Genomic DNA, 230,686 nt, shown 5'->3' with positions numbered 1-230,686 from the left:
CGGAAAACTACGGCGCGGTTTTTGACTGGGTGCAAGACGAGTTGGCGAAAATATAACGCTTTGCCGTCGGCGTACCGCCTTATTCGCTAAGGGTTCCGGTAAACAGTGCCAGCAAATGATTCAGCGCCGCATTTGGCCACTGCAGCCAGGCCAGCATGATCCAGGACGACAGTACCACCACGCTCAGGCGCATCGCGGCGGCGCCAGTCGCCGCCCCGCACAGCGGCCTTGCCTTTCGATATTAATTCCTCCCAACGCAACCAAGCCCCAGCTCTTCCTGCTTTGCAGTGACCACTTCTGGCCGCAAAAACCAATTCCCAACAAAACTTGCGCCTGCATGGCCGTCGCAAGCAGCGCACCACCAGCAGGGGCGGCTTGAAACAAAGCAAAAACGTGGGGCGCACAATGTGTCATCAAAATGATTACCGCTCTTCCGTGGTCGACCAATCCGCCAACACCAGCGAATTTGGCCGGGCATCCGACTTGATCGGTGCCAGAAAGTAGCCCACCACTAGCCAGGCCACCAAAACCATTAAGATGTATTTCATCGCCGTTTGCTTACCAAACATGATGCTACCGCCTCTCGAATTTCGTTGTGGGAACCCAAACTCCACAACGCGCATTTTCTGAACCGGGCAACCAATACCTCACTAATGGTATCGGGCTACCCCCATAATGATGGCGCGGAACGCAAAAATTCCCCGCCGCTGATCTGTGAAAAGATCATCACCCAGTCCAAAAAAAAATGTAATTCCGAGTCCAAAATAGCCGTTCGATTTTTGACCAAAGTCAAATAGCGGCTGCCGAATGCGCTCAGCGCAATGAATTTTTATCTTTTAAAATCAGGGCGATAGGTATTTATACCTATGCGAGTGACACCAGCGACACTGTTAGAAAATAACGTCAAATCGCATTGCTTTTGGAGGCTGGAGGCTGGAGGCTGGAGGCTGGAGGCTGGAGGCTGGAGGCTGGAGGCTGGAGGCTGGAGGCTGGAGGCTGGAGGCTGGAGGCTGGAGGCTGGAGGCTGGAGGCTGGAGGCTGGAGGCTGGAGGCTGGAGGCTGGAGGCTGGAGGCTGGAGGCTGGAGGCTGGAGGCTGGAGGCTGGAGGCTGGAAAAGCATGATTTGGCGCCTGCGCACGTCAAGCCTTTAGCGCACTTTAATTACGTCAACGCCGATCTCTATTCATCGTCGCCCCGGCCTCCGAGCCGGGGCCCAGCTGCTCCCATGGTCAAACCCCACTGGATTCCGGATCGCAAGAGGCGCGTCCGGAATGACGGCTGCTTGGAATCTTCCGGAGACGCCGCGTCAGACGTCCGACGTCAGACCCACCCCACCACTGCCTCAACCTTGTTCTCCCGCCCCGCTGTTTGCGTCTCCCGTCTCCCGTCTCCCGTCTCGCGTCTCGCGTCTCGCGTCTCGCGCTCTACTCAAACAAAAAAAGGGAGGAGGTCGTCGGAATACCTCCTCCCAAGCGCCTCCCTTTGGCGAGATGGCCGGGACGATCCCTCCACAATGATCGCCCAGGCCGTGCAGATTTAGTGGCTGATCATCCAGGGCCGCTGACTGGGGAACACTTTGCTGCCATCGGGCAAGTAAATTGCCTTTTGACGCAGGGCGCTGCGATCCGGGTTACCCGCTTCAGCGCCGCAGCCACACCCCTTATGGCCATGTTTGTGGCCATGTGTGATTGCGTGCTGCTGGCGGTCAGCGGCTTCGGCCCGACTATCCACCGTCGAGCGTCGGGGCGAGTGAATCGCCTGCTCATTGCGCGCCTTTGCCTTGCGCTTTTCCGGCGCCATGGCCAGGATCTCCGGCGGAATCATTACCACGCGGGCGCTGAGCTTGCCGCACTGGGGGCAAGCGCAGGGGAGGTGGGCCTTGTCCATTGAGGCAAGCTCATTGAACAGACCGTGGTCGGCACATTTGTAATCGTATACCGGCATTGTGGCCCCTCCTTATTTGTCCGGTGACAGCGGTACATCGATGCTGCCGTCGAGCTCAATGGTCGGACCATCAGAAGTCGGGTTCACATCGAAGGCGAAGATATCCGTCGGCAGCCACAGGGTCGCGCAGGCATTGGGAATATCAACCACGCCGCTGATATGGCCCTGCACCGGCGCCACTCCCAATATGGCGTAGGCCTGGGCCTTGGTGTAACCAAACTTGGTGAGGTACTCAATGGCATTCAAACAGGCCTGACGATAGGCGATGTGCACGTCGAGATAGTGCTGCTTGCCCTCTTCGTCGACCGAAATACCCTCAAAGATCAGGTAATCGTCGTACTTAGGAGTGATCGGGCTGGGCTTGAAGATGGGGTTCTTGATGCCGTACTTGGCCATCCCGCCCTTGATCAGATTCACACGCATGTGAATCCAGCCCGCCATCTCAATAGCACCACAGAAAGTGATCTCACCGTCGCCCTGGCTGAAGTGAAGGTCGCCCACACTCAGGCCCGCATCTTTTACATACACGGGGAAGTACACCTTGGAGCCCCGGGACAAATCTTTGATGTCGCAGTTACCGCCGTGCTCCCGGGGCGGCACCGTCCGGGCACCCTCTGCGGCAGCGGCTTTGGCTGCCTCGCCAGTCATCTTGCCCATGTGCGCGGTGTCGGCGTAAGGCAGGGTCGCCAGCGCGGGTGTGCGCTCGGGGTCGGTATCAAACAGGGCTTTTTCCCGGGTGTTCCACTCCTCCAGCATTTCCTTGGAGGGCAGGCAGCCGATCAGGCCGGGGTGAATCAGGCCAGCAAACTCCACACCGGGTACATGACGGGAGCTGGTGAACATGCCTTTGAAATCCCAGATCGATTTCTGCGCTTCCGGGAAGTGCTCGGTGAGAAAGCCACCGCCGTTTTGCTTGGAGAAGAACCCATTGAAACCCCACTGGCTTTCCTCGAAAGCGCCAATGTCGAGAATATCCACCACCAGCAGGTCGCCAGGCTCGGCACCTTCAACACCGACAGGGCCGGACAGAAAGTGCACCTTAGACAGGTCAACGTCGCGCACGTCATCGGCACTGTCGTTATTGGCAATCTGCCCGCCCGTCCAGTCCACACATTCAATAATGAAGTCATCGCCGGGTTTAACCATCTGGGCCATCGGAATGTCCGGGTGCCAACGGTTATGAATATTTTCGTTCTCGTATGCGGACTTGCTTAGATCGACCTTAATGATGGTTTCAGCCATTGCGATTCTCCTGATAGCCTCGGTTGCCTCGGCGAGATGAACGGCGACCGCTGTCATCACCCCGCGCACGAAAGATGTCGAAGCACTACTATCTGAAATCACTGGCAAGGCCACCATTCGGCAAAGCACCCCGGGGATTACGTCAATTGACGTAGTGTCGGCATTGCCTCAGTAACAGCCCCGTGGCGTGCCTTCGCTCATGGACTCTTCGCTGCGCTCAGAGAACGCCGAGGAGAGCGCTCGAGGCAAAATACCTCACTCCGCCCCCACCGCATCGCTCCCTGACCGACAGGGAAGGGGCCACCGGCAATGGCAGAGCAATCCCAGCATCGTGCCCTCGCTCATGGACTCTTCGCTACGCTCAGAGAACGTCAAGGTTGGCGGTCGGGGCAAAATACCTCACTCCGCCCCAACCGCATCGCTCCCTGACCGTCAGGGAAGGGTCCACAGGCAACGGCAGAGCAATCCCGGCATCGTGCATTCGTTCATGGCCTCCTCGCTGCGCTCGGAGAACGATGAGGAATGCACTCGGAACACACCACACCATTCCTCGCTCCCCCCAACACATCGCTCCCTGACCACCAGGGAAGGGTCCATTGGTAATGGGACAATGGGACAATGGGACAATGGGACAATGGGACAATGGGACAATGGCAGGATAAGCTCTCGTTCGAGGACTCATCCCCTTCGGCTCTGAGAGTGCGGTTATGGATATAAGTGGCCACACACCAATATGTGAGTGCGCTAGCCCTGATCCAGCCACTCCTGAAGTTTGGCCCGATGCACTGAGGCAATCGGCGAGGCCAGGGCTTTTTCGAGCGCGGCTTTGGATTTTTCCTTGGCGTGCCACTCCACAAATACCGACTTCACTGTGGCGTAATCCGCGACTGTTTTCGTTACTGAAAATGCATCACCTACCGTAACAGCCCCGGGCTTCAGCACGCGGGCATAGGCTCCAGGCCTCACCGCCTTGGCAAACATCTTCACAAAGCCGGTGTCTCCCATTTTCACCGCCAGTTTGAAACAGGGTACCCGGGGCGCGGTGATCTCCAGCTCAACATCATTGATGCTAACCCGATCGCCGATTCTCCAATCAATATCGCTCATGCCACTCAGCGTAAGATTTTCACCAAAGGCACCAAACTCGATAATCCTACCCAGCTCAGCCGACCACCAGTCGTAGTCCTCCTGATGGTAGAGGTAGACCGCTTGATCATGACCGCCATGCACGTTGGTATCGACGATCACGTCACCCACCACGCCGAATTCATTTATCGCCACCGGGCCGCTCAGCGGAGTCTTAAAAATGCCGGTAGCGTGCGATTCATCATTGAAGGTCACTGCACTGCGAGAGCCGCGATTAACTGATACGATTTTCAGCATCGTCGTTTGATTCCTTTTATCCTCTACGCCAAGCCATTCAGCCGCTGTGACACTTTACCGTTGCGCTATCTCATCGTTCCCTAACCCGCGGCAACATGGAAAGGATGGGGCCAGGAGCAATGGCAAAGTCATTCCAACACCGTGCCTTCGTTCATGGACTCTTCGCTGTGCTCAGAGAACGATGAGGAATGCATTGTGCAAAACACCTCACCCCGCGCCAATCCCCTGCACATCGCACCGTGACCGCCCGGGAAGGGTCCACAGACAATGGCAGAACAATCCCAGCATCATGCCTTCGTCCATGGACTCTTCGCTACGCTCAGAGGACGCCGAGGAATGCACTCAGGACAAAATACCTCACTCCGCCCCACCCCTCGCTCCCTGACCGCCAGGGAAGGGTCCACCGGTAGTGGCACAGGTCTTCACGCACCTGCCTGCCCTCGTTCATGGACTCTTCGCTGCGCTCAGAGATGGTGGGACTTTGAAACAGGGGCCGAGCCATTCAAGCGCTGCTCACGCTTGCGCGGCAACCGAAATTTGTCCGTCCTGACAGATAGCCACAAAACGGTTTCGATCCGGTGACATCAACATTGCCCGAGCCACCTGGGGTGCCAGTAGTCGCCGAATGCGTCTGGCAATATCTCGGGCACCATAGCGGCGATCCACGCGCTCCAGCAATAAGTCATGGCAGTGACTGTCAATCTCCAGCGTCACCCCGCGACGCCCCAACTGACGGTGGAACTTGTCCAATTCCACATCAAGCACCTCAATCAGCGCGGTGCCCGCCAGGCGTTGATAGGCAACGATGTAGTCGATGCGATTGATAAATTCCGGGTCAAAGCGCGACTCAAGGGCCCGGCGCGCCAGACGCGTCTCGTTGGCGGGCAGCAAGTACCGAACGCCTCGCCGCTTGGCAATATCGGCAGCGCCGATATTGCTGCTCATCAAGATGATGCTATTGCTGAAATCCAATACTTTCGCGCCGCTGGCCAACACGAGTCGACCGCTGTCCAACACATTCATCAACGCGCGGACCACCTGGTTGTCCGCCTTTTCAAGTTCGTCGAACAGCACCACGCCCGGCCGGGCGAAGCTGCCTTTGATTTTCTCCCCATCAAACAGGGACTGGCCTTCTTTACTGCCCACGTAACCGGGTGGCGCGCCGGTCAGCGCGGCAGCGTAATGCTCTTGAGCAAGGGTATTCATGTCGATTCGGCACAGGGCATCAGCATTGCCATGAATGCCCTCGGCGATCAGCCGCGCTGTCTCGGTTTTGCCAACCCCGGTTGGGCCCATCAGCAACAGCACGGCCAGGGGGCGCAAGCCGGGACCGATGTCCGCCTTGACCACCTGCAGCATATCGTCGATTGCCGAGAGTGCCGGCCCTTGCCCGCGAATTCTGCCACGCAGCAGCGCCATGACCGCATTGGGGTCGAAATAGAAACGGGACTGTCGGACCGGCGATTCCCGATACTGCCTGATATTACGCTGGGCCTCCTGCTCAGCCAGGCGGTCATTAATGTAGGGCATAGTCACCTGCCCCCCCCGACACGGTCACGCTCAGCCGGCTTCCTGTTCCTTGCCATCAAAGGGCAACTCCCCAACCGGACACTCAGCCACACCAATGCTGTTGCGAGTGAGCGCTTCAACCTGTTGTTGAGTTTTCTCGGCATCCATTACCCAGCTGCGATAAAACTCAAAGGGGCAGTCTGCCATGCCTTTGTCGCCATCGCCGGAGTTGTAAACGCCGGTGTAACCCCGGTGCAGCAATTTGAACAGGTGGTTCTGGGACTGATCATTGGCCCGGGCATCGCGAATCTGACTGACGGACAACTGGGCGTACTGCACCCCCATATCTTCCTCACCGCATTCGCCGAGTGTACGACCGTCAAAGCCGATAATGGCCGAGTGACCAAAGTAGGAGTACACCCCGTCAAAGCCGGTGGCATTGGCCACTGCCACATAGCTGTTGTTGGCCCAGGCCATGGATTTGGCCATCATGATCTGCTGCTCTTTGGCCGGATACATATAGCCCTGACAGCGCACAATCAATTCGGCCCCTTTCATGGCGCAGTCTCGCCAGATTTCCGGGTAGTTGCCGTCATCGCAAATAATCAGACTGATTTTCAGGCCCTTTGGCCCTTCGCTGACATAGGTGCGATCACCGGGATACCAGCCTTCAATGGGGCACCAGGGAATACACTTGCGATACTTCTGCACGATCTCACCCTGATCATTGATCAGCACCAGGGTGTTGTAAGGTGCCTTGTGGGGATGCTCCTCGTGACGCTCACCGGTAAGAGAAAAGATGCCCCAGGTTTTGGCCTCCCGACAAGCGGCCGAGAAAATATCGGTTTCTTCCCCGGGAATGGTGGCGGCGGTGGCCATCATTTCGTCGCCGTCGTACATGATCCCCATGGTGCTGTATTCGGGAAACACCACTAGGTCCATCCCCGGCAGGCCCACCTTCATGCCCTTGATCATCTCGGCGATGTTGCGGGCATTGTCCAATACCTCTGCCTTGGTGTGCAGGCGAGGCATTTTGTAGTTCACCACCGCGACGCCAACGGTATCGGCGCTGCTGGAAATATCACCGTGTCGCATTGTGACCTCCGTTTTTTATAGATGCGCGCAAGCCTTACACCGACAGGTACGCCTTGATCTTGTCGGTGTCCACGTTGTCGCGCAGATCCTCGTGAATGAAGTTGCCCTTATCGATAACAATCACCCGGTCGGCAATGGCCATGGTGAAGCTCAGCACCTGCTCGGACACAATGATGGTGATGTCCCGGAGCTTTTTGATTTCGTTAAGCACATTGGCAATATCTTTGATGATTGACGGCTGAATGCCCTCGGTAGGCTCATCCAGCAACAAGACCTTGGGGTTAGTAACCAGCGCCCGGGCGATGGCCAATTGTTGTTGCTGCCCCCCAGACAGGTTGCCGCCCTTGCGCTTGCGCATATCTTTCAGCACCGGAAACAGGGCGTAGATATCATCCGGTATCTTTTTCAGGCCCGACACTTCCATGCCGGTTTCGATATTTTCCTGCACGGTCAGGTTGGGGAAAATCATCCGTCCCTGGGGCACATAGGCAATGCCACTCTCTACCCGCTGGTAACTTTCTTTGGCGGTCACGTCCACGCCATCCACACTGATCGTTCCCCCAGAAACGGGCAGCACGCCGATCAGGGATTTGAACAGCGTGGTTTTCCCCATGCCGTTGCGCCCCATGATCGCCAGGGTTTCATTCTTGGGGACTTCAAAGTCGAGGCCGTGAATCACTTCACTCTGGCCATAACTCACTTTTAAACCCGTCACATTTAACATAGCTACCTTCCTATGATTGCTCGCACACTGGGGCCAGCTTCACTGGGCCCCGGATCAAGTCCGGGGCGACACTAGCGAGATTCGGACTGAATCCCGGATCTTTCGGGGTCTAAAACGAGGTCAAGCTTCTCGTCATCCCGGCCCCCGAGCCGGGATCCAGAACAGGCTTCGAGCACCTACCTAATCTCAATGCCCCCACACCTCAACGACGCTGCGCCCTTTGGCACCTCATTTCCCAATCCTTGCAGGCAGCCACCCATCCCTCGTTGAGTCCAGGGCTGGGTCACGCTTCAACACGGGCGGGCCGCATCCGGAATGGGCCGCCAGCGACCGCCAATCCTCAATGCCCCAAGTAAACTTCCACAACCTTGGGGTCTTTCTGTACTTCGGTCATGGGCCCGGCGGCCAGAATCTTGCCCTGGTGCAGCACCGTGACCTTATGGGCGATGCGGGCAACAAACTCCATATCGTGCTCAATCACCAATACCGAGCGACCGCTACTGATCTTGTTAAGCAGCTCGGCTGTCTGCTCCCGCTCCTTCACGCTCATTCCCGCTACCGGCTCGTCGAGCATGAGCAGTTCCGGGTCCTGAATCAGCAGCATGCCAATCTCCAGCCACTGCTTTTGGCCGTGGCTGAGCAGGGCCGCTTCGGTATCGAGAAAATCGCCCAGCAATATATCGTTGGCTACCGAGCGCACCTTGGCATCGACCTCCTCGTCTCGCTGGAACACCAGCGAGCCAAATACACCGCGACCGCGAGGGAAGGACACCTCCAAATTTTCATAAACCGAGAGGTTTTCGTAGATGGAGGGTGTCTGAAACTTGCGCCCCACTCCCGCCCGCACAATTTCGTGCTCAGAGAGTTTGGTCAGCTCCTTGTTCATAAATTTAATGCTGCCGGAGGTCGCCTTGGTTTTACCGCAGATCAAATCCAACACCGTGGTTTTACCGGCCCCATTGGGGCCGATCACCACGTGCAGCTCGTTGCGATCAAGGTAGAAGTTCAGGCTGTCCACCGCCTTGAAGCCATCAAAGGACACCGTCAGGTCTTCGACCGCCAAGGTAAAATCAGTGTTTGTTGTCATCGCTGTTTTCCTTTATGTCCAGTTCGGAGACTCAGTTGGAACCTTCAAGCTCAGGAGTGGAGTCATCCCGCTTGCCTTTACTGAACAGACCGGTGATGAAACTCAGGCGCTTCTTCAGGTGATGACCATAGTCCTCCCACAGCCCTGCCAGGCCATTGGGGAAGAACATCACCACCGCAATAAACAGCCCGCCCATCAGGAACAGCCACAGCTCGGGGAAGGACTCGGAGAATGCCGTTTTGCCAAAGTTGATCAGCAGGCAACCATACACTGCGCCGATCAGCGACATCCGCCCGCCAACCGCCGCAAAGATCACCATCTCGATGGACGGCACAATGCCGACGAAGGACGGCGACATGAAGCCCACAATCAGGGTGAACATGGCGCCACCAATGGCGGAGATCATCGCCGCAACGCAGAAGATGAAAATTTTGAAATTGGCCACGTCATAGCCAGAGAAGCGCACCCGGTCTTCTTTATCGCGCATGGCCAGCAGCAGACGACCAAACTTGCTGGTGAGAATAAAGCGCCCCAGCATGATCACACCCAGCAACAGTACACAGTTGATGTAATAAAACAGCAGCTTGGCGCCATCGCTGGTGATGTCCCAACCGTTCAGGGTACGCAGGTCAGTGATACCGTTGATACCGCCGGTATAGCCCTGCTGACCAACAATCAACACCGTTAGAATCAGCGAGATAACCTGCGTGATGATGGCAAAGTACACCCCGCCCACCCGGCGCTTGAACATGGCCGCGCCAATCAGGTAGGCGAAGACGGTTGGCACTACCAGGATGGCAATCAGCGTAAAGGTGAAACTCTGGAAGGGTTCCCAAAACCAGGGCAGCGCGGTGAGCTGGTTCCAGTCCATAAAGTCCGGAATACCCGGTGTGGATTGAATGGCCGTGTTCTCCGGTGAAGAGGCCTCCAGCTTCAAGAACATGGCCATGGCGTAACCGCCCAGACCGAAGAAAATGCCTTGCCCCAGACTGAGGGTACCGCCGTAGCCCCACAGCAAGACCAGACTCACCGCCGGAAAGGCATAGGTAAGGTACTTGGCCACCAGGTTAAGCCGGAAGGCATCCAGCATCAGGGGGAAGAGCACCAGAATCACCGCCGCCAGAATCGCAAAGGCCACGGTGCCGTTTTTTCCACCCAGCAATTTTTCGTAAACAAAATTCATAGAACGCTCCCTGGAAAGGTAATCGCGAAAACTGCCCGCCGCATCAGCGACGGACCTTGCTGGCAAACAAGCCTTCCGGCCGGAACATCAGGATGATGACCAGGGTCAGCAGGGTGAACACCTTCGCCATTGAACCGCTGATAAAGAACTCCAGAATGGACTGGGCCTGGGCGATGGAGAACGCTGACGCGATGGTGCCAAGCAGGCTGGCAGCGCCGCCGAAGACCACCACCATGAAGGTATCCACAATGTAGAGGGTGCCCGTGGTAGGTCCGGTAGAGGCAATGGTGGTAAACGCCGCGCCAGCCACACCAGCAATGCCGCAACCCAGCGCAAAGGTATAGCGGTCCACCTTTTTGGTGTTGATACCCACCGCACCGCTCATCAGCCGGTTTTGGGTGGTGGCGCGCACCTTCAAGCCCCAGGAAGACTTGAACATCAGGTAGAACACGGCGAGGGTAATAAACAGCGTCAGCCCCAATACAAACATGCCGTTAATGGGAATATCGATCATGTCAGTGGGCTGCACACTCCCCAGCAGCCAGTCGGGTAGCGTCGGGCTCACTTCCCGGGCGCCAAAAATCGAGCGATAGGCCTGCTGCATAATCAAGCTCAGCCCCCAGGTGGCCAGCAAGGTATCCAGTGGGCGTTTGTAGAGAAATCGAATCAATGCGAATTCCGCGATGTACCCCAGTATCGCCGCCACAAAAAACGCGGCAATGATGGCGAAGATAAAGTAATAGGGCATAAAGCCGGGGAAATGCTTTTCTGTAATCGTAGACAGCAGATAAGTGGTGTAGGCACCGGCGGCCATAAACTCGCCGTGGGCCATGTTAATCACCCCCATCTGACCAAAAATAATTGCCAAACCAAGAGCCATCAGCAAGAGGACGCTAAACAGACTAATGCCCGCGAATCCCTGCATGGCAAAAATTGCACCTAATTCGCCGTAACTGTAACCAAACATGATTGCGTCTCCCTGAGTAATTCGGCTAACAAGGGGATAAAGTCATTGCATTGCCCTGACCGGAGGAGTCGGGGCGGATTCTGCCGGGCTGGCACGCAGCGCATGCAAATCCGGCAGAGTGTTGATTCACCTTCAAGGCAGCCCGGTTCGGGCTGCGGTAAGTCATACATGCCCCGGCACTGCCGGGGCGAAACAGCACTTTACTGGTAGCCTTCGGGGAAGGGGTCGGGCTCGATCAGGTCAGAGGTGTAAACCACTTCCGCCTGGCCGTCTTTCTTCCACTTGCCGACCCGGGCCTTGGACCACAGGTGATGATTGGGGTGGAGTTTGACGTAGCCTTCCGGTGCGGTAGTCAGCTCAATGTCACCCTCTTCCGAGGCGGCAACGACCTTGTCCACATCGAAGGAGCCGGCTTTCTCCACCGCGGCTTTCCACAGCCAGGGGCCGAGGTAGGCAGCCTGGGTCACGTCACCGATCACGCTGTCGTCACCCCACATTTCCTTAAAGGCCTTAACGAAAGCTTTGTTGTTTTCGTTATCCTGGCTCTGGAAATATTTCATGATGGAGTAGAAGCCTTCGAGGTTTTCACCCCCAATGCCCAGCACTTCGTCCTCGGTTACCGAGATGGTCAGCAGGGTTTGCTTGTCGGCAGTGATACCGGCGGCTTTAAGCTGCTTGAACCAGGCCACGTTACTGCCACCCACCACCGCGGCGTAAATCACGTCAGGCTTTTTCAGGCGGATTTTGTTGATGACCGAGCCGAACTGGGTGTCGCCCAGGGGCTTGTACTCTTCACCCACGACTTTGCCGCCGAGCACTTTTTCAATGTGCTTGCGGGCAATCTTCATGGAGGTACGTGGCCAGATGTAGTCAGAGCCGATCAGGTAGAAGGTTTTGGCGCCCTTCTCTTTGGCTACCCAGTTGAGACCGTCAAGAATCTGTTGGGTCGCTTCCTGGCCGGTGTAAATCACGTTCTTGGACTGCTCCAGACCCTCATAGAAGGTCGGGTAATACAGCAGACCATTTTCTTTCTCGAACACCGGCAGCGCCGCTTTACGAGAAGCCGAGGTCCAGCAGCCAAATACCGCCGCCACCTTGTCGTTCACCAGCAGTTTGCGGCTCTTCTCAGCGAAGGTCGGCCAGTCGCTGGCGCCGTCTTCCTGAATGATTTTGATTTTGCGGCCCAGCACACCGCCCATATCATTGATCTGTTTAATGGCCAGTTTTTCGGCTTCCTGTGCGCCGGTTTCACTGATGGCCATCGTGCCCGTGAGGGAGTGCAAAATGCCCACGGTAACTTCGGTGTCAGTAACGGCCAGGCCGGTGGTGTTCACTTCCGCGAAGGACAGCTGAGAGGCCAGCAGCGCTCCGGCGGGCAGCAAGCTCAGCGCCTTCAGGAGCGTTCGACGCCCCAGTCGGCTGTGATCGTATTGATCGCGCATATTGTTGTCTCCTAGGGTTTACGGGTTCAGGACAGCATCAAGTCTCCCTAGGTGACGGCAAGAAGAACATTCGCCGGATACTCCCCCCATTTACGTTAGATGACGTATATGCCCCGTCTACCTGCGCCGCTATGTTTCATCTATATGACTTTGCTACGCCATTCGGCTCATTTGGCCCATTTTTTGGCCGATCAGCCCCCTGCGGTTGTCACGATTCAAATACTCTTGCGGAGTGGTTCAGCTTTTGCAGAGCGTAGTGGTCCATGTGGTGACAGGAGGTCGCCGTCGGCCCACTACCCATCGGCGACCGCGCTCATGCAGTAGTGATTTCAGGCACATGCGCCAAACCTCCCGGACCGATGTAGATGACCAGCCCAGAACCCGCCAGCGCCAGCCACACCGCCCCCGCCCAGCAGCGGGTGTTTCGGGTGCGGCGAAGCTACAACCGCTGGGTGGCCAACCAGACCCTGGAAGATTACGCGCTGCGCTTCACTGCCAAGCGCGCCCGACGCTGGTCCGCCTCCCGGGTATCCCATACCGCCCTGGGGGCGATTTCCTTTCTGGCGCTGGAGGCCATCGGCGGCGCGATTACCCTGAGCTACGGGTTTTCCAATGCGGTGGCCGCGATCATGGTGGTCGGTGCGCTGATTTTTCTGACTGGCCTGCCCATTTGCTACCATGCTGCAAAACAGGGCGTCGACATCGACCTGCTCACTCGTGGTGCAGGCTTTGGCTACATCGGCTCCACCATCACCTCCCTGATCTACGCCTCTTTCACATTTATTTTCTTTGCCCTGGAAGCGGCCATCATGGCCCTGGCCTTGGAGCTCACCCTCCATATCCCGCTGGAATACGGATATCTGATCAGCGCCGTGGTGGTCATCCCCCTGGTCACCCACGGCATCACCCTGATCAGCCGTTTTCAGGTCTGGACCCAGCCCGTGTGGATTCTGCTGCAGCTGTTGCCGCTGATCTGCATCGCCTTCCAGGCAGAAGAAGCGTTTGAGACCTGGACCCAGTACACACCCCAGGACAGCAGCCCCGGCTTCAACCTGTTGGCTTTCGGCGCTGCTTCGGCAGTGATCTTTTCGCTGGTCGCCCAGATCGGCGAACAAGTAGACTTTCTGCGCTTCATGCCCCATCAGGACAAACCCGACCGGCGCTGGTGGGCGGCCTTGATCATGGCCGGCCCCGGCTGGATTTTTAGCGGCATTCTCAAAATTCTGATTGGCTCCTTCCTGGCGGTATTGGCGCTGCAACACGGCATCCCGCTGATCGAGGCCTCCGACCCCAACCGGATGTACCTCACCGCCTTTGGCTACCTGCAGGGCAGCCCCCAACTGACCCTGCTGCTCGTGGGTGTTTTTGTGGTGCTGTCACAGCTGAAGATCAACGTGACCAACGCCTATGCCGGCTCGATTGCCTGGTCCAACTTCTTCTCCCGGCTCACCCACAATCACCCGGGGCGGGTGGTGTGGCTGGTGTTTAACGTGGCCATCGCCCTGCTGTTAATGGAGCTGGGCATTTACCGGGTGCTGGAAGAAATTCTCAGCGTGTATTCCATTGTGGCGTTGGCCTGGGTGGGCACCCTGGTGGCCGACCTGGTCATCAACCGGCCGTTGGGGTTGCGCCCTAAAACCATGGACTTTAAGCGCGCCCACCTCTACGACATCAACCCGGTCGGGGTGGGTTCCATGATCATCGCCTCCCTACTTGGGTTTATGGCCCACCTGGACCAATTCGGTCCAACCGCCCAAGCACTCTCTTCGTTTATCGCGCTGGGCAGCACCTTTATCAGCGCCCCCGTACTGGCCTGGATTACCGGCGGCAAATACTATCTGGCCCGGGAGCCGGTAATTTTCAGCGACAAGAAAGACGTGCGCTGCTGCATCTGTTACCACCACTTTGAAGTGGAAGACATGACCCGCTGCCCCGCCTACGCCGGGCCAATCTGCTCCCTGTGCTGTTCCCTGGACAGCCGCTGCCACGATATGTGTAAAGACAATTCCCGGCTGGCTGAGCAGCTCACCAGCGCCTTGAGCTTTCTGCTGCCCCAGAACTGGATACGCATTCTGAATACCCGCATGGGCCACTTCCTCGGCCTGTTTATGCTCAACAGCTTTATGATTGCCGGGGTGCTGGGTGTGGTCTATGTGCAGATCACCATCGACGAAGGCATGGACAGGGTTGCCGCTGCGAGCGCCTTGAGCAATGTGTTTTTTATTCTGCTGATTGTGTCCGGCGTACTCGCCTGGATGTTTGCTCTGGTCCACGACAGCCGCCGGGTGGCGCAGGAAGAAACCCAGCGCCAGACCGAACTGCTTACGGCTGAAATCGAAGCCCACATTCAAACAGACCTGCAGCTGCAGCAGGCCAAGGAAGCCGCCGAGGCCGCCAATAAAGCCAAAAGCCGCTACCTCACCGGCATTAGCCACGAGCTGCGCTCGCCACTCAATGCGATATTGGGCTACGCCCAGCTGCTGGAGAAAGACCCCGCCATCCCCGCCAACCGCCAGGACGCCCTGCGGGTAATTCGGCGCAGCAGTGAGCACCTGGCGGATTTGATTGAGGGCTTGCTGGATATCTCCCGTATTGAGGCTGGCCGCCTGGACCTGGCCAAAGGGGAAGTGAATCTCGGCACCCTGCTCGACCAGATCGTGAGCATGTTCCAGGTGCAGGCACAGGCCAAGGGCATTGAGTTCCACTTTGACCGCAAAACGCCCCTGCCGGAAACCGTGCGCACTGACGAAAAGCGCCTGCGCCAGATTCTGATCAATCTGCTGTCCAATGCCATTAAATACACCCACGAGGGCAGCGTGGAATTCACCGTGAGCTATCGCAATCAGGTGGCAGAATTTTCCATCGTCGATACCGGCGAGGGCATTGCCAAGGAAGATATGGCCCGCATCTTCCGGCCCTTTGAGCGGATTCGCAAAACCGGCGCCCGCCATGTCGCAGGCACCGGGTTGGGCCTCACTATTACCCGACTGCTCACCGATATTATGGGTGGTGATCTGAGCCTGGAAAGCGCCCCCGGCGAGGGCACCCATGCCAAAACCATATTAATGCTACCGAGCAGTAATAAACTCACCAGCGCGACCCCCGCCGAGCGCAAAATCTGGGGTTACGAGGGCCCTCGGCAAACGGTGTTTGTGGTCGATGACGAACCCAGCCACCGCGGCCTGCTCAGCGACATTCTCACGCCACTCGACTTCGAGGTTATCCAGGCCCCCGACGGTGAAACCTGCCTGGATATGCTGCGCTACTTCGACAACATGCCCTCCGTCTTTTTGCTGGATGTCTCGATGCCCGGCATGGACGGCTGGCACCTTGCCCAAAAACTGCGGGAACAGCTGCCCGGTGCCTGTATTGCCATGATTTCGGCCAATGCGATTGCCACCCCGCCCGATGATATTTCGCCGCCGCCCCACAGCGCCTACCTGGTGAAGCCCGTTCGGGTAGCCGAGCTGATGGATGTGCTTGCCCGGCGCGGCGGTATTTCCTGGATATACAAACCCATTGATGTGCCCCCCGCCGGGGCCATAGAACACCACGATAAGCATAACAATGAGCACCACACCACGCTGACCAGCGAGCACCGCGCAGAACTGCTTCGCCTGGCAAAAATAGGTTATGCAAAGGGGATTAAAAATTGTCTGGACAAATTGGAACGCGAATCCGCAGCGGCGCCGCCGTCACTGCAACAACTGCGGGAGCTCGTCAACAGCTTCCAGTACGGCGCCCTCATCAAACTCCTGGAGGAAGAGGTAGCGTGACCGTCGTCAAGCGCAAGCGCGACGTGGTGCTGGTGGTCGACGACTCGCCAGAAACCCTGGGCATGCTTAACGACACCCTGGACGAAGCCGGCGTCACCGTGCTGGTTGCCCTGGAAGGCAATCAGGCCCTGACCATAGCCGCCAATATCACCCCGGACATTATCCTGATGGACGCGTTGATGCCCGGCATGGACGGCTTTGAAACCTGTCGGCAATTAAAGGCCAACCGGGACCTCAGCCATATTCCCGTGATCTTTATGACCGGGCTGAGCGACACCGAAAGTATCGTCAAAGGCTTTGAAGCCGGCGGCGTGGACTACATCACCAAGCCGGTACGCGGCGAAGAGCTGGTCGCCAGAATGAAGGTCCACCTCAGTAATGCCCGCCTAACCCTCAGCGCCCGTCTCGCACTGGATTCCGCCGGTCAGTTTCTGATCTCCGCCTCCGCCGATGGCAGCTTGCTATGGACCACCCCCCAGGCCTTTCATCTGCTGGAGAGTTCCGGCCTGGATGGCCAGTGGCTGGAAACCGACCTGCCCAACCAGCTCCGGCAAATCTTTGCCCCCCACTACAACAAAGAAAAAGGCCTGCTGCTGAAATCCGGCGACAAACCGCTGGAAGTGCGCTACATCAGCCAGACCGAACCCGGCGAGTTTCTGCTGCAACTGATTGACCTTGAGCGGCCCAGCGAAATCGAACTGCTCCGGGAAAATCTGCCCCTCACCGAACGAGAAGCCGAAGTGTTGCTGTGGATTGCCCGGGGAAAAACCAACCGGGAAGTCGGCACCATCCTCGGCACCAGCCCCCGGACCATCAACAAGCACCTGGAACAGTTATTCCGCAAACTCCACGTAGAGAATCGCACCGCCGCCGCGGTGATTGCGCTGAAGTATTTGCAGGTATAACTACAGCAGAGGCTAGCCCCTCTCACGGCGATCTCTGGACCCTTCCCTCACGGTCAGGGAACGATATGGTGGGGTTGGCGCGTTGTGAGGTGCTCCGCCCCGACCGCATTCCTCGACGCTCTCTGAGCGCAGCGAAGAGCCCACGAACGAAGGAAGGGCAGCGCGACCTGTGCCATTACCATGGACCCTTCCCTCACGGTCAGGGAGCGATGTGGTGAGGTTGGCGCGTTGTGAGGTGCTCAGCCCCGACCACCTTCCTCGACGCTCTCTGAGCGCAGCGAAGAGTCCACAAACGAAAGCAGAGCAGCGAGACCCGTGCCATTACCATGGCCCCTTCCCTAGCGGTCAGGGAACGATATGGTGGGAGTCGGCGCATTGAGGGGCGCCCGCCCCTGACCGCATTCCTCGACGTTCTCTGAGCGCAGCGAAGAGCCCACGAACGAAGGCAGAGCAGCGAGACCCGTGCCATCACCATGGACCCTTCCCTCACGGTCAGGGAGCGATGTGGTGAGGTTGGCGCATTGTGAGGTGCTCCGCCCCAACCGCCTTCCTCGACGTTCTCTGAGCATAGCGAAGAGCCCACGAACGAAGGCAGGGCAGCGAGACCCGTGCCATTACCAAGGCCCCTTCCCTAGCGGTCAGGGAACGATATGGTGGGGGCACGGCGAGAGGTGCTCCGCGCCGCCCCCTCCCTAGACGCTCTCTGAGCGCAGCGAAGAGCCCACGAACGAAAGCAGGGCAGCGCGACCTGTGCCATTACCATGGACCCCTCCCTCACGGTCAGGGAACGATGTGGTGAGGTTGGCGCATTGTGAGGTGCTCAGCCCCGACCGCCTTCCTCGACGCTCTCTGAGCATAGCGAAGAGCCCATGAGCGAAGGCAGGGCGGCGAGGCCTGTGCCGATGCCGATGGACCCTTCCCTCACGGTCAGGGAACGATATGGTGGGCGCGCGTTGTGGGCTGCACCGCCCCAACCGCCTTCCTCATTTTAATCCACCAAGAAACTCTACCAGCAGGCGGTTAGTCTGCTCTGGATACTCTTGCTGAATCCAGTGCCCGCTTCCTTCCAAAATGTGGCTACCGCGAAAATCCGTCAAATGGTCAGCCGCCCGCGCGATTGCTTCCCGCCCCCAGTTGGTTGCCACATCAAATTCGCCGCCAATAAACAGCGACGGCTGGGTCAGGGGGCGACCCTCGTACTCAGCGAGGGCAAACCAGTTGCTGTCGATGTTGCTATAAAAACTCAGCGGCCCGATCAGGCCGGAGCGCTCAAACTCGGCAGTGTAAAAATCCAAGTCCTGCTCATTGAACCACGCGGGCAGGGTCTCCGTGGGCACAAGGTTATCTTTAAGGCGACTGCCGTGGAGAATACATAACCCGCCATTGCGAATGCCTTCGAGCGTAGTCTGCCCGGCCAGTACCGGCTTGAACGCCTCGGGCGTATCGCCGGAGAGCATGACCACTATGTCCCGCAGCCAGCTGCGCACATCTGCTTCAATTTCAGTGATCACCGCAGACCGGGCGGCGAAGTAATCCTGATAAAAATCGGCTTCGGGACCAGCGATATCGCGATGAATATCATTGGGGCGAATCTCGCCAAAAGGCGCACCCGGTAGGGAAACCAAGCCACGCCCCGCGAAGGGAACACTCATTCCCACCACCGCCCGAAAAGTCTCGGGATAAAGCCAGGCCGCCGTCCATGCCACCGGCGCACCCCAGTCATGGCCAACCACCACCGCCTGCTCTTCGCCAAGTGCTTTCACCACACCCACCGCATCATCAACCAGCTTGTGAATGCTGTATTCCTCGGTCTGATAAAACTTGGAGGAGCGACCGTAGCCGCGCTGATCAATGGCCACTGCCCGATATCCGGCCTCGGCCAAGGCGGTCAGCTGGTGCCGCCAGGAGTACCAGGACTCAGGAAAACCGTGAATTAATAACACCAGGGGGCCCTGCCCCTCGGTCACCGCATGAATCCTCGCCCCGTTAACGCTAAGCAGATGATGCTCTCTTTGCATGGTCTATATCCTGACTATTATTGAAAATATAAAAAATAACCCAACCGAACGGTATGTTATCGAATAGTACTATTTGCCTTGGGGAGCATCCAGTCTGATCCGCCCTCCGTTCTGGCCCGAGTTGAGCCTCATTGGCGCCATGCTTTTTACGGCTCGCGCGATTGCGTTAACCCACACTCAAGGCCAGCAATCGCGCACTAAAACGTGTATGGGATTAAATGATGACGACCCGCCAAATCAGGGTGATAAACCATCGGGGGATTAGATACCGTAATAGGCGAGAAAATGTTGATGCTAAATGGCCACCGCGATGGGAGACACACATGAAATACCTGTTTGAAGTGCACATTAAGCCGGGCTACACCGCCGAGGAATATGCCGATGCCTGGGTTCGCGCCAGCGAAATTATCCAGCAGGCCCCGGGCGCTCGAGGTACCCGCCTGCATCGCAAAATTGGTGACCCCAGCGTGTTGATAGCGATTGCAGAGTGGGACAGTAAAACCCAGCGTGATTTCATGGAGTCTCAACCGAATGAGACGGTCAAAGCTATCATTCAAAGCGCCGCGCATTGCTGCGAGATCCGGCCGCTGGGAGAGTTCGAAGAGCCGGAATGGGTGGTATTGCCGGAGTCGGCACGCTAGGCGCTGGTCAGCAACCGCCACTCACGCTCCCCGGCCACGAAGGGAGGGGCAACCGACATTGGCACAGGACTCGCTGCCCTGCCTTCGTTCGTGGGCTCTTCGCTGCGCTCAGAGAACGTCGAGGAAGGCGGTCGGGGCAGAGCACCTCACTCCGCACCCCGCTCCGCGCCAACCCCCACCACATCGCGCCCTGACCGCCAGGGAAGGGGCCACGGGCAATGGCAGAATAATCCCAACACCGTGCCTTCGTTCATGGGCTCTTCGCTACACTCAGAGAACGCAGTAAGAGGTGATCGAAGGGCAATGACAATCGTTCCCTGACCGCAAGGGAAGGGTCCATCGGCATTGGCACAGGCCTCGCCGCCCTGCCTTCGTTCGAGGGCTCTTCGCTATGCCCAGAGAACGCAGTAAGAGGTAACTCGAAGAGCAATGACAATCGTCGTTCCCTGACCGTGAGGGAAGGGTCCATCGGTATCGGCACAGGCCTCGCTGCCCTGCTTCCGTTCGTGGGCTCTTCGCTGCGCTCAGAGAACGTAGTAAGGAACCATTAAGGAGAATACTTCCCGCCTAGCTCACCCGCTCAAACAGCAAGTCCCACACACCGTGACCAAGGCGCTCACCACGCTTTTCAAATTTGGTGACAGGCCGATACTCCGGTCTGGGCGAAAACTGCAACTCTCCGGCCTGATTGCTGAAGCCATCGGCGGCGGTCATCACCTCCATCATATGCTCGGCGTAGTTTTCCCAGTCGGTGGCTAAATGAATCACGCCGCCGAGTTTTAATTTTCGGCGCAACAATTGGACGAAGTCCGCCTGAATCAGCCGCCGTTTGTGGTGCTTTTTTTTATGCCAGGGGTCGGGGAAGTACACCTGCACTCGGCTCAGGCGTTCATCGGGAATACAGGTCTCGAGCACTTCAACCGCGTCGTGGCAGTAAGCCCTCAGGTTGGTCAAGCCGGCTTCATCGATGAGGTGCATCAACCGGCCCACACCGGGGCGGTGAACTTCCACCCCGATAAAGTTGTGGTCAGGTGCTGCTTCTGCCATCGCGGCCAGGGAATCGCCCATGCCAAAGCCGATCTCCAGCACCGTGGGTGCCTCGCGACCAAATACCTCAGTCAGGTCCAGGCTGCCTGAAGCGACCTCCAGGCCTTTGCTCGGCCAGTGAAAGTCGTAGGCCCGCTTTTGCCCCTCGGTCATGCGGCCGGTACGGAGTACAAAACTGCGGATGCGGCGCAGCGTCTTTTCGCCGGTTAACTCGCTCATGACAGCCCCTTCCAGGCCGCCACCGCCAAACTCAACCAGCCCAGCAGAAACAGCACGCCGCCAATGGGTGTAATGGCCCCGAGAATGCGGATATTGGTGATGGCCAGGGCATACAAACTGCCACTGAAAATCAGAATACCGACGGCAAACAACCAGACACTGGCTTTGAGTGCGCCGTGTTGAGCCCCCTGGTGCAGCAAGATGCTGACACCCAGCAATGCCAGGGTATGCACAAAATGGTACTGCACCGCGGTGTGGTAGACCGCCAGCATATCGGCGCTCAGCCGGTCCTTTAATCCATGGGCGCCAAACGCGCCCAGAGCCACGGCCAGAAAACCGAAAATCGCGGTAACAAACAGACTCACTGAGGCCATATCGATCCCACACTGTGAAAAGAGGCGCTATTGTAGACAAATTCCGGCGGCCGACCAAAAGGGAGATCCGCTCCCGGAGGACAAATACTGCCCCTAACTTCGCTTCCCAGCGACAGAGAGGCTTTCGCGCTTCGTCTTTTTACATGCAGGTGATAAGCATGATTCCGACGCGGGCACCGATGCTCCGCGAGGCCTGCACAGCGGTCGTACCGAGATTCCCGCGGGCCACAGCCGCGGGAGAGTAGAAAAACAGTCGCCAGAAACGAAGAACCCCGCCGAAGCGGGGTTCTGTCATTGCCGGTGCAGCCTTAGGCTTCCATCGCGGCCCGGAGTTTTTTCATGGCCGCTTGCTCCAGCTGGCGAATGCGCTCGGCAGAGACACCATAGCGGTCGGCCAACTCATGCAGAGTGGCTTTGTTCTCACCCAGCCAGCGGGCCTGCAGAATATCGCGGCTGCGCTCATCCAATTCACTCAGCGCATAGCTCAATTGCTGATGGCTGCTCTCTTCCCAGTCATCGGCTTCGAGCACCAGCGCGGGATCGCTGCTGTTGTCCTCAAGGTAGTGCACGGGTGCCACGGGGCCGGTCTCGTCGTCGGCATCGGCGTCAAAACCGATGTCCACCGAGCTCAGGCGGCCTTCCATGCGGCGCACTTCTGCCACATCAACCCCAAGGTCCTCAGCCACAGCGTGTACTTCGTCGTTGTTCAGCCAAGCCAGCTCTTTTTTGGCGCTGCGCAGATTGAAGAACAGTTTACGTTGGGCTTTGGTGGTGGCGACTTTGACGATGCGCCAGTTACGCAGCACGTACTCGTGAATTTCTGCCTTGATCCAGTGCACGGCGAAGGACACCAGCCGCACACCCTTTTCGGGGTCAAAGCGTTTAACCGCCTTCATCAGACCAACATTGCCTTCCTGGATCAGGTCAGCCTGGGGCAGGCCATAGCCGGTATAACTCTTGGCAATGTGCACCACAAAACGCAGGTGGGACATGACCAGTTGGCGGGCCGCCTCCAGGTTGCCCTGGTAGAATAGCTCCTCGGCCAGCTCCTTCTCGCGTTCTGCGGTCAGAACCGGAATGCTGCAAACTGTTTGAATATATGCAGAGAGGTCACCACCAGGCACAAGCTGCTGCATCGGCTGCAGTTGGGTGCTGCTCATTGCACATCCTCCTAAAATCGAACGAAAACCCATCATGGGCGGGCAATTATTAGAGTCTGAATTCTACAAAAGTTCAAGCCTCGCCGGCCCAAACCCAGTGCTCATTTCAGGCCGAAAGCCTCATTTTCTCTGGCCTAGAAGATAACGCAAATACTCAGTCGCAACAACTGGCGCGGCGTCGAGCAATTAGCGGGGCTCAATGGCCCGCAGCTCGCGCCCCACCACCAACCAAGCGCCCCCCAGCCCCAGCAGGGCCCCAAAGAGCCACAGCAGCAGGCTGTCGACAAAGCCCAACCCCAGCAACGAAAATTCGCTGCCATACAGGGCGCTCAAACGGCTGACCGGGCCGGACAGCCAGATCAGCCCCGCCTGCACCAGCAGCCAGGCGACCACCCCGCCGCCCAAACCGTACCAGAGGCCGGTATAAAGGAAGGGTCGCCGCACAAAGGCGTTGGTGCCACCCACCAGCTTGACCACCAGAATCTCATCCCGGCGGCCCTCAATGGCCAGTTTGATGGTATTGCCAACAATTAAAAGCACCCCCAACCCCAACATTGCCGCCAGAGCCAGGGTCATTCGCGCCAGCAGTTCGGTGATGCTATTGAGCCGCTGAATCCACTCCATATCCAGTTTGATCAAATCCACCGCCGGCAGCGACTTGAACTGGGCCTCCAGCGCCACAACCGCCTCAGCCGAGCTGTGGCTATGCAGCGGAGTGACCACCAACAAACCCGGCAGCGGATTGCCGTCCAGCTCATCCAGCACCTTGCCAAAGCCGGAGGCCTGGCGGAACTCGTCCAGCGCGACCTCTGGTGAGATGTAGTCGACCTTGGCCACCCCTTCGACACTACTGAGCTGGCCTGCCAGCGCCTGGGCATCGCCATCGGCAAGCCCCTTTTTCAGGAACAGCGACAACCGCGCCGCCCCTTCCCAGCCACCACTCAGGGCATTGACGTTATTCAGGCCAACATGCAAACCCGTGGGCAAGGCCAGGGCAATGGCGATCACCAGCCAGGTCATCAAGGTAGTGGCCGGTCGGCGCAGCATTCGCTTGAAGCTGTCCATGCCGACTTGCCGGTGGTGGCTGCGATAGCTGGCCAGGCGGTCCCGAAAACTTTGTTTGCGCAGGCGGGCCCCGGGCGCGGCTTCCTTGCGAGCGGGCGCGGGGTCGGTCAGGGCTTTGAGACGACGCTTAGTCATCGCGCGCTACCCCGGCGGTAACCAATTGCCCCTGCCGCAGGGTGAGCAAGCGGTAGGGCATGCGGGCAATCAAGCCCAAATCGTGGGTGGCGATCAACACCGTGACCCCCACCTGATTGAACTGCTCAAACAAACGCATAATTTCGGCGGACAGCTGCGGATCGAGGTTACCGGTGGGCTCATCGGCCAGCAGCAGATCCGGCTTGTTCACCACGGCTCTGGCAATGCCCACCCGCTGCTGCTCGCCCCCGGACAAACTGATCGGGTTCTGCCGCTCCTTGTCGAGCAGCCCCACCTTATCCAGCGCCGCCCGCACCCGGCGCCCCACATCCCGGTGGGCATATCCGGCAATAATCAGCGGCAGCGCGACATTGTCGAACACGCTGCGGTCGAACAAAAGCTGGTGATTCTGAAACACCACCCCCACCTTGCGACGCAGCTCTGGAATTCTTCTGGCAGGCAGGCGGGTGAGGTTGAGCCCCCCCACAATCACCTGCCCGGCACTGGGGCGCTCCATCATCATGATCAATTTCAGCAATGAGCTTTTGCCCGCGCCGCTGTGGCCAGTGAGAAAGCGCATATCGCCACGCGGCATATGAAAGCTCAACTGCTTGAGCGCTTCAAAGCCTCCGGGGTAACGCTTGCTGACCTGATCAAATTGAATCATGGCGACTCGCTAGTTCTTTGATAAAAATTCGGCTGTTACCAAGCTAAAGGCACCCTTCGATCACCTCTGATGCGGGCCACAATGGATTCCGGATCGCAAACTGCGCGTCTGGAATGACGGGAGGGGCGAACGCCGCCGATCCAGCGTACAACCCCCACCCCGTCGCCCGCTATCAAGTCCGGGGCAGGCGCTGGATTCCGGACCGCAAACAACGCGTCCGGAATGGCGGGAGGGGCGTACACTGCCGCCAGGACTCAAAACCACACTCGTTAGCCCGCCCCAGAGGCCGTCGCCCCGGCCCCCGAGCCGGGGCCCAGAAATCCCCTGCCGCGACACCAGCCAGGGCCACTAATGCAGGCTGTCATACAAATCACGCCACGCCGGGTTCATGCTTTCAATGAGCTCGATCTTCCACGCCCTGCGCCACTTTTTCAGCCGCTTTTCCCGTGTAATCGCCTCATACACCGTATCGTGCAGCTCGTAGTAAACCAGCAAATGCGTTTTGTAACGCCGACTGAAACCTTCAACTAAATTGTGTTTGTGCTGCCACACCCTGGCGGCCAAGTTGCTCGTCACACCAACATACAACGTGCCATTTCGTTTGTTGGCCAAAATGTATACTGCCGGCTGGCGCATAACCGATCCTTGGTTAACCGCAAATAGTTACACCTCACCGAGAACCTGGATTCCGGATCGCAAACAGCGCGTCCGGAATGACGGTCGGTGCGAATGCCGCCGATCCAACGTACAACCCAACCCCCGTCGCCCGCTATCAAGTCCGGGGCAGGCGCTGGATTCCGGATCGCAAACAACGCGCCCGGAATGGCGGGAGGGGCGTACACTGCCGCCAGGACTCAAAACCACACTCGTTAGCCCGCCCCAGAGGCCGTCGCTCAGCCCAAAGTCCGTCGCCCCGGCCCCCGAGCCGGGGCCCAGATTACCGCCAAACCTGGCCGAATATCGCGATGCCAAGCTTCAGGCATTTCTCTCCGAAGTCTGCGGCGCCGCAGTGCGCCGCCAACCGAACAGCGCGCCAACAAATTCCTCGGCGCGGAAGGGGCGTAAATCGAGAATGCCCTCACCGACCCCGATAAAGCGAATGGGCAGGCCCAACTGTTTGCTAATGGCAAAGACGATGCCGCCCTTGGCGGTGCCATCGAGTTTGGTGAGTGTAAGACCGGTGACCCCAACGGCCTCCTGAAAATGCTTGGCCTGGGAAAGGGCGTTCTGGCCGGTGCCGGCATCGAGCACCAGCATCACCTCATGGGGCGCCTCGGGGTCGATCTTCTTCAACACCCGCACCACTTTCTTCAGTTCTTCCATCAGATTGTCTTTATTATGCAGGCGCCCGGCGGTATCGGCGATCAGAATGTCCACGCCCCGAGACGTTGCAGCCTGCAGTGCGTCAAAGAGCACGCTGGCACTGTCGGCACCGGTGTGCTGCGCGATCACCGGCACATCATTACGCTGACCCCACACTTGCAACTGCTCCACGGCGGCAGCCCGAAAAGTATCCCCTGCAGCGAGCATTACCGAGCGGCCGCCCGCCTGAAATTGCTTAGCCAGTTTGCCAATGGTGGTGGTTTTGCCCACCCCGTTAACGCCGACCATCAAGATGACATAGGGCTTATCGCTTTGCGGAATGACCAGCTCCTGCTCGGCAGGTTGAAGCAGGGTGCTGAGCTCTTTCTGCAGGGCGATATATAGGGCCTCGGGGTCGTTCAACTCGTTGCGGGACACCTGACGGGTGAGATTGCCGATGATTTCCTGGGTGGCGTCCACCCCCACATCGGCCATCAGCAAGTGCGTCTCGATTTCCTCAAGCAGCTCGTCGTCAATTTCTTTGCGGCCGAGAAACAGGTTGGCCATGCCCTCGCCGAGCTGGGCGCCGGTTTTGCTGAGCCCCTCACGAAAGCGGACCAATAACGAGGCCTGCTCTTCCGGCGATAGCTCCAGGTGCTGCCAGGGCGCGATCTCTTCGTCATCGATAAAGCCTTCTGCGGCGGCAAGCTCCTCGGGCGAACCGACAAAACTCTCTTTCAGTCGGGCAAACAAGCCCTTTTTCTTCTCGGGGCCTATGTTCTGGGAATCCTGATCAGTCATGCAGTGAAAAAAATCCTGGGCAAGGGGCAACGCAATATTGCCAGACAACCTTCCTGCCGGAACCTCGACATTGCCGCCCGCCGGGGAGCACAGACAGAGCAATAGCAAGACCAAGGTTTACAGCAAAAACAAAAGCCGTATGCTACCACTTCTCATTACGACAGGCACTGGAATCACCATGGCAGCCCGACCCGGCTCCAAGCCCTCGAACAAGCCCCGGCAAGGCCAGCTGCGCATCATTGGCGGCCAGTGGCGGGGGCGCAAACTCAGTATTATCGACGCCGAAGGGCTGCGACCCACGGGGGACCGAATCCGAGAAACCCTGTTTAACTGGTTAGCGGCCGAAGTGCCCGGTGCCCAGTGCCTCGACCTGTTCGCCGGCACCGGCGCACTGGGGCTTGAAGCCCTGTCGCGCGGCGCCGCCTACTGCGACCTGGTAGAGAGCCACCGCCCCGCCGCCACGCGAATAGCAGAACACCTGAAAACCCTAGCCTGCGACGACGCTGCCGTACACCATACCGCTGCAGCGACCTTTCTAAGCCAGCATCAACGAGTTTATGACCTGGTTTTTCTCGACCCGCCGTTTCACAAAGGTTTGTTGCAGCAGGTAATACCCGCGCTGGAGCCCCACCTGAAAGACGGCAGCCTTGTTTACCTGGAGGAGGCATCGGACGAGGCAGCACCACCGATCCCTCATCACTGGCAACCGCTGAAAGCAAAACATACCGGCCAGGTTCGCTACAGCCTTTTTGAAGTTAAGAAGCCCGCAGATTCGGTTGAGCCATAACCGGCCAAAAATGCTCCAGGCCCTGTCGGCAAGTGTGAAATAAAACATTGCAGCCGTCGGGCACCACCACCTCACCGCCTCCGTCGCGCCCTGACCCGAAGCAACGCGGAGGGGAAGGGTCCAATGGCACGAGACTAACAACACCCTGCCATCGTTCATGGACTCTTCGCTCCGCTCAGAGAACGTCGAGGAAGGCAGTCGGGGCGGAGCACCCCACAACGTGTCCCCACCATATCGCTCCCTGACCGCAAGGGAAGGGTCCACTAGCAATGGCACGAGACTAACAACACCCTGCCATCGCTCATGGACTCTTCGCTCCGCTCAGAGAACATCGAGGATGGGATTCAGAGACCCGGAAATATCAACCATCGCTCCCTGACCGTGAGGGAAGGCTACACGCCAGCAACCCCCTCCCCATCGCTCCCTGACCCGAAGCAGCGCGGAGGGGAAGGGTCCACCGCATTGGCACATGCTATACAGCCACTGCCGTTGTTCGTGGACTCTTCCGCTGCGCGTCAGAGAACGATGGGGAAGGGGCTCAGAAAGCGTCGGAGGTGGGGTTCTGCGACAACCTTGATTAGAAAGCCAATACTGCGTCATTCCCACACGGTCGCTCCCTGACCGCTAGGGAAGGGTCCACTTTTATGGCAATTCGCCTAACCGCTCCGCCAGACTCAACAAATACTGTTGATCAATGAACCCAACACCAAAACCCCGAAAACACAAAAGGCGACTGCATTGGCAGTCGCCTTCTAATTCAACGGTGCTCAGACCCGCGAAGAATCCCTCCCGCGAACCCGGTTGCCCGTTGCGCCCCTTAAACCTCCAGGGTTTGCCAATCGACTTTCAGCTCTTTCGCCCAAGCCTTGATAGTTTTATCAACCTGGGGCGCCTTGGACTCGGCAACCTCACCAGTTTTCGGGTTTTTAAACTTGCGCACAGGACGCGGGCTGGGCTTTTTACGGGTTTTCGCTTTTGCGACTGCCTTAACAGCCACTTTTTTTGCCTTTTTCGGACGGCCTTTTTTAGCAGGCGCAGCAGCACCTTCTGTCAAAATAGCCAGCAGGTCATCACTGCTCTGGCCATGTTTCTTCATCAACGCTTGAAGATCAGAAATAAATTTGAATTTTTGATCCAGGGCTTTATGTTCTGCTTCGAGTTGTTTCTGCAATTGTTCAATATTCATTTATCAACCTTGTTTTCAATTAAAGAGTCGTTTTTATATCCAGAGGCTGCGATAGACCCCAACCTGTATAAATAGTGCCCCTGCCTACAATGTGAAAACGTCGGCGTTTCCTTGGCAATACTGCTAAGCGGCGCGGATTTTAACCAATTAATGCGAAACTCACAAATAGCGTAGCCTAGCGATCCATGCGCTGCCATCGAAAAATCCACTTACACTCAATAAATCAGCAATTGTTACGAACTTGAACAAAATCTGGTGCAAATATTTTAATTATTTAATTCATTCGCGGTTTCAACTCTCGGAATTCACAGAACTGCGATTTATGATCACGCTCAACCAACGAAAAAAGAAAATAGAGTGATTCGCAATTAAAAAGTAATGCCGCTGAAAACCTCAGATGCTGTTTCACCAATGTTAAACGCTCTGCCGGATGCCAGCAGAAAGACAGCATGAGGGCACGGACTCTAGGGAATGGCAACCCCGCTGGATACCGGCTCGAAGGCCGGTATGACAAAAGATTCGCAAGGGCGCACATAGCCTGCCTCGAACCCGACCCGAGGGCTGGCAGGAGGAAAGCCCCCAACCTCCCGAAACCGTCATTCCGGGCGCGCTGTTCAGCGACCCAGAATCCAGCAATACCCGGAACCGTGCGAAGGATTCGACCGCAAAGGAACCGCAACCCCACCGGATACCGGCTCGAAGGCCGGTATGACAAAAGTTTCGCAAGGGCGCACATAGCCTGCCTCGAACCCGGCCCCGGGGCTGGCAGGAGGAAAGCCCCCAACCTCCCGAAACCGTCATTCGGGGCGCGCTGTTCAGCGACCCGGAATCCAACAATACTCAGAACCGCGCGAAGGAGCCGGCCGCAAAGGAACGGCAACCCCGCTGGATACCGGCTCGGAGGCCGGTATGACAAAAGCACCTCACAGCCCGCCTTTGGCCTGATCCGGGGCAGGTATGACGAGAGAAAATCTATGCCCGACCGTAGCGATCCTCAAACCGCACAATATCGTCCTCACCCAAATACGAGCCAGACTGCACCTCAATCAACTCCAGCGGAATCACCCCGGGGTTCTCCAGCGCGTGGACCTCACCAATGGGGATATAGGTCGACTGGTTCTCGGTCAACATAATCGTGTTCTCACCAATAGTGACCTTGGCGGTGCCCGACACCACAATCCAGTGTTCCGCCCGGTGGTGATGCATTTGCACAGATAACTTTGCCCCCGGCTTAACGGTAATCCGCTTCACCTGATAGCGGTCACCATTATCAATGGAGTCATACACGCCCCAGGGCCGATACACATGGCGGTGATGCAAAAACTCGCTGCGGCCCTGCGCCTTCAGGGTATTCACAATGCTTTTCACATCCTGCACTTTGTCCTTGGCCGCCACCAGTACCGCATCGGTGGTTTCCACTACCACCACATCCTCCAGCCCCACGGTGGCCACTAAACGGTGCTCTGCACGAACATAAGAATTGCGGGTACTCTGGGTGAGCACGTCTCCCATCAGCACATTGCCTTCCGCGTCGTTGTCACCCACCTCCCACAGAGAAGACCAGGCTCCCACATCACTCCAGCCCGCATCCATGGGCACTACCGCGGCTTTATCCGTCTTTTCCATCACCGCATAGTCGATGGAATCATCCGGGCAGGCGGCAAAGGCCTCTTTATCCAAACGCAGAAAATCAGCATCCCGGGTTTTGCCCGCGTAGGCCTTTTCGCACGCCGCATAAATATCGGGGCGGTGCTGTTTCAATTCATCCAAATAAACTTGAGCAGAAAACAGGAACATGCCGCTGTTCCAGTAATACTCGCCCTCATCCACATAGGTCTGTGCGGTCTGCAGATCGGGCTTTTCCACAAAACGCGAGACCACAAAGGCGCCACCATCCAACGAGACGCCCCGCTGAATATAGCCGTAGCCGGTATGGGGCGAGGTAGGCACAATCCCGAAAGTCACCAGTTTGCCGGCCTCCGCCTGCACCTTGGCCAAGGCCACCGCTGCCTGAAATGCCGCCACATCTTCAATCAAATGATCTGCCGCCATCACCAACAACAAGGGTGACTCACCGGCAGCACCATCCAGCGCCTCAAAGGCCGCTAGCGCAATCGCCGGCGCCGTATTACGCCCCTCGGGCTCCAGAATAATGGCATCGGTATTGGTGCCCATCGCGACGGCCTGCTGGGCAACAATAAAGCGGTGCTCTTCATTGCAGATCACCACCATGCCGTCGTTATCCAAACCCGCAAGGCGGTCGATGGTGGCCTGGAGCATGGTTTGCTCACCGCACAATGATAAGAACTGTTTGGGGAAAGATCGGCGGCTAGCAGGCCAGAGGCGGCTACCACTACCACCCGCAAGAACTATCGTTCGCATATCGGTACTTTACTCACCGAGCTAAAAGCCAGAACATAACACATTGTGACAATACTAGACTAAGCAAACGCTGCGCCCGCGACCGATACCGTAATAAGCAATACCATACCCTTCAACCAATTCAGGGTCATAAATATTACGACCATCAATAATTACCGGGCTAATCAGCATCTCTTTTATCAAATCGAAATCCGGCGCTTTAAACACGTTCCACTCGGTACACACCACCAAAGCATCAGCGTCATTCAATGCCGCCTCTTTGGTCCCCATCAACGCCAAACCTTTGCGGTTACCGTAAATACGCTGAGTCTCATTCATTGCCTCTGGATCAAACGCCTGTACCGAGGCCCCCGCCTTCCACAGAGCTTCCATTAGGACACGACTTGGCGCATCCCGCATATCGTCGGTATTTGGCTTGAAAGACAATCCCCAAAGCGCGATTTTTTTCCCGGCCAAATCCCCCTCAAAATACGCCGACAAGTTGGCAAATAACTTACTCTTCTGCCGAAAATTAACCGCCTCGACCGACTTCAATAACTCCGGCGCATAACCCACCTTCTCGGCAGTACGTACCAGCGCCTGCACATCTTTAGGGAAACAGGACCCGCCATAACCACAACCAGGATATATAAAGTGATAGCCAATGCGAGGGTCTGACCCTATCCCCTGGCGCACCTTTTCAATATCCGCCCCCAAACGCTCCGCCAGATTAGCAATTTCATTCATAAAACTGATTTTGGCGGCCAACATGCAATTGGCAGCATATTTAGTCAATTCAGCCGACCGCACATCCATCACAATCAACTTTTCATGATTGCGGTTAAACGGTGCGTACAGCTCCCGCATACGCTCTTCGACCTTGGGGTTATCCGTGCCGATAATAATCCGGTCAGGCCGCTGGCAATCCGCCACCGCAGCCCCCTCTTTCAAGAACTCCGGATTGGAAACCACATCAAAGGCAAGCTCAACCCCCCGCTCAGCCAACACCTCCGCAATACAGGCGCTGACTTTATCAGCAGTGCCCACCGGCACCGTAGATTTATTGACAATAATCCGCGACTCCGCCATATGTGTAGCAATAGTCTTCGCCACCGCCAACACATATTTCAAATCCGCCGAGCCGTCTTCATCCGGCGGAGTACCCACCGCAATAAATTGCACCCGGCCGTGCTTAACCCCTTGATCGGCGTCAGTAGTAAATTGCAAACGACCGGCTTCGAAATTCTTCTTAACAAGCGGGGCAAGGCCGGGTTCAAATATTGGAATCCCTCCCTGCATAAGATCTCTAACACGCTCGGCGTCCACATCCACGCAAACAACGGAATGCCCTACATCAGCAAGCACAGCCGCTTGAACTAGCCCAACATAACCAATACCAAATACTGTAACTTTCATAAAAGAAAACCAAATTGAATTATATAAAAAATTGTGCCCTAACCGTTTAGCTGTGACCTAAAAGTTTCATAGAGCTCCTCAGAAATCAAAATGCTTCCACAAAAACTTCCAGATTCCTGCGGGCAAATTTATGCCTCGAACTCTACTCGAGCACTTGAAGTCAATATTATCTGACTAAACATTGCGCCCGAAGAGACAAAATTTTTGAGGGAAGTTTTTAACATGAGCTTAAAGACCATGAAAAGTTTGATGAACACCTGTTAGCCCTTTATACCTAAAACCTGCATGATGTACTTAACTTTGGGAACAATATACAAATGACTAACCTTCCCAGCTGCCAACCAGAAGCAAAACTGCATACAAGCTATACTAAATGAAGTGGCAATTGCTGCCCCTAAATAGCCATACTTCAAGATAAAAATATAGTTCAACGCGATATCAATACCCAGCGCGCCGATACATATGGCATTCCTAAGCCAGCCAAACTCGCCGTACATGAGCACTTTTCCAGCAGGACCACAAGCAACATTGACAAACTGACCAATCAAAAGCACATAGAGAACATCGACATATCTAACGAATTCAGCACCCCAAATACCTACTATATTTTTCCCGAAAAAGAAAAAAACAATCATTACCGGACATGCAAGCGCTATAACATAAGAACAAGCCTTTGAGGATACTTCAATCGCTTTCAACCAATTCTTTTGCGCACCCAACTCAGCTATCCGTGGCGCGGTGAACGAATCAGTTATAGCCTGCAAAATCATCAATAAAGCAGCCAACCGATAAGCTATCGAATATCCACCAAGGTCCTCATTGCTAACCATAAATCCCAACATAATATTATCGACATTGACAAGCGCCAGTGTCGATATCGAACCAATTAGGAATGGCCTAGAGTAGACCAGCATATCTTTTAAACTTGGGATTTCAATGTTTGGATGTATGCGTCCCCCCGGAACATTCCGCAAGAAATAACGACAAATAACCAGTCGGAAATTTATTACGCCTACAACACCCAATAACCAAAGTATGGAATATAGCCAAAAATCGAAATCGCTTACCCCAAAAAAACCTAATCCCAAAATTATCAAACTGACCAGAGGAACAGGAACCCCCTCCAACATGACGGACTGCCAAGGCTTCTTTAAACCGCGCACAACACCGACAGAAGCAAGTGAGGCAAAATTTAAGGCCGACCCCAAGAAAAAAACCGAAAAAAGGATGTATTCATTGCCATCGAATGCCATTTCCTTTTTCAAGCCCAATAGCAAAAGTATTAAAGAAGAAATAAAAACTGTAGCGCCAAAACTGAACAGATAAACCATTCTTATGACAGGCGCCAACATTTCACCCTTCCCGAGCACCAAATTGCTAGCGACAAATTTTGTCATCGACTGGTTTAAGCCAGCAGAACCAAAATATCCCACCAAGGTACCGCATGACGTGCCCAAGGTGATGATTCCTGTGGCACTGATACCAAAAATCCTAGCAACTAATATGGACAACACCAGAGCAAAAATCAATCCGCTCGTCTTTGCGCACAATGCAAAAATAGCGTTTGCTATTTTCCGGTTTTTCATCTCAAAATTCGCACGTTAATTGCCGACATCCGAAAAAATATCTGCTACACATTCATTAATAAAATTATTACTCAAATCAATCAAACTACGCAAAGCATCAAAGGAACCTGAATAACACGTTACTATTTCATCAATACACGACACATCACCATCGTCCACAACTGCCCCCAAAAGATTTAACCTCTCCAGAAGATCAACAACCTTATTTTTCCCTCGGGCAAAACTAACAAAATTCTTTTCGTACTTGATTGAAAAAACAGTGCCGTGGAAAGTATCCGTAAAAACACACTGCGCACGCTGAATAATCGTCAGAAATTGAAAAGGACTGCATGCCACTACTAGATCGCACCAGTCATTATTAAAACCCGGAGATACCAACTTCAACCCGGCCCTATCAGCGTAGTTCCGAATTTCGACGGCCCGAGACTTACTCAGTCCGTAGCTATAAACAACCGCATAAGGTTCATCGAACGGCAGAAAAAATTCTTCACTAGGAAAATCAGCTAAAAATGCTGGATCTAACACTATCGGAATTCCAGCGCTACCTAAAATTTCAGAGGCTATAAGCTGAGTTGTTTTGTCCCTTACAGAAACACGATTAATACCCCGCACACCAGTTCTAAAGGCATTATTATTACAAGCAATCTCAACTGTGGTATTACCGGCGCTAGGCGCGTATGAGTATTTTTTCAAACCTTCCAAATTCAATCCATAGAACTCCGGACAGCTAACGAAGGTATTGTTTACCAAGCTCCAAATCTCATCGGCACCAAAAAACGCGGCAGAAAAATCTCCATCAACCTTTTTCAAAAATTTAAATTTCTTTTCAGCGAGCCAAAATTGATAAAGTTTTTTTAACCCAAAAATTAATCCCGAAAAATTCCTGTCATTTTTTTTGAACAACGACTTAAAACGCCTTACATTCTGTCTCAAATCGTATAGATCCAAAAAGTATGTATCTAACCGCCGAGACTGTAAAACACTTTGCAAAGCATATGCTTGCAGATATGCACCGTAATTCAATGACTTACTCAATGTTACGATTAAGACTTTTGGCTGCACTTTCGACTCACCCACCGCCAATCCTTCCTTTAGTAATTTTTTTGATGACGCGCCGCATCAAGCTTGGTTTATTAATATCCTTATACTTCGCATGCATCGGGCCCAACCAATTCAAAAATACCTCTATTGAACCCTCTTCCAACGCTTCCAGAAATTTATCATGACTCCCGGCAGATATTTCTGCACGCAACTTATATATTGCCCTTCGCTGTTTAGAAATTTTATGCGCCTGTATTCCAAAATCTCGTTTGTTAGGCACCCATCTACCGGCCTTCCTTTCCTCCTCAAGGCGCACGACCAACCCCTCGCGCCGATGCCGGAAGCCAGCCGCTTGTGAGGCAACAACGTCCCGCTCGTCGAGCTCGCTTAATGCCAGCCGCCCTTCCCTTAAACCCTTTTGAACCAAAAATGATACCTCTGAATTCCTAATAACAATAATCGAGTCTCCGTCAGAATCGCGTACGAATTCGGGCAACCATGCGTCGCCAACACTAATATCAGCGAGCTCGCCCACAACATCATCACAAAAATCACATGCTTTTGGCTTGAACAGCCCCATCCCATAGTCGAGCCCTTTAAGGCTGGAATTCGGGCGCCACTCATCGACTAAATTACCCTCATCATTCTGGTAGGCGATTGTGCTTGCCTGAACGCGCGCTGGAGAATCTTTAGTTTTGCGGCGGAAATCGATCGAGCGTACCTTGTCAAAAGGTATCGGATATTGCATCGCAATAAATTTCGCGTAATTGGCGGTCTTAAGACCGCCACAAATAATACCGACTACAAAAGCAATCCGCTCCTTAATAACGACATCCGCTCTCTGCATCAGCCTAATCGACTTTGTAAAACATGGAATTGCTGTAATCGCATATCGACCTGGATGACTCTTGACGATTTTATATACTTCGTCAAGACTTACAGGATAGTAACAAGCTTTTGAACCATCAAGAACACTGCTTGCGCTGTCGAAGATCATATATTTGAATAAAGGGCTATTAGTTCCCGTTGCAGCAACCTGAATGAAGTAATCTATCTTATTTTCCTTCAATAATTCAGCGCCTATCCACTTGCTCATGCCACCAGACGTACCCCTGCCTCGGAATTCGCCTTCCTTGACATGACCACCATATGCAAGTTCATAATTCCCAAGATAGGGACTTCTAAATGGTGTGTTTGGAAAAAGCTCATGACCGATTGCATCCTCCCGAAGAGACTCGTCTGCAAACGGACACACTGAGCCAAGCGCGTTTTCACTTGAGAAATTGCTTGCTGCATCATTTGTCGATCGATCAGTCGCTATAATGGCACCGATTTCATTGATGTTCATAGAATAATGGGAATTTTCAATGTGAACACAATTCCCGCAGCCGATACAAAAGTCGTTACTGAGAACCAAGTCAACAGGATTCATCTCGATCTCCACTGCTTCTTTTTCCTTTGATAGAGGCACGAAAGCCTTTCCGCATCAAGCCCAACGTGCGCTCTCTTTATTACCGGAAACTTTTTTTGCAACTCATAGACATCCATATCCCAGCAAAGGATCTCTTCTGCCAAGTGAGCTTCAATCAACTTTTTGTATTGCGACTCCCTAGCCACCTCCGGCCTTCTGACATTGACAATTGAAATGTCGAAGCGATTTTCAATATCCAGAAAACTCGCTAGTTTTTGGGAAACGGCGGATGGATTTTCTATGAAATCCTCATATTTAATATGTAGAAAATCGTCACTTAAATTTTTTTCACTTGAAAAATTCCATGCATCAATCCAGTCATTTAAATATTCTGACGAAGATCGAATCGGCCACCAATCATTTCCCGAAATCGCCATATCCCTACGATGGATACATGAATTAATTACATCGTACGGATTTCTAGTAACGTGAATAAATTTTGGCACCCCAAGCACAGAGGAGACAAAGTCCAAATCCCACGTGTAATATTTCGGGTACTTATCCCCAATAATAAACTTGCTCAAATCCTCTTGATCCCCAAGAAGAGAAGAGGTGTACATAGCTGTCAATGTAGGAGAAATAGATTTAGCACGCTTAATAGTCGAAACATCAACTTCGTCTTCATACGCGCCGACAGATTCCTCCTTTTTTGACAACCCTCTGGGGGTTCTTTTGTTTATATGTTCTTCTCTATAGAAGCAGGTATCAATTATTTTTGCAGTTCTATAAAGATCTTGCTCGTTAGACAACCTTATAAAAGGATGCGAATTGAGGAAAAAATTTAGCAGCGTAGTGCCACTTCTTGGACACCCACCCAAAATCAACCAAAGATTATTCATTTAACGAATAGCCCCGAAATTAGTCATATCATTAAAAAATCAACTCATTATACGCTTCTTAATCTCGTGGGCGGCATTAAAAAATTTTGAAAGATTAAGGATATAAACGAAAGGCGAGAAAGCCACCAACCGAATAAGCCAGAAAAAATAAGAAAACCCAAGCCCCAGCCCTAAGGGCTGAGTAACAACGGAATCGTAACCCATAGATTTCATTTCCTCGCCCCCGACTTTTTCAATTAATGATATTTCACCCCGCGAAAGCCCTTCGACAAACTTCCTAGAATTATTAACTTTGATAGTGCCAGAAAATTCCGACAAATCCTCTTCTGGAATGCTTAAAAAATCAGCTAATGAATTAAGCGTTTTAGCGGACTCAGAAAGCAATTCCTCGTACTTAACGAGGTGAACCCTATCGTCACCCACATACTTCATTAAATTTTTCACTGACGACCGCCAAAACTTCGCCATAAGAATAGGGTTATAATTAAAAAACAGTCGAAAAGCTTCAGCTTTCCCCCCCCTATCCCATACTTGGAATGGCTTACGCTTTTGACTGAATATGCAATCGCGCGGGTCGCGCAACATGAATATTAATCGAGCTTCCGGGAATACGGTCAATATCTCTTCGATATAATAAGAATTTCTCGGCGTTCCGTCGCATAGCCGAAGAGCTTGCAAATCATCCTGCAACGCTTTTATGAATATACTCAAAACTTGATATTTGAACTTTATATTTTGATTCTTGACCAAAACATCGCCAACCACTTCTTGGATTTCCTGAGCAGATGAATAAGGACAATCCATCCGTTTGATGTATTGCTTGCTGAGCTTCACTATAAGCTCTTCTGCCTGCCGAAGAGATCCAATGGTATCCTGAGGCGATACAGACAGACGGCCAAAATAGTGAAGCTCACCCAAATGAGAGATTTTCCCCTTCGTAGCCTTCTCCAGTAGATTACACATAAATTTAGTGCCACTGCGGGAATAACCAAATACAAAAATTGGTTTTACAGCATCATTTACCGCATTAGTTGGTTTCAAAACTTGATTCCTTCAATTGAAATACCACTTACTCTTCCTTTTTCGAGGCTGACTCAAGCCCGAAAAGAAAAAGAACTAAAGATGCTGCGCAAATTGAATTGCTTAAAAAGCTTTCAAAAAACAATGAAAAGCTCACAAAAACCAAAACCCCAAGCCAAATTGTCCTATCAAACTTCCATTTGGTTTTGGATACCAAACGAAACAAAAGTATTAAAAACATAGCAGCGAAGAAGAAGCCCATCTCACCTATCAAAGAGGCAACATTGCAGTCGTATAAAGCTGTATCAGCGCGGTAAAAAAATGTATCAGCAACTCTGGTCTCCTGATAGACGCCCACGTCATAAGCAAATTTCGTTCCATAAGTACCTAACCCGCTGCCAAACGGGAAATAATCAAGAGCAAGACGCCCACCCTCCGTCAATAGGAATAACCGAAAGTATCCTATATCATTTTTTAACCCCTCTTCACCGAAGAATATGATAGAGGCGCCGTAAAATGCGATATATGCGAAAACAGGCGACACCAAAAACCATATGACTATTCGTATATTTGATTTGTATGCGGAGAGAACTTTCAACGAAAGCCCGATGACAAACAATGCCATACCAAGCCGCCCCCCAGTAAAAACCAAACCCACCGCAGCGAAAATTAGCAAAACAAAATATAGTTTCTTCCGCATTCCGAGCATTTCAGCGGACGCAAATGACAATAAGGCAAATAGATGCGCCACTCTATTCGCATTTAATTGGAATCCACCAACTCTATTAATCGACGTGAATTCTTCGCGAATTTTTTCATTCAAACCGAGATGAAGAAATACTTGAGGATTTAGGATGTTCATCACAACCCCAATAAAGGTGATCGCCAAAACAATCTTAAAGAAAGCCAAAGCAACTTTTTGATGAACAAATTCATTAGCGAATAAAAAAAACACAAATAATTTTGACATCAAAAAAGCCTGACTCACCACCTCCACAGCGCTTCGATTTCTGCCAAGCATAAGACTAAAAAATACGACGGAAACAATAAGAACCAAGAAGAAAACAAATTCCTTGCCAGCCACTCCAGTTTTTAGCAGTTTAAATAGCAAAAGTAATAGAAATAGAACCGTCACCAACTCATCAATTACATCAAGCCGTCTCCACAATACGGCCTCAAGAATTGGCGAAAAGCAGACTAAAAACAAGCATGAACACCAGAGATAACTTAGCCGTTCATTATTGCCAAACTTCTTAGATGCGCCGAAATTTTCTCCAACCTCAACTGCTTGCATTCATAAATACCAAATCTGTGAAGACGGCAAGCCAATAATCTCATCCAGATCATAATTTGCTTCGCGAAAATAGCGGTTCAAGTACTCCCTAGTAGATAATTTCATACACCTCTTCCTTGTCCTGCTGAACCCAAGACCGCCAACGACCATTAATACTATTTTCAATTTGTAAAGCAAATATCTAAAACCTGCAGGCATCACACCACCAACTAATATATCTTTAGAGTATCGCCCCCTCTCCAAGCCCTTAAAAACTCTAGATGTGAGCAACCAGCCGAAAAGCCAATTGGGATACATTCCGCTGTTTTCCCTTGAGCCCAAAGAGTCATTTAGAATACTCTTCACTTTATTTGAACCAATGCACAAAAAATCAGCCAACCTGTCGAACTCAGCTTCCGGAGATTTAAAAATATTCTCATACAGCATGAAGCAGACCCTTTCTCCAAATGCCTCTTTAATTTTTTTTGCTTGATCCCTATAAATACTGCGATCAAGCAACTCTAAATTACCTCTTGATATTTCGCCCTCAAAAGAAGACGTCGCTCGTCCAGTTCGAACAAGGTGCCAATAGTGAGAAAATGCTCTTTCTGTAGGATTTCTTAGTACCACTAGAATTTTAAGCTTTGGAAAAGCTTCGGCAAGATTCCTAAAATTAATTTTAGAATGGAATAGCGTAGTTGAATCCCAACCTACTAAATGCTTAGCTGAATAAGCACTTCCAATTTTTTCAACCGCTGAAGTCCAGCTGAGATTAGAAGCATCAAGGAAAACCAAACCCTTACTATCCGCAGCTACGAAATCCGGATGAACAAAAGGATCATTGCAATCTAAAATATGGATTTCTTGCTCTGGAAACTTAACATTTTCCAATCTATCCAAAGTTCTGTGCAGCCATGTAGTACCTGATTTCATTGCACCCGCGACAATAAAGTCAGGCGAGACCTTCTTAACTGTATCCATTGTCATCCCTAAAGCCTTTTGAGCAGTGATCTTTGATGTCATCTTCAGCAGCCAAACAAAACTCTCGATATAACTGTGCATACCATTTTTTTGAGCCTCTATTTTTGTCCTCATCTACCACTTTAGAGCTCAAATTCAAATAGGGGATCAATGCCTTCAAACATTCTTCCATTTTCTCGCTACGACCAATAAAAACCCTAAACCGACCCGACTCGATTACTTTAAATGGCTCACCACCCAAGCATGCATCTTCGTATCTTATTCCTGCAAGCCTACACAGCTCCAACCTGACCCATCGCTCCGGGTAATCTCGAGGAAAAATTTCTTTAAACGCAACCCTTAGGAAATCAGGATCCTCACTCCGGCTCTTAACTCCACTTTTCGACATGTAGTACGTAAGCCAATAAGGGAGATCCTGGAAGAACATTGAAGGATCACGTGCCACAGGATCCCGAAAAAACGTCACTATGGTCACGTTCTTTCTATTCAGATATAGAATCAGACGCTTCGATGGGTACACAAAATATTTTCTAAGCAATATCTTTAGCCGCCCATACTTATAGAGATGGTAAGGAAAGGAAGGAGGCATTCCATAAAATGTATGCGTATGGTAGGAATTTAATACTAGCCCCTCCACAGTACTTGAACCAACTTTACCCATGGTATAGACCAGAACAAAATCGGAGGACCTGACCTTTCGTAAAAATTTAAACATATTTGCCAGCGGTATATTAGTAGATGATACAAACGAGTTTTGATACTACTCTATCGAAGAGTTTTAAGAAAATCGTAACTTCCTTTTCAAATACAGAGGGAAAATATAGCAATAGTAATAAAATTTACGATAGCGGGTCAGCTTATTCAGAAAGTCTGGCTTTCCACAAGCATGTCCATCCTCACTAAGAAGATGCGCCATCCTAGTAGCTTCAGCCCTGGCAAGCAATTTCACAGAATATTTCCACAAAGTTTGGTCCCTCTCAAAAATCCTTACCGCAGTTTCCAAACCAATTGAATAAATTTTAGAATAGTTCCTTCCCTCGCCAGAATACAAGTTACTCCCGTGCAATCTAAGTCTTGCATACATCTTATTGCTGTAATAACCAGAACTAATAGACAACGCTAGTATTCCCAGGTATTTATCAGAAATACCAATACCAGAAGACTCAGGCATTGGAAATATTTTATTCAAGCAATCTCTTCTAAAACAAAACGCCGACGTCGGAGGAAGAAAAATTTTCGGTTTCCCTCTGTGCCTTAATGATTTTTTTTCATTAACTATCCCCTCAATCTGTAAAGGCGTCCTTCCTTCAACAAGGCCTGATGATGAATTAAATTTTTCTACAGCATGAAAAACGAAGCCTATTTCAGGCTCTTGCTCAAAAAGTTTTACAACTTGGTAAACTTTTTCTTGCGAAAAGACATCATCCGCATCCAGAAAAAATATAAACTCACCAGTAGAAGCCTCAAACCCGGAATTGAATGCCTTCGATTGTCCGCCATTCTCCTGATAAACTGCACGAATACGTTCACCATATGATTGGATTACATTTCGTGAACGATCTGTTGAGCCATCATCGACTACTATTACTTCAATGTCGGGATATTTTTGCGCTAGCGCACTATCAATCGCCTCCCGTAAATATTTTTCGTAGTTATAGTTAGTAATTAATATCGAGACTCTCCCACTTTTAGGAACTAGATTTTTCATTTTAAAAAATCTTCGAGAATTTTTTTACATTTGAGCATATCGCCGCTTTCCAAAGGGCCACTCCCCACACATTTCTCGACATTACCTTTTCCAATTCTTTCTAGCTCATACTGCAGAGCACTTCGAAATTCGCTCTCCTCAGTAAAAAGCTTTACATTTGAAAACTTTCCCAAAAAGCTATTAACCGTATCGAATTGATGGTCATTCCTATGCTCACCTAACCTACTAGATCGCGCCAAAAATAGTCCACACTTCCCTTCTTCGAGACATGTCAAAATATTTCCCATACCGGCATGAGAAATCACCAATTGAGCTTTTGCAATATTGCTCGAAAACTCTTCAGGTGATAAGTACGGTATTAATTTAACCTTCAAATCAGTGGAAAAGTTTTCAACTTTATAGCCCACATCCGCAGACTGGCACACCACCTCGCACTCTTCCGGCCTCACCCCTAAAGAAATTTCCTCCAAGACATTTTCGATCAAGCGAGGAAAAGGCAACTGGGTCCCAACGGTAACAAATATCACAGCACCTTCCCCATATATGTCAGCTTCGCATCTTGGCTTGCCAGATGCTCCCACTGCGTGCCCCATAAATCGGCCCATCGCCTGGCATATTTCCCTGATTTGGAGAGACTGCTGTAGTTGGCAATACTATCAATCCATACAGTCCGCTTCCTCAGAAGTTTTGCGCATATCAACATGCACAATCCTGGTAGCGCTCCAGTAGATACAACATAACTAGGCCTGTACTTCATCAAAATATAAAAGCATCGCGGCATACAAATAATTACCTTCCAAATCTCATTTGCGTTCAAATCTGGAATGTATTCTGCGTTTTTTCCATCAATAGACAAAAATTTATTTGTAGACGTAATCACGAACTCGTACTTTTCTGAATCTAGCAAATTGCATACACGCATAAGTTGCTTATAGTGCCCCCCAAAAGAGGCAGCCATGAGAACTTTCACTTTTTCTTCACGCATGATGCCCACCTACTCACTGTAAAATTTCATTTAAGCTTAAGCCAACCTGTTCCGCATCATATTTTTTGTTCTCTTCGATTAGCTCCGAGTTAATTAACTCAAGTTCCTCTCTTTTTAACCTAAGAAGCTTTACCAACTTCTCCTTCATATCATTTTCACTTTCCGCAACTAGGAACCCTGAAGAGTCCGACTTTAAGATACTGCTAGCGGCTACATTTCTTAATGCTATCGGAACCGCGCCACAAAAAATCGCTTCAATTAGAACAAGCCCTAAAGATTCCCCTTCTCGGGTCGACGCAAATATAAATATATCCGCTTCTTGATAATATCTAACCAGCTCTGCTTGGCTCACAAAATCTACGAACCCAACAGAGCCAGAGGCTATGTGATTTTCCAGAATTTTTTGCGCTGACTGCTTTTCAGGCCCCTGCCCAACGAATGTTACAGAAACTCCAGTAGACATTTCTGGGAGCTTGAAAATTTCTGCTAAAATTCTTGCAAAAAGTAACGCGCCCTTTCCATCAATCATTCTTCCAACGAAAAGTATTTTCTTCGAACTTTCATCCGCTGATCGCTGTTTGCGAGCGCCTTTTTTGAACAAACTTGCATCAACACCTGCCGATGCGTTTACAAAAACTGCGCCGCCGTCAATACCATAAGCCTCTACTATTTTTCCCTTAAACTCGTCTGAAGGAACCACTATTTTGTAACTTAGCCTTATCGCTGACTTCGCGATAATTTTTTTTATTTTCCGCCTAAAGTTTCCTTCATTTTTTTCTGGAAATGCGTCGCTCCCATGAAAGTGCAAGATGATCTTGAGCTTTGGATTAAACAGCTTTGCCACCAAGGCCGGGGGGGCGCTATGGGTCACATAATGAATATATGCAATTCCGTCAAATCGCACCAGGCGAGAAAACGTTTTACAGTAGAAAAATATATATGACATCAGCTTTGATTTATTATTATTTAATGCGATAACTGCGGCATATCTACCTAGCTGAGTGATTTTCTTAAAACTGTTCTGGACGAAAGTGCCATAGTAAGGCCTCTCTTCAGAGGGATACATATTTGTAATATAAATTACTTCAGGTTTTGACATTTTCCTGCCGGCCATACGATACGCTTCAATTGCCCCACCCTACTACTGGATATGGACTTACTTAAAGTTTTATGTTAATCAATGAATTTGAACTCCATTTCAAGGAATAGGGCCCGTGACTCATTCTAAAAACACCACCTTACCAATAGCCCTTATTTGCTGTTTTAGCGCAAACATTCTTTGTAGCCAAGTTGTTGAAGAAAAAATAAAAACAAATAAAGAACGAATAGCGGACGTTAGCGCCAAGCAAAGGCGCATATCAGAAGAAACCCTTCGCCTAACCTCCCCACAAAGCCTGAGAGAAAATCTTATTTGGTCAACAGGATTCGAAGAAAAGCAGTTCCAATTTATATATGGAGGCAAATTAGACGAGAATTCTGGACCAGAATGGGCAAGAGCTAAACGCCAGGATAAAGACGATTCCATTATATTCTCTTCATCGTTCGCACGCTCAGGGCAATCCTCATTAAAATTAACCTGGAGACGGGAGCTCCTTGGTGAGAGCAACGACAGCAAAAAAGCTATGGTGATTTTTGGAAAGCCTTCATTCACCGAAGGCCTAGAGAGATGGTATGGGTTCAGCATTCTTCTTCCATCAAGTTTTTACACTGACAACGACCCTTACAACGCGCTGATTTTCCAAGTTCACGCGACGCCCGATCACCATTTAAATGAACAATGGCGCTCACCGCCTATTGGGCTATCATTGCGAAACGGAAAATTAAAATTTGGATATACATACGACACCGAGAAAATATCCCAAAAAAACTTCAACTTAAATCAAAACCGGAAAAGCTTTGAAATTGGCGACCTTTCTTCTTTACTTGACAAATGGACTGATTTTGTAGTTCACGCTAAATTCAGCGTTAACAACAAGGGCTTGATAGAACTTTGGGTAGATGGTCAGCTAATTGTTAGCGATAGCAATATAAATCTCGGATACAAGGACGACTATGGCCCTTATCCAGGCTGGGGCATTTACTCTTACAACAGCACCAACCCAGAAAGATCTATATATTTAGATGAAGTACGCATTGGCAACAATTCAAGCTCATATACTCAAGTTGCACCCGGGCGCAACGACAACACCCAGCAAAAGCCCCAATTTGACAGCTCGGCCAACCATTTACCTACAGCCAATGCCGACCCATTAACGCCAAAAAGATCTGAACAAAAACCATATCCTTAATAGACGTGATTTCCGAAAAAACCTTTTATCAGTGTCAGCCACACAATTTTAACATCAAAAAAGACCGACCAGCTTCGTATATAGGCCAAATCAAATTCAATCCGCTTTTCCATCTTCTCGAGGGTATCAGTCTCGCCGCGCCAGCCGTTAACCTGAGCCCAGCCGGTAATACCCGGCTTTACCAGGTGACGCTGCATATAACCGCTGATTTTGTCTCGATACAACTCGTTGTGCGCAACAGCATGGGGCCTGGGCCCCACAATGCTCATCTTGCCCTGTAGCACGTTAATAAACTGGGGCAGCTCATCTAACGAGGTACGGCGCAAAAAGCCACCCACTTTGGTAATGCGACAGTCGTCTTTGGTGGCCTGAACCACCACATCACCGTTATCACAGCAGGTCATAGAGCGGAACTTCCACACCATAATCTCTTCGCCATTGATGCCGTAGCGGCGCTGCTTGAAGATGACAGGACCCGGGGAGCTAAGTTTCACTGCAGCAGCGATAATCAGCATTGGGATCGCGATGCCGCACAGAATGATAGAACTCAGAATAACGTCTTCAGCGCGTTTGATCACGGCATCAAAGGAATCGAAGGGGGTGTCATAGACACTGACAACAGGCAGGCCACCGATTTCACGGCTGCGGGCATTGAGCATTTTGAAGGTAAACAGGTCTGGCACGATGTGAACGCAACAAGAACTATTGGCGAGCTCTTCGACCAACTCTTTAATGGTCTCCTCTTCGCGCATGGGCAGAGCGATGTAAATATCGTCGAACTCGCCTGCACGGGCCTGTTGCTTAAGGAGCTCTGTCGTACCAACAACCTGAACATCTTCTTCCAACAGGGGGTAATGACCAATTGGCACCCGGTCATCATAGAATCCGGCGACCGTCATCCCCATCCACGGGCTACCAATAATGCTGTTTGCGAGACTGATACCGGGCTCTTTCGCGCCAACGATGGCTACTCGGCGCGTGTTGACGCCGACGCGGCGAAATTCACGCAGGACCATGCGGGCGGAAATGCGGTAGAGGCTTATGGCGACGGGCACCGCGACGGCCCAAGCAACCATGACCGCACCACCATACTCCTCCGTCAAATCGAATAAAAAGGTAATAGTGAGAAGGGTACCCAACACAACCAACCAAGTGGTAACGACGGTCTTTACTTCAGTAAATAACGATTGGCCACGCCAGGAAAAGTACAAGCCGTTTTTATGAGCGAAAATGTGATAACAGATAGACGCAACGAAGGCTGCGATTTGGTAGCCCATGCCCCAAGTGTAGTCGGCAAGCGACACCAAGCCAGCGAGCAAACCCCAGATGACCAGTACATCGGCCAGTTGATGGGCAGCTGTCACCATTGAATGGTGTTGTTTTATAAAGCCGCCGACCTGCACACCCTGCCCTGCATTGATTGGCTCAGATTTCACAGCAATTCCCTCGCGCACTCATTTCGCATCACTTCCTGGTTTTTGGCACCAATACTTACTTGACTGAAGACACCGGCGCTTGCCGCCGATGTCCACGACGCACCACCCTGCGCCCCTCTGCACCAAAAAAGGCAACAATTTTGCGCCAATATCGGTCAGATTCCAACGGCTTTTCAGAAATTTAATGCTTCCGCATTAATGAATTGGTAAGAAATTGTTTCCTTACCGGGCCACTGACGCCACCCCCTGTCCGTGGGGGTCATTGTCCGCTCCCCTTCGATTTGGCCGATTGGGAGACGTTCATGAGAAAGCAAGTTGCGGGCCAAAGCCATCGCCTTTGGGGTCATGATTGTCGCAGCAACTTACTACATTTATGTTTCAGCCAGGTATCGAGGTGTTCTCGTTTGGTGGGATTGGAGGGCGGATGATTTTGGGGCGGCGTTTGGCGGGTGGTGGGCGGGGTTGGTGGTTGCCGCGTGGGGGCCTGGGGTGGTGCTTTTGTTCGTGGGCTCTTCGCTGTGCTCAGAGAACGCTAAGAGGGTGCGCGGGGTTGCTAGGCCCCGGCTCGGAGGCCGGGGCGACGGGTTCGGTGATCGGGTTCGGAGACGGGGCATTAGGATATTATCTTTGGGGTAATAGGGGTGGTTTTGCGGCGGCGCGGTAGCGGGGTTGGCTTTGGGGTGGGTGCTTTGTTTGGCACAAATTCTGCTTGCGTGCACAACAACGGGGCTGCGGTTACATGCGGCCCGGTAGCAACCTTCGGCTTTACCTCGTATTATTGCCGGGCTTCGTTGCTGCGCTAGCGGTCTGTCTGCTTTGCATGACGGGCGGCAACGAGAAAACTCCGATAATCGCTCATGGAAGATTTATGCCCAGCAAGTTGTTTCGCGCTCTCACTCTGGCCTCCATTGGCTTGGCTGGCCCGAGTCTGGCGGCGCCGTGGATCAAGCCCGACGATCTCAGTGCCCGCCTGCAGGTTGAGTATTTGGCCAGCCAGGGCCTTATCCGAAGCCCGATCACCCAGTGGCCGTTGATGTGGGGCAGCATTCTGCCGGATTTGCGATTGGCGCAAAATCGCAAGCTCAGCCCGCAACAGCAGCGGACGGTTGACTCACTCCTCGCCCAGTTCGAACAAGACAGCGCGCCCACCCAGGTCACCCTGAGTGCTGGTACTGCTGATCAGGAAGTGACTGCCTTTGGCGGCTTTGGCGACAGCAATAATGCGCCGCAATTTGCCAGCGTGAGCGCCGGTTTTGTGGGGCGGCGCTGGGCGGGTGAGCTGCAAGTCAGTTACGACGTGCCGGATTACACTTGGGAGCATCGCAAGCTGGACGGCAGCTACCTGGCTGGCGCCTTTGGCAACTGGGGGCTGACGATTGGTGCGATTGATCGTTGGTGGGGGCCGGGCTGGCAGTCCAGTCCTATCCTGTCCAACAATGCGCGCCCGGTGCCGGCACTGTCTATTGCTCGCAACAAAGCCCTTCCCTTTGAGAATTTTTTTCTATCGTGGCTCGGCCCCTGGCAGCTACAAGCCTTTATTGGCGAGCTGGAGTCCAACCGAGCGGTGCCCAACGCCAAACTGCTGGGCATGCGTTTCTCAGTCAAACCGGCCTACTGGTTAGAGCTGGGTGCCACCCGCACCGCCCAATGGGGCGGCGATGGCAGGCCGCAGGATTTCAGTAGCTTTGCCGATTTAGTGGTCGGTAAAGACAACCGGGGCGACAGCGGTATCACTCTTGAGAACGAGCCTGGCAACCAGTTGGCTGGATTGGATTTCAAAATAAGCGTCGCGGTGCCATGGGGGAGTCAAGGCGCATACGGCCAATTCATCGGACAGGACGAGAGTGGCTATGCGCCATCTCGCTATATCTACACTGCCGGACTGGACGGCAGCATTGTGGCGAGGCAACACACGCTGCAATGGTTCTTTGAACGCAGCGATACCCGAGCGAGTGCTTTAAGCAACAATCCTCGTCTCAATTACTCATATGAGCATGCTGTCTACGAAAGCGGTTATCGATACAAAGGGCGCACGATAGGAGCAAGCATTGATAGCGACAGCACCATCAACACCCTTGGCTTAACCCTGCTGCTGCCCAATCGCGATTTGGCTAAAATGACCTTGTCCAACCTGACCCTAAACCCCGACGGCGGCAAGCGAACTGGCTTTCGCGGAGAGGGCGCGGTGGCCGAAGTCAGCTACACCGCCAACGTGCTTAACGGCCAGATTGAGGTTGGCTACCGCTATGTTGATGACGATATTCGGGTGGCTGGCCTGGGGAACGACGGCGTAAATACACTGTTTATTGAGACCGTGTGGCGCTGGTAAGCCCGCCCAACTGATAAAGAATTTACATAGATTGCACTGCATGCAAATGGGGATTGCTCAATGAAACTGTTACACGCCTCTGTGCTCATTTTGAGCGCGATCTCGGCAGGCTGTACCGTGGTACCCGGCAGCGATATGAGCCGGATGAATTCGGTGTGGTTCGACGATACACCAGAGGACTACGCGCCAGCCAGCACCAATATTGAATATATTCCGATTAATGCGACGGTGCTGAGCCATATCAAATCCCAACCATTCTCTGCCCCGAAAAGCAGCAAGGACCTCGACGAGCATATTCAAAACTACGTCTACCGTATCGGCACGGGGGACGTGCTGACTGTTACCGTTTGGGAGCATCCGGAGCTGACCATTCCCTCGGGATCGTTCCGTAGCGCTTCGGAGGGCGGCAACGAGGTAAAAGCTGACGGCACCATTTTCTATCCCTATGTTGGCGATATTCAGGTTGTCGGCAAAACGACCGCCGAAGTCAAAACGTTAATAGAAGAAAAGCTTAGCGAGGTCATCAACAAGCCCCAGGTCGATGTGCGGGTGGCCGACTTTCGCAGTCAGCGCGTATATATCAGCGGCGCGGTGGAGAGGCCAGGCATTGTGCCCGTCACCAATGTCCCCATGACCGTGCTGGACGCAGTGGAAAGCGTCGGGGGCATGGCTGAGGACGCGGCGTGGACATCCGCCCAGCTAACCCGAGACGGCCAGGTAAGTACTATTTCGCTGCGCGCCCTGTACGAGCGCGGTGACTGGCAAGGAAACATGCTCCTCAAGCACGGCGATTTAATTCATATTCCTCGTAATGACGCCGAGAAAATATTCGTCCTCGGTGAGGTCAATATTCCGCAAAGCATGTTTATGTCTCGCAATGGCACTACCTTGGCGGAAGCACTGGCCAGTGCCAGAGGTATTAATGAAGGGCGCGCTGATGGCCGAGGCATTTATGTTTTGCGCAATGCTGGTGTTAGCCGGGATGAAGATGGCCTGCCGATTTACAATGCAACGGTATTTCACCTCAATGCCAACTCCGCCGTTGGCTTTATGCTGGCAGACTCGTTCCCCCTCCAGGCCCGCGACGTTGTCTATGTGGCTCCCTCGCCCATCACCAAATGGAACCGATTCCTAAGCCAGCTCTTGCCCACCATACTGGCAACGGAAAACGTCCAAGATATTGAAGCTCGTTAGGCTGCTCAACGGAATTGAGCGAAGCGGTAGAGCGATTTGATTCAGCAAAATTTTACAGGGGTTCTCACGTCGCTATGACAAGCCAAAATCCAACCACTAATACTAACTCTAGACCGCAAAAAGACGACGAGATCGACCTATTAGCCTTGTTTGGCACTCTGTGGGAAAAGAAGATTGAGATCGCGGCACTCACCGCAGCATTTATGCTGGTGGGCATCTTTTATGCTTTGGTCGCCACGCCAATCTACCGGGCAAACGCACTCATTCAAGTAGAGAATAAATCGGGCGGCGTGCCGGGGCTCAGTGAAGTCTCAGAGATGTTTGGTGGTGAATCTGCCGCCGTGACTGAAATCGAACTCATTAAAAGTCGAAACGTTATCGGCACCGCGGTTGAAACGCTCTCGCTTGATGTCGTCGCAGTGCCTAAATATTTCCCAATCATTGGCGAAGCCATCGCACGACGCTTCCGTTCAGCGGAAGGACAGGTTGCAGCGCCAGTTATGGGCATGACCTCTTATGCCTGGGGCGGGGAATCGATCATCGTCCCCCGGTTCCGAGTGCCGGACCGATACCATGGCCATGAGTTTACACTGGTTGCTGGCACCAGCAACCAGTACTCCTTGTTTGACGAAGACGAAAACCTCATTCTAGAAGGCGAAGTTGGAAAGACCGCCAGTAACGAACAATTTGAACTGTTCGTGGCAAACTTAAAGGCCAACGAAGGAACGAAGTTTTCCCTGATTAAGCGCTATCCTCTCAATACGATATTGGCTTACCAAAGTCTTTTAGGCGCGGCAGAAAAGGGCCGAGAGTCCGGCATTATCGAACTGACTTTAGAAGGCAGCGACCCTCGGCGGGCCGCGAAAATTGTCGACGTGGTCGCCGAAGCCTATTTGCGCCAGAACGTGGAGCGCCAATCGGCCGAGGCGGCCAAAAGCCTCGAGTTCTTGCGCGATCAATTGCCAAATATCAAGAAAGACCTCGAAGCTGCTGAGAAAAAATTTAACGATTATCAAGTGCAAGCCGGATCGGTCAACATCAATGCCGAGGCAACTGCGCTCCTCGAGCAAATTGTCAGCATAGAATCTGCCCTTGCCGAACTTCAACTGCAGCAAGCTGAATTGAATCGGAAGTACACCACCGACCACCCCGCCTATCAGGCATGGCGCGAGCAGCTCGCTGAGCAAAAGGCCCGCAAAGCTGAAATGAACGAGCGGATCAAAGCATTGCCTGAGACCCAACAAGAACTTCTTGGCCTAAAGCGCGATGTTGAAGTGGGTACCGAGATTTACACCCAAATGCTTAACAATATTCAAGAGCTGGATATTGTTCGGGCGGGCACCGTTGGCAACGTACGCATTGTAGATGAGGCCGCAGTAAACATTTCCGACCCAGTCAAACCTAAAAAGGCGCTGATCGTTGTCATAGCTACCATGCTGGGCGGATTTATTGCCGTGGCGCTGGTGTTGGTCCGAGCCGCCCTAAACCGCGGCATTGAAAACCCAGATGACCTGGAAGCTATCGGCCTGCCCGTTTACGCCTCAATCCCCATGTCAGATGAGCAGCGCAAGCTGGATCGCGCAGATGTGAAGCGCCGCCATTTGCGCAGAGCAAAGCACCTCCACCCCAACGCCCTGCTCGCCCAACGCAACCCGACCGATATTGCGATTGAGAGTTTGCGCAGCCTGCGCACCAGCCTGCATTTTGCGATGTTGGAAGCCTCGAACAATATCATGATGATTTCCGGGCCCAGCCCTAACGTGGGTAAGTCTTTTGTGTCAGGTAATTTGGCGGCGGTAGTGGCTCAGACCGGGCAAAAAGTCTTGCTGATTGATATGGACTTACGTAAAGGCTACATGCACAAAATGTTTGATATGGGACCTGAAAATGGCATGTCCGATATTTTGAGTAAGCGCTTGTCCGTCGAGGACGCCATCAAAACGACAAAGGTCGGCGAACTGTCCATTATTACTCGCGGCATTGTACCGCCGAACCCCTCGGAGCTGTTGATGAGCCAGGGGCTGACAGACTTGCTGAATACCGTTAAGGATCAGTTTGATCTAGTAATTGTGGATACCCCACCGATTATGGCGGTCACCGATGCAGCAATTGTTGGACGCCACTGTGGAGTAACCATGCTTGTTACGCGCTTTGGCTTGAACCCAGTTAAAGAACTGGAGGTAACCAAGCAGCGTTTTGAACAGAACGGTATCGCGGTTAAAGGCGTTGTTCTCAACGCCGTTGAACGTCGCGCATCGGGCTATGGCTACGGCTATGGTTACGGTGGATACGGTTACTATCAATACGAGTACAAGTCCGATAAAAGCTAGGCGCCACGCTTGCTTTTAATAAAGGGCCTCCAAATGGAGGCCCTTTTTTGTTATGCCGGGGCGCGTCGGTCACGCCATGACGTGTTGTCACCACACCAGCGTTCACTGACCGGCTCAGAAACATCGCTTTACCAGCCATCGTTCTATGGCCATCAGAGGGCGGCTTTATCGCAGTCCGTTTTGAATGCTATCGCTCCCTGACCGCAATAGAAGGGTCCACCGGCAATGGCACAAGCCTTCGCGTACCTGCCTTTGTTCGTGGGCTCTTCGCTGCGCTCAGAGAACGTCGGAGGTGGGGTTCAAAGATATCGAAATGCAGCCATATCGCTCTTTGACCGAATCAGTTACATCGATTTACTACCACACCGCTCTCCGACCGCCACGGAACGGCCCACCGACAGTGGCACAGGCCTGCACGTCCCTGCCTTTGTTCGTGGACTCTTCGCTGCGCTCAGAGAACGTCGGGGCGGGATTCAAAGATTTCGAAATGCAGCCATCATCGCCTACGGACCCAACCAGAAACATCGATTTACTACCACACCGCTCCCTGACCGCCAGGGAAGGGTCCACCGACCGTGGCACAAGCCTTCACGCACCTGCCTTCGTTCGTGGACTCTTCGCTGCGCTCAGAGAACGTCGGGGCGGGATTCAAAGATTTCGAAATGCAGCCATCATCGCCTACGGACCCAACCAGAAACATCGATTTGCTACCACACCGCCCCCTGACCGCCAGGGAGGGTCCACTGACAGTGACTCAAGCCTTCACGCACCTGCCTTCGTTCGTGGGCTCTTCGCTGCGCTCAGAGAACGTATCGGAAAGCGCCCGGAGAACGCCGAGGATGGGGCTCAGGGGCGCCAAAACACCATCGTTCCCTGACCGTCAGGGAAGGGTCCACTGACATGAGGCCAAACACCCGCTATCTTTCAGGGATGTCATGAAAAACGCCGACAAGGAGGTTGGCTTATGCAGGGCTATCCTGGAGTTTACATTCTCAGCAATCGCCGTAATGGTACGCTTTACACGGGCGCAACCAGCGATCTGGTACGGCGCATCCATGCCCATCGGGCGGGTTACGTCGATGGTTTTAGCAAGCGCTACGGACTTAAGCGGCTGGTTTATTTCGAGGCTTGTGAATCGACTCACCAGGCCTTTATGCGGGAGCGCCAGATTAAGGGCCTGCTGCGACGTAAGAAAATTGCGCTGATCGATTCCGTCAACCCGTCCTGGGAGGACCTTTTCACCCGATTGCTCGCCGATCAGGCCGCACGTGTTGGGGTCGGCGGGCAATCTTGTTAGACTTCTCCTCACCCTTCCTTAATTGACATCCCTATGAAACGCATCGTCTACCCCGGCACCTTTGACCCCATTACCCGCGGCCATATTGATCTGGTGGAGCGGGCCAGTCGCCTGTTTGACACGGTGGTGCTCGCCGTGGCCAATAGCGAGAAGAAAAAGCCCATGTTTGAATTGGATACCCGCATGGAGCTCTGCCGCGAGGCGCTGTCCCACCTTGAGAATATCGAGGTGTGCAGCTTTACCGGACTTACGGTAGAGCTGGCCCAGGAGCAGAATTGCAGCATTATTTTGCGCGGGGTTCGCACCGTTGCCGATTATGAATACGAGCTGCAGCTGGCCAACATGAACCGCGCCCTGGCGCCGGGGATTGAGACGGTGTTTCTCACTCCGGGGGAGTCGCTGTCGTATGTTTCCTCCTCATTGCTGCGGGAGATTGCCGGCATGGGCGGCGATGTATCGCGGTTTGTGCCCGATAACGTGATGAGGGCGCTCAATGCCCGCTTTGCCAAGCGAGGCTAGGCCTCTGCCATGGCACTGATGATTACCGACGAGTGCATCAATTGCGATGTTTGCGAGCCTGAGTGCCCCAATGAGGCGATTTACCAGGGCCCTGCGATTTACGAGATTGATCCCGACCGCTGCACGGAGTGCGTCGGTCACTTTGACGCGCCCCAATGCCAGCAGGTCTGCCCGGTGGACTGCATTCCCCTCAACCCGGAACATATTGAAACCGAAGTACAATTGCTGGCGAAGTACCGCAATCTGATTGCGGTAGGTTAGCGGGGCCGAGTCTTCGCACTGCGCGATTATCATGCAGAGGGCGCTTTTTCAGCGGGGTGCCACTACCTATGGGCCCTTCTCTAACGGTCAGAGAACGATATGATGGTACTTGCAGTTCTCTGTTCTCTCTCTTCTTACGTTCTCTGAGCGCAGCGAAGAGCCCACGAACAATGGCAGAGGAGTGAAGGCCCGTGCCATTACCTATGGACCCTTCCCTGACGGTCAGGGAACGATGGGTGGTAAAGCGATGTTTCTGCGCCGATCAGGGAACGATGCGACTGCATTTCGATGTCTTTGAACCCCACCTCCGACGCTCTCTGAGCGTAGCGAAGAGTCCACGAACAACGGCAGTACCTACAAACACGCGCCCATGCCGGCAACCCACGACTACCCACAGCTATTCACCCGTCTGAGGCACCGCGCTTTCCCTCCCCCGTTGAACTGTTTACCATCAATTTCGTCTACTTCACCCACTCGCTAAAACCAATAGGTTCAACATGCGACTGCTGCTATTCCCATTAATGATAACGCTCTCGCTTTCTGCCATGGCCAGCGATCCGCTGATCGTGCCAGAAGCTGCTAGCGGTCTTAGTGAAACCAAAGCCGTGCGCTATCAGCACGCGATGGCGGTTACAGCCAACCCCTACGCCAGCGAGGCCGCCAAAACCATCCTCCAACAGGGTGGCTCAGCGGTAGATGCCGCTATCACCGCCCAGCTGGTTCTGGGGCTGGTGGAGCCCCAGTCCTCGGGCATCGGCGGCGGTGCATTTATGCTTCACTGGGATTCGAAGACCAAGCAACTTAGCAGCTGGAATGGCCGCGAAACCGCACCGGTGAATACCGAGGAGCGACACTTTTTGACGAAATCCGGCAAGCCCATGTCGTTTTACGACGCGGTCATTGGCGGCTACGCCGTGGGCGTGCCCGGTGTGGTGGCGATGCTGGAAGCCGCCCATAAGGCTCATGGCAAACTCCCCTGGTCAGCGCTGTTCGCACCGGCTATTACGCTGGCGGAACAGGGGTTTATGTTGTCGCCACGACTGCACACCCTACTGAGCAACTCCCCTCGCATCGCGGTTAACCCGGCCATTCGCGATTGCTTTTTTGTTAATGGAAAGCCAAAACCCGTCGGCACAGTGCTGAAGAACCCCGCCTACGCCAGCACCTTAAAACAGCTTGCCGAGGGCGGCGCTGAAGCGTTCTACCACGGCGGATTAGCCAAGCAATTGGTTGCCGCGGTGACCAACGATCCAAACCGCCCTGGCAAGCTTCAGCTCAGTGATTTGGCCAATTACCGGGCTCAGCAGCAGCCCGCCATTTGCGCCGCCTTTTTGCAGTATCAAGTTTGTGGTGCCCCGCCACCGTCATCCGGGGGGACAACGGTGTTAGCCATTCTTGGCATGATTGAAAACGCAACCAAAGGCGGAAAAGACATCCTGCCACTACATTCCTTCATCGAAGCCTCCCGCATCGCCTTTGCCGATCGCAATCGCTACATCGCCGATCCAGATTTTGTCGAGGTTCCTACTCAGGGGCTGGTCGATCCGGGTTACCTCAAGCAGCGCGCGGATCTCATTTCTGACAAGCAACGCCTGCAAGACGTTACGGCAGGCAACCCGCCCGGTGCGCCGCCGCGTGAGGGCAGCGAGTCGCCGGAGCTGCCCTCCACCAGTCACTTCAGCATCGTCGACAGTGATGGCAACGTGGTCAGCATGACCACCAGCATCGAAACCGCCTTCGGCTCCCGAGTGATGGTGGGCGGCTTTTTACTGAACAATCAGCTCACCGACTTTTCCTTCGCGCCCAAAGATGAAACTGGTGAGCTCATCGCCAATCGCATCGAATCAGGCAAACGACCGCGGTCCTCCATGTCGCCCACCATTGTGCTCAAGGACGGCCAACCGATTCTGGCCATCGGCAGCCCGGGCGGCGCACGCATCATCGACTACGTAGCGCTAAGCCTTTACCGCATTCTGGCGATGGACATGCCCATTGATGAGGCCATTTCTGCTGGGCACGTTGTGGCCATGGGGCCCTATCTGGAGCTGGAGGCCGGCCGGTTCACCCCGGAACAAATAAAAGTACTTGAGGACCTTGGCCACGCTCCCCGGCAAGGCGAGCAAACCAGCGGACTACATGTGATTCGTCTATTGCCAGACGGACTGGAAGGCGCTGCCGACCCGCGCCGGGAGGGTGAGGTAGCGGGGTTTTGACGCCGCTTATTACTCTCTTACCGACTCAGAAACATCGATTTACCAACCCTCCGTCCCCTGACCGCTAGGGAAGGGTCCACGGGCATTGGCACAGGGTTCACGCCCCTGCCGTCGTTCGTGGCCTCTTCGCTGCGCTCAGAGAACGTAGTCCTACCAGAATGCGCGACCTCCGCTACATCGCTCCCTGACCGCCAGGGAAGGGTCCATGGGCAAAGGCACGGAGTTCAAGGCTACCACCCCTGCTAGCGGTTTCTGCCATGGTGCGAGAGATGATTTCGGTTCCGGCTAATCACGAATTCCAGAAAAACCGCCCGCAAAATTTGCACCTCAGCGACATACACCTATAATTTTTGTGTCTTTAGCGTGCCAAGGACTGGCTTATGAAGCTTGCCGCTGTGTATATGATGGCAGCCCGCGACGGCGGAGGTTGTTTGCACATTGATGTCACTTCCGATTTGCCCAAGCGACTCTGGGCACACCGAAATGCGCGCCCGGGCCACCCAATCGAAAGCCTGCCCGATCACAAACTGGTGTATTACGAAATCACGCGCAATCTGTACGCTGCGACAGTGCGGCTGCGGGAAATCATGGCTGGCCCAACGGGCACTCGAGGAGCACTGATCCGCACCGTTAATCCCGAGTGGCAGGATCTAACGGAGCAGGTTGACGCATTAGTTGAGCAGCTCACCGAGTCAGAAGAGCATCACAGCAAGCCCGCATCACAATGGGCGCACCGCCAACGCCACACTAATCAGCGCTGACATTCCGAACAATAAACTGTGGTGCGCTGGGCCAAGCGAATTTCCCTCAACGGTGTTTGGCAGCGCACACAAGGCAAGCCGGCGCGACCATAGACCAGCAGCTCCTGCTTGAAATAACCCGGTTTGCCGTCACCTCCCACAAAGTCTTTTAGCGTCGTGCCACCTTGCGCGATCGCTTTCGCGAGCACCTCTTTCACCGCATCAACCAACACTCGCACTCGAGCCTTGCTAATGGCGCCTGCGGCGCGGGTGGGCCGGATTCCGGCCATAAACAAGGCTTCATTCGCGTAGATATTCCCTACACCGACCACTACGCGCCCGTCCATTAACAATGTCTTGATCGGCTGCTTTCGACCTTGAGATTTGCGGTGAAGGTAGTCACCGCTAAACTCCTCTGAGAGCGGCTCCGGCCCCAAGTGGCGTAGCAACACGTGGTTGCTTGTGACAGCGCCCTCCACCCACAAAACGGCACCAAAGCGGCGCGGATCGGTGTAGCGCAACACCCGACCGTTATCCAACTGCCAATCAACATGATCGTGTTTTGCAACGGCGGTGCCGCCTTCAACCAGATAGAGACGCCCTGACATGCCAAGGTGAACGATCATCCAGCCGGCGGCAAATTCCACCAGCAGATACTTGGCTCGACGCTGGAGAGAGATCACCTGCTGGCCCTGCAACTTTATCGGCAAGTCTGCGGGGACAGGCCAGCGCAGCGCGCCATTGCGCACCGTCACCTGAGTGATTTTGCGGCCCAGCAAATGGGGGCTTACGCCGCGACACACCGTTTCTACTTCAGGTAATTCAGGCACTGCAATCTCTCATCTGTGTTTCACCATTAGCTGGGCTGCAAGCTGGTTACATAGACCCTGCTGCGAACTAACCCACGCCAACGCCCTTCAAGAAAACCTTTGCGGCATCCCGCACTAAATGCCCCGCTCGACCCAAATTGTCATTCCGAACGCACTATTCGCAGCCGGGAGTTCAGCTAGGCACCGCCGCCACTGGACCCCGGCTCGAGGGCCGGGGCGACATATCAAAACCCTAACATCCGGTCATTGCGGACGCGCATTGCCGCGATCCATAATCCAATCAGGCACCACTGCCACTGGGCCCCGGCTCGAGGGCCCGGGGCGACAAATCAAAAGCCAAACATCCCGTCATTGCGGACGCTCATTGCAGCGATCCGCAATCCAATCAGGCACCACTGCCACTGGGCCCCGGCTCGAGGGCCGGGGCGACACATCAAAACCCTAACATCCAGTCATTGCGGACACGCATTGCAGCGATCCGCAATCCAGTCAGGCACCACTGCCACTGGGCCCCGGCTCGAGGGCCGGGGCGACACATCAAAACCCGAACATCCGGTCATTGCGGACGCGCATTGCAGCGATCCGCAATCCAGTCAGGCGCCACTGTCACTGGGCCCCGGCTCGAGGCACTAATCCCCAACGAACTGCCGCTGCTTGTTCTCGACCACGCCCAGTGACGACCATGCTCTCTAAGGCGCCCATTGTGAATAGCCACCCGGGTTGGGCACAATACCGACTTTCTCTTCTGTAGGCAGCCCATGGATACCGCCAACCCGCTTTTTTATCTCGGCGTCGATACCGGCGGCACCTTTACCGATTTTGTCCTTATGGGCCCCGAGGGCCTGCAAACACACAAGTGCCCCTCTACCCCGGACAACCCCGAGCGCGCCATTCTCAATGGCATCGCCGCCCTTGGGCTAGAGCAGCACGTTGCCAACGGCACGCTGGTTGTGGTGCACGGCTCCACGGTGGCAACCAATGCCGCGCTGGAAGGCAAGGGCGTGAAAACGGCCTTTATCACCAATCGCGGCTTTGCCGATATGCTCACCCTTGGCCGGCAAACCCGCCGCGACCTTTACGACCTGCTTCCGTCCCGCTTCGAGCCGCCTGTCCCGGCGCCGCTATGCTTGGAAACCGGCGGTCGCCTTGATGCCAACGGCAACATCGTCGAGCCGTTGACCGGGGCTGACCTCGCGGCTCTCAAGGCCCACATTGCCGAGCTGCAACCCGACGCTGTGGCCATCAACCTGTTGTTTTCTTTTTTGGACCCCAGCGCAGAAAAGGCGATTGCGGCGGCCATGCCAGACACGGTGTTTGTGTCCTGCTCGTCGACGGTGTTGCCGGAATACAAAGAATACGAACGCGGCATGGCCACCTGGCTCAATGCCTGGCTGGGGCCAAAGGTCGCCCGCTATTTGCGTCAGCTCCAACAGGCATTGGCCGGCACGCCGCTATCGATCATGCAATCTTCCGGTGGCACCCTCGATGCCGAAAACGCCGGTCAGCGGGCAGTGAATCTGTTGTTGTCCGGCCCGGCCGGCGGGCTGGCAGCGGCCCGCCAATTGGGCAACGACCTGAATCGTCCGCGCTTGATGACCTTTGATATGGGCGGCACCTCCAGTGATGTGGCGCTGATCGACGGCGATATCAAACTGACCAGCGAGGGGCGTATCGGCCCTTATCCCGTGGCGATTCCGATGGTCGATATGCACACCATCGGCGCAGGGGGCGGGTCTATCGCCTATATTGACGACGGCGGCCTGCTACGGGTCGGCCCCGAATCTGCCGGTGCGGTGCCCGGGCCCGCCTGCTATGGCAAGGGAGGCACCCAGCCCACGGTCACCGATGCCAATCTGGTTCTGGGCCGCATTCCCGCCACGGCCCGCCTCGGTGGCGATATGCCCGTGCGGCTACCGCTTGCCAGGGAGGCAATCGGCCGCCTTGCAGAAGCGCTTTCGCTTGATCTGGAAAGCACCGCCCAGGGCATTATCGACATCGCCAATGAGCATATGGTGCGCGCACTGCGGGTGATTTCGGTCCAGCGGGGCCACGATCCCAAGCACTTCAGCCTGTGTTGCTTTGGCGGGGCCGGTGGCCTGCATATCTGTGCGCTGGCCGAAGCCCTGGGCAGCCAGGAGGTCATCATTCCCAACTTCGGCGGGGTATTCTCGGCTCTGGGGATGCTGCAAGCACCGCGAGAGCGGCAACTCTCCCGGACGCTGAACAGGTCGATGAATGAGGTCTTGCCTGCCGAGCTCAGCTATCACCTCGACGAGCTCACTGCCGAAGGAAAGCGTCAACTGCTTGGCGAGGGAATTACCCCGGATCACATTCAAACCGTTGCCACAGTGGATCTGTGTTATCAGGGCCAGAGCTATACCTTGAATCTCCCCTTTGTCGGCGCGCTGCCGGCCATCACCGAGGCATTTCATCAGGCCCACGAGACCCGCTACGGCCATGCCCTCGACCTTCCGGTGCAGCTGATCAATCTGCGTGTCGCTGCCCGGGCGCCCGCCCAGTTTACCGACATGCCGACCCTGCCTGCCCAGCCCAACGCGACACCAACCGATTACCTGCCTATCGCATTTTGCGACGCACCCGTACCGCGCTATCAACGGGAGCAGCTGGCCCCGGGTCAGGTAATACCGGGCCCGGCATTGATTAGCGAAAACGTTGCCAGCAGCTGGCTAGCACCGGGCTGGCAGGCCGAAGTGTCCCCACACGGTCATCTGCTGCTCGAGCGCCTATTGCCGTGACGCGTAGCGGAAGAGCCTACGAAAAGGCGGCAACCCGAAACCCCTTCGCTGCGGCCAGAAACCTTTAATTTATCGCTCCCTGACCACCAGGGAAGGGCCCACTGGCAATGGCACAGGATTCACGCCCCCGCCGTCGTTCGTGGACTCTTCGCTGCGCTCAGAGAACGTCGAGGAAAGCGCTTGAGACGAAATACCCTACCAGCCACGCCGCCCCCTGACCGCCAGGGAAGAGTCCCGGCAATGGCACAGAATTCACGCCCCCGCCGTCGTTCACGGCCTCTTCGCTGCGCTCAGAAAGCGTCGAGGAAAGCGCTCAGGGCAGAACACCCCAGCCCCCACCATCGTTCCCTGACCGAATTAGAAACATCGATTTACCACTATATCGCTCCCTGACCACCAGGGAAGGGTCCATAGTTGAAGGCACCAACCTTTAAGCCCCCGCCGCCGTTCGTGGCCCCTTCGCTTACGCTCAGGGAACGAGGGAATAGAGAGCCTGAGTGGACCCTCCACTGACGCTCAAGGGACATCAGAATGGGGCAGGCGCCAATGTCGACACGCGCCTGCGTTAGCTCCCGGCCTGGGCACCGAACAGACAACTGCATCAATTCAAATTACCACCGTATTCCATCATCTCTGACGCGCAGCGGAAGAGCCCACGAACGGCGGCAGAAAAGCTCGTACACGAGCCCCAACCAGAGGCCCTTGCCCTATCGCCCCCTAACTATCAGCGAAAAGGGGCGCCACCGCCATACCATCCACCCTGTCGCTCCCTGACCGCCAGGGAAGGGTCCCGGCAATGGCACACCCCGCCATCGTTCATGGCCTCTTCGCTGCGCTCAGAGAGCGTCGAGGAAAGCGCTTGAGACGAAATACCTTACTCCGCGCTCCCACCACGTCGCTCCCTGAGCGCAGCGAAGGGTCCATCGATGCTGGCACCAACCTTTAAGCCCCTGCCGTCGTTCGTGGACCCTTGGCTTGCGCCCAAGGAACAGAGGGATAGAGACTGTGCGACCCGTTCCCTAACGCTCAGGACACGACGGAGCCCGGCCGTTGCCAATTTCGGGCAGCACTTGGGCACAGGGATTGGCGGGCAAACAAAATCATCGGCGGCATCGCCTTCTTTTCAGCAAAGCCACCTATAGACATCGCCGCGCTCAAGGGTCTAAATGGACTCCGGCGAAAGCTGCCAGGGGCGGCTGCCCCGCTATTTTCAGGGACCGCATTCATGTCTGTCGAACCGACACTGCCAAGCCTGTTCGACCGGGAAATTGACCGGGAGGAAATGGCGCGTATTCGCGAGCGCTTTCTGACACTGAACCGGGAACGCTTGCTCCGCACTCGCAGCGTGCTCAAAGCGCGGCAACAGCTGATCCTGGATCTGCTGCCCCTGCTTTTTCACGTTAACCACCCGGTGTTACCCGGCTATGTCGGTGCGGACGCGCCCTGTGGGCTCGACAATTACCGGGTAGCCAACGACATTCTCGCACGGGTTAAAACCCATATTTCGGCCAGCTTCGATTACCGCCACCCACAACACAACAGCAACGCGATTCACAGTATTTTTCTGATGGGTTCCTGCGGCACGGTAGCCCACGCGCCCAATTCAGACCTGGACATCTGGCTGTGTCACCGGGCTCGGCTGACCACTGAAGCCATCACGCTGCTCCAGCGCAAGGCCGCAGCGATTACCCAATGGGCAGACTCGCTAGGCCTGGAGATCCACATCTTTTTGATGGAAAGCGAGCAATTCCGGCGAGGTCAGCGCAGCCAACTGAGCGCGGAGGCGGCGGGCACCAGTCAGCATATTTTGCTGTTGGACGAGTTTTACCGCAGTGTGGTGTTGCTGGCGGGCCGCTACCCGATCTGGTGGCTGGTCCCCCCGGAGGAAGAAGCCAACTACGCCGAGTACAGCGCAATATTGCGCAGCGATGGACTGGTCAGCAGTGAGGAATCGATCGATTTCGGTGGCGTCGCCGACATACCCGCCGGCGAATTTATCGGCGCCGGTGTGTGGCAACTCTACAAGGCCATCACTTCGCCTTACAAAGCGATTATCAAACTACTGCTCACCGAGGCCTACGCCGACGAATACCCCAATGTGCGCCCCCTCAGTTTGCAGCTAAAGACGGCCGTTTATACCGGTAATACCGATGCCGACTCCCTTGATCCGTATGTGCTGGTGTACCGCAAGCTCGCTGACTATCTGGACAACCGGGACGAGCCCGGGCGGCTCGAGCTGCTTAAGCGCGCCTTCTACTTCAAAATCGGCCAGCATGCCTCTAGCCAGGGTGACCACGGCCCGCAATGGCAGCGAACACTGCTGGCCTCTCTTATCAAAGACTGGCAGTGGAGCAACGAGCAGCTACTCAACCTGGATACCCAATACCATTGGAAACTACGGCGAGTCAGCGAAGAGCACAAACAGCTGGTGGCAGAGCTCACAAGCAGCTACCGCTTTCTGCAAAGCTTCGCCCGCCGTATCAATAGTCCTGCACTGATCAACTCCCGGGAAATGAATCTGCTCGGGCGCAAGCTCTACGCGGCCTTTGAACGCAAACGCCACAAAGTTGAGTGGTTCAATCGCGGCATTGCGGTGAACCTGGAAGAGCAGCAGTTATTTTTCACCGCCACCGGCTACGGCCATCAACGGCGCTGGCGAGTGAGCCAGCGCGAGCTGGACAACACCACCCGCGATGAGGTGCTCAATGAAAGTGACCACCTCATCGCCCTGCTGTGCTGGTGTCATTGCAATGGCTTGATTGGCAGTCAAACGCGCTTGCGTATTCAGGACAATCTCGGTGGCATGGACGAGCGCCAATTAATTTCCGTTAGCAATGACCTTCGAGAGCGCCTGCCCCGCACCGCCGCAGCGGGGGACCCCTCCCAGCATAACGCCTTCACCCAGGCCAAACGTCCGGTTCAAGTGATGGTGTATGTCAATCTCAGTCAGGATGGCCTGGCCAGCCTGGGGGGCAGCGGCGTGCCTAACAAAGATAACGCTTTTCCGGTCAACCAGATGGAGCTGGTGATTATCAACAGCTGGGGCGAGGTCTCTTCCAGGGCATTTTTCGGCCCCGAAACGCTCATTAACGGCCTCAAAGCCTTCCATCAGATTTTGCTGGCCGAGCGCGACGGCCCCACCCTGAAGCCCCACTTCTTTTGCGCCAATGACCGGCAGGGCGCATTGACCACCAACCTTCAACAGCTCGCCGACGAAATGGTTGCCAGCTTTCGGCGCACCGATTTAACCCAGCGCTTTGTCCTCAAACTGGCCGACGGCTACCACATTCTGCAGCAGGGCAACGCCGCGCTCGACTCGCAGCGAGTTGATTCGGCCGACGCACTGCTGCAAACCCTGGGTCGCGGCCAGGCAGTGTTCAGCCCCTTTATGCTGGAACGCCACTGCCTGCCTATCTCCATTCTCGCCGCCATCAGCCAACACAGCCAAAACCCCGATTGCCAGGTGTTTTTGCGGGCAGAGGACAATATCGTCGAGGCTTATGTCAGCGACGAGCGGGGCTCTTTGGTGCGCCTGAAGTATCCGAATTGTCCCGCTGAGCTAGTGGCCACCACGCTGCGCCATTTTCTGATGCGAACCCGTCTTGAACAGCAGGCCCATTACCACCTCCATTTTTTCACCCTCAATCGCCAACAGGATCGATGGCAGGCCATTCCGATCGAAGCGCAGGCCAGCATTACCAGTCAATCTGCTTATCTCGAGGCTCGCGCTTGCTCGGCCGCGACCGGCAAAGCGGCATTCGACCTGGCCTGCAATGGCCAGATTTTCCGCTATGCCAAACTCGGTAAGCAGCAACTCGGCGCGGTTGCCAGACGGATGGTTGCCAGCGGCGCCATTGACCTCAACGCCGGATTTCGACGCATTACGCTGGGTAAGGCCGGCCTGCAAACTTGCGTTTACCTGCGCTACAAAGCCCACTTGGAAGAACTGCTCTTTGAGGCCGCCGCCCAGCCCGCCGCCACCTTCCCGGCGTCATAGATCGCCCTAAACGGACAAACCTTTCGGCCCGGGGAAGTGGGCAGGTATAATGCCCGGCTTTACTGTCCGCCGGGGGCCGAAACTGTGAACGCCATTCGCAAACTGACTTTTGCTTCACTATTCGTGCTGCTGCAGGTCGTACTGCTACAGGCCTGTGGCCAGACCGGCCCGCTGGTCTATCCCGAGGCGGACACCGAACCGGCAGGAAACCAGACAACCGGGGAAGCACCGGCGGCCCCCGCCAGCCAGTAACACCGCGCTCCTTATTTACCAACAGAGTCACTCATGAACCCTTTTCAGTACCAAAACGGCCAGCTCCACGCCGAGAACGTGCCACTACACCACATCGCCAGCACCTACGGCAGCCCTTGCTATATCTACTCCAGAGCCTATCTGGAGCAACGCTTTGACGAGTACGCCCAGGCGCTGGGCAACCATCCGGGGCTGATCTGTTATGCGGTCAAAGCCAACTCCAATATTGCCGTATTGAATGTACTGGCGCGTCGGGGCGCCGGCTTTGATATCGTCTCCCAGGGGGAGTTAGAGCGGGTTCTTGCCGCCGGTGGCGACCCGGCCAAGGTGGTTTTCTCGGGTGTGGGCAAAACGGCGGCAGAAATGCGCCGGGCACTGGAAGTGGGCATTCACTGCTTCAATGTCGAATCGGAAGCTGAGCTGGAGCGGCTCAACGAGGTGGCTGCCGACATGGGCAAGCAGGCGCCGGTGTCGATCCGGGTGAACCCGGACGTGGATGCCAAAACCCACCCCTATATTTCCACCGGCCTGCGCGACAACAAATTTGGCATCGACTTTCAACTGGCACCCAAGGTCTACCGCCGCGCCGCCGCGCTGAGCCATATTGAAGTGAAAGGCGTGGACTGTCATATCGGCTCCCAGCTGACCGAGACCCGCCCCTTCCTCGATGCCCTCGACCGGGTTCTGCTGCTAATCGACGAGCTGGCCGCCCAGGGCATCTCGCTTGAACACCTGGATCTCGGCGGCGGGCTTGGGGTGCGCTACCGAGACGAACAGCCGCCCTCGACCGGCGACTATGTCAGCCAGGTACTGGCCAAACTGCAGGGGCGGGGACTCAAGCTCATGTTTGAACCCGGCCGCTCTATTGCCGCCAACGCCGGCGTACTGCTCACCCGGGTGGAATACCTCAAGCTCAATGAGCACAAAAATTTTGCGGTGATCGACGCTGCCATGAACGACATGCTGCGGCCGTCGCTCTACTCCGCCTGGATGGATTTGCTGCCGGTCAGCGAGCAAAGCAGCGCGCCCGCGCGCAGCTATGATGTGGTGGGCCCGGTATGCGAGACCGGCGACTTTCTCGCCAAAGACCGCACCCTCGCTTTGGCCGAGGGCGATCTGCTGGCGCTGGCGTCCAGCGGCGCCTATGGATTTACCATGAGTTCCAATTACAATAGCCGTGGGCGTGTAGCCGAAGTCATGGTCGATGGCGACCAGCACTACCTCGTTCGGGCACGCGAGACCATCGCCGACCTGATGCGTGGCGAATCCTTACTCCCCTGAGGCACAACACCGTCGGGAGCACGGGCCAGCATCCTTTCAGGCCGCGCCAATCTTTTTCGGCCGGCCTTCAGCGTCCTCGGCGAGGCGCAATACATGGACATTTCGATGCTGTTACGCTTCACAAAAATGCATGGCCTGGGCAACGACTTTGTGGTGATAGACCTCATCACCCAGCGCTTCAAAATCAAACCCCACCATATTCGTAAGATTGCCGACCGCCATTTTGGTATCGGCTGCGACCAGGTGCTGCTGGTCGAGATCCCGAGCCAACCCGACGTCGACTTCTGCTACCGCATCTACAACGCCGAAGGCAGCGAGGTAGAGCAATGCGGCAATGGCGCCCGCTGCTTCGCCCGCTATGTGCGCGACAAGCGCCTGACCGGCAAGAAATCCATCAAGGTGGAAACCCTCGCCGGGATCATTGAGCTGGAGGTCACCGACAATCGTCAGGTGCGGGTGGATATGGGCGAGCCCATTCTCGACCCCAAGCGCATCCCCTTCACCGCCCCCGAGCAGCAAAGCACCTACGACCTCGACGTCAATGGTGTGCACTGGCAGGTCGGCGCGGTATCGATGGGCAACCCCCATGTCATTCTGTCGGTACCCGACGTGGACTCCGCCCCGGTCGAGACTGTTGGCCCGGTTGTGGAAAGCCACAGCCGCTTCCCCCAACGCGTCAATGTGGGCTTTTGCCAGATCATCAGCCGCACCCAACTCCGCTTGCGGGTGTTCGAGCGCGGCGTGGGCGAAACCCTGGCCTGCGGCACCGGCGCCTGCGCCGCCGTCGTCAGTGGCATTGTGCAGGGCCAGCTGGATCATTGTGTTGAGGTCACCCTGCCGGGCGGCGCGCTGGCTATTGAGTGGCAGGGGCTAGGCCACCCCGTTATCATGACCGGACCCGCAACAACGGTCTTTGAAGGCCAAATTCAACTATAGGACCTACCGTGGACACACCCAGCCAGAAGAAATCCCCACTGCCCAGCGAAGACGATGTTGCCCGCTACCTGCGCAATCATCCCGGCTTTTTTCTGGCCAATGAAGATCTTCTGGCGGATCTCAAGCTGTCCCACCAGACCGGTAAGGCGGTCAGTCTGCTGGAGCGCCAGGTAGAAGTGCTGCGCGAGCGCAACATGGATATGCGCAACCGCCTGAGCAACCTGCTCGACAACGCCCAGCGCAACGAGCAAATTTTTGAATTGAGCAAGGCCCTGATTTTGTCGCTGCTGGAAGCCAAGCGGCCGGAAGAACTAAGCAATACGCTCTGCCGCGGCCTGGTCAATGACTTTGAGGCGGTGGATTATGCTTGCCTGATTTTGTTTGCCGACCCGAGCAAGCTGGGTAGCAGCCAGCTGCGTATCGAAAGTATCGAACATGCCCAGAAAAATATCGGTGGCCTGCTGCGCAGTAGAAAAGCCGTATGCGGCGTGCTGCGCCCCGAAGAACTGCGGTTTTTGTTTGGCAAGCATGCCGAACATATTGGCTCAGCGGCACTCATTCCGATTAAAGCCGGCGCGCTGGATGGCGTGATCGCGGTGGCGAGCAAGAACCCCGAGCATTTCCGTTCCAGTATGGGCACGCTATTTTTGGATTATATTGGCGAGGTGGTAAACCGCTGCCTGCCAAAATTGATGCGCAGCCATTTAAGCTGACGCGGACTTTCATTAGGCTCAGCCGCATGTAGAAAAAGCCGGGATGCGCTGTCACACCCCGGCCATTTTATGTGGGCAATACCTCCGCACTAAAGACTGCCCAATGCCGTGTTGTTTTTAAACAGGGGGCGCAACTGGGCAAGCCACCCTCCCTTGGAGTTTCTAAACTCTTTCACACAGGACTTCACCCTGGCCGGCGAATAATTTGCGCCCTTCGCCAGGCCGGCATACACGGTGGGATCGCTGCCAATAACACTGCAAAACTCGTCGTAAGGCGGCTGTGGCAACAGGCCTCGATTGCGCCAAAATGCGCCGACCTTGTCATCTCCGGCATTGGCAATCTGCTGCGTCATTGCCAGAAACTGGCCGAGTAGCTCGAAGGTGTCGACATTACTGATCTTGTCTGACTCGGTCAGCAACACCAGCATCAACGGCAACGCCTGCTCCTGGCCAGTGCCGACATAAAACACGTCGCCCTTATCAAGCAGTGCATAAGAAAACTCCAACAGCAGCGCCACCTGCGTGAAGCGCAATGCCGCGCGCTCTATTTCTTCATCGGTCATATCAAGATCCAACCGCTTTAGCTGCTTCTCCAGACTCGGCAAGAATCGGTAGGACACCACAATCTGATTGTCGACATTATCGTAGTAAAGATCCTCCTCGCGGCTGTCGACAAAATGAATGGTCAAGCCATCGGGAACCGCGATCTGCTCGCGGACGACCGTGCGTAGCTTTTCCGCCATTTGCGTTTCCAGAATTTGCCAAAAGGCCTCTTCAGATGAGCGCCGACTTGGCCGGTCATAGCGGATATCAATATTCTCGACCGTCCTCGGTTTCGGCACTTCGGCGCTCCCCGCCCAGGCCACCATTGGCACCAATAGCACAACAACGAAAGCTAGTTTGATATTCATAGACAACTCCCAATTTTCTTATTTAAACGCGGGCACTCGTCTCTGATTTACAGCTTGATCAGAAGGCGTTTTGCAAAGTTTCCGGTGTGGCTTCCTCCCTCACTATTACTCACTCTTACTGAAAAAGATTAGTTGCCGAACCTACATTTTGCAAAGAAATACCTATATTTTTTTGTGATATATCGGCAGCAAATTTGTCGTTCGTCGCCTATAGGGTCTGGCGCTTATTGCCGCTGTGCAGGTCCCACATTTGGGCGTATGATCAAATACGTTAACAGCCCTTTTGCGCCCCTCTCAGGAATGGCCATGAACCTCCGGTTTGCGCTACAACTTATCCTCAGCCTGGCACTGCTATGCAGTGGCTCGACTGCGGTGGGCAGCAAACACGAAGCCGGAAAAGTATTCGCCGCCGACAGCCAGCTCGGCACCGCAGTCACCGTATCCAAAGGCAAACTATTTGAGGGCGACGACCATGTCGCCGCGAACCAGCAAACCTGTACGACGGTGCTCTGGCGAAGCGCGCTGAGCGTAGCCCAATATCAACACCCGGCCGTTAGCCCCACACACTCACCGGCCATCCGCGCCCCACCCGCCCTGATTTGATTCCCACTCCCATTCAAACCCGGGAATAGTCCCGGCGTTTGTGTATGCAATCAAAACAGGCACGAACATTATGAAAAATATTACCTTGTACAACGCGGATCGCACCGATCACCTGATTTGGCCAAGTGACTTTCAGGAGGTGAGCGCGAGCTCGACGGCACTATCGGTGTTCACCGATTTTCGCCAACATGAACCCGCCATCATAGACGCGGACACCAAGGCCCTGGATGCCGAACAAATCATGCGTCGCTCACACCAGCGACTAAAACTGGTGCTAAACGGCCAGGGGGAGTTTGTCGGCATTCTCAGCCTTGAGGATCTTAGCGATCACGAGCTCATCAAGAAGGTTGCCAATGGCCATAACCGCAATGAGCTCACGGTTACCGACATGATGCAGCGCCGAGATCGGCTTAAGGTGCTGGATTACCACGATCTGGAGGTCATGACGGTGGCCGAGGTACTCGACCTATTAAAGCAATACGGCGATGAGCACTGCCTGGTGGTGGAACGCGAGCAGCATGAGATTCGCGGGATTATTTCGGCGCGGGAGATCGCTCGACTGCTGAATATTCCGCTATCGATTAGCCGTCCGCCAAAGTTTGCTGAGGTCTATCTCGCGGCAATTCGTCGCTAGCCATAGTCGATACCGGGAGCCCCACTGCAACCCGTTGCAGTGGGGCTTTTTTATGCCGAATTTATCCCGGCGCTAGCCAATCCAGTTCGCCTGACGGCGAAGATCCAAGGTATGCGGGTACTCCCCAGGCGATTCCTCGGGCGGCGGCGCCATGGGCCGTGGCGGCTCATTGAAGAACTCTCGCAGGGCATCCAGGTCTGGCCGCGGCGTATACGGCCCCGGCGTGTGCCCCATGGTTTCAAATCGATTGACCCGGCGGGATTCGGCCTCAAAGGCATTCACCGGGAAGGTTTCGTAGCTACGCCCACCAGGGTGGGAAACATGATAACTACAGCCACCCACCGAGCGTCCATTCCAGGTATCAATCAAATCAAACACCAGCGGCGTGTGCACACCAATGGTCGGGTGCAGGGCCGACGGCGGCGCCCAAGCACGATAGCGCACCCCGGCAACATACTCGCCATGACGACCGGTGTTGCGCAGTGGCACCCGCCGGCCGTTACAGGCAAGCACATAACGGCTATCGGTCAGCCCCGTGACTCTTACCTGCAAACGCTCAACCGAGGAATCCACGTAGCGAGCGGTACCAAAGCTACCCACCTCTTCGCCCAATACATGCCAGGGCTCAATGGCCCAGCGCAACTCCAGCTCGATTTCGTCCAGCTTGACCCGGCCATAATGGGGAAAGCGGAACTCCTCAAACGGCAGCAGCCACTCCAGTTTAAAATCGTAGCCGTGGGCCTGCAGGTCATCGACCACTTCCTTCATGTCCTGCCACAAATAATGGGGCAGCATAAATTTGTCATGGAGGGAGGTTCCCCAGCGCACCAGCGGTTTGCGATAGGGCTCTTTCCAAAACCGGGCCAGCAAGGTGCGGATCAGCAGCGCCTGAACCAACGCCATACGATTATGGGGAGGCATTTCAAATCCGCGGAATTCCAAAATGCCCAAGCGCCCACTGGCACTACCCGGTGCATAAAGCTTATCAATACAGAATTCGGCCCGGTGGGTGTTGCCAGTGACATCAATCAGCAAGTTGCGCATCAAGCGGTCCACCAACCAAGGCTGGTCTGACAAACCTTCCGGCATTTGCTGGAAGGCAATCTCCATTTCATAGAGCATTTCGTCCCGCCCCTCGTCAGCGCGGGGCGCCTGACTGGTCGGGCCGATAAAGGCGCTGGAAAAGATATAGGACAAGCTCGGGTGGTGCTGCCAGAAGGTGACCAAACTGCGCAGCAAGTCCGGCCGGCGCAAAATTGGGCTGTCCGCCGGCGAGGCCCCACCGAGAGTGATGTGGTTACCGCCACCCGTGCCAGTGTGGCGACCATCGAGCATAAATTTCTCTGCGCCCAGACGGCATTGGCGAGCAGCCTCATACAGCTCATTGGTGGTATTAACCAACTGGCGCCAGGAGTTAGAGGGGTGCACATTGACCTCAATAACGCCAGGGTCTGGGGTGACGAGGAGCTTTTCCAGGCGTGGATCTCTGGGGGGCTCATACCCTTCCAGAATGACCGGAATTTTTAGCTCGGCAGCAATATCTTCAATGGCCGCCACCAAGGTCACGTAGTTTTCCAGCATCGTCACTGGCGGCATGAAAATATGGACTTTGCCGTCCCGCGCCTCGACGCACATCGCGGTGCGAATCACGTAACGCCATTCTTTGCGACTGCCCTTAGTACTCGCTGCTTTGTCGGCAGCCGGCGCCTTTTTGGGCGGCTCGTAGGTTTGCATTTGCGGTGTTAGCGGCGTCGCCGACGCCAGCGGGAAGTGAAAATCCGCACGGGGCTGCAGGGGCTCGCGCTGCTCAAAAGGATCCCGATCTACCGGAACGTCATGTTCGGCTGCCGGCGGCAGGTCCGCCAAAGGGAGTCGCAAGCCCATTGGCGAATCACCCGGGATCAGGATGATACGCTCGCGCTTCATTGGCCAAAGGCTGCTTTGCCAACCGCCCGCGTAGCCATTCCACTCCAGCGGCAAAACATAGCCAGTCGGCTTATCCAAACCTTTTTCAAGCAATCGCGCCAACCGCCGGCGACCCAGGTCGTCATCCACTTTGGCGGCTAACAAATCGATATTCGGCGGCACCTTCTGCTCTTGCAAAAGGTAGTAGAGGGCGTCTTCAAAGGCGGGCTGCACATATTCTTCGGTGATACCAAGGGCTTTACTCAGTGCGCCGGCAAAGCGCTGGGCTGTCGCCACGTCGTGACCGTAGTCCTGATCGATACGCGCCAGCCATTTTGGGTCCCGCCACAGCGGCTCACCGTCTTTACGCCAGAACAGACCCAGCGCCCAACGCGGGACCTCCTCACCGGGATACCATTTCCCCTGCCCATAATGCAGCAAGCCCTGCGGCGCAAAGTGGTCACGCAGCCGCAGCAGCAAGGATTTGGCCAAGCGCAACTTGTCGGCACCCAGGGCGCCGGTATTCCACTGGGCCGACTCCATGTCATCGATCGACACAAAAGTCGGCTCGCCGCCCATGGTCAGACGAACATCATTGGCCACAAACTCCTTATCCACCGCATCGCCCAATGCCAACACATCTGCCCACTGGTCTTCGCTGTAGGGCTTGGTCACTCGCGGATCTTCGTGAACCCGGGAAACTTCGTTGACGTAACCGAACTCCACCTCACACTCGTCCGTGAACCCTTCAATGGGCGCAGCTGACACCGGGTCTGGCGTACAGGCAAGGGGAATATGACCTTCACTGGCGAACAAGCCCGAGGTGGGGTCCAGGCCGATCCAGCCGGCGCCCGGCACAAAGACCTCGCACCAGGCATGCAGATCGGTGAAATCTTTCTCCGGCCCGCTCGGGCCATCCAGCGATTTTTCATCCTGCGCGAGCTGGACCAGGTAACCGGAGGCGAAGCGGGCCGCCAGCCCCACATGGCGAAACAGTTGTGCTAACAGCCAGGCCGAGTCACGGCAGGACCCTTTCGCCAAACTGAGTGTCTCTTCTGGCTTTTGCACACCGGGCTCGAATCGAATGCAATATTCGATCTTTTTCTCGACGAGCTGATTGAGCTCAACCATAAAGTCGATCATGCGCCGCTTAGTGCGTGGGATTGATGCGAGTAGGGATGCAAACAAAGGGCCTTGGGCCTGCTTTTCGAGGTAGGGCGCCAATTCCTTTTTCAGCTGATCCGGATAAGTAAACGGAAAATGTTCGGCGTACTCTTCCAAAAAGAAGTCGAAGGGATTGATCACCGTCATGTCGGCGACCACCTCCACATCCACAGAAAAACGCTTGGTCTTTTCCGGAAAAACCAGTCGCGCGAGGTAGTTGCCGAAGGCATCTTGCTGCCAGTTGATGAAGTGCTCTTTCGGTTCGATTTTCAAACTGTAGCTGTGGATGGGGGTGCGGCTGTGGGGAGCTGGCCTTAGGCGAATAACATGGGGAGACAGCTTTACCAAGCGATCAAAATCGTAAGAGGTCTTGTGATGGATCGCTATTCGAATGGTCATATCGGCTCCTGTCCGAAACTGAATACACGACGATGTCAGGCCAATAGCCTTGCCCAACGTCCATATAGGGGCGTGTTACCAACCCCGGGCTTAGCGAAAATTGCGATGCATTATCTGCGCCAAAGGCGGGCTTAGAGGGCGCATCGGCAAGCGCCGGCGCCAGCCAATCATAGCTCACATTGGCAGTGTCTCTTGAGGATATTTCGATATGTATGACGGAGGCCTAACAAAAGTTAATTTTTTGCCGAGGCTTGCAGCAGGGCAGCTGCGGGGAAGGGTAATTGCCGCACACCAAAAACGAAAAAGGCACCGCTTTGGTGCCTTATCGTGGAGTTTGGCCAGTAACGATCAGATGTCGTCCTTCAAGGCTTCCTGACGAGCCAGTTCATTTTCCATGAACTTCAACCAGTTCTCCGCATACACCTTGGAGTCCTCGCTTTTCTTGGCTTCGTTGAAGGCACGGCGGGCACCGTCGTATTCCTTCAGGTTAAAGCGTGCCATGCCCAAAACCAGATAGGCATTGTCTGGACGCTTCAGGTCGCCTTTCTTGAACGCATTTTCAATCGCTTGCTCAGCCTTGGAAAACTCTTCGTTATCCAAGTAAACGCTGCCGAGACGGGACCACAGCTCGCCCTTGTCGGACTTGGCCGCTGCCTTTTCCATCACCGGAATGGCTTTCTTCACTTCCTGAGCTTGACGCCAGGAGTTAGCTAGCACTTCCAGAGTTTTGGATGAGGCTTCCACCTTGCCGTCCTTCAGGCCCTTATCGATGACCTTGGCGGCCTTGTAGGGCACTTCGGACTGGAGGAAGAGGTAGCCCATGTTGACGATTTCTTTGTCTCCGGTCAGGAGGCCGTCTTCATAGGCTGCTTCCATCGCAGCAGTGGCTTCGTTCTCGCGCTTCATCTCGTTGTACATTGATGACAACTGCAACCAGTAAGCTTTCTTCTGGTAGTACTTCATCGTCTCTTCGAGAATCGCGATTACGCGCTTGGTATCGCCTTTTTCATAGTACAAAAACCGCTGCAGCCCCCACCATTGCTCTTTAGGCACCTTGCCCCGATCCTGGTAGTCCTTGATCGCAACTTCGATGTACTTCAACGCCAGATCCAATTTTTGAATCTGATAGAAACCCTGGGCAAGCAACGCGTAGGCGTTCGCACCAGGATCTTCACCGAGCTGATCCTTGAATTTGAACCACTCGAGCAGGGTATCAACCCCTTTCTTGTAGTCTTCAGAAACAAAGTACAACTGGGCGATGGTGTACTTGGTGTTAAGCTCCATCGCGACCGGAATATCCGGCTGCTTTACCACGTTTTCGTAGGCTTTCAAGGCCAGGTCATACTTCTCCTGGGTGAAATAAACGAAGGCGTAGAGGTTGTACAAGTTAGCCAGCTCATAGCTATTCAAGGCGTTGCGACCACTGGTGTCACGCAGCTCATTGAGGTGCTTGAGGGCATCGTTGTAGCGCTTTTCTTCGGACGCCACCTGGGCTTCGTTCAATTTCTCGAAGATCTTGGCACGAATAGCAGGGGTTTTCCGAGTCGGCGGCTTGGGCTTCTTCTCTTCCGCAGCATGGGCGACGCCGAAAGCGGCGCCGTCCATGATGGGCTGAAGCGCAGTGCCGGCCACAGGGACCGACAGCAGCGCCGCTGCACCGAGAGCCACGGAACAACCCAGCTTGACCAGCACCGGACGCATAATGCGTTTACTCAAGTGATAATCAGTCATCATTTTTCCAACTCATAGGTGAAGCGGTTTTGAATACCGGGAACCTCAATGGGCTCACCGTCAACAACCCGCGGCTTATACTTGAATTTCTCTGCGGCCTTTACAGAAGCACGCTCAAAGTAGCCTGGGGGATCACAATCCACCGGAACGATGTCACGGGTGGTACCGGCCTTGGTTACAGTGTATTCCACTGTACAGTAACCGGTGACACCGCGGGACTGGGCACGACGTGGGTAGATCGGCGCAACCTTAACGATTGGCAGATACTCACCGTCAGAGGCCGACAAACCGCCCGTCTCGTTGGTCAGATTGAACTCCGCAGAAGGTGTCATGTTAACCGCTTCCAGATCGGGATTAGCATCATCCATCTCTGGTGGCGCCATATCCGGCGGCGGCTCATCAGGCACTTTCGGCTTTTCAGGCTTACTGTCTTTTCTTACGTCTATTTCGGTGTCCGGCATCTGAATGTCAGCCAGCTTGGTACGCGGCTTTTCATCCAACGTTTTGTCAGCTGATTCGATCAGATACGGCATGATGATAAACAGCGCGGCTGTTATCAAAAATGCCAGTGCGGCACCGATTAGGATTCGAATGCTCATAATCGATCAGCTGTCTTCCGTGGACAAAGAAACATCGTAAACACCAGCCGCGCGGCTGGAGTCCAGAACCGAAACGACCGTGTCGGTATTCGAGCCTTTATCAGCCTGAATAACCACGGCGCCTTTCGGGTTCTCCGCATGCATACGCTCTACAACTGAGCGAACTGCGCGCTTATCTACCCGACGCTTGTCGATCCATATTTCGTTTGTCGCGGTCACCGCGATCAGAATGTTGGCATTGTCCTTCTTGTTAGCTGTCGACGCTTCAGGTCGGTTGACCTCAACGCCCGCCTCTTTGATGAAAGACGCAGTAACAATGAAGAAAATCAGCATGATAAATACGACGTCGAGCATCGGCGTCAAATCTATCTCTCCCGAGGACTCCTCGGCTCCGGCTCTCTTTTTTCTGCTCATGTTATTTCTCTTAGTGATCGGTTGTCAGATGGTCTTCCAAAAGCTCGCTTTCGCGGCCCGCAATCCCCTTGATGTAGGTGCTGATAAACACACCTGACAGGGCTGCGACCATTCCCGCCATAGTCGGGATGGTTGCCTTCGAAACACCTCCAGCCATCGATTTAGCGTCGCCGCCGCCCGTGACCGCCATGATGTTAAACACCTCGATCATCCCGGTTACCGTACCGAGCAGACCCAGCAGTGGACACAGTGCCACCATGGTCTGAATCATCGGCAGGCTGGCATCGATTTTCAGCGATACCTCAGAGATGAGCTTTTGACGGATCTGGTGAGCGCTCCAGCTTTTTCTTTCAGAGCGCGCTTCCCAGGACTTAATTGCTGCGTCGACGTCTTTCGACAGCCCAAACTTGTAATACCAAACTCTTTCGATAGACAACGTCCACATCACGAAGGTCAGGGCGGCGATGGCCCACAGAACATCGCCACCTGCGTCCATGAACCGACGAATGATGTCTATCCATTCATTCAGTTGGTACATGGTTTATTACCCCGCCTTTCCTTCTGTGTGCTCAGCGATGATGCCGGTGCTCTGCTCATCCAGGATGTGCAGGATTTTCTTAGCACGGCCGCTTACGAAGGTGTGCAGCAGAACGGTCGGGATCGCCACGATCAGACCCAGTACGGTAGTTACCAGTGCACCGGAGATACCGCCTGCCATCGCTTTCGGATCACCTGCACCGAAGATGGTGATAGCCTGGAAGGTGATGATCATACCGGTAACGGTACCGAGCAGACCCAGCAGAGGCGCAACAGCAGCGATGATTTTGAGCAGGTTCAGTGAGCGCTCCAGACGGGGCGTCTCTCTCAAAATTGCTTCGCTGAGTTTGAGTTCCAGGGTCTCGGAATCCATAGAGGGATTCTCTTCATGCACTTTCAGTACGCGACCCAGGCTGTTGTTGGTCATTGCCTGACCGCTCTTCAGCTGCTTGGCTACCTTCATGTCTTCGATAGACAGCACCACCAGGCGCCAGATAGCAATCAACATGGCCAGCACACCAACAGCGGTGATCACGTAACCAACCACGCCACCCTGATGCCAACGCTCGCTCAGAGTGGGGCTGTCGATCAGCGCCGCCAGGTAAGAACCACCCGTAGGACCAGTAGGGTCAACACCGAAGGCAGTCATGCCAGAGCTGGCAGAGGCCAGGTCTTCCGCCCAGCCCATGTAAGGGCCAGAAGGCTGACGCGCCAATACTTGCAGAGCACCGGTCTCGGGCACGTACTGCAGGTATTCACCATCGGCGTTTACCAGGTTGAAAGTACCAACACGTACCACGGTTTGGTCTTCTTTCTGACCGTCGGCAGTGGTGACAGTGGTGTCGAATTTAACGACTTTGCCAGACTCGGTCATCTCGCGCTGCATCTCAAACCACATGCGCTCGATTTCTTCGATGCTGGGCAGCTCTTCAGCGCCTGACATTTTATCGATCAGCTGAGTAACGAACTCTTCCCGGTTGGGGAATTGCACGCTGATCAGCGAGTTTTGGAAGTTGCTACGCAGGTCACCAGCGGTTGAAGTCAAGTGACCGAACAGCTCAGTCAAGGTACCCAGACGCTCTTTCAGAGCGCGCTGCTTCTCAGTGATGGCGGCTTCGTTTTCTTCGAAGGTGCCTTCCAACTGAGCAGAGCGATTCTCTTCGTTTTTCAGCGTTTGCTTGGCTTTTGCCAGCATGGCCTGCTGCTCAGAGCGCGCAGCAATGAAGCGCTGCTCACGGGCTTTAGCTTCTCTTGCATCAGCAGCGTAGCCAGCCTCAACCTTTTTCAGCAGCTCGTCCAGCGACGAAGCTTCGTCGGCAGCCATTGCCGGCATCGCCATGGACGCGATAGTTCCGCTAACCGCGAATACAGCGGCTTTAAAGAAATTAGGTTTCATTATTTTACTGCCTCCGGAGCCGGAATCGGGAGTTTCATGATGTCGATAGAGGCCTGCTTGTTAGCAATGCGGAGGCCCTTCTGGATGGCGCCACGGTAGTCGCCCTCGTCCAGAGCAACCCAAGCACCCTTCTCTTTATCCCAGGCACCTGACGCTTTGCCATCGGTTGTTTGATAGAGCAGACCAATGCGACCAATACGCAGGAAGTTTACGTTGCGCTCGGAACCCTCAACCTCAGCCACGCCTTTGTAGCTGTCGATCTTGCGGCCGTACTCGTTTTCAATTTTGTAGGCTTCCAGAACCTGACGGAATTTCTCAGCGATAGTGATATCGGAGCGATCCATGTTGGCCCGCAGGAATTCGATCCGCTTTTCACGCTCTTCCTTGTGGAACGGCACGTCCAGAGAAACAAACTGCTCAAGACCGTCAATCATGCGAATCAGCAGCGGCGTGATCTGGCGCTGGATGACCGTCGCCTCAGAAATGGATTTATCCAGGCTGGCAAGACGGCGCAATTGACCGGCAATCTGCTTTTCCAGACGAGCGTTATAGACGCGCAAGCCGTCTACCTGCTTCATTACTGTTTTATAGTCTTGCAGCAGGTCACCTGTTTCTGCAGCCAGGCGATCAATACGAGCTTGGGATTTCTTGGCGGCGTCAACTCGCTTTTCGCCAACCTTCACTACAGCACTTACCGGAACCAAAGGCTTCGGCTTGGGCGCTGCAGCAGCTTCGGGATCAGCCTTTTCAGCTGAATAAACCGGCGATCCGGCCAGCAGCGCAAAAGTGGCAGCGGCCGTCAGCGCGATTGTCTTCAATCGATGCGTTTTCATGGGGATTGCTTTTCCTATTTGGGACGTTTAGTGAAAGCAGAGCTTATTATCTTCTTCGAGCCGTAAGATTCAGTCCGCAGACCGTGCATTTATTACAGCGGGCCTTATTTTAATCATGTGCTCTTGAAAGAATCAACGACAAAACTAAATGTTTCGTAATCTGCAAACTCAGTAAATTCGGGCTTCTTATCGAGTTACACTCAACGAGAATTTGCGTAACACTTTGGCATAAAAAGGTAACAAATAAGCGAGTTACCGAGAGGAGATTTTACTTTATAAGTACTCTCGGAATGTTACAAATAAAGGAAAAACACTAAACTCGCTGTAACACTTTGAAGCAGAATGCGGGGCGCTGCCCCTCCACTTTCGGGTAACAAATCTTATCTACCTCTTGCCAGGAAGTTGACTCCAACTCAGGAAACCAGGCGTCCCCTTCCACATCGACTTCAACCTCGGTCAGGTAAACTCTTTCTGCGCGATTCAGCAGCGCTGAGTAAATTTTCTGACCGCCGATAATGAAAATTTCGTCAATTCCAGCACGCGCCGCTTCTGCAGCGGCAAGCGCCATCGCCTGTTCAGGGCTAGCTGCGCGCAGGGCGCCTTCGGCATGCCAAGAGGATTGCGAAGTGACCACAATATTGGTCCGGCCCGGCAGGGGCTTGCCTATGGAGTCCCAGGTATTGCGGCCCATCACAATCGGCTTACCCATCGTTAACTGTTTGAAGTGCTTGAGATCTTCGGGCAGATGCCAAGGCAAGGTATTGTTAACGCCGATAACGCGATCCTGGTTCATCGCCACAATCATGGCTATTCGGGGCTCGAGGGTTGGCGCATTACTCATATCGCAATCGGGGCCTTAATGACGGGGTGCGGGTCGTAACCAAGCACCTCAAAATCCTCGTAGTCGTATTCGAATATCGATGCCGGACGCCGCCTGATCTCCAGCTGGGGCAGCGACCGGGGCTCGCGCCGCAACTGCTCTTCCACAATATCGTCGGTCAGGTGGTTCAAATACAGGTGGCAATCGCCAAAGGTGTGAACGAAGTCACCCACACCCAGATCGCACTGCTGGGCAATCATATGGGTCAACAATGCGTAGCTGGCGATATTGAAAGGCACACCGAGAAACAGATCGGCGCTGCGCTGGTAGAGCTGACAAGACAGCCGACCGTTAGCCACGTAAAACTGAAACAGCGTATGACAGGGCGGCAGCGCCGCCCTGCCCTGGCGAACATTATCCTGCGGGCTAATGGTTTCGTCCGGCAGATCCGCCGGGTTCCAGGCATTAACCAGCAGGCGCCGGGAATCCGGCTTGCGCTTGATCATCTCGATCACTTCACTGATCTGATCAACACTCGAGCCATCGGGGCACGCCCAGCTCCGCCACTGCTTGCCGTAAATCGGACCCAAATCGCCGTTCTCAAGAGCCCACTCATCCCAAATAGTGACACCGCGCTCCCGCAGCCAGTCGTTGTCGCAACTCCCCTGCAGAAACCACAGCAGCTCATAAATAATGCTACGCAGGTGGACCTTCTTCGTCGTGAGCAAGGGAAACCCCTCGCGCAAATCGAAGCGCAACTGCCGCCCAAACACCGATCGGGTACCAACCCCAGTGCGGTCGGCCTTATCCACACCGTTGTCCCGCACATCTTTTACCAATTCCAGGTACTGCTTCATTACTTATCCTCTATCGGCCCGGGCAGATGACGTCGAAGGCCCATTACCAGCGTGGCGATAGGCCAGCACCATCAATACCGCGCCAACCACAATCATCGGCAAACTCAACTCCTGCCCCCGGGTCACCCAGCCCAGCGCGTCATAGCCAATATGCTGATCAGGCTCCCGCACGAACTCCACCAGGAAGCGGAAACAGCCATAGCAAAGCAAAAACAGACCGGCTGGCGCCAGCCTGGGCCGGGGTTTGCGGGTGTACCAAAACACAATAGCAAACAGCACCACCCCTTCCAGCGCAAACTGGTACAGCTGTGAGGGGTGACGCGCAAGACCGGAGGGGTCGTGGGGGAACACCATCGCCCAGGGCACATCTGAGGGGCGCCCCCATAATTCCTGACCGATAAAATTACCGAGCCGCCCCAGGCCAAGGCCGATCGGCGCCAGCGGCACGATAAAATCCCACAAGGCATATACCGACACCGAGATACGCCGGGCGTACAGCGCCACCGCAACAATGACCCCAAGCAGGCCGCCATGAAAGGCCATACCGCCTTCCCATACCCGGAACAGCCACAGGGGGTCGGCGAGAAATTGGGGGAAATTGTAGAACAGGACATAGCCAAGACGACCACCAAGCACTACCCCGACAGCGCCGTAGAAGATCAGATCTTCTATCTGATCGGCCTTGATCGGACTCCAGGGCTGCCGGGTGCGCATTCTCGCAATGGCCCAGGCAGCAATAAAGCCGCCGAGGTACATCAGACCGTACCAGTGTACTGACAGGGGGCCAAGCTTGACCGCGACCGGATCAATATTGGGGTGCATCAACATGCAGATTAAGCTCCCAGTGAAAAGAAGATGCCGATCACACAAAGAAATCCGGCAAAACACCGCTTGAGCACCAGCGGCGGCAGGCGCTGCGCCAACCGCGCACCCATTCTTGCACAGGGAACGCTGGCGATGACGATGCCCAAAACCGCCGGCCAGTATACAAAGCCCGTGCTAAATTTGGGCAGCGATTGAACAGAAAATCCCACGGCGATATTGCTCAGCATCCCCGCAACCGCAATCGGCAAACCGCAAGCCGCTGCCGTCGCAACCGCCTGTTGCATTCTGACTTCGCAGAAACTCAAAAAGGGCACGGTGAGCGAGCCGCCGCCGATACCAAATAGCGCAGAAAAGAAGCCGATGATTGTGCCTGCAAGGGACAGCCCGGTTCGACCCGGCAAATTTCGCTTGCCGGCCGGCTGCAGCTGAAATGCCATCTGCGCCGCAATAATCAATGCAAACAGGCCAAAGGCCGTCTTCATGATACCTGCTGGCAGACTGGCAGCCGTTTGCACCCCAACCACTACCCCAACCACTATGCCGGGCGACAGGCGACGCCAGACCAACCAATCCACGTTACCCATCGCATGGTGGGCGTGAACGGAACTGATTGAGGTCACCACAATGGTGGTCAGAGAGGTCCCCAGCGCCAGCGGCATAATGATCTCGGGCGCAACACCCAGCGCGGCAAAACACAGCACCAGGGCCGGCACAATCACCAACCCACCACCGACGCCAAACATCCCCGCCGACAGACCTGCCGCCGCCCCAACCAGGGGAGACAAAAGAACACTGAGAAGCAAAAGCGACTCCAGGCAAAGCTGCTATTATGACCAGCCGACTCCGCAAACGACAGTGAAATCCCATGTGCTTGATCATGTTGTCCTGGCAACCACAGCAGGAGACACGCCTGATTGTCGCCGCTAACCGCGACGAGTTCTTTTCCCGCCCCACCGAAAGCGCTCACTATTGGCCGGATGCACCCCATATTTTTGCCGGTCGGGACAAAGAATTTGGCGGCAGCTGGATGGGCCTGAGCCGCGCAGGCCGCTTCGCGGCGGTCACCAACCTGCGCCAGCAGCCCCACAGCGGCGAGCAGAGCCGAGGCAACCTGGTCAGGGATTTTTTATTAAGCGAGCAGCCCGCCGAAACGTTTCTTGCCGAGCTGGAATCGGCCAAGTCCCGCTACCGGCCATTTAACTTTATCGCCAGTGACGGCCAGCACCTTTGTTACACAGACAATGTCAGCCCCGGCTGGGAAACTGCCGAGGCCGGCGAAATAGCCGTGGGCAACGTGCCCCGGCATGAGGAAAACAAAAAGCGCGCCAAAGGGCTCAGCGACTTTCGCACCTGCCTGGAGAATGACAGTGACGCCGCAGCATTGATCGCCATGCTCCAGGACAGCGAGATCAGCGAAGCTTGCCAAGACTCGCAACTGCGCGAACTGTCCCGGCGCTTTGTGTCACTCCCAGAATACGGCACCCGCACCAGCAGCGTCATTTTTCAAATGCGTAGCGGCGAGAGCCTGTTCTGGGAGCAAAACTACGACAACAACCAGCGCAGGCTGCCAGTTATCAAGCATCTCATTCAGAGTGGTGGTCAAGGGTGAGGCTGACAATGTCAGCGGGAATCTACCGGCTGTAGCAGTCGCTCCATGCCGGCCTCAGACATGGCCGCACGTAGCAGGGTTTTCACCTCTTCCGCAGAGTCCGCCATCATCACCGAATCCAGCAGGGGCGGCAGATCGGCAAAGCGGGCACTGCGAATCACCGCCTTCACTTTGAGCAGGCTGCTGTCATTCATGGACAGCATGTCATAGCCCATCGCCATCAACAGCAGCACCGCACCGGGATCACCGGCAAGCTCGCCGCAAATCCCCACCGGCTTCCCTTCAAGGTGAGCCGCTTCCACCACCGCTTTGAGGCTATTGAGCACCGCCGGGTGATAGGCGTGATACAGGTCCGCCACCCGGGTGTTGTTACGGTCAACGGCCAACAGATACTGGGTCAAGTCGTTGGAGCCAACTGACAAAAAGTCCACTCGACGGGCCAGCTGCCGTGACTGGTGCACTGCCGCTGGCACCTCAACCATGACCCCAATCGGCGGCAGCGCGATGGTCAGCCCCTCTTCAAGCAGCTCGTTGTAGGCACGATGTATCAGCTGCAGCGCCTCATCCACTTCCTGCACGTTGGAGATCATGGGCAGCATAATGCGCAGATTGTTCAGGCCCTCACTGGCCTTGAGCATGGCCCGCACCTGCACCAGGAAAATTTCCGGATGATCGAGGGTTACCCGGATACCACGCCAACCCAGGAAGGGGTTTTCCTCTTCGATAGGGAAATAAGGCAGCGATTTATCGCCGCCGATATCCAGGGTGCGCATGGTGACCGGCAGCGGCGCAAACGCCAGCAACTGTTCGCGATATATCGCCCGTTGCTCTTCTTCACTGGGAAAGCGCTCGCGCAGCAAAAAGGGAATCTCTGTCCGATACAGCCCTACCCCTTCGGCGCCGCGATCCAGCGAGCGAGCCACATCGGCAATCAAACCGGTGTTTACCCACAGCGGCACCCGGTGGCCGTCCAGGGTTTCACTGGGCAAATCCCGCAGGGTTTCCAGGCCCTGACTGAGGGCGTAATCCTCTTCGGACACCGCCCTGAAATGAGCGAGCACCTCTGCCGAGGGGTTGTAGTGCACGGCGCCATTGTAGCCATCCACAATCAGTGTGGCGTTCTCAATCCGAGTGTAGGGAAGGTCGCTGGCCCCCATCACGGTGGGAATCCCCATCGCCCGCGCCAGAATCGCCACGTGGGAGTTGCTCGACCCCTTCACCGACACCATGCCCACCAGCTTTTCTCTGGGCACCTCGCCCAGCATGGACGCGGTCAGTTCATCACCCACCAAAATGGTGTCGCAGGGATACTCGACCGGCTCAACATTGGCGGTTTGCAGATAACTCAGCACCCGGCGGCCGAGGTCCTTAATATCCGTCGCCCGCTCTTTGAAATAGGCGTCATCCATCATTTCAAAGGTGCGCACATGATCCGACATTACCTGGCTCAGTGCGCCCTGGGCCCACTCACCACCGCGAATCACGTTGTTAACTTCCGATATCCAGGCACTGTCGTCCAGCATGCGCAGATAAACATCAAACAGGGCGTGCTCTTCTGGCGAAAGCTGGGTGTACAGGCGCGCTGACTAAGCAGGCGAACATCTTCGCGAACGGAATCCAGGGCACTCTCAAAGGCCTGCAATTCATACTCGACATCGTCTGCCTCGCGACGCGGCACCGAATGTAAATCGGCAAGCGGCACCACCACAACGGCCTCACCAATACCGATGCCCGACGCGCCGGCTATCCCTTTAAAACTGGCGGAAGACCTGACCGCACTCTTGGCAGGGCCGATGGATCCCGTTGCCCGGGCATGGGCGATAACCCCGGCTAACTGGGCCGACATGGTCACCAGGAAGGCTTCTTCGTCCTCGTCAAAACGGCGGCTGTCTTTTTGCTGGACAACCAGCACCCCAAGGACCTGGCGCTGATGAATAATGGGCGCACCCAAAAAGGAGTGATATTGCTCTTCGCCGATGCCTGGCAGATAGAGGAAGTTGGGATGCTTTTCAGCGTGTTCCAGGTTCAACGGCTCTTCGCGCCGTGCCACCTGGCCGACCAGACCTTCGTCGGGGCCAAGGCTGATCTTGCCGATCAGCTTCGGATTCAGACCCTGGTTAGCCATAAAGATCAGGCGGCCGGATTCCGGGTCGCGTAGATACACCGTGCACACTTCCGTGCCCATCACCTCGGCGATCCGGCCAACAATCAGATTCAGGGCCGTCTGCAAATCGCCGGCAGAGTTAACTGCCTGAACAATGCTGCGCAGGGCCTCCAGCATCATCCTTGCGTACCTCCGGCATCTCGCACCAGACGCACGTGGCGAGGGGCCAGCTCTTTCATTGCCCGGCGATACACCTCGCGCTTAAAGGCGACAACTTGACCCAGCGGATACCAATAACTGACCCACTGCCAATGATCGAACTCGGGCTTGTCACCGTGGTGAAAACTCACCTTTTCGTCCGCCGCCCGCATCTGCAGCAAAAACCATTTCTGTTTCTGGCCAATACACAGCGGCTTATTCTCTTTTCTGACCAGGCGCTGGGGCAGTCGGTAGCGCAGCCAGCCACGGGTGCAGGCCAGCAGGTCGACATCGTTTTCGCCGAGCCCAACCTCCTCATACAACTCGCGGTACAAGGCGGCTTCGGGGGATTCACCCTGATTGATTCCCCCCTGGGGAAACTGCCAGGCATTCTGACCGACCCGACGCGCCCACAGCACCTGACCCTGCGCATTCGCAAGCACGATACCGACGTTGGGGCGAAAGCCATCTGAATCAATCACTTGCCATTCCTGCTAAAAGAATCAAAGATTTACTTTGTATTGTTCCACAAATTCCTTGGCCTGGGAATTCGCACTCGGCAGATGATAGACTGCGCCACGCAAGCCCGCTCGGCCTTCCTGAACGTTAGAACACATCATGGCATTAGCAATTTTTGATCTCGACAACACCCTGCTGGGAGGCGACAGCGACCACGCCTGGGGCGAATTCCTGGTTGAGCAGGGCTTAGTCAACCCGGACTACCACCGCCGCCAAAACGACGAGTTTTATCGCCAGTACTGCGAAGGCGGCCTCGATATTGACGCCTACCTGGGTTTTGCCCTGGCGCCACTGGCCGGCAAAACGGTGCAGGAGCTGATTCCGCTGCACGCTGCATTTATGGCCAGCCACATCCAGCCAATGATGCTGCCCAAGGCCGCGGCCCTCGTTGAGCAGCACCGGCAGGCCGGTGATACGCTGATGATCATCACAGCGACCAATGACTTTGTCACCGGGCCGATCGCCCGCGCCCTCGGCATTGCGGTGTTGCTGGGCAGTCAGGCCGAAGTGGTGGACGGCCGTTATACCGGTAAGCCCACTGGCCTCCCCTGCTTTCAGCACGGCAAAGTCACCCGCCTTGAGCAGTGGATGGCGGCCAACAACGCCACCCTCAACGGCAGCTATTTTTACAGTGATTCCCATAATGACCTGCCGCTGCTGAGCGAGGTCGACCATCCGGTTGCCGTCGACCCCGACGAGCGGCTCGCCGCTGTTGCCTCCGAAAAGGGCTGGCCCATCATTAGTTTGCGGGATTGAGATCATCCAGCAGGCATAAAAAAACCGGCAGTGCCGGTTTTTTTATGCCTGACTGCGAGCGCTGTCTCAGTCGCCGCATTGCTCGTCGTAGGCATCAGCATCGAGCAGGTTATCCAGCTCGGACAGATCACTGGGCTGAATCCGGAAAAACCAGCCATCGCTGTAGGGGTACTCGTTGACCGTCTCTGGCGACTCTTCCAGCTCGCTGTTCACGGCAATCACTTCACCGCTGACCGGCGCGTAAATATCGGACGCCGCTTTCACCGACTCCACCACCGCAACCTCTTCACCGGCGCCCACTTCAGCGCCCTCTTCGGGCAGCTCCACAAACACCACGTCACCCAGAGCACCCTGCGCGTGGTCGGTAATGCCCACGGTGACGGTACCGTCCGCTTCCAGCCTGGCCCACTCATGGCTGCTGGCGTACTTCAGTTCGCTGGGGGTATTGCTCATCGTCGGGTCCTCGACTGGAGATGGAAGAATTTCGCGCATTTTACCGCCGCGCCATGGAATTACAAACCGGCCAGGCAAAATCACTAACAAAGAGGGCCGTTAGCGGCTCCGACGAATACTGATCACCACCGGCGCCAAGCCAACCGCAATCAAACTGAGCGCGGGCAGCGCCGCCAGTTGCCACTGCCCCTCCGAGGTCAACTCAAAGATGCGCACCGACAGGGTATCCCAGCCGTAGGGCCGCAACAGCAGGGTGGCCGGCATCTCCTTCATCACATCGACAAACACCAACACCAGGGCGGTGAGCAGTCCCGGCCTGAGCATCGGCAGAAAAATGCGATTCAACAATTGCCGGGGGCGAGTGCCCAAGGTTTGGGCGGCTTCAGGCAAGCTCGGCCGAATGCGCTCCAGACTAGACTCGACCGGCCCACTCGCCACCGCCAAAAAACGAATACAGTAAGCCGCCACCAAACTCAGAATGCCACCCATTAACAGCGGCCGGGGATAAACACCCAGCGCATTCTGCAGTGGTATCAGCAGGCGATTATCCAGAAAGGTGAACGACAGCATGATCCCAACCGCCAGCACCGACCCCGGCAGCGCGTACCCAAGCTGGGCTGCGGCAAAAAAGGAGCGCTTACCGGGCAAACGGCGGTTAAAGGCCAACACCAAAGCCAACACCACGGTCAGCAGCGCGGCCATCCCCGCCAGCAACAGGGAGTGCTGCACCAGATCGACAAAGCGACTATTGATCTGGGCCGCCCCTTGCCGCCAGGTCCAATTCAACAACTGCACCAGCGGCAGAACAAAGGCCGCCGACAGCACCAGCGCACAAAAACCGCTGAGCAGCCAGGCCGACTTCGCCGACGGTGCCACCCGGTGGCGATGCTGCAAGCGCGCGCCCTGAACAAAGCGCCGCTGCCCCCGGGTGCGACGCTCGCCATAAAGCATCAGCGCCACAAACAACAACAGGATGGAAGCGAGCTGGGCCGCCGCCTGCAGGTTAAAAAAGCCGAACCAGGCTTTATAAATCGCCGTGGTAAAGGTGTCGTAATTGAATACCGCCACCGTGCCAAAATCCGCCAGGGTTTCCATCACGGCCAGACTGACACCGGCGATAATCGCCGGCCGGGCCATGGGCAGCGCCACCCGGAAAAACGCCTGGCGCGAACTGCAGCCCAGCACCCGGGCGGCCTCAATCGTGTCGCTGCTCTGGGATAAAAATGCGCTGCGAGCAAGCATGTAAACATAGGGATACTGAACCAGGCTGAACACCAGGATCACGGTGAAGTCGCTGCGCACATCAAAGCGCCCCCACTGGGGCCCCACCGCGTCACGCAACCAGCTTTGCAGGGGACCGCCAAAATCGAACACCCCCAATATGACAAAGGCCATCACATAGGCGGGCACGGCCATCGGCAGCATCAACAGCCATTCAAAGGCCCGGCGCCCCGGAAATTCGTACATCACCACAAACCAGGCCAAACTGACGCCGATCACACTGACCAACAGCGCCACACCCACCATCAGGGTCAGGGTGTTGCCCAGCAGGGTGCCAAGTTGCGTCGCAATCAGGTGCTGCCAGACTTCCGTTTCGGAACTGGACCAACTAAAGACCACCACCAGCACCGGCGCCAACACCGCCAGCACAGCCAAAATGCCGCCAGCGCGGAGGGCCCAGCGGCCGGTGGGCAGTGCAGAAAATCGGGACAGAGGCTCAGCGCGGGCGAGCTCGGCCACTAGCGATAGCCTGCCCGATCCATCAGCCGGATTGCATCTCCCTGCAGGCGGCCGGCCTCGCTGATCGGAATATCATCCCCTTTGAACTCGCCCCACTGCTGAATCAGCGGCGACGGTTTAGCCAGATCATTGACGGGGAATTCCTGATTCAGACTGGCAAAGTCGAACTGAGCCTCCGCACCAGACAACCACTCCAGCAATTGCTGCGCTTCCGCTTTGTGGCGACTCGCCCGGGTAATGCCTGCCCCAGAGATATTCAAATGTACCCCACGGCCATCGGCGCCCTCACCCTGCTGGTTTGCCCAGAACAAGCCGACGGGCAGATCGGGGTTCTCCTGCAGCATCCGCGCTAGGTAATAGGTGTTTACCAGGCCCACATCGCACTGTCCGGCGGCAATGGCCTCAACCACTTTGACGTCGTTGGCAAAGGGCGCCACCGACAAATTGTTAACCCACCCACGGACCACTTTTTCGGTCTCGGCCTCGCCGCGAGCCACCATCATGGTCGCGACCAGAGACTGGTTATAGACCTTCTTCGCGGTGCGCAAGCACAGCCGCCCGGACCATTTCTCATCGGCTAATGCGGCATAGGTAGAAAGCTCAGCGGGATCAACCCGGTCTGTGGAGTAGACAATGGTGCGCGCACGAATGGAAAAGCCAAACCAACGGCCCTCGGCGTCGCGCAGCGCAGGGGGGATATTTTTGTCCAGCACGGCCGACTGGATTGGCTCGAGTACATCGAGCTGGGCCGCCTGCCACAGATTCCCGGCATCGACGGTAATCAGGACGTCTGCCGGGGAGTTGTCGCCCTCGGCCTTCAGCCGGGCCAACAGCGGCCCATCGGCGTCGGTAACATAGCGCACGGGAATCCCCGTGGCGGCGGTAAAGTCATCGAAAATCGGTTTGATCAGCTGTTCAATCCGAGAGCTGTACACCACCAACTCAGGACGGTCAGCCGCACCGGCCTCCTCTCGGGCACCACAGGCACTCAGCCCCAACACGAGGGCAGCCAATCCCCCCAAGACCAACAGCCAGCGAAACGATTTTTTACCCAACAACATCAACACACCCCTTTACCCAAACAGAACGGCCCAACCACACAGCCCAAAACGAGGCGAAAGATGATAATTATTATCATTAGAGACTACAATGGCTGCCGCCGATGAAACTCGCTGTTGCGCAATGGGCAGAAATTAGTCCAGGCCCATCGCCTTGGTGATCAGCTGCCGCTTGATCGGTGTCTGCCAGTTAAGCCAACTCATGCCAGCATTGCGCGCCAGGCGCAGGGGCAATGCGTTGCTTTCAAACAGATGCTGAAAGCCCTCCATTGCCGCCATCATGGCCAGGTTATCGCCCTTTCGACGCCGCTGATAACGGTTGAGTGGCTGACTGTCGGCCACCGCGAGCCCCTTGGCGAGACCGCGCTTCAACTCCTCACTCAGCACTTTCACGTCGGCAAACCCCAGATTGATCCCTTGGCCCGCCATCGGGTGAATGCTGTGGGCAGCGTCACCTACCAGTACCACCCCGTCGCGAAAATACTGGGGCGCATGGCGCTGGCGTAGCGGAAAGCGAAACCGCTGCCCCACTGCTGCCACTTCACCCAGGCGAAACTCGAAGGCCTCACCCAGCGCAGCGCAGAATGCGTCATCATCCAGCGCCATCAGCGCGTCGCTGCGCTCTGGTTTGGCCGACCAGACAATAGAGCAAAACCGCTGACTGCCCTCAGTGTCAGCAAGAGGCAAGAAAGCCAACGGCCCCTCAGGCAGAAATCGCTGCCAGGCGGTAGCCCGGTGAGGCCGCTCGCACTCCACCGTGCAGGCAATGGCGTGATGGTGGTAATCCCACTCCCGGGTGTCAAACCCGGCCCACTGGCGGATTTGGGAGCGGGCGCCATCGGCGGCGACCACCAATTTGGCACCCAGCTCACGACCATCGGCCAGGGTCAGCAGGTGAAAGCCCGTGTCGGTATTCAGCTTGGCCACCGAGGCGGCGAAATAAACCGCCACGCGGCTGGCCTGCAGGGCCTCATGCAAGGCAGCCAGAACAGAACTGTTTTCTACGATATGACCCAGCTCTGCCCGCTGCACCTCAATGGCATCAAACTGGATGTTGCCCGTCCCCTCAGCATCCCAGACATCCATCCGGGTATAGGCACACACCCGCGCGCGGGCAATGGCGGGCCAGACACCGATCTCATCAAGCAGTCGACGGCTGGCCTCGGTCAGGGCGCTCACTCTGGCATCGTAATCCTGAACAGAATCGGCTGCTGTCGGCCAGGCTTGGGCCGGACCACCTTCCACCACGGCCACCTTTAGCGGGGTATCTGCCAGCGCCAGCGCCAGGGATGCCCCAGCCAGACCACCGCCGACGATGACCACATCAAATACCGTTGTCATCGGCCACTCCCAACACCCAGCATGCCGGCGGTTTGGGCCACAAACTGGGCCTTGGCCGGTGTCAGAATATCCAGCGCCGCCAGCCCCATATTCCGGGCCAGGCTCAGCATGGGGTGGCGATTGCCAAACACCGAGGTCAGCCGGTCAGAGAATTGGGTCGTCAGCCATTGATCCGTTGCCTGTCCCGCCTGATACCGCTCCAGGGTCGCCAGCGCACCTAGCGCTGCACCGCGCTGCTTTGCGCCAACCACAATCTCGGCCAGGCTGGCCACATCGCGCAGCGCGAGATTAAAACCTTGCCCCGCCACCGGGTGCAAAGAATGGGCGGCATTGCCCATCACGACCACATTGCGGCGAACCTGCTCCCGAGCTTGAGTGAGCTTAAGCGGAAACTGGGCCCGCTCGCCGACCTTCAACAGACGCCCCAGGCGAAAACCAAAATCGGCCTGCAGTCGCGCCAAAAAGTCGTCGTCAGACAACGCGGTAATGGCGCCGGCCTGCCCTTGGGCAAAGGTCCACACCAGTGCCGAACGGGACTGCCCCTGCTGATCCGCCGTCAGCGGCAACATCGCCAACGCGCCGTATTCGGTGAAGCGCTCGTAGGCGCAGCCGCCGTGGGGCTTTTCGGTGGCGATATTGGCGATGAAGGCGGTTTGGTGATAATCGTTGGTCGCTGCTTCTATTCCCAACTGCTGGCGCAATCCGGAGTTGGCGCCATCGGCGATAACCAGCAACTCGGCCTGAAGCATCTCAGGCTCGGGCACTGACGCATCTTGCCCGTCGGGCGAAATCGTTAGCGCAACCCCATTCTGGCGAAAGCCCACTCCGCTGACGCTGGCGGGGCTACGAACCTCCACCCCCGCGGCCTGACCCAAGGCGCCCAACAGCACGCTGCCCAGCCAGGGGTTCTCGACCACACCGCCAAGCACCGGCCAGCCCTGCTCCGCGGCCGTCATCGCGACACTGCCAAAATGGCCGCGATCAGACACATGAACTTGGTGGATGGGACAGACGTGAGGCGCAAGCTGGGACCACAGTCCCAGACGCTGAAAAATCAGTTGGCTGCCATAGGACAACGCCGTGGAGCGCGCATCAAAACTCGGCCGGTATTGTGGAATGCCATCGGCCGGGGCCGCAGGCATGGGAAAGCGCTCTACCACCAGCACCTTCAGGGCGCCGCCGCCGAGCTGGGACAGGCACAGCGCCAGGCTGGCACCCACCATGCCGCCGCCGGCAATCACCACGTCAAAGCGGGCTTCAGGCAACGCAGGCCTCCGCCATCAAGGCTTCAATGTCGGCGGTCTCCTTGGGCACATCGGCAGTCAGCACCTCGCACCCGTCTTTGGTCAGCACCACATCGTCTTCAATCCTAATACCAATGCCGCGCCACTTCGGATCAACGCGCTGGTCGTCGTGATTAATGTAGATACCCGGCTCAACCGTGGTCACCATGCCCTCTTCAAGCACCCGCCACTCGCCGCCGACTTTGTAGTCACCCACGTCGTGCACATCCATGCCCAGCCAATGGCCCGCCCGATGCATATAAAAGGGCCTATAGGCTTCGCTGGCGATCAGCTCATTCACATCGCCTTGCAATATTCCCAGGCTCACCAGCCCTTCGGTGATCACCCTGACGGTAGCGTCGTGGGGCTGATTCCAGTGGTTGCCGGGACGGGTCTCGGCAATGGCAGCCTTTTGCGCCGCCAGCACGATGTCATAAATTGCCTTCTGCTCCGGGGAAAACCGGCCGTTGGCAGGAAAAGTTCGGGTAATGTCAGCGGCGTAGCCGTTGAACTCGCAGCCCGCGTCGATCAGCACTAGATCGCCATCTTTGATCTGATCGCGGTTGTCGATGTAATGCAGCACACAGGCATTTTTGCCGGCGCCGACAATGCTGCTGTAGGCGGGAAACCGAGCACCAGCCATCGCAAACTCGTGGAGAATCTCCGCCTCCAGCTGATACTCGAACACACCGGGTTGGCAAAAACGCATCGCCCGGCAGTGAGCCGCGGCGGAAATCTCCCCCGCCCGGCGCATGATTTTCTGCTCCGCCGCGCTCTTAAACAGGCGCATATCGTGGAGGTAGTGGTCGAGGTCGAGGAATTCGCCGGGAGGAATGGCGCCGCTGCGCACTTTGGAGCGAATCACATTCACCCAGTGCATCACCTGCTGATCAAAGTCGGCATGCTTCCCCATGGCATAGTAGACCCGCTGACGCCCCTCAAGCAGGCCCGGCAGAATGTCGTCAATATCGCCAATGGGAAAGGCGTCGTCGGCGCCATAGGTGCTGCAGGCCCCTTCAGGCCCGGCCCGGTAGCCGGTCCACTGCTCCATGGCGGGGTCCCGGTCCTGGCAAAACATGACCACCTCGCCATTGTCTCGGCCGGGCAGCAGCGCCAACACCGCATTGGGCTCATCAAAACCGGTCAGGTAAAAAAAGTCGCTGTCCTGACGGAAGGAGTATTCCGAATCCCGGCTGCGCACCACCATCTTGGCGGAGGGCACAATCGCGATGCTCCCCGGCTCCATCAGAGCCATCAGTGCCTTGCGGCGGCGGGCAAATTCCTGGGCGCTAATTTTCATAACACTCTCTACCGGCAGAAGATTCTCGCAGCTTACCATAGGGCCCGAAGGCGCCGCAGCAGTGCGGCTCAGTGCAAGCGCGGGGCCGGGCCATCGGGTTTCGGCTCGCTCTGGTTACACTCCAGGTATACCGCCATAGCGGCCACCCGCACGTATTCGCAGACCGAGAAGAAATCCTGCTCCCCCTCCTCGCCCATCGCTTCGTCGGGGCTGATTTGGGCAATGGCCGCCAGATCACTGAGGGCCTCGCCCACATCCTCGGACACGTTGGCGGTATTCAGACTGCCCGCCTTGCCCGCCATAGCGAAACCGGTAAGAAAGCCCTGACACCATTGGCCGAGGCTGGCAATGCGCTGATCGAGGTCGAAGTCATCGTCAGGCAACAGCAGGTCCAGGGTAATGTCGCCAGACGCCATGGATTCCAGGGCAGACTTGTAGACACCAAACAGCTGATCGGCACTATCGGGGTTGGGCGCGTCGCAATCGAGCAACTCTGCACAATGTTTCAACCAGGCCGCCTTTTCCAGGCGACCACCGGCAGACAGAAAGCCCGCCGCATAACCGTGCAACTCAGCGGGCGGGTGCAGCGCACCCAGGCTCAGCAGTAGGTCTGCCAGATCATCGTGGTTGGGAGGCATAGTGTCATCCAAGGCTAAAAGCGCGAAATGGTAGCCTGACGGGGCCCTAAAATCGAATTATTTGCCGTTGCTGCAGTCTAGGAATGCGCGCCAGCGGCACAAGCGCGAGCCCATCGCCATTGACCAGCCAGCGCACGCCCAACTACTATTGTTTGCAACTATGGCCCCCAAGGGATTTGCCAGGAAATGGATGATCGACAACTGCAGCAGCTGGAACGAAAAATAGAAGAATTGGTTCAGCTCTGCGAAGTTCTGGATCGCGAAAATCGCAGCCTCAAAGCAGAAAGCAACAGCTGGAAGCTGGAGCGGGAACAATTGATCGAGAAGACCGACATTGCCCGGGCAAAAGTCGAATCCATGATCCAACGTCTTCGGGCCCTGGAGAAAGAGTCGTGAGTCAAAACACCGTTGTCGTAAAAATTCTCGATAAAGAGTACCAAGTCGCCTGCCCGCCAGAGGAGCAAGCGCCATTGTTGCAGGCCGCCCAATACCTCGACCGGCAAATGCGCCAAATTCGCACCTCTGGCAAAGTCATTGGCCTGGAGCGCATCGCCGTGATGGCCGCGCTGAACATCAGTCACGAGCTGCTCAGCGTGAAAAACCAGGGGGCCGCCAGCGAGCAAGAAAATGAAGCCCTGCAACGCATTACCGACCGCATAGAAAAGACCTTGCAGCACTGCCGCCAGCTGGAAATCAACTGATTCCAGCGCCAGTGGCACCCCCATCGCCCTATGATGGGGCCATGCGAATCGGTATACTGAAGCCCACCCTGGGATATGCGCTAGGCCGTCAGACCCCTGAGCCGATGCTTTATACCCCGGAGAACTCTAGCCGGTATCGGTGTGCATGTCCGCAAGTCGGAAAGCCTAAAGATGCCGCGGAGCGATCCACCTTGAACCGCTGGGTTCAAGGGCCACGCGGCCGGCGGTATCCTGGGGCCCTTTTCTCTCCCTTCGTCACCTTGAATAACACGTGCACCGCACCCCTCTCGCGCCCGGCACGACTGTCCGGAATCATTTTTATGTCGCCATGCTCGCGAACGCGGGCATCCAGAAAACCCAGCTACGTTAACAATATCTGCGTTAGCAATAACTGGATACCCGGGCCGATTCGGTTTCCGACCGAGATGTAAAGTATTAGCAAGCCGTGGCGCAATTTATTCTGGACAGTGGTATCGCGCCAAAGGAAAGCCGCCACGTATACTCACCGCCATGACCACTGACACCGCGATCGATTCCCGCAAGCGCGCCCTGCGCCAGCAGATGCGCGCGCGCCGCCGCGCCCTGTCACCGGCGGCGCAGGCCCAGGCCGCACAGATGCTCGACCATCGAATCCGCCAGCTGCCTGCCTACCGCCACGCCCGCAATGTTGCTGCCTATTTGGCCAGCGACGGCGAAGTTTCTCTCACGCCCTTCTTGAAGCAGGCCACCAGGCAAGGCAAACGCTGTTACCTGCCCAGAATTACCGGGAAACGCGCGATGCGCTTTCACCGCTATCGGCCGGGCCAAGCCCTCTTCACCAATACTTACGGGCTGGCAGAGCCAGGTTCACGACAGCCGTGGCGAGCTCTGAAACAGATGGATATGGTGTTAATGCCATTGGTGGCCTTTGATCGCCAGGGGGGGCGCCTTGGCATGGGGGGCGGTTTCTACGACCGCGCACTGGCGCAATGCCGGGGCGCATATCGCCCGCTGCTGGTGGGTGTTGCCCACGATTTTCAGGCAGTGGACAGGGTGCCCAGCCAGGCATGGGACATTCCCCTGGACTGGCTGATCACGCCCACCGGCTGCCATCGCTGCGCCGCTCGCAAACGGCGCAGATAGCCCGCCGCGAGCGGGCCGCGTCGATCAGCTGAGAAACAGACTGTAGGCCTCGTTGTCGCTCTCTTCGTGATAGGGGTAGGCCAGCTGCTCCAAAAACTGGCCAATCTCCTTGCGCTCACTGCGCTGGGCTTCCAGACCAACCAGCACCCGGCCATAGGCCGCGCCGTGGTTGCGGTAGTGGAACAGGGTGATATTCCAGCGGTTACCCAGCTTCGTAAGGAAATTCATCAGCGCGCCGGGGCGTTCGGGGAATTCAAAGCGGTACAGCAATTCGCTGGCAACCGCACTCGGCCGATGACCGCCAACCATATGCCGAATATGCAGCTTCGCCATTTCGTTGTCGGTCATATCCAACACGGGGTAATCTTGCTCCCGCAAACTAGCTACCAGCTCCTGCCGGTCGGCGCCCCCTTCGGCCACCGCGACTCCGACAAAGATCTGGGCATCGCGGTCATCGCTATAGCGATAATTGAATTCGGTGATATTGCGCTTGCCCAGCGCCGCGCAGAACTTCTTGAAGCTGCCGGCCTGCTCGGGAATGGTCACGCTGAGGATCGCTTCGCGCTGCTCACCAATTTCGGTGCGCTCGGAGATATATCGCAGCCGATCAAAATTGGTATTGGCGCCACTGTCGATAGCCAGCAGGGTTTTGCCCTCGCAGCCCTCGCGCTCGACATATTTCTTCAGGCCAGCCAGGGCCAGGGCGCCAGCTGGTTCAGCAATGGAGCGGGTATCGTCAAAAATATCCTTGATCGCTGCGCAGATTTCATCGGTACTGGCGGTGACCACCTCGTCGATGGTTTTGCGCAGCACCCGAAAGGTTTCTTTACCGATCTGCGCCACCGCCACGCCGTCGGCAAAGAGCCCCACTTCAGAGAGCTTGGCCCGGCGCTGCTTTTCCATTGCCAGCTTCAGGCAAGCGGCATCCTCGGGCTCCACCGCGATCACTTTCACCTCGGGGCGAACATATTTGATATAGGCCGCCACACCGGCTGCCAGTCCGCCGCCGCCCACAGGCACAAACACCGCATCAAGAGGACCTGTAACCTGACGGAGAATCTCCATCCCCACAGTGCCCTGCCCGGCAATGACATCGGGATCGTCATAGGGATGCACATAGACCATTCCCTTCTCGGCCACCAGTTTCTGGGCATAGGCTGAGGCTTCGTCGTAGGTATCGCCCTGCAACACCACTTTGCCGCCCCGGGCACGCACCGCATTCACTTTGATCTGGGGTGTCGTCTTGGGCATCACGATAGTGGCCTTCACACCCAGCCGCATGGCCGCCAGCGCCAGCCCCTGGGCGTGATTCCCGGCAGAGGCCGCTACCACGCCGCGATCCAGCTCCTCACGGCTCAACTTCATCATCTTGTTGTAGGCGCCACGGAGCTTAAATGAGAACACCGGCTGCAGGTCTTCGCGCTTGAGCAAGACCTGATTGCCCAAGCGCTTTGACAGCAGCGGCGCAGGATCGACGGGGGACTCAATGGCCACGTCGTATACACGGGCCTCGAGTATCTTTTTGATATAGCTTTGGGGCATGGCGACAATCGCGCTCCATCATTACCGCGGCGGTGGCCGCGCAAAATTCAAGAGCGCAAGTCTACCGGTTATTGGGCCCGTTCTCACTACCGAGCCACATACCGTTAAGCTGGGATGATGGGCGACCGCTTACTGCAGCTTCCAGGCAAATCGCACCTGGGCCTCGCCGTCGGTGGCCACGCCATCCTGGGTGGCCGGAGTAAAGCGGCATTTGCCAACGGCATCCAGGGCCCGGCTATCCAAACGGCGGGAGCCGCTGCTCTCCACCACCCGACCGTTACTGGCACTCCCCTCAGGGCTAATATCAAAGGCCATGGTGACATTGCCCTCTTCACCACGACGAATCGACACGGTGGGGTAAGCCGGTGTATCGCAGGTACTCCAGTCGATGTTCGCCGGCGTTAGCACCGGTTCGGCCACCGCCGCGGGCACTCTGCTGGGGGTTTTGACCGGTGCGGCCTGCGCCGCCACTTTGCGCGCCTGCTCCGCTCGCCGCGCCCGGGACTCGGCTTCCGCAGCAGCGCGCTCGGCCGCCTCAGCCGCTGCTCGAGCCAAAGCCAATGCCTGAGCCTGCTCCTTCAGCTCCTGACTCTGAGCCTGCTGCCGCTCACTTTGCTCCCGCCGATTAAAATCCCGCTCGATTCGTTGCTGCCAATCCATCAGCACTGCGTTTTCACGATCATCGTCGGTCTGCAGCGAAACGGGCCGCTCGACCACACCCTTACCTCCGGTCAACTCGGGAGCGCTACCCAGCCAGGTTGAGATGCCCGCCGTGGCGCAAACTCCAAGCAATGCCAGGGTCACCACCCACTCTGCCGACTGACCCGACAGGCTCCGTGCGCTGCTCTCCTGGCGGAAGTTTTCTTGGGGATTGCGCTCTTGCAAATCCTTCGCCCCAGGGTTGAATGACTCAGACATAGCACCCTCTATATATTCTTTTTCATTTTTCTAGGAATGGGTTTTAACCCACCAGGGAGTAATCAGGCCCGGCGGCCAAACAACTGACCAATCCGCTTGAAAATCCCCTTCTTCTCCGCCGCGTCCGGCAGCACATCGGCAGCCAGGCGACGGGTTTGATTGGGGTCCTTCTTGAGAATATCGAAACGCCGAAATGCCAGGTTCACGCTGCCGCGCAGCATCCCCTCACCAACCGGTTTGTTGAGAAAGCGGTAGATCTGCCCCTGATTGATCAGCTCAATGCTTTGACCCGCATCGGCCTGGGAGGCCAGCACAATGGCAACCAGGCTGGGATGGTGCTGGCGCAGGGCACTGAGTAAATCAATGACCGACTCACCCGCCACCGCAACCTCTGAAATAATCACCCCGACCTCATGGCGCTCGAGAATGGCCAGCGCCGCATCCAACGTATGGGCGGTGTACACCGGCCGATCGCGACCCAGCACTCGCTGCAAGGTGAGGCAGGTCTTTTCATCGTCGTCCAGCACCAACAAGCCAGGCCCCTGGCTGAGGGGCGCGGCGGTAAGCGGCAACACGGTTGCCGAGGTGGACGCAGCGGCGGCCTCGGCCGGAGCGTCACTGAAGTCGGCGCTGTCGGCCACCTCCCGGTTAGCCGGCAACTCGGCAGCCAGGTCCTCTACTTCGGCAGCGGCGACCGCCGCGGCGATGGTGGCGCGCAGCTCCGGGTTAGACCAGGGCTTGTTGATATAGCGAAAAATTTCGCCATCGTTGATGGCATCCAGAATGGCACTGAGATCCGAATACCCGGTGAGCAATACCCGAATGGCCCGGGGCCGCAACTTGCGCGCCTCCCGCAACACTTCAACCCCGGTCATGTTTGGCATGCGCTGATCACTGACCACCACGTCTACTGCTTCGGTTTGCAGTAGCTCCACTGCCTGAGCGCCGCTGTTGGCGGTAAACACATCATACTGGCTGCGGAACAGCGCCTTCATGGCCACCAGGATGCGGGGCTCATCATCAACAAACAGAATCCGTGCTTTGGCTGACTGAGCTAAGTCGGTCATGGTCGCGCTCCTAGGGCGTGTTAATGCTGATCGGGTTATTACCGCTGGTGGCCACTATTGCCACCAGCCTGACGTTGTTTTTATTCGATATCACCAGGGGGCCTCCCGAGGTTCCTTCGGGATTGGCCCGCCTCAAGCAAGCTGCGGATCAAGCAGCACTGACTCGTCATCGCTGGTCACAATATCTGTGTCTCGCGCTGCTGCTGCGGCGCCGCTGGCACCGTCGACTGGCAAGCGAATCGTAAACTCGGTGCCCTCACCCAGGCTTGAGCTCACTGAAATATTGCCGCCGTGGTCCTCGATAATGCGAAACACAATCGACAGCCCCAGGCCGGTGCCCTCACCCACGGCTTTAGTGGTAAAGAAGGGCTCAAAAATATGCGCCTGGGTTTGTTCATCCATACCACAGCCGCTGTCTTTAAAGGCAATGAACACCTGATCGCCTTCCTGCCAGCTGCGAATGGCCAGCTCACCCTGACCGGACATGGCCTGGGCCGCGTTATTAATCAGATTGAGAAAGACCTGGTTAAGCTGGGAGGGGGCGCAGGTAATCCGCGGCAATTCGGCAAAATCCCGGACAACGTCAATACCCGTTTTCAGCTGGTTTTGGCAGATTTTCAGCGCAGTTTCGACACCCTCATTCAAATCAAAGCGCTCTGTCTTTGAGCGATCGACCCGACTGAAATCCTTGAGGCTCAGTACCAGATCGGCGATCTGACTCAGACCGTATTCGGCGTCGCTGAGCAACATGGCAAACTCGCCCAGCGTTTCCTGATCCAGCTCGCCACCCGCCTCCAGCGACTCCCGGACCATTTCCACGTTACTGTTGGCATAACCCAGCGGGGTATTAATTTCGTGGGCCACCCCGGCAACCATCTGGCCAAGTGACGCCATTTTTTCGGACTGAATCAACTGGGCTTGCTGGGCTCGCACATTACTCAGCGCCTCGCGCAGTTCCACAGTGCGACTCTCAACAATCAACTCAAGGTTGTTGTTAGTGTCCTGCAGTTCGCCGTTGACCCGATCCAGGGCCGAGAAGCTCAGGCGCAAACGCCAGGCGATCAATGCAAAGGCCGCCAGCAGCGAAACCGCAAACACCGCCAGGGTTTGGCGGTGTTTATCGGCAGCGTATTGCAGGGTTTCAAAGTAACGGCTGTACTGGCTGCGCAGTGCCGCTAGCGCCTCGGCCGAGGCAATAGACTCGATACCCGCCATTAAAGCCTGAAGCTCATCTCGGGTGTAGCGCAGACTCATGGTGGTATCGAATAGCCGGGACAACAGGGACTGGGCCTCGGAATCCTCTATTCGACTTGCCGACAGGGCAATGGCAGAAAAGGCCTGTTCCAACTCAGCCAGATTGTTACTGTCGGAGCGAACACTGTGGATCGTTGCCTCTGACACCAGGCTGACGATTTCTTCCCGAAGCGCTGCAGTGCCAGCGATCCCCTCGGCACTCAGCGCCTGAGAGGCGATATCTCTCATGGCCCCGAACAGCAGCACCAAACGCTCCTGCTGCTCAAGGTAATCATCAACCAGCTCGCGCTTTTCTTTGGCCGCCCGCTCGAAGCGGGCCAACAAGTCGGTCAAGGTGGGATCGAGCCCAGCCATACCCGCCTGACCCGCGCTTAATGCCTCACCTGCAGCCGCGTAACGGCTGCGCGCATCGGCAAGGGCAACGGCCGGGGAGTCCAGATTCAGCCGCGCCTCAACCACCTCGTCATTCAAATCTGCTTCCGCGCTGGCCACATTCTCCAGCTGCTCGCTGCGCACCACATGCAGGCCGGTTTCCAAAGGGTTCGCCAGCGTCTGCCAGAGCAAATAAACGAGCACACCCAGGGTGGTAAAAATTGAGAAGGCCGAGAGCAGCCGTTTTAAAATGCCGCCAGCGGCAGAGACCTGTGGAGCTTGCAAAACGCCCGAGCGTCCGGACACCGGACTCCCAACAGTGGAGCTAGTCATTATTGTTGTCCTCTCTTCGTCCTTGAGCAGTTACTGGCCACCCCCGGGAAATCCCTTCAGGCCCTGCTCAACGATCTATTATTTTTTCACTTTCGAATTACGAGGTCGCAGGCAGCATAGAAGCTGTGTTGGAAAATGTCCATACCATAGCATTACGTTAATGCCGGAAATCAAGGAGAATCACTAACCTTATGTCATATATAGGATTTATTAATTAACAAAACCATCAACAAGAGTCACAGCGCCACCCCATTGCGCGCACCATGTCATGCTTCCTCGCATTTCAGGTCCGCCACTTTTATACTTTGCACCTCTTTTAAATCCACTCGAAACGAGGCGTGGCAATGAATCAGGATGCGATGAAAAAGGCAGTCGCCGAGGCAGCAGTCGAGGCAGTGAAGGCCAACGTACTCGACGGCGACATCATCGGTATTGGCACCGGTTCCACCGCCAATTTTTTCATTGATCTGTTGGCCGAGTTTAAAGATGACATTCGCGGCACCGTGGCCAGCTCCGAGGCCTCCGCAGATCGACTGCGCAGCCACGGCATTGAGGTGCTGGATCTCAACAGCACGGGCAGCATTGCGGTTTATGTGGATGGTGCCGACGAAAGCAACCATCGCCTCGAGCTGATCAAAGGCGGCGGCGCGGCACTGACCCGGGAAAAAATCGTCGCCGCTGCGGCACAGAAATTCATCTGCATCGCCGACGAAAGCAAGCTGGTCGACCAACTGGGCGCCTTCCCCCTTCCCATTGAGGTCATCCCAATGGCGCGCAGCTACGTGGCACGGGAAATCGTCAAACTGGGCGGCAACCCGGTGTATCGCGAAGGCGTGGTCACCGACAACGGCAACATTATTCTGGACGTGTACGATTTTATGATCGCCACACCGATGAAAACCGAAGAGCAGATCAACAACATTACCGGCGTGGTGTGCAACGGCTTGTTCGCACTGCGGCCCGCCGACTTACTGCTGCTCGGCACGCCCGACGGGGTAAAAAGCCTGACCGCCTGATCTGCAACTGCGGCAAATTACCATCGAGATGGCCCCCTAAGGCGTCTCGCCACTTGCAGCAAGATGCGCCACCCTGGTGTCAACGCTGAGCAAGCCAACAATCTCCGCCTTGAGCACATCTCCAGGGTAAAGCGGGCCCACCCCCGGCGGCGTACCCGTGATCACCACATCGCCCGGGCTCAGAGTAAAAGTCTGACTGATATTGCTCAGCAGTTCATCAAGGGGAAAGAGCATATCCCGGCAGTTGCCCTGCTGCTGGGGCTGACCATTGCGGCGCAAGCGCAATTGCAACCCCCGCCAATCAGTTACCGCGCCGGCCGGCAAAAAGCCCGACAAGGGGCACGCCCCATCAAAGGCCTTGGCTCGCTCCCAGGGGTGACCTTTGGATTTCAGTGAGCTTTGCAAATCCCGCAGGGTAAGATCCAATGCCAGGCCATAGCCAACCACAGCACTCATGACCTCGGCGGCGTCGGCCCCCTTCAACGGCCGACCGATCAACAAGGCCAACTCCAACTCGTGGTGGCAAGTGCCCAGGCCCCAGGGAATTTGCAGCGGCTCGCCTAACTCGGCCAGCGCCGAGGCGGGTTTCATAAACAATAAAGGTGAACTGGGGATGGGGTTATTCAGCTCCTTGGCGTGCTCTGCGTAATTGCGCCCCACGCAGACGACCTTCCCCGGGGTCAGGTTGCAGGGGGAGCCATCAGTAAAACGGTGCGTGTAAGCCAAAGGAGCCTCTCCATTTGTGCCGGTGCCCAGCTGAATTCAATCCGGCACGTCGCCGGTTAATGCGAACTTTTTCACAACGGCCAGCGGCAGGTGATCCCCCTCATCGCGACCGTAATGCGCGTACTTTACCACTCCATCCTCATCAACGAGCAGGTTAAGGGGCATGGTCGCAACGTGACCGCCAATTTTCAGGGGGATATTTCCCTTCACAACCACCGAATAGCACAACTGGTGAAAACGCATCAGCATGCCCTTCAACACCCCGAGATAGGAACGCTCCACCCCAAAGCGCCGATAGTAGCGGTTGTCTTTGTCGGCCAGGATGGGAAAGGGGGCCTGATGGCGCAGGGCGGAACGACTCAACTCCTGCTGGTCAGCATCAAAGATGGCCACCACGGTAAATTGGTCGCCAAACTCCTGGAAGTGACTAACCAATTGATGGACCCGCAAATTGCAAAAGGGGCAGCTGGCAAAGCGGAAAAAGCTCAGCAGATAGCGCTTGCCCTTCACGGCATCCAATGAAAACACGCCCCCGGTGTAGTCCGGCAGACTCAACTCGGTAATTTTCTCGCCAGCCTCAATTCTTGCCATCGCCAATCGCCTCCACTTATTTTTATACAATGCGCATTGCAAAAAATAACCCAGTCGGGATAATACCGCCATCGCTTTTTACAACCGGCATTGCAAAATGGGCCGCAAAAAAACATTTGCCGAGCAAGATGCCCTTGAGGCCGCCACCCGCTGCTTCTGGAGCGAGGGCTTTGCCGCCACGACATTTCAGCAATTGGAGGCCCACACCGGCCTCAGCGGGCGCAGCCTGATCAACTGCTTCGGTGATAAAGACACCTTGTTTGCTGCCGCCCTTGGCCACTACCGCCAAGCCGTGGCCGAGGAGCTGGCCAGCATTACCGAATCAGGCGCCGCGGCCATCCTGCGTTTTTTCCGCAAGATTGCTGACGCCCCCGCTGACAGCCTGCGCCACCGGGGCTGCCTGATCATCAACAGCCTCGGCGAGGGTCGGGGGGAAGAGGCAAAGGCAAAAGTGGAAATTGAAGCGTTCCGGCAACTACTGCGCCAGTTTTTTCGGGAGGCCCTGCGCCAGGAGAGCATCAAGGGCAAAAAGTCGAAGGCCGATTTCATTCTGACCCTGCTGTGGGGCAGCAGCAGCGAAATACGCCAGCAAGGCAGCACCCAGGCGATAGTACCGGTCATCAAAACCCTGGAAGAATGCCTGGCTAGCTGGCCGAGAACGGCAAAGGCTTAAAGCCTGGGCCCGATAAAGAAGCGGCTTCATTCGAGCCCATTTCGCCTAATCAAAAATTTTGCCGGGGTTCATTACCCCATTGGGGTCAAACACCTGCTTGACCTGTTTCATCAATGCCACTTCCACGGGGCTGCGCGAGTACTCCAGGTAGTTCTTCTTCAACAGACCAACACCGTGTTCCGCCGACACCGAGCCACCGTAGCGCTGCACAATCTCGAAGACACCGGTGCTAACCTTGGCGCATTTTTCAAAAAACTCGTCCTTGTCCATCTCGTCGGGCTTGAGAATATTCAGGTGCAGATTGCCGTCGCCGATGTGACCAAACCAGATAATTTCAAAGTTTGGGTAGGCCGCACTGACCAGCTCTTCCACCGCGACCAGAAAGTCCGGCACCTTGGAGATGACGGTGGAGATATCGTTCTTATAAGGCGTCCATTTTGAGATGGTTTCAGAAATATCCTCCCGCAGGCGCCAGAGGTTACCGAGCTGTTCCAGGCTCTGACTCATCACCCCGTCGAGCACCCACCCCTCCTCAACGCAATCTCCAAACAGCGCCATGGCCTGGGCTTCGGTGGCATCGTTGAGGCGTTCGAATTCGAGCAGCGCATAATAGGGGCAGGCATCCGGGAAGGGCCGCGCCAGACCCGAGTGCGCAATCACCTTTTGCAGGGCCTGCTCAGAGAAAAACTCAAAGGCGGTCAAATCCATCTCCGCCTGAAAGCGGTTAAACAGATTCATGATGCCGCTAAAATCGTTCACCCCCAGCACAAAGGCGGTCAGGTCTTTGGGCGGCCGGGTCAGCTGCATGGTCGCTTCAACGATCAAGCCGAGAGTGCCCTCAGCACCGACGAACAACTGACGCAGATCGTAACCGGCATTGTTCTTCAACAGGCCACGATTCAGATCGAGCACCTCGCCAGCGCCGGTTACCACTTTCAGGCCGGCTACCCAGTCCCGGGTCATCCCATAGCGAATTACCTTGATCCCCCCGGCGTTGGTGGCGATGTTGCCACCAATCTGCGACGAACCTGCCGAGGCAAAATCCACCGGGTAAAACAGCCCCTGTTCGGTGGCAAACTCTTGCAGCTGTTCGGTGACCACCCCCGCCTGACACACCACGGTGCGGTCAATGGGATTGAAGTTGCTGATGTGGTTCATGTAATCGAAGGACACCACCACTTCGCCATTCATCGCCACCGCGCCGCCACTCAAGCCGGTGCGCCCACCCGAAGGCACAATGGCAAATTGCAGGGCATTGGCCTGTTTGACGATGGCCTGGACTTCCTCGAGAGTGCGAGGGAAAACCACCGCCGTGGGCGCAGGCGAATAGGCCTTGGTCCAGTCGCGTCCGTGAGTGCTCAGCACCTCCTCATCAACGCGCACTTTATCGCTGCCGACAATGTCCTGAAGCGCCGCGATAATGGCGTCTGCGGGGGAATAGGAAGAACTGGCCGACATAGTGGGTAAGCCTCACGGGATAGCACTTGGGAAAGGGTTCTATGATATCATAGGCGGCTTTCACTGTACCTCACCGTGAGCGATCTCTCCCATGGCAAAAACCTCCCTCGACAAGGCAAAAATCAAGTTCCTGCTGCTTGAAGGGCTGCACCAGTCCGCCGTTGATGCCTTACATGCCGCCGGCTACACCAATATCGATTATTACCAGAAAGCGCTGCCCGACGACGAGCTTAAGGCGAAGATCGCCGATGCCCACTTTGTCGGCATTCGCTCGCGGACCCAACTCACCGCAGAGGTGTTTGCCGAGGCAAAAAAACTGATCGCCGTCGGCTGTTTTTGCATCGGCACCAATCAGGTTGACCTGAAAGCGGCGACTGAGCACGGCGTGGCCGTGTTCAATGCCCCCTTCTCCAATACCCGTTCCGTGGCCGAGCTGGTCATCGCCGAAGCCATTTTGCTGCTGCGCGGCTTGGCCGAGAAAAATGCCGCCGCCCACCGTGGCGTGTGGATGAAATCGGCCGTGGGCTCCTATGAAATTCGCGGCAAGCGCCTGGGCATTATCGGCTACGGCTCTATCGGCATGCAGCTGTCGGTGATGGCCGAGAGTCTGGGTATGGAAGTGTGCTTCACCGATGTGGTCAACAAACTGCCGCTGGGTAATGCGGTTCAGGTAAGCCTGGGAGAACTGCTGGCCACCTCGGATGTGGTCACCCTGCATGTGCCGGAAATTGCCTCCACCCAGAACATGATTGGCGCAGCCGAACTGGCGCAAATGAAAGCCGGCGCCATTCTGATCAACGCCGCCCGGGGCACCGTGGTGGATATTCCCGCCCTGGTCGATGCACTGCGCGACAACAAACTGGCCGGCGCCGCCATTGATGTATTCCCGGAAGAGCCGCGCAGCAACAACGACGAATTTATTTCGCCACTGCGCGAGTTCGACAACGTCTTCCTGACGCCTCACGTGGGCGGCTCCACCATCGAGGCCCAGCAAAACATCGGCCTGGAAGTGGCCGACAAGCTGGTGAAATACTCCGACAACGGCACCACCACCTCGTCGGTGAACTTCCCCGAGGTTGCCCTGCCAGCCCACCCCGGCAAACACCGTTTGCTGCACGTTCACCGCAATGTGCCGGGCATTTTGAGCGCCATTAACCAGATCTTCTCCGAGAACCAGATCAACATCTCCGGCCAGTATCTGCAGACCAACGACACCGTAGGTTATGTGGTAATGGACATTGATCAGGCCTCCAGTGATCTGGCCCTGCAAAAGCTGTCCCAGATTCCAGACACCATCCGCTGTCGGATTCTGTTCTAAGCCGCTATGGCCAACATTCTCAGCCCCGAGCTGGCCGCCCTGATGGATTCGTCCGCCGTAGTCGGCCTCAGCTACTTCGACGTTGACGGCGCGCCCCTCCAGCAACGCATGCTGGCGGGCACCGTGGTGCGGGTGACCGTGAAAGATGGCATCACCCTGCGCCAGGCCAACGACGACGAATTCACTCTGCCCAGCTCCGTTGCCCCCTGGTTTATCGCTCCCAAGGGCGACTACCGCACCAGCGATGGCAGCAGCATCAGCAACCCGGATTATCTGGTGACCTGGAACGTGCACCGCTGTCAGGACAAAGACAAACCCGAGGGTGAACACCAGTGGTGGGAGTGGGTGGCCAATACGACGCCGCCGTCGGTGGGGTAGCAGAACGCTGGACGCTAGACGCTAGACGCTAGACGCTAGACGCTAGACGCTAGACGCTAGACGCTAGACGCTAGACGCTAGACGCTAGACGCTAGACGCTAGACGCTAGACGCTAGACGCTAGACGCTAGACGCTAGACGCTAGACGCTAGACGCTAGACGCTAGACGCTAGACGCTAGACGCTAGACGCTAGACGCTAGACGAGCATGATTTGGCACCGGCGCATGTCAAGCATTTAGCGCACTTTTTTTATTTCAACGCCAATCTCTATTCAGCGTCGCCCCCAAGACGAACTCCTAACTCCGTCGCCCCGGCCCCCGAGCCGGGGCCCAGTTGCTCCCATGCCCAAACCCCCTGGATTCCGGATCGCAAACAGCGCGTCCGGAATGACGACAACCCAACGGCCTTGTCGCCCTCAAGACGAAATCCCACCTCTGTCGCCCCGCCCCCCGAGCCAGGGCCCAGTTGCTTCCATACTCAAACCCCGCTGGATTCCGGATCGCAAGAGGCGCGTCCGGAATGACGGATGCCTGCAATCCTCCAGAGGCGCCGCGTCGGACGTCCGACGTCAGACATCCGTCTCAGCAAACAAAAACCCATCACAGGCCGTCCACAGCTGGGCACGAAACCGCTCCCCTTCCTTCACCAGGTGGTGACGAGCACCGGGCACCATCACCAGCTCGCGAGCTGGGAATTTGCTGGCAATTACCGGCAGGTTGTAGCGCCAATCAACAGTTTCATCGGCGTCACCCTGCAGCACCAGCACTCGGCTATCGACCGGGTCGAGGCGGTGATACCAGGGCAGCCATTTCTTTAGAGCGCCAACCCAACTTAGGGGCAAACGCCGGGGCTGCAGCGGATCTCGCTCCCGCAGGAATTCCAGAAAGGCCTGATCGTCGGAGTTGTCGGCAAACTTCCGTGGCAGGCTGTGGATGAAATACTTGAGCACACTGTGGGCGGGCTTGCCCCACCACCAATCCATCGGCCGCACTAGGGGCGCCATCAGCACAGACCGGTCAAAATCGGCCGCGCCACCATCAAGCAGATGGGACATCACAATCGCGCAGCCCGTACTCTGGGCCAGGGCCACCCGCCGGGCAGGCAAATCAAAGGGGGCAATGGCGTCAAAAGTGTCGCGCAACACCTGTCGGTAGGTCAGAAAGTCATCAATGGCCGCTCGTTCCCCCGATGACAGACCGTGACCGGGCAAGTCGGCCGCCACCACCGAGCAGCCATGACGCAGGCAATACTCAATGGCGTTGTTGTACAAGCCCACATGATCGTAAAAGCCGTGGTAGATAAACGCTGTGCTGTGCGCGTCGGGCAAACTGAACACCTGAGTCGCAATGGCCTGGCCACCGCTGTCAAACTGCCCCAGATAATGGCGCAAACCCGGAAAGTCCTTTTCCAGGTCCAGGCCATAATAAGCCGCATAGGCCGGTCCCCAAGGCAGCAGAACAAGGCTGCTGTCCCGGGACAGGTGCGGCAACGCCGGTAACGAAAACTGGTCAATCCCTTCCGGCCACAGCATACCCGCGCGCCCTCCAAAAAATGTCCATGCTAACTGAATTCACCTTTCGCGAAACCGAAAACCGCCCCTCAACGTAGGCAACTAGCCTACATCACAAAAATAGGCGCATGAGTCAGAAAAGCTTCACCCACCGCTACACCCACACTCTTACCGACAGGTGAATTCATGAAGCAAGATATGGAAGTTAGCCAGCCAGCCCCACTCTCTCGCCCCTCCTTCAATCGCACCTTCTTCGCCGCCGCCCTGCTTACCACCGGACTCGCCCTCTCTGCATGCAGCGATGGTGATGATGGCGACCGCGGCCCGCAAGGCCCAGCCGGCGCCGACGGCAGTCCCGGCGCCCAAGGCCCCCAGGGTGATGCCGGCGATCGCGGCCCCTCAGGCACCGACGGCCAACCGGCCTTTCCCGCCGCAACAATTTACGTGGCCAGCAATGGTGGCGGTGATACCAATGTCCGGGTGCGGGACGAATCCCTCGCCCTGCTCAATAGCTACAGCACGGGCGGCAATGAAGGCGTTGTAGTCGACCACGCCAATCGCCTGGTCCAGGCGCAAGACGCCAGCGCGCCCGCCAGCCTGATCACCAGCTGCAACGCGCCGCTGCGCAGCACTGGCGACGCCAGCTTCACCCTGAGCGGCGGCAATACCGGTCTGGCATCGCCCAAGGGGATCACCCGCATTGATGAAGCCGGCCTGATCGTGGTCGCCAATGTGTCCGCCAACAACCTGCTGGTATTCGGGGCCAGCGCCGCCGGTGACCAGGCCCCACTGGCCACAATCGCCCTCGGTACCAATGCCTGGGATACCACCTACGACGCCAAAGCCGACCGCCTGTTTGTTGCCCAGGTTGATGGCTCAGTTGCCGTCTACGATGACTTCCTGGAAACCCTGCCCGGCGCCGCCACGCCTCGGGTCTTCACCTCCGCCACCGCCGGCGCTACCACCAACTTCCATGGCATTGATTACGACGCGGCCGGCGACCGCATAGTGGTCAGTGATGTGGGCTCCGCTGCCGATGCCACCGATGGCAGCCTGTACGTCTTTGAAAACGCCAGCAGCGCGACCGGCGCCGTCACCCCCAGCGTCACCATCAGCGGTGCCAGTACCCTGCTGGGTAACCCGGTGGACCTGCTCCTGGACGGCGGCGATGTCCGCATTGCCGAAAAGTCTAACGACGCCATTCTGATCTACCGCAATATCTTTGAAAGCGCCGGCGGCGACATCGCGCCCGACGTGGTATTTGCCACCACCAAGCCCGAATCTATCGCCGTCATACCCGCTGGGCCGGGCAAACCCGGTGCCACCGATCTGGCCGATACCAGCGTGCCCTACTCGCTGCTGTTTACCAGCAACCCCAGTGCCGGCACCGACGGCCTGACTTTCAGCATCAGCCGCAACGTGACCAGCCCGGCCTCCCTGTTTGATGCTCTTGGCGCCAGCGGATTAACCGACCTGGAAAACATCGTCCTCGACCAGAACGGCGATGCCTATATCGCCTTTGACGCCGCCAACCCCGGGATTGCAGTCATCGGCGCCATCGCTGACCGCAGCGGCGAGATCTTTGATCTGGGCCGGGACCGGATTATTCAGGGCGCCAGCACTGGCCTGATCACGCCAAAGGGGTTGGAGATTGCTGACGACCTGGGCTTGCTCCTGGTGTCGGACACCGGCACCAGCGGTATCGAAATTTTCAGCACCTGCGACAGTGGCGATGTGGCCCCCGTTGCCAGCCTACCCGGCACCGGCACCCCCTGGGATAGCGACTACGCCCCCAGCATCGATACCCTGTTCGTTGCCCAAACCAATGGCACCATCGATGTCTATGAAGGTTTCTCCCTCAACCTGGGCGCCGACGGTCCGAGCACCACCATCACCCCACAATCGGGTGGTGCAGGTCTGGCCACGGCAACTGGCGCACTGGCCTCCAACCTTCATGGCATCCGTTACGACCAGCGCTCCGACACGCTAATCGTCGCTGATGTGGGGGTAGGTGCAGGCGGCGCATTCAGCACCGACGGCGCCCTGTTCACCATTGAGAACGCCAGCTCAGCAGGCGGTAATGTGGAAGTAGGCAAGTTGGTATTCGGCCCCGCCACCGGCCTCGGCAACCCGGTCGATATCGCCTTTGACGGTGCCGACCTCTACGTTGCCGAGAAAGCCAACGGCGGCGGGGCGATTCAGGTGTGGCGCAACTTCCTCACCGACGCCAGCCTGACTGGCAACGTGGCGCCCAGCGCCTCGGTTGCCGCAGTGGCACCGGAGTCCATAGTGATCAGCCAGAAGTAATCACTTACCCACCCTGTAATATGCCGGCCCTCGGGCCGGCTTTTTTTGTGTGCCTTATTGGGTGAATGGCCGAACGCCGGAAAAGCCACCCACCGGAAGAGCTCATCGCCATATCCCTGCACATCCCCACACTCCCGCAACGGAAGAGCCCATAAACGAAAACGCCAACTCCAAACCCAGTGCCAACGCCGGTGGACCCTTCTCCTCCGCGCTGCTACGGATCAGGGAACGACCGGAGCGGTATGGCTCACCGAATACCGCCGCAGCGTGCATCGGCCCCAATGCCCACTCCCCACTCCCCAAAACCATCATCTCTGACGCGCAGCGGAAGAGCCCACAAACGAAAGCACCACCGACAAACCTGCTGCCAATCCCGGTGGACCCTTCTCCTCCGCGCGGCTAAGGATCAGGAAACGACGCCAGAAGCCGGGCATGCCGAATGCCGGCTCGGCCTGCAGCCGCCAGCCAAACACCCTCGGCTCCACCCAAACCGCCTTCTCTGACGCGTAGCGGAAGAGCCCACGAACGAAAGCACCACCAAACCCCGCGCCAATGCCCACAGCCCCCCTCCACCGTGCTGCTACGGATCAGGGAGCAACCTAAGAAGCCGGGCATTCAGATTGTCGACCTGGCGTCTGGCCACCAGCTACCGGTCAAAAACCGACTCCAATGGATACCTCGAAAGCAATTATTTAATGATAACGATTTGCATTTAGATTTTAACTACCTATAATCCGCTCCTAACAACATCCTTTGCGTTTACCCCTGCAATCTCTTTACAACCCAATGGCGAGACTCATCATGGCAACCCGTTTTCCATCGCCCCTCAGCGTGGCCATTACGCTGATTTCCCTTGGCCTGGGCAATACCACTCTGGCTCAGGATGCCAACCAGAAATCAACTCGCAGCGCAGATCAAACGGCGCTGGAATACGTGAACGTCTACGGCGAGCAGGGCGAAACCAATACCGCCACCAAGCTCGATCTGACCATCTTTGAAACCCCGCAAACCGTGACTGCGGTCTCCCGGGCCCAGATGGATGACTTTCTGCTGACCAAGGCCAACGACGTTCTCGATTACACTCCCGGCGTGACCGTGGAAGAGGTGGAAACCCATCGCACGTACTACACCGCCCGGGGATTCGACATCGTTAACTTCCAATACGATGGTGTAGGCACCCCCTTCGCCTTTGGTCTGGTTCAGGGTCAGTCAGACACCGCCATCTACGACAAAGTCGAAGTGGTCAAAGGCGCCGCCGGCCTGGTTACCGGCCTGGCTAACCCCTCCGCCACCATTAACTTTGTGCGCAAGCGCCCCAACGAGGCCCTGCAGGCCAGCGCCCGGGCGTCCGTCAATGAATGGAATGGTTACCGGCTGGACGGCGATGCCTCCGGCGCCCTTGCCGAAGGGGTTCGCGGCCGGGTAGTGGTTGCCACGGAAGATGGCGAGTCTTATCTGGATCGTCTGGAAGAGAGTACCAACCTGTTCTACGGCGTACTGGAATTTGACCTGAGCGAGGCCACCCTGCTCACGGTGGGCCACAGTTACGACAACAACGAAGCCGACGGCATTCTCTGGGGCGCCCTGCCACTGAACTACGCCGACGGCAAACAAACCAACTACGACGTGTCCACCAGCAGCGCCACCGACTGGGCCTTTCGCAACACCGAAGAAAACCAATCCTTCGTCGAGCTGCAGCACAGAATCACCGATCGCTGGACCGCCAAGGCGGTGTACTCCTACACCGATACCGACATCGAATCCGAGCTGTTCTACGTGGCCGGCTCACCCAACCGGGACGAAACCGGTCTGAGCGCCTACACCGGCCGCTACCTGAATGGGGTAAAGCGCGACATGCTGGATATCTCGATCTCCGGTTTTGTCGAAGCCGCCGGACGCGATCATGAAGTGGTGCTGGGCTACAACCGCGCCGACGTGGAGATCACCGGCGCTGGCTTCGTCAACTTCGCCACCGGCTACCCCACCCTGGGCGCCGATTGGGCCGAGGGCAACACCCCCCGCCCCGACTTTGTCGACGACAACGGCGGCAGCGATGTGGAGCAGGAGCACCGCGCCTTTTACGCCGCCACCCGCATCAGCGTCACCGACCAGCTCTCCGCCCTGCTGGGCACCCGCCGGGCCGACTATGAGCAAACCGGTCAGAACTACGGCGCCGACGCCCGTCAGCAAGCAGACAAATCGGTGCCCTTCTATGGCCTGACCTATCAGCTCACCGACAAGCTGATGGCCTACGGCAGCTACTCCGAAGTGTTTTCACCGCAGGTGTTTGTCGACCCTCAGCTGCGCCCCCTCGGCCCCATTGAAGGCGAGAGCACCGAGGTCGGTGTGAAAATGTCCTTCAATAATGAAAGCGCGATCCTGACCCTGGCCGCCTTTCAGTCGGAAATTGAAAACTACGGCGTGTATGTGGGTGACCACCCCAACGGCACCGCCACTTATGATCCGCGCCACCAAGAGAGCGAAGGCTACGAAGTCGAACTCTCTGGCCAGTTCAGCGAAGGCCTGAACCTGGCGGCCGGCTATACCTACGTCAATGTAGAAGATGCCACCGGCGGTGACGTACCCTACATTCCCGAGCACATGATCAAAGCGTCGGCGGCTTACCGCATTCCCGGTATGCCCAAGCTGAAAATCGGCGGCGTGGTGAAATGGCAAGAGCACACGACCACTCCCACCGATAGCGCCGAGCAGGATGGCTACGCCGTGCTGGACCTGCTGGTCAGCTACCAGCTGACCGACAAGATCACCGCTGCGATTAATATCGACAACGTCACCGACGAGAAATATCTCAACAGCCTCTACTGGGATCAGGGCTATTACGGCGCCCCCCGCAATGTCGAGCTGTCGGTGACCTGGCAACTCTAACGCAGGGATCGCTTTACCTCGGGTCGGCGCTGTCTTCAGGCAGCGCCGACATTTTGCGTTTAGTCACACCCCATACGACCTGGAATCAGCACCATGCGCAGCTTCTTCACCCTCGCCCATCGCTACCTTGGCTTAGGTATCGCCCTGTTTCTGATCGTCACCGGCTTAACCGGTGCGATCATCTCCTGGGATCACGAGCTGGATGAATGGCTGAACGGTCACCTGCTCGACGCCGCAACACCTGGCACACCCCAAAGCGCCACCGCGCTGGCCCACCAGGTTGAAACGCAATTTCCCCAGGTGCAGGTCACCTACTATGAAACCGCCACCGAACCCGGCCACAGCTACTATTACTGGGTGGAGCCACGGGTAAACCCCGACACCGGCGAGTTGTACAAGCCCGGCTTCAATCAGATTTACGTCGATCCGGTCTCCGGCGAAATTTTGGGCATGCGTGAATGGGGTGCGGTGTGGCCCGTCAGCCGGGAAAACTTTGTGTCCTTTCTGTACATGCTCCACTTCAGCCTGCACATTCCCGAGTTCAACGATATTCACTGGGGTGTATTGCTGCTGGGTGTTGTTGCTCTGATCTGGACGATAGATTGCTTTATCGGCTTTTATCTAACCCTGCCAAACAGGCGCAAACAGCGCAGCGAAAGCGACACCGCAGGCAAGGGCAAATCCTGGTGGCAACGCTGGGCGCCTGCCTGGAAGATTCGCCGCAATGCCGGCTCCTACAAACTGAATTTTGACCTGCACCGGGCCTTTGGTTTGTGGACCTGGGTCCTGCTGTTCACCATCGCGTTTACCGGCTTTTCGCTAAACCTGTACCGTGAAGTCTTCTTTCCTGTCATGAGCCTGGTGTCTGACGTGACCCCAACCCCCATCGACAGCCGCACGCCTTCCGGCCACCACAATCCGATCCAGGCCAACTTTGGTTTTGAGCGCGCCATTGAACTGGGCGAGCAGGAAGCAGCGCAGAAAGGCTGGACCGAGCCTGTGGGCAGCCTGTGGCACGCCATCGAATTTGGCATTTATCGGCTGGAGTTTTTTACTCCCGAAGAAGGCCACGGCGCCGGCGGTGTTGGCCACAAGGCCATTTACATCGATTCAAAAACCGGCGAAAACCTGGGCGACTGGCGCCCTTGGGAGGGCACCGCCGCCGACCTGTTTGTGCAGGCCCAGTTTCCCCTCCACTCCGGCCGCATACTCGGCCTGCCGGGGCGGATACTGATTTCAGTTATGGGTGTGGTGGTAGCCATGCTCAGCATCACCGGCATTATTATTTGGGTGCGCAAGCGGCGGGCGCGCATATTGCGGGCTGAACGTGCCCGGCAGGAAGAAGCGGGTATGGAGTACAGCGCATCACAGTGATGGGCCGCGCTCTCCTGGGTGGCCCATGGGCTGCTTGATAGTCGATGCGCAGTTTTGAGCTTAATTACCCCTCAACAAACCCCTTCCAGGTGGCCATATAGTCGACAAAGGCAGGGCCCAAACCCTGCTCTTTCAGATAGGCGGCCGTCACCGGCAAACTGGCCATACGAAAATCAGGGTCGCGCTTGATCTGGCGCGGAAAGTCGAAATGTAAAACCGCAGCCCGCCCCGGCATCACAAAATCGGCGCCTGCCGCAAGGCAGCGCCGCACGTCTTCCGCCGAATAGATTTTGCCAGCCACCCCCAGGCGCACTTCTCCCCGGGGCAGCTCGGCAAACCAGTCGATCAGCGGGCGCCCTTTAAAACGAGTGTCCTCGGGCTCTTTAAACGCATCCCACAAACTCATATCGATAAAGTCCAGCTTGCCGTCCTCACACAGCTGCCGAAACAACACCCGCATCTCCGCGATATCGATATCAAAGCGCTCCGGCGACAGGCGAATGCCCAATACAAAATCAGGCCCGCAACGTTCGCGGATACCACTGATAACCTCCAGCAGCAGACGGCAGCGGTTTTCCAGCGAGCCGCCGTATTCATCTTCACGACGGTTAATCACCGGGCTCAGAAACTGGGCAAGCACATAGCCGTGGGCACCGTGCAGCTCTATACCGTCAAAGCCGGCGCGCTGAACCCGCTCAGCGGCGGCAATAAAGTTATCCCGCAGTGTATGCACTTCGGCGAGGGTCATCGCCCGGGCTTTAAACTGGGCATGATCAGAGGGACAAAGCGGGCTACCGTCAATCGAAGCATGGGCGCGCATACCCGCATGATGCAGCTGTACCAACGCCAGACTACCCGCCTGTTTGATGCCCACCGCCAGGCGGCTTAAGCCCTCAATATGCAGATCATCAAAGCAACCCAGCTGACCGGGAAAGCCCATGCCCTCCGGCGACACATGCGACGCGCAGGTCATGGTGGTACCAAAACCACCCTGGGCCCGCATCGTGAGCCAATGGTATTCGTCATCCGACAGGGTGCCATCGGCATGGCTCTGCAGGTTAGTCAGCGGCGCCAGCATAAAGCGGTTGGCCATGGCGTGGCCAGATTTGAAGGACAGCGGTTCGAAGGGTGATGTCATTGTATGAGCCTTGGGAGCTTGTGCTTACTTGTCAAATCTAGTCGGTAGTGAGCACGCGCTCAATCGCCGCATGATCAGTGTAATCGCTATATTGCACCATAGCCCTCATAACATCCTGGTTTGCCATCAGCTCTCGCATAGCAACCTGACCCACTAGCCCAAAGGCATTTTCAACCGCCAGTGGATCATCCTGACTCGATTCCTTTAGCTCTTCCGGGCATTGCCCTACCAACAGGCTGGTGATTAACCCACCAATATACTGGTCACTTTCCATCACTTCCTGATCTGTAATTTTGGAATAGGGCTTCAAATCCGGATGCGACGCCATCGAAAGAAAAATCCATTTTGCTAACAGCTTTCTCTGCTTTCCATTCAGGCTATCAACCATGCAGGCGCCTAAAGAATTAGACTGAGCAATCGCCACACCCGGCAAAGTCAAAACAGAGGCGAACAGCGTAAAAATCAAAAACTTTTTCATCAAAATTTCCTTACTAGTAATTTTTCAATTTTGCTTGCCGGGGAAAAGGGTTAGACCCTACAGAAACAGAGTCACCCATTTATCGTTGAGATAGGCGTCTACTACTTTTTGGGGGAGGATACTCTAGGCCACGAAATTCCCCGACCTGCCTTTGATTGTTATGAATTTACTCTTACCTTTGCCCATTGTAGAGAATCAAGTAATGCCTTACCCAAAAGCCGCTGGATATCTTCCTCCTGTATAGAGGACTTGAACAAAAACCACGCCTTCAGGCTCATTGCTTTTGATAAGAACTCTCGCCAGCTCATGGTAGATTTCGCAGAGAACTCACCTAGAACCTTACCATCTCTTAGCCTGCGAAGACGAACTCTTGTTTTAACACTTGGGCGCCAGAGGAGAGGAATCAGGGGGTCACTGCAAAGCATGATGTCGGTGCCGACTTGGTACTTGGTAACAGCAATATCAAGCACAACCGCATTCTCATCGAGGGCTTCGGTCGGCTCCATCGGCAACGCTAAAAGGTCGACTATCCATTGCTCTAGATCATTTGGGGTATACTGGCTATAAGAATCTAATTCGATTAATGCCTTAAACTTGCTTCTTTCGTTTACAAAAATTGTTCCTATGTACAATTTTGATTTAGGGCTTCTTTTTTTAAGTTTTTTATATATCTCTTGCAGCATAGATATTTCTCAGTCCATATAACGCCCTCACTCAGGGACATTGAAGCAACGCGCATGCCGTCCCAGCAACGCACCCTTATCGCGTTGCTGCAGCAGTCGCTTGTTAATTGCGTTACCGTCGAATATAAGGTTCCAAAAGCTCTTCAAAGTACTTAACCGATGATCGGATTTGCAAAGAAAGTTCATCTTCAGCTTCACGGCTTGCCGATACATCTTGACGATATCTTATGATTACATCATCTCTGGGGTTATCAATCCCACGATACTCTTCAGTAATAAGTTCTTTGATAGAGCGCACAAGCCTGTTAAAACTCGCATTAATTTTACGACCCTGCTCTTTTACTTCACTTCCCCACAGTACTTCACCCTCAATCAGAGTGGTGTCGAGAGAATTCATCGCTTCAATCAGTGGCTCTAACCTATTCTTGTATACGTGCCACGTTGCGTCAGCCCTGTCTTTCGTTGATTTCTCGCTTGGATGCTTTGATGAATATTCTGATGGGAACTCGGATGCATCCAGCCAGCCTGAACGAACGATTTCAAAGTTATTTCTTACGCTGCAAATGGACGAAAGCAACTCTTTCGCAGCGTCGAATCGTACTTTCCCCTGATGTTCCTCTCGCCATTTATTCAAGCCATAAATGGCCACATACATAGTAGTCATCGCCGCAAGAGACAGCACTACATCTTTGAATATCGGTAACCATTTTAAAATCATGCAGATATCCATAAGAAACTAACCGCGCATTAATGAGGCAAACGGCCGCATAATAATTATTAGCGTGAAGTCATCATAATTTTCACTCCTCGTTTCGGCCTTTTCCAACCCACTAAAATGGTTAAACATTTTTAGCTCGCCAACTGCAGCGCCGGGAAAACCGCGGAACGTTCACGATAGCAGACCCGCACCGGCTTCGGAGCGGTCATTGGAGAGCGAAAGGATGAGGGGAGTTCACGTCCATGTCGTGTTCGCCTTTTCTCGCTTCCATTCATGTTTAGCTGCTACACAGATCGCCATTGCCGTGCGACTTCTGTTTTTCCGACAATCAGTATTCCACAGTCTTTCAGGGCAGAAAATACTTCGAGATTAGTTGCAGTGAGAGCCGAGAATCGCTGGCCAATCTTATCACCCAACACGGCCACATAACGCAGCCAAAAAAAACGGCCGCCCGAGGGCGACCGTTACAAATAAGCCGTAGCTGACTCGGTTTATTTCACTTTCGGGTCCAGCTTGCCAGATTCGTACTCACCAAACATGGCTTCCAGGCTCAGTGGTTTGATCTTACTGGCATTGCCGGCGGTGCCGAAGGCTTCATAACGCGCTACGCAAATGGCCTTCATTTCGGTGATGGTTTCCTTCAGGTATTTGCGCGGGTCAAACTCGCTGGGGTTCTTGGCCATAAAGCGGCGAATGGCACCGGTAGAGGCCAGGCGCAGGTCAGTGTCGATATTCACTTTGCGCACACCGTATTTGATACCCTCAACGATTTGCTCGACGGGCACACCATAGGTTTCGGGGATTTCGCCGCCAAATTCATTGATGATGGCCAGCCAGTCCTGGGGCACGCTGGAGCTGCCGTGCATAACCAGATGGGTATCAGGAATGCGGGCGTGGATTTCTTTAATGCGACCAATGGCCAGAATGTCATCTGACGGCGGGCGGGTAAATTTGTAGGCGCCGTGGCTGGTGCCGCAGGCAATGGCCAGGGCATCGACACCGGTTTTAGAGACGAAATCGGCCGCCTCTTCGGGGTCGGTGAGCATCTGGTCGTGGCTCAGGGTGCCCTCTGCGCCCACGCCATCTTCTTCGCCGGCCTGCCCGGTTTCCAATGAGCCCAGGCAACCCAGCTCACCTTCAACCGACACGCCACAGGCGTGGGCCATTTCTACCACGGTGCGAGTCACGTCCACGTTGTAGTCGTAGTCGGTGGGGGTTTTGCCATCGGTGCCCAGGGAGCCGTCCATCATCACCGAGCTGAAGCCCAGTTGAATGGAGCGCTGGCAAATGGCGGGGCTAGTGCCGTGATCCTGGTGCATCACCACCGGAATCTCGGGGAATTCTTCAATGGCCGCCAGAATCATGTGCCGCAGAAAGGGCGCTCCCGCGTATTTGCGGGCACCGGCTGAGGCCTGCATGATCACCGGGCTGTTGGTGGCCCGGGCCGCTTCCATGATTGCACGGGTCTGCTCGAGGTTGTTGACGTTAAAGGCCGGCACGCCGTAGCCATATTCGGCGGCGTGATCCAGCAATTGACGCATGCTGATAAGTGCCATAGTAAGTCCCTGTTTGTATATACCGTTGTGAGTTTGCAGAACGCTCGACGGGAGATGGAAACGCTACGACTGTCGCGGCGCCTCCCGTCCAGCGTCTCCCTATTTGTTCGCAGCCCGACTTTCCAGTACCGCAACCGCGGGCAACACCTTGCCCTCTACGTACTCAAGAAATGCACCGCCGCCGGTGGAAATGTAGGAAACCTTGTCGGCAATGCCGTATTTGTCGACGGCTGCAAGGGTGTCACCGCCTCCGGCAATGGAGAAGGCGGAGGAATCGGCAATGGCGGCGGCAATGGCGGCGGTGCCGCTGCCGAATTGATCAAATTCGAAGACACCCACCGGGCCGTTCCAAATGATGGTACCAGCCTCTTTGAGAATGTCAGCCAGGGCGGCGGCAGAGTCGGGGCCGATATCGAAAATCATATCGTCGTCGGCAACATCCGCCAGGGATTTGAGGCTGGCGGGCTCGTGCTCGTCGAACTTCTTGCCCACCACCACATCAGTTGGCAGGGGGATTTCACACTTGGCCATCAGTGACTCGGCCTGGGGAATCAAATCGTTTTCGCACAGCGACTTACCGACATTGTGGCCGGCAGCAGCGAGGAAAGTATTGGCAATACCACCACCGACAATCAGCTGGTCCACTTTCTCGGACAGGGTCTCCAGCACGGTCAGCTTGGTGGACACCTTGGAGCCAGCCACGATGGCGACCATGGGCCGGGCGGGTTCCTTCAGGGCTTTTTCCAGATTCTCCAGCTCGTCGGCCAGCAGCGGGCCGGCGCAGGCGACGGGGGCAAATTTGGCCACGCCGTGGGTAGAGGCCTGGGCCCGGTGGGCAGTGCCAAAGGCGTCCATCACAAACACGTCACAGAGGGCCGCGTAGGCTTTGGACAGGGTTTCGTCGTCTTTCTTTTCACCCTTGTTAAAGCGCACGTTTTCCAGCAGCACCAACTGGCCGTCTGCTACCTCAATGCCCTGTTGCCAATCGGCAACAAGGGCTACGTCCTGCCCCAGCGCCTCTGAAAGGTACTTGGCGACGGGCTTGAGGGAGTATTGCTCCTCGTATTCCCCCTCGGTGGGGCGGCCAAGGTGTGACATCACAATGACCTTGGCACCCTGCGCCAAGGCCTGCTGCAGCGTGGGCAGGGCCGCCCGCAGACGCGCATCAGAGGTAATGGTGTCGCCTTTTACCGGCACATTGAGGTCTTCACGAATCAGGACGCGCTTGCCAGCGAGGTCAAGGTCGCGCATTTTCAGAACGGTCATACTCGTTTCCCTATGAGATTTTTCTTTCTAAACAATCTGTTGCCGCGCTCCGGGCGGCCTGCCAGCCTACCGAAATCAGATTGCAAACAGACGACGGCCATTTGCAATCCCGGCCTGGGTACCAAATTTAGTGCAACCAGTGTGCCACTACATCGAGCATCCGGTTGGCATAACCCCACTCGTTATCAAACCACACCAGCACGCTGGCCATATCCCCCGCGACCCGGGTTTCGCCCGCGTCGACAATACATGAGCGGGGGTCGTGGTTGAAATCGCAGGAAGCCAGCAACTCGTCGCTGTAACCGAGAATTTCTGCAAGCCGCCCCTTGGCCGCCATCTGCAGCGCGGCATTCACATCGCGCTGGGTCACCGACGCCCGCAGGGTGACACTCATTTCCATGGCGGTCACGTTATGGGTGGGAATACGCACGGCACGGGCTTCAAAACACCCATCAAGGGCCGGCAGAATGCGCCCGATGCCCGCCGCCAGACCGGTATCAACGGGGATCATCGACATGCCCGCCGCCCGGGTTTTACGCAGGTCAGTATGGTGGTAACCGTCGAGCACCGGCTGGTCGTTCATTGCCGAGTGGAGGGTGGTGATGCAGCCGTGGCGCACCCCAAAGGCCTGGTGCAACACATCAATCACCGGCGCAATGCCATTGGTGGTGCAGGAGGCATTGGAAACCACCCGCACCTCGGCGTTCAGCTCGTGATGGTTAAGGCCATACACAATAGTGGGCAATCCCGCTTCGCCGGGATTAGACAGCAGGACGTGGCGCGCCCCCTGGATGATGTGTTTTTCCAGCTCCTGCTGACGAACAATTGTGCCGGAGCAGTCCAGCACCACATCAATATTGTGGCGGGTCCAGTCGATGTCCTGAAGCTGCTCGTGATGACTGATGGCAATGGTGTCGCCATTGATCCGCAGCTCCCCGGCGGATGCCTCCACCTTGCCAAAAAAACGGCCGTGGGTGCTGTCGTAGCGGGTCAGGTGGGCGATGGTTGCCAAATCGGCCGGTTCATTAATGGCCACAATCTGCATGTGATCCCGGTGGGGGGACTCATACAGGGCCCGCAAAACACAGCGGCCGATTCGGCCGTAGCCATTAATGGCCAGACGCAACATTAACTGAGCATTTCCTCGACGGCTTCAACCACGGCCTCAGAGTCGATGCCGAAGTGCTCAAACAACGCCGCCGCCGGAGCAGATTCGCCGAAGCTGTCCATGCCGATAATGCGACCGTCCAAACCCACATACTTGTACCAGAAGTCTTTGTGAGCAGCCTCAATGGCGACCCGGGCCAGAATGTTGCTGGGCAGCACCGACTCTTTGTAGTAGGCGTCCTGGGCATCGAAGGTGTCGGTGCTGGGCATGGACACCACGCGCACGCGGCGGCCGATTTGCAGCAACTTGCCTTTGGCTTCCATGGCCAGCTGCACTTCGGAACCGGTAGCAATAATGATGGCCTCGGGCTCGCCGTCGCAGTCGCTCAGCACGTAGCCACCCTTGGCCACAGCGGCAAGCTGGGCTGCATTGCGGCGCTGATGGGGCAGGCCCTGGCGGCTGAAGATCAGCGCGGTGGGACCATCGTTGCGCTCCAGCGCCGCCTTCCAGGCCACTGCCGACTCGGCCATATCACAGGGCCGCCACATGGACATATTGGGGGTGCCGCGCAGCGAGGCCAGTTGCTCGATGGGCTGGTGAGTGGGGCCATCTTCACCCAGACCAATGGAGTCGTGGGTGTAAACAAAGATGCTGCGCTGCTTCATGATCGCCGCCATGCGCACGGCATTGCGGGCGTATTCCATAAACACCAGGAAGGTGGCGCCGTAGTTGATGAAGCCGCCGTGCAAGGCAATGCCGTTCATCATGGCCGACATCCCAAACTCGCGCACACCGTAGTGCAGGTAGTTACCGCTGGCATCCTCGGCGGTGATGGCCTTGTAGCCTTTGAAGAAGGTCAGGTTGGAGCCGGCCAGGTCGGCAGAGCCGCCCAGCAGTTCGGGCAGCATTTGAGCGTAGGTGTCCAGACAGAGCTGGGAGGCCTTGCGAGTCGCCACATCTTTGGCCTCGTCCTGACAGCGGGCGATAAACTCCTGGGCCTGGGCGTCAAAGTCAGGGGGCAGCTGGCCCTGGGTGCGGCGCAAGAACTCGGCAGCCAGTTCAGGGTAATCCGCTTGATAGGCCGCAAAGGTTTCATCCCAGGCGGCTTCGGCCTGGGCACCGGTATCACGCGCATCCCAGCCCGCATAGATGTCTTCTGGCACCTCAAAGGGGCCGTGGGACCAGCCCAGGGCTTCCCGGGTCAGTACAATTTCGTCATTGCCCAGCGGTGCGCCATGGGATTCTTCTTTACCCTGCTTGTTGGGCGAGCCCTTGCCGATCACCGTTTTGCAGCAGATCAAAGTGGGCTTGCCGGTTTCAGCGCGGGCGGCCTCGATGGCCTTGGCCACCTCGGCACTGTTGTGGCCATCCACTGCGGGGATCACCTGCCAGCCGTAGGCGGCAAACCGGGCGGGGGTATCGTCGGTGAACCAGCCTTCCACTTCACCGTCGATGGAAATGCCGTTGTCGTCATAGAAGGCAATCAGTTTGCCCAGACCCAGGGTGCCTGCCAGTGAGCAAACCTCATGGGAGATGCCCTCCATCATGCAGCCGTCACCCAGGAAGACATAGGTGTGGTGGTCGACAATCTCGTGACCGTCACGATTGAATTGGGCGGCCAGTACTTTCTCGGCAACCGCCATGCCCACGGCATTGGCAATGCCCTGCCCCAGCGGGCCTGTGGTGGTTTCTACCCCCGGCGCGTAGCCGTATTCGGGGTGACCCGGGGTTTTGCTGTGCAGCTGGCGGAAGTTTTTCAGGTCATCAATGGACAGGTCATAACCGGTCAGGTGCAGCAGTGAGTAAATCAGCATCGAGCCGTGGCCGTTGGACAGCACAAAGCGGTCCCGATTGGCCCAGCTGGGGTTGGCAGGATTGTGTCGCATATAGTCCCGCCACAATACTTCGGCGATATCCGCCATGCCCATGGGAGCGCCGGGGTGACCCGAGTTGGCTTTTTGGACGGCATCCATGCTGAGGGCGCGAATGGCGTTAGCGAGGTCGCTGCGAGAGGGCATCGGGAGCTCCTGATTTACTGGTCAAAGATCGCGGGTGATAAAAGAGGCGGTATTTTCCCTTACCGGCTCCAAGACAGCAAATAGCAGAACCGTAAAAATGGCCATTTATCCTCGTCTGGCGGGAAATAGGCGGAAATCCCCACCGAATTGGGGGATTCCCTTGCGCCCCGCTCCCCCGCCGGGGAAAATTACCCCCTCCCAAGGATTGCTCAGGACCTGGTCTGGATGTTCAAAAATATTCTTTTGGTCTGCATCGGCAATATCTGCCGCAGCCCCACCGCCGAATACATGTTCAAACACAAATTGGCGGGCAAGCCCGGGCTGACCATCCACTCCGCCGGACTCGGCGCCCTGGTCGATAAACCCATTGACGAAACCGCCGGCAAAATTCTGCTTGAACACGGCATTGATGCCAGCGAGCACCGCGCCCGGCAATTGCGCTCCAGCATTTTGATGGAGGCCGACCTGATTCTGGCAATGGAGCAGGAGCACCTGAAGGGCATCAGCGAGATCGCGCCTCAGGTGAGCGGCAAGGCCTTTTTGCTGGGCAAGTGGTCGCAAAATGAAAAGGTGCCCGACCCCTATCGCAAAAGCCGGGAAGCCTTTGACCACGTGTACAAGCAGATCGATAAATTCACCGACGACTGGCTGAAGTACCTGTAAGCTCGCCCTTCCCCCGAGCCGAGGACGGGCCAAGGCCCAGCCAACATCACCTCCTCCGCACTTTGGATTCCGGGTCGCTAAAAGCGCGCCCGGAATGACATGCTTGGTCACAAGACTGAAAACCCTCCGCCCCAATGTCGTCACCCCGGCCCCGAGCCGGGGTCCAGCGTTACCAGACTCAAAGCGGCTCACCCTTTCCAGCATGCACATCAGGCGGTTAGCCGGGGCCCATCGCGGCAACAAACAACAACTCAACCCCAACAAGCCTATATCAAAATATTTTGATATAGGCATCTACCCTGTTAAACTGCCCCGCATGTTAAGCAGCCCCCTGCCCACTACCGTCGCGGATGAAGGCGACAACGACGCTCTGCTGCGCTTTTGCAAAGCAGCTGCGGACGGCCTGCGCCTGCAGATTCTGCGGGTGCTGAGCCAGGACACCTACACGGTGCAGGAGCTGTGTTCGATTTTTGCCATCCGCCAGTCAGGGATGAGCCATCACCTGAAAATTCTGGCCACCGCGGGCTTGGTCACCAAACGGCGGGAAGGTAATAGCTTGTTTTACCGGCGCAGCGTGGCGCCGCCCGGGGCCCTGGCAGAATTGCACAGCGCGCTGATGAGCAATGTTGATGACATCGCCCTGGATAGCGACACAGAGACAAGATTGGCGACCGTGTTCAAAGAGCGGGCGGCGTCATCCAGCGCCTTCTTTGCCGACAATGCCGACCAGTTTCGCCAGCATCAGGAGCAGATGGTCGACTTTGATGTGTACGGCACCAGCACCGCCGAGTTGCTTGCCAGCCAGCAGCCCAGGGGGGGCGAATTAGCGATTGAAATTGGGCCCGGCGAGGGCGCATTTCTGGCTCCATTGGCTGCCCGCTACCGCCGGGTGATCGCCCTGGACAATGCCGAATCGATGCTGGGCCGGGCACGCACATTTATTGAAGCGCAGGGGCTAGCCAATGTGGAAGCCCTGCTCGGGGATAGCAGCTCTCCGCAACTGCCCGAGGGTCAGGCCGACTGCGTGGTCGCCAATATGGTGCTCCACCACGTGCCGTCACCCGGCGATATTTTTGCCGATGTGTGGCGTCTGCTGCGCGGCGGCGGCATTTTTTGCGTTACCGAGCTGTGTCACCACGACCAGAGCTGGGCCCGGGAAGCCTGCGGCGATATCTGGTTGGGCTTTGAACCCGATGACCTGAGCCAGTGGGCCCAGTCGGCAGGATTTGAGGAAGGCCCCGCCGCTTACCTCGCCCAGCTCAATGGCTTTCGGGTGCAGGTTCGACAATTTGTAAAACCCGGCAGTAATACTTAAAACCGAACCCTAGTGATTAGCCCCGGTGTTTGGCCGGCGAATTAAATGAGGAATGCGACAACCATGTCTGACTACAGCCTGTTTACCTCCGAGTCTGTCTCTGAGGGCCATCCCGACAAGATGGCGGATCAAATCTCTGACGCCGTACTCGATGCCATTATCGCCCGGGACAAATACGCCCGGGTCGCGGTGGAGACCATGGTTAAAACCGGTATGGCCATTGTCGCTGGCGAGGTCACTACCTCTTGCTACGTGGACCTGGAAGATATTATTCGCGACGTGATCACCGGCATTGGCTACAACAGCTCCGACGTGGGTTTTGACGGCGCCAGCTGCGCGGTGCTGAATGCCATCGGCAAACAGTCCGTGGATATCAACCAGGGTGTTGACCGGGCCAAGCCCGAGGATCAGGGCGCCGGCGACCAGGGCCTGATGTTCGGTTATGCCACCAACGAAACCGATTCGCTGATGCCCGCACCGCTGTTCTACTCTCACCGTCTGGTTGAGCGTCAAGCCTACCTGCGCAAAAACGGCGCGCTGGCGTGGCTGCGTCCCGACGCCAAAAGCCAGGTGACCCTGCGCTATGAAAACGGCAAACCCGTGGCCGTCGACGCCGTGGTGCTGTCGACCCAGCACAGCCCGGATATCTCCCAGGGGGTCCTCCATGAGGCCGTGCGGGAAGAAATTATCAAGCACGTGCTGCCTGCCGAGCTGCTCCACGTCGGCACCAAATTTCACATCAACCCCACTGGCAAATTTGTGATTGGTGGCCCCGTGGGCGACTGCGGCCTGACCGGCCGTAAAATCATCGTCGACACCTACGGCGGCATGGCCCGTCACGGCGGTGGCGCCTTCTCCGGCAAGGACCCCTCAAAGGTCGACCGCAGCGCGGCATATGCTGGCCGTTACGTGGCCAAAAACATCGTCGCCGCCGGTCTGGCCGACCGCTGTGAAATTCAGGTGAGCTACGCCATCGGCGTCGCCGAGCCCACGTCGATCTCGATCAACACCTTTGGCACCGGCAAAGTCAGCGACGACAAACTGATCGCCGCCGTGCGCGAGGTTTTCGACCTGCGCCCCTACGGCATTACCAAAATGCTCGACCTCGCCCACCCGGTTTACCAACCCACGGCGGCCTACGGCCACTTTGGCCGCGAGCCCTATGAGCACACCTACACCTTTAAAGAAGGCGGCGAGCAGCGCAGTGAGACCGCCACTGCGTTTAGCTGGGAGAAGACGGACAAGGCGGAGGCGCTGAAGGCGGCGTTGTGAGGCGGGCGGCCGGCGCTCCGGAGACGCTGGACGGGAGACGGTAGACGCAAAGGCGGGACACCAGCCTTTGAACCCGATACTAAATAGGAGACTGCCATGGAACGGCGGCATATCAGGATGGATGTTTGGCGGGATGCCATGGCATTAGTTCAGCAGGTTTATGAGCTAAGCAGCCGTTTTCCGGACGATGAGCGATTCGGGCTAACTAGCCAGATGCGGCGCTCGGCAATCAGTGTGCCGAGCAATATCGCCGAGGGCGCAGTCCGAGACCCAGACAAAGAATTTTTGAGATTTTTATTTATTGCCAGAGGATCACTGGCGGAGCTGGAAACACAAATGATCATCGCCACACAACTCGGCTACGTAGAGCAAGAGCAAAATTGGCATCCAGAACTCGAGCGTGTGTTTGCAAAACTTGCCGCTCTAATTAATCGACTCAGGGCTAGGGGCTGAGCGCTTTTGCGTCTCCCGTCTCCCGTCCAGCGTCACGCAAACGAGGCACCTATTATGACTACCGCAATCGCAGCAACCACCACCTTCACCGACTTCAAAGTCGCCGACATGTCCCAGGCCGAGTACGGTCGCCGGGAAATTGAAATCGCTGAAACTGAAATGCCGGCGCTGATGGCCCTGCGCGAAAAATACAAAGCCGATCAGCCGCTCAAGGGCGCGAAGATCATGGGCTGTATTCACATGACCATTCAAACCGCCGTGCTGATCGAGACGCTGGTGGAATTGGGCGCCGAAGTACGCTGGTCATCCTGCAACATCTTCTCTACTCAGGACCACGCTGCGGCAGCCATTGCGGCGGCGGGCATTCCGGTCTTTGCCTGGAAGGGCGAAACCGAAGAAGAGTTCTGGTGGTGCATTGAGCAGACCATCGTCAAAGACGGTCAGCCCTGGGACGCCAACATGATCCTGGATGACGGCGGCGATCTGACGCTGGTGCTGCACGAGAAGTATCCGGCGATGCTGGACAAGATTCACGGCATCTCTGAAGAGACCACCACCGGGGTTCACCGCCTGCTGGAAATGCTGGAAGCCGGCACCCTGAAAGTGCCCGCCATCAACGTCAACGACGCCGTCACCAAGTCCAAGAACGACAACAAGTACGGCTGTCGCCACAGCCTGAACGATGCCATCAAGCGCGGCACTGACCACCTGTTATCCGGCAAGAAAGCCCTGGTCATTGGCTACGGCGACGTGGGCAAAGGCTCCGCCGCCAGCCTCCGCCAGGAAGGCATGATTGTGAAAGTGACCGAGGTCGATCCCATCTGTGCCATGCAGGCCTGTATGGACGGCTTTGAAGTGGTGTCACCCTACAAAGATGGCTTGAACGACGGCAGCGAAGCCTGCGTTGATCGCGCCCTGCTGCAGAACACAGACCTGCTGGTCACCACCACCGGCAACGTAAATGTTTGCGACGCCAATATGCTCAAAGCCCTGAAAAACGGCTGCGTGGTGTGCAACATCGGTCACTTCGACAGCGAGATCGACACCGCTTATATGCGCAAAAACTGGCAGTGGCAGGAAGTGAAACCCCAGGTGCACAAAGTGGCTCGCAGCGAAGCCAGCGGCGATTACCTGATCCTGCTCTCAGAAGGCCGCTTAGTGAACCTCGGCAATGCCACCGGTCACCCCAGCCGCATTATGGACGGCTCCTTCGCCAACCAGGTGCTGGCTCAGATCTACCTGTGGGAGCAGAAGTTCGCCGAGCTGCCCGCCGCCGACAAAGCGGCCGCGCTGTATGTGAAAGTGCTGCCCAAAAAGCTCGACGAAGAAGTGGCCGCCGAAATGGTGCGCGGCTTTGGCGGCGTCATCACTCGCATGACCGAGCAACAGGCTAAGTACATTGGCGTGCCGGTAGAAGGGCCGTTTAAGCCGGAGAGTTATAAGTACTAACGGGAGACGCGGAACGGGAGACGGGCGCCCGGCGCTCCGGAGACGCAAAAGAAATGCGGCTTCGCCGCCGCAACTCTGCCCACTCTCCTCCGGGAGAGAGTTTCAGTAAAGGGCCATCTTTTGCGTCTCCCGTCTCCCGTCCAGCGTTCAGCTGCTAGACACAACTAGCAGCTCAAGACGAACACCAACAGGACCCAACCATGTCCCCACGCTTCAGTTTTGAATTCTTCCCGCCGAAAACACCGGCAGGCAAGGAAAAATTACAAACGGTTCGCGCCGAGCTGGCCGAACTTGACCCGAGTTTTTTCTCGGTAACCTACGGTGCCGGTGGCTCCACCCGGGATAACACCAAGAACATTGTGCTGGAAACCAAGGCCGCGGGCCTGTCGGTGGCGCCCCACCTCTCCTTTGGTGGCGACGATGAAGAGACCGTGCTGTCACTCATCAATGACTACAAAAACGCGGGCGTTGATCGCATGGTTGCCCTGCGCGGCGACGTACCCTCGGGCATGGGCGCCACCCGGCTGATTTACGCCCGTGAGCTGGTGGAGTTTGTCCGCAAACACACTGGCGATCACTTTGAGATTGAAGTGGCGGCCTACCCGGAGATTCACCCGGATGCGCCAAGCTATGCCAAGGACATCGACTACCTGAAACAAAAACTGGATGCCGGTGCCAACAGCGCCATCACCCAGTATTTCTTCAATGCCGATGCCTATTTTTACTTCCTAGAAGACTGCGAAAAGGCCGGTATCGATAAGCCCATTTATCCCGGCATTATGCCCATCACTAACTTTACCAATCTGGCACGGTTTTCACGAAACTGCGGCGCCGACATTCCCCGCTGGCTGACTCAAAAGCTCAGCGGCTATGGCGATGATCAGGAGAGCGTGACCAAGTTCGGTGAGGAGTTTGTGACGGAGTTGTGCCAGATTCTGATGGAAGGCGGCGCCCCCGGGATTCACTTTTACACCATGAACCAAGTGGAACCGGTCAAACGCATGCTGCAGGAATTACAGCGCTAGTTTGACAGCTGTGGCGACCTGATGGGCCGCCACCTCATCGGGGCTCAACGCTGGGGCCCCTTGGGCGATCGCAACCACGCAAAGACAAGGGCATCGCCCACTTATTTCCCTTCCCTTGAATCCCACCCCCTGGTAACGACCAAGGCAGGCCCAAGCTCAGAGGGCTGAGCGAGTTGCAGAATCTTATTGACTTAACAGATGAACCAGATAGCGCTGCCGCATTTCCGCCGGGGCAGTGACCATGAAATCGACAAAGTCCTGCACCCCGTTTTCGGCTTCCCTTTCGCTGGCAAAGGACCCTACTAGCACCCCTTCCCGGGTTTTGAAATACCAGCGAGTACCCTTGTCCCGAGCGGTAATGGCGACTATCCGGCGACTGCGCGGCGGGGCAACCGGGAGATCATCACCGCTGCGCAAAGCTTGCTTGCTGTTACTGGCCTGTGCGATTCCGTGCATGGCTGCCCCTTCTCCTCTTGCGAGATCTAAAAACCCTACACCGCTGCCGCAATTTTGCGTATAGGGGTTTTTACCTAGCCAAAACCAATCAACATTTCTGATGCTTTAGCGCGACTAATTGCGCTTTTTTATCAAATAAATCTTTCTATACTGAGCACTATTACTCGCAGCGGAGCCCGCAGACAATGCCATTGAAAAACACGGAGAGTCGCTATGGCTGGGTCAGCATTACCCTGCACTGGGGCATGGCCGCGACCATCGTCGCCATGTTCGCCTTGGGCCTCTGGATGCGCGGTCTGTCGTACTACGACGAGTGGTATCGCCTTGGCCCCTACATTCATAAAAGCGTGGGGATGATCCTCCTCGCTCTGCTGCTGTTTCGGATCGTCTGGAAACTGATCAACCCCAAGCCCGCCCACGACCCCGACCTGCATCCCTGGGAGAAGATCAGCGCCAGCGCGGCGCACCTATCACTGTACGTGCTGATGCTGGCGATCATGGTGGCGGGCTATCTCATCTCCACCGCGGATGGTCGGGCCATCAGCGTGTTCGACTGGTTCGAGATACCAGCGCTGATCCAGGGGCTGCCCAACCAGGAGGATATTGCCGGTGAAATCCACGAGATCTTGGCCTGGGCACTTATTGCGGTGGCAGCGGTTCATGCCGCTGCGGCACTTAAACACCACTTTTTCGATGGCGGCACCACCCTGGTCAAAATGCTGGGCCGGAGCCGTCGGCAATCCAACCACCCTCAAAAACCCTGACAGGAGCTTCACATGAAACGCCTATCCGCTCTCGGCTTTGCATTGATCCTCGGCTTGAGCTCACAGCTCCATGCCACCGAATACACTATCGACACCAAGGGCGCCCACGCCTTTATCCAGTTTCGGATAAAACACTTGGGCTACAGCTGGCTGTACGGCCGCTTTAACGACTTCGAAGGCAGCTTTGTGTACGACGAAGACAAGCCCGAAGCGTCGTCAGTCAATGTCACCATCGACGTCACGAGTCTCGACAGCAACCATGCCGAACGGGACAAGCATCTGCGCGGCAAAGACTTCCTGCACACCGACAAATTTCCCACCGCGACCTTTAAAAGCACCCGCTTTACCCCCACTTCGGATGGTAAGGCAAAGCTCGAAGGCAATTTGACCCTGCACGGGGTGACCAAGCCGGTCGTCATTGATGTGACTGAAGTGGGCGGCGGCAAGGATCCCTGGGGTGGTTACCGCCAGGGTTTCACCGGCACCACCGAGATTGCCTTGAAGGATTTTGGTATCGACTACGACCTGGGTCCGGCTTCACAAACCGTTGAGCTGATCCTGGATGTGGAAGGCATCGCAAAATCGATGATGTAAATTTTCAGGGGCTAGGAACTTTTGTACCCACCCAGGCACTAAGAAAGTGATTCATCCTAATACCCTCGATCTTGGGGCCTCTTGCAGGCCCCTTTTTTATTGCCAGAACATTTGCATCGCGGCAATGCACTCCTACCAAAACGGCCTAAAGAAAGGGCTTCAGCGAGGCCTCGCCATCAAAATGGGCGTCAGCCTGGGCAATAAGGGCATACACCCCCATTAACTTGCGCATGACGTACAAAAACTCCTTGGGCGGCAGGGCAAAGTACTTGCTGATGGAGGCATCCAATGCCCGCTTGGCAACCCGCTTGGGTAACTGGCTGCGGCGCCAGTCGTAGAGCCCGTCGGCGCTGATCGCTTGGGGCGGCAAGGTCTCATCGGGCTGGCGCAGGGGCTCGGCGATATCGATACCGATATCGACAAAATTTCGTAGCACCTCCTCGGGAAAGTGGGCCTTCATAAACCCGAGACTGATGGAGTAGTCACGAAAGGCCTGCCGATCACGGCGATAGGCCGCCACCATCATCGCGCAAAACTCGGCGGCAAAGTCCTCGGGCAGCAAACGCATGGCGCCAAAATCCAGCAAAACCAGTTGATCGGCAGCGCCAGCCTCATCGATGCGCACCCGAAAGTTGCCAAAATTGGGGTCGGTCTGCATGCGCCGCCACACAAACAGCTCGGTGAGAAATTCGTCGAGTATGGCCTGTCCCAGGCGATTGCGGCGGGCCTGGCTGAGCTCGGCCACCTCGGCGGAGCCAACGCTGACACCCGGTTCATAACTCATCGTCAGCACCCGCCGGGTTGAGAATTCAGAAAAACTGCGCGGCACGACAAAGCGAGAATCGTCCTTGAGCGCCTCGCGCACAAAATCCATGTCTCGGCGTTCCTGTTCGTAGTCGACCTCCTTGTGCAGCAGCTCGCGAATGTCGCTGAACCAGTCCTCGGCACTGCGGGTGGACTGTAGCAGGCGAGACAGCTTCAGCAGCCGCATGACCGCGCCAAAATCGGCATCGATAGTATCTTCCACCCCCGGATACTGCACTTTGATGCACAGCGCGTCGCCGGTGCTGCGCAGGGTAGCCCGGTGCACCTGACCCAGCGACGCGGCTGCCAGGGCCTGGGGCTCCACGTCCATCTCGGCCAGGCGCGCTTCGCCCAGCTCCTGTTTGAGTACCTTTTCAATGGCCCGCCAGGACATGGGCTGGGTGCTGTCCTCCAGGCTGTGCAAGGCATCCACCACCTCGGGCGGTAACAGGTAGTCGCCGTAGGTCGCAATCATCTGGCCGATTTTGACAACACTGCCTTTGAGCTGGCCCAGCTCCGCCACAAAGAAATCGATGTTCTCCCGGCGACGCTGGCTGGCGGCATCTTCATCACTCGATAGCCGAGACATGACGGAGTCGCGCAGCGCTCGGCTGCCGTAGCGGAACCCCGCTTTGGAGAGCTCCCAACGGCGGGAGATGGCGCCGGTTTTCAAACGGTGGAGATCACTGTCATGGGTCATATACGGAACGGCATCCTGTACTGATAAACGACGCGGCGACGGTAACCGCCTATAAGGCAAATGCTACTATACCCCAGCAAGCTGAGCCCACATTGAGCCGACATTGAGCCGACATTGAGAGAGACAGCGTGAAACCTTTGAGCACTTTGGCACAGTTGGGGCCAGGCATTGTCATCGCCGCCACCGGCCTCGGCGCCGGGGACATGGTGACGGCCGCAGCGGCCGGCACCCAGTTTGGCAGCGCCCTGTTGTGGGCGGTGGCGCTGGGAGCACTGATCAAGTTTGGCTTGAACGAAGGCCTGGCCCGCTGGCAACTGTGCACCGGCACCAGCCTGCTCAGCGGCTGGAACCGGCACCTGCCCCGCTGGGTCGCGGGTTATTTCTTTCTCTACCTGCTTGTTTGGGCCTTTCTCGTCGCGGCGGCGTTAATGGCTGCTTGCGGCCTGGCCGCTCACACCGTGTTTCCGGCATTGAGCATCAACGCCTGGGCCGCCATTCAGACCCTTGCCGCCGCAGGCCTGATTGCCCTCGGCCGTTACCCCCTGCTGGAAACCGCAATGAAAGTGCTTATCGGGCTGATGTTTGTCACCGTTCTGACGGCGGTGGCAGCGACCGATTTTGAGCAGATCGAGATTCTTCCAGCGCTGCTTCCAACCCACTTCCCCGAGGACAGTCTGACCATGGTGTTGGCGGTGCTGGGCGGGGTGGGTGGCAGCCTTACCCTGCTATGTTACGGCCACTGGATGAACGAAAAGGGCTGGCGCTCACCCGACAACCTTACCCAGGCCCGGGTCGACCTGATCGCCGCCTATTCACTCACCGCGTTGTTTGCCATGGGCATCATGCTGCTGGCCGCCGCTGCCGCTCCGACCGATGCCAGCGGTTTGGGCATCTTGTTGGCGATGGCCGATAGCCTCGGTGCCAATCTGGGCAGTGTGTTTCGCGGGCTGTTTCTGGCGGGGTTTTGGGCGGCGGTGTTCAGTTCGATGCTCGGGGTATGGCAGGGGGTGCCCTATCTCTTTGCCGATACCCTGCGGCAATTTCGCCAGCGGGGCGAAGCGCGCGGAGAGGTCGACACCCGCGGGCGCGCCTATCGCGGCTTTTTACTCTACATGGCAGTGCCGCCGCTACTGCTGCTGCAGTTTGGTAAGCCGGTATGGCTGGTGCTGGTGTATTCGGTGGCGGGCGCATTTTTTATGCCTTTTCTGGCGCTCACCCTGCTGTATCTCAACAACCGCTACTTGAGCGGCGGCGGGCGCAATAGCATCGCCAGCAACGTGCTCTTGCTGGCGGGACTATTGCTGTTTGTGGTGGTGGCCCTGGCGGAGTGGTGGTAACGGGCAGATTAGCTCCACTCGTCACCATAATCGTGGAGCAATTCCTCGCCGGCGGGGATATCGCGTAGCGCCACCACCGAGAAATCATCGTAGTAACTCACGTTAGCGCGCTTGCTGTGATTAATGTACTTCAAGGTGCAGGTCACATCGAACAAACGGCCATCATCGAGGGTGAGGGTGTGAATGCCCGCCTCCTTTGCCTTGCGGGTTTTGCAATAGCCTAGCACCTCGCCGCTGTCGATATTTCTCGCGGCGAACAGCCCTTTGCCATGCACTGGGCTCTTCGCCACCTTATACGTCTTTGCCATTCACATCCCTCTCTGACGGCCACCGGCCTCACTTGGCCAACATGTTCATTAACGCTGCCCAGCTTTCTTTATCTGCGCCCTCATCATAAGCCAGCGGCATGCCATATTTTTCACCCACTGCCGTCGCGCCAGGGTTGGTGAAACTGTGCTTGGCTTGGGGGAAGTTCAGCACCGTTAGCTTCACTCCGGCAGCCGCCATTTCTCCGGTCACTGCCGCCACCTGCTCAGCAGGAACCATCGGGTCAGCACCGCCCGTGGCAACCAACACCTCCGCTTTCACTTCGCCAGCTTTGGCCGGATTCTCCGTCGCCAGCGAGCCGTGAAAGCTGGCCACACCCGCCAGATCCACACCCCGGCGGGCCTGGTTCAATACCACCGCACCGCCAAAGCAGTAACCGATGGCATAGAGCTGGTCCACCTGCACCCCTTTCTGGTCTTTGAGAATTGCCATTGCCGCATCAAAACGGGCGTTCATTTTTTCGGGCTCAGCCAGGGCGGCATTCATAAATGCGGTGGCATCTTTCGGGTGATCGGCAACCTTGCCCGTGCCATACATGTCCACGGCGATGGCGCTGTAACCCGCCTCAGCCAGCATTTTTGCACGCTGACGCGCGTAATCATTCAAGCCCCACCACTCGTGGACCACAACCACCGCCGGCCCCTTGGCTGCTTTTTTGTCACTCAAATAGAGCACACCGCTACCGAGGCCATCGGGCAACATCACCTTTTTTTCTTTTACACCGGCCTGGGCGCCCACCGCGACCAGCATCGCGAGCAACCCTGAGAACAAAACTCGGGTATCGAACAGTTTCATAACGTCATCCTTTTTGAATCATCTCATCGGGTCTGCGCTTGTCGCGGGGAGCTACATACTCTCCCGTTCAAGATCCCGCAGACGATTAGAATAATAGCGACAATTTTTGCGCAGCCAACGCTCCAGTTCACGGCGGCGCGCTTTCATCGCCGCGCCGCTGCTGTAGCCTGACACTTTTTTGCCCTTGCCAAGACCCTGTTCCAGGCGCAGCGCCTCACGCTTGCGCTGCTTGCAATCATCCCAGTCGGCGGCGCACAAAGACAGGGGCATCAGCACCCCGATTAACGCAATCCTTCGCGTCAGCTTCATGACAAGTTCCCTCTCGTCGTTGAACATGGTTGCTAAACCCTAGGTCAGATCAGAGGCCTTTGCAAAGCGGCTGTCCCAACACCGGAGCCGATGGCATAATGATACTTTTCCCGCCAATTGGACCACCCCGCATGCCGTACCCCAGCCTCCCTGAAGCACTCTCCCAACAAGATATCGACACTGACTTACAAACCGTTGTCCTGCAACTCGCCGACACCAGCATTGCCATCAGCCAGGCTCTGGCCAAAGGTGCGTTGGCAGGGGTATTGGGCGCTGCGGGTGCCGAAAATGTTCAGGGCGAGGACCAAAAGAAGCTGGATGTCATCGCCAACGACCTGATCAAAGCGGCGCTGGCTAAATTACCGGCCGTGCGCGGACTGGCCTCCGAAGAAGAAGAATCGGTGGTGGCCTGCAACACCGACGGTCGCTACCTGGTCACCTTTGACCCGCTGGATGGCTCTTCCAACATCGATATCAACAGCATGGTCGGCACGATCTTTTCAGTGCTGGAGTCCAGTGGCAGCGGCGAAGTAACCGAGGCCGAGTTTCTACAACCCGGCCGCGCCCAAAAGGCCGCGGGCTATGTGCTCTACGGCCCCTCGGTAATGCTGGTGCTGAGCACCGGCAAGGGTGTCACCATGTTCACCCTCGACCCAGACAGCGGCAGCTACCTGCTCACCGCTGGCAATGTCGCCATTCCCAGCGATACCAACGAATTCTCGGTCAACATGTCCAACCAGCGTCACTGGGCCAGCGGTATGCAACGCTACATTGGCGAACTGATGGCGGGCAAAGACGGCCCACGGGGCAAAAACTACAATATGCGCTGGGTGGCGGCGATGGTCGCCGATGTTCACCGGATTCTGTGTCGCGGTGGACTATTCACCTACCCTTGGGATGACCGCAAACCCGAGCAGGCTGGCAAGCTGCGACTCATGTATGAAGCCAACCCCATGGGCTTTTTGGTGGAGCAGGCCGGCGGCGAAGTGTGGACTCCCGAAGGCAAGATTCTGGACATTCAGCCCGACCATATTCACCAACGGGTACCCGTCATTCTCGGCGCCGCCGAGGAAGTAACCACCTGCGTGTCTTACCATCAAGAGTAGGCCATCAAGAGCAAGCCACCACGAATAAACCACCCGCAATAAGCCCCCGCAGAGACATCGGCCGCCATGCTCAGTTATCGCCACGGTTACCACGCCGGTAACCACGCCGATGTGCTCAAGCATCTGACCCAGGTACTTATCCTGGATCATATGCTGGAGAAAGACACGGCCATCAGCTATCTCGACAGCCATGCTGGCGCAGGGCTTTACGACCTCGGCAGCACCTTCGCAATAAAAAACCGGGAATTTGACGGCGGCATCGGCCGACTCGCGTCGCTAGACCCTGTCCCTGCTGAGATCCAGCGTTATCTGGCAGTGGTCGCCCAATGCCGCCAAGGTCAGCCCAACCTCTACCCCGGCTCCCCGGCAATCGCCCTCGCCATGCTTCGGCCCCAGGACCGCGCCCACCTGTTTGAGCTACATCCAAAAGACGCTGACGCCCTGCAACGGCGCTTTTATCGCCGGGCGAAAATCAACCAGAGTGACGGCTTTGCCGGCATTAAGGGGTTGTTGCCACCACCCAGTCGCCGCGCATTGGTATTGATGGACCCGCCCTTTGAAATCAAAAGCGACTACCAAAAGGCCTGCCAAAGTCTGCGCGACAGTCGCAAGCGCTTTGCCGGTGGCGTGTACGCGCTGTGGTATCCCCTGCTCGACCGCCCCGAATCTATCGGCATGGCCGCCGCCCTCGCCGACATTGCACCCGACAACTGGCTGCACTGCAGTTTGAGCGTTGCGCCGCTGGGCAGCGGCGGCATGGTGGGCAGCGCCATGTATGTTATTAACCCGCCCTGGAAGCTCGCTGAGCAGCTGAAAAGCGCGCTACCTGTCTTGGCCGACGCTTTGGCCGTGGATGGTCAGGGCCGCTGGTCACTGGACTATCACGGCCGCTAACGTCTCCGGCCCCATTCAGGGCAACGGCTCCAGCACCACTGGCAGGTTATCCACCGGTTTGGGCAGGGGCACTGTCTGCATTTTGGTGCTGAAATTATCCGCTAAGCGGAAACGGTAGCGGCGCAAGAATTGATGCAGAAACAGTTTGCTCTGCAGCATGGCAAAGTGCATGCCGATGCACTTGTGGGCCCCGCCGCCAAAGCCGACAAAGCTGGCCGGGTGACGCTTGTGCTCCTCCCGTGGCGGGCGCCAGCGATCAATATCGAAGTGCTCCGGCTGATCCCAATACTCAGCCATTTTATGAACATGCTGGGGCGCCAGGAAAAGCAGGGTATCAGCCGGAATAGCAAAGCCACCCAGCTCGCACTCGCCAATGGTTCTGCGCTGCATGATCATCACCGACGGATGCAAACGCAGGGCTTCTTTTACCGCGCATTCCACCAGCGGCATGCTGGCCAGGTCGCTGTCATCGAGAAGCGTCTTGTCGAAGGCCATCACCTCATCGCGCAGTCGTTGCTGGACCGCCTGATTCTGACCTAGATAGTACAGCACATGACTCAGCGCACTGGTGGTGGTGTCGTGGGCGGCAAACAGCAGAAAGCTCATCTGCACGCAGATATCATCATCAGAAAAATACTCACCGGATTCATCCCGCTCCCGGCAAAGGTGGCTGAAGATATCGGTGCCGGTCCCGGCTCGGCGCTGGCCAATCAACTTCTGAAAAAAGGCTTTCAGAAATCGTTCCTGTTTTTTAGCCTTGGCATGGCGGGTGCCCGGCAGTTCCTTGGTGATGATCCCCATCATGCCATTGGCCACATCGGTAAAGGCGCGATTGATTTTGCGCGCTTCCTCACCCTCAGGCGACATCCCGACAAAGATGGTGGCAGCCACATCCAGCAAGGTTTTTTTGATTGCCGGAAAACACCTCATTTCAGGTGTTTTTCGCCAGCCCTCCAGCGCCTCAGAGAGCATTGGCCCCATCACCGAAATATACTGGCGCATTGCCTCTGCCTTGAATGCGGTTTGCATCATGCGGCGCTGGAACCGGTGTTCGTCGTTGTCCCTCAGTAGCAGCGAGCCCAGATAATAGCGGCCCAGGGAACGGCGATACCCCATCTCAGCCGAGTAGTTTCGGCCGGGGTCCATCAGCACTTCCTGGGTCAAATCCGGCCCGAGCAATAATACCCCTTTAAAGCCCGCCAGCCCGAACCGGGAAACCGGGCCAAACTGTTGATACTGGCGATCGATGGTAGCGTGAAGATCCCTCACCAAACTGATGGTGTGGCCCACAATAGGTGGCCCAAACGAACCGGGAATATGGTCTAGCGCCGTGTTGTCCTTGCGCAAACGGTAGCCTTGATCCTGAACCGGGGGCATGAGGGTCTCCAGAAAGGCAATACTTACTGATGTCTACAGTAAGTAATGCAACAAAACGCTACCCGCCAAGCGCTATAGCGTTTAATTTTAGTTTTGAGAACTTGCTCGTTTTTCCAAAGTCGTAGCAGAACAGACAATGGCCAAAGCCTCAAGTAGGTGAATATTCGGAAGCAGCAACATGTCGGTAATCGAAAGTGACCGCTGTGCAGGTCATCAATCTGGCAAGGAAGCACTATGACGTTTGCGGCATACAAGGAAAATCGCAGTCAACGCACCCGAGAAGCGCTGATCAGCTCGGCGGAAACCCTGTTCGCCCGGTATGGTGTCGAGGGTGTCTCCCTCAATACCATCACTCGTGAGGCAGGGCAAAGCAATCGCAATGCGGTGCAGTATCATTTTGGCAACAAGGCGGGCCTGCTTCAGGCGATTTTTGACAAGCACAACCCCGGACTCCACGACGCACGAGCCCAGCTGGTCGCCGATCTGCAATCCCAGGGCATTCCCCGCAGCCAGGTGATTGCCCGCGCCCTGGTGGAACCCCTGCTGGAAAAGCTGGCCGACCCCAATGGCGGCGAGGCCTTTGTGCATATCAGCGCCGAGCTGATTACCGATAACACCCTGGGCTACCTGGACCAGGACAGTGAGGCTATTCGCCTCAAACGGGAATCAACCTTGTCCAAAATCGTACATGCCCAACTGCAGCCCCTGCCCACCGCGCTGGCCACCCAGCGGGTGCTCTTTATGAACGGACTGGTCTTTCACAGCCTGTCGGACTACACCAAACTGATTCGCAAAAGCCGTAACCTGAGCTCGGCCAATCTGCCCCAATCCCTGGCCTTTATGTCTGGCAACTTGATCGATTGCATCGAAGCCATGTTGCAGGCGCCGGCTTCCGCCAATACGCTGGCGACCCTGTCAGAACTGGAACAAAAGGCCTGAGGGAGCAATAAAACCCGAGCCAAAGCAGGGGATTTCTGCCCAAGGCTGCCGTAAACTGAAGACATGAGACTGACTTTTCTTGGCACCAGCGCGGGAAGCCCAACGCCCTATCGCAACGTTACCGGGCTGGCATTGGCCGACGACGATAGCCGCGACTGGTATCTCTTTGACTGTGGCGAAGGCACCCAGCATCAACTGCTGCACAGCCGCTACAGCGCCGCGCGCCTGCGGGCCATTTTTATCACCCACGTTCACGGCGATCACTGCTACGGCCTACCCGGCCTGATTGCCAGCGCCAACATGAATGGCCGCAAGGCACCGCTGACCGTGTGCGCCCCCGATGGCATAGAGCAGTTTGTGCGGGCCGCCTTTACCCACACGGATATCCGCGAGCTGCGTTTCCCACTGGAATTTGTCCGCAGTGATGCCGCCGATTTTCACTGGCGGGACGGCAGTATCGACGTGCGCGCACTTCCCCTGTCCCACCGGGTGCCCTGCTTCGCCTATCAGGTCAGCGAGATCCCGCCCTTTCATCTTGACGAACAGGCCCTCGACACCCTCGGCGTGCCCCGGGGCCCGGACTGGAACTGGCTGCAACAGGGCGAGAATATTCCACTGGCCGACGGCACCGAGGTACTAGCCGATCAGGTTCGGCAACCCGCCTGGCCGGCGCGGCGGATCATTATTGGCGGCGACAACGACCAGCCGGAGTTGCTGGCATCGGCGTTGGAAACATCCGACCTGCTGGTTCACGAGGCGACTTTTACCGAGGATGTGCTGGCCAAAGTCGGCCCCCAGTATATGCACAGCACCGCTGCCATGGTCGCCCGCACTGCGCAGCAGGCAGGCTTGGCCAACCTGATACTGACCCACTTCAGCCAGCGTTATCGCCTCGGCGACACCCTGAACGAGAACCAGCGCAGCATCGACGACCTTCGCAACGAAGCCGCCGCGATTTTCAGCGGGCAAATTCATATGGCCAAGGATTTTGACTGCTTGCAGTTAACCCGGGATCGCCGCCTGGAATTTTTAGGCGACGCAAAACTTCGCTGAGGAGCTAACTGAGCACCCGAGAGAAGCCCTCCAGGGCAGAGCGCGCATTGGCTAGATTCTCCTCCCCCGGAATCACCACCACCGCCGTTCCCGGCCGATCCATCGCCGCCAGACTGGCACTCACTACATCGTCACTATCAGACCATAGACGATCCGGCACCGAGCTTTTATGAAAGTGCGACACCGCCGGCCTGGTGTGGAATTCGGTGTGGGTATAGCCAGGACACAGACACTGAACACCAATGCCCTCATGCCCCACCTCCTGCGCCAGGCCCATTGAAAACGCCACCATAAAGGACTTGCTGGCACCGTAAACCACGGCATATTTCATCGGGAAAAAACTGCCCAGGGAGGCCACATTAACGATATGCCCCCTGCCCAGCTGGCGCATGTAGGGTAGCACCGCCCGGGTCAGCGACAACATGGTTTTGCAGTGTAGATCGACCATGCCGAGCTGGCTGTCGATATCCGACTCGGCAAACATGCCGTGGGTCGCAAATCCGGCGTTATTGATCAGAATCGACACCGGCCCACGCTGGCGAACCGCCTCGACCACCTCCGCCACCACCAAGGGCTGGGTCAGGTCACCGGCAATACAGCTCACCCCCACCCCCATGGCGCGGATCTCCTGAGCAACACCATCGAGTTTGTCAGCATCCCGGGAGACCAGAATCATCGACTGGCATCGCGGCGCCAACTGCATGGCAAAGGCCTTGCCAATACCCGCGGAGGCGCCAGTTATCAATGCAATTTCACTCATCTCACCCATCCGTATTATTGTTATCTGTGGCAGCCCTGGCGGGCATTCGCTTGCTGCAGACTATCAAGCTGTAAGCCGTCGCCAGTGCACCAAGCATCGTACTATTGATCGCACAGCTGCTCAATTTGAGCCACCCGCACCCCATCACAGGAAAAAAATCCCAGATCGGGTTAAGGTCTTTACAGGGTGGCAGAAGCGACGTACCACTGTTTGAAATTAGCGAAGAGGGAAGCGAATGTTCGAGGAGTTTAAAAAATTTGCCGTGCGCGGCAATGTTATCGACATGGCTGTGGGCATCATTATCGGCGGCGCCTTTGGCACCATTGTCAAAAGCCTAGTGGGCGATGTCATCATGCCGCCCATTGGATTGGCCCTTGGGGGAGTCGACTTTGCCAACCTGATGCTGGTCATCAGCGAGGGCGCGACTCCCGGCCCCTACCTGACGGTGGCCGATGCTAAAGCCGCCGGGGCGGTTACCATCAATTATGGCCTGTTTGTTAACGCGGTCATCAGCTTTGTCATTGTCGCGTTTGCGGTGTTCATGCTGGTCAAAGGCATCAACAAATTGCGGGAAAAAGAAGAGGCGGCACCCGCGCCCGAGGCACCTGCAGAACCCACCACCAAGGAATGCCCGCACTGCATTTCGACCATCTCTATTGCCGCCAGCCGCTGCCCCCAGTGCACCTCCGCGCTGTGAGCTGTGGCAGTAGCGGCTAACCGCCGCGTTTGACCCACTCCTGCAGAGCCAGCCACTGGGGCTCTGCCAGGGCGGCTTTAAGCGCCTTGCGATTTTTCTTTAACACTTCACTGCGCGCCTGCTGGACAAGAGCGCTTTGCGCTTCCTCGGGCACACCGGCCAGCACATATAGCGTTCGCACTGGGCTGGTGGTCTTGTCTGCCACTTTAATGCCTTTGAAGCGGGCCACCCGTTTCCAGTCCTCAGCATTGGGCAGTACGAGCGACGGGGTTACCCCCTCTGGGAGCTGGGCGCTAATATCCTCTGCCGCCGCAGTCAGCAGTTTCTTCACCACCCCGGTCATCGCATCCTTACCCGCCAGGCGGCTCTGCAGTGAAATGGAGGGCATCCGGCTTTTCTCACCAACCGCCAGGTAAGCAAAGCCCTCATAACTCGGCTCGCCACACAACCACTGGGGCGGCGTGCCACGCTCACTGTTGGGATACTCGCAGTCGGCCGCCACCGGCAACGCCAGTGCAAACACCAGGGCCAGCAACGCGCGCCCAATCCATTTGTTATTCAAATTGTTGTTCAACATGGTCTTCATTATCTCTTTAAAACGACGATCCGGGCTGCTCAAGAAAGGCTAGCTCTTCCGCCGTTGAGGCCCGCCCCAAAATCGCATTGCGGTGGGGATAACGCCCAAATCGCTCAATAATCGCAAAATGAGCCCGGGCAAAGTCCAGATTGTTCTGCTGTCCCAAGCCCTCGAACAATGACAGCGACGCCCGCTGGATGGCCAGGGATTCACTGTGCATGTAGGGCATATACATAAAAGCCCGCTGGTCGCGCTCAAGCTGCTGGTCTGCGCCCAGCCGAATCGCCTCCTGAGCCAGTACCAGGGCTTGACCATCGGCGGCAAAGGCCGCCGCCTGATCGCGAAAGACGTTGCGGGAAAACTGGTCCAGCACAATGATTTCCGCCAGGCGCCCCTGCGGCTTGTGCCGCCAAAAATAACACTCTCCTGCCACGGCCGCCCGGTGCACCTCGCCAAAGCGGCGAGCAATCCGGCGATCCACCTCGGCATCTTTGCGCCACCAATCTGCCGGCTGCAGCTCGCCAAACCAAAAATCCAGTACCGCTGAATACTCCATAGTCGTGCCTCAACCCGGGCTGGCAGCATACAATACTCAATCCACACGCTCCACCGGCGCCCGCCCACGGGCAATCTGTCGGCCGCAGTAATGCAATTACCCAGAGCAAACCATAGAATAGCGCCTCCGCCAGCAACCGGCGGCAATGACCCGGGAGATCACCATGGCCAAAGCCAAAACCGTTAATTTCGAAAGCGCCCTGGCCGAGCTGGAACAACTAGTGAAAGGCATGGAATCGGGCGAGCTAAGCCTAGAGGATTCCTTGCAAGCCTTTGAGAAGGGCATGCAGCTAAGCCGGGACTGCCAACAGGCACTGGCCAACGCCGAACAGAAGGTGAAAGTCCTCACCGAAAAGAATGGCGAAATTCTCAGCCAGAATCTGGACGACAAGTCATGAGCGATAGCGTTGACGGCTACCTGCAGGATTGTAAAACCCATATTGAGCAGCGCCTTCCCGACCTGTTTTTGAGCGGCGAGAGCGAATTTGCCACCGGCGGGGATGCCTCCGCACTGGCGCGCCTGAATGAAGCCTGCTTGTACAGCCTGACAAATGGCGGAAAACGCGTCCGAGCCACCCTGGTCTACGCCACCGCCGCCGCCCTGCGCCAGCCACAGCGGGAGGGCCTTGATTATTTAGCCGGCGCAGTGGAAATGCTGCACGCCTATTCGCTGGTTCACGATGACCTGCCCGCCATGGACGATGATGACCTGCGCCGGGGCAAGCCCACTTGCCATATTGCCTTCGATGAGGCCACCGCCATTCTGGTTGGCGATGCCCTTCAATGCCGTGCCTTTGAATTGCTCACCGAACTGCAGGGCGACCCGGCGCGGCAGGTTGCCGTCATCAGCGCCCTCGCCGCCGCGGCAGGCCCCCGGGGCATGGTGGGCGGCCAGGCCATCGATCTCGCCGCAGTTAACACCCAGGTGGATCTGGCCACCCTGAAGCAGATGCATCAGCTAAAAACCGGCGCGCTTATTCGCGGCGCAATCCTCATGGCTGCCCACTGGTGTGGCGCCAGCCTGGCCCAGCGCCGCACTCTGGATAATTATGGCCTGGCGATCGGCCTGGCCTTTCAGGTGCAGGACGATATTCTGGATATTGAAAGTCACACCGACGTACTGGGCAAAACCCAAGGGGCCGATCTGGCCAGAAACAAGCCCACCTACCCCGCGCTCCTCAGTCTCGAAGGCGCCAAAGCCATGGCTGACAATCTCCACCAATATGCGATTGGCGCTCTGGCCGAATTTGGCCGGGAGGCCGACCCACTGCGTAAACTGGCCGACTATATTGTTGCCCGTACCCACTGAACCTGCTCACCCACTGAGGCGGCCAAATAGCGCCGCCGTCGGCAAAAACCACCAACCGTGTGTATAGTGGACGAATTCGTTTACAATTCCGCCCTTTGACGCGATCAGGTTATACGTATCAATGTTCCGGGACATTCCCCTCGAGCGGCCAGTCACTCCGCTGCTCGACACAATTGATAGCCCCACCCAGCTGCGTGAGTTGGACGAGGCCCAATTACCACAGCTCGCCCGAGAACTGCGGGAATTCTTGTTGTATACCGTGGGCCAGACCGGCGGCCACTTTGGCGCGGGTCTCGGTGTTGTCGAGCTGACCATTGCCCTGCACTACGTGTACGATACCCCTGAGGACCGCCTGGTCTGGGATGTGGGTCATCAATGCTACCCCCACAAGATTTTGACCGGCCGCCGGGAACGCATGAACAGCATGCGCAAGCCCAATGGTCTGGCCGGCTTCCCCAAGCGGGAAGAAAGCCCCTACGACACCTTTGGCGTGGGCCACTCCAGCACCAGCATCAGTGCCGCCCTGGGCATGGCCATTGCCGCCCGCCAGCAGGGCATCGATCGGCACAACGTGGCGATTATCGGCGACGGCGCCATGACCGCCGGCATGGCCTTTGAGGCCATCACCCACGCCACCCACACCGGCGCCAACATGCTGGTGGTGCTGAACGACAATCAGATGTCGATCTCCAAGAACACCGGCGGCCTGAATACCTACTTCTCTAAAATCTGGGCCTCCAAAACCTACAACCAGATTCGCAGCGGTGGCAAAAGCGTGCTCAGCAAATTGCCCCGCCCGGCCACCAGCATCGCCGCCCGGCTGGAAGAATATATGAAGGGCATGGTGTCGCCAGCGACCCTGTTTGAAGAGCTGGGCTTTAACTACATCGGCCCCATCGACGGCCACGACCTGGACATGCTGGTGCCTACCCTGCGCAACCTGCGCGAACTGCCCGGCCCCCAGATGCTTCATATCATGACCCAAAAGGGCAAGGGCTTTGAGCCCGCGGAGCAAGACCCGGTGGGTTTTCACGCCATCTCCAAAATTGAGCCCAAGGTCGAAGCCAAAGCCCCGCCGAAGCCCGCCTCACCGAAATATCAGGACGTGTTCGGACAGTGGCTTTGCGACCAGGCCACGGCCAGCCCCGAGCTGGTCGCGATCACCCCAGCCATGTGCGAAGGCTCCGGCATGGTCGCCTTTTCCGAGCAATTCCCCGAGCGCTTCTACGACGTTGCCATCGCCGAGCAGCACGCGGTCACTCTCGCCGCCGGGATGGCCTGCGACGGCCTCAAGCCGGTGGTGGCGATCTACTCGACCTTCCTGCAGCGGGGTTACGATCAACTGATCCACGATGTCGCCCTGCAAAATCTGGATGTCACCTTTGGCATAGACCGGGCTGGTCTGGTCGGCGAAGACGGCCCCACCCACGCCGGTGCCTTTGATCTCAGCTACCTGCGCTGCATCCCCAATATGGTGGTAATGGCGCCTTCCGATGAAAATGAAACGCGGCAACTGCTGCACACCGGGTACCTCTACCCGGGTCCGGCGGCGGTGCGCTACCCCCGCGGCACCGGTCCCGGAGTGACCATCGAGGCCGAATTGACCCCGGTGGAAATTGGCAAGGGTGTGGTGCGCCGGGAAGGGCGGGATGTAGCCATCCTGTGCTTTGGCACGCTGCTGGGCGCGGCCCTGGAAGCCGCCGAAAGCCTGGATGCCACGGTGGTCGACATGCGCTTTGTGAAGCCCCTAGACGGCCCGCTCATTGACGATATGGCCCGGCGCCACAGCTTGTTGGTCACCGTGGAAGAAAACGCCATCGCCGGCGGCGCGGGCAGTGCTGTGGCCGAATACCTGAATCGCCAGGACATCTGCCTTCCCCTGCTGCAGCTGGGCCTGCCCGATGACTTTATCGATCACGGCAAGCACAAACAGATGTTGAGCGCCGTGGGCCTCGATGCCGAAGGCATTGCCGCCAGCATTCGCCGCCGGCAAACCAAACTCGGCCAGGCGCCGCTACTGTCCTCACTGCCCGGCTAGCCTTCCGGCAGAGCGGACTTTTGCCCGCTCTGCCAAAATATTACCTCTTCGTCATCGATTCGTTACCGGACTGTCACCGGCTTGTTACCGTAACGTCACCGGCTTGTTACGCCAGCGTCACTGGCGCCGCCTACGCTACCTTGAGCAATCACCAAGGAAACAGGGAGGCCCACGGTGCCGTTTCGCATTCTGGTGTTACACGACGGAAAGGCAGGGCATGCCAGCCAGGCGCTGGGCTTGGCACGGCTCATTGCCAGGCAGCACGACCAGCCCACCGAGATCGCCGAGCTGGCCATGTCGCCCCGGCTCAAATTACTCAACCGGCTGCTGCGCCTCTGGGCGCAATTGCCATGCCGCAACCTGCTGCGCCTGCTGCCGCTGTTTTATCGCCAACGCTTTGCCAGCGCCAATGCCCGCCATCGCCGGCCCGACCTGATCGTGTCCTTTGGCGGTAACGTGTTGGCCCTTAACGTGAGCCTGAGCCGCCTCTGGCAAACCCCAAATGCCGTGATCGGCAACACCTATGCCATTCCCTCACGCTTAATCAGTGCCAATGTCACCCTGCAGGGCAACCCGGCAACCGCCAACAGCGTGGCCAGCCTGATTCCCCTCGGCAAAGCCTGCCCGCAGCACTGCCAGCAAGCCAGCCACATCCTTGTCCCTGGCGATTTGCCACGATGGACCTTGCTGATCGGCGGCGATGGCAGCGGCTACCAGTACGCCGAAGAGGACTGGCAGCACTTGGCCAGCGCCGCGAAAGCACTGGCGCAGCGACACCAGATTCGCTGGCTGGTAACCACTTCACGACGCACACCCAAGGCGGCATTTCAGGTGCTGCAAGACACCCTGGATGCCTCGGTGTGCGACCTGTTGATCGACGGCAGCAAACCTTCAAACACCCCCATTGAGGCGCTGCTGGGCGGCGGTGAGCGGATTTTCTGCAGCGAAGACAGTATGAGCATGTTGGCCGAGGCGATTGCCATGAACCGCCCCGTGGTGAGCCTGCAGCCGGCCCACAGCGAACCACGCTCAGGCCATGCCCGGGCCTTGGAATACCTGCAGGAGTCTGGCCTGGTTGAGCGCCAACAGCTGGCCAACTGGACCCCTGGTGAGTTGGCGCCGTGGCAACCACAACAGGATTACCTGGCCCACAGTCTGCGGGTGTATCGCCAGCTTGCCCGCCTAGGCGCGGTTACCGGCACATCAACAACGCGCGTACCGGCGGGTTTAACCCCCAGCCTGGGACGTTGAGCAAAGCGGGGGGGCGTGCCCCACCGCCCGGCAGGCTGATCAAACCCGAAGCCTGAAAACGACAGAGCCCGCCAAGGGCGGGCTCATCAAAACGACTGCGCTGGAAAAAGGCTTAGTTAGAACAAGTGGCCGAGCTTGCCAGACTTGGTCGCCAAGTATTTGGCATTGTGGGGGTTCTGGCCGGTCTTGAGGGGCAACCGCTCAACGACCTCAATACCCTGATCGGTCAAGGCGTTGACCTTACGGGGGTTATTGGTCATCAACCGCACCTTGCGAATCGACAAGTGGTTGCACATGACTTTGAGCAGGCTGTAGTCGCGCATATCGGCGCCAAAACCCAGCTGCTCGTTAGCCTCGACGGTATCGGCGCCGGCATCCTGCAACTTGTAGGCGCGGATCTTATTAAGCAGACCGATTCCCCGGCCCTCCTGGCGCAGGTAAAACAGCGCGCCGCGACCTTCCTCGGCAATTTTTTCCAGGGCGCCACGCAGCTGGGAGCCACAGTCACAGCGCATGCTGAATAGCGCATCGCCGGTCAGGCATTCCGAGTGCACCCGGGCCAGCACCGGCTGACCATCGCCGATGTCACCCAGGGTCAGCACCACATGCTCTTTGCCACCCTCGACATCTTCGAACCCATGGATATCGAACACGCCCCAGGGCGTGGGAAGCTGGGAGGATTCTACAAACCGGACCGCCACGGGCATCTCCAAAATAAATCGGTCGCGCATTTTATCAGCACATGGGCGATCAGGCGACCATTGGCGGCCCTTAGGGGTAGCGCGGGGTCAGCGTCAGAATATTTTCTTCCTCGCGCATGTTCATATGTTCGAGAAAGCTCATCCCCAACAGCAACTCCCGGGGATAATCTCCCTCCACCACCACCGCTGGCACCAGGTGCCGCGTCATCCCCGCCAGGTCCACCCGGTCGAGCATCACCAGATAACCGCGGGCCTGTCCCGACGCGGTATTCACCCGGGTCTCCCGCCCCTGCTGATAGACAATACCCAAGGCGGATGCCTGCCGCCCACTGAGCGACACCAGGGTCGCACCGGTATCAATAATGGCATCGACCCGCTGTCCGTTAATCGACACCGCCGCGCGATACTCCCGGCGCAGGTTGCGCTGCAAACTCAGGGACTGTCGCGCCGGGGTTTGGTACAGGCCGCCCACCCGGCGGTTGAGCTGCAATTGCATGCGCCGCCCATCCACCTCCACGGTGGCTGAACGACTATCCGCGGCAATCAGCGTCAGGCCACTGGCATCGCGCTGACCCACCTTCATCAGTCGTGATTGACCATTGATTTCCAACAAAGCCGCGTCTTTAAACAAGCCCTGAACCATCACGCTGTCGGGCCCGGCCAGCAGAGGCGACGCCCACAGACCGAGCAGCAACCCCCACCAGGAAACCACGCCAAGGCGCCGGGGCCGGCTCTGGCCCCGGCTCATACGAGCGGGGATTCGTGTAAGGCCATCAGTTCTGCCACCGCGGCCTCCGGGTCGTCGGCCTGAGTGATGGCGCTGATCATCGCGGCGCTGCCCACGCCGGTGGCCAGCACCGAGGGGGTGCGGCGCAAATCGATGCCGCCGATGGCCGTGAGGGTGTAGTGAGGCGACAGGATATTTACCCACCGCTGTAACTGGGCCACACCCTGAGGCGCAAAGGGCATTTGCTTACTGGTGGTCGGGAAAATCGGTCCAATGGCAATGTAACTGGGCCGAATGCCGTGGGCGCGGGCCACCTCGAAATAGCTGTGGGTGCTTACTCCCAAACGCAGCCCCGCCCGGGAAATGCCGGCGAGGTCGGCGCGATCCAGATCTTCCTGGCCAAGGTGAACACCGTAGGCCCCGGCGGCAATGGCTTCACGCCAGTAGTCGTTGATAAACACCCGGGCCCGGTAATGCCGACCCAGCGCCACCGCAGCAGCAATCTCAGCGGTCAGCGCTTCCCCCTCTTTGTCTTTCACTCGCAGCTGCACGGTTTGCACACTGCACTTGAGCAGCCGCTCAACCCAGGCGGCCGAGTCCACCACCGGATACAAGCCCAGCTCGCCGTCGCAATCAGGAAAGAACAGCGCTTCCCCTTTCTGGGGCAGATGTCGCCGCACGGAGGGGAAATCCGCCAACTGCTGGGGCCAGCCGGTATGGGCCACCGGCCCGGGGCCACCCCCCAGCTGCACCGACATGCGCAAACCCTGGCTGATGTAGGCCTTGGCGATCACCAGCGCGTCGAACAGCTCAAACCCCCGGGCCATCAGCGCAGCGATGGCTGACGACAGGGTGCAGCCGGTGCCGTGGGTATTAAGGGTGTCGATATTGGGGCCGCTCAACCAGAACCCTTCCAAACCGTCGGTCCAGTAGTCGTGACGCTGGTTGTTGCGGGCACTCAGATGGCCACCGGTAATCAGCACCGAGCGCGCGCCGAGGGCAACAATGTCGGCCGCCGCCCGCTCCACTTCATCCAGGCCGTCAATTTTGCGGTTGAGCAGTACCTCTGCCTCATCGAGATTGGGGGTAAGCAAATCCGCTCTGGGCAGCAGTTTTTCAATCACCAGTTCGGCAGTGCCGGACCCCATGAGCTTGCCGCCGCTGGTAGACACCATGACCGGGTCGCAAACCACGAAACCCTGATAATCCTCCAGGTACTTGGCGACCATCTGCACCACATCGGTGTCGGCCAGCATACCCAGCTTGATGGCATCGGCCTGCAGGTCACTGTCGAGGGCATTGATCTGCGCGGCAAGCGCCCGCCGGGGCGTCACCGCAACATGGCCGACGGTAAAACTGTTCTGCGCGGTAATCGCGGTGATGACCGTGCAGCCGTGAACACCAAAGTCGTGAAAGGTGGCCAAGTCGGCCTGAATCCCTGCGCCCCCGCCCGAATCGGAACCCGCGATGCTCCAGGCTATGGGTTTACTGTGAGTTGCCATACATCCTCTACGTCAATCCTATACCGGCAGTATAGCCCCCGTGCCGGGGCTCCACATAGTTGGCGCTCGATCACAGCCTCAACCAAGAGTGCTGGACGGGAACTGCCCCAAGACCTAAATTGAAGTCTGCAGCTTGGCCATTACGGGAGTCGCGGTGTCCAATAACAGGCTCGAACATGCCGCCCACCTGCTGATCATCGACGACGATGATCCGGTAAGAGAGTCTTTGGCTGCCTGGTTTGAGCAAAGCGGGTTCCGGGTAACTGAGGCCTGCAGCGGCGCCGAGGCCCTGACCCTGATTGCCCAGAAGCAACCCGATCTGGCCCTGTGTGACCTGAACATGCCGGGCATGCACGGCCTGCAACTGCTGGCCAAGGTCACCCGCGACCACCCATCCCTGCCGTTTATCATCATCTCCGGCAAAGGCGATATGGGCGATGTGATACAGGCTTTGAAACTGGGCGCCTGGGATTACGTCACCAAGCCCGTCACCGACCTGGAGGTGCTCGAGCACTCTGTGGGGCTGGCGCTGGAGCGGGCCCAACTGCGCCGCGACAAGCTGCACCATCAGCGGGAGTTAGAAGCCGCCAATCAGCGACTGTCAGAGGCATTGCGCCAAAGAGAGGATGACGAAGCCGCCGGACAAGCCCTGCAATTTGAGCTGCTCCCGGAGAAAGGTCGTCGCTTCGGCGCCATGCAGCTGGACTATTTCATCAAACCCGCCAGCGCTCTCAGTGGCGACTTCATTGATTACTTCGCCATCGACCACTGCCACACCGGGTTTTATCTGGCCGACGTGTCCGGGCATGGCATTTCCTCCGCCCTGATCACCGCCATGTTGAAGAATGCCTTCCAGCGTTATTTGCAGGATTGCTGGCAGGGCAGCGACAAGCGCCTGCACAACCCCAGCGCGACCTTGAGCAGCCTCAATACACAATTTGTCAGCAGCGGCGTGAGCAAACACCTGACCCTGTTCTACGGCCGCCTCAATATTGATACCGGGGAGCTGAGCTATGCCAGCGCCGGCCACTATCCCCAGGCCATTGTCGGTACTGGGGATCACTGCCAGTTTGAAGGCTACGCCAGCCCGCCACTCGGCCTGTTTGCCGATGCTGAGTATCCCAACAACGACATTCACCTCGGCAATAGCGGTTTTGTTCTGTTGTCCTCCGACGGCATTTTTGATGCCCTCCCACAACAGCATCTGAGCGACAAGGAAGCGGCCATGCTGGACCTGGCCCGACTCGCGCCACAGGGGATCAGCGCCATTTGCGATAGACTGGGATTAATAGAGGACGGCCCTGCACTCCCCGATGACCTCACCCTTTTACTGATAAAAAGGCTCAGCAATGATTCGATTTGCCAAAATCAATAACACTCTGATTCTGCGCCTACTGGGCGAGATGCGCTTCACCGAATGCACGGCGCTAAGCGAGTTGCTGGATGACATCTTTTCTGACCCGGACGTGAGCAACGTACTGATTGATCTGACCGGCGCCTCGGCTATCGACAGCACGGGTCTGGGTATGCTGGCGAAGATCAGCAATCACATCAACAGCCATTACCATCACAAAACACCCATATTCTCAACGAACCCCGATATTAATCGCACCCTCGAAAGCATGGGCTTCGACAGGGTTTTTATCCTGCTTCGCCACGACCCCAGCTTGCCGATACCCGATCAGGAGTTACCAAGCTGCGTAGCAGACGACACCACCACCGCCCAGGTCATTCTCGACGCCCACAAAAATCTTGCTGAGCTGAATGAAAAAAATTGGCGTGAATTCAGCCCAATTATTTCCGCCATTGAAGCCGATTTATTTTCGAGCAAGTGACTTCCTCTGACGATTATCACCACACAAATTAAGCCGCACCGAGAAAACACATATTTTTACTATATTTAGGCAATATACCTTGCTCACTACATAACTTATTTTTTCGCATTATCGCGACATAATGAAAAAGTTACTTCACAATCTTTCAGTACTGCTTTTCTGATATTTCTCATCAAATCTGCAATATGCAGCACCCAAGGGTAGACAGCCTACAAGCATCAGCGGTACGGTAAAGTCGTGGCGTCGTCAGTCTAGGTTTAATGCGGTTAACACTGATTGTTAGAGCGATAGCCATAAAGCAACATGCTTCACCCTTCTTCACTCTCACTTCCAGCGCATGGACGTCAGGAGATAACGATGCACACCCAAGAACGCCGGGACCGCTTGCCCCCAGTGCCAGAAAACCCTGCCATGCTGCTTAACACTCTACAGATGGCCACCCTGGAGCAAATTCAAAGCTTTGGCTACCGACTAAAGTTTATTCGCCGCCCCCTGTTTCAAACACCCACGATTGTGGTGGAAAGCGCCGATCAGCAGAAGTTTGCCGTGCTCGAAGAGGACGGCTCAGTCAACCTGTCCCACAACTTGACCATTCGTGCCTGAACCAACCTCCCCCAGCACATCAATCCCGCCCGGCCGGTTTGATGCGCCCTTTGGTTGTTACTTTCATGCACCAGAAGACGCGCATTAAAGAATCAGCTCGTTTGATATGAGGCGTTTGCAAAGGCGAGTGCACGTGCGCTTGCGAAAGTCCCGGCAGAGACGCAGCGGGCCATCAGCGCGCTGACTGCTTTAATGAGACTGAGTGTCGACGACGTGAAGGCAGATTTCCTTCGGCAAGGCTCAAGATACCCGCCGGAGGCCGAGAGGTTTTCCGGGTACGGCCGGGATGTTAACTCCCGGCAACCGGCATAATGTTGACCAGAATGGTTTTTGCCTTGTTATTGCGGCCATCGCGACTGAACACCGAGTGGCGGGCGTCGACTTTCAGCAGTCGGCCATCGGTGGTGCGCATTTCATACTGAATCTTCAAGCTGGTGCCCAAGGCGGCGTTCATCTGGGTAATGATCATTTCCAGGAAGGTATCCTTGGCTTCCTTGGTGAACAACTCAAAGAACTTAACCTCATCATACTGATCAAGCTCTTCTTCTTTTATCCCCAGCGTGTCGCGGAATATCTCGTTGGCGTTCACTATTTTCATGGTGTCCACCTCCAGCACATAACACCCGCTGAAGCTGTTATTCAGCAGAATATCAATCCGGCTCTTGAGCAGCTTGCTCTCGTCTTGGTAGGACACTTTCTCGGAGATATCCATCACGATCCCAATGATCTTGGTCGTCTGGCCGAGATCATTGAGATAAGTGAAGGCGGCAACTGAGATATCGAGCTCCCGCTCTTTACTATCCAGCGCTTTGATCAACATGGGCTTCTTGGTCTTGCCAAGAATGAGATCAGAGATAAAGTTTTCCATCCGCTTGCGGTCATCATCAATAGCGATATTGATAAACCGCTCGTAGGACGCGTCTTCCTTATCAGCCTCAATGCCGAAGATGCGACAGAAACCCTTGCTCCACTTGAAACGCCGGGTCTCCAGATCCCAGCTCCAGGAGCCGTACTTGCCAATTCGGCTGGACTCTTCAAGCAGGCTGTTACTTTCCTCCAGAGCCTCCTTCATTGTCTCCAGGGTGGACTGGCTTTCCAGCTTCTGATTGTAGGCGGCGCGAATTTCCCCGTAGGCCGTTTGCAACTCTTCATTTGTCGCCTGCAGCTCTTCGTTAGTTGTTTCCAGCTCCTCGTTGGAACTCTGCAGCTCTTCATTGGAGCTTTGCAGCTCCTCATTCATCGCCTGCATTTCTTCGTTGGAGGTTTCCAGCTCCTCAATCAGCGTCTGCATCTGATATTCGGTCTGCGCCAGTATCCGCTTCTGCTCCATCAGCGCCTGATTGGAACCATCGCTGCCTTCCAGAATTCTCACAGGCAAACTGTCTTCGGTTTCCAGCTGGAAATACAGCACCACGACCCGGCCGATAGGTAAGGGGCAGTGGGCATTCTTTGCAAAGATACGTACGTAGGTTGGCTTGTCTGTATCCTTGAGAGCAACGTAGGCCGTAGAGGCCCACTCATCCTCTGCGCTCAAGCGATGCAGCACCTCGCGAATCTGGATCGCCAGCTCCGACTCGACACTTTTAAGAATGTTGTTGGTGGGCACCCCGACCGGCCGAATCAACACCGGGTTTTCGCCGTGGATATACACAATATCGTTGGATTCGTTGATGATCACCGGGTACAGAATCTTGGTGTTTTCTAAACCTTCCACAATGAGCTTGCGGAACATGTCCACCCCGGCCACCAGGCTCTCGATACGAGTCATGCTGCGGGGGCTGTCGAACACCGGTTTGGCGAGCTTGTTGCCAACAATGCGCTCGTCATTTTTGGTCTTGTAGATGGTGTCCAACGGCAGTTTCTTGTCGGCATACAGGCTTTTGTAAATCTTGTGCCGTTTGGACACGATTTTGAAATTGTTCAGACTCGACGACAGCGACTCGGAGCTGCCCAAAAACAGCATGCCGTTAAAGTTCAGCGAGTAGTGGAATACCTGGAAGGTACGCAGCTGCAACTCGGGCTTGAAGTAGATCATCAGGTTGCGGCAGCTGATCAGGTCGGTGCGGATAAACGGCGGGTCACGGTTGAGATCGTGATTGGCAAACAGCACCGACGATTTAATGAAGCGCACCACCTCGTACTGACTGCCCTTGCTGACAAAGTATTTGCGGCGGTACTCCTCGGGCACATTCTTCACCACGGAAGAAGAGTAGACCCCCTCCCGGGCGAAGGCGATGGCCTTGGGATCGATGTCGGTGGCAAAGATCTGCACCGCCCACTCGTCCCGATCTTCGCCGAGAATATCGTCGATGATCATGGCAATGGAGTAAGGCTCCTCACCGGTAGAACAGCCCGGCGTCCAAATACGCAGCACCTGGTGTTCGCAATCTTTGATGTATTTCTGCAGCTCTGAACGCAGCTCGAGAAAGGCATCCTTGTCCCGGAAGAAGGAGGTCACCCCGATAAGCAGGTCGCTCATCAGCAAGGAAATTTCCTTGGTGTTTTCCGAGAGGTAGCGACAATACTCTTGGGCATCCTTCAGCCGCAGGGAGGTCATCCGCCGGTCGATCCGACGAATCAGCGTTTTTTCCTTGTAGAGACTAAAGTCCACGCCACTCAATGACTTCAGCTGCTTGAGAATTTCAACATAGGCTTCGCTGGGCACCAGCTCGACGCCAGCGGCCACCTTGAAATTACGGGGGGTGACAATGGCAATGATCTGGGCGGCAATTTCCTCCACCTTCATCACCAAATCGATATTTGCGGTGATAATGGCCGAGTTAGGCATGCCGTTATACTGGGCGGTACGAGGGTCCTGGACCATACCAAAGCCGTTTTCCGCCTTGATCGCCCGCAGGCCAATCGTGCCGTCGGTACCGGTACCGGACAACACCACACCAATGCTGCGCTCACCTTTCACAGTGGCAATGGATTCAAACAGTTGGTCCACCGATGGCACCGGTGAAACTCGCGGGTCCACCTTCCGCGACAGCGTTACACGATCCCCTTTGATCACCTCAATATTGAACCCGGGCGGGCAAATCACCATTTCATTAACGCGGAGCTGGGCGCCATCTTCGGCCTGCACGATGGGGATCTGGGCATGCTTGGACAGGATTTCAACGAACTTACTCTTATGCACCGGCGATAAGTGCTGGGCAACCACAAAGGCCACCCCTATATCGGGGGGAATGGTTGCCACCAGGTCTTGCAGCGCCTCCAGACCACCGGCACTGGCGCCAACCCCAACAACGATCAAGCCACCGTCATAGCTGTCGTCATTCGGATCATCCTCCATCGGACCATCGTGCTCGATCAGCTCGCCCTCGGCGGCATCATCCACCACAATATCCTTTGTTTGCTCGACCGGTTGCTCTTGCTTGTCGCTCATTCCCAAACCCCGAAACAACTGGTTTACCAGCCATCTCTTGCTGTATTCATCGGAGGCCCGCGCCGGGGCCCATCCCTCTCGAAGATCCCGCGCCACGGGGGCTGCCGGACCCTTCCTTATACTAAAATCGCCGGAATAGCGCTAACGCGGTCAACCGGATTTTGACTTTTAACAATATTCACAGGAAAAGACCCAAATCAGCCGATCTTTGCCAGCAAATGCTTGCATTCATCAAAACGTAAAGCAGCGGCGTTAGCATGACGTTTTTAAGTCGTTAAGCCGTCCATGCTCCCGCTCCCCCTCGTTACCCAGCGCCGCTGGCACTACTTCCTGATTCTCGCCGCAATGGCCGCGCTGCCCTTGCTCGCGACCTGGGCCCTGTCAAAAAACAGTTTTAAAGCCATCAACTTACAGGACTACGTCAGCTATCGCTGTGAGGTGGCCAATACCGACAGTGACGCGGCCTTTCGCGTCCTGACCCTGACCCCCACCTACGCCATCGCGCTGGCAGAAGCCCTGTGCCAGTCCGCCCTGTTGAGCGAGCAATACGCCAGCGTCGAGATCAGCTGGCATCCCCGGGGCTACCTGAAGGCCCAGGATATTCTCGAGGGCAACTACCAATTAATCTGGAACCGCCGCCACGTAGTAGAAGGCCTGCTGCCCGAGGTGTATCAGTACTACCAACCCATTCTGGATAGCCCCCGCTACACCCTGTACTGGCTGAGCCGCAAAACACCGGTTGCCATGAACGACACCTATTTTGCCGGAAAAAGGGTCGGCCTGTCCTTGGACCAGCACAGCCAGACCTACTTTCTGCAACCGATGAATGCCCTGCGCTCGGCCAATATCGATCTGGATAACACCCAAATTCAGTATTTTTCCAGTATCGCTGCCCTCTATGACGCTTTCGAACAGGGTCAGGTCGATATCATCTCCAGTGCCAGAAACCCGGTATTGGTCCCCGATCAAGGGGGCGTGGTGTTCACCCCGCTGGCTAAAGACGTGCCCTCGGGCAGCTGGTTCTTGCGCGCAGACCTGCTCGGCGACCCGGCGGTCTGCGATATTATCCGGGCCCTGAACGTTTTTCAGCCGGTTTTCGATCAGGCGCCCATCCCGTTGGTTGAGGGGGGCTGCCCATGAAACGCTGGCAAAGAACCCTGTTGGCGGCGCTGCCCTGCGGCCTCATGCTGTCAGCCGCTTGTTATGTGATGTCACTGAACCGGCTCACCGCCGACCTCCACCAACAACTGCAGGCGCCGCTCACTGAACGCATTATTCGCTCCGGGGTAAATTCCCACGACCTCCAAAAGGTAAACCAGTACCTGCAAACCCGAATCAACGAGGACCTGGCCCGGCTGACACCCAAATCCCCCCTTAGCCCCATCGGCCAATGCCAAGCGGCACTGATCCAGCTGCGGGGCACCCCCTTTCCGCTGTCATTTTCCCCCCAGCGCCACCTCCAGCTAAATTGGTCGCTACCGGAACGGGATGAATCCCTTACCCTGGGCCTGCGCTGCCATCCGCAGTGGTGGCAACTCAGTCTGCCTGCCCTGATATTGCTGGGCGTCGCGCTGCTCGCCAGCGTCGTGCAACCGCCGCTGTCGCCACTGCAGCAGCGCTGTCTGTCGCGAATGAAATCGCAGGGTACTGGCCACACCCAGGCTCTGGCGGCGGTCAAACTGGTGCCAGGCCTCAACCCCTGCCAGCGCAAGGCCCTGGCGGTATTACTCAACCATGACACGGTTCAACTTCAGCAGGCGCTGACGATTCTGGCCTCCGGCGGTCTGGCCGACGACCAGAGCCTGGCCTGGCTGCCTGTGGCACTGGCACAACACCCAGACAACCTGGGCGCCGCGCTGACCTTATGCAACGCACCGGCGCAACTCAGTTTTCAGCCAGACACCAATACGGTGGTGGTCCACGGTGTCGCCATTCGGCTACCTGCAACACCCTTTATGTACTACCTCTGGTATGCCCGTTTGCGCAAACAGGCCGATGCCGACGGCGGCTGGTTTGTGAATCCACCTGCCAATCGCCCTGACCGCCGCCACGATCAGGATTTGATCGAACTGATGCTGGATCATGGCGGCCACCACAAAGCCATCAATGATCTCAGCGAGAAAGGCCTGCGCGCCAAGACCCTCGACCAGAACCGCAGCAAGGTAAAGGACGAGCTGGTTCAGGCGCTGGGCGAGGGCCTGGCACAGCCCTTCTTATTCGAGGCCGAGCGGGACCTCCAGACCGGCCGATCCAAATATCGACTGGCCCTTTCACCCGCACAAATTATGCTGCCGGCCAACACCCGTGCAGACCGCCAAAAATAGACATCCCCGAGGGGGAAATAGATGTCTCTGTCATCCCCCAGACATTTCCCCTCACCAAAATGACCCCCGCTGAAGACACCCAGCAGCCCCAACATTGATCCGGTTCAAGCGCCCCAGCACAGCCAAGCGGCTGGCAGATGACAGAGAGGCGCAGTAGCCACCCAACCCAAATTAGGAGCATCACCATGAACTTCCCCAAAGGAAGGCGCAAATCGCTTAGCCTGGCGATTGCGACGCTGTCCCTACCCGTGGCCGCGCTGGCGCAAACAACGCCACCCGAGGGCGACGAAGCCGGCGCCAAGATGGAATTTGTCACCGTCACTGCCGCGCCGATTCGCGACAGCCAACAGGCGGCCTTCGACGCCAAGAAACTGGCCGACAACTACGTCGATATTATCTCCGCCGATACCATCGGCCGCTTCCCCGACCAGAATCTGGCCGACTCCCTGGGCCGCCTGCCGGGGCTGGCTATCGAGCGGGACCAGGGCCAGGCTCGGTATATCAACTTCCGCGGCGCGCCCTTCCGCTACACCAGCATCGCCTTTGACGGCATCGATGTGCCCGGCGCAGAAAATGGCCGCACCCCGCGCTTCGACAGCTTCCCCTCGGTCATTACCAGCCGCATTGAGGCCAACAAAGCGGTCTTGCCGAGCATGCCAGGCGAGGCGGTGGCCGGCTTTATCAATATCCAGACTTTCAGCCCCTTTGCCGAAGAGGGCTGGACCTTCTCCGGCGACATCGGCATGGGTGAGCAGCAGCTGGGCGATGGCGACATCGAGAAGTACGGATTGCGCACCTCCTGGTCCAATGACAACGTTGGCTTTGTCTTGTTTGGCTCGGAAAACAGCCGGGAGCAGGTGACCGACAACCGGGAATACGACCTGGAGCGGGACGCCAACGGTGAACTGGTGGTCAACGAGTTGGACTTCCGCAGCTACAAGGTCAAGCGGGAAGACAGCGCCTGGGGCGGCACCCTGGAATACAGCGGTGACGGCTTTTTACAGCGCCTGTTCCTGAGCACCTTGTACAGCGAGTTCGTCGACAACGAAGAACGCAACCAGTTTGTCTTTGCCATGGACACTCCCCAGGCCGGGGTCAGCAATACCAATCAGGCCGTGTCGGTTTCCCGCTTGCTGGAATACGGCCAGTACAAAAACTCCACCCTGAGCAACACCCTCGGCGCCGACTTTGAAATTGGCAAGTGGCGGCTGGAAACCCGGGTCAACGGCAGCGAGACCGAAAACACCACCGATTTGCCGATTATTCGCAGCGTCGCCGGCAGCGCCAACGCCGACTATGACCTGCGCGATATTGAAGACCCGCGCCTCACCCTCGATCAGGATTTGTCCGGCATCGATTACCCCGCCACCATCGGCATCAACTACGGCAATGCCCTGGAAATTGACGGCTTTAAATTCAAGGTCGACGCCGAGCGCGGTATCGAGTGGTTCAACCAGTACGCCACACTGCGCCTGGGCGCCCAGCGCGACAGCCGGGACGCCGACGGCTTTGTCCTCACTCCCATTGTCGGCCCCTTCCCCGACAGTATCGATATCGACTCCTTCAACACCGGCCAACCCTGGGACAGCAACACCACCAACACCATCGGCGGCACCGTATACGACAACAAGGGCCTGCGCCGGGCCTGGGAAGAAGCCGGGCTGGCGCCGATCAACCCGGCAGATGACGCGCTAGTATCCATCAACGAGGAGATTCTCGCCGTCTATGCCATGGTCACCACTGATTTTGACTGGGGTAACCTGGTCACCGGCGTACGCTTCGAGCAGACCGACTACAGCAGCAAGGGCACCATCAACGGCGAGCGGATCAGCGTCAGCGATGACTTCAACCACACCCTGCCCTCTGTCCACCTGAATATTAATTTGCAGGAAGACCTGAAGCTGCGGGTTTCCGGCACCACTGGGGTGAACCGCCCCAACTATGAAGAGTGGCGCGCCGCTGCGGCAGTGGATGTCAACAACGAGCAGATCCGTGGCGGCAACCCCACCCTGGAAGCGGAAGAAGCCATGGGCATCGACACCGCCCTGGAGTGGTACTTCGCCCCCGCCAGTATCTTCTCGGTGGGCGCCTTCTACCGGGAAATCGACAACGTCATTTACTCGTCGGAGTCGACCATTGATGCCGGCATTTACCTCCCTGCCTTCGCTGGTCAACAGTGGACTTACTCGGGCGCAGTCAACGGCGACAACGGCGAAATGAGCGGCGTTGAAGTCAACTTTGTCGGCCACGCCGTTGATCTCACCCCGGCGTTACAGGGTTTTGGTATCAGCGCCAATGCCACCTTCCTGGACAGCGAATTTGAGCTGCTCGACGGCAGCAAGGCCAGCCTGCCCGGCACCTCGGATTTGATCTACAACCTGTCGCTGTTCTATGAAGATTTTGGCCTGTCGGCCCGGATCAACTACCAGTACCGGGACGAGTGGGTATCGCCCATTGAGGACCCCAGCGAAGTATGGGGCGAGCAGGAACGGGTCGATTTGTCCATCAGCTACGAGCTGCCGCTGGAACTAGAAGGCGCGGTGATCTCCATCTACCTGAACGTGAACAACCTCACCGATGAAACCGACGTACGCTACGCCGGCAACGGCACCATCAACCAGTCGGAAAGCTATGGCCGCCGCTACCTGATCGGAATGCGGGTGAGCTTCTAAGGCCTTATCCCCCGGCAGGATGCATTCTCTGCCGGGGGGACCAACCAACACAGGAGTAACAACATAATGAAATCTTTTGCACAGCTGCGCGACGCAACCAAACTCACTGCAGCAAGCCTCGCCGCGGCCATCGGCCTGAGCATGGCGCCACTGGCTATGGCCGCGCCGGCTACCGCCGAGCACACCGCAAGTGCCAAACTGACCCTGACCACCCCTGCTGGCCAGGAGCGTTTACTGCCACTGGAAGGCGGCAGCAACTTTCGCGACCTGGGCGGCTATCAAACCCAGGACGGCAAAACCGTGCGCCGTGGCGTGCTGTTCCGCTCGGGGGTAATGACCGGTCTGACGGCAAAAGACGAGCATTACCTTGAGCAGTTCGATTTTCAAGCTGTTGTCGACCTGCGCTCCGACGAGGAGTTGGCCCTTTACCCCAACCACTGGGTAACCCACGACGACAGCATCGCCTACCGTCAGCACAGTTACAAAATGGCCGACTTTCTCAAGGCCCGGCAAGCAGCGGGCGCAGCGGAAAAGTTCAAGCTGGGTGACCTGTACTACACCCTGCCCGATAGCCTGGCCCCGCAAATGGCGCTGTATTTCAACGAGCTGCTCAAGGGCGACGGCGCGGTGGTAGTAAATTGCTCCGCTGGCCAGGATCGCACCGGCTTTGCCTCTGCCCTGTTGCTCACCACCCTGGGCGTACCCAAAGAGGTGGTCGAGCAGGATTATCTGCTGTCCACGCAATACCGGCGCCCTGAGATTGAGCGCGGCGACGTCGACCTGAAAGAAGCGGCAAAAACCAACAGCTTTGCCAAAATGATGCTGCGCTACAGTGACGGCGACAAACCTCGCCAGCCCCAGCCGCTGATCACCGAAGATGGCACGCCTTACATTCGCCTGGCCCTGACTGAAATTCAGCAGGACTACGGCTCAGTGGACGGCTATCTGAAGGCGAAAGTCGGCTTGAGCGACAACGATCTCAGCCGCCTGCGCGAGCTTTACCTGAAGTAATTTGGTGGTGACCGTAAGCCCCTGCTACTGCTGGTGCCAGAATGGCATCCCCAGTGTGGGGGTTGACGGCGACGCGGTCTGGCGCTCGGGCATTGCCCCCGCCAGTCGCGCCTGACGACCAGACTCAGTTGCGCCTTTAAAAGCCTTAGCCATCATGATTGGATCATTGGCCTGGGCCACGGCGGTGTTTAATAGAATACCGTCGTAACCCAGCTCCAGGGCCTGCACGGCATGGGAAGGTTTGCCAATGCCTGCATCGACAATCAGCGGCAATTCGGGAATGCGCTCGCGGATGGTTTGCAGATTGTAGGGGTTCATCAGCCCCCGGCCGGTGCCAATCGGCGAGCCCCAGGGCATCAATACCTGACAGCCCACATCCCGAAGACGCTGACAGATCACCAGATCATCGGTGCAGTAGGGGAAGACCTTGAACCCGGCCTTGATCAGCTTCTCGGCCGCCTCCACGGTGCCCATGGGGTCTGGCTGGAGGTTGTAATCATCGCCGACCACTTCCAGTTTTAGCCAGTCGGTCTCAAACAGTTCGCGGCTCATCTCCGCCAGCGTCACTGCCTCTTTCACTGAGTGGCAGCCCGCCGTGTTGGGTAGCAGGGTTTTATCCAGCGCTTTCAGTTGCTGCCAAAAGCTGGCGCCGCCACCCTGCTCCGGCGACTGCCGACGCAGCGACACGGTAATAATCTCCGCGCCGGAAGCCTTGATCGCCTCCTGCATCACCTGCGGGGAGGGATAGAGGGCGCTGCCAACCAACAGACGACTGCTAAAGATTTGGCCGTAGAGTGTCCACGTATCTGCCATCGTTTCTCCTTCAGCCCCCTTGTACCGGAGCCAGCACATCCACTTCATCCCCGGCGGTCAATTGAAACTCGCCATAGCGAGAACGGGGCACAAAATCACCGTTCACGGCGACCGCGACTTTTTCCTGGGTGAAGCCCCACTGCGCCAGCAATTTTTCCAGCGGCAGCGCGGGATCACACTCTTGCACCTCGTTGTTCACACTGACAGAAATCATTCTTCGTTTAACCCAAGATAATCATTTGGGGCTAACCCCGTGTTGCGTAAACGTCATTCCCGCGCAGACGCACTGCTGTCCGGAATAATTTTTATGTCGTCATGCTCGCGAACGCGGGCATCCATAGACTCAGCTACGTCAGCAATGTACTGGATACCCGCGTTCGCGGGTATGGCGAAATTTCGGGAACCCCGTCATTCGATGAACCCGTCAGCATAAGAGGCAGCTACCCACATCAACTGGCCATTGCGGCCAGCGCCGCCTCCACCACATACGGGCTAAGCAAATACCCGTGGCGATACAATCCATTCACTCGCAGCAACCCCGGTTGGCAATCCACCACCGGCATATTGTCGGGCATCGCCGGGCGGCAATGGGCGTAGCTGTGCTCCACGGTCGCCTCGGCAAAACCACTGTGCACGCTATACAGGGCCGATAACAACTCCAAATTGGATCTCACCGTTACCGGCGCCATCGACTCACTCTCTATCTCGGTCGCGCCAATCACGTAGCGGTGATTTAGCCGGGGTGAAATATAGAGCTTGTAGCGCGGGTGCATGAGGCGCACTGGACGGCTCAAATTGACCTCTGGCGCATGCACCCAAAGCACTTCGCCACGCACACCGCGCAAGCCGGGGATATCCGCTTTGGCACCCAGGCCGCGGGTATCAATGACCCAGTCAAAGTTGTCATGCTGATCACCCCAGGTGACCGCCCCCGCAGTGACCTTCGTTACCGCCGTGTGCTCAACCCATTTCCCGCCCCGGGTTTCAATGGCGAGATTCAATGCGGTCAGCAGCGCGGTATTATCGAGATAACCTTCACGGGACAGGTAGATACCGCCGTGGTAGCGCTGGGCCAATTCAGGCTCCAGCGCCGCCAATCCTGCCTGATCCAATGGCTGCACCGCGTCCATATGCTCCGGCACCTTGGCCGCCAGGCTCTGCATAAAATGTTGCATGCTGGATTTATCCAGCTCATGGGCCACCACAATACTGCCGTCGCAGCCCAGCGGAATCGACACGCCGCTTTGCTCGGCAAGCCGCGCCAGCTCACCCGGCCACCAGTCCAGCGCCATCAGGCCCCAGTCAAACACCCGCCGCTCGGCACTCACCACCTCGGTAAACGGCGCCAGCATCGACGCCGCCACCCGGGCAGCACTCAGCTCCCCCGCGCGGCTGCCCTTTTCGAACAAGGTGACAGTGTGGCCCTGTTCGAGGAGGCGCCAGGCGAGCAAGCGGCCGAGCAAGCCGGCGCCGATGATGGCGAAGTCGTCGGAGGTCGGACGTCGGAGGTCGGACGCGGGTGCCATTAGTGGGCACCTGCCAGTGGGGAAAGCAAAACGCTAGACGGGAGAGAGCCTGCCCCGCGAGCGGAGCGAGTGCTTTGGGTACGGAAGACGCAAAAGCGGGCGCAGCTTCGCTGCGCTTTATTAGAGCTCGGCGGAATAGAAGCGAGTGCGACGAAGTCGCACAAAGCGGCAATAGCGGCAATAGCGGCAATAGCGGCAATAGCGGCAAAGCCGCAATTCTTAGCGTCTTCCGTCTCCCGTCTAGCGTTCAGCTCTCGCAGCCCACGACTCACCATCTACCCCTCCCAGCGTCCGACGCCCGACTACGCCGTCATCAGACCCGCTTATAAATCTCACTCCCCTGCTCTTTAAACTCCGCGGACTTCTTCTGCATCTCGGCTTCCAGTTCGGCGTCGGCTTCCAACTTGTCGGCGTAGTCACGCACATCCTGGGTGATTTTCATGGAGCAGAATTTTGGGCCACACATGGAACAGAAGTGGGCAACCTTGGCCGACTCCTTGGGCAGGGTTTCATCGTGGAAAGCCCGGGCGGTATCTGGGTCCAGGCCCAGGTTGAACTGATCCTCCCAGCGGAATTCAAAGCGCGCTTTACTCAGAGCGTTATCCCTCAGCTGGGCACCGGGATGGCCCTTGGCCAGGTCGGCTGCATGGGCGGCAATTTTGTAAGTGATGATGCCGGTTTTAACATCGTCTTTGTTGGGCAGGCCCAGGTGCTCTTTCGGGGTGACGTAGCAGAGCATGGCGCAACCATACCAGCCGATTTGCGCGGCGCCGATGCCCGAGGTGATATGGTCATAGCCGGGGGCGATATCGGTGGTCAGGGGGCCAAGGGTGTAGAAAGGGGCTTCGTCGCAGTGCTTGAGCTGCTCTTCCATATTCTCTTTGATCATTTGCATGGGCACATGACCGGGGCCTTCAATCATCACCTGCACATCGTGTTTCCAAGCCTTCTTGGTCAGTTCACCCAGGGTGCGCAGCTCACCAAATTGCGCCTCATCGTTGGCGTCAGCGACTGAGCCGGGACGCAGACCATCTCCCAGGGAGAAGGACACATCGTAGGCCTTCATGATTTCGCAGATGTCGTCGAAGTGGGTGTAAAGGAAGTTTTCCTTGTGGTGGGCCAGACACCATTTGGCCATGATGGAGCCACCCCGGGAGACAATGCCGGTGACCCGCTTGGCGGTGAGGGGCACATAACGCAGCAGCACCCCGGCGTGGATGGTGAAGTAATCCACCCCCTGCTCGGCCTGCTCGATGAGCGTGTCCCGGAAGATTTCCCAGGTCAGGTCCTCGGCAATGCCGTCCACTTTTTCCAGGGCCTGGTAGATCGGCACGGTGCCCACCGGCACGGGTGAATTGCGGATAATCCATTCCCGGGTCTCGTGGATATTTTTGCCGGTGGACAGATCCATCATGGTATCGGCGCCCCAACGGATACCCCAGGTCAGTTTGGCCACCTCTTCTTCAATGGAAGAACCCAGCGCCGAGTTGCCGATATTGCCATTGATCTTTACCAGGAAGTTGCGGCCGATAATCATCGGCTCCAGCTCCGGGTGATTGATATTGGCGGGGATAATCGCCCGGCCCCGAGCCACCTCATCGCGGACGAACTCCGGCGTGATCTCGCTGGGGATACTCGCACCAAAGGACATGCCCGGATGCTGCACCGCCAACTCCCCGGCTTCTCTGGCTTGAGCCAGCGCCATGTTCTCGCGAATGGCGATGTATTCCATTTCCGGGGTGATGATGCCGCGCTTGGCGTAGTGCATCTGGCTGACATTCTGGCCCGCCAGGGCGCGGCGCGGTTTGCGCTTCAGGTCAAAGCGCAGCTGTTCCAGGCTGAGATCAGCGGCCCGCTTGCGGGTGTACTCGGAAGTGTCGCCAGCCAGCAATTCGGTATCGGCCCGATCGAGAATCCATTGCTCCCGGATCGGCGCCAAGCCCTTGCGGATATCAATGCTGGCCTTGGGATCGGTGTAGGCACCGGAGGTATCGTATACCCGCACCGGGGCGTTGGGTTCCAGACGGCTGGTGCCGTCACGACCCTGAATGGGCGTCGGGGTCAGTTTGATCTCCCGCATCGGCACCTGAATATCGGCGCGACTGCCCTGAACGTAAATTTTTGAGGAGCCCGGCAAGGGCTCCACCGCCGCCGCATCGACCTGAGCGGTCTCTCTCAGCAATGGGTATTCAGATTTGCTCATGGTTATTCCCCCTGGCAGCGCCAACCCGCCCGAGTCGGCAGCGGTATGTAATTTGGGGATAACAGCAGCAAGGAAGTACGGCGGGGCGACGGCGCAAGCGGGCCGTCTCATCCTTGTTTCCTACGCTGGCATTATCCAGATCAGGTACAACGGGACTCGCTATGCGATCTCAGCCAGTGGGCGGTTTGACGTTGCCAACCCGCGCCGGGCGCCCCGACAAGAAGGAGCAGTGTAGGCCTCCTGCTGGAGACTGGCAAGGGTGGCGAAGGTTGCGCGGGAGACACCGAACCCGACGATCCACACGGGGAACCAGTTGCACGATATTACCGGGCACGGGATTCCGGATCGCAAAAAACGCGTCCGGAATGACGGGGTTTTGGATTTAGCGTCTAGCGTCTAGCGTCTAGCGTCTAGCGTCTAGCGTCTCAGGATTCAACACTCGGACCTCCCGCTGCGGGAAAGGAATCTCAATGCCATTCTGCTGCAGCGTTTCCAGAATAATGAGCAGCAAGTCACCACCGACCCGGTTGCGGCCGTCATCAATGCCTTCCATCCAGAACTCGACAAACATATTGATGCCATTGTCGCCAAAGCTATCAATCTCGCAGTCGGGGCGCTCTTCAATGGGCACATGGTCGCCACTGATCACCTGGGGATGCTCAGCCACCGCCTCCTTTACCAACTCCACCATCTCCCGCACATTGGTCTTGTAGGCCACCGAGAAGTCGACTCGATAGCGCTGCTTGATATCCTTGTGGGTCCAGTTGGTAAAGCTCGAGGTGATGAATTTTTCGTTGGGCACCACAATGTCCTTGCCATCGTAGGTCTCCAGCGTGGTGGAGCGCATGTTGAGCTGGGTCACAATGCCGGTGCGACCATCTTCCAACTCAACGTAATCACCCACCGTCACCGAGCGGTCCAGCAAAATGATAATGCCGGAAATAAAGTTGGAGGCGATGGCCTGCAAGCCAAAACCCAAACCAACACCCAAGGCACCACCGAATACGGCCAAGGCGGTGAGGTTAATCCCCATGACTTGCAGCAGCAGCAAAATCACCACCAGGGTGAGGCCAATCTCAAACAGCTTGGCCAGCACCTCGCGGGTACGAATATCGAGAGATTCCTGACGGCGGATCAGCGTCTGGCCGGTAGCGCTGGATACCCGGCCCAACCAGAACAACAGCGAGCCAAAAATCAGCAGCCGCAAAATGCCGTAAGCAGAGATGCGAATGTTGCCCACCTGCACGGCAATGGCATCGAGCACCTGGACGATATCGTCCAGCGCGCCGATCAGGTGTAAAAACAGCAGCGGTGCCCCAATCCAGCGAAACCACCCCGCCACAATCTTGTTTCTAATGGCGATATTGATGAAGGAGAAATACACCAGGAACAGCGCGATACCCAGCGCGCCACGCATGATCCAGCCTTCTTCGGTGAACCATTCGCTAAACTCCACCGCCAGGCGCAGCAACATAATGGCAAACACCGGAAACAGCAGCTTGCCACAGCGAAATATCAAACTGCGCACCGGGTGATTGGCCTCAGACAGACTCCGAAACACCGGAATCACCTGCCGGACCCGGCCGGCCAATAGCCAGGCCAGCACATAAATCAGGGTGATGACCCCCAACTCGCTGTAAATTTTACCCTCGGACAACAGCCCTAGAAATTTCACAAAGTACTGGTCGGCGGTGGCCAGAAAGGTCGGATTTTCCATGCAGACAGGTCCCGGAATCACACTAGTTTTGGTAGCTGCCCGCTGGGGACAGTCATTGTTGTTGGAGCCGATAGTGGATAGCGAATGCAGCGCCGCTGTCAATCAAAACCGGCCATACCGATCCAGGTCAGGCCAACAAAAAACGCCGGCACTCCACTGCCGGCTTACAGCACCAGGGTCCCGGGTTGGGCCGTGGGATGACTGAGGGGCAATTGCGCCGGGGCCGTGCCGGGCTGAGCCTGGGACGGCCTCACCGCATCGAGGGTCGGCGCCAGCGCGGCGGTCGGCGGCGAGGCCTCCACCGGCTGGGGAGCCGGGGCCGGCGCTGCATCCCGCGAATCCAACAGCATTGGGGTCAGAGCCGGCTGCAGTATCTTCAAGAGTTGCGCCGCCAGGCCGCTGGTGAATTCGAAGCCGCCGGATTCCTGTCCACCCACATGGGCAAGAATGACGCCGAAAAAGCGATCGCCGATATAGAACGTGAACAGCGCATTGCGGTTCACCGCCGACTCACCCACCAGCCGGCCACCGGCGGCGTAAGATTTCACCCGATGATCTCCCGTTCCGGTTTTTCCGCCGACCGCGATGGGTTTGCCGTCGGCATCCACATACACGCCCTTCAGGCGGCGGGCCGTGCCCACCTCAACAATATTAGCCAGGGCGCTGCGCACTGTCTGGCAAATCTCGGTCGACAGCACGGGCTGGCCGTTTCGGGAAACGTAGGAAAAATCGGTCTGATAAGGCGTATCTTCTGCAAAATGCAGGCTATCAATTTGGCGGAAAGGTTTGCGCACACCATTGTTGACGATGATGCCCATCAACTCGGCCAGGGCAATGGGGCGGTCGGCGGAAGCCCCCAGCGCGGTGGCAAAGGAGGGAATCAGGCTTTCAAAGGGGTACCCCAGCCGCTGCCACTGCTGGTGGATACTGCGAAAGGCATCCTGCTCCAACAGAATGCGAATGCGGCTGTCCTGGGCCCGAACCTTGCGCGACTTATTTAGCCAGGCATAGGCTTCCTGCCGGGCAGCTTCGCTATCCCGGTAAATTTCGCTCAAGGTAGCGCCGGGCTTGTCCAGCAAATACTTCACCACAAACAGCTCCAGCGGGTTCAGTCGCGCCAGGTAGGCTCGGTCATTGCTGTCGAACCGGCCGGGGTCAAACTGACGATAGAGCTTGGCAACATCGGCCTCCTCCATCAGTGCTGGCGGCAGACGAGCCTGCAGAAAAGCCGTCAGCTCCTCGGGGCTTGCCTCTGGCTGAACCGAGCGAAAAGCCATACTGAGCCGGCCCGGAAAGGGTTTGGTGCGACTGGCCAGCCGCGTCAGCAATTGCGCTTTATCCAGATTGGTATAAACCCGGTAGAACTGGTTGAGGAAGGTTTTCCCCTCCATATCGGCAAAGCGCTTGAGGTAATCCTTGCGGCGCGGGTCTTCACGGTCGAGCAGCAGTTGTTTGTAGCCGGGAATTTCCAAGGTGTAGTAACGGGCGATATCCCGCATCATGCGGATAAATACCAGATTGACTGAACGGGTCATTGCCTCACCCACGCTCATCACCCTGAAGTTGTCTGCCCGGTCAAAGTTGCTGAAGCGGTGCAAGCCACTCGCGGTAAAGAAGGCTTCCGCCGGACTGGCCGAGTAGCGCCGCTGCATCGCGGCCTCCAACAAACCCTTGAGATCAGCATCGGGGCGCTGAATCAGGTAATCCAGGGTCCACTGGCGCAGCGGGTCCTCTGCCAGCTTACGCGCCTGACTTAACTCGTCTTTTGCCAAGGCACGGTGGTTAAGATAGACCTTTTCGATAATTTCCAGATAACTGATCAGCGTTCGCAGTTTGGCGGTGGACCCCAGATCCAGTTTGGAACCCGTGTTCATATCAAAGGGCATGTTCAGGTTGTCGGTCTGTACCCGCAGCACATTGCCCGACGGTGTGCTCTCATACAGCAACACACTGTAGTCGAGAGCGTCGAGCTGATTTTCCCGAAGCAGTTTCTCTCCCAGCAAGCCAGACTGCTTGGCGTAGTTGAGGTCGGTCACTTGCTGCAGCAGCGCTTCCACCTTGGCCTGGGCCTCGCCATCGATTGTGGTATCGGCGGTCAGATCCAGACGGTCAAGCAAGTAAAGGCTATCCACGCCGAGCAGTTTCAACAACTCGGTACGCACATTGTTGACCGCCTTTCGGGAGACAAATACCGGTGGCGGCGGAATGGCAGAGCCCTGGGCAAAGCTCAGCGGCTGGGCCAGGGCGGCATTGCGCAGCGCCTCATCAATTACCCCGTTTTTTGCCAGCACACGCAGGTAGCGAGCGGTCAATTCTTCCAGTGCCGGGCGCCCCGCCAGCAGGTAATAAGAAGGGCGACGCTGGGACAGCAGCAGACTCAAGGCCGACTTGAATACTCGGGCCTGCTCATTGATATCAACAATCCCGTAGGGCGCGGACAGCACCCGGTTGGCGTAGGCGAAGTCGATGCCATACCAATATTTAAGCCCGTCTCCCACACCGTGAATCTCACCACGGCCCGGTCGACCTGACAGCGGCGTGGCATTGAGGTAATCCCGCACAATAATGCGCCGGGCCTCCCGGGTGTCGGTGCCCATGGCGTAGTAGCGCACACTGCCCGACACAATCTGGCGCAACTTTTCGTAACTGTCGGTGGTCAGGCCCCGGGGTGAGTAACGGAATTTTTCCATCTGCGTGGCCAGGGTGCTGCCACCCGGCCCCGATTCGCCGGGCTCGGCGATAAAAGGCAGCCGATACAAGGCCGCCTCGGCCAGCCGGTCCCATTCCACCACCGGATTCTTGCGCGGGTGGTGATCGCCCAGCAGTTCCCGGTTTTCAATAAATAACAGCGAGTTGAGCAGCAGTGGCGGAATGTCATCAAAGGCGCGATAGATGCTTTCCGGCTCCTTGGCCGAAAACAGGGTGTCACCATCCCGATCACTGATCACCAGACCCGACTGGGCTTTTACCGGGTAAGGCGGATTACCCCCCCACTCCATATAATCGATGAGTGCCGGAGAAAAGCGCGATTGCTGGGCAATTTGAAAGCTGCGCCCTGTCAGTCGGTCGCTGAAAGCTGGCAACCGGGTGTAGCCATTTTGAATATTGTACGGACCATGCCCGGGAAAGCGGATGGCATCCGAAGGCCCTTCTTTGACCTCAAACTGCAGCTTGGCCGCCAGCTCAGAAAAGTAACGCGCCTGAAAATACGACGTATGGAACTCAAAGGCCCCCACCGCCACGACCAGCAGCGTCACTGCCAACAACAGGCCGCCCGAGACATTGCGAATCACACGCCAATTAGCCACGATCTACACACCCAATCCCATTGGAAACCACACATTCAACTCAACTACACCACTTTACGCTGCCAGAGGGCTGGCCAGAGCAGGTGCTTTGCCAATCTGGCTAGCCTTTCACAGAATTACAGCAAGGCGCGCACGGCCTGTAAAATCAGCGCCAAGCCCATCGCCATGGTCACCACTTCAAACACCCGTTTGATCACCGGGTTTGCATAGCGAATGGCCAGGAAAGCCCCCACATAGCCACCCACCAGCGACCCCAACAGCAATGCGGGCAACCACGCCCACTTCACCGGGGTTTGCAAAGCCAGCGCCAGGGCGCCGGTACCGTTCCAGAACAACCCTACCAAAATCATGGTGTAGGCGGTGGCTCGTTTGAAGTCCAGACCAAACCAGGTGATCAACCACACCGTGACAAACAGCCCGGTCCCCGAGGTCAGCGACCCGTTGAGCACACCCAGCAAAAACAGCCCCAGCGCACCCACGCTGTATCCTGTCATATCCCGATGCCAGGGCTGATACTGCTGGCCAAGCTGCTTTTTAAACAGAGAATAAACACCCAGCCCCAGGGTTAGCACACCCAGCGCAAACTCGGCCGGTGCCGGTGGCACAGAGAGAATAATATTGGCACCCACCAGTACACCGGGCAAACCCGCTGCCAGCATCAGCGCGGCAAAACCCCATCGCAAATGACCTTCGCGCACATGCTTCAAGGTGGCGCCCAGGCCCAGGGCAACGGTGGCAATTTTATGGGTGGCCAGGGCCATGCTCAGTGGCAGCCCCAGAAAGATGAGCGCGGGTAATTGCAGCAAGCCTGCGCCGCCCCCGGCCATGGCAGACAGCACATTGGCAACCAGGGAAATTAGAAAAAGCGACAGGTGTTCCAGCAGGGGCATGACGGCGTCCTAAAGCCCGACGGCAAGCTAGGGCCGCCGGGAGCGGGCGACATTATACGGACTCCAACGCGGGTGGCAGCAAAAATCTTGTGCACTTTTGCCGGGACCCCGCGCGGCTTATTTAACACCCAGTTTTTCGTGGTACTGCTTGCGCACGTCCCGGAGCTCTTCCAGCAGTGCCCGGGCCGCATTGATATCGCCTGAGTCTACCGCCAGCGTCAGCTGGGCCGTCAGCTGACCGACCTTTTCCAGGCCTTCATCAAACGCAGCCTGGTGTTCTGGCTTTACCGCTTGCTGGCGGGCAATTTCCAGCTCGGCCTTAAATACGTCAAGCTCAGCCTTCATATCGACCAAGGCCGGGGCTTCTTTCATGGACTTGTAAGACTCGCCCATGCCTTCCATTGCACCGTGAAGCTCACTCTCACCGCAGGCCGCCACTGCAAAAGCAACAACCAATACCGCGCCCAGAGAACGGGTTTTCATAATCCTTCCTCAAAAGTTAACTGACGATTTGTTTTGAATACGCCCGTCTGAAAATGTTCCATGCATTGTCAGACGGGTAGCCGTTGCCAGGGTTACCTGTAAGTACGCCACCTGCTAAAGCGTCACTGTGATGGCGCGAGCCGCCGATTTGGCTTTTTCTTTGGCGGTGTCAATGTCGACTCCCCGCGCCAGCGCAACCCCCATCCGCCGTTTACCTGCCACCTCCGGTTTGCCAAACAGGCGCAACTGAGTATCAGCATCAGCCAGTGCCGAATGAAGATTACCATAGCTTGCCTGACTCGAATCACCCTCCACCAGCAACACCGCCGAGGCCGACGGGCCGTGCTGGACAATGTTCGGAATGGGCAAGCCAAGAATCGCCCGGGCATGCAGGGCAAACTCGGATAAATCCTGGGAGATCAGGGTCACCAAGCCGGTATCGTGTGGCCGGGGAGATACCTCGCTGAAGTAAACGTCGTCGCCTTTAATAAACAGCTCTACGCCAAAAAGGCCCCAGCCCCCCAGCGCCGCCGTCACCTTTTCTGCCATGTCTTTGGAGCGCTGCAGGGCCAAATCGGACATTGGCTGGGGCTGCCAGGATTCCTGGTAGTCCCCATCTTCCTGGCGGTGGCCAATGGGGGCGCAAAAGCTGGTTGCCGTGTCGTCACCGCAAGGGCCGCGATGACGAATCGTCAGCAGCGTGATTTCATAGTCGAAATCCACGAAGCCTTCCACGATCACCCGACCGGCACCGGCGCGACCGCCCTGCTGGGCGTAGTCCCACACCTTCTGGCTATCGGCACTATTTCTGAGCAGACTTTGCCCCTTGCCCGAGCTGCTCATTATCGGCTTCACCACACAGGGCAAACCGATGCTCGCCACCGCCTGTTCAAAATCGGCATAGGAATCGGCAAAAATATAGGGCGAGGTGGCTAGCCCCAACTCTTCAGCCGCCAGCCGGCGGATGCCTTCCCGATTCATGGTCAATCGCGCGGCCCGGGCGGTGGGCACCACGTTGTAACCCTCTGACTCCAGTTCCACCAAGGTATCGGTGGCGATGGCCTCAATCTCAGGCACGATAAAATGAGGTTGCTCCTGCTCAATCACCCGACGCAATTCCGCGCCGTCGAGCATGGAAAAACTATGGCTTCGATCCGCCACTTGCATGGCTGGCGCATTGGCGTAGCGATCACAGGCAATCACTTCGCAGCCCAGTCGCTGCAGCTCAATAACCACCTCTTTACCCAGCTCGCCAGCACCGCACAGCAGCACCCGGCAAGCGGTATCTGAAAACGGAGTACCAATTGACACCATAGTCTGTATCTCTCTAAAACGGGCGGAGGGTCGGACATCATACCCAAGGCCATGTCCTGGCAACAGGGAATACCCAGGGCAACACTAGACGGAGGCAAATCAGCAACCGATAGCCTGGAAGAACGACGGCCGAAGAGTACGGGGACGGTAAGATCGCGCGCTAGACGCCTTCCGGGGCGTGCGCCTCAAATTGCGGCACCCCTTCCGGCATCACTTCCCAGCTGGCCTTGGAGCCGACAAAGATATGCTTGCCAATTTGAATCTGGGGATCTTCATTCAAACACCCCAGCGTGATGCCGTGGACCTTGCCCTGATATATACCGCACAGAGTCGAACCACAGCGCTTGCAAAACTGCAGGCCGTAATCCTGCTGACTGGCATAAGTGGTTAAGTGCTCACTGCCGCGAAGCCAACGAAAATCATCGGCATTGACCAAAGCATAGGCAGAAGCCTGCGCGCTAAAAACCTTGCGGCAGCGAGAGCAATGACAAGAGCGAGCATCAAACACCGGGCCCGTTATTTCATAGGCAATATCGCCGCAAAAGCATTCCCCGCTCAAGCGCATTGTTCACCCCCTCTCCGATGCGATGTTCACCCGCAATAACGAATGATTTTCTCGCAACTATTATCCCAGCAATGACTATCCCGGCGCTGGCGACCGGCTCTCATTTCACCGCGGTAATCTAATAGCCGGCAGCTTCGCCCTGAATTGATCCGCCGGTCTGCTGCGCGCCGGCTAACTATAACGCCATGCTGGGTTGCAGCGGCCGGTATTTCCACAACTCCACGATGCCCGGCTCTGCCGCCAGCACATCGGCTGCCCGGTTGAACAGGCTGCTGGCCGAGGCCATGTGGGAGTCTTCGCGCAGCACCCTGACCTCCATGCTGGGCTTGCCCTTCACTTTCCAGCTCATGTATTCGGTTTCATCGTCGCGAAAATCCCGGTATTCAAAGCAGCTCTGCACAGCAATGCCCTGGCGGGTGGCGATCTTCGCCCGCATGCGAGTACCCACCACGGTGCCGGCTTTAAGGGTTGTCTCCAGCCAGCGGCTGTGGTGGTCCTCCTCCCAGACAATGGGTTCGAGCTCTTCTTCCACGCTCAGTAACTCAAGGCCGAGGGCATCCACCACACACAGTGGCGGCGTTCTGGCCACCCCGGCCAGCCCCTTCTGCCCGGCAATGCCGTTGCGATGGTATTCCTCCACCGACAGCCCCGCGCCGCAGTAGCGCAGCAGGTGAACCCCCTGGCGACCAATATCAGTGAACGACAAGTGAGTCATGGACTCGATATGGGTGTTGGGGCCAACAGACAGAATCCCGGCCCAGATGCGGGTCATATCCCAAATACCGCCGCCGGTGAAGGTCACCTGATTGGCCAACGCCAAGGCCTGAATTTGTTCTGCAACCTCAGGGTTAAGTCGGTAGGGGTTACAGGATTCAGAGCCGTGACAGAGAATATTGGCGCCAGCATTCATCAATCGCTGGTAGGAGATGAGGTTTTCATTCAAGCGGTCCGATACCGCAACAAAGGCTAAATCGGCATTGAGGCGTGAGTAATCTGCCGTGTCACAATCTTCAATGATGACACCAATGGCTTCTCGACCGAGCAGTTCACCAAGATCGCGGCCCACTTTGTCGCCTGCCCGATTGTAGGCAGCGGCGATCTCCCAGCCTTTATCCAGGGCAAAGCCCGCTAATTGCTGGCCGACAAAACCCAGGCCGTAGAAGGCAACGCGAGGCGAAATCTCGTTATTATTCATAAGATTGGCATCCGAAAATCAAGTGAAAAATTGCAGGAGAAGACAGTGCGGAGCGGTAACAAATATTGACTCCAAGCTCAACATTGGCTCCAATACTATTTCTGGATTTTGTCACAGGTCAAGACTTGGCGAGCAAAAACAAACAACAATAACAGCCCTGAGCGAGTGAAATGTCTGCAATAAAAAACGAACAAATTGAGCCGCGATCATTTCAAGAGTTGATTCGTCCCCAGGACGAAATGCGGCGTCATCCTAAGCAGGAGCGGTCGCGTCGGATGGTACTTGCCATTGTGCAGGCCGCGCGATTTATTCTGTTGCAGCACGGGCGTGAGGGATTGACCACCACCGCGCTGGAAACCGTATCTGGGGTACCAAAATCCTCTATTTACCAATACTTTCCCAATCTGGACGCGATTGTATTCGAGGTTTTTCGCGAGGTGATCCGCGAGTGTCAGCTATCGGAGTATCGCGCCTTTCCGAGCCAACACCCCCCCACGGTCATGTCGTTTATTTACTGGCTGCTCGACTGGTCCATTGATATTCACCGCAAGCTTCTGGAGATTGACCGCTCCCTGCTGCTGGAACACCGGGGCTTTTGGGACACCTGGAAGGAGCTGGACCAGAATCTCGCACCTAACAGTTCTACCGAGCATTTCATTTACGAAAACCTGAAGCGCTGCAGTGACTTTGTTCCCGGCGACGACGATGTCATGCGGGTTCATGCGCTGGGCCGCACGGCGCAGATGCTGGTTTACTCCATGATGGCGGACAACCCCGAGTTTATTGAAAATGAAGAATTCCGGCACATGCTGGCCCGGATGTGTGTTGCCGCCTTCAGCACCCGGCCAACCACGAGCCCCATGCGAACAAACTAACCCACAACAGAACCCGAACAGCTCTGAGAGCGTTCGGAAAAAACCTTAATAATCAGCACATTAATAACCCTATTCAAATTCTGAAATCCGACCCGCCTTCGCTTGTTCCAGCCCATCTCTCTTCGTAATCTGAAAAAAGACGCACTCGCCAACGGCGGGGTCCGAATCCCGGACTTGCCAGCGGTGAAATTGCTCCGCACCCACAATAACGAAGAGATGATCTGATGCAAGATTCAACTACCGAAGCCGCTGCGGCGGAAATGCCGCCCGCCATTCCCCTTGAAGTAGACGCCCTGATGCAGGCCGCAGCCGAGGCCACCGGCTTGTCTGACTTTGGTGACCTGTCCTTCAAAAAGGGATTGGAAATCATGGTGCAAGACCTGAACACCACCGCCAATCTCCACGAAGGCGGCAAGATCGGTCAGGCCTATGGCATCGTACGCATGCTGAGCAACCGCCTGCGCTACCTTGACGACGTCAAAAAGCATCCCGAGATTCGCGACGAAAAAATCATTGCGCCCATCGTCATTGCCGGCCTGCCGCGCACCGGCACCTCCAAGCTGCAACGGGTGATGTCCGGTGACCCCGGTGTGCAGCGCCTGGAAATGTGGAAGCTGATGAACCCCGCCCCCTTCCCGGGCGAGGAGCCGGGCAACCCGGTAGAGCGGATCGCCTTTGCCAAAGGCGTGGAAGAGGTGTTTCGCACCCAGTTCCCCGGCTGGATGGCCCGCCACCCGATGGAAGCCGAACAGCCCGATGAAGAACTGTTCATCATGGAAATGTCGCTGGAATGCACCGTGTCCGCCATGGTGGCGCGCATGCCAAATTTCCGCGAATACACTATGCAGATAGACCCGCGGCCAACCTACAAAATTCTGTTCGAAATGATGCAGTACCTGCAGTGGCAGGACGGTGGCGCCCGCGGCCGTCCCTGGATCATGAAGTCGCCGGTGCACGTCGGTTATCTGGACATTCTGTTTGAGTTCTTCCCCGATGCGACCGTGGTCCACTCCCATCGCAGCCCGCAAAAAACCGTACCGTCATTTGCCTCGACGATCTACGAACTACGCAAGACCTCCACCGAATCGATTGATCCTGTGGAAGTGGGCCAGGAATGGTTCGACTACTGGGCGCGCCTGACCGACCGTTATTTACAAGTGCGGGACACACTGCCCCACGAGCAGATCGTTAACACCCACTTTGATGAAGTGTGTAACGACCCGATCAGCGTGATCTCCAAGGTGTATGAAAAGGCCGGCCGCGAGCTGACCCCAGAGGCCATTGCCGGCTGCAAGGAATACGACGAGAGCCGTCCGGCCAATCACTGGGGCGCCTATGGCTACACCCAGGAAGAATTCGGTCTCAGTCCCGAAGCCATCGATAAGCGCTTCGCTGAATATCTGAAACTGTTCGGCTAAACCGCCCTTACTGCCAGTCACCCCTTGGCAAGGGCTGATGCCAGATCTTATCAGCCCTTGCCTTTTTCGCGCCTCACTCAACAGCTAGGGGCGCGTCGGCCGGCATCAGACTGATAGGACAATCACCATGTCTTTAACATCGAATAGCGCGACTTCTGAGTCAGTATCGCCGGCCTTGTGGTCAGCGGTGACTGACGCGATCCAATCCCTGGAAAAATTGGTCTGGGACAATCCCCGCATTAGCGACGACCTCACTCGCGCTGAGGGCATTCGTTACCTCAGCCGTCTGGTGGCCGGGGCGATTCCGATGACCATGGAATGCTGGAACAGCGACTACCCCAGCATGCTCAAATTTCTCTCAACCCGGATTCAATACGGCTTGCCCGCGGCAGATGCGCTGTATCACTGGGCAGCAGTCCACGGCGATCACGTTTACCGCATTCGCGGTCAGCGGGGCTCCAGTCTGCTGATGGACTGCGAAACCCGCCACGGCCACTTTGCCAACATTGACGGCTGGCAGATCTGCGACCGCCGCAATGAATTCGAACTGGGCGACGACGGCAGTATCGAAATCGTTCTGAGCCACCACGAACAGCCCGGCAACTGGGTCAAAATCCCCGAAGGCCCGGGTGACATTGTCTTCCGCCAGTACTTTTACGATTGGGACAACGAAACCCAGGCACAGCTGCATATCTCCCGGGACGGTGCCCGTTTTCCCGCACCACCGATCAGCCCAAGCATTATTGCCGAGCGCACCGAGATGTTGCTCAACTGGCTGAACAAGCTACCCGCCTTCTTTGCCAGTCAGGTTGATGCCTATTACCAGCAACCCAGCAATGAAATGGCCTTCGACCAACTCTCAATTGGCTGGGCCGCACTGCAGTACGGCAAGGGTAACTACGAAGTCGGCGAGGATGAAGCGCTGTTAGTAGAACTGGTTCCACCAAAAGCGGATTACTGGAGCCTACAGCTCTACAGTCACTACTGGGATGCCCGAGACTGGCAGCTGCGCCAGACTTCCATTAACGGCCACCAGGCGCAACTCGATGAAGACGGGATTTTTCGGGGGGTAATTGCCCACCGCGACCCCGGTGTGCGCAACTGGCTCGATGCCGCCGGCCACACCATGGGCTTGCTATCTGCCCGTTACATTCGCGCCCAGGACACGCCGGTTCCCAAAATTACCCGCATTAAATTTTCAGACATCGATGCCCACTTCCCTAACCCCGCGCAACATATCGACGCGGATGAACGCAGCGCGATATTGCAGCGGCGTTACGAGTCTGCCGTCCGGCGCGGCTGTTTGTAAGCATCGTTCACTAACCCTGTTCACAACCCTTGGTAATAACAATCACAACGAGGCATTTTATGAGCTACTTAGACGAACTCTTCAACAACACAGGTAAAGTCGCCCTGGTCACCGGTTCTGGTACCGGCATGGGTGTGGCGATGGCCAAAGCACTGGCCAAGTCTGGCGCCAAAGTGATTTGCGCGGCCCGCCGCAAGGAAAAGATCCAGGCGGTGGCCGATGAGATCAATGCCGATGGCGGTGAGGCCATCGCCGTGTCTCTGGATATTGGCAGCACCGAGAGTGTTACCCAGGCCTTTGATGAGGCCGAAGCCAAATTCGGTAACGTGGATATTCTGGTCAACAACGCCGGTCAGATTCTGTTTGTGCCATTCCCCAATGTCTCCGACGAAGAATGGGACAATCTGGTCAATGTGAACCTGACCGGCACCATGCGCATGTCCCGGGAGTTCTCCAAACGGCTGATGGCCAAAGATCTGCCTGGCGCCATTGTTAACGTCACCTCGATTACCGGGATCCAGACCCTGCGCAATGTGCCCTGCTACGGCGCGGTGAAGGCCGGCCTTAACCAACTGACCAAGCAGATTGCCGCCGACCTGTTCGAAACCAAAATCCGCTGCAACGCCATTGCGCCAGGCTACTTTATGACCGAGATGGTGGATTGGTATTTTGAGACCGAGCAAGGCCAAGCCGAAGTAGCACGCCTGCCGTCCAAACGGATTGGTGATGTGAAAGAGCTCGAGGGCACCCTGTTGCTGTTAACCAGTGGCGCATCCAGCTTTATTAACGGTGCGGTCATTCCAGTGGATTACGGCCACTCTATCTTGCTTGCCTGATTAGAGGGCCTGCGCAGCGGCACCAAGCCGCTGCGTTTCTTCCACACCAACAGGATCATTCATACCGGTAATTCGTTCACACCCATAGATACAGCAGCTGCAACACCACAAAGGCGTAAAAGCCTGCCAGCACATCATCGATCATAATGCCCAGGCCGCCATGCACCTTGGCGTCGAGCACCCGGATCGGCCAAGGCTTCCAGATATCAAACAGGCGAAATAAAGCGAAGCCCAAGCCTACCCAAAACCAATTCGCCGGCGCCAGAAACAGGGCGATCCACAAACCGACAAACTCATCCCAGACAATGCCGCCGTGATCGTGCACGCCGAGGGCCTTGGCCGTTTCGCCGCAGATATAAACACCTAATGCGAAGGCCGCAATCACCACGACGATATACATCGGCGTGGATAACATCTGCAGCAAAAACCACAACGGCAACGCGGCGAGAGTGCCGAAGGTGCCCGGCGCCTTAGGTGACAGGCCGCTGCCAAAACCCAGCGACAAAAGATGGGTGCCATCCTTAAGCAGCGCTGGAGGAATGGGTGTACTCATTATTCTTCCCTAACCAAAGACAAACTAAAAATGCTGGTAGCCACCGGGCAATGACCGCAACTGGCCATTGTCGTTCAAGCAGCGCAATCCGCTATCGGCCTCAATATGCCCCACCAGATGAATGGGCAAACCTATCGTTTGAGAGATGGCCAACACCTGTTCATGATGCGGGGGCGGCGCGGTAAAACACAGTTCGTAATCATCACCGCCACCCAGCGCATATTCCAGGGCCTGCTCCCCCGCCTCGCCCCGCAGGGCCGGCGACACCGGCAACCGCTCACTGTGTAGCGTCGCGCCAACCTGACTGGCAGCAAGAATATGCCCCAGATCAGCCGCCAGCCCATCGGAAATATCCACCGCCGCCGAGGCCACGCCGCGCAGGGCAAGGCCGAGGGCCAGACGTGGCTGGGGTGCCAGGTAGCGCTGCATCAGCTGGGCTTGGTGACCGTTCAATTGGGGCTGATCCAACCAATTCAGTGCCGCCCGGGCCTCACCCAAATACCCCGACACATAAATGTTGTCGCCAACCTCGGCACCACTGCGCAGCAAAGCCGCGCCAGCCGGGGCGAACCCCATCACCTGAAAGGACAGGGTTAACGGCCCCTTCGTGGTATCGCCGCCAATCAGTGCCATGCCAAAATCCGCCCCGGCCTGATGCAGCGCCTCAGCAAACGGGGCGAGCCAGGCTTCGCTGACTTCGGGCAGGGTGAGGGCAAGGGTGTAGGCCGCTGGCTGGGCGCCGCAGGCGGCAAGGTCGCTGACACAAACCGCCAGGGCCCGGCGGGCCAGATCGGCAGGATGAAAAGCCTTGGGAAAGTGAACCCCTTCGACCAGGGTGTCCACCGAGATCAGCAATTGCTCCCCCGGCGGCGGGGTGAGAATGGCGCAGTCATCGCCAATACCGAGCGAGACGGTCGACGGCGCGGATGCTGGACGGGAGGCATTCACACCGCGGCGGAAGAAGCGTTCGATCAGCTCAAACTCCGACAGCGGCATGAATCAGCAAGCTCCTCAGGCGCGCTTTTCAGCGGCCACTTCCACCGCCCGGCATTCAACCGCCACTTTGTCCAACACACCATTGATGTAACGGTAACCGTCGGTCGCGCCAAAACGCTTGGCCAGATTCACGGTCTCGTTGATGGCCACTTTGTATGGAACATCAATGCGACGCAGCAACTCGTAGGTGCCCATGCGCAGCAAGCTCAGCTCGATGGGATCAAGGTCGTCGAGGCTGCGATCCAGGTGCTTTGCGAAACGCTCCTGCAATTCGCCCACCTGGGCGGGAATGTTGTGCACCAGGTCATGAAAAAACTCGATATCGACATTAGCCATGTCGTAATCGGTCAGAAACTGGGCCTCGATTTCATTCAGGCCCTGCCCCGCAATGTGCCACTGATACATGGCCTGCAGGGCGTAGTGCCGCGCCTTGCGGCGGCGGGCCGTCAGCAGGTGCTGGGGCGTTGTGGGTACACGTTTAGCCACAATAAATTCTCTTCAATGTCGTTGGCAGCGCCGCCCTTCCAGGGCAGCCCCGCGCTTAAAGCTGCTTGAGCAGGCTGACCATTTCCAGCGCGGACATGGCGGCTTCTTCGCCCTTGTTGCCCGCCTTGGTACCGGCGCGCTCGATCGCCTGTTCAATGCTGTCTACGGTCAATACGCCAAAGGCCACCGGCACACCATGCTGCATGGACACCTGAGCCAGACCCTTGGTGCACTCGCCTGCCACATACTCGAAGTGGGGAGTGCCGCCGCGAATGACCGCGCCGAGGGCAATAATGGCATCGTATTGTTTCTGCTCTGCGACTTTCTGGCAGACCAGCGGAATTTCAAAGGCGCCGGGAGCGCGCACAATGGTCACATTGTCTTCAGCCACACCGTGACGACGCAGGGCATCCAGTGCGCCCTCAAGCAGACTTTCCACCACAAAGCTGTTCCAGCGACCGACGACAATCGCAAATTTGCCGCTGGCGGCGGTGAAGTTACCTTCGATTGTTTTCATCATTGTTCCTTAATCGTATTACGACTGCCCGACACATTCGGACTGACTTATTAACCTGGCATTGCATTGGCCTGTTGGCCAATGGCGGCACACCCTTGTGCCGCATTAACCCGACTTAAAAAACTGCCGGGTTAATGGTCAGGCGCCCACTTCTTCGGGGCTGACAAATTCGACCATCTCCAGATCAAAGCCGGAGATGGCATTGTATTTCACTGGCGCGCCCATCAGGCGCAACTTGCCAGCACCGACATCCCGCAGAATCTGGGAGCCCAGACCGATATTAAAATAGGTGGTCTGGTACTGAATGCTGTCCCCTTGCAGGGGCTGCTTCAGACCCCGGGCAATATCCAGATCGTAAAGGATATCTTCGGCTTTTTCCCGGTTTGCCAGCAGCACCACCACCCCACCGTGCTTGGCAATGGCACTCAAACAGCGATTGATATTCCAGCCGGTGGTTTTTCCCGGCGGCTGGGTTTGCAGCAGATCGCGCACGGTCGAGCCCAGATGCACCCGGGCCAGGCAGGGCTCGTCGGCGTTGATTTCGCCCTTCTGCACGGCGAAGTGAATCTCGCCCGCCACCGAATCCTTGTAGGCGTGCAGCTGGAAATCACCGTAGTCAGTGGAAATGGTGCCGGAGCTGATCCGCTCCACCGTGCGCTCGTTAAGCACCTGATAGTGAATCAAATCGGCGATAGTGCCCATTTTCAGGTCGTGCTGCGAGGCGAATTTTTCAAGGTCTTCCCGGCGCGCCATGGTGCCGTCTTCGTTCATGATCTCGCAGATCACCCCAGTGGACTCAAAGCCCGCCAACCGGGCCAGATCGCAGGCCGCCTCGGTGTGACCGGCGCGGTTGAGCACACCGCCGGGCTCCGCCATCAGCGGGAAAATATGACCGGGCTGGACAATATCCTCTGCCACCGCATTTTTCGCCGCGGCGGTACGCACGGTGTGGGCACGGTCAGCGGCGGAAATCCCGGTGCTGACCCCTTTTGCCGCTTCAATCGACACAGTGAACTTGGTGCCAAAGCCCGAGGCATTGCGGTCGACCATCAGGGGCAAATTCAGCTGCTTGCAGCGCTCACGCGTCATCGGCATGCAGATCAGCCCGCGGCCGTGGGTGGCCATGAAGTTGATATCCTGGGGACGTACGCACTCGGCGGCCATCACCAGGTCGCCTTCGTTTTCCCGATCCTCATCGTCCATCAGAATGACCATTTTGCCCAGACGGATATCCTGGATCAGGTCTTCAATTTTGCTAAACGCCATAAAAAAGCCTTCATTTGCGGGCCGCTCAGCGACCCCGTCGTAAAAAACCGTTCTCCGCCAGCGTGGCCATACTCACCCCGGCGCTTGCGCTGTGTCCATCGGCCTGCAACAGGCGCTCGAGGTAGCGCGCAATAATATCCACCTCGAGGTTTACCCGGCTGCCGGTGCAGTAACTGGCAATCGTCGTTTGCGCCGCGGTGTGAGGCACAATATTGAGGTCAAACAGGCGACCTTCAAGGCTGTTCACTGTCAAGCTCACGCCATCCACCGTGATGGAGCCCTTTGCTGCAATATAGCGGGCCAATTCTGCCGGTGCCTCAATGCGCAGCCGAATCGAGCGGGCATCTTTGCGCAGGCTGACAATCGTCCCCACGCCATCAACGTGACCACTAACAATGTGACCATCAAAACGGCTGCCCACGGCCATCGCCCGCTCCAGGTTGACCGGATCACCGACTTTGGCCTGGGCAAAACTGCTGTGGCTCAGTGTTTCTCTGGACACGTCAGCCCAAAAGCCGTCGGCCTGCAGTTCTACCACCGTCAGGCACACACCATTGCTGGCGATGCTGTCGCCCAGCTTCACGGTTTGCAAGGGCAGGTCACCGCTGGCGATACGCAGACGCAGATCGCCATCTGTAGGCTGCAATGCCGCAATCTGCCCGACCGCTTCAATAATTCCGGTGAACACTCAGTTCTCCTTTTTGGCCAGGCGGCACTGCCAGCGCCAGTCGCGTCCAACAGCGCGAATATCGACAATCTCCAGCTCCCGCCGCTGGGCCATGGTTTCCATCGGCCAGTTCATCAACGGCCGACCGGCGCTGCCCATCAGCGAGGGCGCCATGTAAATAAACCACTCGTCCACCAAACCCGCCTGCAAAAAGGCGCCGGACACGGTCGCACCCGCCTCCACCATGACCTCATTACAGCCCCGGCGAGCCAGCTCAGCCATCACCGCAGAAAGGAGCAATCCGCCCTCTTCACCCTGGGCCACTTCGTTCACTTCTACCCCGCACTTGCGCAAGGCTTCGGCGGCAGGGCTGTCCATTTTGCTGGCCCCCGTCAGAATCAGCAGCGGACCGCCGCCCTGGAGCAACTTGGCCTTCAGCGGCGTGCGCAGTTGACTGTCAAGAATCACCCGTATCGGTTGCCGCCATACCGGGTCAGCGCCCTCTACCGAGAAATCCTCGGGCCGCACCGTAAAGGCCGGGTCATCGGCCAGCACCGTTTCGACACCGCTCACAATGGCGCAGCTCAATGCCCGCAGGCGCTGCACATCGGCCCGGGCCTCCGGGCCGGTAATCCAGTAACTCTCACCGGATGCCATCGCCGTGCGCCCATCCAGGCTCATGGCCGACTTCATCCGCACCCAGGGCTGCCCCCCTTGAATCCGGCGAATATAGCCCGGGTTCAGCGCCGCAGCCTGGCTCTCCAACACACCCACATCCACCTGAATACCGGCGCTGCGTAACTTTTCAATGCCCTTGCCCGCCACCAGTGGATTGGGGTCGGTCATGGCCACCACCACCCGCGCCAGTCCGGCTGCTACCAGGGCATCGGCGCAGGGCCCAGTGCGGCCACGATGGGAACAGGGTTCCAGGGTCACGTAGGCCGTCGCCCCTTTGGCCTCTCCCGGCGCCAATGCGGCCAGAGCATTCACCTCCGCGTGGCCCTCACCGGCACGGGCATGCCAGCCCTCGGCAATCAGGCTGGTTTTGCGGGTAATCACGCAACCCACCCGGGGATTGGGGCTGGTACCAAACCGCCCCTGTTTGGCGAGCTGAATCGCCCGCGCCATCATTTGGGTGTCAAATTCGCCGGTCTTCATACCTGATCAAGTTTGGCACTGCGCGGTTCGGCAGAAAGACGATCGATTTCTGCACGGAATTCATCCAGATCCTGAAAGCTGCGATAGACCGAGGCAAAGCGAACGTAGGCCACGTGGTCCAGCGCCTTTAAGGCCTCCATGACCAGCTCACCCACATCCCGGCTGGCAATCTCCCGCTCACCGGTCGCCTGCAGTGCCCGCTTGATGCCAGAAATTTCGGCCTCAATGTCTTCCACGCTGACTGGGCGCTTCTCCAGGGCTTTGAGCAGCCCCGAACGCATTTTCTCTTCGTTGAAAGGCTCCCGGGAACCATCGGTTTTGATGATTTTGGGCATCAACAGCTCAGCGCTTTCGTAGGTAGTAAAGCGCTCAGCGCACGACAGGCACTCCCGGCGCCGACGCACCTGACCACCCTCGGCGACCAGGCGGGAGTCGATTACCTTGGTGTCATCGAAATTGCAGAAGGGGCAGCGCATGGTGGGGAGCCTCGTGGACGGTTTTTACCAGCTTAGCAGTTATGACACTTCGGCAATGCGCCGCTGGCCAGAAGTCTGAGGTCAGACGTCAGACGAAGTCACTCGCGTCAGACGTCCGACTTCAGGCGTCAGACTCAGGCATACACCGGAAAGCGCTTACAAATCTCCAGCACTTTGCCCTTCACTTCTTCGATCTTGGCAGAGGCATCACCGGCTTCCAGGGCTTCCAGCACGTCGCACATCCAGCCAGCCAGCTCAACGCACTCCGCTTCTTTGAAGCCACGAGTGGTTACCGCCGGGGTACCCACGCGCAGACCGCTGGTGATAAACGGCGAACGCGGATCATTGGGCACCGCATTCTTGTTTACGGTGATATTCGCCGCACCCAGGGCCGCATCGGCGTCCTTACCGGTGTAGGACTTACCAATCAGGTCCACCAGCATCAGGTGGTTCTGGGTTCCGCCGGAGACGATGTTAATGCCGCGCTCGATAAAGGTCTTGGCCATGGCCTGGGCGTTAGCCACCACCTGCTTCTGGTAAGTGACAAACTCGGGGCTCTGGGCCTCTTTGAAGCTGACCGCTTTGGCCGCAATCACGTGCATCAGCGGGCCGCCCTGACCACCGGGGAATACCGCGGAGTTCAGCTTCTTCTCGATCTCTTCATTGGCACGGGCCAGAATCAGACCACCGCGGGGGCCGCGCAAGGTCTTGTGCGTGGTGGTGGTCACCACGTCGGCAACCGGCACCGGGTTGGGGTACACACCCGCGGCAACCAGTCCGGCCACGTGGGCCATATCCACCATCAGGTAGGCACCGACTTTGTCAGCGATTTCACGGAATTTTGCCCAGTCAACAATGCCGGAGTAAGCAGAGAAGCCGGCCACGATCATCTTGGGCTTGTGCTCCAGGGCCAGCGCCTCAACCTGGGCGTAGTCGATCTCACCGGTCTCATTGTTCAAACCGTACTGCACCGCGTTGTAGGTTTTGCCGGAGAAGTTGGGCTTGGCGCCGTGGGTCAGGTGACCGCCCGCGTCCAGGCTCATGCCCAGTACGGTTTCGCCGGGCAGCACCAGCGCTTGATACACAGCGGCATTCGCCTGAGAGCCGGAGTGGGGCTGAACGTTGGCGTAGTCGGCGCCGAACAGGGCCTTGGCCCGGGCAATGGCCAGATCTTCGGCCTTGTCCACATACTCACAGCCACCGTAGTAGCGCTTGCCGGGGTAACCTTCTGCGTACTTGTTGGTCAGTACGGTACCCTGGGCCTGCATGACCGCCGGGCTGGTATAGTTCTCGGAAGCAATCAACTCGATATGTTCTTCCTGACGAACCTCTTCCTCTTGAATGGCAGACCAGATCTCTGCATCAAATCCAGCAATGGTCATTTCTTTGTCAAACATTACTACCCCCGCAAGGCATACAGGCTGAGAAAAGCCGCGCATTGTACAATAAATGGGCGCCTGCGGCACCGTTTTCAGCCAGCAAATGCCGCAACTGGCAATGGCCCCGACAGCAGCTGCCAGATCGGCCAAAATCTGTCCTTTCGCGCCCGGCGAGATTGCGAAAAGCACCCCAATTAGGTACCTTTTCGCCCACTTTCCGGCGCACTTCCTTCCACCCCAACACGCCGGCCACAACGCAAATTACCTTCAGCGGAGTCAAGATGGCGCAGTTCGTCTACACCATGAATCGCGTGGGCAAGGTTGTCCCACCCAAGCGGGAAATTCTGCACGATATTTCCCTGTCCTTTTTCCCCGGCGCCAAGATCGGCGTGCTCGGCCTGAACGGCGCCGGTAAGTCCACCCTGCTGCGCATCATGGCCGGGGTGGATACTGAATTTAACGGCGAGGCCCGGCCCCAGCCCGGCATCCAGATTGGCTACCTGTCCCAGGAGCCCCAGCTCAACCCCGACAAAGACGTGCGCGGCAATGTGGAAGAGGGCCTGAGCGAGGCCATCAATGCCCTGGCCGAGCTGGATAAGGTCTATGCCGCCTACGCCGAACCGGACGCCGACTTCGATGCCCTGGCCAAGCGCCAGGCGGAGCTGGAGGATATTATCCAGGCCACCGACGCCCACAATATTGACCACAAGCTGGAAGTGGCCGCCGACGCCCTGCGCCTGCCGCCCTGGGATGCCGACGTGACCAAACTGTCCGGGGGTGAGCGCCGCCGAGTGGCTCTATGCCGCCTGCTGATGTCGGCGCCCGACATGCTGCTGCTGGACGAGCCCACCAACCACCTGGATGCGGAATCCGTGGCCTGGCTGGAGCGCTTCCTGTGCGATTTCCCCGGCACCGTGGTGGCCATTACCCACGACCGCTACTTCCTGGATAACGCGGCGGGCTGGATTCTGGAGCTGGACCGGGGTCGCGGCATTCCCTACGAGGGCAACTACTCCGACTGGCTGGAGGCCAAGGAGAAGCGCCTGGAGCAGGAAGCCAAGTCGGAAGCCTCTCGCCAGAAGACCATCGCCTCGGAACTGGAGTGGGTGCGCAGCAACGCCAAGGGTCGCCAGAGCAAGAGCAAGGCCCGTCTGGCCCGCTTTGAAGAGCTGCAAAGTCAGGAATTCCAGAGCCGCAGCGAGACCAACGAAATCTACATTCCACCGGGTCCCCGTCTGGGCGACAAGGTGATTGAGGTCAACAACATCAGCAAGAGCTACGGCGACCGCCTGCTGATTAACGACCTGAGCTTTGCCATCCCTAAGGGCGCCATCGTCGGCATCGTCGGTGGTAACGGCGCCGGTAAATCGACCCTGTTCCGAATGATTACCGGCAAGGAGCAGCCGGATAGCGGCAGCATCGACATTGGCGAAACCGTGAAGCTGGTGTCAGTCGAGCAGATGCGCGATGCCCTGGACGACAAACAAACCGTGTGGGAAGCGGTTTCTGGCGGCGCCGATATTCTGCAGATCGGCGGCTACGAAGTGCCCTCCCGGGCCTACATCGGCCGCTTCAACTTCAAGGGCAGCGACCAGCAGAAGCGGGTCGGCGAACTGTCTGGGGGTGAGCGGGGTCGTCTGCAACTGGCCTGCACCCTGAAAGAAGGCGGCAATGTGCTGCTGCTGGACGAACCCTCCAACGACCTGGACGTGGAAACCCTGCGCGCCCTGGAAGAGGCCCTGCTGGATTTCCCCGGCTGCGCTCTGGTGATCTCCCACGATCGCTGGTTCCTGGACCGCATCGCCACCCACATTCTCGCCTATGAGGGCGACAGTGAGGTGGTGTTCTTTGAGGGCAACTACACCGAGTACCACGCTGACTTTATTCAGCGCAAAGGCAAAAACGCTGGCCCTCAGCGGATGAAGTACAAAAAGCTGAAGTAATCGCCGGCGGCCAATTAAAGACGGGGCATTGGCCCCGTCTTTAATCAGATGCCTCATCTGTAACGCCAACATTCCTGACTCACTCAGGTATACATCCCCTTTATAGAACTTCCAGAGGCGCATCAATTCGCCTCGTACCAGCTCCGCCTAGACTTTCTCCGAAGCCACAGTCCTTAAATAATCGGTCACTTTTAGTTGCACCGATGCCTCAGTGTTCTATGGTTAACCCTCCCCGGTAGCTGCACCCATGGATGTTTTAATGAAAAGAACGAGCCCCGCCATCCCCCCCCGCGCCCTGACGATTTTGTTCCTTCTCATCACCTGTCTCGCCCAAAGCGGCTGCGTGACCAATGCCCGTGACTACGCATGGAGCAACTACAAGGAAAAGAAAGCGTGGATCTGGGATTGGCGAGACGACTGGAAGCAGACTTCACCCTCGGACTTCCAGAGTGAGCTAGCCATTATGCTGGATGACAGCGGCAAAGGCCGTTACTCAAATCAGCGGAATATGCCCTACAGCTATGAATTAGAATCCAGCAATGCGCCACTCGTCGTCGCCTGGATGGAGTTTAAGAAGGGAACACATACCGTTCCCGTCTATCGTTATGTCGTGCTGCCACTGAAGGGCATCAGCGCCGAAACCCTTTTGGAAAAAAATACTTATTTGACGGGCTACAACGGAAGCCTGCCTGCCCGCTTGCCCGCTAAAGCTCAAGCCGGCGCCGTGGTTACCGATTGGCAGTTTTGCTTCGAGTGCGCTGGCGTCGGACGCTCCTATGAAAACCTTAAGCCCAGCCAAATTGCCGCGCTCAGCAAATCCCTGGCTGCGAGATCAAAGCAACTGTTTGGTATCTCTTTTCTGGATAAGCCTAAAAAGTCAGTGACTTTTTACAGCGGCGAGGAGGCCTTTGCACAACAAGCCAAGCTTACGGAAGCGATCAACGCACAGGCCGAAGCCATGACCGATGCCCGCGCTGTTGACCAACAATACCGCCACCTCATTGAACAGCAGTACCAACCCCTGACCTTTGACAGTTGGGCCAAGCGGCAAGGCTGCCCGACCACCCGGGCTGGCTACAACCGCAACCAGTCGGCTGACTACAATGCCCGCCGCACATTGCAGATCAATACGCCGTACTTGCAGTGCCGCACCAAGGCCCTGGAGTCCTATCCGGCCGAGGCCTACGCCGCTCAGTACCCGGAGCTCGCCGCCCGGGAGAAGGCCCTCTGGGAGAAATCAAGCAAGCAAAATCGAACGATTATCACTAAGCCGGAAGATATGCTGGCCAATGCTGTACGTAGCCTTGAAAAGGCCGCCGGGCAAATCGACGAGGCCTATGAGACCTTGGATGACCTGGCCGCGCAGCAGGTCCGGGCGCAGCAGGCCGAGGCCTTCAGCCGTGCCAACTGGGCGGCAACCATGGCCAGTATCAATGCCCGCAATGCAGCGATTGCTCAGCAGCAACAGCAGGTGAATCAGATGGTGAGCGACGCAAGAGCAAGACCCCGGCCCGCCAACAACACCGCAGAGAGACACCGGCCCGAGCATCGCCCGGCGGCCAACCGCGAATCCCCTAGCGAATCCAAACAAAGCATACCCAGAACGAGCGAGCCCGACGTGACCGCGCAGCGGGCCCCTGCCACCTCAGCCGCACCCAAGCCCGCTGCCCCGGCACCGGCTGCAACACCACAGCCCGAAAAAACAGGGCTTGCCACCGCCGCCCAGGAGAAACAGACCCCGCCAGAGCCAAACACCTTTGTGGGCGCAGCCCGGGACTACCGGATGACCGGCGACTCAGGCAGTTTCTATCCCCGGGCCACGGCCATTGATCTGGCCCAGACCCAGCTGCGCAATCAGGCAACGGCCTTCTGTAAAGACAGCTTCAAAGTCCACATCACCTGGTCCGCCCAGGCTGACTGTCAGCGCAGCGCCCATTCTGATGAGGTGCAGTGTACCCAGGACGCCCTGATCAACTGCTACCAGAATCGCTGCGAGCAGGCGTTCTGCGGCACCCGAACCCCTTAAGCTCAATGGATCGGCGGGCGCGAGATGGAGGTGCAGCGCGGTCGCGCGGGCAAAATTAACACTCTGGCAAAGGCGCTGATTAACCTGGACCCCGCCGATGCCCGGCGGCCATCGCTGGACGACTTAGCCTAGGCAATGTCTTCGTCGCCAGAAGAGATTGCCACCGCTATCGAAGAGCTGATTCTCGCCGAATGCCAGGACGATGCCTTTTTTGCCGCAGCCTGGCCGATGATCATGGCCAGCGGCCACGATGATGCCGAACAGGGGCGCAATTGGTTTAAAGCAAGCGGTATGTGGTAACGCCAAGACAACCCGCGCCAATCCTAGACCGCCACATGCGGTAATATGAAAGGCCGTTGAGCACGCAAATCCTGCCCAACATCATCACGCCTGACTCCCCAAACCCTCACCCGCAGCAATTGAACGAACAACCCAACATCCTGTATTGATTTGCAAGTCAGCACGCTTTATGGTGCACCGCCCTCGCATTTCGTTGTAGCCTGGAGTTTGCTTCCCGTGATATCCAACCTGTTTTCCCGCCACGCCAAGGCGGGAGGTGCCTTCGCATTTTTTTGCTTTTCCTGCCTTCTTTCTTCTCACGCCACTGCTGGCTGGGGCCCCCTGGCTCCCGGCAATGGCCCCGACGGTTTGTCATTAGCCGGCGCCGACGTCGCCTTGCTCAATGACGCCACGGTATTCAGCGTCAATCCCGCCACCCTCACGGACATTAAGGGCGAAACCTTCACCGCCTACGGTGCGGTGTATAAATTCGGCAATCAAAAACACAAAGATTCCCTTGGCAACCGCCATTACCCGAGCAAGGATTTGTTACCCGTGTTTGGCGGCGCCTATGCCAAAGCCCTGGATGACGACAGCCGGGTCGTTGTCAGCTTTGGCGGCGTTGCCCAAGGCGGGGTCGGCTATATTTACAAAGGGCTGACCACAGAGGCCGGAAACCAAGACCGCTTATCCACCGAGTTTGGTGTCTTTCGTGTGGGCCCTGCCATCGGCTGGAAGGCCACCGAGCGGCTGAGCCTTGGCGCGGTGCTCAATGTAAACTACGCTGAAATCGAGCAGCACATCCTGCCGAACACCGCCATTGCCGCCAACGGCGATGACCCCGGCTTTAGCGGCTTCGCCCTCACCGGGCTTTCCGGGTTAAGTTACTCCTTCAAAGTGGCCGCGAATTATCAGCTAACCCCCAAGCTCAGGTTATCTGCCGTGTTTGCCAATGAAACGCCTCTGACCTTGAAAGGCGGCGATGCCGAACTGAACTTCTCCGCCCAAGGTCTGGGCAAAGTGAAATATGATCGAGCAGAACTCGCTGGCCTCAGCTTTGCCCGGGAGTTTAACCTTGGCCTGAAATATGAAATCAGCCAAAAGCTCGAGCTGGGTGTTCGACTTGGCTGGCTCGACTGGTCAGAAAGCTTTAAGCGGACACAAATGCGCCTCGGTCGCGCATCAAATCCAGATGCGCCACAGCAACTGAACGCCAGCGCACCGCTGGACTGGCAGGACCAGTTTCCCCTTGCCGTGGCGCTGCGGTATCAATACTCTCCTCGACTCACCTACACCGTGGCGATGTCTTTTGTAAACGACCCCATTCCGAAGAAAACCCTAGAGCCGACCACGGCCCTGATCGCCACAGCCCATATTGGCGGCGGGTTTGCTTACCGCCTCGACGAACAGTGGGAGATCCTTGGCAGCGTTATTCACATCCTCCCCAACAGCAAAAGCTATTCAATCAACGGTCTCCCTCTGGGTAAACACTCTACCGAGCGGATGAATTTTTTCGGTGCAGAATTCGGCATTCGTCGCCGATTCTAAACCTCCATCGCGCTGGGTTCGCTGAAAAACGCAACCCAGCACTCTCATCAAGGCCAGTTGGCCTCAATCGACATTAAGCCCCAAGCCACCGGCATACTCACTCTTGCAAGAGCATTTGGGCAGCCACCCAATCCAATGGTGAGCAATACTCACAAAATAAATAAAAATAGCAACTTGCTGTTTTATATGGATTTTGTCTTAATCTCAAAGATCAAAACCTAGCCACCCGGTCATATAGCACACCAAAAATAACACACCATTCTTGACATGCTGAGCATAACTCACCTAATCTGACCCAACAAAAGGAAAAGCAGCACGACTGCCAAACCACTTTTTCCTCCAAACAAACGGTCAGCCCGCCAAGCGCGCCAGACCATGATGTTGAGCAAGACCGATGAATGACAGCGACAGCAGTACCCTGGACAGGTTGCGGGAAATCGCCAACAACCCCGCCCACTATATCGACGACTGGAAATCCCGAAAAAAGACCGCCGTTATCGGCATCTTTCCGATGAACTTTCCCGTTGAAATTATTGCCGCGACCGGCGCACTGCCGGTCATTATTCAGGATGACCCCACCCCCATTACCGCGGGCAACAACCTGCTCGCCGAATTTTACTGCGGCTATACCCGCAGCATCGCTGATCAGGTCGCCACAGGGCGCTTCGAAAAGTACGATGCATTCATGAATGCCGACCACTGCATCCAATTGCTGGGAGCCACCGATGTCGTTAGAGAAATGCTTTCCGACAAGCCTTTCTTTTTCGAGCACCTGATTGCCGCAATGGACGATAGCTGGACCCACGATCAGGTGCGGGAAAAAATCGATGCGTTTATTGCCGAAGCGGAACGGGTAACCGGCCAGCCCATCAGCGATGACAAACTGCGTGAGTGCATTGCCGCCAATAACCGCAACCGCCAATTGCTGCGCAAAATTTTTCAGGCGCGGCAGCAGGGTGACGACCGTTTCTCCGCTGAAGAACTGCAAGTGCTGATCAAATCCAGCATGATCATGGACAAAGAGGAACATTCCACGCTACTCGAGCAACTCCTCGCAACGTCCGCCCCCCGCCCCCGGACCTCGGGTATCCGCCTGCATCTATCAGGGCACTTCTGCCACGCACCGCGCCCCGAACTGTTCGACGTGCTAGCAGACTGCGGCGCCGTTATCGTAGACGATGACCTCTACACTGGCGCCCGCTACGTTTCCACCGACGTTGCCCAGGACATCTCCCCCCGGGACGCACTGGCGAACTGGTACTTTGCCCGCAATGCCAATGCCCCCTGCCCAACACGGGTACAAAAGTCAGTCAGCTGGTCAGAGTATCTGTTGCACTCACTGGAAGAGAGCGACGCCGAGGGTGTCATCGTCTTAATGGCCAAATTCTGCGAAGCCCATATGTTCCACTACCCCGAGCTGCGCAAGGCACTTAACGCAAAGGGCATCCCCCACTTGCTGATCGAAACCGAGCACGAAGGGCTGCCGGTGGAATCTGTACGCACCCGCGTCGAGGCAATGATTGAGCGAATTCGGCGCAAACAACCCCAGCAATCTCTGCAGGAGCACACCCCATGACATCGGCCGCGACCAAACCCAGCAGCGTTAACCGCCTGAAAAGCAATGATGCAGGGCGACACATGATCTCCGATTATTGGGAGAGAATTTTCACCGCCAACGAGCGCAATGCCAGCGTGGTCTGGTACAACGGCGCTGCCCTGAACCCCATCTTCCAGGCCGCTGGCCTTGAATGGGCCCACGGCGAGGCCTTCGCCGCGCGACTCTCGGCGCAAAAACTGGAAAAATCCGCCCAACTGGCAGCACAGGAATACGGCTACGTCGGCGAGCTCTGCTCCTATGCCCGCACCCACCTTGGCACCGCATTACTCGCCAAACAGGCCCGGGAAAAATTCGAAAACGGCATCGTCGACGAGGCCGACCGCGATGAGCTGGCCAGCCGCCTGCCCATGCCCAATTTCATCGTCAACAGTTACGCCGGCTGCAGCACCGGCCAGCAGTGGGACGAACTGACCATGCGCGTGCTCGGCAAGGAAGTTCCTATCTTCAATGTGTCACTGCCCTTCCTGTGGAGCAACCGGGCCGACGCTGGCTACCTGCAGGGACAGGAATGGGAGGAGGCTTCCGATTACGTCGCCGACCAGCTGCACAAATTGATTGAGTTCATCGAGTTTCACACCAAGCGCCCCTTCGACTGGGAAGCCCTGCGGGAGGGGATGCACTATATCAAGCAGGCCGCTGAAATCCGCCGGGATGCGATGGCCATGTGCCGCAGCAAGCCTACCCCGGCGACCTTTTGGGACTGGATCGCCAGCGTTGCCCATATCAATTTCCTGCCTGCCGGCCCCGAGCTGGTTACCTACTTCAGCAATATCCGCGAGGAAATCGTCGGCCGACTTGCCCGGGGCGAAACCGCGATCAAGGATGAGAAATATCGGTTGTATTTCGACGGCATCATGAACTGGAACAAACTGGGCACCCTCGCCCGGGTCTTTGCGGAACACAAGGTCGCCATCGTCGCGGGCCGCTACACCCACAACGCTTTTTGGCAGGAACCCCATCTGATCGACACCGACGACCCCATCCGCGGCATGGCACAACACTATCTGCTGTGCCCGACCAATCACGGTTTCAAAACCATCAAGCACTTTACCGAGCACGACTGTGACTACTATGGTTTGGATGGCATCGTATTTCATTCCACCCGCACCTGCCGCGCCTTCACCGGCCCCCAACAGATGCTGGCCAGAGCGATGCAAAAGGACCACGGATTACCGTCTATCTTTTTTGAGGGCGATGTTGCCGACGAATCCTTCTACAAGGGAGAACTGCTGGAGAGCCGCCTGGAGGCGATGCTGGAAACCATCGATGTGCGCCGCTCCAGAGACCTGATCGCCTCCGCCTAATTGGCAATGACGGGAAATAAGCCTATGGCCACCTCAAATTTTATGGGCGTCGATTTGGGTTCCACTACTGCCAAAGCCGTGGTCATCACCAGTGACGGCGTGGTTACGGGTGGGCAGATTGTCCAGATGGGGGCTGTCAGTCGCAAAGGGGTAGAGAAAGCCATCCAGGGGGCCCTGACGATGGCCGGACTCACTGAGCAGGACCTTAGCTACACCATTGGCACCGGCTACGGTCGGCGCCTGGTGCCGGGGGTCGGCCGCACCTTTACCGAAATTACCTGTCACGCCCGGGGCGTCGCCGCGCTCTTCCCAGAAGCCCGCTTGGTGATCGATGTCGGCGGCCAGGACAGCAAGGTCATCGCCCTCGACGATCAAGGCCTGGTCGATCGCTTTGCCCTGAATGATCGCTGTGCCAGTGGCACCGGGCGCTTCTACGAGGTGCTGGCCCGGGCACTGGAGTGTGAAATCGGCGAGGTGGGGCCACTGGCCATGCAAGGCACAAAGGACCTCGACGTGAGCACCATGTGCGCCACCTTTGCCGAAACTGAGATTATTTCTTTGCTGGCCGGAGGTGCCGAGCCTGCCGATGTGGCCGCCTCGGTTCACCGCGCCATTGCCCATCGCGCGCTGGGCCTGGTGGCCCAGGTCGGCAAGCGCAGCCCTATCGTTATGACTGGCGGGGTGGCAAAAAACTCGGCGGCCGTGCATTTTCTCGAGCAGGAATTACACCAGACCCTGCAAATTCCGGAAGACCCACAGATTATGGGTGCCTTTGGCGCAGCGCTGCTGGCCATGGAACTAAGCACTGGCCGCACCCTCATGCAATTAAATACCGAAAGATTGACTCAACTTGAGCTGGAAGTCGAAGCAGCGATGCAACCGAATAACCGCCCCCTTCCCAACTGCATGAAGTGCTATAGTTAACACGATATTTAATCCGTCAACTGTTTTACTGCTCCATCAATCTTCTGCAAACCACTCTGGATACGGGCCAACGCCCTGTGAAAAGTCTCAACATTAACCGGCGCTTCTACTGCTAGGCCGCGAAAGACAAAACCCGTAATTGTCTCGACCGAGGCCTCCAGCGAGAAATCCCCGTCCCCCTGTACGAAGGACCACACTTCGTGCTCGATGGTGCCAAAGATAATATTACGCACTGTCCGGGCCGAAATATCGGCGCGAAATACCCCTTGCGCCATGGCATCGGCAATCACATTGGTGGTGTAGGCGGTAAAACGACGGTTCAGCGAGTAGATACGAGAGCTTCTAAAATCGGGCTGGCTGCGGATTGCCATCCAAATGTACTTGGACAGTTCGGGTTCCGAATGAACCACCCACAGGCTGTACCAGATGACCTCTCTAAGGCGATCATAAATATTGTCATGCTTCTTGAAATTGGGTGCACCAAGCAGCAACTCTTCCACCCAAAATTCGGCAACCCGCTCAAGAAGATCCTGCTTGCTAGCAAAGTAGCGGTAAATCGTAGCTTCAGACACCCCACACTCCTGCGCCACCTCAACCGGCGAAAAATTCTCATAACCCACCTTGCCAAAGTGGCGCTTGGCCACCGTCAGGATATTGGCTACGCGCTGATCCTTGGACATGCGCGGTGTCGCGCCCACTTTGCCTTTTTCTGCCTTCATTCCGTCTTTATTACTCCATCAATCCAATGCCAGACCCCATGACCTTGCCGACCGCTGTGTTAGCATCTTGTCCTGCACAAGAAAGCAGACTCAACCGCAAGCAAGACAGGGCGCTACGACCTTATTTCCAGCCTTACGGCTGACCAACTATCGCCAGCATATTTTCCTCGGACAAGGTCGACAGAATACTCATGGAATCAGTCTGGACCTTGGCCACAATCACCACCGTATCGCCGGCCGGATATCAAAGCGGGTGAACCGTCGGCTTCTTACTGTGACCGGTGAATGTGCTTGTTCTCTGCTTTACACTGCCAATTAAATAGCAATCTGAAATACAATAGACTAATTACGGAGTATACAGCAGCTTACGCCCTGCTCTCTCGACTGACTTTTTCGAAGAACGCAGAAATAAATTGATTCACCAACTTCGGCTGCTCATGATGGTTAAAATGCCCGGCACAAAGTATTTGCCGATTAATCACTGCCGGCAGCAGCGCTTCCATTTGATGTATTGGGTTTGTCGGCGGATCGGCCGCGATATGCAGGATAGGCGCACGACAGGATTTCGCTGTAGCCAAACCGTCATACTGCAATATTGCCCGCATTGCCGCCGCTGCTATGGCTGCAGGCGTAGTCGACATCATTGCCACAACCTCGTTGCGCAGCTGTGGGTCCGCATCCTCTCGAAACAACGCTTGTGCAACAAAGGCGGATCGCATTTCAACCTCGCCTTTCTCTAGGGAAATGGCAAGGCCTTCCAACGCCGCGTAAAACTCCGGCGTCATCACCATTGGCACCGGGTCCAACACCACAACCGCCTCCACCAAACCAGGAAACATAGAGGCTAAAGTTAATACAATAGCCCCTCCCATACTATGGCCAACCAATCTAGCCTTATGAAGCCCTTTGGCCGCAAGAAATTCATAAATTATTTCTGAATACGACATTAAATCATCGAGACCTGAACATGCAGGGCTTTCGCCATGCCCAGGCAAATCCAACGCTATTACTCGATGGCCTTTAGAAAAAAAGGCATATTGGCTAAAAAATGAACTCCTATTACATGACCAACCATGAACAAAAATGACCGCATCATTACCGAAAAGATTATCATCACATGCGATACTCGTGGGCATAAAATCGGATTTATTCATAAAAATTTCAGCCTAAATTATATCCCGCACCTTCTCAACTTAAAAAAATTAGCAATTGATCACAACAAAGCAGGCCGATAGGGAAAAAAGCGAACCTCAAACGAGATCCGCTTTATGATTACAACACTGCGGAACAACAGTGGAATTAACGCTCTATGGAATTAAGGTCATTATCAACAAAGGATTTACCGGCAGCATCGGCGGAATCCCGATTAAATCAGGCGCGAGCGGGATTGCCCCAATACCTGGATGAAAGGGAATACCAGAACCAGTGATTTCAGAAATCAATTCAAGGCTTTCCAAAGGCGCCAAGACCTCGCTCAACTCGAGAATTTTATCCCCTGCCGAGGGAGACGGCATTGCCAACTTGCCAGCCACTTCATTGGCGATGTCAATATTCAAAATATCTCCCAGCCCTGGCAATGCCTGCGCCATCACCTCCCCGCCTGAAAAGGCACTCATTACGCAAGAAAGAAAAACTAACCGTACGTTTATATAACGCATACAAAATCCCTCATAAACCATAAATTTATTTAAAAAATATACTTAACCTCTACACCAAACGTTCTAGGTTTCAAATACTGATTAAAATCAAATCCTCCGTACGCTTGAGCATTGATGGAGTACGCGATGATTTCTTTATTTTCTAAATTTTTACACCATGCCGCAAAGGAAATCCCTTTATCAGGAATTTCATATGTAATACGAGCATTCGACATCCAATAACTTTCCTGCTTTATGCCCCTAAAATCTGCGCCAACTGTATCCTCATCGTAGTAATCATTAAACGCCGTAAAGAACTGCTCACTAGCGTACATCGTATCTAAATGAAATATTAAATCACTGCTTTCAAATGGAACCACATAATCAATAGAGAAATTAAAATTCACTTCCGGTGCTGCCAACAGCTTATTTCCAGAAAGGTCCTCTGATCGCGAGGTAGAACCTAAAGCATCCAGCGCCACATCAAGCTCCAATTTTTTATATTCTGTCTCCAAAATTCCTAACCCGGTATTAATGGTTATTCGATCCGTAGGCTTTAACAAAAGCTCCGATTCCACACCAATAACAGAAGATTTATCTGCGCTTGCTAGCAGCTGGCTAATGCCAACTACGTTAACAAACTGCTGATCTTGATAATCGTAATAGAAAATTGCACTGTTCAATTGAGCTTGCCGCCCCCACAGCTGAGCCTTAAACCCAATCTCATACGCATCAACAATTTCCGGCTCAAGCACTTCTTCTGTTTCGCTTTCGAACAGCGCGCCGGTATTAAATGCGCCACTGCGATATCCTCGACTGTACGAAAAATATAATAAGCTCGCTTCGTCGACCTTATAATCAAAACCAAGCTTCCCCGATAGCTCCTTGTTCTCAAACTCCCTCTCTTCAATATCAACGGTTCTCGTCGAACCAAATGCAGCCAGTGCAACTGGCGAGGGCAATCCAGTACGACCATCTATCCAATCTACCTCAAAATCTCTTAGCATGTTGGTGTCGACGCTATATCGAAGACCCACGGTGAAGGCGAGTTCGGATGTAATATCAAACGAGGCCTGCCCATAAGTGGCCAAACTATCCCGCCGAAGCTCTAAATTTTGATTTATCTGAGTACCATTAAATGCGTCCGGCCTATCCCGTCCAAATTGGTAGAAATTATCTGCCTCAACCGATTCCCTTGAGAGATATAAACCAAAAATAAAATTATACCAATCGAAACCACCGCCAAACCTAAGATCTTCAGAAATTTGTTCAAAGCTAGTCCCCCAGTCTACGGTAATAATATCTAAAGGAGAGCCATCTGTATCTGTCTTATTCAAATAATCACCATCACCCAAACCGGTAATTGATGTGAGGAAATACTCATCCCAAGAGTAGCTAACACTTAGCGAGGCGAGATCAAATTTGTTAGTTTGCGCCTCAACATAGTCAGACCGCACATCAAACGCACTACCTTCGTGTTTATACCCACCAATATTTGTTCCCCCTGGGGTAATTGTGGGAGCATTTGAGTCTTGATCAGCTATCGTGTAACGAAAAATTACATCTAATCCAGATGTTGGCCGATAATAAGCAACACCTCTTGCCGATAAATAATCAACGGAATCTAAATCGTCTTTCCCTGGCTCCTTGTTTTCAAAGTGGCCGTCTGCTTTGCTGGAATTTATTGCGCCACGAACATCCAGAATATCAGGAATGAGAGCCGTCTCGTACGCACCTTTTAAATCAATTCTATTAAAGTTGCCGACTCCAACACCGACGTACCCCCCCCGCTCTCCTGAAGGGAGCGCGGTAGAGACGCTCACAGCCCCACCAGTAGTATTTTTTCCAAACAATGTGCCTTGAGGCCCTCTTAATATCTCAATGCGATCAACGTCAAATAATTGTAAACCATGCGTAGTCGGCACCCCCAAATACACTTCATCCACATAAACACCAACCGGAGAAGCCGTAGTCGCCTTATAATCCGAATTTACAATCCCACGGATTGCAAAAATTGGTTGCGCATCACCATATGGCTTTTGTACTTGTACATTTGGAATTTGACTTGCTATCTCACTGCCATTTGACAACCCTAACCTCTCTAGGCTTTCACCTTTGATAGCAGTCACAGCGATAGGAACATCTTGAGCGTTCTGATCACGCTTCTGAGCAGTTACTATAACCTCCTCTATTACAGCAGCATTAGAAAACGCCGAAATGGCGCCAGCAAACAAAATAAAGTAAAATTTATAATTTTTCATTTTCGCGATCTCCACCTCATTAATTTTTTAAAATTTAATTACTCTCATTTAAATCAACTTTTGCCCCCCTTATTTTCGAAATAATAATTTTCATAATCTGTTCCCCCCCATCACCGATTTCCATGCCTATAACATCCCTCAAGCGCTGCTGATGAGGAAATTCGATACTCCAACCGTAGTGACCATGGGTAATTAAACAGCGATGAATAACCTCTACCGCAGCTTCAGGTGCAATCCATTTGCACATCGCCGCTTCGGCGCTGTGGGGCAAGCCTGCGTCCCTCAACTGCAATGCATAAAGACAGAGCTGCCTAGCCGCCTCAAGACGACCCTCAGCTTCAGCCAGAGGAAAGCTTACGCCCTGGTTCTCGATGATAGGACGCCCAAAGGCGGCCCGCTCCCGAGTGTACTGCCAGGTCTCACGCAAGGAGGCCTGGGCAGCGCCGACGCATTGCAAGCCCAGCAACGCTCTGGTGAAATCAAAACCGTGCATGATTGTTTTGAAGGCATCGCCCTCGTCACCGATGCGGTACTCGCTTGGAACGAAAACATCATCAAAAAACAGTGATCCTCGTCCAATCACCCGGCCACCCATGTCTTTAAAACGGGTGCGGCTCAGTCCCTCGCTGTCGCCTTTGACAAGAAAGGCACTCACACCTGAGGCCCCCTGGCCTCTAGTGCCAGTACGACCAAAAACAACAAAAGCATCGGCGCAGTGGGCCAAAGTGATTGAGGTTTTCTCGCCGTTTAACAGATAGCCCCCATCAATAGCGCGGGCGCTAAACTGAATGTTTGCGGCGTCTGACCCTCCCTGTGGCTCGGTCAACGCCAACCCGACCATATGCTCACCTCTAACGATGCCAGGCACCCACTCCCGAGCCAAGCCGGGCGCCGCGTGATGACTCAATATCTGCGACGTTAAACTGCCGATCAAAGCAATATACGTAATGTTAAAGTCGCCCTCGGCCAACGCTTCCAGCACCAAACCCACGGTGGCGCTATCCAAGCCAATGCCACCGTGCTCTTCCTTGTTTCCCGGCGCAATTAGGCCGAGCTCACCAAGTGCCCTCAAAGTTTCTTGCGGGATTCTGCTATCGTGATCATCCAAAGACTGATAACGGGGTAACAGGACATCTTTACTGAATGCCCTAGCCACACCCACAATCATTCGCTGATCTTCACTGAGTATCATTGCTCTCTCCTCGAATGCGCGATGCGAGTAATTGCCTTGCGGTGCTGACGGAACAGCTCAGGGGCAACGGCAAAGCCATTATCAGACCCAGCCTGCGGCGGCACCAACAATGGCGAGAATTTTGTCCTCGGGCAGCATTGCCATTCCGCCCATCGGATCCTGCTGCACCGCAACAACAATCTGCGCGGCTTCCTCTTTTGGTATCGAGTGGCGCGTAAAGGTGGGCGCGAACCCTACTTGCTGCTGTAACAGCCGAATGCGATCCACTGTCAAGGTTAGATAATCGCCAACGTCGGCTGAGAAAATATTCAGAGCCTGAGCCATACGCTGTTGCTTGTCGCGATAGAACGGCGCCATATGTTCCAGCACGAAAGGCAGCAGCACCCCATTCGCCTCTCCATGAGGAATACGATACTTGCCGCCCAAGGCATGAGAAATATTATGAACATAAGCGACATTCAGACTGTTGGAGACGGCATCACATGCCATGGTGCTTGCCTGAAGCAGTGCCGACCGAGCGTTCAAATCACCTGGATTTTCAATAACGCGGGGCAAATTTTCTTCAATCAACTGCCCTGCTCGTAGCGCGTGGGCATCGGTGAAATGGTTAGCTGTAGGTGAAGCAATCGCCTCCAGCGAGTGGGTAAGCGCATCCATTGCAGTGGCAATGGTGATGGCCGCAGGCAACTTCTCGGTAAGTTTTGCATCCAGAACCGCCATATCAGCATCGAGATATGGCGACATCAGAACCCCTTTAAAGCCCGCATCAGCATTGTAGATAACTGCCGCGGGGGTCACTTCTGCTCCGGTTCCTGCAGTCGTGGGAACAGCAATATGAGGAATATCCGATGGTTTTACGTCCGGCCAAAGCTCCATTTTTATACCACTTTTTATCGCGTCGGCAACATCCTGAAGTTTGTTTTGGAGACAATATTTAACTCCTTTTGCAGCATCTAAGACACTCCCTCCACCCAGCGCAAGAATACTATCAGCGCCAACTTCTCTAGCGAATTGCACCGCCGCGTTTATTGACTTTACTTCTGCATCGGCGCTGATATCGGTATACACGCCAGCCACCGCCGGCTTGCTACCGCGACCGTTGGCGTTGAAAATTTCGACGACAGCATCGACTATTCCAACGTCACGCAAACCTGCATCACTGATAATCAGAACCCGCTTCGCGCCCATTCCGGAAAACAGCGACGGCAGTCGAATCGACGCACCTACCGCGCAATGAACCGTGGCACGCATTAAATATTGAAAATATCCCGTAGATGACATTGCGATTCTCCTATTTCAGCACGACCGAATGCAGGGCCTTTTTCCGAGGGTCACGTTCAAATGAGGTCGTTACCACTTTGGTTTCAAGGTAAGCCTCTAATCCACTAAAGCCCATTTCCCTACCAATACCACTGCGCTTATAACCGCCAAAAGGAAGATCGGATCGAATCATGTGCCAATCATTTATCCACACCGATCCAGCATCAAGGCGGCGCGCCAACGATTGCGCGCCGGCAATATCGCCAGTCCAAATACCTGCTGACAGTCCATAGCAAGTATCATTGGCAATATTCACTGCCTCATCGATAGTTGAATAGGGAATAACGGTGATGACCGGGCCAAAAATTTCTTCTTTCGCAACAGTCATGTCATTACTTGCGTTGGCTATCACCGTGGGCTGCATATAAAAGCCAGATTCACAGCCTTCAACAACCTCCGCATGCCCACCACACAGGATTGAGGCACCCTCATCGCGGGCAGACGCCACATACGCCAGAATTTTGTCCAGATGCGCTTTGGATGACACAGCTCCAATGCCCGTGTCCGGATTGTAGGGATTACCACTTTTGAAGCCCGACATAAATTCAGCCAAGCGCGCCGTAAATGATTGATACATATCCTTGTGTACCAACAAACGGGTGCCCGACTCGCAAGCCTGCCCGGTATTTAGCAACACACCAAAAGCCGCCCCCTGAATCGTAAGATCCAGATCGGCATCCGGCATAACAATGCCCGCGCCTTTACCGCCCAACTCAAGTGCTACACGTTTTGTTGTGGTGGAACCATTCCGTTGGATACGCTCACCAATTCGAGTGGAGCCCGTAAACGAAATCTTATCGATTCCGGGGTGGAGGGACATTGCCTCGCCCACCACAGAGCCCTCCCCGGTGACCACATTGACAACCCCAGGGGGAAGAATGTCAGCCACAATTTCTGCCAAACGCAGAGCAGAAGTCGGCGTTAGCTCGGAGGGCTTCACCACCACCGTACACCCCGCGGCCAGGGCTGGCGCAAGCTTCATCGCCAACAACAACAGAGGCGCATTCCAGGCCGTGATCAGACCGCAGACACCGACCGGCTCTTTGAAAATTTCAGCGTGCCAAAGCTCTGGCAACGGCCTGCCTGCACCGTGCTGAACAAAGGGGTAGCTCATTACAGCATTGGCATAAAACATAAAGATGTCGATAGCCGCGGGCACATCAAAGGAGCTCAATCGAGTGATAGTTCCCCCACAGCAATCCACATCCAATTTAGCAAGTTCGACGGCATTGGCGCCGATGGCATGCGCTATTGCGGTAAGAATGTTTGATCGATCTTCAATTGTGATTTCCCGCCACGCGGCACTTTCAAAGGCCGCCCGCGCTGCAGCGACAGCATCGTTTACGTCGCCCTCATCCGATTTAGGTATTTCCGTGACTACCTGACCATTTACCGGACTGATCACACTCATGTATGAAGCACTGAGTGGCTCACGCCACTCTCCTGCAATAAGATTTTGCCACTTGTTATTCATTTTCTCTCCACAGTATTTGCGCCCTGCTAACTACTTATTACCTGCACTGACAAACTACGCAGAGGAGATAAGAGTCGGCTTATTAGAGCGAATTCAACTCAATCTCTCCTCAAGTTGTCGATATCCCGGTCTAGCAAGCCTTGTAAAAATTCATGCCGCGATGGCCCTTAGCAGAGCCCCGCATTTTTATTTTTTGCTGCACATTTATCAATTTCTTCCAGCATCAACTTGCCAGAGTTAACCCATTCCCTCAGCAGAAACTTCTGCACCTTGCCGGAGGGGGTCAGAGGAAAGCTCTCAACTACGGCCCATTTGATTGGCGATTTATGAGCCGATAATTGCTTACGGCTATAGGCAAATAGCTCGTCGAAATCAGGACGATGGCAGCCCTCTTCGAGGATAATGACCGCAGCAATAATTTCACCCCAATAGTCGTCAGGCAGACCTATAACGCTCGCCTGGGCCACCGCCGGGTGATTAAACAACACCTCCTCAATTTCTCGAGGATAGATATTCATGCCGCCGCGGATAATCATATCTTTTAGACGGCCAGCAATTTTCATATATCCACGCTCATCCATCACACCTGAATCTCCCGTGCGCAGCCAACCCTCTTCGGTAATGGTTTCACGAGTAGCTTCTTCGTCGCGAAAATAACCGTGCATATTCTGATAGCCACGCACGCAGATCTCGCCAGGCTCCCCGATGGGCTGAATTTCGCCGGTATCGACATTGCGGATACAGACTTCGGCCTGGGGCAAGGGGCTGCCTAAGGTGGAGCTTTGGTCTTCGGCGCTATCGCTGATCCGGGTTTGACTGACCACACCGTTAACCTCTGTTTGGCCAAACAGAATAATCAGGTTGCAGTCAAAGGCCTCTTTGGTGCGGTACACCAGTTCTTTGGGTACATCCGCCGCGCCGGTAAGAATGGTGGTTACCGATGACAGATTCCGTTTGCCGAATGAAGGACTACTCATCATCGCCAGTATCATGGTGGGTACCAACAAAGACGCGTTGCCCTTCTCGGTTTCAAACAAATCCAGAATCAGCTCGGGCTCAAAGCCAGGCACAATCACGTAGGTGCCTTTTCGGGTAAGCGTACCCAACGAGGTCACGACGGTGCCAGCAATGTGGAACATCGGCATGGCGTTTACCCAGACTCCGCCCTCAGGGAAGCCCGCCCGGGCAGCAACAAACCTAGAGGTATTCACCGCCCCCAGGTGATGCAGCAAGGCGCCTTTAGGGATGCCGGTGGTGCCCGAGGTAAACTGAATTTGCAGGGTCGCCTCCGGAGCCACCTCAGGTAGCTCGCCCCGATTGGGACGAGATTGACAATAGCCCGCCAGGTCCTCAATCGGCGCACTGCTAAATCCAAGGCGCTTGCCCAGTCCTTCAAGGATGGCCTGCAGATTTCGGCCGCGATACTCGGGCGCGTAAAACACTCCCTTCGCACCGCAGCGACTCAGAATGACGTCAAGCTCCTGCTCGCCATAGGCGGGATTAATAGACACCAGCACAATCCCCGCCAGACTCATCCCATGCTGCAACAGAATCCACTCGGCGCAGTTGGGCGCCACAATCGCCACCCGGTCACCCGGCGCAAACTCGGAGAGCATCGCTCCGGCAAGCGCCTCGGCAGTTTGTAACAATTCCGCATACGTCCAGCGGCGGCGTTGATGGATGTCGGCAACGCCTTCCACCAGGGCCACCCGGCCGGGACACGTTCGCGCCGCCTCCCTCAGCAAATCACCTGCGGTTTTACGCCACAAGGGCTCCGAGGTATCGGCGGGCCAATAAGATTGCGTTAGGCGCATTTCATTCGTCACGATTTCACCTGTCAAAGCTATTTATTACGGTTATTTTGCAATTACTGCTAACTAATGCTGCGCACTGTCAAAACTGATAGCGTACTTCCACACCGATCACCCGCCCTTCATTGAAGGAGCTATAGGTTGGCACGGGGCGCGGGCCATCAGGGCCGTCGCCACCAAAACTGGGAATATCTGGCAGCAGCGCGTCGTTGGTGATATTCACCTCATCCAACAAGTTGCGGGCAAAGATCGCGTAGCGGAAGTTGGAGTCATTGGGCAGGATGGAAATGTTCAAATCCAACATATCCAAGGGGTTGTAGTAGCCCAGGTTATTCTCCAGGTGGTAGGCCTTGTCACGATGACTGAACGACAAACGCGTTGACACCATACCCCAATCATTCACCGGCGTATCCACAATAATATGGGCGCCGTAGGTCAGCTCAGCAGCGCGAGGCAGGTGCAAGGCTTTATCTTTGCTATTGATCTCACCATCGCCGTCGATATCGAACTTGAGCGACTTGTACTGGTCATCCAGGTAGCCGACGAAGCCGCCAATTACGATGTAGTCGGTGACCGATATCTGGCCATCAAGCTCAATCCCCTGAATTTCGACCTCGCCAACATTTTTGATCAACTGAGCAATCCCTACGCCCTCGACCGGCACTTGGACTTCCCGCTGAATATCCTTGATGGTGTTGTGGAAGATCGCACCGTTGAGCTGAGCTCTGCCATCGAGAAACTGAGATTTGAAACCTAGCTCGAAAGAATCCTGCTCTTCCGCATCAAAGGGACCGGGAGGCGCACCGGGTACAGTGGAGCGGAAGTTGTATCCGCCGCTGCGGAAACCCCGTGAAAAGGCGCCGTAAAAATTAATATCATCGTTCAGATAGTACTGAAAACCAATCCGCGGAGACAGGTCATACCAGGATTCGTCATCTTCAAAATCAGACACGAAGCCACGGCTGTCATAGCTGCCACCGCCGCTGCGAATACTGCCAATGCTCGCGTCCTTTTTCTCGGTGGTGTAGCGAAGTCCGGCGCTCAGGGTCAACTCGTCACTAAAACGCCAATCCAGTGAGTTGAAGATGCCCATCACATCAGTGTCACCCTTACCACCACCGCCACGAATAACGCTGCCGCCACCCAGGATGCGCTCTTCCACATACAGCAGAGACTGAGTGAAGTAATACAAGCCACTCGTCACGTCCACATCACCAAAGGTGCCGGTGAAACGCAGTTCATTACTGAACTGCTCTTGATCGGTGATCTGGTAGAAGTGAAATGAGGTCATTGGCGTACTGTCAATATCGCCCAGCCCATCGTTCTCTACCTGCCGCCAAGCGGCAATGTTGGTGATCGTGCCGAAGCCCAGGTTCCAGTTCATCTCGGTGGTCAGGCCTTGCACTTCAAGCTCGCTGAAGCCGGGCTCGTTAATGGCAAAGTCGAAGCTGTCCCGGTCAAACAATGCGCGGTTTTGTCCGATCGACCCGTCACTGGCCGCCCGGGTATTTTCATAGCGGACGAGCAGCTCTACGTCGTCATTGATATCCCACAGTAACGCTGGACGAACGGTGGTCTGGTGAGCGGCACCAAAGTCGGAACCGTCAAAATCATTGGTGTGCCAGCCATCATCATCCGTGTAGTACACAGCAAGCTTGCCCTTGAGGCCGGTATCACCGAGCGGGCCGGAAATGCTGAAATCGGAGGTTACTTGCGGCCCCGTCTCCAATGCCACTCTCGCATCAACGGTCAACTCATCAGAAGGTCGTTTGGTTTTGACCAACACTGCCCCGCCGGTCACGTTGCGCCCAAATAGCACACCCTGTGGCCCACGAAGCACTTCCACCCCTTCCAGATCAAAGTTATCCAGCAGAACCCCGGCGTTGGTGCCCAGGTAAACACCATCAACAAACACCCCAACGGTAGGGTCGATAGACGGGCTGCCACTGTTGAGCCCCAGACCACGAATGGCAAAGTTCTGAAATCCGACCGTCGCGCCATTGGTATCCAAGGATACGTTGGGAATAGAAAACCCAAGGGAGCTAATGTTTTTGAAGTTCATCGCTTCAAGTTGCGCTTCACCAAAGGCCTTGATGGTCAGTGGCACATCCTGCACTGACTCAATTCCTTTCTTTTGAGCAGTGACCACTACCTCTTCCATCATAATACTGGCCGCCCCTTTAGCCGCCATGGCGGTAGCGGGCAAAAGACAGAACGCCGCCGAAGCTGAACCCAGAAGCCCGTTGCGCACTAATCTTCCAGACGCCGACAACTGCCAGCACATTTTATCTCTCGTCATTTTATTCACCGTTATTATTAACTCTAGAAAACCACTCTCGCAGCATCCGCTGCTCTTGTCTGCGGCTAAGCCGCAGAGATTCCACCATTCACACTCACCGCCTGCCCGGTAATGCGGCGCGCCGCAGGACTCGCCAGAAAAACAATCAGGCTGGCAAGATCTTCGGGCTCCGCCACACCCAGGCTCGCCAATTTGGCTGCGTTGGCAAACAGCTTGGCGCTGAAGGGATCATCCATCACTCGGTCATAAACCGTAGTGCCATTAATTAGCGAAGGGGTGACCGCGTTGACCCGGATGCCGTCACGCTTGCCCTCAATCGCCAAGGTCCGACTGAACAGACAAATTGCCGCCATCGCTGCACCTAACACCGTTTCTCCCGGTGTTGGCACTTTGGCTGCGTCGGAGGCGATGTTGATAATGACGCCGAATTTCTGCTCGCGCATGTGGGGCAGCGCCGCACGGCTCATTAACAGCGGCGCCAAGGCCTGTTGATTAAGAATCTGGGGAACATCGTTAATGTCCATATTGAACAGCAGCTTGGGCACATAGGCCGCGGAGGTGGTATTCACCAGCACGTCGAGCCCACCCTGCATCTCAAGACATTGGGCCACCACGCGCATGGCCTCATCCGGGTTATTGGCATCCGCTGAGATAAACTCTGCATGGAGTTCGCTAAATTTCCCCTTCAACGCGGCGAGGGCGGTTTCGCCGCGCTCCACACTGCGACCCACCAGGGTAATTCTGGTTGCGCCGGCGGAGGCAAACTCCATCGCAGTTGCCAAACCGACACCAGAGGTACCGCCAACAATCAGCACAGAGGACTGATCGAGGCTCTTTGTCACATTCGTTCCTGTCATAAAAATCTTCTCACTACACACTGGCAGCCGAGACGGTGGCGCCATTTTTTGCCACAATAGCTGAGCCAGACTCACCCTGTCAACGCCAAAAAGGCAAAAATCAAACATAAAGGTGAGTCTGGCTCAACACGTGACAAACCGGCAACTCGATGGTGAACGCTATTTCCAGAGGCGCCCCGACAGGGCGTCCACCCAATGGGGCTCGTTTATCAGCATCTCAATCAACGCAAGCATTGGCGGGCTCGGTAGCCATTTGTCATGGTGGGCAATGGCCAGCGGAATCGGGTCGACCGTATCGATGTCCAAGATGGTGAAACTTTGCTGGAAGGCGAGATTTTTGCGGTAGTTGGTGCTCACCGTCCCCACAGTATCGGTTGCCTCCACAATTTTGCAGGCAGAGGGAAAGTGACCAATGATGTGCAATTGCTGATTGGCGGGTATTTCCGGCGCGCCGAACAACTGGCGCATCAAGGTTGGGGTGGCCACACTCTTGTCTGCCAGGGCCATTGGAAAACGCTGCAGGTCGGCAATATCGAGTTCAGGCTGCCGACACAGCGGGTGGTCCTTGCGCACAAAGAAGCAGATGCCGAAGGCTTCCAGCGAATGGGTTTTGAGCTGGGGATGCTGCTGCAACTGGGGTGCCGGCCCCACCAGCAGATCAATATCCCGGTTGTTCAAATGCTGAATGCTCTGCTCAATCCAACCAGCGGTCTGCTCTATTCGTACACGAGGATAGCTTGCCAGTAGCTTCGGCAGCGCCAGATTCAGCAGCGACACCAGCGAGGGCGGACACACCCCGACCCGCAGACGGGAATCGCTCAATTGGCGGCCAGCCTTGGCATCGGCGGCAAGCTGATCGATATCCGCCACAATACGCGCGGCCCGGTCGATAAAGGCCCGCCCCTCAGTGGTCGCGTGAACACCTTTGGCGTGCCGCTCGAACAGCGAAAAGCCCAGCTCGGCTTCGATTTCAGCCACGCTTTTGGTCAGGGCCGACTGGGTCAGGTAAACCGCTTTGGCAGCGGCCGTAAACGACCCAAACCGATCTACCGCCACCACGTGCTTCAGCTTGCTCGGGTTCACCTCGCTCTCCTCTTTAAAACCACAACCACAGACATTCCAAAAAAGAATATTACTGAAATAATATCATTAGACGGAATGCCTTTGCTTTGGCAGTCTTTTGCTATCAGCGGCCTGCCCACTGACACGGACAGGCCCACGCTTACTGCCCAGACCCGATCTAGCCGAGGACAAGACATGCTAAACCGCGCCATTTACACCGAAGAACACCAGCAGTTTCGCGAGAGCGTTAAGAAGATGTACGCCAAGGAGCTGGTGCCCTACGTTGAGCAATGGGAACAGGAGGGCATTGTCAGCCGGGCATTCTGGCAGGCTTGCGGCGAGAATGGCATGTTGCTGCCGGATATCCCGGAGCAGTACGGCGGCATGGGCCTGGACTTCCGTTTTAACGCCATCATTCTGGAAGAAACCGCCATGGCAGGCACCACCGGTCCCGCCTTTGGTGTGCACAACGACATCGTCGCCCATTACATCAACAACTACGGCAGCGAAAAGGTGAAGCAGGAATGGCTGCCGAAAATGGCCACCGGCGGAGCCATCGGCGCCATCTGTATGAGCGAACCCAGCACCGGTAGCGATTTGAAAGAAGTGCGCACCAAGGCCACTCCGGTAGAAGGCGGCTTCGTGCTAAACGGTTCCAAGACCTTTATCACCAACGGCATCAATGCCGACGTGGCTGTAATTGCCGCCCGGGTGGGTGACGACAGCGGTGCCAAGGCGATCTCCCTGTTTGTCACCGGCTGCGACCAAAAGGGCTTTATCAAAGGCCGCAAGCTGGACAAGGTGGGCAACCGCTCTTCTGATACCGCCGAGCTGTTCTTTGAAGACCTGTTTATTCCCGCCGAAAACATGCTCGGCAAACAGGGCGACGGCTTTATTTACATGATGAAGGAGCTACCCCAGGAGCGCTTGTCCATCGCCATTTCCTGCCAGGCCGCCGCCCAGCATGCCTACGATATTGCGGTGGGTTATGTGAAAGAGCGTCGCGCGTTTGGCAAAGCGGTGTTCGACTTTCAAAACACCAAGTTCGTGCTGGCGAACCTGAAAGCGCAATTGCAGGTCGGCTGGGCTCACCTGGACGCCTGTATTGAAGCGCTGGTCGAAAAGCGCCTCACCACCGATGAAGCGGCAGCCGCCAAGCTCTGGCACAGCGAGCTGCGCTGCAAGGTGGTGGATGACTGCCTGCAAATGTTTGGTGGCTACGGGTACATCGAAGAATATGAAATCGCTCGTCTGTGGCGGGACGCTCGGGTGATGCGCATTTACGGCGGCACTTCAGAAATCATGAAAGACCTGATCAGTCGTTCAATCTAAGGCGGAGGAAAAACCATGTCACTGCCCGAATTTATCACCAAAAACCTGCGCCTGCCCGCGATGGCGGCGCCAATGTTTATCGCCTCAACACCCCAGTTAGTGGTGGAGCAATGCAAGGCCGGGATGATTGGCTCTATCCCCGCACTGAACGCTCGACCCCAAAGCCAGCTGGACGAATGGATTACCTACATAAAGGATGAACTGGCTAAGTACGATGCCGAGAACCCGGATAAGCCCGCAGCGCCCTTTGCCATCAACCAGATTTCCCACCCCAGCAATGACCGCTTGATGGGCGATTTGGAGATCATCGCCAAACACAAAGTCCCCATCGTGATTGTCAGCCTCTACGTAGCGCCACAAATCTGCGAGGTGGTGCATAGCTACGGCGGCATGGTCTTCAACGACATTATTTCCAATCGCCAGGCGAAAAAATCGGTTGAGGGTGGGGTCGACGGATTAATTGCCGTGGCCGCCGGCGCCGGTGGCCACACCGGCAACGTCTCCCCTTTCGCCTTAGTTTCCGAGATTCGGGAGTGGTGGGACGGCCCGCTTGCGCTGTCCGGCTGCATAGCCACAGGACAGAACATACTGGCCGCGCTGGCCACCAGCGCCGATCTGGCCTACATCGGCTCCCCCTTTCTGGCGACCCCGGAAGCCAATGCCGTGCCCGAATACAAAGCCATGGTAGTAGCCAGCGAAGCCAAGGACATTATCACCTCCGATGCCTTCAGCGGCGTGCCGGCCAATTTTCTAGTTGGGTCCATTACCCGGGCGGGACTGGACCCGAAGAACTTGAAGCGGGACGAAGATAAAGCCATTGATATCAGCGAGAAGAGCCAGAGCTTCAATACCTGGAAAGATATCTGGGGCTGCGGTCAGGGCGTGGGCGTCGTCAAAGAAATTCGCCCCACCGCCGAATTGATCGCCGACTGGATAACCCAGTATGAGATCGCGAAGGCGACGTTTAAGGCACGGCTGTAGCGCAGGAAGCAGGTAAGCGTTTAGGCGAGCCAGGCTTTATCAAGCTTTTGCGCCCGCAGAGCGTCGGCCGCCTGGCTCCCGTTAAATGTCTCCGACCAGGCGTCCGACCCAAGCCACCCAACACCCACAGCGCTACGCCAGCAAGATGCACCCAACAATGCAGCGCCACACTCCCCACCACCCTTGGGTGCATTTTTTGAGCTAACCCGCCATAATACGCGGCCCCGTTTTACACAAACGGCAGGCACAGCAACGGCCGCATCGTTACGCAGAGGCGGCCCATCCAAGAGAGCATCAAGCAAGCCATGAAAGACACCGTCGCCGACCTTATCAACCAGGCCGTGCAGAACCTGCGCACTTCCCAAGACTGGCCAGCGGATTTGCCGCTGAACATCCAGGTCGAGCGCACTCGAGACAAGGCCCACGGCGATTTCGCCAGCAACGTGGCCATGACCCTTGCCAAGCCCCTGCGCAGCAACCCTCGCGCCATCGCCCAACAAATTATCGACGCATTGCCCGCTGACGATACGGTGGTGAAGGTGGAAATCGCCGGCCCCGGCTTTATCAACTTCTTCATGAATGAGGCCAGCGCCTACCGGGTGGTCCACGACATCTTTGCCCAGGGTGACAACTTTGGCCGCCAAAGCGCCAACGGCAAAAAAGTGCAGGTCGAGTTTGTGTCCGCCAACCCCACCGGCCCGCTGCATGTTGGTCACGGTCGCGGCGCGGCTTACGGCGCCTGCGTAGCGGATATGCTCGAGGCCGCTGGGTACGACGTCTGGCGGGAGTATTATGTCAACGACGCTGGCCGGCAGATGGATATTCTCGGCACCAGCGTCTGGCTGCGCTACCTGCAAGCCTGCGGTGAGCAGATCACCTTCCCCAGCAATGGCTACCAGGGCAACTACATTGCCGACTACGGCCGCGAAGTGCTGGCCGCCGAGGGCGACAAACTGCGTCGCAGCGCCGCCGAGGTGTTCGCCGGCGTCTGCGCTGATGCACCGGAAGGCGACAAAGAAAAGCATATCGACGGGCTGATCAATCAAGCCAAGCAACTGCTGGGCGACGATTATCAAATCGTCTTCGAGAAAGGTCTCAACGCCATCCTCGGCGATATTCGCCAGGATCTGGCGGAATTCGGCGTCAGCTACCAGGAGTGGTTCTCCGAGCGCAGCCTCACCCAATCCCCCGATCAGGTCGAGCAGGCCATTGCCCAACTTCAGGCCAACGGCTACATCGAGGAGCGCGACGGCGCATTGTGGTTTCTGTCTACCCAGTTTGGTGACGACAAGGACCGGGTGGTAAAGCGGGAGAACGGCCAGTGCACCTACTTCGCCTCAGACATTGCCTACCACCTGAACAAATTTCAGCGCGGCTTCGACACCGTCATCAATATCTGGGGCGCCGACCATCACGGCTACATCGCCCGGGTAAAGGCGGCCCTGCAGGCGCTGAATATTGACCCCGAGCGGCTCGTGGTGCGACTGGTTCAATTTGTGTCACTGTTCCGGGGCGATCAGCAGGTTCAGATGTCCACCCGCTCTGGCTCCTTTGTTACACTGCGCGAATTGCGTGACGATGTGGGCAACGATGCGGCGCGCTTCTTCTACATTATGCGCAAGGCAGACCAGGCCACTGACTTTGACCTGGAATTGGCCAAATCCGAAAGCAAGGACAACCCGGTTTACTACATTCAGTACGCCCACGCCCGGGTGGCCAGCATTCTGCGCAAGCTGGCCGAGTCCGGCGAGGCCTGGACCCGCGAGAGCGGCCTGGCGCAGCTGCCGCTGCTCACCGAGGACGCCGAAAAGGCGCTGCTGGTGAAACTCAGCCGCTACCCCGAAGTCCTAAGCGGGTCAGCCGAGCAGTTCGAGCCGCACACGCTGGCCCACTACTTGCGTGAGCTGGCGGGTGATTTCCACACCTACTACAACGCCCACAAAATGCTGGGTGAAGACAGTCAACTGCGGGACGCCCGCCTCGCGCTGTCGGTGGCAGTACAACAGGTACTGCGCAACGGATTGCACTTGCTGGGCGTGACCGCACCAGAGGAAATGTAAAGCATGGCAACAGGGAAACGTACCAGCCGCGGCGCCACCCGGGCACCGCAAAAACAAGGCGTACCGGCGTCGGTACTGCTGGGCACCGGCTTTATTGCCGGTGTGATCTGTTCGGTATTGGTTTTCCAGTTGAGCAATAAGGGCGGCGATGCCCCCGCCGCAGCGCCCCAGCAAGCCGCAGCTGAGAAAAAGAAGCCGGAAGAAAAACCCACCACCACCGGCACCAAGTTTGATTTCTTCACCCTGCTGCCCGAGCGCGAAGTGATCGTGCCGGATGAAACCAGCGCCGCCAAAGCCGTTGCCAGCACCAAGCCGGTGACCGAGCCCGAAACCAAACCCAAGACGACTCAACCCGAGCCCGCCATCCCTACCGGTGAGAAGTACATTCTCCAGGCTGGCTCCTTCCGCAATGGCGCCGATGCCGACCGCCGCCGGGCGCAGATTCTGTTGCTGGGCCTGGATGCCAAAGTGGAGTCCGTGGAGGCCAACGGCGACCGCTGGCACCGGGTTTACGTGGGCCCATTCACCTCCCACAACACCCTGTCTGATGCCCGGGCAAAGCTGATTGGCGAGAGCATCGATACCCTGGTGGTGAGGCAGAAAACGCCCTGAAAAATACCGGCTCGCGCCGGTCAGCAGCCACAGAACCGTAACCCCGCTTCACATAAGGTTTGTGCCCTAGCCTTGTGCTAGCTCTGCCGCATTTGTCTCAGTAAGGCAGAACCCCATCGGCGCAATTTCCATTACCCGCCTTGAAATCCGGGCAACCCGCCTCCATCTTCCTGATCGACACACTGCCCCGGCAGTCCCACCTCAGAGTTAAAAAGGAGTCCCGCGTGGAACAGTTTCGCGGCACCACTATTCTTTCGGTACGTCGTCAGGGCCAGGTTGTGGTCGGCGGCGACGGCCAGGTCACGATGGGCAACACGGTGATGAAGGGCAATGCCCGCAAGGTTCGGCGCCTGCACAACGGCACCGTCCTGGCCGGTTTCGCCGGCGGCACCGCCGATGCCTTTACCCTCTTCGAGCTGTTTGAAAAGGAACTGGCCAAACACCAGGGCAAACTGACCCGGGCGGCGGTGGAGCTGGCCAAAGCCTGGCGCAGTGAACGCTCCCTGCGCCAACTGGAAGCCCTGCTGATTGTGGCCGACAAGGAAACCACCCTGGTGATCAGCGGCAACGGCGATGTCATTGAACCCGAAGACAACATGATTGCCATTGGCAGTGGCGGCAGTTTTGCCACCGCCGCCGCCAGAGCACTGATGGACAACACCGACCTCAGCGCCCTGGATATTGTCGAGAAAGGCCTGAACATCGCCGGCGATATCTGCATTTACACCAATCACAACCGCACCATTGAATCATTGGAATACTAGCGCCCTGCGCTGAGCCCGGAGTCAGCATGTCAAATATGACACCCCGTGAAATCGTTCACGAACTGGATAAACACATCGTCGGCCAACAGGATGCCAAACGCGCGGTCGCCATCGCCCTGCGCAACCGCTGGCGGCGGATGCAACTCGATGACAGCCTGCGCAGTGAGATTACCCCGAAGAATATCCTGATGATTGGCCCCACCGGGGTCGGCAAAACCGAGATTGCCCGGCGCCTGGCCAAGCTTGCCAAAGCCCCTTTTATCAAGGTGGAGGCGACGAAATTCACTGAGGTTGGCTATGTTGGCCGGGACGTGGAGTCGATTGTTCGCGACCTGGTGGACGTGTCGATCAAGCTGCACCGGGAGCAGGCCATGGAGCAGGTCGCCCACCGGGCTCAGGATGCCACGGAGGAGCGGATTCTCGATGCGCTACTGCCGCCGGCAAGAGGTGGCGAAGCCGATACTGACCAGGGCGCCAACACCCGGCAGATTTTCCGCAAGAAGTTGCGCCAGGGCGAACTGGACGACAAAGAGATTGATGTGGAGCTGAATCAGGCTCCGGTAGGCGTGGAGATCATGGCACCGCCCGGCATGGAGGAGATGACCAACCAGCTTCAGGGCATGTTCTCCAAGCTCGGGGGCGAGCGCAAGAAAAGCCGCCGCATGACCATCAAGGCCGCCTACAAGCAAATTCAGGATGAGGAAGCGGCCAAGCTGATCAACGAAGAAGAACTCAAGGCCCAGGCAGTGAGTGCCGCTGAACAAAACGGCATTGTGTTTATCGACGAAATCGACAAGGTCGCCAAACGCCAGGACACCGGCGGCGCCGACGTCTCCCGGGAAGGAGTACAACGCGACCTACTGCCGCTGATCGAAGGCTGCACCGTCAGCACCAAGCACGGCATGATCAAAACCGACCATATTTTGTTTATCGCCTCCGGCGCCTTCCATTTGTCCAAGCCTTCGGATCTTATCCCCGAGCTGCAGGGTCGCCTGCCCATTCGGGTAGAGCTGGGCGCTCTCACACCCGAGGACTTCCAGCGCATTCTGACTGAGCCCCGGGCGTCTCTCACCGAGCAATACCAAGCACTACTGGGCACCGAAGGTGTGCAAGTGTCGTTTGCCGAGGATGGCATTCGGCGGATTGCCGAAACCGCCTGGGAAGTGAACGAGCGCACCGAAAATATCGGCGCCCGCCGCCTGCACACGGTGATGGAGCGACTGCTTGAGGACATCTCCTACGATGCGGGCGACGGCAATCAAACCCTGACCGTGGACGCCAGCTACGTGGAGCAGCAATTGGGTGAACTGGCGCAAAACGAAGACTTGAGCCGGTTTATACTATAGCGGGAGACGCGGAACGGAGGACGCCGGATGGGAAAGGGTCTGCCCCACGAGCGCAGCGAGTGCTTTTGGTACGGAGATGCGCCCGGTAAAGATTCGCCCTCCCAGCCAGACCCTCTCACTCGGGATGGAGGCGGCGCGGGGCAAGCCCTGCAAACCTCCCACGGGCTAACTAGGGCCTGTTAACACTAATTGGATTACGCCTGTTGTGGCTAAAAATTCGCCAATCAAGGCGTGAGGAGAGAGGTTTGGTGGTTCCAAATGAACGACGAACAACGAAGAGTGGTGGTTTTTTAGCCACAACCCGGAGGGCTGGGGCCATTTTTGCCCCCAGCATTGTTGGAGGTCGCTTATTTGGAATGACCAAACTGCGCTCCCTCCGCCTAGCTGGAGGCAAAAATGACCTCCAGCTGGTGCAATTCAATTAGTGTTAACAGGCCCTAGCTTCGAGAGCATACATTGATGACCCCAACTGACATCACCCTGCACCGCAAAACCAACGAGCTGGAATTAAGCTTTCCCGGGCAGGGTAGTTTTCGCCTCAGTGCGGAGTTTTTGCGGGTGTATTCGCCATCGGCGGAGGTGCGCGGCCACGGCAAGGGCCAGGAAAAACTGCAAACCGGCAAACTGCATGTTGAAATCAAAGACCTGGTGCCCGTGGGCAATTACGCCCTGCAACTGATTTTCAGCGACGGGCACGACAGCGGGATCTATTCCTGGAACTACCTGTTCGATCTGTGTCGGAACCAGCAAGCACTGTGGCAGGACTATCTTGAGCAACTCAACCAGGCTGGCGGCAGTCGCGACCCCGATGAGCAAGTGGTGAAGTTCTTCAGCTAGTAGTTCACTAGGCCCGCAGCGCAATATCCGGGTCAAATTGCAGATCACCCGAGTGCGACAACACACCGATACGCTGGCCGGAGGCATTTTCCACCACGACCACGGGTGAAGCCGATTGCGCGCCCCGAACAAACTTCAACGACCAGCCAAAATTCTGTACGCGCCGCAAGCCGGCCCGCTGCCTTTCGGTGAGCAGGGCATCGATATCAGCGGGAATGGCGGACTGCTTTGATCGCTTGTCTTTGTTCATGATCATGGGCACAGCATACTCAGGGCAAAGGCTAAGATGCTGCTAATGTAGCAAGCGCCTTACCCCTACCCCAGCCGGAAATCACCCTATTGACAAAGCTGTCGACATTGCGGCCTACGGCCGATCCGTTTGCTACAGGTTTTCCTCGGCGAATGCAGCCAGCCGGGACCGCTCAATGCCATTGACGTGCATGATGCCTGCATGGGCAAAATGTTTACTTTTTTCAACCAGATACGTCAGGCCTGATGTGAGTGGTGAGATATACTTATTGTCGATCTGAGCCAGGTTGCCCAATACCACAATCTTCGAATTCGACCCCACTCGGGTGATGATCGACTTGAGCTGAAATTGGGTCAGGCCCTGGGATTCATCAATCACAATATACGCATTATTGAAGGACCGGCCACGCATAAAGTTTAGCGACTTAAATTGAATGTTAGCCTTATCTTTTACGTACTCGATACTACTGAAAGGCGACTCATCACTGCCGTGCAGCACCTCCAGATTATCATCAAAGGCCGCCAGCCAAGGCGCCATTTTTTCCTCTTCCGTGCCCGGCAAAAAACCGATGTCTTCCGCAATGGGTGGCGTTGATCGGGCCACAATCAATTTGTCATAGCGTTTCTCTTCCAGAATGGCATGCAGACCATACGCCAGGGCTATCAGGGTCTTACCCGACCCCGCCGGCCCAGTGAGCACCGTCATATCAATGTTCGGTCTGGAAATCATAAAGAAGGCCATCGCCTGCTCCATGTTGCGCGGCTTTAGACCCCACATGTGCTGGTTCATCAATTGCTCCCGACACAGGTCCAGCATCTCGACCTTTTGCTCATCTACCGATCTCACCAAGCCGACAAAGCCTGCATCATCGTAAATAAACTGGTTCACATGCACTTTGGGCAAAAGCTCCCGGCTAAGCACGTGAATGGTCTGACTACCTTCCCGCAGTGTTTCCACCGCATCAACCCTGTCCCAAAACCGCCCCTCGACATGCTCATAGCCTTTAGCCATGTACTGGATATCATCCAACACCCGGTCTTTTCGGTAATCCTCAACGTTTTCCAGCCCCGAACCCTTCGCCTTAAGGCGCATATTGATGTCCTTGGTGACCAGACATACATAGGCTTGGGGGTTCTTAACCTGAAGATGCAACGCGACATTGATAATGCGGTTATCGTTGGCCTGTTGCTGACTGCCATCGAGGTAGGCCGCCCCGGTGTCGTGATTGATCAGCTGATCGGGAAACACCGCTAACAAGCCAAGTTGCTCGCCCTCTCGACTGCTGGGGATTTCCACACCCTCCTGAATTTGCCGGGGGTTGGCATTGGCGAGAATTTTGTCGATGGCATTTATTGCAATCCTGGCCTCCCGGCTAACGTCCTTATCCCGCCTGTCCTTGATGTGATCCAACTCCTCCAACACGGTCATCGGTACCACTACCCGATGTTCTTTGAAGGCGCTCAGCGCCATGGGGTCATGCAGCAACACGTTGGTATCAAGAACAAAGATTTTTTCCATAAGTCTCTCTCTGCAGACAGGGCTGAAAGGCCGCGATACGACGATTTGTTATTCGGGAGCATCCGGCCAAACACAGCCGGAGAAAACGGGAGCGAAGCAGCAATTGATTCGGGAGGCGGAGAGCGGTAGAAGGCCGTGGCAGTCGCCGCGGCGCACAACCGGTGTTGGGTGTCTTGCTGTATGCCAGAAGGCGGCTAGGCAGCGAGGGCAATCGACCAATCCAAAAAACGAGATTTGATTCGATTATTGGAATTTGACGCCGGGAATGTCAACCAAACTTTGCAGGAATTCCCCCCTTATCACGCTTTTGCATTAGGCTGGGGCAATTGCACTCCAAAAGGGCGCCATTGGTCGACCAAAGGCGGCTGCGGTGGAAGACGGGAGACCATAATTCGGCTACCCTATAGCCCCTCTTTTTTCGGTACAACAGGTAACACCCCGCCATGCTCGACCCCAATGCCCTGGCACAGCTTCGCCAGCTAAAAACCGACATCATCGATTCCAAGGACCAGGGCGAAGGGGAGGTCAAAGGCAGTCAACGGCGCTTTGGCTTTGTCAAACTCGACGACGGTCGGGACGTTTTTCTGGCCCCTGAGGATATGCAGCGGGTTTTTCCTGGCGACCGCGTCAAAATTACCGTTCACACCGACGACAAAGGCAAGTTCAAAGCCGAGCTCGAGCGACTGATCAAAAGCCCGCTGAACACGTTCACCGGACGCTATGTGATCCGCGGCCAGGGCCATTTTGTGGAGCCCGACCTGCCCCGCTTCAATAAGTTACTGTTCATTCCGCCCTCTCAACGGAAAAAAGCCAAAGAGGGTGACCTGCTGCACTGCCAGGTCAGCCGCCACCCCTTCCGTGACGGCAAGTCTCAGGTGAATATCCTCGACCGCATTGGCTCACCGAGCGATTCCGGCATCGAGGCCCTTTACACCCTGTTCAAATTCAACCTGCCTCGAGAGTGGCCCGCCAAGCAGGAACTGGGCGAGGACAGCCGGGCGCCGCAGCGCCGCGACTTGCGGGACGTCCCCTTTGTCACCATCGACTCCGCCGAGACCCGGGACATCGACGACGCACTGTGGGCCGAAGCCAACGAGCAGGGCTGGCTATTGCGGGTTGCCGTGGCCGACCCCGGCGCCTACATCGCCGCAGGGACACCCCTTGATAAAGCCGCCCGGCAACGCGCCACCAGCGTCTATCTGCCGGGAAAAGCCCAGCCCATGCTGCCAGAGTTCATCACCAAGGACCGCTGCTCACTGCTCCCCGAGCAGGATCGCGCCGCCCTGGTCTGTGAAATGCAAGTTAGCCCCGATGGCGACATTACCCGTATCGACTTCTGCGAAGCGCTGATCCGCTCCCATGCCAAATTAAGCTACACCGCCGTTCAGGCCCACTTCGATGGCAGCGAGACGCTTGACCACCCCGAGCTCGCAGCACTGAGCGATGTGGCATCTGCACTCAAACAGCATCGCGCCCAGGTTGCCCTGATCATGCCCGAGCAACCGGACTTCTACTACGAGCTGGATGATGACGGCCGCATCGCGTCCATTCGCAAAGTCTTGCGCAACGATGCTCACCGCCTGGTGGAAGAATGCATGCTGGCCGCCAACCGCAGCGCTGCCCAATGGTTGGGGGATGCGCCAGCGATCTTTAATGCCCACGCCGGCCTGCGCGAAGACCGGCTGGAGAACGTGCGCACAGTGATGGCCGAAGCCCTGCCAGACCTGAAAGACCTCGATATCAGCCAGCTTGAGGGCTACGTGGCGCTAATCAAGGCGGCCGCCGCCAGCGACGATGAGCTGCCTTTGCAAAGTATTTTTGCCCGCATGCTTCAGCCGGGGGAGTTGAGCCTGAGCCCCAAGGCCCATTTCGGCCTGGGCCTGGACCGCTACAGCACCTTTACCTCACCACTGCGCAAGTACGGCGATCTGGTTGCCCAGCGCTGCATTCGCGCCAAGCTCGCCGGCAGCAAACCCGCCCTGCCGAGCGAAGCCGAGCTGGAAGCCATTCAGGAAGCCCTGCGCAATGCTCGCCAAGCGAGTCGCTACATGGAGCGCTGGCTGCAATATCAATATCTGGCCAAGCAGGACCCGGAGCAGGTTTACACAGGTCATATCGCCCACCTTAACGGCGGCGGCTTTACCGTCGAACTGGACGACACCGGCATCAGCGGCTTTGTGGAGGCGCGATCCATCCCGGAAAAACTCAGCTTCGACGCCAACACCCTGCGCCTGTTCAACGACAAACAACAGTACCAGCTCGACAAGCGCGTGCAGGTGAAGGTAACTGAACTCGACCCCTTTGCCGGGCGGCTGATGTTTGCCCTGGTGCCCGAGGCGGCAAGCGAAGAGAGCGAGCCCACGAGCGCCGCAGGCTGAGCAAGGAGGCTTGCGCCGGGCTGGCAATAGCACCCGGCGACGGCAACAAATCAAAAGTCGGCGTGGCGAGGCACTCGAGGAAAGGGGATGACATCGCGAATGTTGTCCATCCCGGTGATGTAATTGAGCAAGCGCTCAAACCCGAGCCCGAAGCCGGCGTGGGGCACGGTGCCGTAACGGCGCAGGTCGCGGTACCAATCCAGCCCCGCCAGACCCTGCTCGGCCATGCGCTGATCCAGCACCGACAAACGCTCCTCGCGCTGGCTACCACCGATAATCTCGCCAATCCCCGGCGCCAGCACATCCATGGCCGCCACGGTTTTTTCGTCATCATTCAGGCGCATATAAAAGGCCTTGATGTCCTTGGGATAGTTCATCACCACCAGCGGCCCGCCGATATACTGCTCGCAGAGAAAGCGCTCATGCTCAGACTGCAAGTCCGTCCCCCAGGTCACCGGAAACTCAAACTTGCGATCGGCCTTTTGCAATATGGCGACCGCATCGCTGTAGTCCATCCGCGCAAATCCGGTCTCAGCCACTTTTTGCAGCCGCTCAAGCACCGTCTTGTCGATAAACTCATTGAAAAAGGCCAGGTCTTCTTCGCACTGCTCCAGTACCTGCTTGAGCAAATAACGAAGAAAATCCTCAGCCAGCGCCGCGTCATCATTCAAATCGGCAAAGGCGACCTCGGGCTCGACCATCCAGAATTCTGCCAAGTGACGACTGGTATTGGAGTTTTCGGCCCGGAAGGTGGGGCCAAAGGTATACACCTTGGACATGGCCAGCGCATAGGCCTCGGCGTTGAGCTGGCCGGACACCGTTAAAAACGCCTCTTTACCAAAGAAATCCTCATTAAAATCCACTGCCCCCGGGGGAGTACGCGGCAGGTTGAGCAGATCAAGGGTCGATACCCGAAACATTTCGCCAGCCCCTTCGCAATCACTGGCAGTGATCACTGGGGTATTGATCCACTGAAAATCCCGCTCAAAGAAATAGCGATGCACCGCGTTGGCCAATACGGTGCGCACCCGCGTGATCGCACCAAAGGTATTGGTGCGCGGCCGCAGGTGGGCAACGGTCCGCAGATATTCAAAGCTGTGGCGCTTTTTGGCGATCGGGTAGCTGTCGGGGTCATCCACCCAGCCAAGCACCGCCACCGCACTGGCCTGAATTTCGACCGCCTGTCCTTTGCCCAGGGATTCCACCAGCTCCCCGGTCACCCGGACGGCGCAGCCCGCCGTCAGCTGCAGCACATCGGTGGCGTAATTTTCCAGCTCACCGGGAATCACCGCCTGAATTGCGGCCAGGCACGAGCCGTCGTTCAGGGCGAGAAAGGAGAACCCGCCCTTGGAATCCCGGCGGCTGCGCACCCAGCCTTGTACTGTCACCACACTCCCCGGCGCACCACCGGCGAGCAAGGCTTTAATTGAATTTACACTCATGTTTTCCCTTATTGCGCCGTCACTAAAAACCGAAAATCATTATAGCTGGCTTGGCAGAAACCCTTTAGGGCCAATAAGTTTTACGTGATGGTTAATATTTTGATATTTCCCAACCACCTCACTTTTAGCGGCCGATCATCCGGTCTACAGTAACCTCGACATCAAACATTGGACTCCCCATGCTCGCCACAAATTTTGTCGCTCACCGCGGCTGGCGTCAGCACTATCCAGAAAACACACTTATTGCATTGCGCCAGGCCATTTTGGCCGGCGCCGCCAATATTGAACTGGACGTGCAACTCAGCGCAGATGGAGAGCCCTTTGTGTTTCACGATGCCAGCCTTGATCGGCTGTGCCAGCGGGAGGGCCTGATCTGGGACTATGATGCCAGCACTCTGGCGGGCTTTTCTGCCAGTGAGGCGATTCGGTTTGGCGACCGCTTCACCGGAAATCCGCTCTGCCATTTGCGGGATTTGGTATCACTGTTGCACGAGTTTCCCTCGGTGACGGCCTATGTCGAGCTGAAAGGCGAGAGCCTGCATCATTTTGGCGAAGCAGCCATGCTCAACGCCGTATGCTCAACACTGGAACCAGTAGCAGAGCGCTGCGTGCTGATCAGCTTTGAGCTGGAAGCGCTGGTCATGGCCAGGCAGTCCGGCTGGCAGCGTGTCGGCGCGGTATTTGATTACTGGCCCGACTGGCAGTTGGCTTCGCTGAGCAAAATGGCGGCAGAAGTGGTGTTTTGCGACCGCAATTGCATCCCCCTCGACGCCGACCTGCGGAGCCTTCCCTGGCCCATCGTTGTCTACGAAATTGGCAGCCGCTTACAGGCCGAACACTGGTTCCAAAGGGGCGCTGCCGCCGTAGAAACCTATCTGATTGGAGAACTACTACAGGAGTTCAACCTTGTCTGAGCAGCATATTGAAACCGAAGTCGCCGTCATTGGCGGTGGTGTTCAGGGGGCAGGCATTGCCCAGGCCGCTGCCGCCGCTGGCTACAAAGTCACTATTTTTGAGCGCCACCACTGGGCCGCAGGCACCTCCCAGCGCTCCAGCAAGCTTATCCACGGTGGCCTTCGCTATCTGGAAACCGGGCAGATACCGCTGGTGTATCACAGCCTGCAAGAGCGCGCGCGCCTGCTCAAAAACGCGCCCGACCTGGTCAAGCCAGTCAAATTTTTTATCCCAATCTATAAAGATACCAGCCGTCGCCCCTGGCAGATTCGCGCCGGTTTGACGCTCTACTATCTGCTCAGCGGCGGCGGCCAACTGGCCCGCTTTCGCAGCGTGCCAAAATCCGAATGGGACCAGCTCGATGGTATCAGCACCAACGACCTGCAAGCGGTCTTTCAGTACTGGGATGGGCAAACCAATGACAAACTCCTGACGGAAGCGGTGATTCGCTCCGCCCAGGAGATGGGGGTCACTACCCTGGCCAGTGCCGAGCTGATGGAAGCCCGCAAAACCGCCAACGGCTACCGCCTCACCATCCGCACCCTCGACGGTC

At 56.6% G+C, this 230,686-nt stretch carries 199 protein-coding genes, 1 other RNA gene, 1 pseudogene and 1 riboswitch (2 of these 202 cut by a window edge); of the genes and pseudogenes, 81 read left to right on the top strand and 120 right to left on the bottom strand.

Going from position 1 to position 230,686, the window contains the following annotated elements; all coding sequences use genetic code 11:
- Positions 1–56: the final stretch of a 5-(carboxyamino)imidazole ribonucleotide synthase gene (gene purK / locus NCG89_RS11640; protein WP_251086708.1), read on the top strand. The gene continues 1,018 nt to the left of window position 1, outside the view; the window shows 56 of its 1,074 coding nt (coding positions 1,019–1,074); its start codon lies beyond the left edge, outside the window; its stop codon occupies positions 54–56.
- Positions 57–422: 366 nt separating this feature from the next.
- Here the strand turns inward: purK and NCG89_RS16890 are convergent, their stop codons facing one another.
- From NCG89_RS16890 to urtA, 11 genes are all read right to left on the bottom strand, one after another.
- Complete coding sequence (locus NCG89_RS16890; protein ID WP_285236377.1) at positions 423–548, bottom strand: hypothetical protein; 126 nt, start codon at positions 546–548, stop codon at positions 423–425.
- Positions 549–1,536: 988 nt separating this feature from the next.
- Complete coding sequence (locus tag NCG89_RS11635) at positions 1,537–1,944, bottom strand: FmdB family zinc ribbon protein (RefSeq protein ID WP_251086707.1); 408 nt, start codon at positions 1,942–1,944, stop codon at positions 1,537–1,539.
- A gap of 12 nt (positions 1,945–1,956) precedes the next feature.
- Positions 1,957–3,186, bottom strand: coding sequence for a formamidase (fmdA, locus tag NCG89_RS11630; protein ID WP_251086706.1), 1,230 nt, complete (start codon positions 3,184–3,186; stop codon positions 1,957–1,959).
- A 744-nt stretch (positions 3,187–3,930) separates the two neighbouring features.
- Positions 3,931–4,569 carry an MOSC domain-containing protein gene (locus NCG89_RS11625; RefSeq protein ID WP_251086705.1) on the bottom strand — a complete coding sequence of 213 codons (639 nt, stop codon included), beginning with the start codon at positions 4,567–4,569 and terminating at the stop codon, positions 3,931–3,933.
- A gap of 513 nt (positions 4,570–5,082) precedes the next feature.
- Positions 5,083–6,099, bottom strand: coding sequence for an AAA family ATPase (locus NCG89_RS11620; RefSeq protein ID WP_251086704.1), 1,017 nt, complete (start codon positions 6,097–6,099; stop codon positions 5,083–5,085).
- 30 nt (positions 6,100–6,129) lie between these two features.
- Complete coding sequence (locus tag NCG89_RS11615) at positions 6,130–7,173, bottom strand: aliphatic amidase (protein ID WP_251086703.1); 1,044 nt, start codon at positions 7,171–7,173, stop codon at positions 6,130–6,132.
- Positions 7,174–7,207: 34 nt separating this feature from the next.
- Complete coding sequence (gene urtE / locus NCG89_RS11610; protein WP_251086702.1) at positions 7,208–7,897, bottom strand: urea ABC transporter ATP-binding subunit UrtE; 690 nt, start codon at positions 7,895–7,897, stop codon at positions 7,208–7,210.
- Positions 7,898–8,237: 340 nt separating this feature from the next.
- Entirely contained in the window at positions 8,238–8,984 is a 747-nt protein-coding gene (urtD, locus tag NCG89_RS11605; protein WP_251086701.1) for an urea ABC transporter ATP-binding protein UrtD, read from the bottom strand.
- 31 nt (positions 8,985–9,015) lie between these two features.
- Entirely contained in the window at positions 9,016–10,167 is a 1,152-nt protein-coding gene (gene urtC / locus NCG89_RS11600; protein WP_251086700.1) for an urea ABC transporter permease subunit UrtC, read from the bottom strand.
- 43 nt (positions 10,168–10,210) lie between these two features.
- The gene (gene urtB, locus NCG89_RS11595) at positions 10,211–11,134 is read right to left on the bottom strand and encodes an urea ABC transporter permease subunit UrtB (RefSeq protein WP_251086699.1); all 924 of its coding nucleotides are present in this window, start codon (positions 11,132–11,134) and stop codon (positions 10,211–10,213) included.
- Between the two features lie 200 nt (positions 11,135–11,334).
- Positions 11,335–12,576, bottom strand: coding sequence for an urea ABC transporter substrate-binding protein (gene urtA / locus NCG89_RS11590; RefSeq protein WP_251086698.1), 1,242 nt, complete (start codon positions 12,574–12,576; stop codon positions 11,335–11,337).
- Positions 12,577–12,941: 365 nt separating this feature from the next.
- On the opposite strand from urtA, the gene NCG89_RS11585 reads away from it, so the two are divergent.
- Positions 12,942–16,352 carry a hybrid sensor histidine kinase/response regulator gene (locus NCG89_RS11585; protein ID WP_251086697.1) on the top strand — a complete coding sequence of 1,137 codons (3,411 nt, stop codon included), beginning with the start codon at positions 12,942–12,944 and terminating at the stop codon, positions 16,350–16,352.
- Between the two features lie 62 nt (positions 16,353–16,414).
- Positions 16,415–17,257, top strand: a complete 843-nt coding sequence (locus NCG89_RS11580; RefSeq protein ID WP_251089380.1) for a response regulator transcription factor — start codon at positions 16,415–16,417, stop codon at positions 17,255–17,257.
- 983 nt (positions 17,258–18,240) lie between these two features.
- On the opposite strand, the gene NCG89_RS11575 is transcribed toward NCG89_RS11580, so the two are convergent.
- Entirely contained in the window at positions 18,241–19,275 is a 1,035-nt protein-coding gene (locus NCG89_RS11575) for an alpha/beta fold hydrolase (protein WP_251086696.1), read from the bottom strand.
- Positions 19,276–19,598: 323 nt separating this feature from the next.
- Here NCG89_RS11575 and NCG89_RS11570 point away from each other — a divergent pair, with 323 nt between their 5' ends.
- The gene (locus NCG89_RS11570) at positions 19,599–19,916 is read left to right on the top strand and encodes an antibiotic biosynthesis monooxygenase family protein (protein WP_251086695.1); all 318 of its coding nucleotides are present in this window, start codon (positions 19,599–19,601) and stop codon (positions 19,914–19,916) included.
- Positions 19,917–20,483: 567 nt separating this feature from the next.
- Here NCG89_RS11570 and trmB read toward each other — a convergent pair.
- From trmB to ftsY, 7 genes are all read right to left on the bottom strand, one after another.
- The gene (trmB, locus tag NCG89_RS11565) at positions 20,484–21,182 is read right to left on the bottom strand and encodes a tRNA (guanosine(46)-N7)-methyltransferase TrmB (RefSeq protein ID WP_251086694.1); all 699 of its coding nucleotides are present in this window, start codon (positions 21,180–21,182) and stop codon (positions 20,484–20,486) included.
- Positions 21,179–21,556 carry a DUF423 domain-containing protein gene (locus tag NCG89_RS11560; protein WP_251086693.1) on the bottom strand — a complete coding sequence of 126 codons (378 nt, stop codon included), beginning with the start codon at positions 21,554–21,556 and terminating at the stop codon, positions 21,179–21,181. The genes trmB and NCG89_RS11560 overlap by 4 nt, the downstream gene beginning before the upstream one ends.
- 308 nt (positions 21,557–21,864) lie before the next feature.
- Positions 21,865–22,716, bottom strand: coding sequence for an RNA polymerase sigma factor RpoH (rpoH, locus tag NCG89_RS11555; RefSeq protein WP_251086692.1), 852 nt, complete (start codon positions 22,714–22,716; stop codon positions 21,865–21,867).
- Positions 22,717–22,902: 186 nt separating this feature from the next.
- Positions 22,903–23,916 (bottom strand): permease-like cell division protein FtsX, encoded by a 1,014-nt coding sequence (gene ftsX / locus NCG89_RS11550; RefSeq protein WP_251086691.1) that lies wholly within the window; start codon positions 23,914–23,916, stop codon positions 22,903–22,905.
- Complete coding sequence (gene ftsE / locus NCG89_RS11545) at positions 23,909–24,583, bottom strand: cell division ATP-binding protein FtsE (RefSeq protein WP_251086690.1); 675 nt, start codon at positions 24,581–24,583, stop codon at positions 23,909–23,911. The genes ftsX and ftsE overlap by 8 nt, the downstream gene beginning before the upstream one ends.
- 348 nt (positions 24,584–24,931) lie before the next feature.
- Positions 24,932–25,219: a GIY-YIG nuclease family protein gene (locus NCG89_RS11540; RefSeq protein WP_251086689.1), complete on the bottom strand. Its 288-nt coding sequence runs from the start codon at positions 25,217–25,219 to the stop codon at positions 24,932–24,934.
- Between the two features lie 339 nt (positions 25,220–25,558).
- Positions 25,559–26,638 (bottom strand): signal recognition particle-docking protein FtsY, encoded by a 1,080-nt coding sequence (ftsY, locus tag NCG89_RS11535; protein WP_432757891.1) that lies wholly within the window; start codon positions 26,636–26,638, stop codon positions 25,559–25,561.
- Positions 26,639–26,864: 226 nt separating this feature from the next.
- Here ftsY and rsmD point away from each other — a divergent pair, with 226 nt between their 5' ends.
- Positions 26,865–27,473 carry a 16S rRNA (guanine(966)-N(2))-methyltransferase RsmD gene (rsmD, locus tag NCG89_RS11530; protein ID WP_251086687.1) on the top strand — a complete coding sequence of 203 codons (609 nt, stop codon included), beginning with the start codon at positions 26,865–26,867 and terminating at the stop codon, positions 27,471–27,473.
- 817 nt (positions 27,474–28,290) lie between these two features.
- Here the strand turns inward: rsmD and NCG89_RS11525 are convergent.
- The 15 genes from NCG89_RS11525 to NCG89_RS11455 all read right to left on the bottom strand — a co-directional run bounded on the left by NCG89_RS11525 (position 28,291) and on the right by NCG89_RS11455 (position 44,439).
- The gene (locus tag NCG89_RS11525) at positions 28,291–28,659 is read right to left on the bottom strand and encodes a hypothetical protein (protein WP_251086686.1); all 369 of its coding nucleotides are present in this window, start codon (positions 28,657–28,659) and stop codon (positions 28,291–28,293) included.
- A 972-nt stretch (positions 28,660–29,631) separates the two neighbouring features.
- Complete coding sequence (locus NCG89_RS11520; protein ID WP_251086685.1) at positions 29,632–31,041, bottom strand: mannose-1-phosphate guanylyltransferase/mannose-6-phosphate isomerase; 1,410 nt, start codon at positions 31,039–31,041, stop codon at positions 29,632–29,634.
- A 54-nt stretch (positions 31,042–31,095) separates the two neighbouring features.
- Positions 31,096–32,436 carry a UDP-glucose dehydrogenase family protein gene (locus NCG89_RS11515; protein ID WP_251086684.1) on the bottom strand — a complete coding sequence of 447 codons (1,341 nt, stop codon included), beginning with the start codon at positions 32,434–32,436 and terminating at the stop codon, positions 31,096–31,098.
- A gap of 260 nt (positions 32,437–32,696) precedes the next feature.
- Positions 32,697–34,022: an oligosaccharide flippase family protein gene (locus NCG89_RS11510; RefSeq protein WP_251086683.1), complete on the bottom strand. Its 1,326-nt coding sequence runs from the start codon at positions 34,020–34,022 to the stop codon at positions 32,697–32,699.
- A gap of 15 nt (positions 34,023–34,037) precedes the next feature.
- Positions 34,038–35,099, bottom strand: coding sequence for a polysaccharide pyruvyl transferase family protein (locus NCG89_RS11505; protein WP_251086682.1), 1,062 nt, complete (start codon positions 35,097–35,099; stop codon positions 34,038–34,040).
- On the bottom strand, positions 35,092–36,495 hold the full coding sequence (locus NCG89_RS11500) for a Coenzyme F420 hydrogenase/dehydrogenase, beta subunit C-terminal domain (protein ID WP_251086681.1): 1,404 nt from the start codon (positions 36,493–36,495) through the stop codon (positions 35,092–35,094). Before NCG89_RS11500 ends, NCG89_RS11505 begins: the two co-directional genes overlap by 8 nt.
- Entirely contained in the window at positions 36,492–37,373 is an 882-nt protein-coding gene (locus NCG89_RS11495) for a sulfotransferase family protein (protein WP_251086680.1), read from the bottom strand. Before NCG89_RS11495 ends, NCG89_RS11500 begins: the two co-directional genes overlap by 4 nt.
- A gap of 39 nt (positions 37,374–37,412) precedes the next feature.
- Positions 37,413–38,414, bottom strand: coding sequence for a sulfotransferase family protein (locus NCG89_RS11490; protein ID WP_251086679.1), 1,002 nt, complete (start codon positions 38,412–38,414; stop codon positions 37,413–37,415).
- A 28-nt stretch (positions 38,415–38,442) separates the two neighbouring features.
- A complete protein-coding gene (locus NCG89_RS11485) occupies positions 38,443–39,687 on the bottom strand; it encodes a hypothetical protein (protein WP_251086678.1) in 1,245 nt (414 codons plus the stop codon).
- A complete protein-coding gene (locus NCG89_RS11480) occupies positions 39,688–40,689 on the bottom strand; it encodes a sulfotransferase family protein (protein ID WP_251086677.1) in 1,002 nt (333 codons plus the stop codon).
- Positions 40,634–41,308 (bottom strand): putative capsular polysaccharide synthesis family protein, encoded by a 675-nt coding sequence (locus NCG89_RS11475; RefSeq protein ID WP_251086676.1) that lies wholly within the window; start codon positions 41,306–41,308, stop codon positions 40,634–40,636. Before NCG89_RS11475 ends, NCG89_RS11480 begins: the two co-directional genes overlap by 56 nt.
- A gap of 117 nt (positions 41,309–41,425) precedes the next feature.
- On the bottom strand, positions 41,426–42,355 hold the full coding sequence (locus tag NCG89_RS11470; RefSeq protein WP_251086675.1) for a glycosyltransferase family 2 protein: 930 nt from the start codon (positions 42,353–42,355) through the stop codon (positions 41,426–41,428).
- Entirely contained in the window at positions 42,352–42,882 is a 531-nt protein-coding gene (locus NCG89_RS11465) for a glycosyltransferase (protein WP_251086674.1), read from the bottom strand. Before NCG89_RS11465 ends, NCG89_RS11470 begins: the two co-directional genes overlap by 4 nt.
- Positions 42,879–43,340, bottom strand: coding sequence for a UDP-N-acetylglucosamine transferase subunit ALG14 (locus NCG89_RS11460; RefSeq protein WP_251086673.1), 462 nt, complete (start codon positions 43,338–43,340; stop codon positions 42,879–42,881). The genes NCG89_RS11465 and NCG89_RS11460 overlap by 4 nt, the downstream gene beginning before the upstream one ends.
- Before the next feature lie 13 nt (positions 43,341–43,353).
- Positions 43,354–44,439 carry a glycosyltransferase family 4 protein gene (locus tag NCG89_RS11455; protein WP_251086672.1) on the bottom strand — a complete coding sequence of 362 codons (1,086 nt, stop codon included), beginning with the start codon at positions 44,437–44,439 and terminating at the stop codon, positions 43,354–43,356.
- A 115-nt stretch (positions 44,440–44,554) separates the two neighbouring features.
- Between NCG89_RS11455 and NCG89_RS11450 the strand changes: the two genes are divergently transcribed.
- Entirely contained in the window at positions 44,555–45,628 is a 1,074-nt protein-coding gene (locus NCG89_RS11450) for a polysaccharide lyase family 20 protein (protein WP_251086671.1), read from the top strand.
- Here NCG89_RS11450 and NCG89_RS11445 read toward each other — a convergent pair.
- On the bottom strand, positions 45,625–47,064 hold the full coding sequence (locus NCG89_RS11445; protein ID WP_251086670.1) for an undecaprenyl-phosphate glucose phosphotransferase: 1,440 nt from the start codon (positions 47,062–47,064) through the stop codon (positions 45,625–45,627). The genes NCG89_RS11450 and NCG89_RS11445 overlap by 4 nt on opposite strands.
- 868 nt (positions 47,065–47,932) lie before the next feature.
- Here NCG89_RS11445 and NCG89_RS11440 point away from each other — a divergent pair.
- The 8 genes from NCG89_RS11440 to NCG89_RS11405 all read left to right on the top strand — a co-directional run bounded on the left by NCG89_RS11440 (position 47,933) and on the right by NCG89_RS11405 (position 57,968).
- Positions 47,933–49,393, top strand: coding sequence for a capsule assembly Wzi family protein (locus NCG89_RS11440; RefSeq protein ID WP_251086669.1), 1,461 nt, complete (start codon positions 47,933–47,935; stop codon positions 49,391–49,393).
- Between the two features lie 60 nt (positions 49,394–49,453).
- Positions 49,454–50,587, top strand: coding sequence for a polysaccharide export protein (locus tag NCG89_RS11435; RefSeq protein ID WP_251086668.1), 1,134 nt, complete (start codon positions 49,454–49,456; stop codon positions 50,585–50,587).
- 74 nt (positions 50,588–50,661) lie between these two features.
- Positions 50,662–52,917: a polysaccharide biosynthesis tyrosine autokinase gene (locus NCG89_RS11430; RefSeq protein ID WP_251086667.1), complete on the top strand. Its 2,256-nt coding sequence runs from the start codon at positions 50,662–50,664 to the stop codon at positions 52,915–52,917.
- Positions 52,918–53,881: 964 nt separating this feature from the next.
- On the top strand, positions 53,882–54,214 hold the full coding sequence (locus NCG89_RS11425; protein WP_251086666.1) for a GIY-YIG nuclease family protein: 333 nt from the start codon (positions 53,882–53,884) through the stop codon (positions 54,212–54,214).
- Between the two features lie 33 nt (positions 54,215–54,247).
- Positions 54,248–54,733, top strand: coding sequence for a pantetheine-phosphate adenylyltransferase (coaD, locus tag NCG89_RS11420; RefSeq protein ID WP_251086665.1), 486 nt, complete (start codon positions 54,248–54,250; stop codon positions 54,731–54,733).
- Positions 54,734–54,742: 9 nt separating this feature from the next.
- The gene (locus NCG89_RS11415; protein WP_251086664.1) at positions 54,743–54,994 is read left to right on the top strand and encodes a YfhL family 4Fe-4S dicluster ferredoxin; all 252 of its coding nucleotides are present in this window, start codon (positions 54,743–54,745) and stop codon (positions 54,992–54,994) included.
- A 521-nt stretch (positions 54,995–55,515) separates the two neighbouring features.
- On the top strand, positions 55,516–57,207 hold the full coding sequence (ggt, locus tag NCG89_RS11410; RefSeq protein WP_251086663.1) for a gamma-glutamyltransferase: 1,692 nt from the start codon (positions 55,516–55,518) through the stop codon (positions 57,205–57,207).
- A 380-nt stretch (positions 57,208–57,587) separates the two neighbouring features.
- Entirely contained in the window at positions 57,588–57,968 is a 381-nt protein-coding gene (locus tag NCG89_RS11405; RefSeq protein WP_251086662.1) for a GIY-YIG nuclease family protein, read from the top strand.
- Here the strand turns inward: NCG89_RS11405 and mutM are convergent.
- A complete protein-coding gene (mutM, locus tag NCG89_RS11400; protein ID WP_251086661.1) occupies positions 57,959–58,777 on the bottom strand; it encodes a bifunctional DNA-formamidopyrimidine glycosylase/DNA-(apurinic or apyrimidinic site) lyase in 819 nt (272 codons plus the stop codon). The two genes, NCG89_RS11405 and mutM, sit on opposite strands and share 10 nt — an antisense overlap.
- A gap of 758 nt (positions 58,778–59,535) precedes the next feature.
- Between mutM and NCG89_RS11395 the strand changes: the two genes are divergently transcribed.
- From NCG89_RS11395 to NCG89_RS11370, 6 genes are all read left to right on the top strand, one after another.
- Complete coding sequence (locus NCG89_RS11395) at positions 59,536–61,533, top strand: hydantoinase/oxoprolinase family protein (protein ID WP_251086660.1); 1,998 nt, start codon at positions 59,536–59,538, stop codon at positions 61,531–61,533.
- A 1,225-nt stretch (positions 61,534–62,758) separates the two neighbouring features.
- Positions 62,759–65,530, top strand: coding sequence for a class I adenylate cyclase (locus NCG89_RS11390; protein ID WP_251086659.1), 2,772 nt, complete (start codon positions 62,759–62,761; stop codon positions 65,528–65,530).
- A gap of 84 nt (positions 65,531–65,614) precedes the next feature.
- Complete coding sequence (lptM, locus tag NCG89_RS11385) at positions 65,615–65,782, top strand: LPS translocon maturation chaperone LptM (RefSeq protein WP_251086658.1); 168 nt, start codon at positions 65,615–65,617, stop codon at positions 65,780–65,782.
- Positions 65,783–65,815: 33 nt separating this feature from the next.
- Positions 65,816–67,063: a diaminopimelate decarboxylase gene (gene lysA / locus NCG89_RS11380; RefSeq protein WP_251086657.1), complete on the top strand. Its 1,248-nt coding sequence runs from the start codon at positions 65,816–65,818 to the stop codon at positions 67,061–67,063.
- 105 nt (positions 67,064–67,168) lie between these two features.
- Positions 67,169–67,999 carry a diaminopimelate epimerase gene (dapF, locus tag NCG89_RS11375; protein ID WP_251089379.1) on the top strand — a complete coding sequence of 277 codons (831 nt, stop codon included), beginning with the start codon at positions 67,169–67,171 and terminating at the stop codon, positions 67,997–67,999.
- 8 nt (positions 68,000–68,007) lie between these two features.
- Positions 68,008–68,712, top strand: coding sequence for a DUF484 family protein (locus NCG89_RS11370; RefSeq protein ID WP_251086656.1), 705 nt, complete (start codon positions 68,008–68,010; stop codon positions 68,710–68,712).
- An 89-nt stretch (positions 68,713–68,801) separates the two neighbouring features.
- On the opposite strand, the gene NCG89_RS11365 is transcribed toward NCG89_RS11370, so the two are convergent.
- Positions 68,802–69,623, bottom strand: a complete 822-nt coding sequence (locus tag NCG89_RS11365; protein WP_251086655.1) for a DUF4344 domain-containing metallopeptidase — start codon at positions 69,621–69,623, stop codon at positions 68,802–68,804.
- Between the two features lie 306 nt (positions 69,624–69,929).
- Here NCG89_RS11365 and NCG89_RS11360 point away from each other — a divergent pair, with 306 nt between their 5' ends.
- Together NCG89_RS11360 and NCG89_RS11355 are read left to right on the top strand one after the other, a co-directional pair.
- Positions 69,930–70,226: a hypothetical protein gene (locus NCG89_RS11360; RefSeq protein ID WP_251086654.1), complete on the top strand. Its 297-nt coding sequence runs from the start codon at positions 69,930–69,932 to the stop codon at positions 70,224–70,226.
- Between the two features lie 70 nt (positions 70,227–70,296).
- A complete protein-coding gene (locus tag NCG89_RS11355; RefSeq protein ID WP_251086653.1) occupies positions 70,297–70,860 on the top strand; it encodes a CBS domain-containing protein in 564 nt (187 codons plus the stop codon).
- A 72-nt stretch (positions 70,861–70,932) separates the two neighbouring features.
- Here the strand turns inward: NCG89_RS11355 and NCG89_RS11350 are convergent, their stop codons facing one another.
- The 11 genes from NCG89_RS11350 to NCG89_RS11300 all read right to left on the bottom strand — a co-directional run bounded on the left by NCG89_RS11350 (position 70,933) and on the right by NCG89_RS11300 (position 83,143).
- The gene (locus NCG89_RS11350) at positions 70,933–74,328 is read right to left on the bottom strand and encodes a transglutaminase family protein (protein ID WP_251086652.1); all 3,396 of its coding nucleotides are present in this window, start codon (positions 74,326–74,328) and stop codon (positions 70,933–70,935) included.
- A gap of 348 nt (positions 74,329–74,676) precedes the next feature.
- Positions 74,677–76,062, bottom strand: a complete 1,386-nt coding sequence (locus NCG89_RS11345) for a tetratricopeptide repeat protein (RefSeq protein WP_251086651.1) — start codon at positions 76,060–76,062, stop codon at positions 74,677–74,679.
- A complete protein-coding gene (locus NCG89_RS11340; protein WP_251086650.1) occupies positions 76,059–76,658 on the bottom strand; it encodes an energy transducer TonB in 600 nt (199 codons plus the stop codon). The genes NCG89_RS11345 and NCG89_RS11340 overlap by 4 nt, the downstream gene beginning before the upstream one ends.
- A 6-nt stretch (positions 76,659–76,664) precedes the next feature.
- Complete coding sequence (locus NCG89_RS11335; RefSeq protein ID WP_251086649.1) at positions 76,665–77,072, bottom strand: ExbD/TolR family protein; 408 nt, start codon at positions 77,070–77,072, stop codon at positions 76,665–76,667.
- Positions 77,073–77,082: 10 nt separating this feature from the next.
- Entirely contained in the window at positions 77,083–77,610 is a 528-nt protein-coding gene (locus tag NCG89_RS11330) for a MotA/TolQ/ExbB proton channel family protein (RefSeq protein ID WP_251086648.1), read from the bottom strand.
- A gap of 6 nt (positions 77,611–77,616) precedes the next feature.
- Positions 77,617–79,005 carry a MotA/TolQ/ExbB proton channel family protein gene (locus NCG89_RS11325; protein WP_251086647.1) on the bottom strand — a complete coding sequence of 463 codons (1,389 nt, stop codon included), beginning with the start codon at positions 79,003–79,005 and terminating at the stop codon, positions 77,617–77,619.
- Positions 79,005–79,838, bottom strand: coding sequence for a DUF3450 domain-containing protein (locus NCG89_RS11320; RefSeq protein ID WP_251086646.1), 834 nt, complete (start codon positions 79,836–79,838; stop codon positions 79,005–79,007). The genes NCG89_RS11325 and NCG89_RS11320 overlap by 1 nt, the downstream gene beginning before the upstream one ends.
- Positions 79,839–80,151: 313 nt before the next feature.
- A complete protein-coding gene (locus NCG89_RS11315; protein WP_251086645.1) occupies positions 80,152–80,679 on the bottom strand; it encodes a dihydrofolate reductase in 528 nt (175 codons plus the stop codon).
- On the bottom strand, positions 80,676–81,515 hold the full coding sequence (locus tag NCG89_RS11310; protein WP_251086644.1) for a thymidylate synthase: 840 nt from the start codon (positions 81,513–81,515) through the stop codon (positions 80,676–80,678). Before NCG89_RS11310 ends, NCG89_RS11315 begins: the two co-directional genes overlap by 4 nt.
- 3 nt (positions 81,516–81,518) lie before the next feature.
- The gene (lgt, locus tag NCG89_RS11305) at positions 81,519–82,343 is read right to left on the bottom strand and encodes a prolipoprotein diacylglyceryl transferase (RefSeq protein ID WP_251086643.1); all 825 of its coding nucleotides are present in this window, start codon (positions 82,341–82,343) and stop codon (positions 81,519–81,521) included.
- A 5-nt stretch (positions 82,344–82,348) separates the two neighbouring features.
- Complete coding sequence (locus NCG89_RS11300; RefSeq protein WP_251086642.1) at positions 82,349–83,143, bottom strand: sulfite exporter TauE/SafE family protein; 795 nt, start codon at positions 83,141–83,143, stop codon at positions 82,349–82,351.
- Positions 83,144–83,217: 74 nt separating this feature from the next.
- Here NCG89_RS11300 and NCG89_RS11295 point away from each other — a divergent pair, with 74 nt between their 5' ends.
- Complete coding sequence (locus tag NCG89_RS11295) at positions 83,218–83,949, top strand: NRDE family protein (protein WP_251086641.1); 732 nt, start codon at positions 83,218–83,220, stop codon at positions 83,947–83,949.
- Between the two features lie 11 nt (positions 83,950–83,960).
- Here the strand turns inward: NCG89_RS11295 and ptsP are convergent.
- Both ptsP and rppH read right to left on the bottom strand, forming a co-directional pair.
- Positions 83,961–86,230, bottom strand: a pseudogene (gene ptsP / locus NCG89_RS11290) (phosphoenolpyruvate--protein phosphotransferase).
- Entirely contained in the window at positions 86,230–86,733 is a 504-nt protein-coding gene (gene rppH / locus NCG89_RS11285; RefSeq protein WP_251086640.1) for an RNA pyrophosphohydrolase, read from the bottom strand. The pseudogene ptsP and the gene rppH overlap by 1 nt, the downstream one beginning before the upstream one ends.
- Positions 86,734–86,869: 136 nt before the next feature.
- Between rppH and NCG89_RS11280 the strand changes: the two genes are divergently transcribed.
- A complete protein-coding gene (locus NCG89_RS11280) occupies positions 86,870–87,526 on the top strand; it encodes a histidinol-phosphatase (RefSeq protein WP_251086639.1) in 657 nt (218 codons plus the stop codon).
- A 66-nt stretch (positions 87,527–87,592) separates the two neighbouring features.
- Here the strand turns inward: NCG89_RS11280 and gcvH are convergent, their stop codons facing one another.
- The 7 genes from gcvH to NCG89_RS11245 form a co-directional block, all read right to left on the bottom strand.
- A complete protein-coding gene (gene gcvH, locus NCG89_RS11275) occupies positions 87,593–87,979 on the bottom strand; it encodes a glycine cleavage system protein GcvH (protein ID WP_251086638.1) in 387 nt (128 codons plus the stop codon).
- Between the two features lie 99 nt (positions 87,980–88,078).
- Entirely contained in the window at positions 88,079–89,719 is a 1,641-nt protein-coding gene (locus NCG89_RS11270; RefSeq protein ID WP_251086637.1) for an ABC transporter permease, read from the bottom strand.
- Positions 89,719–90,780 (bottom strand): extracellular solute-binding protein, encoded by a 1,062-nt coding sequence (locus NCG89_RS11265; RefSeq protein WP_251086636.1) that lies wholly within the window; start codon positions 90,778–90,780, stop codon positions 89,719–89,721. Before NCG89_RS11265 ends, NCG89_RS11270 begins: the two co-directional genes overlap by 1 nt.
- A gap of 132 nt (positions 90,781–90,912) precedes the next feature.
- A complete protein-coding gene (locus NCG89_RS11260; protein WP_251086635.1) occupies positions 90,913–92,118 on the bottom strand; it encodes a UbiH/UbiF/VisC/COQ6 family ubiquinone biosynthesis hydroxylase in 1,206 nt (401 codons plus the stop codon).
- Complete coding sequence (gene ubiH / locus NCG89_RS11255; RefSeq protein WP_251086634.1) at positions 92,115–93,383, bottom strand: 2-octaprenyl-6-methoxyphenyl hydroxylase; 1,269 nt, start codon at positions 93,381–93,383, stop codon at positions 92,115–92,117. Before ubiH ends, NCG89_RS11260 begins: the two co-directional genes overlap by 4 nt.
- Complete coding sequence (gene pepP, locus NCG89_RS11250; protein ID WP_251086633.1) at positions 93,376–94,701, bottom strand: Xaa-Pro aminopeptidase; 1,326 nt, start codon at positions 94,699–94,701, stop codon at positions 93,376–93,378. The genes ubiH and pepP overlap by 8 nt, the downstream gene beginning before the upstream one ends.
- A gap of 68 nt (positions 94,702–94,769) precedes the next feature.
- The gene (locus NCG89_RS11245) at positions 94,770–95,339 is read right to left on the bottom strand and encodes a UPF0149 family protein (protein ID WP_251086632.1); all 570 of its coding nucleotides are present in this window, start codon (positions 95,337–95,339) and stop codon (positions 94,770–94,772) included.
- A 186-nt stretch (positions 95,340–95,525) separates the two neighbouring features.
- Here NCG89_RS11245 and NCG89_RS11240 point away from each other — a divergent pair, with 186 nt between their 5' ends.
- The 4 genes from NCG89_RS11240 (at position 95,526) to NCG89_RS11225 (ending at position 97,162) form a co-directional block, all read left to right on the top strand.
- Positions 95,526–95,735, top strand: coding sequence for a TIGR02449 family protein (locus NCG89_RS11240; RefSeq protein WP_251086631.1), 210 nt, complete (start codon positions 95,526–95,528; stop codon positions 95,733–95,735).
- Entirely contained in the window at positions 95,732–96,040 is a 309-nt protein-coding gene (locus tag NCG89_RS11235) for a cell division protein ZapA (RefSeq protein ID WP_251086630.1), read from the top strand. The genes NCG89_RS11240 and NCG89_RS11235 overlap by 4 nt, the downstream gene beginning before the upstream one ends.
- A 62-nt stretch (positions 96,041–96,102) precedes the next feature.
- Positions 96,103–96,282: non-coding RNA, 6S RNA (gene ssrS, locus NCG89_RS11230), on the top strand.
- A 268-nt stretch (positions 96,283–96,550) separates the two neighbouring features.
- Positions 96,551–97,162, top strand: a complete 612-nt coding sequence (locus NCG89_RS11225; RefSeq protein WP_251086629.1) for a 5-formyltetrahydrofolate cyclo-ligase — start codon at positions 96,551–96,553, stop codon at positions 97,160–97,162.
- A gap of 24 nt (positions 97,163–97,186) precedes the next feature.
- On the opposite strand, the gene ilvA is transcribed toward NCG89_RS11225, so the two are convergent.
- The 4 genes from ilvA to NCG89_RS11205 form a co-directional block, all read right to left on the bottom strand.
- The gene (gene ilvA / locus NCG89_RS11220; protein ID WP_251086628.1) at positions 97,187–98,704 is read right to left on the bottom strand and encodes a threonine ammonia-lyase, biosynthetic; all 1,518 of its coding nucleotides are present in this window, start codon (positions 98,702–98,704) and stop codon (positions 97,187–97,189) included.
- A gap of 129 nt (positions 98,705–98,833) precedes the next feature.
- Positions 98,834–99,622 (bottom strand): energy transducer TonB, encoded by a 789-nt coding sequence (locus tag NCG89_RS11215; RefSeq protein ID WP_251086627.1) that lies wholly within the window; start codon positions 99,620–99,622, stop codon positions 98,834–98,836.
- Between the two features lie 62 nt (positions 99,623–99,684).
- Positions 99,685–100,689, bottom strand: coding sequence for a response regulator (locus NCG89_RS11210; protein ID WP_251086626.1), 1,005 nt, complete (start codon positions 100,687–100,689; stop codon positions 99,685–99,687).
- A gap of 132 nt (positions 100,690–100,821) precedes the next feature.
- Positions 100,822–102,648, bottom strand: coding sequence for a sensor histidine kinase (locus tag NCG89_RS11205; protein WP_251086625.1), 1,827 nt, complete (start codon positions 102,646–102,648; stop codon positions 100,822–100,824).
- A gap of 344 nt (positions 102,649–102,992) precedes the next feature.
- Between NCG89_RS11205 and rpiA the strand changes: the two genes are divergently transcribed.
- A complete protein-coding gene (gene rpiA, locus NCG89_RS11200; protein ID WP_251086624.1) occupies positions 102,993–103,664 on the top strand; it encodes a ribose-5-phosphate isomerase RpiA in 672 nt (223 codons plus the stop codon).
- A gap of 36 nt (positions 103,665–103,700) precedes the next feature.
- On the opposite strand, the gene NCG89_RS11195 is transcribed toward rpiA, so the two are convergent.
- On the bottom strand, positions 103,701–104,390 hold the full coding sequence (locus NCG89_RS11195) for a fumarylacetoacetate hydrolase family protein (RefSeq protein ID WP_251086623.1): 690 nt from the start codon (positions 104,388–104,390) through the stop codon (positions 103,701–103,703).
- A gap of 36 nt (positions 104,391–104,426) precedes the next feature.
- Positions 104,427–104,981 carry a peroxiredoxin family protein gene (locus NCG89_RS11190; protein ID WP_251086622.1) on the bottom strand — a complete coding sequence of 185 codons (555 nt, stop codon included), beginning with the start codon at positions 104,979–104,981 and terminating at the stop codon, positions 104,427–104,429.
- A 97-nt stretch (positions 104,982–105,078) separates the two neighbouring features.
- On the opposite strand from NCG89_RS11190, the gene NCG89_RS11185 reads away from it, so the two are divergent.
- Entirely contained in the window at positions 105,079–105,654 is a 576-nt protein-coding gene (locus NCG89_RS11185; protein ID WP_251086621.1) for a TetR/AcrR family transcriptional regulator, read from the top strand.
- A gap of 45 nt (positions 105,655–105,699) precedes the next feature.
- Here NCG89_RS11185 and NCG89_RS11180 read toward each other — a convergent pair whose 3' ends face one another.
- Positions 105,700–107,112 carry an FAD-binding oxidoreductase gene (locus NCG89_RS11180; protein WP_251086620.1) on the bottom strand — a complete coding sequence of 471 codons (1,413 nt, stop codon included), beginning with the start codon at positions 107,110–107,112 and terminating at the stop codon, positions 105,700–105,702.
- A 91-nt stretch (positions 107,113–107,203) separates the two neighbouring features.
- Between NCG89_RS11180 and serA the strand changes: the two genes are divergently transcribed.
- Both serA and NCG89_RS11170 read left to right on the top strand, forming a co-directional pair.
- Entirely contained in the window at positions 107,204–108,430 is a 1,227-nt protein-coding gene (serA, locus tag NCG89_RS11175; protein ID WP_251086619.1) for a phosphoglycerate dehydrogenase, read from the top strand.
- 6 nt (positions 108,431–108,436) lie between these two features.
- Positions 108,437–108,808, top strand: a complete 372-nt coding sequence (locus NCG89_RS11170) for a hypothetical protein (RefSeq protein ID WP_251086618.1) — start codon at positions 108,437–108,439, stop codon at positions 108,806–108,808.
- A 568-nt stretch (positions 108,809–109,376) separates the two neighbouring features.
- On the opposite strand, the gene NCG89_RS11165 is transcribed toward NCG89_RS11170, so the two are convergent.
- On the bottom strand, positions 109,377–110,339 hold the full coding sequence (locus tag NCG89_RS11165; protein WP_251086617.1) for an alpha/beta hydrolase: 963 nt from the start codon (positions 110,337–110,339) through the stop codon (positions 109,377–109,379).
- A 165-nt stretch (positions 110,340–110,504) separates the two neighbouring features.
- Between NCG89_RS11165 and NCG89_RS11160 the strand changes: the two genes are divergently transcribed.
- The 3 genes from NCG89_RS11160 to NCG89_RS11150 all read left to right on the top strand — a co-directional run bounded on the left by NCG89_RS11160 (position 110,505) and on the right by NCG89_RS11150 (position 116,885).
- Positions 110,505–112,625 (top strand): collagen-like triple helix repeat-containing protein, encoded by a 2,121-nt coding sequence (locus tag NCG89_RS11160; protein ID WP_251086616.1) that lies wholly within the window; start codon positions 110,505–110,507, stop codon positions 112,623–112,625.
- 801 nt (positions 112,626–113,426) lie between these two features.
- Entirely contained in the window at positions 113,427–115,511 is a 2,085-nt protein-coding gene (locus NCG89_RS11155; RefSeq protein WP_251086615.1) for a TonB-dependent siderophore receptor, read from the top strand.
- 93 nt (positions 115,512–115,604) lie between these two features.
- A complete protein-coding gene (locus NCG89_RS11150; protein ID WP_251086614.1) occupies positions 115,605–116,885 on the top strand; it encodes a PepSY-associated TM helix domain-containing protein in 1,281 nt (426 codons plus the stop codon).
- Positions 116,886–116,949: 64 nt separating this feature from the next.
- On the opposite strand, the gene NCG89_RS11145 is transcribed toward NCG89_RS11150, so the two are convergent.
- From NCG89_RS11145 to tkt, 8 genes are all read right to left on the bottom strand, one after another.
- Positions 116,950–118,023, bottom strand: coding sequence for an NADH:flavin oxidoreductase (locus tag NCG89_RS11145; protein WP_251086613.1), 1,074 nt, complete (start codon positions 118,021–118,023; stop codon positions 116,950–116,952).
- Between the two features lie 37 nt (positions 118,024–118,060).
- A complete protein-coding gene (locus tag NCG89_RS11140; RefSeq protein WP_251086612.1) occupies positions 118,061–118,501 on the bottom strand; it encodes a hypothetical protein in 441 nt (146 codons plus the stop codon).
- A 158-nt stretch (positions 118,502–118,659) separates the two neighbouring features.
- Complete coding sequence (locus NCG89_RS11135) at positions 118,660–119,184, bottom strand: hypothetical protein (protein WP_251086611.1); 525 nt, start codon at positions 119,182–119,184, stop codon at positions 118,660–118,662.
- A 112-nt stretch (positions 119,185–119,296) separates the two neighbouring features.
- Positions 119,297–119,902: a hypothetical protein gene (locus NCG89_RS11130; RefSeq protein WP_251086610.1), complete on the bottom strand. Its 606-nt coding sequence runs from the start codon at positions 119,900–119,902 to the stop codon at positions 119,297–119,299.
- Between the two features lie 491 nt (positions 119,903–120,393).
- Entirely contained in the window at positions 120,394–121,458 is a 1,065-nt protein-coding gene (gene fba / locus NCG89_RS11125; protein WP_251086609.1) for a class II fructose-bisphosphate aldolase, read from the bottom strand.
- A gap of 99 nt (positions 121,459–121,557) precedes the next feature.
- Entirely contained in the window at positions 121,558–122,724 is a 1,167-nt protein-coding gene (locus NCG89_RS11120; protein ID WP_251086608.1) for a phosphoglycerate kinase, read from the bottom strand.
- Between the two features lie 127 nt (positions 122,725–122,851).
- A complete protein-coding gene (locus tag NCG89_RS11115; RefSeq protein ID WP_251086607.1) occupies positions 122,852–123,853 on the bottom strand; it encodes a type I glyceraldehyde-3-phosphate dehydrogenase in 1,002 nt (333 codons plus the stop codon).
- On the bottom strand, positions 123,853–125,850 hold the full coding sequence (tkt, locus tag NCG89_RS11110; protein WP_251086606.1) for a transketolase: 1,998 nt from the start codon (positions 125,848–125,850) through the stop codon (positions 123,853–123,855). Before tkt ends, NCG89_RS11115 begins: the two co-directional genes overlap by 1 nt.
- A gap of 225 nt (positions 125,851–126,075) precedes the next feature.
- On the opposite strand from tkt, the gene NCG89_RS11105 reads away from it, so the two are divergent.
- The 6 genes from NCG89_RS11105 to metF all read left to right on the top strand — a co-directional run bounded on the left by NCG89_RS11105 (position 126,076) and on the right by metF (position 132,027).
- Positions 126,076–126,513: a low molecular weight protein-tyrosine-phosphatase gene (locus tag NCG89_RS11105; protein ID WP_251086605.1), complete on the top strand. Its 438-nt coding sequence runs from the start codon at positions 126,076–126,078 to the stop codon at positions 126,511–126,513.
- A gap of 316 nt (positions 126,514–126,829) precedes the next feature.
- Positions 126,830–127,828, top strand: a complete 999-nt coding sequence (locus tag NCG89_RS11100; protein WP_251086604.1) for an ArsR/SmtB family transcription factor — start codon at positions 126,830–126,832, stop codon at positions 127,826–127,828.
- A 63-nt stretch (positions 127,829–127,891) separates the two neighbouring features.
- Positions 127,892–129,100: a methionine adenosyltransferase gene (gene metK, locus NCG89_RS11095; RefSeq protein WP_251086603.1), complete on the top strand. Its 1,209-nt coding sequence runs from the start codon at positions 127,892–127,894 to the stop codon at positions 129,098–129,100.
- Positions 129,101–129,196: 96 nt separating this feature from the next.
- Entirely contained in the window at positions 129,197–129,553 is a 357-nt protein-coding gene (locus NCG89_RS11090; protein ID WP_251086602.1) for a four helix bundle protein, read from the top strand.
- Between the two features lie 54 nt (positions 129,554–129,607).
- Positions 129,608–131,002 (top strand): adenosylhomocysteinase, encoded by a 1,395-nt coding sequence (ahcY, locus tag NCG89_RS11085; protein ID WP_251086601.1) that lies wholly within the window; start codon positions 129,608–129,610, stop codon positions 131,000–131,002.
- A gap of 200 nt (positions 131,003–131,202) precedes the next feature.
- Positions 131,203–132,027: a methylenetetrahydrofolate reductase [NAD(P)H] gene (gene metF / locus NCG89_RS11080; protein WP_251086600.1), complete on the top strand. Its 825-nt coding sequence runs from the start codon at positions 131,203–131,205 to the stop codon at positions 132,025–132,027.
- A 183-nt stretch (positions 132,028–132,210) separates the two neighbouring features.
- Here the strand turns inward: metF and NCG89_RS11075 are convergent, their stop codons facing one another.
- Positions 132,211–132,483 (bottom strand): DUF6316 family protein, encoded by a 273-nt coding sequence (locus NCG89_RS11075; protein ID WP_251086599.1) that lies wholly within the window; start codon positions 132,481–132,483, stop codon positions 132,211–132,213.
- A gap of 185 nt (positions 132,484–132,668) precedes the next feature.
- Between NCG89_RS11075 and NCG89_RS11070 the strand changes: the two genes are divergently transcribed.
- Positions 132,669–133,247 carry a cytochrome b gene (locus NCG89_RS11070; RefSeq protein WP_251086598.1) on the top strand — a complete coding sequence of 193 codons (579 nt, stop codon included), beginning with the start codon at positions 132,669–132,671 and terminating at the stop codon, positions 133,245–133,247.
- Positions 133,248–133,259: 12 nt separating this feature from the next.
- Entirely contained in the window at positions 133,260–133,841 is a 582-nt protein-coding gene (locus tag NCG89_RS11065) for a YceI family protein (protein WP_251086597.1), read from the top strand.
- A 145-nt stretch (positions 133,842–133,986) separates the two neighbouring features.
- Here the strand turns inward: NCG89_RS11065 and NCG89_RS11060 are convergent, their stop codons facing one another.
- A complete protein-coding gene (locus tag NCG89_RS11060) occupies positions 133,987–135,345 on the bottom strand; it encodes an ABC1 kinase family protein (RefSeq protein WP_251086596.1) in 1,359 nt (452 codons plus the stop codon).
- Between the two features lie 128 nt (positions 135,346–135,473).
- On the opposite strand from NCG89_RS11060, the gene NCG89_RS11055 reads away from it, so the two are divergent.
- On the top strand, positions 135,474–136,682 hold the full coding sequence (locus NCG89_RS11055; RefSeq protein WP_251086595.1) for an Nramp family divalent metal transporter: 1,209 nt from the start codon (positions 135,474–135,476) through the stop codon (positions 136,680–136,682).
- Between the two features lie 8 nt (positions 136,683–136,690).
- On the opposite strand, the gene NCG89_RS11050 is transcribed toward NCG89_RS11055, so the two are convergent.
- From NCG89_RS11050 to NCG89_RS11040, 3 genes are read right to left on the bottom strand one after another with little or no spacing between them, the layout of a single operon-like run.
- Positions 136,691–136,990, bottom strand: a complete 300-nt coding sequence (locus NCG89_RS11050) for an SET domain-containing protein (protein WP_251086594.1) — start codon at positions 136,988–136,990, stop codon at positions 136,691–136,693.
- A 28-nt stretch (positions 136,991–137,018) separates the two neighbouring features.
- Entirely contained in the window at positions 137,019–137,804 is a 786-nt protein-coding gene (locus tag NCG89_RS11045; protein WP_251086593.1) for a dienelactone hydrolase family protein, read from the bottom strand.
- A gap of 51 nt (positions 137,805–137,855) precedes the next feature.
- Positions 137,856–138,113, bottom strand: a complete 258-nt coding sequence (locus NCG89_RS11040; RefSeq protein WP_251086592.1) for a hypothetical protein — start codon at positions 138,111–138,113, stop codon at positions 137,856–137,858.
- Between the two features lie 131 nt (positions 138,114–138,244).
- Here NCG89_RS11040 and NCG89_RS11035 point away from each other — a divergent pair, with 131 nt between their 5' ends.
- Complete coding sequence (locus NCG89_RS11035; protein WP_251086591.1) at positions 138,245–139,219, top strand: class 1 fructose-bisphosphatase; 975 nt, start codon at positions 138,245–138,247, stop codon at positions 139,217–139,219.
- Positions 139,220–139,285: 66 nt separating this feature from the next.
- Entirely contained in the window at positions 139,286–140,113 is an 828-nt protein-coding gene (locus tag NCG89_RS11030) for a 23S rRNA (adenine(2030)-N(6))-methyltransferase RlmJ (RefSeq protein WP_251086590.1), read from the top strand.
- A 15-nt stretch (positions 140,114–140,128) separates the two neighbouring features.
- Here NCG89_RS11030 and NCG89_RS11025 read toward each other — a convergent pair whose 3' ends face one another.
- On the bottom strand, positions 140,129–141,490 hold the full coding sequence (locus NCG89_RS11025) for a cytochrome P450 (protein ID WP_251086589.1): 1,362 nt from the start codon (positions 141,488–141,490) through the stop codon (positions 140,129–140,131).
- A 234-nt stretch (positions 141,491–141,724) separates the two neighbouring features.
- On the opposite strand from NCG89_RS11025, the gene NCG89_RS11020 reads away from it, so the two are divergent.
- Positions 141,725–142,429: a TetR/AcrR family transcriptional regulator gene (locus NCG89_RS11020; protein ID WP_251086588.1), complete on the top strand. Its 705-nt coding sequence runs from the start codon at positions 141,725–141,727 to the stop codon at positions 142,427–142,429.
- Between the two features lie 63 nt (positions 142,430–142,492).
- Positions 142,493–143,482 (top strand): ribonuclease Z, encoded by a 990-nt coding sequence (locus NCG89_RS11015; protein WP_251086587.1) that lies wholly within the window; start codon positions 142,493–142,495, stop codon positions 143,480–143,482.
- Between the two features lie 4 nt (positions 143,483–143,486).
- Here NCG89_RS11015 and NCG89_RS11010 read toward each other — a convergent pair whose 3' ends face one another.
- Entirely contained in the window at positions 143,487–144,242 is a 756-nt protein-coding gene (locus tag NCG89_RS11010) for an SDR family NAD(P)-dependent oxidoreductase (protein ID WP_251086586.1), read from the bottom strand.
- Between the two features lie 235 nt (positions 144,243–144,477).
- On the opposite strand from NCG89_RS11010, the gene mscL reads away from it, so the two are divergent.
- Positions 144,478–144,939, top strand: a complete 462-nt coding sequence (gene mscL / locus NCG89_RS11005; RefSeq protein ID WP_251086585.1) for a large-conductance mechanosensitive channel protein MscL — start codon at positions 144,478–144,480, stop codon at positions 144,937–144,939.
- Between the two features lie 16 nt (positions 144,940–144,955).
- On the opposite strand, the gene NCG89_RS11000 is transcribed toward mscL, so the two are convergent.
- Both NCG89_RS11000 and NCG89_RS10995 read right to left on the bottom strand, forming a co-directional pair.
- Positions 144,956–145,516: a hypothetical protein gene (locus NCG89_RS11000; protein ID WP_251086584.1), complete on the bottom strand. Its 561-nt coding sequence runs from the start codon at positions 145,514–145,516 to the stop codon at positions 144,956–144,958.
- Between the two features lie 16 nt (positions 145,517–145,532).
- A complete protein-coding gene (locus NCG89_RS10995) occupies positions 145,533–146,072 on the bottom strand; it encodes a DUF924 family protein (RefSeq protein ID WP_251086583.1) in 540 nt (179 codons plus the stop codon).
- 163 nt (positions 146,073–146,235) lie between these two features.
- On the opposite strand from NCG89_RS10995, the gene NCG89_RS10990 reads away from it, so the two are divergent.
- The 4 genes from NCG89_RS10990 to NCG89_RS10975 all read left to right on the top strand — a co-directional run bounded on the left by NCG89_RS10990 (position 146,236) and on the right by NCG89_RS10975 (position 150,669).
- Positions 146,236–146,469 carry an exodeoxyribonuclease VII small subunit gene (locus NCG89_RS10990; RefSeq protein WP_251086582.1) on the top strand — a complete coding sequence of 78 codons (234 nt, stop codon included), beginning with the start codon at positions 146,236–146,238 and terminating at the stop codon, positions 146,467–146,469.
- The gene (locus NCG89_RS10985; RefSeq protein ID WP_251086581.1) at positions 146,466–147,380 is read left to right on the top strand and encodes a polyprenyl synthetase family protein; all 915 of its coding nucleotides are present in this window, start codon (positions 146,466–146,468) and stop codon (positions 147,378–147,380) included. The genes NCG89_RS10990 and NCG89_RS10985 overlap by 4 nt, the downstream gene beginning before the upstream one ends.
- Before the next feature lie 121 nt (positions 147,381–147,501).
- The gene (gene dxs / locus NCG89_RS10980; RefSeq protein ID WP_251086580.1) at positions 147,502–149,418 is read left to right on the top strand and encodes a 1-deoxy-D-xylulose-5-phosphate synthase; all 1,917 of its coding nucleotides are present in this window, start codon (positions 147,502–147,504) and stop codon (positions 149,416–149,418) included.
- 174 nt (positions 149,419–149,592) lie between these two features.
- Positions 149,593–150,669 (top strand): ELM1/GtrOC1 family putative glycosyltransferase, encoded by a 1,077-nt coding sequence (locus NCG89_RS10975; RefSeq protein ID WP_251086579.1) that lies wholly within the window; start codon positions 149,593–149,595, stop codon positions 150,667–150,669.
- A gap of 116 nt (positions 150,670–150,785) precedes the next feature.
- Here the strand turns inward: NCG89_RS10975 and ribA are convergent, their stop codons facing one another.
- The 3 genes from ribA to thiD form a co-directional block, all read right to left on the bottom strand.
- Positions 150,786–151,370, bottom strand: coding sequence for a GTP cyclohydrolase II (gene ribA, locus NCG89_RS10970; protein ID WP_251086578.1), 585 nt, complete (start codon positions 151,368–151,370; stop codon positions 150,786–150,788).
- Between the two features lie 70 nt (positions 151,371–151,440).
- On the bottom strand, positions 151,441–152,118 hold the full coding sequence (locus NCG89_RS10965) for a retropepsin-like aspartic protease family protein (RefSeq protein ID WP_251086577.1): 678 nt from the start codon (positions 152,116–152,118) through the stop codon (positions 151,441–151,443).
- On the bottom strand, positions 152,115–153,599 hold the full coding sequence (gene thiD / locus NCG89_RS10960) for a bifunctional hydroxymethylpyrimidine kinase/phosphomethylpyrimidine kinase (RefSeq protein ID WP_251086576.1): 1,485 nt from the start codon (positions 153,597–153,599) through the stop codon (positions 152,115–152,117). The genes NCG89_RS10965 and thiD overlap by 4 nt, the downstream gene beginning before the upstream one ends.
- A gap of 154 nt (positions 153,600–153,753) precedes the next feature.
- Here thiD and NCG89_RS10955 point away from each other — a divergent pair, with 154 nt between their 5' ends.
- The 3 genes from NCG89_RS10955 (at position 153,754) to NCG89_RS10945 (ending at position 156,037) form a co-directional block, all read left to right on the top strand.
- Complete coding sequence (locus NCG89_RS10955) at positions 153,754–154,974, top strand: SpoIIE family protein phosphatase (RefSeq protein WP_251086575.1); 1,221 nt, start codon at positions 153,754–153,756, stop codon at positions 154,972–154,974.
- Positions 154,949–155,434 carry an STAS domain-containing protein gene (locus NCG89_RS10950; protein WP_251086574.1) on the top strand — a complete coding sequence of 162 codons (486 nt, stop codon included), beginning with the start codon at positions 154,949–154,951 and terminating at the stop codon, positions 155,432–155,434. The genes NCG89_RS10955 and NCG89_RS10950 overlap by 26 nt, the downstream gene beginning before the upstream one ends.
- A gap of 357 nt (positions 155,435–155,791) precedes the next feature.
- Positions 155,792–156,037: a hypothetical protein gene (locus tag NCG89_RS10945; RefSeq protein WP_251086573.1), complete on the top strand. Its 246-nt coding sequence runs from the start codon at positions 155,792–155,794 to the stop codon at positions 156,035–156,037.
- Positions 156,038–156,326: 289 nt separating this feature from the next.
- Here the strand turns inward: NCG89_RS10945 and NCG89_RS10940 are convergent, their stop codons facing one another.
- A complete protein-coding gene (locus NCG89_RS10940) occupies positions 156,327–159,428 on the bottom strand; it encodes a CheR family methyltransferase (RefSeq protein ID WP_251086572.1) in 3,102 nt (1,033 codons plus the stop codon).
- A 285-nt stretch (positions 159,429–159,713) separates the two neighbouring features.
- On the opposite strand from NCG89_RS10940, the gene NCG89_RS10935 reads away from it, so the two are divergent.
- From NCG89_RS10935 to NCG89_RS10920, 4 genes are all read left to right on the top strand, one after another.
- A complete protein-coding gene (locus NCG89_RS10935; protein ID WP_251086571.1) occupies positions 159,714–160,568 on the top strand; it encodes a type 2 periplasmic-binding domain-containing protein in 855 nt (284 codons plus the stop codon).
- A complete protein-coding gene (locus NCG89_RS10930) occupies positions 160,565–161,752 on the top strand; it encodes a hypothetical protein (protein ID WP_251086570.1) in 1,188 nt (395 codons plus the stop codon). Before NCG89_RS10935 ends, NCG89_RS10930 begins: the two co-directional genes overlap by 4 nt.
- Positions 161,753–161,937: 185 nt before the next feature.
- Positions 161,938–164,424 carry a TonB-dependent receptor gene (locus NCG89_RS10925; protein WP_251086569.1) on the top strand — a complete coding sequence of 829 codons (2,487 nt, stop codon included), beginning with the start codon at positions 161,938–161,940 and terminating at the stop codon, positions 164,422–164,424.
- 66 nt (positions 164,425–164,490) lie between these two features.
- Positions 164,491–165,435, top strand: coding sequence for a tyrosine-protein phosphatase (locus NCG89_RS10920; RefSeq protein ID WP_251086568.1), 945 nt, complete (start codon positions 164,491–164,493; stop codon positions 165,433–165,435).
- Positions 165,436–165,459: 24 nt separating this feature from the next.
- Here NCG89_RS10920 and NCG89_RS10915 read toward each other — a convergent pair whose 3' ends face one another.
- From NCG89_RS10915 to NCG89_RS10865, 11 genes are all read right to left on the bottom strand, one after another.
- Positions 165,460–166,248: a thiazole synthase gene (locus tag NCG89_RS10915; protein ID WP_251086567.1), complete on the bottom strand. Its 789-nt coding sequence runs from the start codon at positions 166,246–166,248 to the stop codon at positions 165,460–165,462.
- 10 nt (positions 166,249–166,258) lie between these two features.
- Positions 166,259–166,462 (bottom strand): sulfur carrier protein ThiS, encoded by a 204-nt coding sequence (gene thiS / locus NCG89_RS10910; protein ID WP_251086566.1) that lies wholly within the window; start codon positions 166,460–166,462, stop codon positions 166,259–166,261.
- 235 nt (positions 166,463–166,697) lie between these two features.
- Positions 166,698–167,774 (bottom strand): glycine oxidase ThiO, encoded by a 1,077-nt coding sequence (gene thiO / locus NCG89_RS10905; protein WP_251086565.1) that lies wholly within the window; start codon positions 167,772–167,774, stop codon positions 166,698–166,700.
- Positions 167,775–168,087: 313 nt separating this feature from the next.
- The gene (gene thiC / locus NCG89_RS10900) at positions 168,088–169,977 is read right to left on the bottom strand and encodes a phosphomethylpyrimidine synthase ThiC (protein WP_251086564.1); all 1,890 of its coding nucleotides are present in this window, start codon (positions 169,975–169,977) and stop codon (positions 168,088–168,090) included.
- A gap of 100 nt (positions 169,978–170,077) precedes the next feature.
- Positions 170,078–170,203: riboswitch (TPP riboswitch) on the bottom strand.
- Between the two features lie 177 nt (positions 170,204–170,380).
- Positions 170,381–171,694, bottom strand: a complete 1,314-nt coding sequence (locus tag NCG89_RS10895) for a mechanosensitive ion channel family protein (RefSeq protein ID WP_251086563.1) — start codon at positions 171,692–171,694, stop codon at positions 170,381–170,383.
- A 164-nt stretch (positions 171,695–171,858) separates the two neighbouring features.
- Entirely contained in the window at positions 171,859–175,002 is a 3,144-nt protein-coding gene (locus NCG89_RS10890; RefSeq protein ID WP_251086562.1) for a transglycosylase domain-containing protein, read from the bottom strand.
- Positions 175,003–175,118: 116 nt separating this feature from the next.
- Positions 175,119–175,892, bottom strand: coding sequence for a sulfite exporter TauE/SafE family protein (locus NCG89_RS10885; protein WP_251086561.1), 774 nt, complete (start codon positions 175,890–175,892; stop codon positions 175,119–175,121).
- A 117-nt stretch (positions 175,893–176,009) separates the two neighbouring features.
- The gene (locus NCG89_RS10880; RefSeq protein ID WP_251086560.1) at positions 176,010–176,375 is read right to left on the bottom strand and encodes a cytochrome b562; all 366 of its coding nucleotides are present in this window, start codon (positions 176,373–176,375) and stop codon (positions 176,010–176,012) included.
- A 114-nt stretch (positions 176,376–176,489) separates the two neighbouring features.
- A complete protein-coding gene (gene purT / locus NCG89_RS10875; RefSeq protein WP_251086559.1) occupies positions 176,490–177,689 on the bottom strand; it encodes a formate-dependent phosphoribosylglycinamide formyltransferase in 1,200 nt (399 codons plus the stop codon).
- Positions 177,690–177,849: 160 nt separating this feature from the next.
- Positions 177,850–178,254 (bottom strand): GFA family protein, encoded by a 405-nt coding sequence (locus NCG89_RS10870; RefSeq protein ID WP_251086558.1) that lies wholly within the window; start codon positions 178,252–178,254, stop codon positions 177,850–177,852.
- 175 nt (positions 178,255–178,429) lie between these two features.
- Positions 178,430–179,449, bottom strand: coding sequence for a hypothetical protein (locus NCG89_RS10865; RefSeq protein ID WP_251086557.1), 1,020 nt, complete (start codon positions 179,447–179,449; stop codon positions 178,430–178,432).
- A gap of 170 nt (positions 179,450–179,619) precedes the next feature.
- Here NCG89_RS10865 and NCG89_RS10860 point away from each other — a divergent pair, with 170 nt between their 5' ends.
- The 4 genes from NCG89_RS10860 to NCG89_RS10845 all read left to right on the top strand — a co-directional run bounded on the left by NCG89_RS10860 (position 179,620) and on the right by NCG89_RS10845 (position 183,887).
- The gene (locus NCG89_RS10860) at positions 179,620–180,324 is read left to right on the top strand and encodes a TetR/AcrR family transcriptional regulator (protein ID WP_251086556.1); all 705 of its coding nucleotides are present in this window, start codon (positions 179,620–179,622) and stop codon (positions 180,322–180,324) included.
- A 224-nt stretch (positions 180,325–180,548) separates the two neighbouring features.
- Positions 180,549–181,742 (top strand): sulfotransferase family protein, encoded by a 1,194-nt coding sequence (locus tag NCG89_RS10855; protein ID WP_251086555.1) that lies wholly within the window; start codon positions 180,549–180,551, stop codon positions 181,740–181,742.
- Positions 181,743–181,869: 127 nt separating this feature from the next.
- Positions 181,870–183,051 carry a DUF1214 domain-containing protein gene (locus NCG89_RS10850; protein WP_251086554.1) on the top strand — a complete coding sequence of 394 codons (1,182 nt, stop codon included), beginning with the start codon at positions 181,870–181,872 and terminating at the stop codon, positions 183,049–183,051.
- Between the two features lie 59 nt (positions 183,052–183,110).
- A complete protein-coding gene (locus tag NCG89_RS10845; protein ID WP_251086553.1) occupies positions 183,111–183,887 on the top strand; it encodes an SDR family NAD(P)-dependent oxidoreductase in 777 nt (258 codons plus the stop codon).
- Positions 183,888–183,963: 76 nt separating this feature from the next.
- Here NCG89_RS10845 and NCG89_RS10840 read toward each other — a convergent pair whose 3' ends face one another.
- The 9 genes from NCG89_RS10840 to glyA all read right to left on the bottom strand — a co-directional run bounded on the left by NCG89_RS10840 (position 183,964) and on the right by glyA (position 191,403).
- Positions 183,964–184,440: a phosphatidylglycerophosphatase A family protein gene (locus NCG89_RS10840; protein ID WP_251086552.1), complete on the bottom strand. Its 477-nt coding sequence runs from the start codon at positions 184,438–184,440 to the stop codon at positions 183,964–183,966.
- A 24-nt stretch (positions 184,441–184,464) separates the two neighbouring features.
- Positions 184,465–185,436: a thiamine-phosphate kinase gene (thiL, locus tag NCG89_RS10835; protein WP_251086551.1), complete on the bottom strand. Its 972-nt coding sequence runs from the start codon at positions 185,434–185,436 to the stop codon at positions 184,465–184,467.
- Between the two features lie 15 nt (positions 185,437–185,451).
- The gene (nusB, locus tag NCG89_RS10830) at positions 185,452–185,841 is read right to left on the bottom strand and encodes a transcription antitermination factor NusB (protein WP_251089378.1); all 390 of its coding nucleotides are present in this window, start codon (positions 185,839–185,841) and stop codon (positions 185,452–185,454) included.
- Between the two features lie 136 nt (positions 185,842–185,977).
- Entirely contained in the window at positions 185,978–186,439 is a 462-nt protein-coding gene (gene ribH / locus NCG89_RS10825; RefSeq protein WP_251086550.1) for a 6,7-dimethyl-8-ribityllumazine synthase, read from the bottom strand.
- Positions 186,440–186,577: 138 nt separating this feature from the next.
- Positions 186,578–187,705 carry a bifunctional 3,4-dihydroxy-2-butanone-4-phosphate synthase/GTP cyclohydrolase II gene (gene ribBA, locus NCG89_RS10820; protein ID WP_251086549.1) on the bottom strand — a complete coding sequence of 376 codons (1,128 nt, stop codon included), beginning with the start codon at positions 187,703–187,705 and terminating at the stop codon, positions 186,578–186,580.
- Between the two features lie 25 nt (positions 187,706–187,730).
- Positions 187,731–188,393 carry a riboflavin synthase gene (locus NCG89_RS10815; RefSeq protein ID WP_251086548.1) on the bottom strand — a complete coding sequence of 221 codons (663 nt, stop codon included), beginning with the start codon at positions 188,391–188,393 and terminating at the stop codon, positions 187,731–187,733.
- Positions 188,394–189,530 carry a bifunctional diaminohydroxyphosphoribosylaminopyrimidine deaminase/5-amino-6-(5-phosphoribosylamino)uracil reductase RibD gene (gene ribD, locus NCG89_RS10810; RefSeq protein ID WP_251086547.1) on the bottom strand — a complete coding sequence of 379 codons (1,137 nt, stop codon included), beginning with the start codon at positions 189,528–189,530 and terminating at the stop codon, positions 188,394–188,396.
- Positions 189,527–190,006, bottom strand: a complete 480-nt coding sequence (nrdR, locus tag NCG89_RS10805; RefSeq protein WP_251086546.1) for a transcriptional regulator NrdR — start codon at positions 190,004–190,006, stop codon at positions 189,527–189,529. The genes ribD and nrdR overlap by 4 nt, the downstream gene beginning before the upstream one ends.
- A gap of 134 nt (positions 190,007–190,140) precedes the next feature.
- Positions 190,141–191,403, bottom strand: a complete 1,263-nt coding sequence (glyA, locus tag NCG89_RS10800; protein WP_251086545.1) for a serine hydroxymethyltransferase — start codon at positions 191,401–191,403, stop codon at positions 190,141–190,143.
- Between the two features lie 263 nt (positions 191,404–191,666).
- On the opposite strand from glyA, the gene ettA reads away from it, so the two are divergent.
- The 7 genes from ettA (at position 191,667) to NCG89_RS10765 (ending at position 201,027) form a co-directional block, all read left to right on the top strand.
- The gene (gene ettA, locus NCG89_RS10795; protein WP_251086544.1) at positions 191,667–193,328 is read left to right on the top strand and encodes an energy-dependent translational throttle protein EttA; all 1,662 of its coding nucleotides are present in this window, start codon (positions 191,667–191,669) and stop codon (positions 193,326–193,328) included.
- A gap of 259 nt (positions 193,329–193,587) precedes the next feature.
- Positions 193,588–195,354: a hypothetical protein gene (locus tag NCG89_RS10790; RefSeq protein ID WP_251086543.1), complete on the top strand. Its 1,767-nt coding sequence runs from the start codon at positions 193,588–193,590 to the stop codon at positions 195,352–195,354.
- Between the two features lie 135 nt (positions 195,355–195,489).
- Positions 195,490–195,654, top strand: coding sequence for a hypothetical protein (locus NCG89_RS10785; protein WP_251086542.1), 165 nt, complete (start codon positions 195,490–195,492; stop codon positions 195,652–195,654).
- A gap of 216 nt (positions 195,655–195,870) precedes the next feature.
- Complete coding sequence (locus tag NCG89_RS10780; protein ID WP_251086541.1) at positions 195,871–197,181, top strand: OmpP1/FadL family transporter; 1,311 nt, start codon at positions 195,871–195,873, stop codon at positions 197,179–197,181.
- 394 nt (positions 197,182–197,575) lie between these two features.
- A complete protein-coding gene (locus NCG89_RS10775; protein ID WP_251086540.1) occupies positions 197,576–198,757 on the top strand; it encodes a 2-hydroxyacyl-CoA dehydratase subunit D in 1,182 nt (393 codons plus the stop codon).
- Entirely contained in the window at positions 198,754–200,103 is a 1,350-nt protein-coding gene (locus NCG89_RS10770) for a 2-hydroxyacyl-CoA dehydratase subunit D (protein ID WP_251086539.1), read from the top strand. Before NCG89_RS10775 ends, NCG89_RS10770 begins: the two co-directional genes overlap by 4 nt.
- A 24-nt stretch (positions 200,104–200,127) precedes the next feature.
- On the top strand, positions 200,128–201,027 hold the full coding sequence (locus tag NCG89_RS10765; RefSeq protein ID WP_251086538.1) for an acyl-CoA dehydratase activase: 900 nt from the start codon (positions 200,128–200,130) through the stop codon (positions 201,025–201,027).
- A gap of 8 nt (positions 201,028–201,035) precedes the next feature.
- Here the strand turns inward: NCG89_RS10765 and NCG89_RS10760 are convergent, their stop codons facing one another.
- The 11 genes from NCG89_RS10760 to NCG89_RS10710 form a co-directional block, all read right to left on the bottom strand.
- Positions 201,036–201,746, bottom strand: a complete 711-nt coding sequence (locus NCG89_RS10760; protein WP_251086537.1) for a TetR/AcrR family transcriptional regulator — start codon at positions 201,744–201,746, stop codon at positions 201,036–201,038.
- A 365-nt stretch (positions 201,747–202,111) separates the two neighbouring features.
- Positions 202,112–202,900, bottom strand: a complete 789-nt coding sequence (locus tag NCG89_RS10755; RefSeq protein WP_251086536.1) for an alpha/beta fold hydrolase — start codon at positions 202,898–202,900, stop codon at positions 202,112–202,114.
- Positions 202,901–203,053: 153 nt separating this feature from the next.
- Positions 203,054–203,404 carry a hypothetical protein gene (locus NCG89_RS10750; protein WP_251086535.1) on the bottom strand — a complete coding sequence of 117 codons (351 nt, stop codon included), beginning with the start codon at positions 203,402–203,404 and terminating at the stop codon, positions 203,054–203,056.
- A gap of 29 nt (positions 203,405–203,433) precedes the next feature.
- A complete protein-coding gene (locus tag NCG89_RS10745) occupies positions 203,434–205,644 on the bottom strand; it encodes a TonB-dependent receptor (RefSeq protein ID WP_251086534.1) in 2,211 nt (736 codons plus the stop codon).
- Positions 205,645–205,678: 34 nt separating this feature from the next.
- On the bottom strand, positions 205,679–206,812 hold the full coding sequence (locus NCG89_RS10740) for an acyl-CoA dehydrogenase family protein (protein ID WP_251086533.1): 1,134 nt from the start codon (positions 206,810–206,812) through the stop codon (positions 205,679–205,681).
- A gap of 105 nt (positions 206,813–206,917) precedes the next feature.
- Positions 206,918–208,117 (bottom strand): iron-containing alcohol dehydrogenase, encoded by a 1,200-nt coding sequence (locus NCG89_RS10735; protein ID WP_251086532.1) that lies wholly within the window; start codon positions 208,115–208,117, stop codon positions 206,918–206,920.
- Positions 208,118–208,127: 10 nt separating this feature from the next.
- Positions 208,128–209,630, bottom strand: coding sequence for an aldehyde dehydrogenase family protein (locus NCG89_RS10730; RefSeq protein WP_251086531.1), 1,503 nt, complete (start codon positions 209,628–209,630; stop codon positions 208,128–208,130).
- Positions 209,631–209,797: 167 nt separating this feature from the next.
- On the bottom strand, positions 209,798–211,456 hold the full coding sequence (locus NCG89_RS10725; protein WP_251086530.1) for a class I adenylate-forming enzyme family protein: 1,659 nt from the start codon (positions 211,454–211,456) through the stop codon (positions 209,798–209,800).
- 67 nt (positions 211,457–211,523) lie between these two features.
- Positions 211,524–213,692 (bottom strand): TonB-dependent receptor, encoded by a 2,169-nt coding sequence (locus NCG89_RS10720; RefSeq protein ID WP_251086529.1) that lies wholly within the window; start codon positions 213,690–213,692, stop codon positions 211,524–211,526.
- 113 nt (positions 213,693–213,805) lie between these two features.
- A complete protein-coding gene (locus tag NCG89_RS10715) occupies positions 213,806–214,597 on the bottom strand; it encodes an SDR family NAD(P)-dependent oxidoreductase (protein WP_251086528.1) in 792 nt (263 codons plus the stop codon).
- 159 nt (positions 214,598–214,756) lie between these two features.
- Complete coding sequence (locus NCG89_RS10710) at positions 214,757–215,680, bottom strand: LysR family transcriptional regulator (protein ID WP_251086527.1); 924 nt, start codon at positions 215,678–215,680, stop codon at positions 214,757–214,759.
- 174 nt (positions 215,681–215,854) lie between these two features.
- Between NCG89_RS10710 and NCG89_RS10705 the strand changes: the two genes are divergently transcribed.
- The 7 genes from NCG89_RS10705 to NCG89_RS10675 all read left to right on the top strand — a co-directional run bounded on the left by NCG89_RS10705 (position 215,855) and on the right by NCG89_RS10675 (position 223,591).
- Positions 215,855–216,991 (top strand): acyl-CoA dehydrogenase family protein, encoded by a 1,137-nt coding sequence (locus NCG89_RS10705; protein ID WP_251086526.1) that lies wholly within the window; start codon positions 215,855–215,857, stop codon positions 216,989–216,991.
- A 15-nt stretch (positions 216,992–217,006) separates the two neighbouring features.
- Positions 217,007–217,972, top strand: coding sequence for an NAD(P)H-dependent flavin oxidoreductase (locus NCG89_RS10700; protein WP_251086525.1), 966 nt, complete (start codon positions 217,007–217,009; stop codon positions 217,970–217,972).
- A 305-nt stretch (positions 217,973–218,277) separates the two neighbouring features.
- Complete coding sequence (gene argS, locus NCG89_RS10695) at positions 218,278–220,032, top strand: arginine--tRNA ligase (protein WP_251086524.1); 1,755 nt, start codon at positions 218,278–218,280, stop codon at positions 220,030–220,032.
- A gap of 3 nt (positions 220,033–220,035) precedes the next feature.
- Positions 220,036–220,644 (top strand): SPOR domain-containing protein, encoded by a 609-nt coding sequence (locus NCG89_RS10690; protein WP_251086523.1) that lies wholly within the window; start codon positions 220,036–220,038, stop codon positions 220,642–220,644.
- 224 nt (positions 220,645–220,868) lie between these two features.
- Positions 220,869–221,408, top strand: coding sequence for an ATP-dependent protease subunit HslV (gene hslV / locus NCG89_RS10685; protein ID WP_251086522.1), 540 nt, complete (start codon positions 220,869–220,871; stop codon positions 221,406–221,408).
- A gap of 26 nt (positions 221,409–221,434) precedes the next feature.
- The gene (gene hslU / locus NCG89_RS10680; RefSeq protein WP_251086521.1) at positions 221,435–222,754 is read left to right on the top strand and encodes an ATP-dependent protease ATPase subunit HslU; all 1,320 of its coding nucleotides are present in this window, start codon (positions 221,435–221,437) and stop codon (positions 222,752–222,754) included.
- A 459-nt stretch (positions 222,755–223,213) separates the two neighbouring features.
- Entirely contained in the window at positions 223,214–223,591 is a 378-nt protein-coding gene (locus NCG89_RS10675; RefSeq protein ID WP_251086520.1) for a gamma-butyrobetaine hydroxylase family protein, read from the top strand.
- Between the two features lie 7 nt (positions 223,592–223,598).
- On the opposite strand, the gene NCG89_RS10670 is transcribed toward NCG89_RS10675, so the two are convergent.
- Both NCG89_RS10670 and NCG89_RS10665 read right to left on the bottom strand, forming a co-directional pair.
- On the bottom strand, positions 223,599–223,847 hold the full coding sequence (locus NCG89_RS10670) for a hypothetical protein (protein WP_251086519.1): 249 nt from the start codon (positions 223,845–223,847) through the stop codon (positions 223,599–223,601).
- A gap of 126 nt (positions 223,848–223,973) precedes the next feature.
- Complete coding sequence (locus NCG89_RS10665) at positions 223,974–225,359, bottom strand: PhoH family protein (RefSeq protein ID WP_251086518.1); 1,386 nt, start codon at positions 225,357–225,359, stop codon at positions 223,974–223,976.
- A gap of 443 nt (positions 225,360–225,802) precedes the next feature.
- Between NCG89_RS10665 and NCG89_RS10660 the strand changes: the two genes are divergently transcribed.
- Complete coding sequence (locus NCG89_RS10660) at positions 225,803–227,737, top strand: VacB/RNase II family 3'-5' exoribonuclease (protein WP_251086517.1); 1,935 nt, start codon at positions 225,803–225,805, stop codon at positions 227,735–227,737.
- A gap of 50 nt (positions 227,738–227,787) precedes the next feature.
- Here the strand turns inward: NCG89_RS10660 and asnS are convergent, their stop codons facing one another.
- Positions 227,788–229,179: an asparagine--tRNA ligase gene (gene asnS, locus NCG89_RS10655; RefSeq protein ID WP_251086516.1), complete on the bottom strand. Its 1,392-nt coding sequence runs from the start codon at positions 229,177–229,179 to the stop codon at positions 227,788–227,790.
- Positions 229,180–229,358: 179 nt separating this feature from the next.
- On the opposite strand from asnS, the gene NCG89_RS10650 reads away from it, so the two are divergent.
- Together NCG89_RS10650 and NCG89_RS10645 are read left to right on the top strand one after the other, a co-directional pair.
- Entirely contained in the window at positions 229,359–230,093 is a 735-nt protein-coding gene (locus NCG89_RS10650; RefSeq protein WP_251086515.1) for a glycerophosphodiester phosphodiesterase family protein, read from the top strand.
- Positions 230,086–230,686 carry the 5' portion of a glycerol-3-phosphate dehydrogenase/oxidase gene (locus tag NCG89_RS10645; RefSeq protein WP_251086514.1) on the top strand. Its footprint extends 593 nt past the window's final position, so the window shows 601 of its 1,194 coding nt (coding positions 1–601); the start codon lies at positions 230,086–230,088; its stop codon lies off the right edge, out of view. Before NCG89_RS10650 ends, NCG89_RS10645 begins: the two co-directional genes overlap by 8 nt.

The sequence above is a fragment of the Spongiibacter taiwanensis genome, from assembly GCF_023702635.1.
Lineage (GTDB): Bacteria > Pseudomonadota > Gammaproteobacteria > Pseudomonadales > Spongiibacteraceae > Spongiibacter > Spongiibacter taiwanensis.
The sequence above is the reverse complement of the archived record's forward strand: the minus strand, read 5'-3'. Positions and strand labels throughout refer to the sequence as shown.

Coding starts and splice junctions, on each gene's coding strand:
- NCG89_RS16890 (WP_285236377.1), bottom strand. CDS start 548: ATGAAATACATCTTAATGGTTTTGGTGGCCTGGCTAGTGGTGGGCTAC.
- NCG89_RS11635 (WP_251086707.1), bottom strand. CDS start 1,944: ATGCCGGTATACGATTACAAATGTGCCGACCACGGTCTGTTCAATGAG.
- fmdA (WP_251086706.1), bottom strand. CDS start 3,186: ATGGCTGAAACCATCATTAAGGTCGATCTAAGCAAGTCCGCATACGAG.
- NCG89_RS11625 (WP_251086705.1), bottom strand. CDS start 4,569: ATGCTGAAAATCGTATCAGTTAATCGCGGCTCTCGCAGTGCAGTGACC.
- NCG89_RS11620 (WP_251086704.1), bottom strand. CDS start 6,099: ATGCCCTACATTAATGACCGCCTGGCTGAGCAGGAGGCCCAGCGTAAT.
- NCG89_RS11615 (WP_251086703.1), bottom strand. CDS start 7,173: ATGCGACACGGTGATATTTCCAGCAGCGCCGATACCGTTGGCGTCGCG.
- urtE (WP_251086702.1), bottom strand. CDS start 7,897: ATGTTAAATGTGACGGGTTTAAAAGTGAGTTATGGCCAGAGTGAAGTG.
- urtD (WP_251086701.1), bottom strand. CDS start 8,984: ATGACAACAAACACTGATTTTACCTTGGCGGTCGAAGACCTGACGGTG.
- urtC (WP_251086700.1), bottom strand. CDS start 10,167: ATGAATTTTGTTTACGAAAAATTGCTGGGTGGAAAAAACGGCACCGTG.
- urtB (WP_251086699.1), bottom strand. CDS start 11,134: ATGTTTGGTTACAGTTACGGCGAATTAGGTGCAATTTTTGCCATGCAG.
- urtA (WP_251086698.1), bottom strand. CDS start 12,576: ATGCGCGATCAATACGATCACAGCCGACTGGGGCGTCGAACGCTCCTG.
- NCG89_RS11585 (WP_251086697.1), top strand. CDS start 12,942: ATGACCAGCCCAGAACCCGCCAGCGCCAGCCACACCGCCCCCGCCCAG.
- NCG89_RS11580 (WP_251089380.1), top strand. CDS start 16,415: ATGCTTAACGACACCCTGGACGAAGCCGGCGTCACCGTGCTGGTTGCC.
- NCG89_RS11575 (WP_251086696.1), bottom strand. CDS start 19,275: ATGCAAAGAGAGCATCATCTGCTTAGCGTTAACGGGGCGAGGATTCAT.
- NCG89_RS11570 (WP_251086695.1), top strand. CDS start 19,599: ATGAAATACCTGTTTGAAGTGCACATTAAGCCGGGCTACACCGCCGAG.
- trmB (WP_251086694.1), bottom strand. CDS start 21,182: ATGAGCGAGTTAACCGGCGAAAAGACGCTGCGCCGCATCCGCAGTTTT.
- NCG89_RS11560 (WP_251086693.1), bottom strand. CDS start 21,556: ATGGCCTCAGTGAGTCTGTTTGTTACCGCGATTTTCGGTTTTCTGGCC.
- rpoH (WP_251086692.1), bottom strand. CDS start 22,716: ATGAGCAGCACCCAACTGCAGCCGATGCAGCAGCTTGTGCCTGGTGGT.
- ftsX (WP_251086691.1), bottom strand. CDS start 23,916: ATGACTAAGCGTCGTCTCAAAGCCCTGACCGACCCCGCGCCCGCTCGC.
- ftsE (WP_251086690.1), bottom strand. CDS start 24,583: ATGATTCAATTTGATCAGGTCAGCAAGCGTTACCCCGGAGGCTTTGAA.
- NCG89_RS11540 (WP_251086689.1), bottom strand. CDS start 25,219: ATGCGCCAGCCGGCAGTATACATTTTGGCCAACAAACGAAATGGCACG.
- rsmD (WP_251086687.1), top strand. CDS start 26,865: ATGGCAGCCCGACCCGGCTCCAAGCCCTCGAACAAGCCCCGGCAAGGC.
- NCG89_RS11525 (WP_251086686.1), bottom strand. CDS start 28,659: ATGAATATTGAACAATTGCAGAAACAACTCGAAGCAGAACATAAAGCC.
- NCG89_RS11520 (WP_251086685.1), bottom strand. CDS start 31,041: ATGCGAACGATAGTTCTTGCGGGTGGTAGTGGTAGCCGCCTCTGGCCT.
- NCG89_RS11515 (WP_251086684.1), bottom strand. CDS start 32,436: ATGAAAGTTACAGTATTTGGTATTGGTTATGTTGGGCTAGTTCAAGCG.
- NCG89_RS11510 (WP_251086683.1), bottom strand. CDS start 34,022: ATGAAAAACCGGAAAATAGCAAACGCTATTTTTGCATTGTGCGCAAAG.
- NCG89_RS11500 (WP_251086681.1), bottom strand. CDS start 36,495: ATGAATCCTGTTGACTTGGTTCTCAGTAACGACTTTTGTATCGGCTGC.
- NCG89_RS11495 (WP_251086680.1), bottom strand. CDS start 37,373: ATGAATAATCTTTGGTTGATTTTGGGTGGGTGTCCAAGAAGTGGCACT.
- NCG89_RS11485 (WP_251086678.1), bottom strand. CDS start 39,687: ATGCAAGCAGTTGAGGTTGGAGAAAATTTCGGCGCATCTAAGAAGTTT.
- NCG89_RS11480 (WP_251086677.1), bottom strand. CDS start 40,689: ATGACATCAAAGATCACTGCTCAAAAGGCTTTAGGGATGACAATGGAT.
- NCG89_RS11475 (WP_251086676.1), bottom strand. CDS start 41,308: ATGGGTAAAGTTGGTTCAAGTACTGTGGAGGGGCTAGTATTAAATTCC.
- NCG89_RS11470 (WP_251086675.1), bottom strand. CDS start 42,355: ATGAAAAATCTAGTTCCTAAAAGTGGGAGAGTCTCGATATTAATTACT.
- NCG89_RS11460 (WP_251086673.1), bottom strand. CDS start 43,340: ATGCGTGAAGAAAAAGTGAAAGTTCTCATGGCTGCCTCTTTTGGGGGG.
- NCG89_RS11455 (WP_251086672.1), bottom strand. CDS start 44,439: ATGTCAAAACCTGAAGTAATTTATATTACAAATATGTATCCCTCTGAA.
- NCG89_RS11440 (WP_251086669.1), top strand. CDS start 47,933: ATGCCCAGCAAGTTGTTTCGCGCTCTCACTCTGGCCTCCATTGGCTTG.
- NCG89_RS11435 (WP_251086668.1), top strand. CDS start 49,454: ATGAAACTGTTACACGCCTCTGTGCTCATTTTGAGCGCGATCTCGGCA.
- NCG89_RS11430 (WP_251086667.1), top strand. CDS start 50,662: ATGACAAGCCAAAATCCAACCACTAATACTAACTCTAGACCGCAAAAA.
- NCG89_RS11425 (WP_251086666.1), top strand. CDS start 53,882: ATGCAGGGCTATCCTGGAGTTTACATTCTCAGCAATCGCCGTAATGGT.
- coaD (WP_251086665.1), top strand. CDS start 54,248: ATGAAACGCATCGTCTACCCCGGCACCTTTGACCCCATTACCCGCGGC.
- NCG89_RS11415 (WP_251086664.1), top strand. CDS start 54,743: ATGGCACTGATGATTACCGACGAGTGCATCAATTGCGATGTTTGCGAG.
- ggt (WP_251086663.1), top strand. CDS start 55,516: ATGATAACGCTCTCGCTTTCTGCCATGGCCAGCGATCCGCTGATCGTG.
- NCG89_RS11405 (WP_251086662.1), top strand. CDS start 57,588: ATGAAGCTTGCCGCTGTGTATATGATGGCAGCCCGCGACGGCGGAGGT.
- NCG89_RS11395 (WP_251086660.1), top strand. CDS start 59,536: ATGGATACCGCCAACCCGCTTTTTTATCTCGGCGTCGATACCGGCGGC.
- NCG89_RS11390 (WP_251086659.1), top strand. CDS start 62,759: ATGTCTGTCGAACCGACACTGCCAAGCCTGTTCGACCGGGAAATTGAC.
- lysA (WP_251086657.1), top strand. CDS start 65,816: ATGAACCCTTTTCAGTACCAAAACGGCCAGCTCCACGCCGAGAACGTG.
- dapF (WP_251089379.1), top strand. CDS start 67,169: ATGCTGTTACGCTTCACAAAAATGCATGGCCTGGGCAACGACTTTGTG.
- NCG89_RS11365 (WP_251086655.1), bottom strand. CDS start 69,623: ATGAATATCAAACTAGCTTTCGTTGTTGTGCTATTGGTGCCAATGGTG.
- NCG89_RS11360 (WP_251086654.1), top strand. CDS start 69,930: ATGAACCTCCGGTTTGCGCTACAACTTATCCTCAGCCTGGCACTGCTA.
- NCG89_RS11355 (WP_251086653.1), top strand. CDS start 70,297: ATGAAAAATATTACCTTGTACAACGCGGATCGCACCGATCACCTGATT.
- NCG89_RS11350 (WP_251086652.1), bottom strand. CDS start 74,328: ATGACCATTCGAATAGCGATCCATCACAAGACCTCTTACGATTTTGAT.
- NCG89_RS11345 (WP_251086651.1), bottom strand. CDS start 76,062: ATGATGACTGATTATCACTTGAGTAAACGCATTATGCGTCCGGTGCTG.
- NCG89_RS11340 (WP_251086650.1), bottom strand. CDS start 76,658: ATGAGCATTCGAATCCTAATCGGTGCCGCACTGGCATTTTTGATAACA.
- NCG89_RS11335 (WP_251086649.1), bottom strand. CDS start 77,072: ATGAGCAGAAAAAAGAGAGCCGGAGCCGAGGAGTCCTCGGGAGAGATA.
- NCG89_RS11330 (WP_251086648.1), bottom strand. CDS start 77,610: ATGTACCAACTGAATGAATGGATAGACATCATTCGTCGGTTCATGGAC.
- NCG89_RS11325 (WP_251086647.1), bottom strand. CDS start 79,005: ATGAAACCTAATTTCTTTAAAGCCGCTGTATTCGCGGTTAGCGGAACT.
- NCG89_RS11320 (WP_251086646.1), bottom strand. CDS start 79,838: ATGAAAACGCATCGATTGAAGACAATCGCGCTGACGGCCGCTGCCACT.
- NCG89_RS11315 (WP_251086645.1), bottom strand. CDS start 80,679: ATGAGTAATGCGCCAACCCTCGAGCCCCGAATAGCCATGATTGTGGCG.
- NCG89_RS11310 (WP_251086644.1), bottom strand. CDS start 81,515: ATGAAGCAGTACCTGGAATTGGTAAAAGATGTGCGGGACAACGGTGTG.
- lgt (WP_251086643.1), bottom strand. CDS start 82,343: ATGTTGATGCACCCCAATATTGATCCGGTCGCGGTCAAGCTTGGCCCC.
- NCG89_RS11295 (WP_251086641.1), top strand. CDS start 83,218: ATGTTGTCCTGGCAACCACAGCAGGAGACACGCCTGATTGTCGCCGCT.
- NCG89_RS11280 (WP_251086639.1), top strand. CDS start 86,870: ATGGCATTAGCAATTTTTGATCTCGACAACACCCTGCTGGGAGGCGAC.
- gcvH (WP_251086638.1), bottom strand. CDS start 87,979: ATGAGCAATACCCCCAGCGAACTGAAGTACGCCAGCAGCCATGAGTGG.
- NCG89_RS11265 (WP_251086636.1), bottom strand. CDS start 90,780: ATGTTGTTGGGTAAAAAATCGTTTCGCTGGCTGTTGGTCTTGGGGGGA.
- NCG89_RS11260 (WP_251086635.1), bottom strand. CDS start 92,118: ATGACAACGGTATTTGATGTGGTCATCGTCGGCGGTGGTCTGGCTGGG.
- pepP (WP_251086633.1), bottom strand. CDS start 94,701: ATGAAAATTAGCGCCCAGGAATTTGCCCGCCGCCGCAAGGCACTGATG.
- NCG89_RS11245 (WP_251086632.1), bottom strand. CDS start 95,339: ATGCCTCCCAACCACGATGATCTGGCAGACCTACTGCTGAGCCTGGGT.
- NCG89_RS11240 (WP_251086631.1), top strand. CDS start 95,526: ATGGATGATCGACAACTGCAGCAGCTGGAACGAAAAATAGAAGAATTG.
- NCG89_RS11225 (WP_251086629.1), top strand. CDS start 96,551: ATGACCACTGACACCGCGATCGATTCCCGCAAGCGCGCCCTGCGCCAG.
- ilvA (WP_251086628.1), bottom strand. CDS start 98,704: ATGCCCCAAAGCTATATCAAAAAGATACTCGAGGCCCGTGTATACGAC.
- NCG89_RS11215 (WP_251086627.1), bottom strand. CDS start 99,622: ATGTCTGAGTCATTCAACCCTGGGGCGAAGGATTTGCAAGAGCGCAAT.
- NCG89_RS11210 (WP_251086626.1), bottom strand. CDS start 100,689: ATGACCGACTTAGCTCAGTCAGCCAAAGCACGGATTCTGTTTGTTGAT.
- NCG89_RS11205 (WP_251086625.1), bottom strand. CDS start 102,648: ATGACTAGCTCCACTGTTGGGAGTCCGGTGTCCGGACGCTCGGGCGTT.
- rpiA (WP_251086624.1), top strand. CDS start 102,993: ATGAATCAGGATGCGATGAAAAAGGCAGTCGCCGAGGCAGCAGTCGAG.
- NCG89_RS11190 (WP_251086622.1), bottom strand. CDS start 104,981: ATGGCAAGAATTGAGGCTGGCGAGAAAATTACCGAGTTGAGTCTGCCG.
- NCG89_RS11185 (WP_251086621.1), top strand. CDS start 105,079: ATGGGCCGCAAAAAAACATTTGCCGAGCAAGATGCCCTTGAGGCCGCC.
- NCG89_RS11180 (WP_251086620.1), bottom strand. CDS start 107,112: ATGTCGGCCAGTTCTTCCTATTCCCCCGCAGACGCCATTATCGCGGCG.
- serA (WP_251086619.1), top strand. CDS start 107,204: ATGGCAAAAACCTCCCTCGACAAGGCAAAAATCAAGTTCCTGCTGCTT.
- NCG89_RS11170 (WP_251086618.1), top strand. CDS start 108,437: ATGGCCAACATTCTCAGCCCCGAGCTGGCCGCCCTGATGGATTCGTCC.
- NCG89_RS11165 (WP_251086617.1), bottom strand. CDS start 110,339: ATGCTGTGGCCGGAAGGGATTGACCAGTTTTCGTTACCGGCGTTGCCG.
- NCG89_RS11160 (WP_251086616.1), top strand. CDS start 110,505: ATGAAGCAAGATATGGAAGTTAGCCAGCCAGCCCCACTCTCTCGCCCC.
- NCG89_RS11155 (WP_251086615.1), top strand. CDS start 113,427: ATGGCAACCCGTTTTCCATCGCCCCTCAGCGTGGCCATTACGCTGATT.
- NCG89_RS11150 (WP_251086614.1), top strand. CDS start 115,605: ATGCGCAGCTTCTTCACCCTCGCCCATCGCTACCTTGGCTTAGGTATC.
- NCG89_RS11145 (WP_251086613.1), bottom strand. CDS start 118,023: ATGACATCACCCTTCGAACCGCTGTCCTTCAAATCTGGCCACGCCATG.
- NCG89_RS11140 (WP_251086612.1), bottom strand. CDS start 118,501: ATGAAAAAGTTTTTGATTTTTACGCTGTTCGCCTCTGTTTTGACTTTG.
- NCG89_RS11135 (WP_251086611.1), bottom strand. CDS start 119,184: ATGCTGCAAGAGATATATAAAAAACTTAAAAAAAGAAGCCCTAAATCA.
- NCG89_RS11130 (WP_251086610.1), bottom strand. CDS start 119,902: ATGATTTTAAAATGGTTACCGATATTCAAAGATGTAGTGCTGTCTCTT.
- fba (WP_251086609.1), bottom strand. CDS start 121,458: ATGGCACTTATCAGCATGCGTCAATTGCTGGATCACGCCGCCGAATAT.
- NCG89_RS11120 (WP_251086608.1), bottom strand. CDS start 122,724: ATGACCGTTCTGAAAATGCGCGACCTTGACCTCGCTGGCAAGCGCGTC.
- NCG89_RS11115 (WP_251086607.1), bottom strand. CDS start 123,853: ATGTTGCGTCTGGCCATTAATGGCTACGGCCGAATCGGCCGCTGTGTT.
- tkt (WP_251086606.1), bottom strand. CDS start 125,850: ATGCCCTCTCGCAGCGACCTCGCTAACGCCATTCGCGCCCTCAGCATG.
- NCG89_RS11105 (WP_251086605.1), top strand. CDS start 126,076: ATGTTCAAAAATATTCTTTTGGTCTGCATCGGCAATATCTGCCGCAGC.
- NCG89_RS11100 (WP_251086604.1), top strand. CDS start 126,830: ATGTTAAGCAGCCCCCTGCCCACTACCGTCGCGGATGAAGGCGACAAC.
- metK (WP_251086603.1), top strand. CDS start 127,892: ATGTCTGACTACAGCCTGTTTACCTCCGAGTCTGTCTCTGAGGGCCAT.
- NCG89_RS11090 (WP_251086602.1), top strand. CDS start 129,197: ATGGAACGGCGGCATATCAGGATGGATGTTTGGCGGGATGCCATGGCA.
- ahcY (WP_251086601.1), top strand. CDS start 129,608: ATGACTACCGCAATCGCAGCAACCACCACCTTCACCGACTTCAAAGTC.
- metF (WP_251086600.1), top strand. CDS start 131,203: ATGTCCCCACGCTTCAGTTTTGAATTCTTCCCGCCGAAAACACCGGCA.
- NCG89_RS11075 (WP_251086599.1), bottom strand. CDS start 132,483: ATGCACGGAATCGCACAGGCCAGTAACAGCAAGCAAGCTTTGCGCAGC.
- NCG89_RS11070 (WP_251086598.1), top strand. CDS start 132,669: ATGCCATTGAAAAACACGGAGAGTCGCTATGGCTGGGTCAGCATTACC.
- NCG89_RS11065 (WP_251086597.1), top strand. CDS start 133,260: ATGAAACGCCTATCCGCTCTCGGCTTTGCATTGATCCTCGGCTTGAGC.
- NCG89_RS11060 (WP_251086596.1), bottom strand. CDS start 135,345: ATGACCCATGACAGTGATCTCCACCGTTTGAAAACCGGCGCCATCTCC.
- NCG89_RS11050 (WP_251086594.1), bottom strand. CDS start 136,990: ATGGCAAAGACGTATAAGGTGGCGAAGAGCCCAGTGCATGGCAAAGGG.
- NCG89_RS11045 (WP_251086593.1), bottom strand. CDS start 137,804: ATGAAACTGTTCGATACCCGAGTTTTGTTCTCAGGGTTGCTCGCGATG.
- NCG89_RS11040 (WP_251086592.1), bottom strand. CDS start 138,113: ATGAAGCTGACGCGAAGGATTGCGTTAATCGGGGTGCTGATGCCCCTG.
- NCG89_RS11035 (WP_251086591.1), top strand. CDS start 138,245: ATGCCGTACCCCAGCCTCCCTGAAGCACTCTCCCAACAAGATATCGAC.
- NCG89_RS11030 (WP_251086590.1), top strand. CDS start 139,286: ATGCTCAGTTATCGCCACGGTTACCACGCCGGTAACCACGCCGATGTG.
- NCG89_RS11025 (WP_251086589.1), bottom strand. CDS start 141,490: ATGCCCCCGGTTCAGGATCAAGGCTACCGTTTGCGCAAGGACAACACG.
- NCG89_RS11020 (WP_251086588.1), top strand. CDS start 141,725: ATGACGTTTGCGGCATACAAGGAAAATCGCAGTCAACGCACCCGAGAA.
- NCG89_RS11015 (WP_251086587.1), top strand. CDS start 142,493: ATGAGACTGACTTTTCTTGGCACCAGCGCGGGAAGCCCAACGCCCTAT.
- NCG89_RS11010 (WP_251086586.1), bottom strand. CDS start 144,242: ATGAGTGAAATTGCATTGATAACTGGCGCCTCCGCGGGTATTGGCAAG.
- mscL (WP_251086585.1), top strand. CDS start 144,478: ATGTTCGAGGAGTTTAAAAAATTTGCCGTGCGCGGCAATGTTATCGAC.
- NCG89_RS11000 (WP_251086584.1), bottom strand. CDS start 145,516: ATGTTGAACAACAATTTGAATAACAAATGGATTGGGCGCGCGTTGCTG.
- NCG89_RS10995 (WP_251086583.1), bottom strand. CDS start 146,072: ATGGAGTATTCAGCGGTACTGGATTTTTGGTTTGGCGAGCTGCAGCCG.
- NCG89_RS10990 (WP_251086582.1), top strand. CDS start 146,236: ATGGCCAAAGCCAAAACCGTTAATTTCGAAAGCGCCCTGGCCGAGCTG.
- NCG89_RS10985 (WP_251086581.1), top strand. CDS start 146,466: ATGAGCGATAGCGTTGACGGCTACCTGCAGGATTGTAAAACCCATATT.
- dxs (WP_251086580.1), top strand. CDS start 147,502: ATGTTCCGGGACATTCCCCTCGAGCGGCCAGTCACTCCGCTGCTCGAC.
- NCG89_RS10965 (WP_251086577.1), bottom strand. CDS start 152,118: ATGAGCCGGGGCCAGAGCCGGCCCCGGCGCCTTGGCGTGGTTTCCTGG.
- thiD (WP_251086576.1), bottom strand. CDS start 153,599: ATGGCAACTCACAGTAAACCCATAGCCTGGAGCATCGCGGGTTCCGAT.
- NCG89_RS10950 (WP_251086574.1), top strand. CDS start 154,949: ATGATTCGATTTGCCAAAATCAATAACACTCTGATTCTGCGCCTACTG.
- NCG89_RS10945 (WP_251086573.1), top strand. CDS start 155,792: ATGCACACCCAAGAACGCCGGGACCGCTTGCCCCCAGTGCCAGAAAAC.
- NCG89_RS10940 (WP_251086572.1), bottom strand. CDS start 159,428: ATGAGCGACAAGCAAGAGCAACCGGTCGAGCAAACAAAGGATATTGTG.
- NCG89_RS10935 (WP_251086571.1), top strand. CDS start 159,714: ATGCTCCCGCTCCCCCTCGTTACCCAGCGCCGCTGGCACTACTTCCTG.
- NCG89_RS10930 (WP_251086570.1), top strand. CDS start 160,565: ATGAAACGCTGGCAAAGAACCCTGTTGGCGGCGCTGCCCTGCGGCCTC.
- NCG89_RS10925 (WP_251086569.1), top strand. CDS start 161,938: ATGAACTTCCCCAAAGGAAGGCGCAAATCGCTTAGCCTGGCGATTGCG.
- NCG89_RS10920 (WP_251086568.1), top strand. CDS start 164,491: ATGAAATCTTTTGCACAGCTGCGCGACGCAACCAAACTCACTGCAGCA.
- NCG89_RS10915 (WP_251086567.1), bottom strand. CDS start 166,248: ATGGCAGATACGTGGACACTCTACGGCCAAATCTTTAGCAGTCGTCTG.
- thiS (WP_251086566.1), bottom strand. CDS start 166,462: ATGATTTCTGTCAGTGTGAACAACGAGGTGCAAGAGTGTGATCCCGCG.
- thiO (WP_251086565.1), bottom strand. CDS start 167,774: ATGGCACCCGCGTCCGACCTCCGACGTCCGACCTCCGACGACTTCGCC.
- thiC (WP_251086564.1), bottom strand. CDS start 169,977: ATGAGCAAATCTGAATACCCATTGCTGAGAGAGACCGCTCAGGTCGAT.
- NCG89_RS10895 (WP_251086563.1), bottom strand. CDS start 171,694: ATGGAAAATCCGACCTTTCTGGCCACCGCCGACCAGTACTTTGTGAAA.
- NCG89_RS10885 (WP_251086561.1), bottom strand. CDS start 175,892: ATGCCCCTGCTGGAACACCTGTCGCTTTTTCTAATTTCCCTGGTTGCC.
- NCG89_RS10880 (WP_251086560.1), bottom strand. CDS start 176,375: ATGAAAACCCGTTCTCTGGGCGCGGTATTGGTTGTTGCTTTTGCAGTG.
- purT (WP_251086559.1), bottom strand. CDS start 177,689: ATGGTGTCAATTGGTACTCCGTTTTCAGATACCGCTTGCCGGGTGCTG.
- NCG89_RS10870 (WP_251086558.1), bottom strand. CDS start 178,254: ATGCGCTTGAGCGGGGAATGCTTTTGCGGCGATATTGCCTATGAAATA.
- NCG89_RS10865 (WP_251086557.1), bottom strand. CDS start 179,449: ATGAATAATAACGAGATTTCGCCTCGCGTTGCCTTCTACGGCCTGGGT.
- NCG89_RS10860 (WP_251086556.1), top strand. CDS start 179,620: ATGTCTGCAATAAAAAACGAACAAATTGAGCCGCGATCATTTCAAGAG.
- NCG89_RS10855 (WP_251086555.1), top strand. CDS start 180,549: ATGCAAGATTCAACTACCGAAGCCGCTGCGGCGGAAATGCCGCCCGCC.
- NCG89_RS10850 (WP_251086554.1), top strand. CDS start 181,870: ATGTCTTTAACATCGAATAGCGCGACTTCTGAGTCAGTATCGCCGGCC.
- NCG89_RS10845 (WP_251086553.1), top strand. CDS start 183,111: ATGAGCTACTTAGACGAACTCTTCAACAACACAGGTAAAGTCGCCCTG.
- NCG89_RS10840 (WP_251086552.1), bottom strand. CDS start 184,440: ATGAGTACACCCATTCCTCCAGCGCTGCTTAAGGATGGCACCCATCTT.
- thiL (WP_251086551.1), bottom strand. CDS start 185,436: ATGCCGCTGTCGGAGTTTGAGCTGATCGAACGCTTCTTCCGCCGCGGT.
- nusB (WP_251089378.1), bottom strand. CDS start 185,841: ATGTATCAGTGGCACATTGCGGGGCAGGGCCTGAATGAAATCGAGGCC.
- ribH (WP_251086550.1), bottom strand. CDS start 186,439: ATGAAAACAATCGAAGGTAACTTCACCGCCGCCAGCGGCAAATTTGCG.
- ribBA (WP_251086549.1), bottom strand. CDS start 187,705: ATGGCGTTTAGCAAAATTGAAGACCTGATCCAGGATATCCGTCTGGGC.
- ribD (WP_251086547.1), bottom strand. CDS start 189,530: ATGAAGACCGGCGAATTTGACACCCAAATGATGGCGCGGGCGATTCAG.
- nrdR (WP_251086546.1), bottom strand. CDS start 190,006: ATGCGCTGCCCCTTCTGCAATTTCGATGACACCAAGGTAATCGACTCC.
- glyA (WP_251086545.1), bottom strand. CDS start 191,403: ATGTTTGACAAAGAAATGACCATTGCTGGATTTGATGCAGAGATCTGG.
- ettA (WP_251086544.1), top strand. CDS start 191,667: ATGGCGCAGTTCGTCTACACCATGAATCGCGTGGGCAAGGTTGTCCCA.
- NCG89_RS10790 (WP_251086543.1), top strand. CDS start 193,588: ATGAAAAGAACGAGCCCCGCCATCCCCCCCCGCGCCCTGACGATTTTG.
- NCG89_RS10785 (WP_251086542.1), top strand. CDS start 195,490: ATGTCTTCGTCGCCAGAAGAGATTGCCACCGCTATCGAAGAGCTGATT.
- NCG89_RS10775 (WP_251086540.1), top strand. CDS start 197,576: ATGAATGACAGCGACAGCAGTACCCTGGACAGGTTGCGGGAAATCGCC.
- NCG89_RS10770 (WP_251086539.1), top strand. CDS start 198,754: ATGACATCGGCCGCGACCAAACCCAGCAGCGTTAACCGCCTGAAAAGC.
- NCG89_RS10765 (WP_251086538.1), top strand. CDS start 200,128: ATGGCCACCTCAAATTTTATGGGCGTCGATTTGGGTTCCACTACTGCC.
- NCG89_RS10760 (WP_251086537.1), bottom strand. CDS start 201,746: ATGAAGGCAGAAAAAGGCAAAGTGGGCGCGACACCGCGCATGTCCAAG.
- NCG89_RS10755 (WP_251086536.1), bottom strand. CDS start 202,900: ATGAATAAATCCGATTTTATGCCCACGAGTATCGCATGTGATGATAAT.
- NCG89_RS10750 (WP_251086535.1), bottom strand. CDS start 203,404: ATGCGTTATATAAACGTACGGTTAGTTTTTCTTTCTTGCGTAATGAGT.
- NCG89_RS10745 (WP_251086534.1), bottom strand. CDS start 205,644: ATGAAAAATTATAAATTTTACTTTATTTTGTTTGCTGGCGCCATTTCG.
- NCG89_RS10740 (WP_251086533.1), bottom strand. CDS start 206,812: ATGATTGTGGGTGTGGCTAGGGCATTCAGTAAAGATGTCCTGTTACCC.
- NCG89_RS10735 (WP_251086532.1), bottom strand. CDS start 208,117: ATGTCATCTACGGGATATTTTCAATATTTAATGCGTGCCACGGTTCAT.
- NCG89_RS10730 (WP_251086531.1), bottom strand. CDS start 209,630: ATGAATAACAAGTGGCAAAATCTTATTGCAGGAGAGTGGCGTGAGCCA.
- NCG89_RS10715 (WP_251086528.1), bottom strand. CDS start 214,597: ATGACAGGAACGAATGTGACAAAGAGCCTCGATCAGTCCTCTGTGCTG.
- NCG89_RS10705 (WP_251086526.1), top strand. CDS start 215,855: ATGCTAAACCGCGCCATTTACACCGAAGAACACCAGCAGTTTCGCGAG.
- NCG89_RS10700 (WP_251086525.1), top strand. CDS start 217,007: ATGTCACTGCCCGAATTTATCACCAAAAACCTGCGCCTGCCCGCGATG.
- argS (WP_251086524.1), top strand. CDS start 218,278: ATGAAAGACACCGTCGCCGACCTTATCAACCAGGCCGTGCAGAACCTG.
- NCG89_RS10690 (WP_251086523.1), top strand. CDS start 220,036: ATGGCAACAGGGAAACGTACCAGCCGCGGCGCCACCCGGGCACCGCAA.
- hslU (WP_251086521.1), top strand. CDS start 221,435: ATGTCAAATATGACACCCCGTGAAATCGTTCACGAACTGGATAAACAC.
- NCG89_RS10675 (WP_251086520.1), top strand. CDS start 223,214: ATGACCCCAACTGACATCACCCTGCACCGCAAAACCAACGAGCTGGAA.
- NCG89_RS10670 (WP_251086519.1), bottom strand. CDS start 223,847: ATGATCATGAACAAAGACAAGCGATCAAAGCAGTCCGCCATTCCCGCT.
- NCG89_RS10665 (WP_251086518.1), bottom strand. CDS start 225,359: ATGGAAAAAATCTTTGTTCTTGATACCAACGTGTTGCTGCATGACCCC.
- NCG89_RS10660 (WP_251086517.1), top strand. CDS start 225,803: ATGCTCGACCCCAATGCCCTGGCACAGCTTCGCCAGCTAAAAACCGAC.
- asnS (WP_251086516.1), bottom strand. CDS start 229,179: ATGAGTGTAAATTCAATTAAAGCCTTGCTCGCCGGTGGTGCGCCGGGG.
- NCG89_RS10650 (WP_251086515.1), top strand. CDS start 229,359: ATGCTCGCCACAAATTTTGTCGCTCACCGCGGCTGGCGTCAGCACTAT.